General features: G+C 64.0%; 228 protein-coding genes, 2 tRNA genes and 2 pseudogenes (1 of these 232 running past the window's edge). 113 read left to right on the forward strand and 119 right to left on the reverse strand.

The annotated features are described in order from the left end of the window. The 10 genes from ASC68_RS22445 to murA form a co-directional block, all read right to left on the reverse strand. Positions 1–941 (reverse strand): DDE-type integrase/transposase/recombinase (locus tag ASC68_RS22445; RefSeq protein ID WP_055884456.1); only part of this gene is annotated, 941 nt, incomplete at its 3' end. Positions 942–1164: 223 nt separating this feature from the next. Further along, a complete protein-coding gene (gene yacG, locus ASC68_RS22450) occupies positions 1165–1380 on the reverse strand; it encodes a DNA gyrase inhibitor YacG (protein WP_055884457.1) in 216 nt (71 codons plus the stop codon). 1 nt (position 1381) lies between these two features. Then, positions 1382–2020 carry a Maf-like protein gene (locus tag ASC68_RS22455; RefSeq protein WP_055884460.1) on the reverse strand — a complete coding sequence of 213 codons (639 nt, stop codon included), beginning with the start codon at positions 2018–2020 and terminating at the stop codon, positions 1382–1384. 8 nt (positions 2021–2028) lie between these two features. After that, the gene (gene infA / locus ASC68_RS22460) at positions 2029–2247 is read right to left on the reverse strand and encodes a translation initiation factor IF-1 (RefSeq protein WP_035082742.1); all 219 of its coding nucleotides are present in this window, start codon (positions 2245–2247) and stop codon (positions 2029–2031) included. Between the two features lie 49 nt (positions 2248–2296). Then, positions 2297–2515: a translation initiation factor IF-1 gene (gene infA / locus ASC68_RS22465; RefSeq protein WP_055048078.1), complete on the reverse strand. Its 219-nt coding sequence runs from the start codon at positions 2513–2515 to the stop codon at positions 2297–2299. A 312-nt stretch (positions 2516–2827) separates the two neighbouring features. Further along, positions 2828–3793, reverse strand: a complete 966-nt coding sequence (locus ASC68_RS29445; protein ID WP_082528395.1) for a UPF0262 family protein — start codon at positions 3791–3793, stop codon at positions 2828–2830. Continuing rightward, positions 3794–5086, reverse strand: a complete 1293-nt coding sequence (gene hisD / locus ASC68_RS22475) for a histidinol dehydrogenase (RefSeq protein WP_055884462.1) — start codon at positions 5084–5086, stop codon at positions 3794–3796. It lies immediately after the preceding gene. Further along, positions 5086–5514 carry a DUF2948 family protein gene (locus tag ASC68_RS22480; protein ID WP_055884465.1) on the reverse strand — a complete coding sequence of 143 codons (429 nt, stop codon included), beginning with the start codon at positions 5512–5514 and terminating at the stop codon, positions 5086–5088. The genes hisD and ASC68_RS22480 overlap by 1 nt, the downstream gene beginning before the upstream one ends. Positions 5515–6001: 487 nt before the next feature. Then, on the reverse strand, positions 6002–6316 hold the full coding sequence (locus tag ASC68_RS22485; RefSeq protein ID WP_055884467.1) for a hypothetical protein: 315 nt from the start codon (positions 6314–6316) through the stop codon (positions 6002–6004). A gap of 10 nt (positions 6317–6326) precedes the next feature. Continuing rightward, positions 6327–7613 carry a UDP-N-acetylglucosamine 1-carboxyvinyltransferase gene (murA, locus tag ASC68_RS22490; RefSeq protein ID WP_055884470.1) on the reverse strand — a complete coding sequence of 429 codons (1287 nt, stop codon included), beginning with the start codon at positions 7611–7613 and terminating at the stop codon, positions 6327–6329. Between the two features lie 384 nt (positions 7614–7997). On the opposite strand from murA, the gene ASC68_RS22500 reads away from it, so the two are divergent. The 4 genes from ASC68_RS22500 to ASC68_RS22515 all read left to right on the forward strand — a co-directional run bounded on the left by ASC68_RS22500 (position 7998) and on the right by ASC68_RS22515 (position 14423). Then, a tRNA-Thr gene (locus tag ASC68_RS22500) sits at positions 7998–8072 on the forward strand. 199 nt (positions 8073–8271) lie between these two features. Further along, entirely contained in the window at positions 8272–9513 is a 1242-nt protein-coding gene (locus ASC68_RS22505; RefSeq protein WP_156387419.1) for a site-specific integrase, read from the forward strand. A gap of 183 nt (positions 9514–9696) precedes the next feature. Next, positions 9697–10398 carry a hypothetical protein gene (locus tag ASC68_RS22510; RefSeq protein WP_055884479.1) on the forward strand — a complete coding sequence of 234 codons (702 nt, stop codon included), beginning with the start codon at positions 9697–9699 and terminating at the stop codon, positions 10396–10398. 347 nt (positions 10399–10745) lie between these two features. Continuing rightward, on the forward strand, positions 10746–14423 hold the full coding sequence (locus ASC68_RS22515; RefSeq protein ID WP_156387420.1) for a hypothetical protein: 3678 nt from the start codon (positions 10746–10748) through the stop codon (positions 14421–14423). Here ASC68_RS22515 and ASC68_RS22520 read toward each other — a convergent pair. Further along, entirely contained in the window at positions 14420–14989 is a 570-nt protein-coding gene (locus tag ASC68_RS22520; protein ID WP_055886105.1) for a site-specific integrase, read from the reverse strand. The two genes, ASC68_RS22515 and ASC68_RS22520, sit on opposite strands and share 4 nt — an antisense overlap. A 165-nt stretch (positions 14990–15154) precedes the next feature. Between ASC68_RS22520 and ASC68_RS22525 the strand changes: the two genes are divergently transcribed. Next, a complete protein-coding gene (locus tag ASC68_RS22525) occupies positions 15155–16558 on the forward strand; it encodes a DUF2235 domain-containing protein (RefSeq protein WP_055884485.1) in 1404 nt (467 codons plus the stop codon). Positions 16559–16612: 54 nt separating this feature from the next. Beyond that, positions 16613–17467: a DUF4238 domain-containing protein gene (locus ASC68_RS22530; protein ID WP_282569969.1), complete on the forward strand. Its 855-nt coding sequence runs from the start codon at positions 16613–16615 to the stop codon at positions 17465–17467. Between the two features lie 377 nt (positions 17468–17844). On the opposite strand, the gene ASC68_RS22535 is transcribed toward ASC68_RS22530, so the two are convergent. The 7 genes from ASC68_RS22535 to ASC68_RS22565 all read right to left on the reverse strand — a co-directional run bounded on the left by ASC68_RS22535 (position 17845) and on the right by ASC68_RS22565 (position 27786). Then, positions 17845–19053: a hypothetical protein gene (locus tag ASC68_RS22535; protein WP_156387421.1), complete on the reverse strand. Its 1209-nt coding sequence runs from the start codon at positions 19051–19053 to the stop codon at positions 17845–17847. A 95-nt stretch (positions 19054–19148) separates the two neighbouring features. Next, positions 19149–22286, reverse strand: a complete 3138-nt coding sequence (locus ASC68_RS22540; protein WP_055884493.1) for an AAA family ATPase — start codon at positions 22284–22286, stop codon at positions 19149–19151. Next, positions 22283–22930, reverse strand: coding sequence for an ABC-three component system middle component 1 (locus ASC68_RS22545; protein ID WP_055884496.1), 648 nt, complete (start codon positions 22928–22930; stop codon positions 22283–22285). The genes ASC68_RS22540 and ASC68_RS22545 overlap by 4 nt, the downstream gene beginning before the upstream one ends. Beyond that, the gene (locus ASC68_RS22550; RefSeq protein WP_156387422.1) at positions 22927–25302 is read right to left on the reverse strand and encodes an ABC-three component system protein; all 2376 of its coding nucleotides are present in this window, start codon (positions 25300–25302) and stop codon (positions 22927–22929) included. The genes ASC68_RS22545 and ASC68_RS22550 overlap by 4 nt, the downstream gene beginning before the upstream one ends. A 561-nt stretch (positions 25303–25863) precedes the next feature. Further along, entirely contained in the window at positions 25864–26268 is a 405-nt protein-coding gene (locus ASC68_RS22555; RefSeq protein ID WP_210170544.1) for a hypothetical protein, read from the reverse strand. Between the two features lie 145 nt (positions 26269–26413). After that, positions 26414–27049, reverse strand: coding sequence for an AAA family ATPase (locus ASC68_RS22560; RefSeq protein WP_055884505.1), 636 nt, complete (start codon positions 27047–27049; stop codon positions 26414–26416). Then, positions 27046–27786, reverse strand: coding sequence for a hypothetical protein (locus tag ASC68_RS22565; protein ID WP_055884507.1), 741 nt, complete (start codon positions 27784–27786; stop codon positions 27046–27048). Before ASC68_RS22565 ends, ASC68_RS22560 begins: the two co-directional genes overlap by 4 nt. A 136-nt stretch (positions 27787–27922) precedes the next feature. Here ASC68_RS22565 and ASC68_RS22570 point away from each other — a divergent pair, with 136 nt between their 5' ends. Further along, a complete protein-coding gene (locus tag ASC68_RS22570) occupies positions 27923–28900 on the forward strand; it encodes a hypothetical protein (RefSeq protein ID WP_055884510.1) in 978 nt (325 codons plus the stop codon). On the opposite strand, the gene ASC68_RS22575 is transcribed toward ASC68_RS22570, so the two are convergent. The 9 genes from ASC68_RS22575 to ASC68_RS22610 form a co-directional block, all read right to left on the reverse strand. Next, the gene (locus ASC68_RS22575) at positions 28874–29281 is read right to left on the reverse strand and encodes a hypothetical protein (protein WP_055884512.1); all 408 of its coding nucleotides are present in this window, start codon (positions 29279–29281) and stop codon (positions 28874–28876) included. The genes ASC68_RS22570 and ASC68_RS22575 overlap by 27 nt on opposite strands. 347 nt (positions 29282–29628) lie before the next feature. Continuing rightward, the gene (locus ASC68_RS22580; protein WP_055884515.1) at positions 29629–30090 is read right to left on the reverse strand and encodes a hypothetical protein; all 462 of its coding nucleotides are present in this window, start codon (positions 30088–30090) and stop codon (positions 29629–29631) included. 91 nt (positions 30091–30181) lie between these two features. Further along, entirely contained in the window at positions 30182–30628 is a 447-nt protein-coding gene (locus ASC68_RS28460) for a MucR family transcriptional regulator (RefSeq protein ID WP_082528397.1), read from the reverse strand. A 251-nt stretch (positions 30629–30879) separates the two neighbouring features. Next, positions 30880–31812, reverse strand: coding sequence for an alpha/beta hydrolase (locus tag ASC68_RS22585; protein ID WP_082528398.1), 933 nt, complete (start codon positions 31810–31812; stop codon positions 30880–30882). Beyond that, positions 31802–32062 (reverse strand): helix-turn-helix transcriptional regulator, encoded by a 261-nt coding sequence (locus tag ASC68_RS22590; RefSeq protein WP_055884520.1) that lies wholly within the window; start codon positions 32060–32062, stop codon positions 31802–31804. The genes ASC68_RS22585 and ASC68_RS22590 overlap by 11 nt, the downstream gene beginning before the upstream one ends. A gap of 8 nt (positions 32063–32070) precedes the next feature. Further along, positions 32071–32508: a CBS domain-containing protein gene (locus ASC68_RS22595; protein ID WP_055884523.1), complete on the reverse strand. Its 438-nt coding sequence runs from the start codon at positions 32506–32508 to the stop codon at positions 32071–32073. 9 nt (positions 32509–32517) lie between these two features. After that, positions 32518–33276 (reverse strand): SDR family oxidoreductase, encoded by a 759-nt coding sequence (locus ASC68_RS22600; protein ID WP_055884524.1) that lies wholly within the window; start codon positions 33274–33276, stop codon positions 32518–32520. A 127-nt stretch (positions 33277–33403) separates the two neighbouring features. After that, a complete protein-coding gene (locus ASC68_RS22605) occupies positions 33404–34072 on the reverse strand; it encodes a sensor histidine kinase (protein ID WP_055884527.1) in 669 nt (222 codons plus the stop codon). A 51-nt stretch (positions 34073–34123) separates the two neighbouring features. Further along, positions 34124–35089: an alpha/beta hydrolase gene (locus tag ASC68_RS22610; RefSeq protein ID WP_055884530.1), complete on the reverse strand. Its 966-nt coding sequence runs from the start codon at positions 35087–35089 to the stop codon at positions 34124–34126. A gap of 274 nt (positions 35090–35363) precedes the next feature. Here ASC68_RS22610 and ASC68_RS22615 point away from each other — a divergent pair, with 274 nt between their 5' ends. Beyond that, positions 35364–36146: an alpha/beta hydrolase gene (locus ASC68_RS22615; protein ID WP_055884532.1), complete on the forward strand. Its 783-nt coding sequence runs from the start codon at positions 35364–35366 to the stop codon at positions 36144–36146. A gap of 40 nt (positions 36147–36186) precedes the next feature. Here ASC68_RS22615 and ASC68_RS22620 read toward each other — a convergent pair whose 3' ends face one another. After that, on the reverse strand, positions 36187–36771 hold the full coding sequence (locus ASC68_RS22620; protein WP_055884534.1) for a glutathione binding-like protein: 585 nt from the start codon (positions 36769–36771) through the stop codon (positions 36187–36189). A gap of 440 nt (positions 36772–37211) precedes the next feature. On the opposite strand from ASC68_RS22620, the gene ASC68_RS22625 reads away from it, so the two are divergent. The 5 genes from ASC68_RS22625 (at position 37212) to ASC68_RS22645 (ending at position 42462) form a co-directional block, all read left to right on the forward strand. Beyond that, positions 37212–39683, forward strand: a complete 2472-nt coding sequence (locus tag ASC68_RS22625) for a PAS domain-containing protein (RefSeq protein ID WP_055884537.1) — start codon at positions 37212–37214, stop codon at positions 39681–39683. A gap of 1 nt (position 39684) precedes the next feature. Then, a complete protein-coding gene (locus ASC68_RS22630; RefSeq protein WP_248310590.1) occupies positions 39685–40077 on the forward strand; it encodes a response regulator in 393 nt (130 codons plus the stop codon). Further along, positions 40064–40723 carry a response regulator transcription factor gene (locus ASC68_RS22635; protein WP_082528400.1) on the forward strand — a complete coding sequence of 220 codons (660 nt, stop codon included), beginning with the start codon at positions 40064–40066 and terminating at the stop codon, positions 40721–40723. The genes ASC68_RS22630 and ASC68_RS22635 overlap by 14 nt, the downstream gene beginning before the upstream one ends. A gap of 588 nt (positions 40724–41311) precedes the next feature. Continuing rightward, complete coding sequence (gene folE, locus ASC68_RS22640; RefSeq protein WP_055884539.1) at positions 41312–42025, forward strand: GTP cyclohydrolase I; 714 nt, start codon at positions 41312–41314, stop codon at positions 42023–42025. A 5-nt stretch (positions 42026–42030) separates the two neighbouring features. Further along, positions 42031–42462: a BLUF domain-containing protein gene (locus ASC68_RS22645; protein ID WP_055884541.1), complete on the forward strand. Its 432-nt coding sequence runs from the start codon at positions 42031–42033 to the stop codon at positions 42460–42462. 132 nt (positions 42463–42594) lie between these two features. Here the strand turns inward: ASC68_RS22645 and ASC68_RS29450 are convergent, their stop codons facing one another. Together ASC68_RS29450 and ASC68_RS22650 are read right to left on the reverse strand one after the other, a co-directional pair. Further along, on the reverse strand, positions 42595–42768 hold the full coding sequence (locus ASC68_RS29450; RefSeq protein ID WP_349236247.1) for an EAL domain-containing protein: 174 nt from the start codon (positions 42766–42768) through the stop codon (positions 42595–42597). Positions 42769–42773: 5 nt separating this feature from the next. Then, positions 42774–43355 (reverse strand): EAL domain-containing protein, encoded by a 582-nt coding sequence (locus ASC68_RS22650; protein WP_349236248.1) that lies wholly within the window; start codon positions 43353–43355, stop codon positions 42774–42776. 233 nt (positions 43356–43588) lie between these two features. Here ASC68_RS22650 and ASC68_RS28770 point away from each other — a divergent pair, with 233 nt between their 5' ends. Both ASC68_RS28770 and ASC68_RS28465 read left to right on the forward strand, forming a co-directional pair. Continuing rightward, on the forward strand, positions 43589–43747 hold the full coding sequence (locus ASC68_RS28770) for a hypothetical protein (protein ID WP_156387424.1): 159 nt from the start codon (positions 43589–43591) through the stop codon (positions 43745–43747). Positions 43748–44070: 323 nt separating this feature from the next. Further along, positions 44071–44436, forward strand: coding sequence for a response regulator (locus tag ASC68_RS28465; protein ID WP_197421374.1), 366 nt, complete (start codon positions 44071–44073; stop codon positions 44434–44436). A gap of 129 nt (positions 44437–44565) precedes the next feature. Here the strand turns inward: ASC68_RS28465 and ASC68_RS22660 are convergent, their stop codons facing one another. The 5 genes and pseudogenes from ASC68_RS22660 to ASC68_RS22680 form a co-directional block, all read right to left on the reverse strand. After that, positions 44566–45231, reverse strand: a complete 666-nt coding sequence (locus tag ASC68_RS22660; protein WP_055884546.1) for a PAS domain-containing protein — start codon at positions 45229–45231, stop codon at positions 44566–44568. Between the two features lie 32 nt (positions 45232–45263). Beyond that, positions 45264–46055 (reverse strand): Crp/Fnr family transcriptional regulator, encoded by a 792-nt coding sequence (locus ASC68_RS22665; protein ID WP_055884549.1) that lies wholly within the window; start codon positions 46053–46055, stop codon positions 45264–45266. Between the two features lie 238 nt (positions 46056–46293). After that, positions 46294–46889, reverse strand: a pseudogene (locus ASC68_RS28470) (tyrosine-type recombinase/integrase); the annotation flags it as partial. A gap of 243 nt (positions 46890–47132) precedes the next feature. Further along, positions 47133–48002 carry a DUF6671 family protein gene (locus tag ASC68_RS22675; protein ID WP_055884552.1) on the reverse strand — a complete coding sequence of 290 codons (870 nt, stop codon included), beginning with the start codon at positions 48000–48002 and terminating at the stop codon, positions 47133–47135. A 5-nt stretch (positions 48003–48007) separates the two neighbouring features. Beyond that, positions 48008–49516, reverse strand: a complete 1509-nt coding sequence (locus ASC68_RS22680; RefSeq protein ID WP_082528402.1) for an NADP-dependent isocitrate dehydrogenase — start codon at positions 49514–49516, stop codon at positions 48008–48010. A gap of 113 nt (positions 49517–49629) precedes the next feature. Between ASC68_RS22680 and ASC68_RS22685 the strand changes: the two genes are divergently transcribed. Beyond that, the gene (locus ASC68_RS22685) at positions 49630–50520 is read left to right on the forward strand and encodes a LysR family transcriptional regulator (RefSeq protein WP_055884555.1); all 891 of its coding nucleotides are present in this window, start codon (positions 49630–49632) and stop codon (positions 50518–50520) included. A 154-nt stretch (positions 50521–50674) separates the two neighbouring features. On the opposite strand, the gene ASC68_RS22690 is transcribed toward ASC68_RS22685, so the two are convergent. The 4 genes from ASC68_RS22690 to ASC68_RS22705 all read right to left on the reverse strand — a co-directional run bounded on the left by ASC68_RS22690 (position 50675) and on the right by ASC68_RS22705 (position 52575). After that, positions 50675–51247 carry a dihydrofolate reductase family protein gene (locus tag ASC68_RS22690; RefSeq protein ID WP_055884559.1) on the reverse strand — a complete coding sequence of 191 codons (573 nt, stop codon included), beginning with the start codon at positions 51245–51247 and terminating at the stop codon, positions 50675–50677. A gap of 8 nt (positions 51248–51255) precedes the next feature. Beyond that, the gene (locus ASC68_RS22695) at positions 51256–51765 is read right to left on the reverse strand and encodes an SRPBCC domain-containing protein (protein ID WP_055884562.1); all 510 of its coding nucleotides are present in this window, start codon (positions 51763–51765) and stop codon (positions 51256–51258) included. Next, on the reverse strand, positions 51762–52100 hold the full coding sequence (locus tag ASC68_RS22700; protein WP_156387425.1) for a metalloregulator ArsR/SmtB family transcription factor: 339 nt from the start codon (positions 52098–52100) through the stop codon (positions 51762–51764). Before ASC68_RS22700 ends, ASC68_RS22695 begins: the two co-directional genes overlap by 4 nt. An 82-nt stretch (positions 52101–52182) precedes the next feature. After that, a complete protein-coding gene (locus ASC68_RS22705; RefSeq protein ID WP_055884565.1) occupies positions 52183–52575 on the reverse strand; it encodes a nuclear transport factor 2 family protein in 393 nt (130 codons plus the stop codon). A gap of 64 nt (positions 52576–52639) precedes the next feature. Between ASC68_RS22705 and ASC68_RS22710 the strand changes: the two genes are divergently transcribed. Beyond that, positions 52640–53200, forward strand: coding sequence for a TetR/AcrR family transcriptional regulator (locus tag ASC68_RS22710; RefSeq protein WP_055884567.1), 561 nt, complete (start codon positions 52640–52642; stop codon positions 53198–53200). A 100-nt stretch (positions 53201–53300) separates the two neighbouring features. Beyond that, positions 53301–53774 carry a DUF6641 family protein gene (locus tag ASC68_RS29240; RefSeq protein WP_349236249.1) on the forward strand — a complete coding sequence of 158 codons (474 nt, stop codon included), beginning with the start codon at positions 53301–53303 and terminating at the stop codon, positions 53772–53774. 219 nt (positions 53775–53993) lie between these two features. Here ASC68_RS29240 and ASC68_RS22720 read toward each other — a convergent pair whose 3' ends face one another. Next, positions 53994–54224 carry a helix-turn-helix transcriptional regulator gene (locus ASC68_RS22720; protein WP_055884572.1) on the reverse strand — a complete coding sequence of 77 codons (231 nt, stop codon included), beginning with the start codon at positions 54222–54224 and terminating at the stop codon, positions 53994–53996. A 128-nt stretch (positions 54225–54352) separates the two neighbouring features. Here ASC68_RS22720 and ASC68_RS22725 point away from each other — a divergent pair, with 128 nt between their 5' ends. Then, positions 54353–54628 carry a hypothetical protein gene (locus ASC68_RS22725; protein ID WP_156387426.1) on the forward strand — a complete coding sequence of 92 codons (276 nt, stop codon included), beginning with the start codon at positions 54353–54355 and terminating at the stop codon, positions 54626–54628. A 151-nt stretch (positions 54629–54779) separates the two neighbouring features. Further along, positions 54780–54995 carry a hypothetical protein gene (locus tag ASC68_RS22730; protein ID WP_055884577.1) on the forward strand — a complete coding sequence of 72 codons (216 nt, stop codon included), beginning with the start codon at positions 54780–54782 and terminating at the stop codon, positions 54993–54995. 119 nt (positions 54996–55114) lie between these two features. On the opposite strand, the gene ASC68_RS22735 is transcribed toward ASC68_RS22730, so the two are convergent. Continuing rightward, complete coding sequence (locus tag ASC68_RS22735; protein WP_055884579.1) at positions 55115–56188, reverse strand: DUF4917 family protein; 1074 nt, start codon at positions 56186–56188, stop codon at positions 55115–55117. A gap of 1453 nt (positions 56189–57641) precedes the next feature. On the opposite strand from ASC68_RS22735, the gene ASC68_RS22750 reads away from it, so the two are divergent. The 4 genes from ASC68_RS22750 to ASC68_RS22765 all read left to right on the forward strand — a co-directional run bounded on the left by ASC68_RS22750 (position 57642) and on the right by ASC68_RS22765 (position 61226). Next, positions 57642–58601, forward strand: a complete 960-nt coding sequence (locus ASC68_RS22750; RefSeq protein WP_156387427.1) for an HNH endonuclease — start codon at positions 57642–57644, stop codon at positions 58599–58601. 23 nt (positions 58602–58624) lie between these two features. Then, entirely contained in the window at positions 58625–59356 is a 732-nt protein-coding gene (locus ASC68_RS28775; protein WP_156387428.1) for a hypothetical protein, read from the forward strand. A 7-nt stretch (positions 59357–59363) separates the two neighbouring features. After that, positions 59364–59978 carry a hypothetical protein gene (locus ASC68_RS22760; protein ID WP_055884594.1) on the forward strand — a complete coding sequence of 205 codons (615 nt, stop codon included), beginning with the start codon at positions 59364–59366 and terminating at the stop codon, positions 59976–59978. Positions 59979–60383: 405 nt separating this feature from the next. Continuing rightward, the gene (locus ASC68_RS22765) at positions 60384–61226 is read left to right on the forward strand and encodes a hypothetical protein (RefSeq protein ID WP_156387429.1); all 843 of its coding nucleotides are present in this window, start codon (positions 60384–60386) and stop codon (positions 61224–61226) included. A gap of 96 nt (positions 61227–61322) precedes the next feature. Here ASC68_RS22765 and ASC68_RS22770 read toward each other — a convergent pair whose 3' ends face one another. Next, entirely contained in the window at positions 61323–62021 is a 699-nt protein-coding gene (locus tag ASC68_RS22770) for a hypothetical protein (RefSeq protein ID WP_055884599.1), read from the reverse strand. 13 nt (positions 62022–62034) lie between these two features. Further along, entirely contained in the window at positions 62035–62607 is a 573-nt protein-coding gene (locus ASC68_RS22775; protein ID WP_156387430.1) for a hypothetical protein, read from the reverse strand. Between ASC68_RS22775 and ASC68_RS28480 the strand changes: the two genes are divergently transcribed. Beyond that, complete coding sequence (locus ASC68_RS28480) at positions 62606–62854, forward strand: hypothetical protein (protein ID WP_082528405.1); 249 nt, start codon at positions 62606–62608, stop codon at positions 62852–62854. The genes ASC68_RS22775 and ASC68_RS28480 overlap by 2 nt on opposite strands. A 155-nt stretch (positions 62855–63009) precedes the next feature. Here ASC68_RS28480 and ASC68_RS22780 read toward each other — a convergent pair whose 3' ends face one another. Beyond that, positions 63010–64167, reverse strand: coding sequence for a hypothetical protein (locus ASC68_RS22780; RefSeq protein WP_055884604.1), 1158 nt, complete (start codon positions 64165–64167; stop codon positions 63010–63012). A 494-nt stretch (positions 64168–64661) separates the two neighbouring features. Here ASC68_RS22780 and ASC68_RS22785 point away from each other — a divergent pair, with 494 nt between their 5' ends. Genes ASC68_RS22785 through ASC68_RS22795 form a run of 3 tightly spaced genes read left to right on the forward strand, consistent with a single transcriptional unit; the run spans position 64662 to position 67167 of the window. Further along, positions 64662–65459 carry a phytanoyl-CoA dioxygenase family protein gene (locus ASC68_RS22785; protein ID WP_055884607.1) on the forward strand — a complete coding sequence of 266 codons (798 nt, stop codon included), beginning with the start codon at positions 64662–64664 and terminating at the stop codon, positions 65457–65459. Between the two features lie 2 nt (positions 65460–65461). Then, positions 65462–66436: an aldo/keto reductase gene (locus ASC68_RS22790; RefSeq protein ID WP_055884608.1), complete on the forward strand. Its 975-nt coding sequence runs from the start codon at positions 65462–65464 to the stop codon at positions 66434–66436. Then, entirely contained in the window at positions 66433–67167 is a 735-nt protein-coding gene (locus ASC68_RS22795) for a creatininase family protein (RefSeq protein WP_197421377.1), read from the forward strand. Before ASC68_RS22790 ends, ASC68_RS22795 begins: the two co-directional genes overlap by 4 nt. Positions 67168–67440: 273 nt before the next feature. On the opposite strand, the gene ASC68_RS22800 is transcribed toward ASC68_RS22795, so the two are convergent. Beyond that, the gene (locus ASC68_RS22800; RefSeq protein WP_055884611.1) at positions 67441–68340 is read right to left on the reverse strand and encodes an AraC family transcriptional regulator; all 900 of its coding nucleotides are present in this window, start codon (positions 68338–68340) and stop codon (positions 67441–67443) included. 171 nt (positions 68341–68511) lie between these two features. Here ASC68_RS22800 and ASC68_RS22805 point away from each other — a divergent pair, with 171 nt between their 5' ends. Beyond that, entirely contained in the window at positions 68512–69801 is a 1290-nt protein-coding gene (locus ASC68_RS22805) for an extracellular solute-binding protein (RefSeq protein ID WP_248310591.1), read from the forward strand. An 89-nt stretch (positions 69802–69890) separates the two neighbouring features. On the opposite strand, the gene ASC68_RS22810 is transcribed toward ASC68_RS22805, so the two are convergent. The 10 genes from ASC68_RS22810 to ASC68_RS22855 all read right to left on the reverse strand — a co-directional run bounded on the left by ASC68_RS22810 (position 69891) and on the right by ASC68_RS22855 (position 80205). Further along, positions 69891–70895, reverse strand: a complete 1005-nt coding sequence (locus ASC68_RS22810; RefSeq protein ID WP_197421378.1) for an Ldh family oxidoreductase — start codon at positions 70893–70895, stop codon at positions 69891–69893. Continuing rightward, positions 70892–71926 carry a proline racemase family protein gene (locus ASC68_RS22815; RefSeq protein ID WP_055884616.1) on the reverse strand — a complete coding sequence of 345 codons (1035 nt, stop codon included), beginning with the start codon at positions 71924–71926 and terminating at the stop codon, positions 70892–70894. Before ASC68_RS22815 ends, ASC68_RS22810 begins: the two co-directional genes overlap by 4 nt. A gap of 169 nt (positions 71927–72095) precedes the next feature. Next, entirely contained in the window at positions 72096–73199 is a 1104-nt protein-coding gene (locus ASC68_RS22820; protein WP_055884618.1) for a cis-3-hydroxy-L-proline dehydratase, read from the reverse strand. Between the two features lie 149 nt (positions 73200–73348). Beyond that, on the reverse strand, positions 73349–74350 hold the full coding sequence (locus tag ASC68_RS22825) for a 4-hydroxyproline epimerase (protein WP_055884621.1): 1002 nt from the start codon (positions 74348–74350) through the stop codon (positions 73349–73351). Positions 74351–74363: 13 nt separating this feature from the next. Beyond that, complete coding sequence (locus ASC68_RS22830; RefSeq protein ID WP_055884624.1) at positions 74364–75614, reverse strand: FAD-dependent oxidoreductase; 1251 nt, start codon at positions 75612–75614, stop codon at positions 74364–74366. A 45-nt stretch (positions 75615–75659) separates the two neighbouring features. Then, complete coding sequence (locus ASC68_RS22835; protein ID WP_156387446.1) at positions 75660–76364, reverse strand: ABC transporter ATP-binding protein; 705 nt, start codon at positions 76362–76364, stop codon at positions 75660–75662. A 4-nt stretch (positions 76365–76368) separates the two neighbouring features. Continuing rightward, positions 76369–77148, reverse strand: a complete 780-nt coding sequence (locus ASC68_RS22840) for an ABC transporter ATP-binding protein (RefSeq protein ID WP_055884631.1) — start codon at positions 77146–77148, stop codon at positions 76369–76371. Next, on the reverse strand, positions 77145–78116 hold the full coding sequence (locus ASC68_RS22845) for a branched-chain amino acid ABC transporter permease (protein ID WP_055884634.1): 972 nt from the start codon (positions 78114–78116) through the stop codon (positions 77145–77147). Before ASC68_RS22845 ends, ASC68_RS22840 begins: the two co-directional genes overlap by 4 nt. Continuing rightward, positions 78116–79030, reverse strand: coding sequence for a branched-chain amino acid ABC transporter permease (locus ASC68_RS22850; RefSeq protein ID WP_055884637.1), 915 nt, complete (start codon positions 79028–79030; stop codon positions 78116–78118). Before ASC68_RS22850 ends, ASC68_RS22845 begins: the two co-directional genes overlap by 1 nt. 77 nt (positions 79031–79107) lie before the next feature. Further along, on the reverse strand, positions 79108–80205 hold the full coding sequence (locus ASC68_RS22855) for a branched-chain amino acid ABC transporter substrate-binding protein (RefSeq protein ID WP_197421379.1): 1098 nt from the start codon (positions 80203–80205) through the stop codon (positions 79108–79110). 117 nt (positions 80206–80322) lie between these two features. On the opposite strand from ASC68_RS22855, the gene ASC68_RS22860 reads away from it, so the two are divergent. Continuing rightward, a complete protein-coding gene (locus tag ASC68_RS22860; RefSeq protein WP_055886125.1) occupies positions 80323–81048 on the forward strand; it encodes a GntR family transcriptional regulator in 726 nt (241 codons plus the stop codon). A 179-nt stretch (positions 81049–81227) separates the two neighbouring features. After that, entirely contained in the window at positions 81228–82040 is an 813-nt protein-coding gene (locus ASC68_RS22865) for an alpha/beta hydrolase (protein ID WP_055886128.1), read from the forward strand. Positions 82041–82044: 4 nt separating this feature from the next. Here ASC68_RS22865 and ASC68_RS22870 read toward each other — a convergent pair whose 3' ends face one another. Genes ASC68_RS22870 through ASC68_RS22885 form a run of 4 tightly spaced genes read right to left on the reverse strand, consistent with a single transcriptional unit; the run spans position 82045 to position 85882 of the window. Next, the gene (locus ASC68_RS22870; RefSeq protein WP_055886132.1) at positions 82045–82842 is read right to left on the reverse strand and encodes a heme ABC transporter ATP-binding protein; all 798 of its coding nucleotides are present in this window, start codon (positions 82840–82842) and stop codon (positions 82045–82047) included. Between the two features lie 5 nt (positions 82843–82847). Further along, positions 82848–83918 carry an iron chelate uptake ABC transporter family permease subunit gene (locus ASC68_RS22875; RefSeq protein WP_055884643.1) on the reverse strand — a complete coding sequence of 357 codons (1071 nt, stop codon included), beginning with the start codon at positions 83916–83918 and terminating at the stop codon, positions 82848–82850. A gap of 11 nt (positions 83919–83929) precedes the next feature. Then, positions 83930–84811, reverse strand: coding sequence for an ABC transporter substrate-binding protein (locus ASC68_RS22880; RefSeq protein ID WP_055884644.1), 882 nt, complete (start codon positions 84809–84811; stop codon positions 83930–83932). 9 nt (positions 84812–84820) lie between these two features. Continuing rightward, positions 84821–85882, reverse strand: a complete 1062-nt coding sequence (locus ASC68_RS22885) for a hemin-degrading factor (protein WP_055884647.1) — start codon at positions 85880–85882, stop codon at positions 84821–84823. Positions 85883–86110: 228 nt separating this feature from the next. On the opposite strand from ASC68_RS22885, the gene ASC68_RS22890 reads away from it, so the two are divergent. Next, complete coding sequence (locus ASC68_RS22890) at positions 86111–88222, forward strand: TonB-dependent receptor (RefSeq protein WP_197421380.1); 2112 nt, start codon at positions 86111–86113, stop codon at positions 88220–88222. A gap of 177 nt (positions 88223–88399) precedes the next feature. On the opposite strand, the gene ASC68_RS22895 is transcribed toward ASC68_RS22890, so the two are convergent. After that, positions 88400–89152, reverse strand: coding sequence for a GntR family transcriptional regulator (locus ASC68_RS22895; protein ID WP_349236250.1), 753 nt, complete (start codon positions 89150–89152; stop codon positions 88400–88402). Positions 89153–89299: 147 nt separating this feature from the next. Between ASC68_RS22895 and ASC68_RS22900 the strand changes: the two genes are divergently transcribed. The 7 genes from ASC68_RS22900 (at position 89300) to ASC68_RS22930 (ending at position 96721) form a co-directional block, all read left to right on the forward strand. Next, a complete protein-coding gene (locus tag ASC68_RS22900) occupies positions 89300–90652 on the forward strand; it encodes a 6-phospho-beta-glucosidase (RefSeq protein WP_055884655.1) in 1353 nt (450 codons plus the stop codon). Continuing rightward, positions 90652–91584: a carbohydrate kinase family protein gene (locus tag ASC68_RS22905; RefSeq protein ID WP_055884657.1), complete on the forward strand. Its 933-nt coding sequence runs from the start codon at positions 90652–90654 to the stop codon at positions 91582–91584. Before ASC68_RS22900 ends, ASC68_RS22905 begins: the two co-directional genes overlap by 1 nt. 77 nt (positions 91585–91661) lie before the next feature. Beyond that, a complete protein-coding gene (locus tag ASC68_RS22910; RefSeq protein WP_082528407.1) occupies positions 91662–92894 on the forward strand; it encodes a sugar ABC transporter substrate-binding protein in 1233 nt (410 codons plus the stop codon). Positions 92895–92971: 77 nt separating this feature from the next. Next, positions 92972–93847 (forward strand): amidohydrolase family protein, encoded by an 876-nt coding sequence (locus ASC68_RS22915; RefSeq protein WP_055884661.1) that lies wholly within the window; start codon positions 92972–92974, stop codon positions 93845–93847. A gap of 44 nt (positions 93848–93891) precedes the next feature. Beyond that, positions 93892–94764 carry a sugar ABC transporter permease gene (locus ASC68_RS22920; RefSeq protein WP_197421381.1) on the forward strand — a complete coding sequence of 291 codons (873 nt, stop codon included), beginning with the start codon at positions 93892–93894 and terminating at the stop codon, positions 94762–94764. Next, positions 94757–95581, forward strand: coding sequence for a carbohydrate ABC transporter permease (locus tag ASC68_RS22925; RefSeq protein ID WP_055884664.1), 825 nt, complete (start codon positions 94757–94759; stop codon positions 95579–95581). The genes ASC68_RS22920 and ASC68_RS22925 overlap by 8 nt, the downstream gene beginning before the upstream one ends. Before the next feature lie 93 nt (positions 95582–95674). Beyond that, positions 95675–96721, forward strand: coding sequence for a hypothetical protein (locus ASC68_RS22930; protein ID WP_055884666.1), 1047 nt, complete (start codon positions 95675–95677; stop codon positions 96719–96721). Between the two features lie 208 nt (positions 96722–96929). Here ASC68_RS22930 and ASC68_RS22935 read toward each other — a convergent pair whose 3' ends face one another. The 9 genes from ASC68_RS22935 to ASC68_RS22975 all read right to left on the reverse strand — a co-directional run bounded on the left by ASC68_RS22935 (position 96930) and on the right by ASC68_RS22975 (position 105716). After that, complete coding sequence (locus tag ASC68_RS22935; RefSeq protein ID WP_055884669.1) at positions 96930–97649, reverse strand: ABC transporter ATP-binding protein; 720 nt, start codon at positions 97647–97649, stop codon at positions 96930–96932. Next, positions 97649–98494 carry an ABC transporter ATP-binding protein gene (locus ASC68_RS22940; RefSeq protein WP_055884672.1) on the reverse strand — a complete coding sequence of 282 codons (846 nt, stop codon included), beginning with the start codon at positions 98492–98494 and terminating at the stop codon, positions 97649–97651. Before ASC68_RS22940 ends, ASC68_RS22935 begins: the two co-directional genes overlap by 1 nt. Continuing rightward, positions 98491–99393 (reverse strand): ABC transporter permease, encoded by a 903-nt coding sequence (locus tag ASC68_RS22945; protein WP_055884674.1) that lies wholly within the window; start codon positions 99391–99393, stop codon positions 98491–98493. Before ASC68_RS22945 ends, ASC68_RS22940 begins: the two co-directional genes overlap by 4 nt. Continuing rightward, positions 99390–100424, reverse strand: coding sequence for an ABC transporter permease (locus ASC68_RS22950; RefSeq protein ID WP_055884677.1), 1035 nt, complete (start codon positions 100422–100424; stop codon positions 99390–99392). The genes ASC68_RS22945 and ASC68_RS22950 overlap by 4 nt, the downstream gene beginning before the upstream one ends. 272 nt (positions 100425–100696) lie before the next feature. Continuing rightward, positions 100697–102307, reverse strand: a complete 1611-nt coding sequence (locus ASC68_RS22955) for an ABC transporter substrate-binding protein (RefSeq protein ID WP_055884681.1) — start codon at positions 102305–102307, stop codon at positions 100697–100699. Positions 102308–102369: 62 nt separating this feature from the next. Then, positions 102370–102885 (reverse strand): hypothetical protein, encoded by a 516-nt coding sequence (locus ASC68_RS22960; RefSeq protein WP_156387433.1) that lies wholly within the window; start codon positions 102883–102885, stop codon positions 102370–102372. Continuing rightward, on the reverse strand, positions 102882–103490 hold the full coding sequence (locus ASC68_RS22965; RefSeq protein WP_082528408.1) for an XRE family transcriptional regulator: 609 nt from the start codon (positions 103488–103490) through the stop codon (positions 102882–102884). The genes ASC68_RS22960 and ASC68_RS22965 overlap by 4 nt, the downstream gene beginning before the upstream one ends. A gap of 93 nt (positions 103491–103583) precedes the next feature. Continuing rightward, entirely contained in the window at positions 103584–104552 is a 969-nt protein-coding gene (locus tag ASC68_RS22970; RefSeq protein WP_156387434.1) for an NAD-dependent epimerase/dehydratase family protein, read from the reverse strand. A gap of 141 nt (positions 104553–104693) precedes the next feature. Then, on the reverse strand, positions 104694–105716 hold the full coding sequence (locus tag ASC68_RS22975) for an ROK family protein (RefSeq protein WP_055884691.1): 1023 nt from the start codon (positions 105714–105716) through the stop codon (positions 104694–104696). Positions 105717–106059: 343 nt separating this feature from the next. On the opposite strand from ASC68_RS22975, the gene ASC68_RS22980 reads away from it, so the two are divergent. The 8 genes from ASC68_RS22980 (at position 106060) to ASC68_RS23015 (ending at position 114417) form a co-directional block, all read left to right on the forward strand. Continuing rightward, complete coding sequence (locus ASC68_RS22980; protein ID WP_055884694.1) at positions 106060–107334, forward strand: ABC transporter substrate-binding protein; 1275 nt, start codon at positions 106060–106062, stop codon at positions 107332–107334. 88 nt (positions 107335–107422) lie between these two features. Then, positions 107423–108343, forward strand: a complete 921-nt coding sequence (locus ASC68_RS22985; protein ID WP_055884696.1) for a sugar ABC transporter permease — start codon at positions 107423–107425, stop codon at positions 108341–108343. Next, positions 108336–109244 carry a carbohydrate ABC transporter permease gene (locus ASC68_RS22990; RefSeq protein WP_082528409.1) on the forward strand — a complete coding sequence of 303 codons (909 nt, stop codon included), beginning with the start codon at positions 108336–108338 and terminating at the stop codon, positions 109242–109244. The genes ASC68_RS22985 and ASC68_RS22990 overlap by 8 nt, the downstream gene beginning before the upstream one ends. Next, positions 109245–110351 (forward strand): sn-glycerol-3-phosphate ABC transporter ATP-binding protein UgpC, encoded by a 1107-nt coding sequence (ugpC, locus tag ASC68_RS22995; RefSeq protein WP_055884699.1) that lies wholly within the window; start codon positions 109245–109247, stop codon positions 110349–110351. Positions 110352–110405: 54 nt separating this feature from the next. Continuing rightward, entirely contained in the window at positions 110406–111116 is a 711-nt protein-coding gene (locus ASC68_RS23000; protein ID WP_244488423.1) for an SDR family oxidoreductase, read from the forward strand. Positions 111117–111229: 113 nt separating this feature from the next. After that, positions 111230–112213 (forward strand): sugar phosphate isomerase/epimerase family protein, encoded by a 984-nt coding sequence (locus ASC68_RS23005; RefSeq protein ID WP_055884706.1) that lies wholly within the window; start codon positions 111230–111232, stop codon positions 112211–112213. Positions 112214–112225: 12 nt separating this feature from the next. Beyond that, positions 112226–113035 (forward strand): SDR family oxidoreductase, encoded by an 810-nt coding sequence (locus tag ASC68_RS23010; protein WP_055884709.1) that lies wholly within the window; start codon positions 112226–112228, stop codon positions 113033–113035. 344 nt (positions 113036–113379) lie between these two features. Then, a complete protein-coding gene (locus ASC68_RS23015) occupies positions 113380–114417 on the forward strand; it encodes a hypothetical protein (RefSeq protein ID WP_055884710.1) in 1038 nt (345 codons plus the stop codon). Here ASC68_RS23015 and ASC68_RS28780 read toward each other — a convergent pair. After that, positions 114379–114537, reverse strand: a complete 159-nt coding sequence (locus ASC68_RS28780) for a hypothetical protein (RefSeq protein ID WP_156384551.1) — start codon at positions 114535–114537, stop codon at positions 114379–114381. The genes ASC68_RS23015 and ASC68_RS28780 overlap by 39 nt on opposite strands. A 203-nt stretch (positions 114538–114740) precedes the next feature. On the opposite strand from ASC68_RS28780, the gene ASC68_RS23020 reads away from it, so the two are divergent. Then, complete coding sequence (locus ASC68_RS23020) at positions 114741–115262, forward strand: CAP domain-containing protein (protein ID WP_055884713.1); 522 nt, start codon at positions 114741–114743, stop codon at positions 115260–115262. Between the two features lie 167 nt (positions 115263–115429). Here the strand turns inward: ASC68_RS23020 and glpK are convergent, their stop codons facing one another. The 3 genes from glpK to ASC68_RS23035 are packed head-to-tail and all read right to left on the reverse strand — an operon-like array spanning position 115430 to position 119216. After that, positions 115430–116920: a glycerol kinase GlpK gene (gene glpK / locus ASC68_RS23025; RefSeq protein ID WP_055884715.1), complete on the reverse strand. Its 1491-nt coding sequence runs from the start codon at positions 116918–116920 to the stop codon at positions 115430–115432. Continuing rightward, positions 116917–118437 (reverse strand): glycerol-3-phosphate dehydrogenase, encoded by a 1521-nt coding sequence (glpD, locus tag ASC68_RS23030; protein WP_055884718.1) that lies wholly within the window; start codon positions 118435–118437, stop codon positions 116917–116919. Before glpD ends, glpK begins: the two co-directional genes overlap by 4 nt. Then, positions 118434–119216 (reverse strand): DeoR/GlpR family DNA-binding transcription regulator, encoded by a 783-nt coding sequence (locus tag ASC68_RS23035; RefSeq protein WP_282569970.1) that lies wholly within the window; start codon positions 119214–119216, stop codon positions 118434–118436. Before ASC68_RS23035 ends, glpD begins: the two co-directional genes overlap by 4 nt. 508 nt (positions 119217–119724) lie before the next feature. Here ASC68_RS23035 and ASC68_RS23040 point away from each other — a divergent pair. Then, positions 119725–120660: an AEC family transporter gene (locus ASC68_RS23040; protein ID WP_055884721.1), complete on the forward strand. Its 936-nt coding sequence runs from the start codon at positions 119725–119727 to the stop codon at positions 120658–120660. Here ASC68_RS23040 and ASC68_RS23045 read toward each other — a convergent pair whose 3' ends face one another. Genes ASC68_RS23045 through ASC68_RS23060 form a run of 4 tightly spaced genes read right to left on the reverse strand, consistent with a single transcriptional unit; the run spans position 120661 to position 124206 of the window. Further along, entirely contained in the window at positions 120661–121023 is a 363-nt protein-coding gene (locus tag ASC68_RS23045) for a hypothetical protein (protein ID WP_055884724.1), read from the reverse strand. A 14-nt stretch (positions 121024–121037) separates the two neighbouring features. Then, positions 121038–121841 carry a transglutaminase family protein gene (locus ASC68_RS23050; protein WP_055884726.1) on the reverse strand — a complete coding sequence of 268 codons (804 nt, stop codon included), beginning with the start codon at positions 121839–121841 and terminating at the stop codon, positions 121038–121040. Then, positions 121841–122785, reverse strand: coding sequence for an alpha-E domain-containing protein (locus ASC68_RS23055; RefSeq protein WP_055884729.1), 945 nt, complete (start codon positions 122783–122785; stop codon positions 121841–121843). The genes ASC68_RS23050 and ASC68_RS23055 overlap by 1 nt, the downstream gene beginning before the upstream one ends. A gap of 2 nt (positions 122786–122787) precedes the next feature. Continuing rightward, a complete protein-coding gene (locus tag ASC68_RS23060; protein WP_055884732.1) occupies positions 122788–124206 on the reverse strand; it encodes a circularly permuted type 2 ATP-grasp protein in 1419 nt (472 codons plus the stop codon). Between the two features lie 180 nt (positions 124207–124386). Here ASC68_RS23060 and ASC68_RS23065 point away from each other — a divergent pair, with 180 nt between their 5' ends. The 3 genes from ASC68_RS23065 (at position 124387) to ASC68_RS23075 (ending at position 126775) form a co-directional block, all read left to right on the forward strand. Continuing rightward, complete coding sequence (locus tag ASC68_RS23065) at positions 124387–125316, forward strand: 2-hydroxyacid dehydrogenase (protein WP_055884735.1); 930 nt, start codon at positions 124387–124389, stop codon at positions 125314–125316. A gap of 2 nt (positions 125317–125318) precedes the next feature. Then, positions 125319–126101, forward strand: a complete 783-nt coding sequence (locus tag ASC68_RS23070; protein WP_055884738.1) for an SDR family NAD(P)-dependent oxidoreductase — start codon at positions 125319–125321, stop codon at positions 126099–126101. Positions 126102–126367: 266 nt separating this feature from the next. Continuing rightward, entirely contained in the window at positions 126368–126775 is a 408-nt protein-coding gene (locus ASC68_RS23075) for a cyclic nucleotide-binding domain-containing protein (protein ID WP_055884740.1), read from the forward strand. A 145-nt stretch (positions 126776–126920) separates the two neighbouring features. Here ASC68_RS23075 and ASC68_RS23080 read toward each other — a convergent pair whose 3' ends face one another. Continuing rightward, entirely contained in the window at positions 126921–127322 is a 402-nt protein-coding gene (locus ASC68_RS23080; protein WP_055884743.1) for a DUF1761 domain-containing protein, read from the reverse strand. 154 nt (positions 127323–127476) lie between these two features. On the opposite strand from ASC68_RS23080, the gene ASC68_RS23085 reads away from it, so the two are divergent. After that, entirely contained in the window at positions 127477–129123 is a 1647-nt protein-coding gene (locus tag ASC68_RS23085; protein WP_055884746.1) for an alpha-glucosidase family protein, read from the forward strand. Between the two features lie 241 nt (positions 129124–129364). On the opposite strand, the gene ASC68_RS23090 is transcribed toward ASC68_RS23085, so the two are convergent. The 3 genes from ASC68_RS23090 to ASC68_RS23100 all read right to left on the reverse strand — a co-directional run bounded on the left by ASC68_RS23090 (position 129365) and on the right by ASC68_RS23100 (position 132238). Further along, complete coding sequence (locus ASC68_RS23090; protein WP_055884749.1) at positions 129365–129685, reverse strand: hypothetical protein; 321 nt, start codon at positions 129683–129685, stop codon at positions 129365–129367. 76 nt (positions 129686–129761) lie between these two features. After that, positions 129762–130814 (reverse strand): AbrB family transcriptional regulator, encoded by a 1053-nt coding sequence (locus ASC68_RS23095; RefSeq protein WP_055884752.1) that lies wholly within the window; start codon positions 130812–130814, stop codon positions 129762–129764. 263 nt (positions 130815–131077) lie between these two features. After that, a complete protein-coding gene (locus ASC68_RS23100; protein ID WP_055884755.1) occupies positions 131078–132238 on the reverse strand; it encodes a M20 aminoacylase family protein in 1161 nt (386 codons plus the stop codon). 356 nt (positions 132239–132594) lie between these two features. On the opposite strand from ASC68_RS23100, the gene ASC68_RS23105 reads away from it, so the two are divergent. The 7 genes from ASC68_RS23105 to ASC68_RS23135 all read left to right on the forward strand — a co-directional run bounded on the left by ASC68_RS23105 (position 132595) and on the right by ASC68_RS23135 (position 139652). Continuing rightward, complete coding sequence (locus ASC68_RS23105) at positions 132595–133353, forward strand: electron transfer flavoprotein subunit beta/FixA family protein (protein ID WP_055884757.1); 759 nt, start codon at positions 132595–132597, stop codon at positions 133351–133353. Next, the gene (locus ASC68_RS23110) at positions 133353–134279 is read left to right on the forward strand and encodes an FAD-binding protein (protein WP_055884761.1); all 927 of its coding nucleotides are present in this window, start codon (positions 133353–133355) and stop codon (positions 134277–134279) included. The genes ASC68_RS23105 and ASC68_RS23110 overlap by 1 nt, the downstream gene beginning before the upstream one ends. A 187-nt stretch (positions 134280–134466) precedes the next feature. Continuing rightward, positions 134467–135651, forward strand: coding sequence for an amino acid aminotransferase (locus tag ASC68_RS23115; RefSeq protein WP_055884764.1), 1185 nt, complete (start codon positions 134467–134469; stop codon positions 135649–135651). Between the two features lie 112 nt (positions 135652–135763). Beyond that, a complete protein-coding gene (gene fsa / locus ASC68_RS23120; RefSeq protein ID WP_055884767.1) occupies positions 135764–136417 on the forward strand; it encodes a fructose-6-phosphate aldolase in 654 nt (217 codons plus the stop codon). A gap of 156 nt (positions 136418–136573) precedes the next feature. Beyond that, positions 136574–137653 (forward strand): Mrp/NBP35 family ATP-binding protein, encoded by a 1080-nt coding sequence (locus ASC68_RS23125; protein WP_055884770.1) that lies wholly within the window; start codon positions 136574–136576, stop codon positions 137651–137653. A gap of 3 nt (positions 137654–137656) precedes the next feature. Beyond that, complete coding sequence (locus ASC68_RS23130) at positions 137657–138097, forward strand: GNAT family N-acetyltransferase (RefSeq protein ID WP_055884773.1); 441 nt, start codon at positions 137657–137659, stop codon at positions 138095–138097. A gap of 250 nt (positions 138098–138347) precedes the next feature. Further along, positions 138348–139652: a GH1 family beta-glucosidase gene (locus tag ASC68_RS23135; protein WP_055884775.1), complete on the forward strand. Its 1305-nt coding sequence runs from the start codon at positions 138348–138350 to the stop codon at positions 139650–139652. Positions 139653–139764: 112 nt separating this feature from the next. On the opposite strand, the gene ASC68_RS29030 is transcribed toward ASC68_RS23135, so the two are convergent. Further along, on the reverse strand, positions 139765–140571 hold the full coding sequence (locus ASC68_RS29030) for a hypothetical protein (protein WP_197421382.1): 807 nt from the start codon (positions 140569–140571) through the stop codon (positions 139765–139767). Between the two features lie 174 nt (positions 140572–140745). Here ASC68_RS29030 and ASC68_RS23145 point away from each other — a divergent pair, with 174 nt between their 5' ends. Further along, a complete protein-coding gene (locus ASC68_RS23145; protein ID WP_055884778.1) occupies positions 140746–141522 on the forward strand; it encodes a glycosyltransferase family 25 protein in 777 nt (258 codons plus the stop codon). Positions 141523–141536: 14 nt separating this feature from the next. Here ASC68_RS23145 and ASC68_RS23150 read toward each other — a convergent pair whose 3' ends face one another. From ASC68_RS23150 to hisS, 4 genes are read right to left on the reverse strand one after another with little or no spacing between them, the layout of a single operon-like run. Further along, positions 141537–142289, reverse strand: a complete 753-nt coding sequence (locus tag ASC68_RS23150) for a TSUP family transporter (protein WP_055884782.1) — start codon at positions 142287–142289, stop codon at positions 141537–141539. Further along, complete coding sequence (gene hisG, locus ASC68_RS23155; protein ID WP_055884785.1) at positions 142286–143020, reverse strand: ATP phosphoribosyltransferase; 735 nt, start codon at positions 143018–143020, stop codon at positions 142286–142288. Before hisG ends, ASC68_RS23150 begins: the two co-directional genes overlap by 4 nt. Further along, positions 143017–144102: an ATP phosphoribosyltransferase regulatory subunit gene (locus ASC68_RS23160; protein WP_055884788.1), complete on the reverse strand. Its 1086-nt coding sequence runs from the start codon at positions 144100–144102 to the stop codon at positions 143017–143019. The genes hisG and ASC68_RS23160 overlap by 4 nt, the downstream gene beginning before the upstream one ends. Further along, positions 144099–145544, reverse strand: a complete 1446-nt coding sequence (gene hisS / locus ASC68_RS23165) for a histidine--tRNA ligase (protein WP_055884790.1) — start codon at positions 145542–145544, stop codon at positions 144099–144101. Before hisS ends, ASC68_RS23160 begins: the two co-directional genes overlap by 4 nt. A 422-nt stretch (positions 145545–145966) precedes the next feature. Here hisS and ASC68_RS28785 point away from each other — a divergent pair, with 422 nt between their 5' ends. The 5 genes from ASC68_RS28785 to ASC68_RS29405 all read left to right on the forward strand — a co-directional run bounded on the left by ASC68_RS28785 (position 145967) and on the right by ASC68_RS29405 (position 147188). Beyond that, a complete protein-coding gene (locus ASC68_RS28785; protein WP_069908658.1) occupies positions 145967–146209 on the forward strand; it encodes a hypothetical protein in 243 nt (80 codons plus the stop codon). Positions 146210–146300: 91 nt separating this feature from the next. Then, positions 146301–146525: a hypothetical protein gene (locus ASC68_RS23170; RefSeq protein ID WP_055884793.1), complete on the forward strand. Its 225-nt coding sequence runs from the start codon at positions 146301–146303 to the stop codon at positions 146523–146525. A gap of 137 nt (positions 146526–146662) precedes the next feature. Next, positions 146663–146809 (forward strand): hypothetical protein, encoded by a 147-nt coding sequence (locus ASC68_RS28790; RefSeq protein ID WP_156384552.1) that lies wholly within the window; start codon positions 146663–146665, stop codon positions 146807–146809. A gap of 48 nt (positions 146810–146857) precedes the next feature. Continuing rightward, positions 146858–147022, forward strand: a complete 165-nt coding sequence (locus ASC68_RS28795) for a hypothetical protein (protein WP_156387436.1) — start codon at positions 146858–146860, stop codon at positions 147020–147022. Between the two features lie 31 nt (positions 147023–147053). Further along, the gene (locus tag ASC68_RS29405) at positions 147054–147188 is read left to right on the forward strand and encodes a hypothetical protein (protein ID WP_282569971.1); all 135 of its coding nucleotides are present in this window, start codon (positions 147054–147056) and stop codon (positions 147186–147188) included. 156 nt (positions 147189–147344) lie between these two features. Here the strand turns inward: ASC68_RS29405 and ASC68_RS23175 are convergent, their stop codons facing one another. Next, positions 147345–147926 carry a DNA-3-methyladenine glycosylase I gene (locus ASC68_RS23175; protein ID WP_248310601.1) on the reverse strand — a complete coding sequence of 194 codons (582 nt, stop codon included), beginning with the start codon at positions 147924–147926 and terminating at the stop codon, positions 147345–147347. Positions 147927–148157: 231 nt separating this feature from the next. Between ASC68_RS23175 and ASC68_RS23180 the strand changes: the two genes are divergently transcribed. The 4 genes from ASC68_RS23180 to ASC68_RS23195 all read left to right on the forward strand — a co-directional run bounded on the left by ASC68_RS23180 (position 148158) and on the right by ASC68_RS23195 (position 151919). Next, on the forward strand, positions 148158–148592 hold the full coding sequence (locus tag ASC68_RS23180) for a response regulator (protein WP_055884799.1): 435 nt from the start codon (positions 148158–148160) through the stop codon (positions 148590–148592). Between the two features lie 134 nt (positions 148593–148726). Then, positions 148727–149206: an SRPBCC family protein gene (locus ASC68_RS23185; protein WP_055884802.1), complete on the forward strand. Its 480-nt coding sequence runs from the start codon at positions 148727–148729 to the stop codon at positions 149204–149206. Between the two features lie 181 nt (positions 149207–149387). Further along, positions 149388–150011, forward strand: a complete 624-nt coding sequence (locus ASC68_RS23190) for a L,D-transpeptidase (RefSeq protein ID WP_055884805.1) — start codon at positions 149388–149390, stop codon at positions 150009–150011. 51 nt (positions 150012–150062) lie between these two features. Further along, a complete protein-coding gene (locus ASC68_RS23195) occupies positions 150063–151919 on the forward strand; it encodes a TadE/TadG family type IV pilus assembly protein (protein ID WP_055884808.1) in 1857 nt (618 codons plus the stop codon). Position 151920: 1 nt separating this feature from the next. Here the strand turns inward: ASC68_RS23195 and ASC68_RS28800 are convergent, their stop codons facing one another. The 4 genes from ASC68_RS28800 to ASC68_RS23215 all read right to left on the reverse strand — a co-directional run bounded on the left by ASC68_RS28800 (position 151921) and on the right by ASC68_RS23215 (position 153438). Further along, positions 151921–152061: a hypothetical protein gene (locus ASC68_RS28800; protein WP_156387437.1), complete on the reverse strand. Its 141-nt coding sequence runs from the start codon at positions 152059–152061 to the stop codon at positions 151921–151923. Positions 152062–152227: 166 nt separating this feature from the next. Further along, entirely contained in the window at positions 152228–152617 is a 390-nt protein-coding gene (locus ASC68_RS23205) for a DUF2147 domain-containing protein (RefSeq protein ID WP_055884813.1), read from the reverse strand. Positions 152618–152701: 84 nt separating this feature from the next. Beyond that, complete coding sequence (locus tag ASC68_RS23210) at positions 152702–153265, reverse strand: AAA family ATPase (RefSeq protein ID WP_055884816.1); 564 nt, start codon at positions 153263–153265, stop codon at positions 152702–152704. 96 nt (positions 153266–153361) lie between these two features. Next, a tRNA-His gene (locus tag ASC68_RS23215) sits at positions 153362–153438 on the reverse strand. Positions 153439–153664: 226 nt separating this feature from the next. Here ASC68_RS23215 and ASC68_RS23220 point away from each other — a divergent pair. The 8 genes and pseudogenes from ASC68_RS23220 to ASC68_RS29245 all read left to right on the forward strand — a co-directional run. Then, a complete protein-coding gene (locus ASC68_RS23220) occupies positions 153665–156541 on the forward strand; it encodes a PAS domain-containing sensor histidine kinase (RefSeq protein ID WP_055884819.1) in 2877 nt (958 codons plus the stop codon). Beyond that, positions 156538–157230 (forward strand): substrate-binding domain-containing protein, encoded by a 693-nt coding sequence (locus tag ASC68_RS23225; RefSeq protein WP_055884821.1) that lies wholly within the window; start codon positions 156538–156540, stop codon positions 157228–157230. The genes ASC68_RS23220 and ASC68_RS23225 overlap by 4 nt, the downstream gene beginning before the upstream one ends. A gap of 90 nt (positions 157231–157320) precedes the next feature. After that, the gene (locus ASC68_RS23230; protein WP_156387438.1) at positions 157321–158352 is read left to right on the forward strand and encodes an extracellular solute-binding protein; all 1032 of its coding nucleotides are present in this window, start codon (positions 157321–157323) and stop codon (positions 158350–158352) included. A 210-nt stretch (positions 158353–158562) separates the two neighbouring features. Continuing rightward, positions 158563–159612 carry an extracellular solute-binding protein gene (locus ASC68_RS23235; RefSeq protein WP_055884825.1) on the forward strand — a complete coding sequence of 350 codons (1050 nt, stop codon included), beginning with the start codon at positions 158563–158565 and terminating at the stop codon, positions 159610–159612. A gap of 42 nt (positions 159613–159654) precedes the next feature. Then, positions 159655–161274: an iron ABC transporter permease gene (locus tag ASC68_RS23240; protein WP_082528414.1), complete on the forward strand. Its 1620-nt coding sequence runs from the start codon at positions 159655–159657 to the stop codon at positions 161272–161274. An 89-nt stretch (positions 161275–161363) separates the two neighbouring features. Then, on the forward strand, positions 161364–162209 hold the full coding sequence (locus ASC68_RS23245; protein ID WP_082528415.1) for an ABC transporter permease subunit: 846 nt from the start codon (positions 161364–161366) through the stop codon (positions 162207–162209). Continuing rightward, complete coding sequence (locus ASC68_RS23250) at positions 162206–163015, forward strand: ABC transporter permease subunit (protein ID WP_055884832.1); 810 nt, start codon at positions 162206–162208, stop codon at positions 163013–163015. Before ASC68_RS23245 ends, ASC68_RS23250 begins: the two co-directional genes overlap by 4 nt. A 526-nt stretch (positions 163016–163541) precedes the next feature. Further along, positions 163542–164090: pseudogene (locus ASC68_RS29245) on the forward strand (ATP-binding cassette domain-containing protein); the annotation flags it as partial. 333 nt (positions 164091–164423) lie between these two features. Here the strand turns inward: ASC68_RS29245 and ASC68_RS23255 are convergent. From ASC68_RS23255 to ASC68_RS23290, 8 genes are all read right to left on the reverse strand, one after another. Beyond that, positions 164424–166082 carry an alpha-glucosidase family protein gene (locus ASC68_RS23255; protein ID WP_156384590.1) on the reverse strand — a complete coding sequence of 553 codons (1659 nt, stop codon included), beginning with the start codon at positions 166080–166082 and terminating at the stop codon, positions 164424–164426. A gap of 163 nt (positions 166083–166245) precedes the next feature. Then, the gene (locus ASC68_RS23260; protein WP_055884835.1) at positions 166246–166638 is read right to left on the reverse strand and encodes a hypothetical protein; all 393 of its coding nucleotides are present in this window, start codon (positions 166636–166638) and stop codon (positions 166246–166248) included. 230 nt (positions 166639–166868) lie between these two features. Then, on the reverse strand, positions 166869–167099 hold the full coding sequence (locus ASC68_RS23265) for a helix-turn-helix transcriptional regulator (protein WP_055884837.1): 231 nt from the start codon (positions 167097–167099) through the stop codon (positions 166869–166871). 9 nt (positions 167100–167108) lie between these two features. Next, positions 167109–167636, reverse strand: coding sequence for a hypothetical protein (locus ASC68_RS23270; protein ID WP_156384555.1), 528 nt, complete (start codon positions 167634–167636; stop codon positions 167109–167111). A gap of 114 nt (positions 167637–167750) precedes the next feature. Further along, positions 167751–168152, reverse strand: a complete 402-nt coding sequence (locus tag ASC68_RS23275; RefSeq protein ID WP_055884844.1) for a type II toxin-antitoxin system HicB family antitoxin — start codon at positions 168150–168152, stop codon at positions 167751–167753. Between the two features lie 2 nt (positions 168153–168154). Continuing rightward, positions 168155–168358, reverse strand: coding sequence for a type II toxin-antitoxin system HicA family toxin (locus ASC68_RS23280; RefSeq protein ID WP_055884848.1), 204 nt, complete (start codon positions 168356–168358; stop codon positions 168155–168157). Positions 168359–168581: 223 nt separating this feature from the next. Then, a complete protein-coding gene (gene groL / locus ASC68_RS23285) occupies positions 168582–170222 on the reverse strand; it encodes a chaperonin GroEL (protein ID WP_055884851.1) in 1641 nt (546 codons plus the stop codon). A gap of 56 nt (positions 170223–170278) precedes the next feature. Then, entirely contained in the window at positions 170279–170566 is a 288-nt protein-coding gene (locus tag ASC68_RS23290) for a co-chaperone GroES (RefSeq protein ID WP_055884854.1), read from the reverse strand. Between the two features lie 277 nt (positions 170567–170843). Here ASC68_RS23290 and ASC68_RS23295 point away from each other — a divergent pair, with 277 nt between their 5' ends. Beyond that, a complete protein-coding gene (locus ASC68_RS23295; RefSeq protein ID WP_055884855.1) occupies positions 170844–171995 on the forward strand; it encodes a glycosyltransferase family 2 protein in 1152 nt (383 codons plus the stop codon). Beyond that, positions 171986–172168: a hypothetical protein gene (locus tag ASC68_RS23300; RefSeq protein ID WP_055884859.1), complete on the forward strand. Its 183-nt coding sequence runs from the start codon at positions 171986–171988 to the stop codon at positions 172166–172168. The genes ASC68_RS23295 and ASC68_RS23300 overlap by 10 nt, the downstream gene beginning before the upstream one ends. Positions 172169–172182: 14 nt before the next feature. Here ASC68_RS23300 and ASC68_RS23305 read toward each other — a convergent pair whose 3' ends face one another. From ASC68_RS23305 to ASC68_RS29035, 3 genes are read right to left on the reverse strand one after another with little or no spacing between them, the layout of a single operon-like run. Further along, positions 172183–172452: a type II toxin-antitoxin system mRNA interferase toxin, RelE/StbE family gene (locus ASC68_RS23305; protein WP_055884862.1), complete on the reverse strand. Its 270-nt coding sequence runs from the start codon at positions 172450–172452 to the stop codon at positions 172183–172185. Further along, a complete protein-coding gene (locus ASC68_RS23310; RefSeq protein ID WP_055884866.1) occupies positions 172449–172757 on the reverse strand; it encodes a type II toxin-antitoxin system RelB/DinJ family antitoxin in 309 nt (102 codons plus the stop codon). Before ASC68_RS23310 ends, ASC68_RS23305 begins: the two co-directional genes overlap by 4 nt. Positions 172758–172811: 54 nt before the next feature. Beyond that, positions 172812–173609, reverse strand: coding sequence for a helix-turn-helix domain-containing protein (locus ASC68_RS29035; RefSeq protein WP_055884869.1), 798 nt, complete (start codon positions 173607–173609; stop codon positions 172812–172814). 206 nt (positions 173610–173815) lie between these two features. Between ASC68_RS29035 and ASC68_RS23320 the strand changes: the two genes are divergently transcribed. The 10 genes from ASC68_RS23320 to ASC68_RS23365 all read left to right on the forward strand — a co-directional run bounded on the left by ASC68_RS23320 (position 173816) and on the right by ASC68_RS23365 (position 186292). After that, positions 173816–175048 (forward strand): EAL domain-containing protein, encoded by a 1233-nt coding sequence (locus ASC68_RS23320; RefSeq protein ID WP_055884872.1) that lies wholly within the window; start codon positions 173816–173818, stop codon positions 175046–175048. A gap of 11 nt (positions 175049–175059) precedes the next feature. Next, positions 175060–175914: a TIGR01459 family HAD-type hydrolase gene (locus tag ASC68_RS23325; RefSeq protein WP_055884875.1), complete on the forward strand. Its 855-nt coding sequence runs from the start codon at positions 175060–175062 to the stop codon at positions 175912–175914. Positions 175915–176041: 127 nt separating this feature from the next. Further along, positions 176042–177019: a bifunctional riboflavin kinase/FAD synthetase gene (locus ASC68_RS23330; protein ID WP_055884878.1), complete on the forward strand. Its 978-nt coding sequence runs from the start codon at positions 176042–176044 to the stop codon at positions 177017–177019. Positions 177020–177053: 34 nt separating this feature from the next. Continuing rightward, positions 177054–178529 (forward strand): glycosyltransferase family 39 protein, encoded by a 1476-nt coding sequence (locus tag ASC68_RS23335; protein ID WP_162247921.1) that lies wholly within the window; start codon positions 177054–177056, stop codon positions 178527–178529. Between the two features lie 81 nt (positions 178530–178610). After that, positions 178611–181562 carry an isoleucine--tRNA ligase gene (ileS, locus tag ASC68_RS23340; protein WP_055886149.1) on the forward strand — a complete coding sequence of 984 codons (2952 nt, stop codon included), beginning with the start codon at positions 178611–178613 and terminating at the stop codon, positions 181560–181562. 250 nt (positions 181563–181812) lie between these two features. Then, the gene (lspA, locus tag ASC68_RS23345; protein ID WP_055884883.1) at positions 181813–182358 is read left to right on the forward strand and encodes a signal peptidase II; all 546 of its coding nucleotides are present in this window, start codon (positions 181813–181815) and stop codon (positions 182356–182358) included. 144 nt (positions 182359–182502) lie between these two features. After that, entirely contained in the window at positions 182503–183132 is a 630-nt protein-coding gene (locus tag ASC68_RS23350; protein ID WP_055884887.1) for a hypothetical protein, read from the forward strand. Positions 183133–183302: 170 nt separating this feature from the next. Continuing rightward, on the forward strand, positions 183303–185288 hold the full coding sequence (locus ASC68_RS23355; RefSeq protein ID WP_082528418.1) for a pseudouridine synthase: 1986 nt from the start codon (positions 183303–183305) through the stop codon (positions 185286–185288). Between the two features lie 3 nt (positions 185289–185291). Then, complete coding sequence (gene rsmD, locus ASC68_RS23360) at positions 185292–185846, forward strand: 16S rRNA (guanine(966)-N(2))-methyltransferase RsmD (RefSeq protein ID WP_055884889.1); 555 nt, start codon at positions 185292–185294, stop codon at positions 185844–185846. An 8-nt stretch (positions 185847–185854) separates the two neighbouring features. Beyond that, positions 185855–186292: a YdeI/OmpD-associated family protein gene (locus tag ASC68_RS23365; protein ID WP_055884892.1), complete on the forward strand. Its 438-nt coding sequence runs from the start codon at positions 185855–185857 to the stop codon at positions 186290–186292. A gap of 3 nt (positions 186293–186295) precedes the next feature. On the opposite strand, the gene mutL is transcribed toward ASC68_RS23365, so the two are convergent. Further along, on the reverse strand, positions 186296–188104 hold the full coding sequence (gene mutL, locus ASC68_RS23370; RefSeq protein ID WP_055884894.1) for a DNA mismatch repair endonuclease MutL: 1809 nt from the start codon (positions 188102–188104) through the stop codon (positions 186296–186298). Positions 188105–188208: 104 nt separating this feature from the next. On the opposite strand from mutL, the gene ASC68_RS23375 reads away from it, so the two are divergent. After that, entirely contained in the window at positions 188209–188649 is a 441-nt protein-coding gene (locus tag ASC68_RS23375) for a nucleoside deaminase (RefSeq protein ID WP_055884897.1), read from the forward strand. A 31-nt stretch (positions 188650–188680) separates the two neighbouring features. On the opposite strand, the gene ASC68_RS23380 is transcribed toward ASC68_RS23375, so the two are convergent. Beyond that, complete coding sequence (locus ASC68_RS23380) at positions 188681–189652, reverse strand: patatin-like phospholipase family protein (RefSeq protein WP_055884900.1); 972 nt, start codon at positions 189650–189652, stop codon at positions 188681–188683. Positions 189653–189704: 52 nt separating this feature from the next. Beyond that, the gene (gene purD, locus ASC68_RS23385) at positions 189705–190985 is read right to left on the reverse strand and encodes a phosphoribosylamine--glycine ligase (protein WP_055884903.1); all 1281 of its coding nucleotides are present in this window, start codon (positions 190983–190985) and stop codon (positions 189705–189707) included. 179 nt (positions 190986–191164) lie between these two features. On the opposite strand from purD, the gene xseA reads away from it, so the two are divergent. After that, positions 191165–192712 carry an exodeoxyribonuclease VII large subunit gene (gene xseA, locus ASC68_RS23390; RefSeq protein ID WP_055884905.1) on the forward strand — a complete coding sequence of 516 codons (1548 nt, stop codon included), beginning with the start codon at positions 191165–191167 and terminating at the stop codon, positions 192710–192712. Positions 192713–192862: 150 nt separating this feature from the next. Beyond that, on the forward strand, positions 192863–193087 hold the full coding sequence (locus ASC68_RS23395) for a DUF2093 domain-containing protein (protein ID WP_055884909.1): 225 nt from the start codon (positions 192863–192865) through the stop codon (positions 193085–193087). Positions 193088–193132: 45 nt separating this feature from the next. Here the strand turns inward: ASC68_RS23395 and ASC68_RS23400 are convergent, their stop codons facing one another. Continuing rightward, positions 193133–194668: a glycosyltransferase family 39 protein gene (locus ASC68_RS23400; protein WP_055884912.1), complete on the reverse strand. Its 1536-nt coding sequence runs from the start codon at positions 194666–194668 to the stop codon at positions 193133–193135. Positions 194669–194978: 310 nt separating this feature from the next. Between ASC68_RS23400 and ASC68_RS23405 the strand changes: the two genes are divergently transcribed. Beyond that, a complete protein-coding gene (locus tag ASC68_RS23405) occupies positions 194979–196469 on the forward strand; it encodes a glycosyltransferase family 39 protein (RefSeq protein WP_197421383.1) in 1491 nt (496 codons plus the stop codon). Here ASC68_RS23405 and ASC68_RS23410 read toward each other — a convergent pair. From ASC68_RS23410 to ASC68_RS23430, 5 genes are read right to left on the reverse strand one after another with little or no spacing between them, the layout of a single operon-like run. After that, the gene (locus ASC68_RS23410) at positions 196415–197722 is read right to left on the reverse strand and encodes an O-antigen ligase family protein (RefSeq protein ID WP_055884916.1); all 1308 of its coding nucleotides are present in this window, start codon (positions 197720–197722) and stop codon (positions 196415–196417) included. The two genes, ASC68_RS23405 and ASC68_RS23410, sit on opposite strands and share 55 nt — an antisense overlap. Next, on the reverse strand, positions 197719–198567 hold the full coding sequence (kdsA, locus tag ASC68_RS23415) for a 3-deoxy-8-phosphooctulonate synthase (RefSeq protein ID WP_055884919.1): 849 nt from the start codon (positions 198565–198567) through the stop codon (positions 197719–197721). The genes ASC68_RS23410 and kdsA overlap by 4 nt, the downstream gene beginning before the upstream one ends. Continuing rightward, positions 198567–199202, reverse strand: coding sequence for a histidine phosphatase family protein (locus ASC68_RS23420; RefSeq protein ID WP_055884921.1), 636 nt, complete (start codon positions 199200–199202; stop codon positions 198567–198569). The genes kdsA and ASC68_RS23420 overlap by 1 nt, the downstream gene beginning before the upstream one ends. Further along, the gene (gene kdsB / locus ASC68_RS23425; RefSeq protein ID WP_197421384.1) at positions 199199–200017 is read right to left on the reverse strand and encodes a 3-deoxy-manno-octulosonate cytidylyltransferase; all 819 of its coding nucleotides are present in this window, start codon (positions 200015–200017) and stop codon (positions 199199–199201) included. Before kdsB ends, ASC68_RS23420 begins: the two co-directional genes overlap by 4 nt. Position 200018: 1 nt before the next feature. Continuing rightward, positions 200019–200981, reverse strand: coding sequence for a KpsF/GutQ family sugar-phosphate isomerase (locus tag ASC68_RS23430; RefSeq protein ID WP_055886152.1), 963 nt, complete (start codon positions 200979–200981; stop codon positions 200019–200021). Positions 200982–201138: 157 nt separating this feature from the next. Here ASC68_RS23430 and ASC68_RS23435 point away from each other — a divergent pair, with 157 nt between their 5' ends. Continuing rightward, positions 201139–202416 (forward strand): glycosyltransferase N-terminal domain-containing protein, encoded by a 1278-nt coding sequence (locus ASC68_RS23435; RefSeq protein WP_055884926.1) that lies wholly within the window; start codon positions 201139–201141, stop codon positions 202414–202416. Positions 202417–202520: 104 nt separating this feature from the next. Here the strand turns inward: ASC68_RS23435 and ASC68_RS23440 are convergent, their stop codons facing one another. Together ASC68_RS23440 and ASC68_RS23445 are read right to left on the reverse strand one after the other, a co-directional pair. Then, on the reverse strand, positions 202521–202769 hold the full coding sequence (locus ASC68_RS23440) for a DUF4170 domain-containing protein (RefSeq protein ID WP_055884928.1): 249 nt from the start codon (positions 202767–202769) through the stop codon (positions 202521–202523). Next, positions 202766–203611, reverse strand: coding sequence for a 3'(2'),5'-bisphosphate nucleotidase CysQ (locus ASC68_RS23445; protein WP_082528421.1), 846 nt, complete (start codon positions 203609–203611; stop codon positions 202766–202768). The genes ASC68_RS23440 and ASC68_RS23445 overlap by 4 nt, the downstream gene beginning before the upstream one ends. Before the next feature lie 325 nt (positions 203612–203936). On the opposite strand from ASC68_RS23445, the gene ASC68_RS23450 reads away from it, so the two are divergent. Further along, positions 203937–204464 carry a DUF6101 family protein gene (locus ASC68_RS23450; RefSeq protein ID WP_055884930.1) on the forward strand — a complete coding sequence of 176 codons (528 nt, stop codon included), beginning with the start codon at positions 203937–203939 and terminating at the stop codon, positions 204462–204464. A gap of 251 nt (positions 204465–204715) precedes the next feature. Here the strand turns inward: ASC68_RS23450 and ubiA are convergent, their stop codons facing one another. After that, complete coding sequence (ubiA, locus tag ASC68_RS23455; protein ID WP_055884934.1) at positions 204716–205651, reverse strand: 4-hydroxybenzoate octaprenyltransferase; 936 nt, start codon at positions 205649–205651, stop codon at positions 204716–204718. A gap of 57 nt (positions 205652–205708) precedes the next feature. Here ubiA and ASC68_RS23460 point away from each other — a divergent pair, with 57 nt between their 5' ends. From ASC68_RS23460 to ASC68_RS23475, 4 genes are all read left to right on the forward strand, one after another. Further along, complete coding sequence (locus tag ASC68_RS23460; RefSeq protein WP_055884937.1) at positions 205709–206458, forward strand: 16S rRNA (uracil(1498)-N(3))-methyltransferase; 750 nt, start codon at positions 205709–205711, stop codon at positions 206456–206458. Positions 206459–206541: 83 nt separating this feature from the next. Further along, positions 206542–207906, forward strand: coding sequence for a glutamate--cysteine ligase (locus tag ASC68_RS23465; protein ID WP_055884939.1), 1365 nt, complete (start codon positions 206542–206544; stop codon positions 207904–207906). 421 nt (positions 207907–208327) lie between these two features. Beyond that, positions 208328–208942, forward strand: coding sequence for a helix-turn-helix domain-containing protein (locus ASC68_RS23470; RefSeq protein ID WP_055884942.1), 615 nt, complete (start codon positions 208328–208330; stop codon positions 208940–208942). Beyond that, a complete protein-coding gene (locus ASC68_RS23475) occupies positions 208939–210162 on the forward strand; it encodes an MFS transporter (protein WP_055884944.1) in 1224 nt (407 codons plus the stop codon). The genes ASC68_RS23470 and ASC68_RS23475 overlap by 4 nt, the downstream gene beginning before the upstream one ends. Before the next feature lies 1 nt (position 210163). Here the strand turns inward: ASC68_RS23475 and ASC68_RS23480 are convergent, their stop codons facing one another. Both ASC68_RS23480 and ASC68_RS23485 read right to left on the reverse strand, forming a co-directional pair. Continuing rightward, on the reverse strand, positions 210164–210922 hold the full coding sequence (locus tag ASC68_RS23480) for an ABC transporter permease (RefSeq protein ID WP_055884947.1): 759 nt from the start codon (positions 210920–210922) through the stop codon (positions 210164–210166). 10 nt (positions 210923–210932) lie between these two features. After that, on the reverse strand, positions 210933–211988 hold the full coding sequence (locus ASC68_RS23485; protein WP_197421385.1) for an ATP-binding cassette domain-containing protein: 1056 nt from the start codon (positions 211986–211988) through the stop codon (positions 210933–210935). A 161-nt stretch (positions 211989–212149) separates the two neighbouring features. On the opposite strand from ASC68_RS23485, the gene ASC68_RS23490 reads away from it, so the two are divergent. Further along, positions 212150–212758 (forward strand): MarR family transcriptional regulator, encoded by a 609-nt coding sequence (locus ASC68_RS23490; protein WP_055884950.1) that lies wholly within the window; start codon positions 212150–212152, stop codon positions 212756–212758. 225 nt (positions 212759–212983) lie between these two features. Here ASC68_RS23490 and ASC68_RS23495 read toward each other — a convergent pair whose 3' ends face one another. After that, positions 212984–213871 (reverse strand): LysR family transcriptional regulator, encoded by an 888-nt coding sequence (locus ASC68_RS23495; protein WP_055884953.1) that lies wholly within the window; start codon positions 213869–213871, stop codon positions 212984–212986. 199 nt (positions 213872–214070) lie between these two features. Here ASC68_RS23495 and ASC68_RS23500 point away from each other — a divergent pair, with 199 nt between their 5' ends. Further along, entirely contained in the window at positions 214071–214343 is a 273-nt protein-coding gene (locus tag ASC68_RS23500; protein ID WP_055884955.1) for a hypothetical protein, read from the forward strand. 342 nt (positions 214344–214685) lie between these two features. On the opposite strand, the gene ASC68_RS23505 is transcribed toward ASC68_RS23500, so the two are convergent. Both ASC68_RS23505 and ASC68_RS23510 read right to left on the reverse strand, forming a co-directional pair. After that, positions 214686–215384, reverse strand: a complete 699-nt coding sequence (locus tag ASC68_RS23505) for a gamma-glutamylcyclotransferase (RefSeq protein WP_082528422.1) — start codon at positions 215382–215384, stop codon at positions 214686–214688. 12 nt (positions 215385–215396) lie between these two features. Then, positions 215397–215876, reverse strand: coding sequence for an invasion associated locus B family protein (locus ASC68_RS23510; RefSeq protein WP_055884960.1), 480 nt, complete (start codon positions 215874–215876; stop codon positions 215397–215399). Positions 215877–216331: 455 nt separating this feature from the next. Here ASC68_RS23510 and coxB point away from each other — a divergent pair, with 455 nt between their 5' ends. From coxB to ASC68_RS23560, 11 genes are all read left to right on the forward strand, one after another. Continuing rightward, positions 216332–217177, forward strand: coding sequence for a cytochrome c oxidase subunit II (gene coxB / locus ASC68_RS23515; RefSeq protein WP_082528423.1), 846 nt, complete (start codon positions 216332–216334; stop codon positions 217175–217177). 60 nt (positions 217178–217237) lie between these two features. Beyond that, positions 217238–218932 (forward strand): cytochrome c oxidase subunit I, encoded by a 1695-nt coding sequence (ctaD, locus tag ASC68_RS23520; protein WP_055884964.1) that lies wholly within the window; start codon positions 217238–217240, stop codon positions 218930–218932. 53 nt (positions 218933–218985) lie between these two features. Continuing rightward, a complete protein-coding gene (locus tag ASC68_RS23525; RefSeq protein WP_055884965.1) occupies positions 218986–219915 on the forward strand; it encodes a heme o synthase in 930 nt (309 codons plus the stop codon). Beyond that, positions 219915–220073, forward strand: coding sequence for a hypothetical protein (locus tag ASC68_RS29040; RefSeq protein WP_197421386.1), 159 nt, complete (start codon positions 219915–219917; stop codon positions 220071–220073). The genes ASC68_RS23525 and ASC68_RS29040 overlap by 1 nt, the downstream gene beginning before the upstream one ends. Further along, entirely contained in the window at positions 220073–220636 is a 564-nt protein-coding gene (locus ASC68_RS23530) for a cytochrome c oxidase assembly protein (RefSeq protein WP_055884967.1), read from the forward strand. Before ASC68_RS29040 ends, ASC68_RS23530 begins: the two co-directional genes overlap by 1 nt. 2 nt (positions 220637–220638) lie before the next feature. After that, entirely contained in the window at positions 220639–221478 is an 840-nt protein-coding gene (locus ASC68_RS23535) for a cytochrome c oxidase subunit 3 (protein WP_055884970.1), read from the forward strand. Positions 221479–221647: 169 nt separating this feature from the next. Beyond that, complete coding sequence (locus ASC68_RS23540; protein WP_055884973.1) at positions 221648–222265, forward strand: pyridoxamine 5'-phosphate oxidase family protein; 618 nt, start codon at positions 221648–221650, stop codon at positions 222263–222265. An 86-nt stretch (positions 222266–222351) separates the two neighbouring features. After that, a complete protein-coding gene (locus ASC68_RS23545; RefSeq protein WP_320410461.1) occupies positions 222352–222645 on the forward strand; it encodes a DUF983 domain-containing protein in 294 nt (97 codons plus the stop codon). Further along, positions 222638–223417, forward strand: coding sequence for an SURF1 family protein (locus tag ASC68_RS23550; protein ID WP_055884977.1), 780 nt, complete (start codon positions 222638–222640; stop codon positions 223415–223417). Before ASC68_RS23545 ends, ASC68_RS23550 begins: the two co-directional genes overlap by 8 nt. 98 nt (positions 223418–223515) lie before the next feature. After that, the gene (gene thrC, locus ASC68_RS23555) at positions 223516–224916 is read left to right on the forward strand and encodes a threonine synthase (RefSeq protein ID WP_055884981.1); all 1401 of its coding nucleotides are present in this window, start codon (positions 223516–223518) and stop codon (positions 224914–224916) included. Next, a protein-coding gene (locus tag ASC68_RS23560; RefSeq protein WP_156384556.1) for a pitrilysin family protein crosses the window boundary here: on the forward strand, positions 224917–225440 show its 5' end (the start). Its footprint extends 739 nt past the window's final position; 524 of the gene's 1263 nt are visible here — the first part of the coding sequence; the start codon lies at positions 224917–224919; its stop codon lies off the right edge, out of view.

A 225440-nucleotide genomic window follows, 5' to 3' on the forward strand; every position in this document is an offset into this window, starting at 1 on the left:
TTCGTGTTGTGTCCCGTGAGGTTGGCGAGGAGCTCTGCGGGTGCCTTGTAGTCGAGGCATTTGAGGCGGGTTTTGTTGTAGCTGTCGACGAAGGCGTAGAGGAAGGCGTCGCGCTGGACATGCGAGGCGAACCTGTTCTTGCCACCATTGCCGCTGGCGGGGTGGCTGCGCAGAGCGTCGGCGAGGCGGCGGTTGAAGCGCTCGGCCATGCCGTTGGTCTGCGGGTGGAATGGGCGGGTGAGCCGATGATCGATGCCGTACCAGCGGCAGACGAGGTCGAAGGCATGCTTGCCGGTGGGCTTGCTGGGGTTGCGCCAGCGGGCGGCGCCGAAGCGATCGGTGAACTCGGCACCGTTGTCGGTGAGGATGGTGTGTACCGGATAGGGGAAGGCGGTGAGCAAGCGCACCAGGCAGGCGGCGATGGTGCTGGCGTCGCGCCGTTCAATGATCTCGATGTGGACGAACCGGGTGGCCCGGTCGATGGCGACGAACACGTAGCTGGGATGGCCCTCGAGCCGGGTCAGGTGCTTGAGGTCGATGTGGATGAAGCCCACCGGAGCCGGCTCGAAGCGCCCCACCGCCGGCTTGGAGGGCAGCGGCCGGCGCGAGATGCCGTGCCGCAGCAGGCAGCGGTGGATGGCGCTGCGGCTGAGCGCGTCATTGCAGCAGCGGTGCATGACTTCGACGATATCGTCGAGCGACAGCTCCAGTTCCTGGCGCAACGCCACCACCAGTTGCTCCTCGGTCAGGCTCAGGCTGGTCTTAAGCTGGTGCGGGGTGTGCGAGCGATCGGCCACCGAGGTGCGCCCCTTCCAGCGCCGCACAGTGCTCTCGTTGACACCCAGCTCGATAGCCAGCTCCGCAACGCTCGCCGTGCTGGCCTGAATGTACGCCCGCGTCTTCGGCGTCGTCGTCGCATTGGCGTGCAACTTCAGATCCATCCCAAGCGCTCCCTGACAAAGGCAACGCCTCGTTCTACACCGAGTCCATCCCGCCAATCCGCCGGAACAACACACNTTGGCGTGCAACTTCAGATCCATCCCAAGCGCTCCCTGACAAAGGCAACGCCTCGTTCTACACCGAGTCCATCCCGCCAATCCGCCGGAACAACACACGTTCGCCGGGATGACGGCCGGTGAGGAGTTGCAGAGCAAACGATACGGACTACTCCTCGTCTTCCGCCTCATCGACCTTGGGAACCCCATCCTCCTCATCCACCTCCATCGGCTCGGCCGGGATCACATAGCTCCCGCTGAGCCAGCGATTGAGGTCGATGTCCTGGCAACGGCCCGAGCAGAACGGATGGTGTTGCTGGCTCGACGGCTTGCCGCAGATCGGGCAGGGCCGGGTTGGCTTCAGCTTGATGATTTCGGCGGTCATCTCAGACTGCCGTGAGGTTCGACTGGTTCAACCAGTTGAAGTGCACCGGATAGCCTTCACCGGCCAGGAGGCCCACCGTTTCGTTGAGCGGCAGCCCGACCACGGCCGAGTAGGAGCCCTGCAGCTTCAGGACGAACGCCCCGGCAATGCCCTGGATGGCGTAGCCGCCGGCCTTGTCGCGCCATTCGGCGCTGGCGAGGTAGCTTTCGATCTCTCGCGCCGAGAGCCGCTTGAAGCGGATGCGGGTTTCGACCAGGCGTTTGCGCATCTGGCCGGACGGGGTCAGCATGGTGACGGCGGTGAACACCCGATGTGAGCGGCCCGAGAGGACCCTGAGGCACTCCGAGGCTTCTTCCATCGTCTCGGCCTTGGGCAGGATGCGGCGGCCCACGGCCACCACGGTATCTGCCGCCAGCACCAGCGCGTTGCCCGCGATGCCGGTGGTCTTGGCCTTGTGCTGCGCGGTGATCGCCTTCTGGTCGGCGAGGCGCTGCGCGAGCTTGCGTGGCAGCTCGCCCTTTTCCGGCGTCTCGTCGATATGCGCCGGCACCAGATGTTCCGGCTCGATGCCGATCTGGTTGAGCAGCGCGAGGCGCCGCGGCGAGGCGGACGCGAGGATAAGCTCGGGACGGCTGGCCATTGGGTGCCCTATTTGAAGCGGTAGGTGATCCGGCCCTTGGTCAGATCGTAAGGTGTCATTTCGCACAACACCTTGTCACCGGCCAACACACGGATGCGATTCTTGCGCATGCGGCCGGCAGTATGGGCGATGATCTCGTGCTCGTTTTCCAGTTTCACCCGAAACGTCGCGTTGGGCAGCAGTTCGGTGACCACTCCCGGAAATTCGAGCACTTCTTCCTTAGCCATACTGTCTCCATCAGCAGCGCGGCAGTGTCACCCGCCGCACTTCCGGATCTTACCTGAAGCGGTAGTTGATCCGGCCCTTGGTCAGGTCGTAGGGGGTCATTTCGACCAGCACCTTGTCGCCCGCCAGCACACGGATGCGGTTCTTGCGCAGCCGGCCCGCCGTATGGGCGATGATCTCGTGCTCATTCTCCAGCTTCACGCGAAAAGTCGCATTCGGCAGCAGTTCCGTGATCACGCCCGGAAATTCGAGCACTTCTTCCTTAGCCATTCTCTCTCCTGAGACGGCCCCGCGAAACACGTTACTGGCAATGTCGGGGGCTTGAATTGGGCGCCACCTATACTGGATGTCGCCCGGTTTGTGAACCACCCGCGGGTGGGGATGCTCTGTTGATATGGGGAATGAGGTACGATTTGAGAAGTGGGTGACGTTTGCGCACTGACTGCAGGCAGACGGGCCGTCTCTCTCAACGAGCCACCGGGTCATTCCCGCGAAAGCGGGAACCTCTGTTTTCTTGGCCTTCTGCACCATCGCAAACAGAGGTCCCCGCTTTCGCGGGGACGACATCGAGCATGGGCCCGCTCACCCCACCTTCGCCGGCGCCGCCACCAGCCTGTCGAGCCGCTCGCGCACCCGCTGCTGCAGTGTATCGCGCAGGGTGCGATAGGCGCTGAGCACCGCTTCGCGGTTGCCCTCGGTCTCGGTGGGGTCGGGCATCGGCCAGTGCTCGATCGCCCCCATCTCGAGGCCGCGCCGTTCGACTGCCTCGGGCGCGTCGGTCGAGAGCGTGATGACCAGGTCGAAATGGTTGGCCACCAGCTCATCCATGGTGTGCGGGGTATGGACGCTCATATCGATGCCGATTTCTTCCATCACTTCGTGGACGAACCCATCGGCTTTGCCCGAGCGCACCCCGGCCGAGCGGACGATCAGCCGCCCGGGGAAGAACCGCCGGGCCAGCGCCGCGGCGATCGGCGAGCGCACCGAGTTCATCGAGCAGACGAACAGCACGGTCGGCAGGTTCGACTCGCGCTCGTCGATCCGGCTGGCGAAGGGCTGCACGGCGCAGATCAGCGTGAACAGCCGTCTTGCGGTGTTGAGGTCCATCTCCAGCTTGTTGTCGAGCCGGGTGCGCAGCAGCTCCGCCGCCTCGTTGTGGAGGCCGCGCCGCGCCATGTCGACGGTTTCGATCTGGTAGGTCGAGCCGGTCTTGATCGCATCGTAATAGCTTTCGCGGATGCGGAAATAATCGCGGATCAGCCGCCGGAACGGGGTGAGCGACAGATAGTGCGCGGCGATCGGCTCATAGGTGTCCGGGTTGCGCACATCGAGCACGATGTAGTTCGAAATGATCGAGACGTGCAGCGCATAGGGCCCGGTCGCCTTCACCCGCGCCGGAGCGAAGACGTTCTCTTCGACCAGGTCGTAAATCGCGATGCGCCACTCATGCACCTCGTCGGGGTCGACTGAGGTGATGGTGTTGGGGTCCAGCGTCACGGCGACGATGCGATCGCTATTCGGATCGAACTGTCGCGGCGTCAGCGCCATCTAGCGATTGAGCCGTATGGCGATCGAGCGCTCATGCGCCCCGAGCCCCTCGGTTGTCGCCAGCGTCCGGGCTGATGGAGCCAGCTCCGCCAGCGAGGCCGGGTCGCACCCGAGTACCGAGGTCCGTTTCATGAAATCGAGCACCCCCAGGCCGGACGCATAGCGCGCCGAGCGGGCGGTCGGCAGCACATGGTTCGAACCACCCACATAATCGCCGATCGCCTCGGGCGTGTGATGCCCGAGAAAGATGGCACCAGCATTGCGGATTTTGGGGAGCAGCGCCTGCGGATCCTCGATCGCCAGCTCCACATGTTCGGACGCGATGCGGTTGGCGAGCTCCACCGCTTCCGCCATCGAGGCGACGGTGATGATGGCGCCGAACTCTTCCCAGCCGGCGCGGGTGATCTCGGCCCGCGGCAACAGCTCGATCTGCCGCCACACTTCGTCCTCGACCAGGTCGGCGAGCCTCGCATCAGTGGTGATGAGGATCGATTGCGCCCCGCCGCCATGCTCGGCCTGCGCCAGCAGGTCCGCGGCCACCCAGGCCGGGTTGGCAGAGGAGTCGGCGATGACCAGCACTTCCGACGGCCCGGCGATCATGTCGATGCCGACCGTGCCGAACACCTGGCGCTTGGCCGCCGCCACATAGGCATTGCCCGGCCCGACGATCTTACTGACCGGCGCGATGGTTGCCGTGCCATAGGCCAAGGCGCCGATCGCCTGCGCCCCGCCGATCCGGTAAATCTCGGTCACTCCGGCGATCTTGGCCGCGGCCAGCACCGCGTCGTTGGCCTCGCCGCCTGGCATCGGCACCACCATGGCGATGCGGCTGGCGCCGGCGACCTTGGCCGGCACGGCGTTCATCAGCACCGACGAAGGGTAGGCGGCCGTTCCGCCCGGCACGTAGATGCCCACCGCTTCCACCGGCGTCCAGATCGTCCCCAGCGTCACCCCGAGGTGATCCTGGTAGACATGGTCGAGCGGCTTCTGCTTTTCGTGGTGCGCGCGGATACGCTCATGCGCCACGGTCAGCGCCGACAGCACCTCAGCCGAGGTCCGGGCGCTGGCTTCGGCGATTTCTTCGTCGGTCACCCGCAGCGCCCACGCGGCCTGCGCCGGCTTGTCGAATTTTTCGGTGTACTCGATCACCGCCGCGTCGCCGCGCGCCTTCACGTCCGCGAGGATCGTGGCCACCGCATTGCCCACTTCCTCCGAAGCTTCGCGCTTCGAGTTCAGCAGCGTCTCGAAAGCTTCGGCAAAGCCGGCATCCCGGCTGTCCAGAATAACTGGCATTACGACGCGTGCTCGGGCTTGACCTTCGCCGCCCAGGCGGCGCCCAGATCCTGCAGCCGGGCTTCCAGCACTTCGACTTCCAGCCGCACCGTGCCGCCGCCGGCAAACGCCAGGTCGACCCAGCCGCTCGGCGCCGCGTTCTCGGTGAAGCGGATGGTCAAGAGTTCCAGCGCCCCCTCGAGCGAATTGGTGTCGATCCCCGCAACCTTCACCCCGGTCACCCGGTCGAAGTGCAAAGCCGCGCGCTTCCGCACCCCGGCCTTGGCGTTGCTGCCATCCTCCCAGGCATAGCGGTTCATCAGCATGGCGAAGCGCTGGTCGGCCTTGGCGTAACCCATATCGCCGACGCGCACGATGGCGTCCTGCGTGGTCGCCGAAATCACGTCGAGGTCTTCGCTATCAAGCGCCAGAAGCTTGAGATCGGTCATGTGTTGGGGGTCCGGAAACGGTGGAATTGACCAGCAAGTGGGGGCCCGACAGACGATCTACAAGCTAAGCGCCGGGGGGGCAATCGCTATGAGTCACCGGCGGTGCGGTGATCCTCCCCCGCGTGGCGGGGGAGGGGGACCAGCGTAGCTGGTGGAGGGNAGGGATCTCTCAGTCGTGATCCCCCCCCGCGTGGCGGGGGAGGGGGACCAGCGAAGCTGGTGGAGGGGGCGGCCAGACTCTCAGTCGCTTCCTGCAGTGGCAGGGGCCTCGCACATAAAGGAGTGCGTGGTGCCTTCTCCCCTTAAGGTCGCGGGACGAGGGCGGAGCCCTCGCCCGGAGGTGCCCGAAGGGCGGAGAGGGGTATCGCATCGCAAAGCGACGCGCGCTCCGAGCGTAGCGGGGAGCGTAGCGGGGAGCGACCCAGTACGGGAGAGATACCCCTCTGACTCGAGCTATGGGGCAAGGCGGCAGCAGCGATCAGCGGCACTAAGAAAAGAACGTGCCATAGATCACATAGCCGATCACCATCCCCGCCAGGCAGACGAGAATGCGTACCCACCAGCGCTGGGACGGGAGAAAGGCAATCTGCCCGCCGCGTGCCAGCAGTGCGCCTCCGGCGACAAGGGCAGTAAGCCATGACAGTTGGTAGGCAAGGGAGCATTTATCCCCGTGGCCAAGCTCGCAACTTGGCCAGGTGAGCCAGACGTACAGCCCAAACGACGCAGTTATCGCGAGCCAGGTTCGGAGACCCGGTATCAACGCCGCAAGTAGCGGAAGCGCCATGGGCACGACGATGGTCACTCCCGACAGCTCACCCCGTAACCCGCTCAATCTCCGCGCCAACCGCGCTCAGCTTGTCCTCGAGCCGCTCGAAGCCGCGATCGAGGTGGTAGATCCGGTTGACCACCGTCTCGCCGCGCGCCGCGAGCCCGGCGATCACCAGCGACACCGAGGCGCGAAGGTCGGTCGCCATCACCTGCGCGCCTTTCAGCTGCGGCACGCCGGTCACGGTCGCCATCTGGCCATCGACCTTGATGTCGGCGCCGAAGCGGGCGAGCTCGGCCACATGCATGTAGCGGTTCTCAAAAATCGTCTCGCGGATCTGCGAGGTGCCGTTGGCCATGGTCATCAGCGCCATGAACTGCGCCTGCAGGTCCGTCGGGAACCCCGGGAACGGCTGCGTCTCGGCATGCACCGCCTGGATGCCGTTGCCGTTGCGTCGGACCCGAATGCCGTCCGCTTCCGAGCTGATCTCTACCCCTGCGAGCGCCAGCGTATCGAGCGCTGCCTGCAGGTGCTCGGCCCGCGCATGCTTCAGCAGCACGTCGCCCCCGGTCATCGCCGCCGCCATGGCATAAGTGCCGGTCTCGATCCGGTCCGCCACCACGGCATGGGTTGCCCCATGCAGCTCATCGACGCCCTCGATGGTGAGCGTGCGCGTGCCGATGCCGGTAATCTTCGCGCCCATTTTCACCAGGCACTCGGCGACATCGCTGATCTCGGGCTCCATCGCGGCGTTCTCGAGCACCGTTGTGCCCTTGGCCAACGTCGCCGCCATCAGCAGCACATGCGTTGCGCCCACTGTCACCTTGGGGAACACCACGCGCGCGCCGCGCAACCCGCCCTTGGGGGCGCGCGCCACCACATAGCCCTCGTCGATCTCGATCTCGGCGCCCAGTTCCTTCAGCCCCGCGAGGAACAGGTCCACTGGCCGCGTGCCGATGGCGCAGCCGCCCGGCAGCGACACCCGCGCCTCATGCGCCCGCGCCAGCAGCGGCCCGATCACCCAGAAGCTCGCCCGCATCGTCGAGACCAGCTCGTAGGGCGCTGTGGTATCGACGATCTCGGCGGCCTGCAGCGTCATCCGCTGGCCCTCGAGCGTCGGTGCCTTGCGGCCATGCACGGCGATATCGACGCCGTGATTCTCGAGGATTTTTTCGAGCTGGTTGACGTCCGCCAGCCGCGGCACGTTCTCCAGCACCAGCGGGTCTTTGGTCAGGAGCGAGGCGATCATCAGCGGCAGCGCCGCGTTCTTGGCGCCCGAGATGGGGATCTCGCCCCTGAGCTCATTGCCACCCACCAGACGAATGCGATCCATGTTGTCTTCCCGACTGCGGAGCGTTCTGCTCTCGCCCCTAGCTATCCGAGTCACCAAGCGGCTTCAACGCGGCCCCATCGGCCGTGCTGTCTGCTTCCGTCTCGGGTAGAGATTTGCCGGTGCCCGCCGCCCGGGTCCGCGCCTGTTCCTTCCGCCGCTTCAGGTTCTCCCGAAGCTTTGCGGCCAATCTTTGCTCGCGCTTCGCCGCGTCGTCAGCCACGTCCAGCCTTGCCTTCACGTCACTCGATTTCACGCGCCACCCTAGCAGCAAAGCCACGTTCGCTGCTGTAGCCCGTTTGCAAGCTTTTTGCGCTTGCACCAGCCAAAGCCCTGTGGCAGTAACCGCCCCACGCCGCCGGGGGCCTCGCCCCACGCCATGCGTTCGCTGCAGTAGCTCAGTGGTAGAGCACTCCCTTGGTAAGGGAGAGGTCGAGAGTTCAATCCTCTCTTGCAGCACCATTTTTCCAAATTTACATCAGCAAAATCAACGACTTGCGGTTTCGGTTTGTCCGTAGACTGTCCTGCGCTAAGCTAGCGCAGCGCTAGCGCAGCACGATCCGGCTCAGCAAATTCAATGGGTTAGCCCGAGCGTTTTGGACCGTGCTAGCACAGAGCTAGCGCATTGGGGCACCAAAGTAATTCTTGGGTGGTGACGGTTTTGAGCAGCGACAAGCCCTACTCGGTGTACCAGCGGGCCGGCAGTGCTAACTGGTGGCTAAGGTTCTCGCTACCCAAACAGGGCCAAATCCGCATCGGTTTGAAGACGCCGGACTACGACGAGGCGCTTAAGAATGCTGCGACCGAATACCAGCGTGCCGTGTTCCGAGCCGAGCACAACATCCTGCCAGGCAAGATGTCATTCCATCGGCTGGCCGAGCAGTTTCTCGCATCGATCAAGGCGGACGAAACCGACGCGAAGAAGCACGCCACGTACGTCGCGCATCGAGGGGTCATTCAGAGGTATCTGCTCGAGTTCTTCGGCAAGACGCCGATCACCGCGATACATGAGCCCAAGTTGTACGAGTACGTGGAGTGGCGGACCACCTATTGGACCACCGGACCGGGCAAGAACCTCAACCACATCGAGTACCTTCGGAAAGGTCGGAAGGTTCTGCGTCCGGTCAAGCATGAGGAACCAGAGTTGGCCACGCTTCGGAAGGAAGCTGTCACGCTGCGTGCCGTGTTCGACTATGCCGCACGCAGCGGGTTCATCAACCGCGCAGCCATTCCAAAGCTTGAGCTAGGAAAAGAGCGCTCCAACAAGCGCCCTTCGTTCACCAACGAGGAGGTTTCGACGCTGCTGTCGCTGGCTGAGCAGCGCATCGCCGAAATGGCCAAGCACGAGAAGCTCCAGTACGAACGCTTGGTACTCTTCTGCTTCATCTCGATCGCCGTCGACACGGGTATGCGCCCGACCGAGCTGTACAACTTGAATTGGGCTCACATCGTCGGGTTTGAGCAGGAGCGGAACAAGCCGATTGCTGAGCGTCGCATACGAATTGACGCTTACGGCAAGGGAAAGCAACCGCAGCGGCTGGTACCAAACGTCGGTGTCTTCGGCGCGTTCGACAACCTATGGGACGCCTACACCAAGTTGCACGGACGGGAGCCCCAGCCGGATGATCCCGTGTTTGCCAACGTCGATGGCAATCGCATCGGCTCCATCAAGAACAGCCTGAACCAGCTGCTGATTGCGGCCAAGCTGAAGGCTGATGCATTCGGACGCGAGCGAACCGCCTACAGCTTCCGCCACACCTACGCGTCGAACCAAATCCGGAAGGGCACGGACGTCTACAAGCTCGCCATCAACATGCGCACGTCCGTTCGGATGATCGAGATGTACTACTCGGATGTCGTGCCGGACGATGTGGCCGAGCAGTTGGAAGGCAGCTTCAACTGACAATTGACGACGGGTCGATATCTGGTAGCTTCGCCGTTGAGCCTTAAGCACAGGCTTGTGTGCCCACCAGCTGCGAAGCGATGTCAGTGCTTTTCTAGATCGTACCAACTTGACCGTTCCCGATTGGGCGGATCGATTGGCAGTGGGCACCTGGTCAGATCCGTACACCACAGGAACTGTCCAATGAATAGCGATCATGAAGACCTCGTTGCCCTGAAAATCGCGGCCAAGACGTTCGCGAAGGGCATGGTTGTGCCACACCACAACGCCCTCGATACCATCGCGCAAATCTGCGACTTCCCGCGTTGGACTGCACTCACCAAAGCCTACGATAAAGGCTGGCGACCTACATGGCTGCAGGTCGAGCGCGCTGAAAACCTCTTCTACGACATAAGGCATCCAGCGCCACCGCGTGACACATCGAACGACACGTTGGTGGAACTAAAGGGGCACAAATGCACGTTGACCGAAGACTTCATGGATGTGCTCATCTGGGGCGAACGCTGGTGCATTCATCTCGGACACGCACCTTCGGAGCCTGCTGAGGTCGAGACCTACGGCGCCTGCGCAATCGACGATCCTGAAGTGTTGGCCGAAGCCATGAAGCTGCTGAACGAGGCCGCAGTCAGGCTTCGGGCCCGCATTGCCGACGATTGGCCACTCGATTCTATGAAGCCGGACGCACAGGGGCGGGTGATTCACCCGCTAATGCAGGGCGAACCTTCGCCAGACTGGTACTGTCTACACTGCGACGGAAAGTTCTCGGGCGTGCAGATGGGGTCGAACATGTGGCATTGTCCAAAATGCAGCGCGACGCCTATCGACATTTTCCCGACGCCGTTCTGGAGGGAAACCAAGGATGTCGCTCAGGGCAGCGCTCTCTAGACTTGGCAAGGCTTAGGGGGCGGAGACGACCCTCGTCGCGGTCGTCTCCGCTGTTCAAACGCTAGGTGAACGCGGCATCGCTCACTGCGTCTTGTCTCAAGCATTCTCGTGTCCTCAGCCGCACCGGCCGCCGAATATCGGCTTGCACAAGGTCGCAAGCAACGCACTCGGATGATTCAGAAATTCGACGCTCGGCGCGGGCTTCTTCCTCGAAGAATTGCGGGATAGTTAGTGCCCGGTTCCCAACCGGACTGAGGCAGGTCGGTCAGAACGTTGTTGGCGCAGGGCTGCCCCGTTAGACTCGTGCCATGCACCCGCTTCCCGACAACGTATTTGCGGCTCAGCAAATGCTGACCGAACTGGTCCGATCGCAGGCAGCACGTCTTGGGACGATTTTTCGTCCTTACGATGTGAAGACCAGCGTGGCTGCCGCAGGTGGACTGCTGACGGCTCCGAAGCTTCAGGCGAATACCGTCCGGCTTGAGGCCATTTGCCACCTCATCGTTGCCAGCGCAGCCGGCAAGAAGAAGCCGAACAACCAGGATGCAGCCCGGTGGTTCAAACAGGTGGGGCAGGTCTTCGCGCATATGGAAGATGCCGCCGAAGACGTGTTTGTCGCTCGTGTACATATGGACGGGCGAAACTACCGGGTGCTTGAAGGGCTGGCTGAGGCAAACGGCCATCATCTGCAGCACATGCTGACTGCCGTGGAGAATATGCCCGACCACAGCGTCTACGGCGCCCTCAAGCAATCCTGCCGTGCTATGCTAGCGCTTTCCGACCTTGTCTGTGTTCGCGCGGGACTGGATGCCTTTTGTCTCGGCGGCGAATACGGTTCTGATGCGCTCCCGGTGGATGACCTACCCACACTCAAAACGCTAGCAGCGCGCGTGACCTTCTCGGATAGTGACCTCGCAGTCGCGGGTATCAGCCGACGGGCGCTGGGTGGGTTCTGTCTACCTCCCACGAAGCGTGATGTCGGCTTCGGTGGGTATGGTGACAGTGCGCTGGAGCGGCAGCCGCTCATCGACTTTGGCGATGAGATCGTCGTGGCGCTGCCGTCCGCTATGGCAACGGCCATACGACGCGCGGTGATTGAAACCTGTCAGAACACGGGAGCCGAGTTCGCGCTGCGAACCGGCCTTCTCATCGCCCAGACAGACGAACTCTCTTTGAACCCGGCAATCTCGCGCATCGATATTACTCCTACGGAAATGAAGCCGGATTCCGCCGTGGTTCCATCCGAACCCGTCGAATTTCAGCCCGGCTTATGGTTTCAGCTCATCCTACTCACCGACGATTTCAGTGGCTTTCGGCAAACCGGCTTCGGTCAGCCCGGTCCATCCGACGAGACAAATGCAGAACTTCAGCAGGCGATTGACGCTGCCGCCAGCGAGATCAAAACCCGTCCCGGGTTCAAACTCGGTTTTTCGCTGATTGTCCTCTGCGGCTTCGGCCGAGGGCAGCTGGTTGAATTTACCCGGCCCGGCCACTGGTTGGCCGAAGGCATCAGCAGCTATGACCTCGACGTTTTGGGGTGGCGACACGACTTCACCATTGCCGAACTGCTCAAGTTCCTGATTGCCGAAGGTACCGCTGCCCACATGGGCTTTCCATTGATGGCAATTAACGGGCTTCTGGCCCGCATTGCCTTTGCGTACGACAATAATGGTCACGTCGTACCGCACGAAGCCATGCCGGATGGCACCGACGGCGCCACGCTCGTGGTGCCGACAAATGCGCATCTGCGGCTTAGGGCAGAGCATCATGCCCGCTTCGATAAGCATGCGGTCTCTGACCCGGCAGGCGATGTACTCGTTATTCGCCGCAAGGATGGCGGGAAGCGCTCGCCGGAAAACACGCAGCGAGTCTATGTTTCACATCTCGACGCCCGAGCACTCCGGTATCGCGGCGCATGGAGATCGGGAAACCGGACATGGTGGATTGAGACCATACCGTCGGGGGCACGCTCGTACCTCTACCCGGTGTTTGAAATGCAGATGGTATGGATGGAGCGCCTTGCCCCGATACTGGCGCGGCACATACCGGGGCTGCCAAATGTTCTGACATGGAAGCTCGTCACGCCTGCGTGGCCCAATATCAGGTCGGAAGAGATCGACCCACGGCCTAGGGAAGAGCTAAAGGCAGCCATCCGAGCATCCTGTGATCACGACGGAAGTGTTGTCACCACTGAAATCGGACTACCGTTCTTTCACGGCCTTTCGCACCCGAGCAACGTGTCGGAGGTGACTCTCATCGAGGCGTTCCTCGCACAGGTTGTCACTCTGGCGGATGGTGCCGAGGTCGATCTTGACGAGCTTGTGCGTGAGATCGTCCCTTCGCCAGAGGCGCGGCAACTTCATGCCTTCGCTCCCCAGGATTTCCGCGATCATGTTCGTGAATCGGTCTCCCGTAACATCGTAGAGATCAGTCGGTTTGATGATGCATCTCAGCGGTTGGGTTTGGGTTGGCATGGTCTTCCTCGTCCAGGAGGGGCGGTTCACGGGCGTGACGAATGCACGAAGGTCCTCAACGCGATCACCACCGCGGCGGAGGAGATGTTTTGCGGACATCTCAGGCAATTCGAGAGGCGCGCCCTCATTCGCCGCGTCGTGGAGAATCACGAGGCATCCATTGTCGACAAGTCTCGATGGGAGAGGACTTCGGGCGCCGTCCTCGACCTTTCGGCAAACCCTCAGGAAACCCGCGAAGAGGTCTATGAGAGCATTCTTAAAGCTAACGCCACCGGTCAAGCGAGCCGCGTCATTTTGGAAGCGGCGCTCTGCGAGTGTCCGGTGGGCGTTGGCTTCGAGGTTGCAGATTTCGACCTTTCCAACCTTATGGCTCTTGCGATGATGATCCATCACCTCGGAGGCTACTCCGATGCCATTCGTTATGAAGGCATGCGCCCCGAGATACGCATCTCTCCAGCGGGCGAGGTGCAGATCGACGTGTCGTTCTTCGACGCAATCGTGACCCCGGTAGGTGAGTCATTTGTTAGCGGGCAGATCGACCGGAGCCGCCGCGACTACTCAGAGCTCCTGCACGATCCGGCTCCATTCACCGAAGAACAGGCGACCGACCGGACAGACGCGCGCTTTGCCGCTGCGTGGGAAGCGGAAATGGGTGTGTCTTTGGCGAGCTTCCGCACCGCACTTGAGGCGTTGGAGGATCGATTGGTCGAGACCGGGAAGGCATGGGAGGTATTACCCAGGCCGGCACTGCTCGAATACCTCGCCGAGCATGTCGATTGCGCAGAGCAGTTCGTTGCGTCCCTCGAACTACTCCCGCGCAGCGGCTGGAAGACTATCCCACAGCCCTTTACCGATCAGGATCGGCAGCCATGGCGGTTCCGGCGGCGACTGTCCGCTGCGCGGCGTCCAATTCTTCGGCTGGAACCGCCCCCTGAATCGGACGTCGTGATCGTGCCCGGCATGATCCGCGACGCTTTCGCTGTCCTGATCCACAATTTCTACTACGGCCAGTATGACCTCAGTTCGATTGCTACGAGAGAGATGCGAAGTTGGAGAGAACACATCGTTGCGAAGGAAGCAGAGGAGTTTGAAGAACGAGTCGTCACTCGTTTGCAGAGCTTTGGATGGCAAGCCAAACGACGGGTGACGTTCCGCCAAGTGCTCGGCCGCAAGCTATCCGAGGACCCGGGTGATATTGACGTATTGGCCTGGCATCCCGACGGGCGTGTCATGCTGCTCGAATGCAAGGATCTCCAGTTCGCCAAGACTTCCAGCGAAATTGCTAAGCAGCTCTACAAATTCCGTGGCCAGACCGATGAGAAGGGACGACCGGACCTTCTAGGTAAGCATCTCAAGCGGATGGAGCTTGCACGGGAGAACGCCGCAGCGTTTCAGTCCTACCTTAAGCTCACTAGAGTGCACATTGACGGTGCCTTGGTTTTTGCACACACCGTTCCCATGAGCTTTGCTGCCGAGCGGATTGGCCACGCCGTAACACTGCTGACCTATGACCAGTTGGAGGGCACCATGGCGACAGCGAGCGCGGACTAGAGCACTTCTACGGCACGCGCTAGCATCGCGTCGTTCACGTCAATGTAGCGCTGCGTTGTGGCGAGGCTTCGGTGTCCGGCAAGGGTCATGATGACCTTGGGCGAGACACCGGAATGCGCTAACTGCGTTATGAACCAGCGTCTACCGCTGTGCGAGGTTGCCCCTGAAACGCCAGCGCTCGCGTAGATGCGCCCCATCAGTTGGCAGAGGCTATTCGCAGAGAACGCACCTCCCTTCTGCGAAGCGATCAGCGGAGCCGACCGCTTCGGTTCTTGCTTAAGGCGACTTCTATGCCCTGCCAGCTCGCGTGAGAGCTTCAAACCGATATGCACGGACCGCGCTTCGTTGGTCTTGGTGTGTGCGGCCTTCAGCAAAAACTGCCGCGCGATGTCACCACCGGGCTCCAGCAGGTCACCCCACGTCAACGCGGCAATCTCTCCGACTCGCATCCCGGCATAGTGGCTCAGCAGGACCAGCGCCCGGTTCCTCGCCGCATGCCGACTCTGCGCGATTACTGCGAGGACACGCTTCAGCTCCGCGTCCGTGAGCACCTTAGCTTGCTTCAACACATAACCCTTTCTGCGTGGTTTCACGCGAATTGTTATGTTGTCGTTTGACGCGAAGGACGACCACGAAATGATCGTTGCCAGAACTATTTGGTTCCCGGGACGATGGAGCCGAAATCTGATAGTATCGATCACAACGCGTCGATTCCAAATCTGAGGGGCAGAATGAACGATACGGGAAAGAAGCGACTGGTTTTCTGCTTTGACGGCACTTGGAATCGCATCGATGCGCCGTTTCCAACTAACGTCGTTCTCACGGCCGAGAGTGTACTTCCCCAAACACGCGATGGTGACGTTCAAGTCGTGTACTATGATGAAGGAGTGGGGACCGGACAGTGGGAAAAGTGGACAGGGGGCGTCTTCGGCGCTGGCTTGCTTAAGAACCTCGGAGACGCCTATCGCGCGCTCCTTTTCAATCATACCCCGGGCGATGAGATCTACATCTTTGGATTTTCACGCGGAGCCTTCACTGCCCGTTCCTTTGCTGGCTTAGTTGCGACGGTTGGCATCCTCAGTCGAAAGGACGCGGCCAAGGCCAACGAGGCCGTCGCGCTGTACAAGCGCAGAACTGACAGTCCAGGCTATCGCGAAGAGGTGGCGCGCTTCAGAGCTACCTACTCGGAAGAGACAACTGTATCTGAAGCCGATGAGGCCTGGCGCGTCGCCAACATGGCGGACTACACGGCCAGTTCGAGTCCCCGCCTTCGCGTTCGCTATCTAGGTGTGTGGGACACTGTAGGGGCTCTTGGAATTCCCCAAAGCGTCGCTCGATTTGGGCTGACCAGCGGCAAGTACCGTTTTCACGACCTGAACCTGTCGCCTTTCGTAGAGGAGGCTAGACACGCAGTCGCACTAGATGAGCGGCGGGTCGATTTCGGGCCCACTCTTTGGGAGAACATCGACGAACTCAACAAGGTCCGGGGCGTTGCAGGAGACGCTGACGACGCGCCCTATCAGCAGCGTTGGTTCCCAGGTACGCATGGCGGCGTCGGCGGCGGCGGCGACAGGCGCGGTCTGTCTGACGCTGCTCTGGAATGGATTTGGGATGGCGCACGACACGCAGGGCTTGAGCTCGACCTTAGAAGGGGCTCGCGTGTGTTTGAGCTACGCCCGGATCACACAGAGTACGTCGACAACGTCACGCCGTCCGGTCGATTTAGTCTGGGAGGGTTTCTTATGAACCTGAATCAGGCCGACAGGGCCGGTCCAAATACGCTCTCAAACGTTGCACAAAGTGCAAGGCGGCGGTGGAAGGACGATGCAGCCAACTTAAAAGATAGGAGTGCCTACCGACCGGGATCACTTCGCTCCGCCGCGCCCGGCCTCGATGCGCTTAAGTCAGAGGAATTGGGTCTCGGCGCGGATGCCAACAGCGCTCCTTTCAACCTCCACGTAGTGGTGGCGGGGGATACGCTGTCGAAGCTCGCCCTTCGCTTCTACGGCAACGCAGAACTCTGGCCGGAGATCTACTCGGCCAACAAGTACAAAGTCTCGGATCCCAATCGCATCTACGTTGGGCAGGTATTGAGGGTTCCGACGCTGAAAAGCGCTGTTCAGGTCAGCGATTGAAATCATCCGAGCGCGCGCTCCCACATAACCCTTACGCCCGATGCCTGGAGGTTTGTGATAGCATCAACTCCGCGTAAACACCACTACGTTCCAGAGATGCTGGTACGCAACTTCGCAACGGCGTCGGGGCGCGTCTACTACCTCGACAAGAACAAGCCTGACGCACGTATCGAAGAGCGCAATCCGAGCAGCATTCTCGCGAAGCCGCACCTTTACTCGACGATCGACAAAGCAGGGCGAAAGGACGCGTCCCAGGAGCTAGCCTACTCACGTCTGGAAAGTGACGCGGCCCCTATCCTCCAGAAAGTGATCATCGCCGCGCGGACCAGAGAGTTACCCTCCCTGACTAAGTCGGAGAAGGAATGCGTGGATGCTTTCCTTTTCGAGCAGTGGCGACGTGTGCCGGAACTGCGAGAGAGCTTAATGACCGCCAAGGACCTGGACGGGATGCTCGATGGGGCCGTCGATGCCTTGAGAGAGCGGCTTGGCAGAGAACCATCCTATGAAGTCGCGGCGTCCTTGTCTGACCCCAGTTTCCGCGAGCGGGTACTGCGCAATGCAAAGGTGGGTGCGTTGAATGCCAGAAATCCCAGCGCAATGGCGGTCCTGGATGGTCGGGGCTTGGCAGTCGCACTCGCACCAAGCGGAAAGTCTTTCGTGCTCGGAAGTCGGCCCGTTGTAAAGTTGTGCCCACCCGATACTAACGATCTACGAGATCACCGAGTCGAGCTTTGGCTTCCTATTTCGCACGACGTCGCAATCACCCCTGGCGGCGCCAGAGGCACCGAGCACACTTCAGAGCTCTCCGGGGAGAGTATTCGAAGGCTGAATCGGGTAGTGTGGCGGTCGAGCACGAAACTGGTCTCGAGCTCGCTGGCCCTCCTCACTTCCCTCGCAAATCAACGATAGACAGCCTGAGGTTGGTGAGGGCGCCGCGACCGCAGTCAAGAAGGGCGCGCCGAGGTCGGCCTCGGCTTCGTGCTGAAGCGATTGTGGGAGCTGCTGGCGCGGCCCTCAGCAGCCTTTAGACGTCGGCCGTTAGGCTCAGCACTCTGTGCGAACGCCCAGTGTGGGGCGCCGAAAATAACGTCTCACTACGCATTCTAGCTGAACGTTATGTTCTCCCAGGTCGCGGCGAGCCAGCGCGAAATTATCGTCTGCGTGGTCAACGGCTTAGCTGGGAATGTAAGAAACTGTGGGGAACCTTACGTCTCTCGTGGATGCAGCTCAGCCAGCATCTCGCATCTACGTCCAAAGCGACGTAAATGGGCCGAGCATGGCTTTGGTCATACTGCCGCTAACGGTCTCGGTCTACTGCGTTTCCGGACCGGTTTTCGCAACCGCAAAGCTTCAATCCCGCTAAGATGGTCGAGCACTTCTTCGGTCAATCCGTGATCAAAGCAGAAACGCTCTTTGGGGACGTCGCCAAAGAACCTGTCGTACCGCCTGATGGTGTCGCTCGCAGCCTTCGCATCGCCCCCGGTGATGACGGTAATAGTCGGAGCGATCCTCTCGGTGAGCTGAACGCGCTTTAACAAGTGCTTGAACTCAAAATCAGCAGCAGGCATCGAATACCCAAAGAACACCCAGTGCGCAGCCGTCTTGAGGTACGACTCCGCGGTTCTCCAGGTGGCAGCATGCATCGGAAAGTCGAGCGCCTTTCGGTAACTGAAAGTCGCAATTCGGGTACCAAGCGACTGCGACCTACAGTGCGGACAATGGGGACTAAGGGACCTCGGAAATTTGCCGCCGAGTGCGGGATCCAAGATAGCTCGCCAATCCCTTTCTTGGAACAGGGTCTGAGCGACGTGCTCGGTATCGGCCGACCGCACCCAAAAGAGCTCACGGCATGCATCGCAATAGAGCCAATTGATGGAGCCATGTGGCTTGAGTAGATGCAGAACCTCCTCGTCGTCAGTAGCACGCGCCTGACGCTTTACCTCGCCATCTCCAAACCTTGCGGCTGTCGCGTTGCACCCGTAGTCGACCTGTTCCACCTGTTGCCGCAGCGCTATCCCGCGCTCGAAGACCATGTCCCAATTCAAGCTCAGCACGGCAGTGTTATCGAGACGGAAATTATCAAAGAGCGCCGTAAGTAACCTGGCGTTCGCATCCCTTTTTCGTAGGTGACTCCCATGTGCCCGCTGAAGCATACGAACGATCCTTACAATCATCGCACGCCGGACAACTCGCAACTTGGCTGCGGAATATTCCTTGCCAAGATGATGGCCCGTGTTTGCCGAAAGATCGATGAGAGTAAAGATATCTTCCAGTTCTGGCCAGTTTTGCTCTGGAGTCTCCCGTCCCCCGTTAAAGGTGTCGTTGACGAAACGCTTCAAGAAATCGGCCTGAACAGCGCTGGGTCCTTCGTCACTCAATCCGTCGACATCGAGTAGTTTAGAAGTAAACTGGCTCGCCAAGGGCAAGCCAGCATTAGCCGAAAACCCCGCGCCAACGATCAACACTACACCAGGGTCGAAGTCCATATCGAACACGCCGCTCCCATTTCAACAGTGCAGCTATCCTCGCGGCTGCTCAATTCAGTTCGCTCGACTGCGATGGCACTCAGCATTTTCGGGAAGCCACCGATTCAAGCGCTGGCGGCCGGAGGCCGGGCAGCAGCGGTAACTTCATGGCTTAGCCGCGAATTCTTGTACACCCATTCGACACCTTCCTTGCCCCGTCCCAGCAAGCTCAAGGTGGCACACGGGATACGGCGCGCGTCGAACTTGCGCTGCAGGAATTCCGCCTGGCCCAAGTCGTGAGTGGAAAGTAGGACCTGGTAGTCCTTTTGCTGCACCATGTTGCCAACGAAGTCGGCGAAAGCAGCCGCGTGGATTGCGTCATTGTGCTGGAGCGGATCGTCGAGGACCAATGCGCGCCATCGCGCCCAGGGATAGGTGAGATTTGCCGCGCACAGCATGCTGACCGCTAGGGCCGCCATCTGGCCTTCGCTGTGTACAAGCAGCGGGTCGATCTGGCCAATGGCCGTTGGTAGTTCCCCGTTACTCGATGCGCTCTGCTCAATCTTCTTACGCTTGACATGCAGGTCGATGCCAACCCGGGGATCGCAGAGGATCGCTCGGTTGATCTGCTTCATCAGCGCGTCGAGGGGCAGGATATACTCGGCGTTGAAGTCTTCAACGTCCTTGGCAATATCAGCGCTTGCAAGGCCCGCAATGTCCTTGGCTTGCTTCGTCGCATCGAGCAGCCGTTGTTTGTCGAGTAGGTTCTTCTGCGCTACCGCGCGGATCTGATCACGCTGGCTGTTGGGCGCCAGGTCCGCTACCAGTCGCAATCGTTCGAAGGCCCCGCGATGGGATTGCTGCCGCGCCCACGCCTCGCGGCCCTCACGAAGTCGACGGAGGAGCGTAGTCGCTTCCTCGATCGCGCTTTCGGAAGCCGCCAGTCGCTGATCTGCGCTTTCCAAATCCAACGGCGTTGGACCCTCTTCCGACCATCCGAGCTGCCGCCACTGCGCTCGAGTGCGCTGTGAATCTGAAACAACCTGCGCGAGTTGGTCGGCCAGCTCCTTCCTCTTGGCTGTTGCGCTGGCGCCGGCCTGCTGCAACGCCGCCGCGCGTGCGTCCAACTCAGCGGCGACGTTGCTCGCTGCGTCGGACGCTTCCTGAGCACGTCGCAGGGCCTCGGCGGCAGCGTCGATTGCGGATGCAAGCCGATCGGCACCAAGCGGGGTTGGCTCCGCGGGAAGAAGCGACGTCGCCCGAGTGGCAGCCTCAGTCGCGGAACTTTGCTCGGCAGCTGTGAGATCCGTCAGGCTGCGCGCCAGCGTTTCCCGCCGGCGCAGAGCATCGTCGCGCCTTCTGGTGGCATCATCCGCCACGGTGCCAACGTCGTCTGGCGCGAGACGGGCGATCCAACGCGCACGACGTTCGCGTCTCGCCTGAAGGGTCTCAAGTCTCGACACCAGCCCGAGTCGATAAGCGTTGAGACCAACAAAGTCTGCAGGACCTGGCCAGGCGATCCGCGCGAGCAGCTGGTCGTTCTGGGTTTGCTCTGCGAGGGTTTGTTCACGCGCCCCCCGAATCTGAGTTTGGACACTTTGCGCCGCTTTCAGCTGCTCGGCGGCTGCGTTGAGCGCGTTCTGCGCGGCCCGCGACGCCTCCTCTTGGCTGACGAGCAGAGGTGCGAGACGCTGGGCCGCGAGGGAGGCCCGGCCGTGCAAAATTTCGGCGCTCTCAAAGGGAGTTGCGCATACCGGGCAGTCGCATGCATCAGCGGGCAGATTAGCAGCGATTGTGGAAACGGCTGCGGTCAGCGCGCCCACGGACGTCTTCATTTCGGCAAGCAGCGACCCCTGCACATCTGCCACCCGCCTTGCTTCGCTCAGCATGACCTCGGCAGCGGCGACCACCTGATCGATGGACGAATTCTCGCGCTCCATTGAGGCGAGCGTTTCCCGCAGCACGTCCAGCCCACCCGATCGTGTGAGCCACTGGACAGTCCGGTCGAACTCCTCTCGCGCTGAAAGGACTTGGCCGTCGATCGTTATGGTCTCGCCTTCGAGTCGAGCGAGGACTTGGCGCCGCCGCTCCACCCGTTCGACTTCGCTTTCGGCGCCTCTGAGTGACTGCTCTGCCTCGGACAGCGAAGTCGCCGCTTGCTGGCGGTCTTGTTGCAGCTGGGCGAGGCGGGCCATTACCTCACGCAAACCGGCCAGTTGTACGTGCCCGTTTCGCGCTGCGGTAAGTGCTTCTAGTGTCGCTGCCGCTTCGCTGCGTTTTGCGGCGGCATCTGCCGTGACTTGCGTTGCCAACGTGGCTGCGGTCGTAAGTTCGCGCTCCGCCTCGGCTACTGCCGCTCTTTTCTGCGCTACGTCGAGGGCATTCCGACCCTGCTCGTCAAGGACAAGCCGCGACTGCGTGATCGCGAGACGACGGTTCCTGGCGGCGGCGGCCGCAGCATCAATCGACGTCTGTAGCGCGTCATCGTCGAGCGTGTCGATGCCGTCGGATGCAGGCACGTTCCTTCCGTCGACCACCTCTCCGCGGCCTAAGGCGCTCGCGATTTGCTGAACCAACGCCCGAGCGGCTTCATCATCGATCGCACCGGAAGCTTGCGCGCCTTGCCAGAGCTCGCCCTCCTGGTCGAGCAAGCTGCGGTGGTCGTTGACGTCGCGCTCGAGTTCGTTGATGCGTTTGGTGAAAGCGCGTGCGGCGGCATTGCTGCCCTTTCCATGCATCGCAATACCGATCGCTTCGAGTTCGGCGCTCTGCGCGGCCTCCTTGAGGATCTCGAACCGCTCGTCGGCGGATCGATGCGTGAGCCGCGAAAGCGTCGATTGTCCCAGGAAGTGGGTCAGCAGTAGATAGCGGTTGAGAGCACCGATCGACGGCTTCCAGTCATCGGCCCGAAGATATTTTGCGACGTCCTCGATGCCGGCCAGGGTCGAGGTGACAGCCTGCGGCGAGGCAAGCCGACGTTCGATAATCGTGCCATCCGAAAAGCTCATTGCAGCTGTTGTGGGGCCGGGCTCGTCGCGCCAACGACAGAGGTACTTGCCTACTTTGTCGTACCCATTCGCCGGACGGAAGTGATCGATGTTGTCGGTGAGCGTCCACTCCAGCGCGTCGAAGAGAGACGATTTGCCGAGTCCATTGCTGCCGTGGACGATTAGGACGCTCGGTTGTGCTGCCAGTTCCACCTTAAGCTTTGAGAAGCTGCGGAACTGCACGAGTTCGATGCCGGTGAGATAGATCTGGTTCATTGGGCTGCCCCTCGGGCGGAGACCAACTCGACGACCAGAGCGTCCGGATCGTCGCTCATTCGCCGAACAGCATTGACCCACTGGTCGGCAACTTCGCGGGAGAGGCCGCGGTTAACCAGGATCCGCTGTGCCAACCCTTGGTTGTTGTCGAGCGGGGCATTGAACTGTTCGTCTGCCTCACGCCACGGCGCTGCCAGAAACGTGCGGGTTAGAAACTCCTTGTACGAGGCGTCGAGCGCCGCCTTGTCAGGTATCCAGATGATCTTGCGGCAAACCGTCTCGTCCCGTTCGGCTAGATCGACAACATTGCGCCAGTCCGCGTCAGGTGAGGGATCGGCAGCGCAGAGGATCAGGTGGGCGTTGATGACTTCCTCGGCACGCATATAAGAGCGCGCGATCACCATCTGGCTGTGCAGCCTGCGCAGTGAGGTCTGCATTTCTTCCACGCTGCCAAGCACGACGGGCGCGACGATTGTAGGATAGTTGCCGAGGCGCAGACCATAGGCCCCGATGGGAAGCGCAACGCTGCTTTCATCCGACCGGCCACGGAATTGAGGGCGCGTGAATTCCGGCACGAGTGCCGTCGTCCAGCCTAGGGTCATGGCCGAAGCAATCAGTCGGTCCCTGAGTTGTTCCGCCGTCATTTTGCCACTCCGTTTAGCTGGTCGTCCTGACGCTCCCGCAAGGCGGCGAACTCCTCGGCCACAGCCTCTTTCCACTTGTCGAGATCACCGGCCCAGCGCTCTCGCCAGAATGGATTGTTTTGAATGATGGCCGGGCTGACGCGTCGGGCGGCTCTTACGGTGTTACCGATCGTGCCGCCGTCGAGAACCCGGCCCGCAGGGTTGCGGACATTAACCTCGCCGCTGGCCGAAAGGATAAGGGCATCGACACCCCAGTCATCCGGTTCCCTCCGGACGGAGATGGGATCGGCACCGATCACTTCGCAGCCCGTGCCCAGAGCAACCGCGTCAGCCGCGAACCCGAGATTGCCGCGCTCAATTGATTTTGGTGCAAGGGGTTGCTGGCAATTCGCCGCCATAATCATAATGAGCGCGTTAGCCATCCGCTGGACGCTGCCGTGATCGCCGTCCCATGGGCTTACTTCCTGTTGGTCGACTTGCGCGAGCCAGCGAAGAAAATCGAAGCGTACCGAGGGGTTCGCATCGAGATCTGGCTGCCACGCCTTCCAGGTTTTGCCGATTTCTGCAAGAAGTGGGGTCGACAGCTTGCTCAGTGGGGGGGTTTGCCCAAGAGCGATGGCGGATTGAACGCGGCTGTCCAGTGCGCGCATCAGGCAAGCATCAACGCCAGCCATAATCTGAGCCCCGTCATAATCCCGCGCCGCGCGAACCGAGGTAGGATCAGGAGCGGCTGAGATGCCAGGCAACAGCTCAGTCCACTCATTCAGTACGGTTGGATGTGCCCGCAGATCGATCTTGCCGGCGCTGCCTTTGGCTAGTCGGACGAGATCTCTCGCCTCCGAAAACTTACTTGGCAGTACATGGACATCGACCGTAACGCGCTTGGGGAGTCGCTCGCAGGCGACGGCCACGTCGGTCAACCCGTGGCTGCCGCGCTCGATAAGAACATGCGCAGCCGGGTCCACGAGGATCTCCACAATCCGCTTTGCCTCATCGGCCTGGAGGAGCTGCTGAGGCCTCGATGCATGATCCGCAATCTTTCGGATGCGGAGCTGCTCGAACAGTTCAAAGGTTGACTCGTCTAAGACCGGCGGCGCCGCAAGAGCGGGGCCGGCTTCGAGCAGGGGAGCCAGGTGCGCCTCGTAGTCGACGATCAGCGTGGCCGCGGGCACGTACCGCTTCTTGATGTCGGGGCCATGACGCAGAACGACATGTTTGAATGACCCTGTATAGGGCGTACTGCCGACGCTGATGCCCTCCAGAGCGGTGCCATCAGTTGTCTTCGACGTTCCAGCAACGAACCCTCTGGTGCGTTGGACCGTGATCCCTTCCGTGCCGGCTGCCTCGAGCAGCGCCAAGACCATGCATTGGTTTAGCTGTGATGCTCGGCCGGCCGCAAAAAGCGGACCACTCGAATTGATTGTGACGATCCGATCCTTGCGAAGCATGGTGCGCAATCGGTCCAGTACGCCGTGCATCTCCAGGATTGGGAGAAGGTTGCTGCGGAGGCTCGCCCCGATGTCTTGTTCAAATGCTGCCCCAGTGAAAGTCGCGCCGGCCGCGATACGAAGCTCGTCCCCTGGGAAGAACCCGAGGAAGTTCCTCGTAAAACTAACATGTTCGAAGCCATCGATGAGCAGTCCCAGCGTCTCCGTCAACGCCCCGTCGCCATTGCCGCTTACGACATACGTGGCGCCCGAGACGGGTTCGGTTGCCGACGTGCCGACCGCGCCCGGCCGCCAATAGTCTTCGGGTACGACATCGCCAGCCGGCCGTTCGTCGCCGAATCCCATGGCCAGAACGACGTGCTGAAAGATACGAGTCTGAGGACCGTCCGAAGTTTCGAAAGTGAGCTGCCACGCTGGGCCTGAGGGGACGATGCCGACGAGCTTGTGACCTGCGCGGAACATCAGGTTGGACAGCGGCGCACTGATCTTGGAGAACTCGCCACGCAGTGCGTTACACACCACCCCGCCCGTTCCCGCGGACCAATCCATCACGGGCAGGCCGGCCCGATCATCAAGCGACCCCCGTGCAGGCCATTCATAGATGTGCGGGTGAAGCAAGCGCGATGACGCACTCTGGAGCTGCAGGATCTGCGCTGCGGGATCGTATAGAGTTACCTGCTTGTCGAGCAACGCAAGGGCAGCGGCAACTGTCGAACCGGCAGCGCCGGCGCCCACGATCGCGACCTGCTGCCCAGTCTTGATCAGATCCAGCTCGTGCATTGCATGGGCGAGGCGCAGGGCGCGAACTTGCTGCGAATAGAAAGTGATGCGCGAGGTGAACGGGCCGACAAAATAGACTGCCTTTGCAGACGGGGCCTGGGAGGCGTTGATCAAGTCGGTGTGATCCATCGTCATTTTTGCCATTGATGTGGAAATCCGTAGGCCGCACAGAGCGCGGTAAACAATAGTGACCGGGAGGCGGGGTGTTGTTGATAGGCTTTTCCAACCGCACGACCGTCGTCGAAGCAGGTGGTACGACCACAATCTAGTTGATGCGCCCTCCTTCCTTACTTATCCGGCATTGCACAGGCGCGCCAAGGACGTTTTCCGTCCGCAACGGCTGCATTTCACAGCCCAAGGTTGCTTTGCATCCTTGCGCTGACAGCGGGCATTGAGTTTGAGCGCCGTGGCAAGGCGGCGCTACAATGGAAGCTGAGCGCTGCCAAGCGACAGCTCCGGGCTGGGACGCTGTGATCGAGGAGACCAATGTCCCCTTTGGGCCAGAAGAGCTCGCGGCGGGCCACCAAACGTAACTCTTTCGCGCAGTTTCGCGGGCAACCTTATGTTTGTGCTCGGGCGTGAGTGCGGCCGCGAATTAATTGTCAACAAGATCAGCTACTTAGATAGTAATGTAAGGAACTGCGTGGTAGCTTACATTTTGGTCCGGTTACTCCTGAAGCTCGTCACCCCTATCTTCGGCTCACGTCATGGAATGAGGCTCGCCAGGGCATCAAAGAGTGACCGCTGAAGTTCATCGTCGTGATATGCAAAGACTACTTCTAGACGGGGGGCGCCAACGTCGGGATGGGTGATCTGAACCCGCACTCGGAATTCCGACGTTGCCGAAATCATCGATTCACTCACTCCGGGCTCGCAAAGCAACAGAACCATCGTCGTGGCGTTTTCCAGCTTGTTCCGTTGGATGCGCCACTCATTCCACTCGGCTTTCGGCAATTTGTTGAGTACATCTGCAGGGACGGAATGTAGTCTCGACGTTATGGAGTTTATAAAATTCGTCGCGTCGGCAGTAATCTGACTTTGTAGCACCACAAGTTGGGTGTCATAGTCGAATTCAAGTCTATTCATTTGGTTAATCATGTTATTTGCCATTTCTGTTGTGCTACATTACTTATGTAACGGGTATTTTGCTTCCCAGCGTTAATTAGGCGTAACTAGCATCGCCGATGCGCAATTGCTTTGCGCCAGTCCGAGGTCGCGTTGGCGACCCCGGAGTGTTTGCCCGCCAAGGTGACAGCTAGACCGACCTAGACCTGCTTTTGGCGATGAGCTTGTCCATCGCTTTGCCGATTTCTCGGATGCTGACGTGCCCAGCTTGAGCAAGCCGCAGGGCCTGACTTGGCGATACATCCAGGCCCTCGGCAGCGAGCACAGCAATCACTCTGTTTACCCAAGCGTTTGGTGGTGGCATCGGCACCTCAACGACATCGAGACGGCTTTGAAACCCCGGATCGATCTCGTGCAGGTAGTTGGTGGTGACGATGAAGCCAAACCCGTGCTTGGCGTGTTTGTCGTACAACGCCCGAACGTCCAACTGCTTCTGCTTCAACTGGTCGAACTCGTTGATGACGACCCGAGGGTAATCCAACCGAATCTTTTCGCCATTCCACTGGTTGATAATCGCTTCGGTTGAGCTGGACGACCAATCCGCAGGCTCAATCACGTAGGGAGCATTGGGGCTCCCTGCGGCGATCAATAGTTCTCGCTGAATGACCTCAGCAATCGTACTCTTGCCGGTGCCGTAGGGGCCGTAGAGGAGGAGCGAATCGCTCCTCCTCCCTTCTGCATAGTCTTGAAGGTCGCTCTGCAACTGTGGTGTTGCAAAGACCAGGTCAGCGAAGGCAAGCGGCCGATGCTTGTCAAACACGGTCATGCCGCAAGCTCCGCGCTGATTGCGTCGACCACATCAGCAACGGTCGCGGCCTGCGAAACGGCTGCGTTGGTTGCGTTGTGCGCCTTGCTCTGCTGCTCAACAGCCTTGCCAGCGAGTAGCAACATGGAGTCGACAAGCGCAGCGTTGTTGTCGCCGTAGACGACCTCGTAGGCACCAGCTTCGGATCGACGCACCAGCGCGATCGCGAACTTGCTGAAGGTGTCAGACGTGGGCTGAAGCGACGCTAGGTCCGAAGGCAGGGTAGCCAGCGCTGGAGCCGCATCTAGGTGACTTCGACCCAGCTGGATTTGGTCCTGTCGCCGCTGCTTTTTATCGGAACCGCTCCCGTCCTGCGAGGCGACCTGGGTAAGGCCACCGTTGCGGAGTAGCCATTCCGTCATGGATTGGCCTTCGGGCATCTTCCCTGCAGCAAGCCGGATAACCTTGGCGTAGACGAACTCCTGCGGTTCGTCGGCACCAAAGACCCAGCGCACGACGCGAGTGGCGAGATTGGCGTTGCGGTTGGACTTGATGCCACGAAGGTCGAGAGCTTCGGTGAGCTTGGTCTTAAGTGCGAGGCTGGGAGAGAGCTCCCGATAGAGGAGGACACAGCGGCTGAGCAACGTATGCAGCTCGTCGTTGCTGGCCTTGAGCGTGCCCTGCTGCCACTTGACTCGGGCAGTGGCAAGCTCATCGAGCTTTGCGATCATCTGATCGATAGTGATTTGATTAGACATATGATTTGCTTTCACAATTTGGCGCCGTAGCGCAGGCCGGCGGAAATGCCGTTCGCCATGTCGTGAGGTATGCCAGACTTGACACGAAAATTCTGTCGCACGAACGATTGTGGCGATTCTTGTCAATGGAGCGCTAATGAAGCCGACGTCCAAAAGGCCGAGTATCTATGAGGTCAGCCGAACCAAGCACTCGGTGCGAGTGACATCAGATTGGCGCTACTATGCGTTTTTCCGGCTGCTGCAGATCAGTCCGAGCTATTGGCAGGCGCATCAGCTTGAGACGGGGAAACCTGCGCCGGATGTGCTGCCGTCGGATATCCAAGCTGTTCGCCGCACCTACAGGCAGTTTGGAGAGGTTTGGTCGCGACCCTATTGGGACTGGTGGTTTGACGTTGGCCAATACGAGTTCGGAACAGACGCGCCGCCTACGGTCGTTCAACTGGTAAGGACGTCCGCCCGAAGTACGCCGTCACCATCGGACCTGGAGCGGCTGAGCGAACAGATCAAGCAACACTACATGGGCGACCTTCGCCGAGTGGGATGGCCAGCCACGATACTACTGTCGGTGCCCCTCAACGGGGGCAAGAAGGACGTCCTCCGCCAGATTGATGAGCTGTTTGATGAAGCCGCCCAAGCGGTTAGCGCACCACGCACTGCCGCTCGTTTTCAAATGATCCGCAACAAGGTCCGTGATGTTACGGTCGACCAGGCGATCAGAGCGGTGCAAGCGAGAGCGGAGTATCTGAAGGAATCCCTATTCGCTGTGGGAGTCAGAGCGAAATTCTCGCGCAGCTATGCGGAGGCGGGGAATAGAACCGGGTTAGCGCAGTTGGTCAGCCGTCACCTGCTGCACGCGCACCGGCTGGCCGAAAATGCCGCCCGTGGCTTGTTTCCTTCACTTGTGGCTCTTCCAGATACTCAACCTGCCTTCGACCTCGCGTTAATTCGACGGCAGCAACAAGAGCACGCGGAGCTCTCTTGGGATGCGTTGCAGAAGATACCCACCGACCTGCGCACGAACGAACACAGGTTTGCGGGCTCAAACCGGACAATCGCCTACGACGATGGCCCGATGAAGGAGTATCAGCTAAAGCTGCCTCCCAGCCGCCGTTAGCACCTGCTGGTAGATCGCCTCCTCGGCCTCAGCGGATATCTCCTCGCTGCGAAAGCCAAAGCTTGAGGCGATTATGCTGGTGTCGAGCAGCTGCTCGCGAATCGAATAGAGCGTAATGAATGGCTCGGGCGGCACGAGCAAGTCTTGCGGATCAACCCGCCGAAAGAACCCAACTTCGTATTGGTGGACTTCCACCTGGCCCTCCAACTGGACCTCATGCAGGCCGACATAGGTGTGATCGGGCATGAAATGGGAGTGACTGCCTGACGCGGAAGTGGCTAGTTGCCCAATCCAGTTGGCGATCATCACGTCGATGCGCCCGTTCCTCGGCCTCGATATCAGGCAGCTCGATCTCGAGTTGATCGGCATGTTCGAGGTCATCGAAGTTCTCGATCAGGTGATCCGGAAATCGCTCAAGGGAACAATCTGCGAGTGCCATTGCTGCTCCAGAGCGTCAGCTAGCGATGCGAGCTGAGCAAAGCGTCTGTTCGTCCTGCGCAACACGCGGTGTTGCTGGGCACTCGCAGAGCTTTGAGTTTCCATTGGAATTAGCAGAGGACGGGTCATTCGTCTTCCAGTGATTGGCGCTTCGATGGATCATCGGTTCCTCGGATCCTGAATTTTTGATCTGAGATGCGAAGCCATTGCTGCGGTCCATGACCGCCCGCCTGGTTCTCAACGATGTCACATCTTCTCCTACCTGAACGGCGTGGCCTGAGCCGGTAGGGTCAAATGGTTTGGTGAGCTCTCTCGCTCATGAGTTCGCGGAGCAGGAAGAACTGCTCGTCGGAGTAACCCGGCAACAGTAGCTCCTTCATGCAATATGTGACGCCACGCGGGAGGTCGTAGATCGACTGGAAGTCGATCGTGCCGCTTGGACAGATCTTGTTCCAGATCAGCGCTGAGGTCATCCGAAGGCCCTCTTCCGCGCCTGAGGGAAACCGCAATAGCCCGTGCAGGTGGATGTTGCTGGCAACGTGCTCGATGAAGAACACACCGTCGGTGCGCTCTTCTGCCGATTTTTTGCTCCAGCTAGGACCTAGCAGTTTGCGATCCATCCGGGCACAGAAGTCTCGTGCGCGCTTGCGGATGCTCGCGATCGTGCCATCCTGGTTTGAAGCCAGGGTCACGAAGTACTGGACGTCCATGCCAGTGCACAGTTTGACGTAGGCTGCTCTCAGTTCGTTCAATTCGTCTCCTTGGCCAAGATAGCTTCCTGGCCAAGGTATTTATGTCAGTCGAACTGCTGTGGATGACGAATTAGAACGTTGGGAAGTCCCCTTACTTAGGTCGCTTCCGGGAAGGCGTCGTTGGATGAGGTGGTGTAGCAGGTCTGCGACCCAGCCCGATCTGCTTGGCCAGCTTGGAGCGGGCCTCCGCATAGTTCGGCGCAACCATCGGATAGTCCGCAGGTAAGCCCCATTTGGCCCGGTACTCTCCGGGCGTCAGTCCGCGAACCGCGAGGTGCCGCTTCAAGCTCTTATAGGGCTTGCCGTCCTCCAGACTGATCAGGTGATCCGGCGTGATAGTCTTCTTGACCGGCACAGGCGGTTTTGGCGCCTCTAGTTTCAGCGGCGCCGGTACGGAACCGCCGAGCTGCCGAAGTGCGGCGTAAACCGAAGTCAACAGTTCGGGAATGCCGGTCGGCGATAGCGGATTGTTGCTGACATAGGCGGACACGATATCCGCACTTAGCTCTACTAGGTCAGTGCTTTGTTCTTCCGTCACGTGGTGCTCCTGCGATCCGCCGAAGCTACGAGGGCCACCCTTCGGGGTCAACGCATTGGACGTCGACACCCAGAATATCAGGAACTGTGCAGTTCCTTACATTTCCACCTAAGCCGCTGGTTTTGCTGGCGATCGTTTCGTCAGCTTGATGCGCTTTAACCGCAAACATAACGATGTCCGTGCGACCCATCGATATCCTTCGGTTAGCGCTCCGCAAATGTCTGCTTTTGGCCCGAACCGGACTTTCACATTCATAGTTTAACACCGCGGGCAGGTCGGCGCTTTTGAAGGACAAGCGCGTCGTCGACCGCCGCGACGAATGCCCGTGGACTCTCCTGAGGCAGGTTGTGCCCGATCCCGCCGCTGATCGTGCGGTGTGCATGGCCGCCGATGAACTTGTGGGCGTACGTCGAGGGATCAGGGTGCGGCGCGCCGTTGGCGTCGCCCTCGAGGCTGATCGTCGGGACGGTGATAGGGGGCAGTTGCGCGAGCTTCGCCTCCAGATCGTCGAGTCCAGGATCGCTCGCGGCGAGGTCGAGCCGCCATCGATAGTTGTGGATCACGATCTCGACATGGTCCGGATTGTCGAAGGCCGTTGCCGTTCGCGCAAACGTCGCTTCGTCGAATGCCCAGCGTGGTGACGCCGTTTGCCAGATGTGCCGGGCAAAGTCGTTCCGATAGCGTGCGTAGCCGAGACGACCGCGCTCGGTGGCAAAGTAGTATTGATACCACCAGGCGTGTTCCGCGGTCGGCGACAGCGGCGCCGCGCCGGTGGCCTGGCTCGAGATGAGATAGCCGCTGACGGCCACGAGGGCGGTGCACCGCGCCGGCCACAGCGCAGCGACGCAGCAGGCTGCGCGTGCGCCCCAATCGGCTCCGGCGAGCGTCGCTACCTCGATGTCGAGCGCATCCATCAGCGCGACGACGTCGAGCGCCAGCGCGGCCGGCTGCGCGTTGCGCGGTGCCGCGTCGTCCCGAAATCGCGTCGTGCCGAAACCGCGCTGATACGGCACGATGACACGAAACCCTCGGTCGGCCAGTAGAGGAGCTGCGTCGGCATAGGTGTGAATGTCGTAAGGCCAGCCGTGGAGGAGGAGCACCGCTGGCCCTTCTCTCGGGCCCAGTTCGGCATAGCCGATGCTCAGGGTGGGAGTTTCGGCCTGTCGTAGAAGTTCAGTCAGCATGATTGACCGGGACCGGCCCGTTGTCGACGCGCGGTGTTCGGGTCGCCTGAAGAGTCTCTAGGGCCGCACCGACGCGTCGTGCGATCGCGATGCTGAATTGGCGGTCAGGCTGGGTGTGCTCGTAGTCGTGCAACTGTTCGACGGTGATGCCGGCGGTATTTGCCATCTCTTCGCGCGTGACGCCGAGCGAAATGCGCCGGTTCTTGTCGCCGCGGGGAAGCCGTTCATGAGGGTCGGAGGGGAACGTCATGTTGTACCTCAGCGGTAGCCGTTGCCGGCGATGTAGTTGATGAGCTCACTTTCCTGTCGTTCCTCGTTGCTGAGGATGGCTTCGAGCGCATCGCGAATATCGAGCGTGCCGATGGGACGCCCGCTTGCACCGAGAAGGGGCAAGTTCTGGAGTCGGCGCTGCACCATGAGCTGCCAGGTCTGGCGCAAGTCCGAGGCGGCCGACGCGAAGACCACCGCACGCGACATCACCTCGGCGAGCGGGGCTTCCGTACTGCCCGACCTCGCCAGGTGGCGAACGAGGTCGGATTTGCTGACCACGCCGCTCGCCTCGCCGGTGTCGGTGCAGACGATGAGCAGGCCGAGCTGTGCGTCTGCGAACGCACCCGCTGCATCGCGAACCGAACGCCGTTCGTCGAGGGTTCGGAAGCGTGCGCGCGTTTCTTGGGTAAGGTCGGAGACGAACATGGCTCGACCTCAGGCCGCTTGCCGGCCGCGCGACAGCCATTCGTCGAGACCGATCGACCCGATGAAGGGGTGGTCGGCCGCCGGCACCAGCGCGGTCTCGCCGATGTGGACACCGAAATAGGTCGCCGCTGGGTCGCAGATGACGAGACGCTCGTCATGATTGACCGCCAGAACGCGCCCCACCAGGTCAGTGAGCCGGTAGGCCTGCGGACCGGCGAGTTCCAATCGGCCGTTGGCAGCCGGGCGCAGCGCCAGCTGCGCGAGCGTTTCGGCAACGTCGTCGGCTGCAACAGGCTGCGTGAGCGCGGGTGGCAAACGAACGATCTGGTCCTGCGTGCTCGAGGAGGCGATCCCGTTGACGAACTCAAAAAACTGCGTTGATCGGAGGATCGTGTAGGGAACGCCGGATTCTTCGATCAACTGCTCCTGCAGCCGCTTGGCCCGGAAGTAACCGCTGTCTTGGAGCTGGTCGGTCCCGACCACCGACAGCGCCACATGGTGTCTGACGCCTGCCGCGTTCTCGGCCGCGAACAGATTGTTGCCCGAGGCGAAGAAGAAGTCCCACGCAACAGCGCTGTCAAACGAAGGTGAGTTGGCGACATCGATCACCACCTCGGCGTCCTCCATTGCTTCGGGCAGACCGTCGCCCGTCACCGAGTTGATGCCGGTCGCAGGCGAGGCGGCAATCACGAGATGTCCGCCCTGTCGCAACCTGCCGACGAGCCTCGAGCCGATGAGGCCGCTGCCGCCTATCACTACAATCTTCATGATGTTCACCTGTGTTGGAGCCAAAGTTACCTGGGCAGCTTTGCCGATGCTCCCGGCACCCACCATTGCGCGGAGGACGTGGGGAGCTATGCCTGTTGTCGAGGGCTCTACACCGCGGGGATAGGTCTTAGACGATGGTGGGGAGGCGCAGCGTCACGGCGGTTCCACGACCGAGCGTGCTGCTGATCGTGATGCGGCCGCCCGCCTCCTCGATGAACTGCCTGGCCCCGGCAAGCCCCATACCGCTCCCGGTCGGCTTGGTGCTGAACCGAGGCTCGAGCGCTCGGGCGAGGACGTCTTTCTCCATCCCGGTGCCTGTATCGGTGACGGTGACTTCTACTTCCGGTGCCTCTGGCCCGTCGGCGAACAAGGCTGAGATGGAGAGCACGCCACCGTCGGGCATTGCATCGCGAGCATTGATGGCGAGGTTCACCAGAACATTCTGTAGACCCAAGCGGTTGACTCGTACCTTTGGGACGATCCCGACGTGCAATCGGACCCGAACGTTGGGCCCTGTGACATATCGAAGTAGGGTTCCCATCTCGGCAAGGCATTCGTCGAGACGAACGTCTTCACCGCTGGTGAGGCCGGTTCTCGATAGGCGGATGAGGGCGCCTGCCCGATCCAGCGAATCCTCTGCCTGGGCGACCATTGCCCAGAGGGTGTGGGAACTGGCCACTCCGTTGTGGCGAGACATCAGCCGCATCGCGGACATGGCGATCTGGATGTAGTTGCCAACATCATGGATGAGCACGGCCGTGGCGTCATGGGCCAACGGCGGAAGGATCTCTGTCATCGGTGACTCCTGTGCAATGGGTTGCGGCGGGCTCGGCCCGCCGCAGAAGTCTCACGACTGCGAGAAGACAAAGCGCAGATAGCCGGTAGCCTGGCCAATGGCACCACGCACGGCGGCGGAGGCCGCGAGGGCGTTCAGCATCATGAAGTCGTGGATGGTGCCGTTGTACCGCACGGACGTCACCCGGACACCAGCCTCGGCGAGCTTGCGGCCGTAGGCCTCGCCCTCGTCGCGGAGAACGTCATTCTCATCGGTGATGATGAGCGCCTGGGGAAGCCCTGCGAGCTCATCCATTGTCGCGTTGAGCGGCGAAGCATGGCTTTGTGCCCGCTGATTGGCATCAGGCAGGTACTGGTCCCAGTACCAGGCCATGGCCGCCGCAGTAAGCCAGGGGCCCGTCGCGAACTGCTCATATGAGCGCGTCGACATCGAGCCATCGGTGACGGGATAGAACAAGAGCTGCGCCTTGAAGCTCGGTCCTTTGCGCTCCTTGGCCAACAGCGCGATCACTGCCGCCATATTGCCCCCAACGCTGTCGCCAGCGATAACCACGCGGCTGCCGTCGATCATCAGCTTGTCGGCATTGTCGGCGACGTGCTTGGCCACCGCGTAGCCCTGCTCTATTGCGACCGGAAAGCGGGCCTCCGGCGAGCGCTCATAGTCGACGAAGACGAGCGCGGCATTGGCACAGATCGCCAGCTCCCGGACCAACCGGTCGTGAGTGTCGCGATCCCCGAGAACCCACCCGCCACCGTGCATGTAGATGATGGCAGGCAGAGCGCCGGTCGCGCCGGAGGGCCGCACAACGCGGATGTTGGTGCCGCCGGTCGGGCCCAGGGGGAGCGTCACGTCCTTGATCTGGACGTCGGCAAGCGTGACGCTGGCGGCCTTCTGCACACCTGATAGCACGTCCCGCGCGTCGGGGACGCTGAGGGTCTGGATCGGCTTGCCGCCGGTAAGACCGTCGAGGAAGGTCTTGACGACCGGCTCCAGTACCGGGGTGGGGATGATCTGCATGTTCACTTCGGGTTCCTTTCGATGATGGGAGAGCGATCGTCGCTCCGCCTCATCTCCGTTCGATCAGACCGATCCGGCCATCCTGCCACGAGGTCAGGTCTACCTCTCCAAGAGACGTAGACACTCCCGGCTCAGGGCGAGGCTCATGTGGACCGATACTGAGGCGGCGCTGTTCGTCTGCAGGGCCGGACCTGGTCTCGGGCGTGAATGTCCGGTGTTCGAATGCACGTCATGTTCATCCACAGCCAATCATGGCTGAATGGAGAATCTCAAAATGCAGAAGACCCTTGGAGTAATCGCCCTTGCCGCCGCGGCAGCGCTTGGTGGAGGTAGCGGCGTCGTGGCGCAAGACGTGGCCAAGCCGACTATTGTTCTGGTGCACGGCGCCTTCGCCGATGCCTCGGGCTGGAACGGTGTTATCTCCCAGCTCAACAAGGATGGCTACCAGACCATCGCGACCGCGAACCCGCTGCGCAGTCTTTCTGGCGACGCTGCCTCGCTGTCCGCGGTGGTCAAGTCGATCCCCGGGGACGTGGTCCTGGTCGGCCACTCCTATGGTGGCCTCGTCATCACCGAAGCCGCAAACGGCAACGCCAACGTCAGGGCTCTGGTCTACGTCGCAGGCTTCATCCCCGAGGTCGGCGAGTCCGCCTTCATCCTGTCCGGCAAATTCCCTGGCTCGACGCTGGGTGACGCGCTGCAGCCCGTGCCGCTGCCGGATGGCAATGTCGATCTCTACATCCAGTCGGCCAAGTTCCACGATCAGTTCGCGGCGGACGTGCCGGCCGAGGTCACGGCTCTGATGGCTGCCACGCAGCGTCCGGTGACGCAGGCGGCTCTCGAGGAACTGACCACCGTTGCGAGCTGGAAGACGGTGCCTGCCTTCACGATCTACGGCTCCGCCGACTACAACATTCCTGCTGCCGTGCAGGAGTTCATGGCCGAGCGCGCCAAGGTCGGCAAAGCCATCGCCATCGAAGGCGGCTCGCACGCGCTGATGATCTCGCACCCTGATGAAGTGACGGGTCTCATCGAACAGGCCGCAAGCGGCAAGTAGTCAGGAAGGGGCCGGCTGCGAGGCCGGCCCTTATCCGTGGCTAGGCGATGCCTTCGTACTGCATCGCCGCCCGAGCCGCGGGGCGCGCGGCGACGCGGTCGCAGAAGCTGGCCAGGACCGGAGGGGTCTCCACCTCGAAGCGTCGTGACCAGAGCAGCATAACGAACAGATAGAAGTCGGCGACGGTTGGCGTCTCGCCGAACAAATAGTCCGATCGCAGGCGGGCTGCGACAAACCGCAAATGCCCCATCACCACTTGCGCGGCACGCGCTTTGTCGACCTCGCTCCCTGCGTGCCAGAACGGCTTGAAGGCGCGATGCAACTCGGTGCTGATGAAAGTCAGCGCCTCGAGCTGGCGGGTACGGCCAAGCGGCCCCTGCACGCCGAGGCAGGGGTACGTGGCAGCGATCCAATCGAGCACGGCGATGTTCTCGGTGAGCACCTCGCCGTCATCGAGCACCAGCGCGGGAACGTATGACTTGCCGGAGATGTCTGTGAGCGCCCGACCTGACTCGGTGAACTTGGTCTTGAGATCGACGCGTTCACGTTCGAACGTCGCACCTGCTTCGAGCAGTGCGATGTGGTCGGCAAGGCTGCAGGCGAGTGGAGCGTAGTAAAGTTTCATGGCTTGATCCTCAGTGAGACGATCAAGTCTGGGTCGTTTGCGCAGGTAGGTGCACTGGTTGCCAGGCAGGCCGGCCTACATCTCAAAGGCGGTGCCGCTACACCGCGGGGACAGGCACCGCTCGACTGTGGAATGAGCCGCCGCGACTTCCGTAAGATTGAGCCACGGCGGCATCATCGCGCATTGTTCGCTCCGAGCCGTGTCAATCGGACACGACGGCGATGGCGAATACGGGGGTTTTTCCGATTTCTCCCCGTAGCCAACGAAATGGCAGGCGAGCGCTTCACCCGTCCGGCTCCTCACCTAGACCCCACAGCGAGTGCACCTACAATGACGAAGGTCAGCCGCTCGTCAGCCCAACCTATACCGCGAGAGAGGTATTGGCGGGTCTCGAGTTCAGGTAGCGTCTGTTCGAGGCAGGCACCCGGAGGGCGGCAGAAATGCAGGCATCCATACACTTCTCACTGCATAAGCAATGGCTTGGGACGCTCTTGCAGCGACGACGAACACTTGCCACAGCAGCGTCACTCACTGGCCTTTTGATCTTCTGGGTGGGGGCAACTCCCCTCGCCCTTCTTGCCCCAGTCGCCGCGCTGTTTCTCTGCTTCAGCGATAGAGCGGCCCAACTGGCTTTAGTGGTACTCGCGGCGGGCTTGGTCGCCTCTGCGGCAATCGCGCTGCTGAATGCGCAGGACGTACGCTCCATCGCGGCGTCATTCGCAGCGTTTTTCGTTCTCGCTTTCTGTGTCGGTGCGATTGTTACGGCTTCCAGGTCAGGATCGGTGAAAGTCCGCGGCACCAGGCTGGGTCCGCTACCAGATAACAGCCCAATCCATCCCGATGACCGGCCAGCCGCTGCGCATGCTGTTTCGCGCGCGTTCTGGACCAACGTTCCCCAAGTCCTGAAATTCCGGCTGCGCCAGCCGGACGGGAGCTTTCTGTGGACCAACACCCGCACGGACCCTGAACATGGTGCCCATGTGGAGATCAAGGATCTTGTCGCTGGTGGTGTCGGACCGACGACATCGATGGTGGACACTGCCCCAGGTGCCGAGCCAGCACCGGTTCACGCAGCCAAGATCGTCGAGAACCTGTACGGCAACGGCTGGGCATTCGATGCACAAGGGGCATGGATCTACCTGCCACTTTTTGCCCAGTCGACCCTTGGCAAGACTATGGACGACCTTAATGCGTCGCTCAACGAAGGCGAAATAAGCTTTAAATTGCTATTGCATCCGGATGATTATGAAGAGGTCGCGGCCAAGTGGCGACACTCTCTGGCCACCGGGGAAGCCTACAACGCTGAATATCGCATCAAGCGGAAGACCGGCTATGCTTGGGCCCGCACCGCAGCACGCGCGGTTCGCGACGCAAACGGGCAAATACTAGGCTGGTACGGCAACTCAATCGATATCGATGTATACAAAAAGACCCTGGATGCCTTGCGTGACCGAGAGTGGGAACTCTCGAAGATTGTCGACATGACGCCGAGTCACGTCTGGCGTCTCACTCCGCAGGGCCAATTGACCTTCATCAACAAGCGCCTAAGCGACTTCCTCGGATTACAAACTCCCCCACGCGATGTCTTCGCCTACGCACACCCAGACGACGTGCGGCGCACGGAGCAAGCTATCGCCCACTCGCTCGCCACCGGCGAACCCTTCGCGATGCGCTGGCGGATACGCCGTGCCGACGGGGTCTACCGCTGGGTTGACACGAGAGCAGAGTCGCTGCGCGACGACGCGGGCGGCATCGTTGACTGGTATGGGGTGAACGTCGACATCGACAACCAGGTCCGAGCGGAGGAGGTACTTCGCGAGAGCGAGCGCTCTCTGCGTCAGCTCGTGGAAACCCTTCCGGCGATGATCGACTGTGCGTCCCCGGACGGAGAGCCGATTTATCGCAGCCAACAATTGCGACAGTTCTTGGGCTATGACCTTGCGGACCTGGACGGTGACGGAAGTTCGCGCTTGTCAGGCACGCTTGACGCTGGTGTTCATCCCGATGACTTAGCGGGCGTAAGAGACCGGTACGCTATCTCACTGGCAAGTGGACAACCGTACGCTCGTCGGCACAGGCTAAGGCGCTTCGACGGCGAGTATCGCTGGGTGGAAACTAGAGCGGCGCCGATGCGTAGCGTCGATGGACAAATCGTCCAGTGGAACGTCATCTGTCTCGACATTGACGCTGAGGTTCGAGCGCAACAGGAATTAACTCTGGCGCAAGCGCGGATGGCACGTGCAAGCCAGGCCGCCAGTCTCGCCGAGCTCTCGGCGTCCATCGCTCACGAGGTGAATCAACCGCTCGCGGCGATAGTGGCAAATTCGCATGCGCTGCAGCGCTGGCTAGCGACCGACCCACCGAACCTAGAGCGGGCTATAGCGACAGGTGGCCGTATCGTGCGCGATGCTAACACGGCTGCGGAGGTCGTCAGTCGCGTCCGGGCGCTTTTCAACCAATCAAACGATCACCGAACGGCGACAAGTATTGCGGATCTCGCGGCTGAGGCGCGGGACCTGCTCGCTGAAGAGGCGCTTCGACGGGGAGCCACGATGCGGCTCGATGTAGAAGCCGGCCTACCGCCAATTGAACTCGATCGGGTCCAGGTCCAGCAGGTGCTGGTAAACCTGATGCGGAACGCTTTGGAGGCAGGCTCGACAGCCCCATTGGTCCAGGTCAGAGCGTTCGCCACTGACGGCATTATCCAGGTCGACGTTGCTGACAACGGCACGGGAATAGCTTTCCCCGACAAGGTGTTCGACCCATTTTTCACCACCAAGCTTAACGGGATGGGCATGGGCCTCGCCATCTGCCGCAGCATCGTCGAGGCGCATGGCGGAAGGCTATGGGCCGAAAACAACCAAGAAGGCGGCGCGCGATTCAGTTTCACGCTGCCCAAAAGTGAGATGTGAAGTGACCCTAGCCAAAGCCACGATCGCCGTGGTGGACGACGATGTCGGCATGCTGGAATCGCTGGAGGACCTTTTGGAGTCGAGCGGCTACAAGACGATCAAGTTCACGTCTGCAGAGGCATTGCTCGAGGCGGGCCTGCGCCGGTTCGACCTGGTGATCGCCGATATCGGCATGCCAGCGATGGACGGATTCGAACTGCGCGACATCGCCCGGCAACAACGCCCGGACCTACGTGTGTTCCTGATGACCGGGCGCCACGAACTCAGTGAGCGCGGTCGTTCCAAAGGTATCGTGCCGCTTTTCCGCAAGCCGTTCGATGCGCCCGCGCTTATCGAGGCGATCGGCGTTGCGCTTGCCACGAACGTAGCGGAGGACGATCATGATGACGCATAAGACCACGCCTCGCCCCACGGACGCGCATCCAGACGACCGGCCCACGGTCATGGTTGTGGACGATGACATTGCAATTCGCGAGGCGCTGAGCGACCTGGTCGAGTCGGCGGGATACGCCGTGGTCGCTTTCAGCTCCACACAGGATGTGCTGAGCTCCGAAACACTGGACATGCCTGGATGCCTGGTTCTGGATGTCCGGATGCCCGGCGCGAGCGGGCTCGAGCTGCATCGGCAGCTGCAGCGCAGCGGCAACACAAAGCCGGTAATCTTCCTCACGGGCTTTGGCGATATTCCGATGTCCGTCGATGCCATGAGGGGCGGGGCGATCGATTTCCTAACCAAGCCCGTGCGCGATCAGACGCTTCTCGATGCGATCGCCGTCGCGCTGGCCAAGGACGCTAAACAACGCGCTGCGGCCGCGAAACGCAAGGTGACGCTTGACCTGCTCGACACCCTCACGCCTCGCGAGCTCGAAGTCCTCAAGCAGGTCGCCAAAGGGAGATTGAACAAACAGATTGCCTTCGAACTCACCATCAGCGAAGTCACCGTCAAGCTTCACCGCAGCAATGCCATGCGTAAGATGGGCCTGCGCTCGGTGAGCGATCTGATCCACGCTTGGCAGTCTCTCCCAGAGAATTTTCACTAACCCCGTGACACGCATCGCGCCTTTCGATGCAGCTCTGCCCTATGGCCGCTTCTGGCGCTTAGCAGACGCACACGGGCGGCCGCTTTTGGCCCAACGCGGACACTGGCTGAGTGCCATTTTCGGAAAACGCGAACTCCGTTGCGACATGAATGAAGGCGGTGAAAGGCAGGAACAAGCTTCGGCCGGGACATGAAAGAGCTAGGATCCCGGCGCTGGCGAAGTAGGGCTACTCACTCGGCCCACTCAGAATCTGCCGTACCGATGCGTCGGCGTAGCGTACTGAATGTGTATGCCAATGGCTTGGCGCTGCTGATGAAGGTGGCGCCGACCACGGCAAGGACCAGACGATCGTGCTTTGCCTCTCGGGCCGCGGCGACAAGGATGTGGAATCGGTTGGCCGCTATCTGGGGATGAATGAATAACGACCCTGCCCGGAGCCGCGTTGGCGACGGCGCCAGCGGGCTGCTACTGATTATGCCGGGCACGGGCACTGTCTGCCCTCCCTTTCAGAAGTCCTCCAGAGACCGCCGTCAGGTCCGCTGACCGAAACATGACTGATTGCCACCCTTCAAGAGCAGCCACCAAGCGATGACCGAGTCTCCTAGCGAAACGACCGATCCGAGCCTTCCAGTGTCGGTATCCAAAAAGATACGAGACCGCATTCAGTCGGCATCTCGACGGTTCAACGCGAACGACAACATTTCGGAGTTCATTCGGCCCGGCGAGGTGGACGAGCTGTTGGAGGAGGTTGCGGGCAAACTTGAGAGCGTTCTCGAGAGCCTAGTTATAGATACCGCCACAGACCACAATACACGCCAGACCGCTCGGCGAGTGGCCAAGATGTACCTGACAGAAGTGTTTAAAGGACGTTACGAGCCCGCTCCGCCCATCACCGAATTCCCAAATGCCGAGAGCCTGAATGAGCTGATGATCGTGGGCCCCATCACTGTTCGCAGTGCTTGCAGTCACCACCTTTGTCCAATTATGGGCCGTGTGTGGATTGGAGTCCTACCCAATGAACATTCGAACTTAATCGGATTGTCGAAATACGCCAGACTGGCCGAGTGGATTATGGGTCGCCCACAAATTCAAGAGGAAGCGATCAGTCAACTTGCCGACGTGCTTATGCAGAAGGTTACTCCAGACGGTCTGGCCGTTGTTATGGAAGCTGATCATTTCTGTATGCATTGGCGCGGTGTGAAAGATACCTCCGCCAAGATGACAAACAGTGTGATGCGCGGAGCGTTCCTGAAAGACGCGACTCTGCGCCGCGAATTCCTGTCCCTGATCAATAAGGAGTAACTGCCATGCTGGTCAGGTGTGCGTACGCCAGCCGCTCGGTCGAAACGGTCACCAAGCAGTTGCTCGGATCGATCCTCGAGGTTTCCCGAAAGCGCAACCATGAGAAAGGAGTCACGGGCTTTCTCTGCATAAGTGGCGATGTCTTTATTCAGGTACTCGAAGGAGGCCGGGATGCAATCTCGGAACTATTCATCAAAATCGCGAACGATCCCAGGCACACAAACGTTCGACTACTGACCTATGAAGAAATCCAGCAGAGAAAATTTGGGAACTGGAGCATGGGTCAGGTTGACCTGATGAAGGTGAATGCCGCCATGCTCCTCAAATACCACGAGACCGCTGAGCTAAACCCGTTTACGTGCTCCGGTAGCGCCACCATGTCGTTATTGGATGACCTCGCCTCGACCGCGGCGATTTTGGGCAAACAATCTAGTTAAAATACCGCGCGGGCAAAACCCCGCCTGGTCATCGGCCAAGAAAGGTGAGGCTAAACTTCGAGCCATCATTGCTGGTAAACGTCCACTGACCGCCTACCTGCTTAGCGAAGCCGGCTATTAGTACCCGCTGTTTTATATGCCCCTTTGGGAAGCTGCTGGCAACCAATAGTCTGGCAATCCCTCAAACTTCGGCTTGGCGAACAGGTAGCCCTGAAAAAGGGTGACGCCAGCATCTCTAAGAGCGTCCAACTCTCCAACCGTTTCGACGCCCTCGCAAACGACCGCAACGCCGAGCTTAGATAGCATTCTCACTATTGCTTCGACGATAATCCGTTTCGGTTTGTCGGAATCAACGCGCGGACGAGATCCATATCAAGCTTGACGATGTCAGGCTGAAACTTGGCGAGCAGATTTAGGCCGGCATGACCTGCGCCAAAATCGTCGATCGCCGTCTGAAACCCCATGTCGCGATAGCTTTTGAGAATCCCTAGAAGATGGTCAGGATCCACCCGCTCGGACTCCGTGAATTCGAAGATGATCCGATCGGTCGGAAAACCAACTGAAGCCGCGGTGGCCAGTGTGAGGCGAATGCAGGCTCTGGGTTCGTAGACAGCATTCGGCATGAAGTTGATGGACAGCCGACTGCCACTAGCGGCGAGCTGTAGCGTGTTAGCGAGAGTTATCGCCTTTACGCGGCACTGCTGATCGAAGGCATAGCGATTTGATGCATCAACCCCGGAGAGCACCGAAAAAGCACTTTCCTGGTTTGGACCGCGAACCAAGGCTTCATACGCGAACGCCTTACCGCTACCTATGTCGACGATAGGCTGAAACGCCATTGAAAATGGCGTGTCGAATGCGGTGCCGTCTCGGCATCCATCGCACTTGCTCATTGTGTTGATCCCTAATACCCAAAAACTCTACCGCAAGGAGTTTAACCACCCCTTAGGCGAACGGTCCGCCCACCGCTCGCAAGCGCTGCAGCCGCTGGCATTTCAATAAAATCCAGCTGCAACGTTCTCTTTGCGCGCATCGTTTTTTGAACACCGCCAATGCGCTTAGGGCTCCCTGTGTGAAAAGAAGACTTGTGACAATCCAGCTTCAATGTTGTCGAGAATGGACAGCCGTGCTGATCGATGAAGGTACGAGATCTTCGTTTCCTACTAAGGTCACCGCGACCTTGGAAGAAGGTCATGAAGCGGCTGTTCAAAAGGCTATGCAGCTTGCAGCGATCTACCTGACCGGCGAGGTCCCGCAGTTTGAAATCGCGGTGGCTAAAGGCTAAGCACCCGATGTGGGCAGTTGCAAAGGAGAGCTGCGCCTGCCCGATCCCGTGGTGCACCTTCCGCTGACAATTCGTCCGAACGGACGATAGGCGGACATCCCTGTTTTTCGCCGCTAGGATTTTCGCCGGTAATTGCTCCGGCTTATGCAAAAGTTAAAGGCAGGTCCTGCTGCTACGTGCTAGCCCTTTACCTAGACTGAAGGGGCCCCCGGCTTGCATCCGGGAATGCCGTTCGCCCTTCAGGCGTTATCCGTGCGCAATGCTATCGGGCTATGTCTGCGGACGTCTTGTGCGCAGATCCTCAAGCTCAGGAGGGCCGCGAAGTGGCTGCTCCCAATAAACGCATTCTCGTCGTCGAAGACGAATTTATGATCGCTATGCACATCGAAGACACCCTTGGCCAACTGGGACATCAAGTATGCTTGGCGGCCGACGTCGGCGAAGCGCGGACATACCTCGACGCCGGCGGTATTGATCTCGCGATAGTCGACTATCATCTGCAGGGCAGCACCACCTGTGGCCTGGTTCAAAGGCTTAATGATCTCAAAGTGCCTTTTATCGTCTGCTCTGGCACCGCCGGCCTAGAGGAACTGGGCGAGGCTTTTCAGAATTCACGGTTTCTCGCTAAACCTTTCACCACCGATGGCCTGCTTGCGGCGGTTGAGAATGCGGCCGCAAACTCGCACTAGCGGATGTAGAGGAGCCTGCTCACGGCACGGAACAAAAGTGCGCCCGGTAACTTTCCCCGCCGCTGCTAGCAATCCCATCATAGCAGCGTTTTGTTGACCTCAACTGGGCCCGACCCCGTCGGGCCCTCTTTATTTGATCGATACGGGTGTATGGGTGGTCGGTGGCATTTCTCCCAGATCGAGCGCCCACTGCTCGAGGGTCTTTTGCAACTCAAGCATTCGGGTGATGTCAGATTGAATGCCAATGACGTGAGTGAGTTCGCCCTTGGCGCTGTGCACCGGTTTGAGCGAAACCCGGTTCCAAAACTCCGAGCCATCCTTGCGGTAGTTGAGCACGTCGATCAGCAGAGGCTTTCCCTGCATTGTGGCGTCGCGCATCTGCGCTACCGCGGCCGGATTGGTCGCGGCCCCCTGCAAGAACCGGCAATTGAGACCGATGCACTCTTCGCGTGTGTAGCCCGTTAGAAACTCGAAGCCGCGGTTGACGTAAATCAGCGGGCAGTCCGATCGCCGGGCGTCGGCTAGGCTCACGGAATGGGAAGATGGGTCAATACGCCGATCCGACGGTCGCATGAGCCCCGACCGTGCCGACGACGTCACCAGCCCGGGTTGTGGCTGACCTAGGGCGAGCGAGCCCACCAGCGTTCGCCGTCCGGTATCGTCTTCTATCTCAACGGTGACGGGGCCAGCGCCGGCGCTTTTGAGCGCCGTCATCGTTTCCTCGGCCTCTTCCATGCTATGCGCGAAGCGCACAGCCGTGCCCGTGAGCATGCTGTAGCTGATGATATATCGCACTGAGTCCCTCGCTTGCCCGTCAGCCCAAAATGTCAGTTGGGCGCACCTTCCGATGCTCCGCGCTCATCTCGCAGGCGTCCCGCGCGCTCGCCAAATTCCATGACGATGCTGACGAAATCTGGGCTGACTTGAGCCAGTCTTGCAAGCTCCGCCGGGTCCGGCAGCCGCACTTGATGACCGCTCCACTCCACCAGCCCTCTAGCGCGCAGGCTTTGTAGGGTGCGATTCACGTGGACCGGGCTCATACCGACAAGATCGGCCACCTCCCCCTGTGACAACGGCATATCGTAGCTCTGGTGCTGCACCATGCCCATGGCGTGAAGCCTCGCATAGGTTTCGTACAGGAGGAAGGCCAGCCGCTCATCGGCGTACATCCGGCCGAGCACCGCATTGCGCTCCTCGAGCATTGCGCGTTGGATAAGCTCCTCAACGAAAAAGCCCCGCATGATCGTGGGGTTGGTTTCCGTGAGGTGCATGAGTTTGGTCCGGTCAAACTCCTGGGCAATAGCGAAGTCTGTGGCGACGACGATCGAGTGGCCAAAGCTGACCGGCAGCACCGGCCCCTTCTCGGTCAGCTCACCCGGCAGCATAATCGAGGTGATCTGCCTGCGACCATCCCTCAAGATTTTCTGTCGAAGTGCCCAACCTTCCGACAGCAACCAGATGCCTCCCCGACGGCCCTGCTCGGCGAGAGTTTCGCCCCGACGAAACGTATGAATACGGTCGGCAGCCTGTGCCAAGGCGTCGATATCTCCTCGACTGAGGTCGACACCGACGGAGAGGCGGTGGGCCAACAGACGTGAGGGAGTGAGCAACTCTGCCATGAGCACCTCCTTCTTCTTATCGAATGTTAGAGCCCTCGCGTAGTTCCCGTAGACGGATCGAAACTGAACTAGCTGGAGCGTGCTACGTTGGCTCGCCGGGAGGCATGAGAATGGCCGAGCTGGATGCTGCCACTGGCGAAGCCAAAAAGGCCGCCGCTGAAATGGTCGGCGAGGCAATTCGTAGGGATATCTTGGGACCCATAGAGATTCGAATTCGCACTGAGGGAGCCGCGGAGGCCGTTAGGCGAAGCGCATCGTCTACTTCTACGCCGAGATAGCGAACAGTGGTCTCGATCTTTGCGTGCCCGAGCAGCAGCTGTACCGCCCTTAGGTTACCGGTCTTCCGATAGAGCTGGGCGACTTTGGTTCTACGCAACGAGTGAGTGCCAAACCCCCGGTCGTCGAGCCCAATGTTGCCGATCCACCTGTGGACGATGCGAGCGTATTGCCGGGCGGAGAGGTGTGCGCGCCCGTGAGTACGGCTCCGGAATAGGTAGCCATTTGCTGATGGTTGGCTGGCCAACAAGCGCTCAACCGATTGCCGGGTCACCTCCGTGATCTCGAATTGGACGGGGCGACAGTCTTCTTCTGAATGACGACTCCGCGGTCGCGCACGAGCCTGCCAGAGCAGATGTCCTCAACCTTGAGCCGGACCAGGTCTGACGCTCGTAGCTTGCTGTCGATCGCAAGGTTGAACAGAGCGAGGTCCCGGGCGGAAGCCGACATCTCCAGCCGAACGCGGATTGACCAAACCTGTCTTGGAAGTAGCGGGCGCTTCTGTCCAACAATGAGCCCCTTGTTCCAGGGGCGGCGAACCTGAACGGCGGTGTCCATGGCAACGTCCTCGCCATCCCGCCCACCGCTTCGCTCCCGCGAGCCGCCCATGGTAGCTCAAAAGACCAGTTTCTGGCCCAAAGAGGCCACTGGTTGGGACGCTGACGATGGCAGTTTCGCGCCCCGAACCGGACTTTCGACAAGGGGAGATGGAAAGTGCGACATCAGGCCAAGCGGAGGCGATGTCGTGACTGGTGCGAAAGTCCCAAAGAGCGGTCGTTTTATGAGGTATCTCAGGCAAGCTCACGGATTACAGCCGGGACACCATCTCGGGTCGGCGAACGCAGGTGCCGTCAGGTCCGGACGTTCTTCAACGTAGCTGCATCTGGCGCACCCATGCACCTCGGCTAACGGAAGAGTTGTCGCCTCGCCGCAATCGCGGCACGGCAGGCCCCGGCGCCGATCGACGAAGCCGAAGCCCGGCGAGTTGCAGGCCGGACACGCTACCGACATACGGGACGACAGCCGGGCGGCCAGCTGCTGCAATACCCGCATCCGGGTTGGGTTCAGGTGGGCACGCATATCGGTCTCAAGCTGCGCCTTGCCATCGAGGGATGCTGCTTTGCAGACTTCCAACGCCCGCAAAACTTCGGCTACGTCCCGGATGCCCTTGAACAAGCTGTCTGCGCGGTCCCGTGGCTGGGATGCGCGGACGATGACCGCATGATCGGGAAAGCCAGATAGACCGAGAAAGTCCAGGGCGCTCTCGGCGCGATCTGCCAGGGCATGGGAAAAGTTGGTTTCAAGGCTCACGAGCGTCTCAGCCACGACCAGGTCCAGCTCGTCATCGACAAAGACGAGCAATTCGATTGCAGCAGGGACAACGATCAGCGACGGGTGTGGCCCGAAGCTGCCCTCGCTCGCTAGCCCAAGGGGCAGGCCAGTGGCCGCCATTGCGGCGCGTGCCTTGCGGATCGCCGTATCTCGCATTGTCCCGATCCGCGGGGTCTCGCCGGTGAATGTGCCGAAACGATCGGTATCGAGCGCGGGCACCACCAGGCCCAGCCCGAGTTGCTGGCGCAGAGGGGGCGCAAGCGCCGCCTCCTTGCCGTGCATCGTACCCAAGGCCGCAAGGCGGCCGGCATAGCGCGCCGGTCCGCTGGCGCTCGTCATCGGCACTACTGACCCTGGCCGAGAGAAAAACCCGCCTCGCCATCGAACAGGTACAGATGCTCGGTCTTGATGAAGTCGACGCCGATTGCCGCCAGCCGCCGCAGCAGATCGATGACCATGGTGCGGTTGAACTGCTTTCCCGGCGAAGCGATGTAGCGGCACCGCCAGTGATCGGTGCAGGAGGTCTCCGGTATGCCATTCGGCCAGACCTTCACGCCGCGGTTGGTGATCATCTGCAGGCCGTACGACCCCATCACGACCGCCTGCATAGCCTCCGCGAGATCGGCGACCGGGCCATTGTAGTCGACGAACACGTCGACGCCGACCAGCACCTTTTCGGGGGGGCGATTGACCACAGGCTTCGCCGTCGCGATCCGTACCGGAGCGACCGGTGCCGGATCGATCACCGGCAGATGCGCGGGCTCCAGACCCAGACGTGCTATCACCGCATCGGCGAAGGCCTGAGTGCCGACGAGCTCGGCCGACTTGCCTTCGACATAGATGTCGGGGGTGTGTACGCCGTCCTCGATGGTCTTGCGCCAGGCGTTCTGCACCCTGGCGGCGACTTCGGGTTGGCCGACATGGACCAGCATCATCGCGCCGGCCAGCAGCAGGCCAGACGCGTTGGCGACGTCCTGCCCCGCAATGTCGGGGGCGCTGCCGTGCACGGCTTCGAACATGGCGCAGTCAATGCCGATATTGGCGGAGGGCGCTAGACCCACCGAGCCGGCGACCTGGGCGGCGATGTCGCTCAGGATGTCGCCATAGAGGTTGGGGGCGACGATCATGTCGAACCGTTCGGGCGTGTCGGCAAGCCGCGCGGCGCCGATGTCGACGATCATGTGTTCGTTCGCGATCTCCGGGTATTCCGGCGCGATCTCGTCGAACACCTTGTGGAACAGCCCGTCGGTCAACTTCATGATGTTGTCCTTGGTGACGCAGGTCACCTTCTTCCGCCCGTTCTGCCGGGCATAGTCGAAGGCGTAGCGCACGATCCGCTCGCAGCCTGGCCGGGTGATCAGCTTGAGGCACTGGTAGACCTCCGCCGTCTGCCGGTGCTCAATGCCGGCATAGAGGTCCTCCTCGTTCTCGCGGATGATCACCACGTCCATGCCCGGATGCCGGGTGGCGACGAAGGGCGCGTAGGCAACGGTTGGCCGCACATTGGCATAAAGGCCCAGCGACTTCCGGATGGTGACGTTCAGGCTCTTGTAGCCGCTGCCCTGGGGCGTGGTGATCGGCGCCTTGTAGAACACCCGGGTGCGCCGCAGGCTATCCCAGCTCGCCTGGGCGATGCCCGAACTGTGCCCGGCGCGATAGACCGCGTCGCCGATCTCGATGGGCTCGATCTCGAGCGCCGCGCCGGCGGCTGCGAGGACACGCAGCGAGGCGTTCATGATCTCGGGTCCGATGCCGTCCCCGTGGGCGACGGTGACCGGGACGCTGACCGCTGGGACAGGGGCCGGTTCGGCGGTAACGAAGTGCTGGAGGCCGGTCTTTTCTGGGAGGTACATGGCAGGTCCTTTCGTTTCGACGGGAACTTGCCGATGGACCGGTCATTAGTAAAATATATTGTTTGCGAGTTTTCGTTCGAATAAACTGATTTTAATGCGACGCGAGGGGACCGATGCCACAACTGAACTACAAGCACCTGCGCTACTTCTGGGCGGTGGCGCACGAGGGCAACCTCACCCGCGCCGCCGAGCAGATGAACGTCTCGCAATCGGCGCTCTCGATGCAGATCGCCAAGCTCGAGGACGAACTGGGGCATAGCCTCTTCGAGCGCCGGGGGCGACAGTTGTTGCTGACCGAGGCAGGGCGCATCGCCCTCGATCACGCCGATACGATCTTTGCCGCCGGCGCCGAACTGCTCGGCACCCTCGGCGAGCAGCGCAGTGAGATGCGGCAGGTGCTGCGGGTTGGGGCGATCGCCACGCTATCGCGCAACTTCCAAATCGGTTTCCTCAGGCCGCTGCTGGAGTGCAATGACGTAGAACTCGTGTTGCGCTCTGGGAATTATGCTGAATTGCTGACGGCATTGGAGGCCCATCGACTCGATGTCGTGTTGACCAATGCTGCGCTGACGCGGGACGCAGCGACCCCTTGGGTGGCGCATCGCATCGCTGAACAGCCGGTGAGCGTTATCGGCTCAAGGGGGTTCGACGCTGCCGGACGGGGACTGCCAGAACTGCTCGCCAGCGAACCACTGATCGTGCCTACGCCCGAGAGCAGCATTCGCGCCGGATTCGATGCGCTGGTCGAGCGCCTCGGCATCAGGCCGACCTTCGTGGTCGAGGCCGACGACATGGCGATGTTGCGCCTGATTGCCCGCGAGAGAACGGGTCTCGCCATCCTGCCGCCGATCGTGGTGCGCGACGAACTGGCAAGCGGCGTTCTGAGCGAGATCACCCGCCTGCCTGACCTGGTCGAGACCTTTCACGCGATAACGCTCAGGCGGCGCTTCCCCAATCCCCTCCTCCGAGAACTTCTGGGAGGCTCCGAAGCCGCGACCGTTTAAGCATTAATGCCGACAAAGCAGATGAGGCGTTGTCATGACCACCGAAACGGTTCTGGTCGCAGCAGCGGCAATGCCTGCTTCCGGCGTGATGCTGACCTCAAGGTGGTGGCTCGTGGCGCCAAGACTACACCCGGCCTAACCGGGCCTTCTAAGACTATCGTCTCGGCTCGTACCTCAGCACGACAGCGCCTGACTCTAGCTTCTTACTGTCGATGAGCTTCAGGGCGGCATAGTTGGAAAGTCCGGCGAACAAGCTCGGCCCATGGCCCGCGATCAACGGCTGGACCATGAACTCATACTCGTCGATGAGACCCAACTCGGCCAGTGCCAGCGGCAGCTGCACTCCACCCGTAAGGATCGGCCCACCCGGCTGCTGCTTGAGGCTTCGCACCGCATCGCCCAGGTCGCCTCTGACGATTTCCGAGTTCCAATCGACCCGGTCCAGCGTGTCTGAAACGACGTACTTCTTCATCGCATCGATGGTTCGCGCGAATGGCAACTGCCAGTCGTCCGGCGGCGACGTGCGCGTGTCGAGCCGCCATGCGCCTTCCATCATTCCATAGGTGATGCGCCCGAAGAGCAGGGCATCACACCTCGCGAGAGTCGCCGTCGCATTGCGATGCGTTGCGCGGAGCTGCTTGTCCATCAGCACTGGATCCGTCGGGACGGCATTGTGGTGGACGCAGCCGTCGAGCGTCACGTTGATGGAATAGATGAGGGGTCGCATCCGGACTGTCACTCCTTTGGGGATCGGGTCGTCAATGCCAGCTCGAACTGTTGCAACTGGCTGGTGAAGCCGATGACGGCGCCACGGTTCATTTCGGGGTCAGGATGGCGATCAGCCGTTAGCACCATGCGGACGCGTCCCGCCTCCACGTGCAGCTCGACGAGCATGTCGTAGGGGTATGAGTCGACGCCGGGTACGAAATCGATGTCGAAGCGGATGTGCAATCGGCGGTGGCGCACCACCTCCAGAAACCGCCCGCTCACCCAGGCCGATGCTGGCCTGCTCAGGTTTGCGAGATAGGCAACCTGCTCTGCACCCTCGGCGGTCAGGACGTGATCGAAAGCCCCGCCGCTCCACGGCTCCAGAACCAACACTTCAAGGCGCATGCCTTCCGGGGCGTACCACTCCTGAAGCCCCTCCCTGGTGGTCCAAAGCGCCCACACATCTTCGATCGACGCTGCGTAAGTCCTTTCGAACCTGATCGTATCGGAGCCAATCACGCTTGCTCCGACCGTCACTTCCGCTCCCCCGTGTCAGGAGCGGTGCGCCGCGCCACGGCGGCGTCGAAGCGATCCATCCGGTCTTCCCACAGCTTGCGATAGGCGCTGACCCAGGCATCGATCTGCTGGAATGGCTCTGGCCGGAGCGAATAAAGCCGTCTCGCGCCGTCTGGCCGCATTCTGACGAAGCCGGCCTCGCCGAGGATACGGAGGTGCCGCGAGACGCCGGACTGATCGATGTCCACGGCGCGGACCAACTCACCCACCGATTGCTCGCCGGCCGCCAGCACCTCCACAATGCGGAAACGGGTTGGGTCGGCCAAGGTTTGAAATACGATATCTTGCATGGTCATACATATGTACAGACATGCATATGATCGGTCAAGCGAGTTTCATCCGGCTGCGCGGGCTTAGCATCCGTTCTGGGCGCCCAGCTCAGAACTCTTCGAAGCAATCATAATTCCGCTGCGAGGTGATCCGGCCGTCTCTAAAGTCGAAAGCGATGCTACTGTGGGCGACCATTTCGTTTCCGGCAGCGAGCTTCCCGACGGGCATGGCAAGACTACCCCTCCAAAGTACCTCGACCACGACGTAGTTCGCGGTCTCGGCGAAACGCTCCACTTCATAGCTCTGCCGCGACAGCAGGGCCCTGCCTTTGCCAAAGTCGGCCGCCAGTTGGGCGATGCCCCTGCGGTCGCCCTTAGCCTTGAGTCTGTTGGGCCATTCGATCTGAACCGCGTCGTCCCAGTAACAGTCCAGGACTGCGTTCAGGTCGCCCTGCTCGATTCCACGAAAGTAGGCACGTACGACATCGATAAGCTGTGTCATCTCAAAATCACCTGGATTAGAACGATGTTCTAGTTCAGATAGAACGTCGTTCTAGGAGATGTCAATGGAAAATCGGCGGCAGGAGATTCTGGATGCGGCGCTCGAGGTGTTTCTGGAGCGGGGGTTTGATAGCGCGACAATGGCTGCGATCCGCGAACGCAGCGGCGCATCTACCGGCAGCATCTACCACTTCTTCAACGGAAAGGCCGAAATGGCAGCGGCGCTCCTAAAGATCGCGACGTCCCAATGGTCGCTGCAATCCCAGGCGGCCGGCTTGGCGGACGATCCGGAGCAGGCGGTCAAAGCCTCGGTGGCGGGCTTTCTTAGCTGGGGACTGGCCAATCCGCGGCTATTCGCGTTTATGGACGACCTACTCGCACGGTCACGCTTCTCTCAGGACTTCACCCCGGTTGGCGACCTGATTGATGCTGGTCGCAAGGCGGCCTCTGATGCATACGCGGCGTGGGCGCAGGCAAAGGTCGTACGCGACCTGCCCTGGAATGTTTCCTACGCCCTCATTATGGGCCCCGCATATGCGATCCTTCGGAACAGTGCCGGGGGCGCAATCGACCAGAGCGATGTTGCGGAGATCGTGCAGTCGGCTTGGCTGAGTGTGCGTTCATAACGGTGCAAAGCCTGGACTAGGCTTCAAGCAAATGACCGCATATGGCGCCAAGCGGACCTCCAAAGAACGGTCGTAATGTTCGCCAGACGGATTTAATTGGATGGCCTCACAGTGGAGGTCTCCCATGTCGGTTCTTTCCAATCTCAAACTTTCTGACACCTCGCCCCGTGCGAAGCTCTCGCCGGTTTCCCGCAAGCGGCAGAAGCTGCTGGAGCAGATCGATCTCCAGTTGAAGGCCGCGACCGCGTTTCTCGCGGGCGAAACCTTCCAGCAGGAAGTTCAGCGGTGGACCCGCGTCGAAGGTCACGCAGATAAGCAGCTGGTCACCAGGAGTAGGCCGGTTCGCGCGTGGTGGTGGCGCAACGACGTGGGGCGGCTGATGCTGTCGGTGCGGGCTGGCAACCGTCTCCTGGAACTCGCAGAGGGCAAGGTGTCGATCGAGGTCGGTGCTCCCGAAGACCTGCAAAAGACCATCGAAACGCTGCGCGAGGCAGTCGCCGCCGGCGAACTCGACGAGCAGCTTTCGAAGTCATTCGGCCGGCCCGTTCCGCCGAAGAAGGCCGCCAAGTCCTGAGCTTACCGCTAACGGTTCGCTTCGGCCTCAACGTCCGCGCTGCCCGTTCGCAGCGCGGGCTTACTGAGGCACAACTAGCGAAACGCGCCGGCATATCTCTGCGCTATCTGCGCGAGATCGAGCATGGTCGAGCCAATGTGCGACTGCCGGTAGTCGAACGCGTTGCCGCTGCGCTGTGGCGAACACCCGGCGAACTGATGGCACCGCGTTGAAGTTGCTTCACGCAACTTTTCCTGGGTTCACCCAGCCTTTCATCAGGTCGGCTGGCTCGCACTGCAAGGCGATTGCCAACTTCTCCGCAAAGCTGAGGGTGGCACTACGTTTGCCGCTCTCTACCTCGCTCAAATACGCGCGCTTGACCCCTGCCTCCAAGGCCAGCTTTTCCTGCGACCAGCCCTTCTCTTGGCGTGCCTCTCGAACGTTTCTGCCAAAGGTTTCCACGAGCGTCATGCCCGCAAACTCGGCTGCAGGCTGATCCTACTCTATCCCCTATAGGGGACAAACAACTTTACCCAACGGCGAGATGAACGTATTGTCCCCTAAAGAGGACGACGTGGGATCGTCCGTTGGAGAACGCAATGAAATTACTGAGGCTTTTGGCCATCGCTGGAATGATGGGCGTCGCAGGCGTGGCGCTGGCAGCTGATCTGGGCGCAAGCGCTGCCAATCAGGATGGCGCGCTGGGTTACTCGCTGGCGGAACTGAGGGCGGCACTGCCGAACATTCCAGAGGATCAGCTGCCTTCGATCGTGTTCCGCATCCCGACAATCCACTCGATCATGGCGGCTTATCGCAAGGCGCACCCGGTCGACACCGACCAATCTGAAGATTCCGACGCCAACAGCGTCAACTGAGCTTCCACCCAAAGGGAAGCCATCGTGGGCTTGCTCTCGATGGAAAGCACTTGCCCCGCAGCTTCGGCTAGCGGGGTCTTTTTTAGCGGCAGCCGTGCTGGTGCGCGAGGCTCAGGCTTCAACGAAACGGAGGCGCCGTAGGGCATTCTAGATGGCAGGCATCGTCATCGGCATCGTCGTGTTTCTGCTGCTGCTCTTTGCGCGACAACTAATCCACTTAGCTCTGCTACTGGGGGTTCTGCTCGTGCAGATATTCCTGCTGCTGGTGGTCGACGGCTCGTATGCGCGAACCCGGTACTCCCTGCTGTTCGGATTGGCGCTCGTCGGCAGCGTACTATGGCACCTCTACGCACCCCGTCCTGTATAGCTAGGGCAGCGCCGATGCTGCCATGTACTGTTACGGACGGTTTGCTGGAACGGAGGCGTCTGTGTGCATCTGAGACGGCATATTGAGAGCGACCACGGTCAGCGGCGAAATCTCACAGCTCAACCCCATATCTTTGCGGATGCAGCGTCGTAGAACGCCAGCGCCAGGGGATTGGACGGCTTGCGACCTCTGGCCAGCGCTTGGGCTCGACCAATGATGATCCTATTCCCGGCGTCGTCGGGGTCCCCGAACAGGCTGACATATAGCTTCGGAAATCTCCCGGCCCCCAACCGGCGAAGTATGTGCTCGTCGTTTTCGGCTAGCGAATGACCATGAATGAAGAAGCACACCTTCGTCTGCAATGCGTTGGCGGTGAACTGCTTGAAGCCTTGGTAGAGATACGCGTTGTGGCGGATCTTGGCTTTCTTCTGGGTGCTCGTCCCTTCAGAGACAAACAGCGGGAATTTGTTGGCGCCTATGGCGCTACGGGCCTGATCGACTAACCGCGCGTTGGTCCTGACCCATGTGTACTTTTGCAGCTCGTTTCCCGCGTCGAAAAGATGCAGTGCGCCGTGTAGGAAGTGAACCTTTGCGCTGTGGGCTGCGGTTTCTCCCTGCCAGACTACATAGTCAGCGTCAGGCTCGTCCTCGTCATTGCCAAAACCATCGTTCGTTGCGATCGGTGACGGGGCGATGGTGAACGGACTGTCGTCATGCATCAGAGCCCAGTACAGAAGGAGGTCATAGTTGAGGGTAAAAACCTGCCCATCGTTCCCATCCCCTAGGAAATAGCGAAGGAAAGTTCTGCAGGCCCAGAATTTCGGGTCCGGAACGGAACCAGGGAAATCTGGATGATTGCCAGCGATCGTTTCGACCAGAATATTCTTCAGTGCCTCTGCGTCGTCGAGCATCGCCTTTACCGCGCCGGGCAGCGCTCCCGCATAGATGGGCGCTAGCGTGGCTCCCGCCTCAAGATTTCGGATCGCCATCTCAAAATCCTGCGTGCCGAGAGCAGCGAAGACCTTGGGCAAGTTAGGATGACCAGAGAAGTCCGCTCGGCTGAACAGGGAGCCGTAGTGGAAAATGTCTGGCCGCAGCGCGATGCTGAACCCGTTCCCAATCAGCAGATGACGTTTGGAGAACTGGGTCGAGTCCTTAATTGCTTGGGCGAAACTCAACAGTGAAACGGCCATGCAGGGCAGCTCTCATGCTGTTGCGGTACACCGTCGTGTTGCACGATAGCGGTGATTCGCAGAAGCTTGAGGTCATCTCCGATGCCGGCAACAATTACCAACTACGCGCTACCCACCGTTCTGTACCGGTTCCGGTCAGTTGGTGATGTGCCTGACATGCGTAACAAAAAGCTTAGGCAAGAATTGAGCGCGATTACCACCGGCTATGTCTGGTGCGGCGAGTATCACCAGCTCAACGACGCGATGGAGGGGCTATACACCGCAGGGGATGGGGCGCGTAACCAACCGGGCTGGAACGCTGCACGCGCCCTAATTCGAGATCGAAAAGCGTCACTAGGGCTGGCTTGCTTCAGCGAGGTTCCCGAAAGCCCATTGATGTGGGCTCACTATGCTGACGCTTTTCGAGGCATTTGCATCGAGTACGACTTCGAAGTCCTCCGATCTGGCCTGCCTGACGCGACATCATTCTGTCGGATCAGCTACGCGGATCGAATGCTAGACGTGGGGACCAACCTTCGAGACACAGACACACTTGCTCGGTGGATAATGGCTACTAAGAGTCAGGGCTGGGCATATGAAAGAGAGTGGCGGCTGTTTGCCCCTACTCAGGGTGCTGCCCAATATGTATCTGCGCCCATTCGAAGGGTCCTTGCTGGACCGAGGATGCCGGAGGCGATGTTCGATTACCTGCAGGGTCAGATGCCGGCCGTTCCGATAGTCAAAGCGCAAATCGACGGATATCGCGTGCACCTAGACTAGAGCCGACGCCATGCGCTCTATGTTTCAAGATCGATGGTCAGATCCAATCCCCCTGAAACTTTGGCGGGAAGCTCCGCGCCGACCGGGCCTATACGTCATCGGGCGCCGAAAGGACGCCCTTCGTCCTATAGGGCGTTCAACCGACAACGCAGGAAACCTGGGTGGCTTTCCTGCCAACTTTGCATCCTTGTATGTGGGCAGCTCATTCTCAACGGATCGCGGAATACGCGCCCGCTTGGCAAGCCATCGCAGGGGAACCGGAAATCGACAGGTGTCCCATGCGCTGATGGCTGGTGAGCAGCTTTGGTTTGTCTACGTCGAAGGCATGCATTCAGCGGGCTATGAGGCCTTGTACCTGCACATCCAAACGGGCTTTCAGTTCCCGTTCAACGTCAGGTCGGAACTCACTCGATATCTTATACGGGTTGGCTGCGAACTCGAGCACTTGGTGATGCCAACCGACCCGTTCGGGCAGTGGCGACACACTGTCGAGAATCTGCCGCATCGAAACCCAATCCGGTTCTAGTCTGTGCCGGTAGAGCCCTCCCCCTTCGATACCGCGGGCTCAGTAGGTGGCCCACTTGCCCTGACGAACGCCTCTGCGTAGGGCTGTGACATATCGCGGAGCCGCAACCTTTTTGGTGAGCTGTCGGCTCCATGCTGCGACGCAAATGTCGGAGGGGAGAAGGGTGCGTTGTCGATCTGGTGGGTAAATCTTGGGCAGGACTATTCCGGACAGCTGGCCGCGGGAAGTCTGTGGTGTCCCAACCGAACAAAATTGCAGGCTGGCGGTCTGGGGCCGCCTCAGTGGCACTGGAGCAACATCGAAGGAGTGAGGGCCGGCGAGCTCATCGTGTGTTGCAAAAGGGAAGTCATAATGGGGCTGTGCGTGGCACTCGAACCAGCCCACGCCAATGTGCCGAAGCTGGTAGGGATTGATCGAAAAAACCGATGGCACGATCTCGGCTGGAGGCTGCCGGTAAAGTTTGTTAGCGCCAACCAACCTTTGCCTCGCGCTGCGGTACTTTCGGGCATCGACCTTCCTATGGGACTAAAGGGCCCATTTGCAGCGAACGGGTTGACGCAGACTTACCTCACGAAAATCTCGCACTCGGTGGCAACCGAGATCATGGACCGCCTGGTTCAGGCGCTTGGGCCTGCGTTTGATGCAGAGACGGAAAGCGCCGTAGCAAATAGCGTACCGGACGAGACCACCAAAAGACGGCTGGTAGACGCGCGAATAGGTCAGGGGAAGTTTCGTGCTGATCTGATGAGCTACTGGGGTGGTCGGTGCTGTGCGACGGGAGTTAGTCTCCCCCAGCTGTTGCGAGCATCGCATATTGTTCCCTGGAAAGACTCCGACAACTCTGATCGGCTCGACCCTGCCAATGGATTGCTCCTGACAGCCAGCTATGACGCGGCGTTCGACAACTTTCTGATTGCGGTGGCGGACGATGGCACTTGGATACATGCCCCGTTCTTCACCGTTGACGAACAGGAAAGGGCGGGCCTTGGAGTTGTCAGCGGTCGGGCGGTCAAAGGCCTAAGCCCCAAGCATCTTCCCTTCCTCAAGAAGCATCGTGAGATCGCGCAGCACAGATGGGATGAGGCCGCGAAGGGAAAGCCGCTGTCTGAAGGTCCCGCTAGTATCTGATATTAACCTGGGTAAGCAATTGAATGTTTAAGGCAATTATTTCTGGGAAGGCCGGCACCAGCGCTGGCGCCATAGCAGCTGGTACTTCGTGGTCGAAAGCGTTTCAGGCCAGCGAAGACCTGTTAACAGCAACTGTCTTTGAGCGGCTCAACTATCTCGACGGATCAACGCTGTGGCAAATTCTCAGAGCCACATTTCCCATTTTGCCTGCTTATAGGGTCGCTGATTTACTGGAAGCGGACTTCTGGCCCCGATGGTCTGCCGGAGAAGGTGGCGGACAGGTGGAGCCGGACGTCGTCCTGCGCTTTGAAGTGGGCGACCCAAGTCGCCGGATCGACCTGATTGTTGAGGCCAAACTCGGGGGCGTGCAGAACGCCGAGCAGTGGCTCAGGGAGTGGCGAGCCTATACCGCCAGCATGTCCAACACCGATGAACAGGTGGATAGCTACCTTTTGGCGATTGGAGGGACTGGAGCTTCGGCGACAAAAACCGTCCTCGCGCTAAAAGCTGATGTCGAGCGGTTGACGGCCGGAACCTTGACAATCCCAGCTGACGCCGCTGGTTGGCAAAGACTCGCCGATGTGATCGGTGACGTCGAGCCTGCACATTCCCACCAGGCCCGGGTTATCGAGGATATTGTCGAAGCTCTGGCGCACTTTGGGTTCCGGCACCTAAGTGGGTTGAACTCGCTCCTCACCGCGCCGAATTTTCCTAAATTTGATCGTTCGCTGGCCCAACTTGGACGCCTGCGCTAGGAGGCATATGTCAGATCTTGGCTCCACACTTGTAGACGTGCGTCGGGCGTATAGGCTCGTTTGGGCCTACCAACGCCGGGTGATGGACGTAGTCCAATTCATCTCTAGTAATTTCCAGAACCACGAATTCTATGCGTGGACACCGCTAAAGTTCAACGGAAGTCCTCAACTCACGACTAACATTCTCCGCAGATGGGCGTGGGATGGCCTTTCACTTTACAAGGCCAGCATCTTTTTTCGGCCTGTTGGTGCAGATCCAGACAAGCTGGTGAAGGACCAGTGGTATTTGGAGGTTCATATCGATTCCGACACGGTGGAGTTCCCTGAAGGGAAGGCCGAGCCAGATGCGTCGAAATTCCCGGACGTTACGACAACTCGATCGAAAATCGTTCTTATCGCATGGCTAAACACAGGTGCGGCACGAGCAAATTGGTATCACCAGATGTGGAATACGTCAGAGTGGCCGGAGGGCGACCGCGAAATAGTGGAGCAATCGCACATGCCGGTTAGCTGTATCCAATTGACGTACGACCTTGCGGATTTTTCAGGAAAGCCGCCCATCGAACTCGCGGTTGCGGAGTTCAAGGGGATGATCAGAGCCGAGTTAGGTATCGAGGGTTAGCGCAGACCTAGCACAGCAGCACTTAACTCGTTGATTAGCTTAAAGTAAATGTAACTCGTCCATAATTGGTAAGGGAGAGGTCGAGAGTTCAATCCTCTCTTGCAGCACCATTTTCCTCAATGGTTGATGACTAATTCCTTGGCGGCGCCGATAGATGACGCTCCATGGCCGGACCAGTGCGGCCGTCATGTCCGCTTAGCGCCAAATGCGGACGTTCAGGCAGCCGGTTCTGGGGTAGTCGTGCAAGGGGCCAACAGCCACAAGTCAGTTGGGTATAGTTCTATCCCGATCGGCAGCTAATCGGGCCCAGTCCTTCATCTGATGTCGAACGCCGGGATGCACCTTTGCAACGCCGGAATGGTCCTTAGCCCTCGCCAAAAGTGGGAGCTTCTCCTAAGTAACTGCATGGAAGACGATGCCGTTGAAATCACCATGAAGTATTTCGGCCAGCGACTGGTCGGAATTGCTCCCGTTTACCGCCTCAAGGGGGAAGGGAAGGATGTCGCGCCGATCGTGAAGCCGTTTTCAGGCACGCTTATGCTGTTCGAGAACGCGGTATCGCTGCTCACCGCAGGCCACGTGATCTCTGAAATCAACGCGATCTACGACAACCCCGACCTTGAGGTTGAGACCTGCCTGCTCATCGACAACCTGGGGATAGAGGCCAAGCACGATCATCCGATCCCGTTTGATTGGAAGTCGGCCGCAAAGGCGTTCATCGACGAAGACGGTCTCGACTTTGGCGTCGTCAGCGTCCGCTGGTGGTACGTGAACCAGTTGCTCGCCAACGGCGTGAAGGTAGTTGAGGAAGAGAACTGGGCGAAGCAGCACACGCTGCCCAAGCTCGACGCCTATTTCATGCTGGGCTTCCCGGAAGAGCTCAATCTCCCGCAGCGCTACGATCCCTATGCCGGTGTGATGCTAACACCCGTAATGGCCCGTTTAGACCCTATAGACGCGATACCCGAAGGGTCCGAGATGAAGGTGCCACAGCATCCGCTGTTCGTCGCCAACCTGCGCCAGAACCTTCCGATCGAAAGCGTGAAGGGCATGAGCGGGGGTCCGATCATCGGCATGCGCCAGGACGAGAAGGGAAACCTCGTCTACTGGATCGTCGCTCTGGTCCGCTCGTGCGTGATGTCGGAGCGTTTGGTCTCGGGTTGCCCGCTCCCGGTGCTCGGGAAGTTTCTCAGAGACGAGGTCGACAAAATCCGCGCGGAAGATGCCGCAGCGACCGGTCAGGTATAATGAGGAGCGGGTCTGTTCCGCGTCCCCACTAGCTCATCAAACCCCCACCACTGCATAGCGGTGCGTACCCGTCCCCGACACACCGTCGGGGGCATTCTACGCCTTCGGGGTAGGACGCTTCCGCCTGCGCACCTTCAGCTTAGGTCTAGGCGGGAAGTAGACCTGCACGTTGCCGCTGCCCAGCACTGCATCCTGGTCGGCGATGATCTCTGCCAATGCTCGCATAACCTGCTCATCGTCGTGACGCCCGTCGTGCTGCTTGGCCCTGTCCAGCAGCGACATGACTTTGCCGGCATTCTCGATCTTCTTTTCGATCGCTTCCTGCTTTTTGAGCTCGGCTTCTTGCTTCTTGAGCGCCACCTCCTGCCGGCGCAGCGCAACGTCCTGCTTCCGGAGCTTCACCTCCTGGTCGCCAAGCTCAAAGCCTCGTGCTGTCTGCGCGTTCTCTAACTCGCGGCGCTGCACTTCCTGCTTGTAATAGAGGGTGCGATCTAGGACGGCGTCGATCATTGGCTTCGTGATGCCCTTAACGAAGCCGACCACGTCAAACGGGTTGCTGAAGCGAACGACCTTGATGGTCAGCGGTGACGGCCCTTTAGGCGCGGCAGGGAGGGCGTTGTCCCCGTCATAGGGTACGCCGACCATCCCCTGGTACTCGGACTCCCACCGACGCTGCTCATTGAGCGCCAGGGCGTAAATGACGTCGAGAATTTGAGCGCTCAGAGCCAGATCGGTCGGCAGTAGCGCCTTGCTGGCTGATTTCTTAGTGTCGATGCGTATTCCAAATACGGGCAAAAGCGCCCCCCAATTATTCGGTGGTTTCGGCTCTAGGTGTGGGTATCAGCGACCTCGCGCCGAACGCGGCGGACGCAGGGATCAGCCAGAAAACCAGCGCGCTGAAGAAATAGACCGGTGGGATGAAAATCGAGGTCCACCGGTTGTTGTCGGAGCTGCAGTCAAAGTGGTCACTGGCCCACCAGCAGCCCTTGATCGTGGTCATCAGGAGCTCGGCCAACGTGAAAGCGACCGTGAGTGCCGGCAGGAAGAAAAATGGGATGATCAGCAGCGCTCCGGGAGCCCTAAAGAGGAAGAACCGGGACCTCCCGAACGCCGTGTAGAACAGCAGGGAGGCGCAGATCACGTACGCGATGAGGTTTCCCCACATCCAGGAGTCGAGGTGTACAAAGAAGTCGGTCAACCGCACTGGGAGGATCGCACGCAGGAAGTCAGCGATGACGAAGATGTTCAGGTTGAAGCCGAGGAACCCCGCGACGCTTAAGAGCATCAGCGGAACGTTCAGGATCGCGGCAATCGCCGTAAGTAGTGCCCAACTCCGCCTAAGCAACGCATCCCCCCTCATAGCGTGATACAATTCACGCATGTACGAACCAGTCAATGACCGGCTGATTGTGAGGATGCCAGGTGAGGAGAAGACCGAAAGCGGCATCATCATCGACAACAGCCAGGCGGAAGGAGCCGTCCTCAGGCTCGAAGTAGTGGCGGCGGGCGAGAACAACTCCACCTTTGAAGGGAAGATGGTGCTGGTCGAGCGCCGACTTTGCCGTGCTTCCTCGACAGGGCTACGTCCCAGCAGGCTTCCAGCCCTACGGAAAGTGATCGGCCGTTGACGACGACGGTAGCTGCGTAGACCGGCATAGCCAGTGCGATTGCCCAAAAAGCGCGTGCTGGTTAGCAACCTGCGCCCGTGATCCAAAGGGGGTGAGCGCCGGGGCGGACACTGATCCGGCCCCCGGCAGCAAGAAGCAGTTGTCGACAGGTTCGACTAGGAGGTCCTCGCCTTTCTCTTCGTAACGCCGTGCTGCTCATGAGCATCCAGCAACATCGTCGTGTACTCGGCCGTGTTCGAAGCGATCTTGCCCAGACCCGGCCAAGCAAAAGGCGCGCAGAACAATGCGCATTCGAGTTCGACCTCTAGCCCCAATAGTTCCGCGACTGCGAGCGCTTCCACCGGCTCTTTGTCTTCCGGCCACAGATCGACCTCTAGTGTGATCCACAGACCGTTCTCGTCATCCACGTTGATCTCGGCATGCAATGCACCAAGCCGCTCGCTGACGGTGGTTGCGTCGTCAAGCAGGGCGCTGCGAATGAGAAGATCGATATGCTCCGCGCTCAGTTCGAGCTTGGGGCGGCCATCGATGATCTCAACGTCAGTTGCGTCGTGACCCGCGGTGCCGCTTGATGTCACCGGCCGAAACGACTTGCCCTGGTCGTCGGCCCAGCTGGCAGTCGCGAAAATGTCGAGAGGCGATGCACCGCATCCTGGACAATGCCAGAGGTTCCGCGCGATCTGCGCGCCGGTGATCTTGCCATCGCAATGGTAGCAGAACCACGCGTTGGACTCGCTCTTGCTCAGAGGATGTCGCACCACGCCGTCGAGGTCGGGTTTGGTCGATCGCCGCGGCCAGTCGGTCGAAAGCCCTGCGCGAACCTGCTTTGCTCGATCTCTGGCGAGCTTGAGTGCTTGCGTGAGGAAGTCAGGATCACGGACGGGGCAAGCCCCCCCGGGCTTGGCATAGGTCTCGACGACCGGGACGGCGCTGGGGTTCTCCTGCACCCTGATGCTCCATCCCTCGCCGGCCACGATGACGTCCCCTAAAACCTCCTGCAGGCGGTATGGGTGCCCGTTAATCTCGCCGTCTTCAGCCGCCTGCAGATACTCGAGGCGCCGACGCATGACCTCGGCATCGCCTTCGAGGATCGCTGCAACCGGCAGGGGCGCCATGGCAAAAGCTTCAACGGCGGCCATTTGCTCGCCGTCAGGCTGCCAGCCATTCTTGCTGGCAGACACGAGTCTAACCCAACTCGGGAACCTCATTTTTCCAGCCATCAGGTCAAGCGCCTGATGTTGTGCTATGCGGTTGGCGCGCGCGTAGCGCTTGGCAAGGGTCTTGAGTTTACGAATGTCGTTCGTTTCGGTCATTTCCTGTACCTTGGAATGATCCGACCATGTGCCCGCTAATGGTCAGGCCATGCCTCTCAAGGCAATGGAGTGACACTTTCAAATTAGACGCTGACTTATCTTTGCGTGGCGGGCACACCGGCCTGCGTGTAGGGCCGTGTCTTGTATGCCAAGCGTGATGCTGGCGGTCAAGGCGTCTCAGTTGAACATCAGCATCAGGCCACTAGCGGTCCACCAAACCTAGGGAGTTCGCGCTGCTGCCGGCGTTTCCTTAGGTTCTTGAGGACTGCGATGGATGCCTTCGGGGAGACACCCAACAGGATCATTGGGCTAACGGCGAATGTAAGGAACTGCGTGGAACGTTCATTTTCCGACAGCCTCATGCAGTCCGCCGCCCATCCCCCCATCCCGGCTTCATTCAACTCCCGCCTCCGATCGATCCAAGACAGCCCCTGGCACCGGTGCGACTATCCCCTCAGACAACACGGCACAGAGCCGGACCCGAGGAGACAAAGGTGCACGATACGCTCAGCGTTCCCGATTACCCGCTCACCCAGGAGCAGATCGACCAGTATCGCCGGGACGGGTTCATTCAACTGGATGACGTGATCACCGGCCCGGTGCTCGAGGCGATGCGGGGGGCCGTGGTGAATGCGGTGGCGGTGGAGACCAACGAGGCGCCCGATCGGCCGCGGAGCGGGGCGCAGGCGACCTATGAGAAGATCTTCAATCAAAAGGTGAATCTTTGGCAACGCCACCCCGATGTTGCCCGGTTCACGCTGTCCGCCGCGCTCGGTCGTATCGCGATGCGCCTTGAGGGACGCCCTATGCGGCTCTGGCACGACCAGGCCCTGTTCAAGGAACCGATGAAGGGCAACAACCGCACGCCCTGGCATCAGGATGCGGTGTACTGGCCGCATGTCGACCGCTGGCACCAGACGACGATCTGGATCGCGCTCAAGGATGCGACGACGCACAATGGCTGCATGGCTTTCGTCGAGGGCACCCATTCGCTCGGGCCCCAGCCGGCCGTCGATCTGAGCGATCCGCAGGATCTGTTCGACTACGCCCCGCACCTGAGGCCAGTGAAGCCGGTGCCGCGGCCGCTGAAGGCGGGGAGCGCCACCTTCCACAACGGGCTGACCTTCCACTATGCCGGCCCCAACAAATCCGACGGCACGCGCGAGGCCTTCGCCATCATCTATATGCCCGATGGCACGCGCTATGATGGCAAGCCGCATATCGTCACCGACGAGCAGGGGCTTGCGGCCGACGATCTGCTCGATAGCGAACTGTTCCCGCGGGTCGGCTAGCGATGCGCTACCGGGCGTTCGGCGGCACCGGCTGGCAGGTCAGCGAGATCGGCTTCGGCGCCTGGCAGATCGGCGGCGACTGGGGCGGGGCGAGTGACGCGGAGTCGATCCGTACGCTGCACCACGCGTTCGAACGCGGCATCAACTTCGTCGATACCGCCGAGATGTACGGCAAGGGCCGCTCCGAAACGGTGGTGGGGGAGGCGGTCCGGCAATGGCGGCAGGGCCGGATCTATGTGGCGACCAAGGTGCAGCCGACCGTCTGGCCGAGCCCAGATGAGGAGCGCCCGCCGATGCGCGGCCGCTACCCGGCCTGGCATCTGCGGGCGGCCGTCGAAGCCTCACTCAAACGTCTGCAGGTCGAGCGCATCGACCTGCTGCAGCTCCATTGCTGGGTGGCGGATGGCGTCACCGAGCTCGATTGGCTGGAGACGCTCAATGCCCTCAGGCTCGAGGGCAAGCTCGACCAGATCGGCGTGTCGCTGCGCGACTACCGGCCCGATGATGGCGTCGCGCTGGCGCGCCTCGGCCTCGTCAGTTCGCAGCAGGTGATCTTCAACCTGTTCGAGCAGCGGCCGCGGGAGCGGTTGTTTGCCGCCGCGCCGGATCATCCGCCGGCCTTCATCGCCCGGGTGCCGCTCGATTCCGGCTCGCTGACCGGCAGCTGGACCGCCGCAACCTATGGTGGCTGGCGTGCGGGGTCTGTGCCGCACCAGCTGTTCCGTGGCGACCGCTTTGCCGAAACGCTGGCGCGGGTCGAACGGCTGAAGCAGCTTTGCGCGCCCTATTGTGCGACCCTGGCCGAGGCCGCCATGCGCTTCAGCCTCAGCGCCCCGGAGGTCTCGACCGTCATCCCCGGGATGCACTGCCCGGCCGAGGTGGACACCAACATCGCCTATGCCGATGGCGCGCCGTTTCCCGAGGAGTTGCTGGCGCAACTGGCCGCCCACAGCTGGCCGCGGAACTACTACCAATGAGCGCCGATCCGGCTGCCGTGCAGTTCGAGCTGCTGCTGCCGAGCGAAATCCGCGCGGCGCTGGCGCAGCGGTCGCTGGTCTATCTGCCGCTCGGGACCTACGAGTGGCATGGCGAGCATCTGCCGGTCGGGCTTGACGGGCTCACCGCGCACGGTCTGTGCCTGTTGGCGGCGCAACGCGGCGGCGGGCTGGTGCTGCCGCCGCTCTACTATGGCACCGGTGGCGGGCATGCCGAGTATCCCTGGACGATCATGGCCGGCACCGACGAGATCCGGCCACTGCTGCGGCAGACGCTCAGGCGTCTCGCGGCATTCGAGGCCGGCGCCGTCGTGATCCTCAGCGGCCATTTTGCAGGCGAGCAGATCGAGCTGATCCGCGGGCTGGAGGCCGAATGGGCGGGATCGGGCGACCGCATGCGGGTTCGGGCGCTGGCGGTCAGCATGGCCACCGGCCTGGGCTTCGCACCCGACCATGCCGCCCGCTTCGAGACCACGCTGCTCAGTGCGCTGTGGCCCGATCGCGCACGGATCGACCTGCTGCCGGCACTGGCCGAAGCGCCCAGCATCGACCCCGGTGGCAACGAGATGGGGGCGCAGCGGCACGACCCCGCGCACCCGCTGTTCGGGATCTTCGGTCCCGATCCGCGGCGGTTTGATCCTGCTGAGGCGCTGCCGTTGCGGGAGGCCATGGTTGATTGGCTGCTGGGGGAAGCCGGTGCGCTGCAGGGATAAGCTTCGGTGGCCCTGATGCGCGCCACCAAACTCGGTGTCATCCCCGCGAAAGCGGGGACCTCCGTTTGCGATCGTGCAAAGGCCAAGAAAACAGAGGTTCCCGCTTTCGCGGGAATGACCCGGTGGGTGGGGTGGGGCCCATCCTGAGATGGTGGGATATTTGCGCTAGAGCCGCCGCATCTCAGGATGGGTCCCGGCCTTCGCCGGGATGACATCGCGTTTGGGGCGCTGTGATGACTAGTTCACCCATGACGCCACGCTCCTCGAGGCCACTCACACATTGTAAATCGTCCGATACGCCGAGGGCGTCATGCCCTGGTAGCGCTTGAACAGCCGGCAGAAATGCGGGGCGTCCGAATAGCCGAGCTCGGCGGCGATCTCGGTGATGCTGGGGCGCGGGTTGAGCAGCAGCGTGCACGAGCGGTGGATGCGCCGCCGCTGGAAGAAATCCGTCGGGCCATAGCCGGTCGAGGCGCGGAACAGCGCCGAGAAGTGGTCAACCGAGAGTCCCGCCGCCCTGGCACTGCGGGCGACGGAGTAGGGGGTGCCGGCGCCGGCAGCCCGATCGATAGCCTCCATCGCCGTCCACACCTCGGGTCGGAAGGTGAGGGTGGCCGAGGTCGGGTCGTGCCGCATCCAGGCTCTCGCCATCGTCGCCACCGCCTTCTGCAGCGCACAGCGCAGGAACAGCGGCGATGGCGCAGCACGGTTCCCCTCGGCCTCGATCTGCGAGAGTTCCGCAGCAATGAGCTCGAAATCGGCGGCATCGAGCCGCATCTGCACGGTGTCGACGATCTGCGCTCGCATCAGCGTGGTCGAGAGGAACAGCGGCACCGCTCCCGGCTCGGTCCATAGGAGGCCAAGATCGCCCATCAGCCATTCGCTGAGATAATAGGCGTTGATCACCTCGATCCGCTCGACCCGCTCGAAGGCGTGCACTTCGCCCGGCGGCACGACGACGACATCGCCCCGCGCCAACGGGGCGCGGCCGTTTTTGGTCCGGTGCGTGGCGCTGCCCGAGGTGACGATGCAGATCTCGTGGTAGGCGTGGTCGTGCGGCGGCACGTCCTCGATCACCTCCAGCCGCTGCGCCCGCACGGGGCGGCCGGCCGAAAGCTGTACGGTCGATTGCTCGATAGTGTAGTGCGCCGCGAACGGCGATCCGGGATTCATTCAACGAGCCTAGCCGCACCCGGCGCAGCGCAACAAGCCCCTGCGTTGGGCGCAAATCGCGGGTTCGTTCAAGCTTTGCGGCTGAATGCTGCAAGACGCGTGGCGAGGCGCCGTGGTCCTTTAGCCGACTGCCCAGCGGGAGACGGGTGGAAAACTGAGGGAGGAATGGAAGTGAACAAACGCACGGCAATTCATCTGCGCGCCACTGTCCTGGCGACGGCGCTGACTGGGCTGGTAACCGGGTGGGCCTCTGCCCAGACGGTGAACCTGACCTTGAGCCATTTCAACAACCCGAACGAGGTGGCGACAGCCAACAAGCTCATCGAGGTGTTCGAGGCGGCCAACCCTGACATCAATATCGACGTGGAACTGATCCCCACCGGCGGCGATGGCGACAACCTGGTCAAGACCCGCCTGTCGACCGGCGATATGACGGATCTCCTCTGGTACAATGCCGGCTCGCTGTTTCATGCGCTCAACCCAAAAGAGCGTTTTGTCGACCTGACCGACGAGCCGTACCAGGCCTCGATCCTCGATTCGTTCAAATCGGTGGTCACTGAGGACGGCCGCGTCTACGGCGTGCCGATCGGCACCGCCTTCGGCGGCGGCGTGCTCTACAACCGCAAGGTGTTCGAGAAGCTGGGGCTCACCGTGCCCAAGACCTGGGCCGAGTTCATGGCCAATAACGAGAAGCTCAAGGCAGCCGGCATCCCCGCGGTGATCCAGACCTTCGGCACGCCGTGGACGGCGCAGCTTTTCATGCTCGGCGATTACTACAACCTGCAGGCTGCCGAGCCGGATTTTGCCGAGCGCTACACCGCCAATCAGGCGAAGTACGCCACCGCTCCCGCCCTGAAAGGCTTTGAGCGGCAGGAGGAGGTGTTCAAAGCCGGCTATCTCAACGAGGATTTTGCTTCGGCGATCTTCGAGGATGGGCTGCGCATGGTGGCCGAGGGCGAAGGCGCGCAATATCCGATGCTCTCGATCACCGTCGGCACCATCGCCACGACTTATCCGGACCTCGTCAACGATGTCGGCTTCTTCGCGCTGCCGGGCGATGACGCGACGAAGAACGGGCTCACCACCTGGATGCCCAACGGGCTCTACATCACCTCGACCACCCCCCATCTGGCCGAGGCCAAGCGCTTCGTCGAATTCGTCGCCAGCACTGCCGGCTGCGATGCGCAGACCGCGGCGATCGGCGCGACCGGCCCGTACCTCGTCAAGGGCTGCACCATCCCGGCCGACGTGCCGCCGGTGGTCAGTGACCTCTTGCCCTATTTCGAGACCGACGGAGCAACGGCGCCGGCGCTGGAGTTCCTCTCGCCGGTCAAGGGCCCGAACCTGCCGCAGATCACCGTGGAAGTCGGCTCCGGCATCCGCTCGGCCGCTGACGGCGCCGCGCTCTACGATGAGGATGTGAAGAAACAGGCGCAGCAACTGGCCCTGCCGGGCTGGTAAGCGCCGCTTGGGCGACCCGCGTCGGGTCCTCGACGCGGGTCGCCGTTCCCTGTCGAGCTGCCGCTTTACCAGCGGCGGCTCGACATCCCTCACCCCGCCAGCGCCCGGATTTCCGCCAGGGCTGCTTCGTCCACCGCGATGCCCTTTGCAAGGCTTTCCCGGCGGGTGGCGTAGCGGCGGTCGCCGGGCAGGCGGGATTGGCCGGCGTCGTGGATTTCGGCGATCAGCACTTCCAGCCGGTCGGCAAAGCAGTTCACCGCGCCGCGCTGGGGGTCGATCAGGATGTAGGTCTGGCCGCCATGCGGCGTCGCGGCGCCCGGGTAGGCGCTCCAGTCGATTTCGAACGAATAGTCGCCGCCGGCCAGCGCCGCGCCCATGATTTCCATCATCATGGCGATCGACGAGCCCTTGTGTCCGCCGAACGGCAGCAGCGCCCCGCCATCGAGGATGGCGGCGGGGTCGATGGTGGGGTTGCCGTGGCGGTCGACGCCGGTGCCGGGCGGCAGTTGCCGGCCCTCGCGCCGGGCGATCTGCACGTCGCCATTGGCCATGGCGCTCGAGGCCTGGTCGAACACCAGCGGATCGGTGCCGTCACGCGGTGCGGCAAAGCCGAACGGGTTGGTGCCGTAGACTTTGCGGTGGCCGCCATGCGGCACCACTGATGCCATCGAGTTGATCATGGCGAGGGCGACAAACCCCTGACGCGCAAACGGCTCGATATCCGGCCACACGGCGCTGAAGTGGTGCGCCTTGCGCACGCTGAGCACGGCGATGCCGTTGGCCCGCGCCTTCTTGATCAGCGCTTCGCGCGCCAGCTCCAACACCGGCAGCGAGAAGCCGTTGCGGCCGTCGGCGCGCAACATGCCGGGCGCCACGTCCTCGAGCACCGGCACAGCCTTGCCATCCACCCAGCCGGTATTGAGCGAAGCGAGATTACCCTTGATGCGGAAGATGCCGTGGCTATGCGCGCCGTCGCGCTCGGCACCGGCCATGTTCTCGGCGAGGATGCTCGCCACCGACTCGGAGCAGGCGTGCCTGAGGAACACCTGACGCAGCAGGGCGATGAGCTCGTCATATGCGATCGTAGTGGTCACTTGCCGATCCGCGGCCAGGTGTCGGAGAGCCGGTAGCCGCCCTGCCAGGGGTCGGATGGGTCGAGCATCTCGGTGCGGGTGCCGGTGATCCAGGCGCGGCCGGAGATCGAAGGGATGATCGCCGGGCGGCCGCCGAGCGTGGTGTCCCGCTCGATCCGACCGAGAAACTCCGAGCCGATGATCGAGCGCGCCAGGTAACGGTCGCCGACCTGCATCTCGCCCTTGGCGCGCAGCACCGCCATGCGGGCCGAGGCGCCGGTGCCGGTAGGCGAACGGTCGATCTTGCCCGGCTGGATGGCGACGGCATTGGCAGCGGTCAGCATCCCGTCCCGCCGCTCGATCGGCGCGGCGATCTGGCAGAACGAGAAATGCGTCCAGTCCGGGTTGGTCGGATGGGTGAAGCCGAGCTGCTCGTTGGCAGCGCGGGTGATGCGGATGCCGGTTTCGGCAAGCTCGCGCGCCTCATCCGGGGCGATGCGGAAGCCCAGCGCCTCGGCATCGACGATAACGAAGCTGTCGCCGCCATAGGCGGTGTCGACGGTGAGCGTGCCGACGCCCTCGACCTCGAGTGTTGCGCCGAGCTTATCAGCAAAGCTCGGCACGTTCGTCACGGTGATCCGCTCGGCCTTGCCGTTCCGGCACTCGGCAACCACCTCGACGATACCGCCCGGCGCTTCCAGCACCAGCCGGGTTTCCGGCTCGGTCATCGGGATGATGCCGGTATCGAGCAGCACGGTCGAAACGCAGATCGAGTTCGAACCCGACATCGGCGGCGTGTCCTCGGGCTCCATGATGATGAAGCCCATCTGCGCCCGCGGATCCTTAGGTGGCACTAGCAGGTTGACGTGCCGGAACACACCGCCGCGTGGCTCGTTCAGCACCAAGTTGCGCAGCGTCTGGTCACGCGCGATGAAGCGCGACTGCTCCCACAGCGTCTCGCCCGGCGGCGGCGCGACGCCGCCGACGATGACATCGCCGACCTCGCCTTCGGCATGGCAGCCGACGATCTGAATTGCGCGGGTAGTTCTCATTTGGTCATCCAGAGTGGGTGTCGTCTCCCTCCCCCTTGCGGGGAGGGATCAAGGGTGGGGGGTGAGGCGTGCAGGGAGTGTGCTGCTCCCCTCACCCTAGCTTCGCCAGGTCGCGCTGCTCCCGGCTGCGCTACCCTCCCCGCGAGGGGGAGGGAGTCCCGACTGAGGGTCACGCAATCACCTGCACAGCTTGCCCGAGCACGTCCCACTTAGGCTCGATTCCCAGCCCAGGCGCATCGCTCGCCGTCATAAACCCGTTCACCCGCTTCGGCGCGCCGTCGGCGATCGACACGGTCACGTAGGAGTTGAAATCGGTCGCCGTGAAGCAGAATTTCTGCGGCGTCGAGCGAGCGAGGTGCGCGATCGTCGCGGTGACGATGTCGCCGCCCCAGGTGTCCTCGATGGTCATCGGGATGCCTGAGGCGACGCAGAGGTCACGCATCTGTCGCGCCTTGGTGAGGCCGCCGACCTTGCTGATCTTCAAATTGATGACGTCGAACGCGTCTTCGGAAATCCCCTTCACCAGGTCGCCGACCGTGCCGATATTCTCGTCGAGGACGAACGGCAGGCTGGTGCGGCGGCGGATCGAGACGCTCTCCTCGTAGCTCATGCAGGGCTGCTCGATATAGACATCGAGATCACGGACGGCGTTCACCACCCGCGCCGCGTCGGCCATGGTCCAGCCGGTATTGGCGTCGGCGACGAGGATATCGGTCTCGGCGAGGATTTCGCGACAGGCGCGGATGCGCCGGATGTCGTCATTGGCATCGCCCCCAACCTTGAGCTGGAACTTGGTGTAGCCCTCGGCGCGATAGCCGGCGATCTTCTCGGCCATCACAGCCGAGTCCTCCTGGCTGATCGCCCGGTAGAGCGCGATTCTTTCCTGCTCGGCCCCGCCCAGGAGCTTATAGACCGGTAGCCCGGCGACCTTCCCCAGAATGTCCCAGCAGGCGATGTCGATCGGCGCCTTCACATAGGGGTGGCCGCGCAGCACCGCATCCATGTGATGGTTGAGCGGCCACAGGTCGGTCGGGTCATGCCCGATCAGCTTGGGCCCGATCTCGGCGATGCCGGCCCGCACCCCCTTGGCGTAGGAGGGGAGGTACGCCGAGCCGAGTGGGCAGCACTCGGCATAGCCGGTAATCCCGGCATCGGTCTCGACCGCCACGACGGTCGAATCGAACACCTCCATGAAGTTGCCGCCGCTCCAGTTGTAGCGGCCTTCGCGCAGCGGCAGATCGACCTGGTAGACTTTGATGGCGGTGATTTTCATGTGTGGAGTTCCTGACGAGAGGCTGCTCGGTTCACCGGGTCATTCCCGCGAAAGCGGGAATCTCCGTTTGCGTGTCACGATCCTGAACAGAGGTTCCCGCTTTCGCGGGAATGACTCCGTGGCTGGGGCGAGCAAGGAGCGGCACCATCTCACACCAGCGAGAAGCCGTGGGCGAAGGGGTCGCGGTCGTCGATATAGATAGTGTTGAGGCCGGTCTGGCGGGCCCAGCCGGCGATCGAGGGGACGATCCCGTCATAGTTGCCCACCTTCACCGCGCGCTCGACCCGGCCGTTGAACACTGAGCCGATGATCGACTCGTGGTTGAAGGCGTCGCCGACCTTGAGCTTGCCCCGGCCATACCACTGCGCCATGCGTGCCGAGGTGCCGGTGCCGCAGGGCGATCGGTCGATCGCCTTGTCGCCGTAGAACACGGCGTTGCGGGCGGTGTTGGCGGCATTGGTCGGCTTGCCGGTCCACAGGATGTGGGTGCAGCCGCGAATATTCTCGTTCTCGGGATGCACGAACTCGTAGCGCTCGTTCATCGCCGTGCGCAGCGCCGGGCTCCAGCGGAGGAGGTCGCCGACCGAGACGTCGGCGATGTCGGAGAAATTCTCCTGGGCGTCGACGATGCAATAGAAATTGCCGCCATAGGCCACATCGACCTTGAGCTTGCCCAGCCCCGGCGCCTCGATCTCGAGGTCGGTTGAGTGGAGAAAGCTCGGCACGTTGGTGATGCGGACCTTGTCCACATACTCGCCGTCCATGGTGTACTCGGCCACCACCTTGCCGGCCGGAACGTCGAGGTTCACCACGCCTGGCGTCTTCGGTGTCATCAGCCCGTTCTCGATCGCCATCGTCACCGTACCGATGGTGCCGTGGCCGCACATGTAGAGGCAGCCCGAGGTCTCGATGAACAGGATCGCGATGTCGCAATCCTCGCGCGTCGGCGGGTAGAGGATCGAGCCCGACATCACGTCGTGGCCGCGCGGCTCGAACATCAGCCCTTTGCGGATCCAGTCGTGGTTGGCGAGGAAATCGGCGCGCCGCTCCATCATGGTGTTGCCCTTGAGCAGCGGGCCGCCGCCGGCGACGAGGCGGACCGGGTTGCCGCAGGTGTGACCATCGATGCAGGTGAAGATATGCCGGGACATGGAAAGGCTCGTTCTAGAAGCGTTGCGGAGAGAAGGGCGTGAGGTCGAGAGACGGCGCGGCGCCGGTGAGCAGTTCCGCCACCAGCTTGCCGGTGCCGGCCGATTGGGTGAGGCCGAGATGGCCGTGCCCGAAGGCATAGACGATGTTGCGCGATTGGCGCGAGAAGCCAATCGCCGGCAGGCTGTCGGGCAGCGACGGGCGAAACCCCATCCACTGCTTGCCGCCGGTGGTCACAAGACCGGGCATGAAGGTTGCCGCCTTCGTCAGCATGGCGTCGGCACGCTTGAAATTGGGCGCGAGCTTCAGGCCGCCCAGTTCCACCGCGCCGCCGACGCGGATGCCACTGGCGAGCGGCGTCACAACGAAGCCGTGGCCGCCGAACACCAGCTGGCGTTTGAGGTCAAAACTATATCCGGGGAGCGTCGTGTTGTAGCCGCGCTCGGTTTCGAGCGGGATGTCGTCGCCGAGAGGCGCCGTCAGCCGCTTCGACCACGCGCCGCCCGCCACCACCACCTGCCGGGCGCGTAGTGTGCTGCCGTCACTGAGCTGGATGACGATGCCATCGCCCTCGGGCCGCACCTGCACCACCTCGGCCTGGCGGAAACTGGCGCCGCGCGCCATGGCCGCCTGGCCCACCGCCACCGCGTAGTCATAGGGGTCGCTGACCGTCTGCCACTTCGGAATGAAGGTGGCGCAGGTGATGCGCGGCGACAGCCCCGGCTGCAGTTCGCCGAGCTCGGCCCCCCGCACATGCCGGAACTCGATGCCTTCGGCGGATTTGGCCGCGTCGTCCCGCGCTGTCTTTTTGAGTTCGTCCTCGCTCTCGTAGAGCTCGAGCACCCCGTCGCGACGGATCATACCGTCGAGGCCGGCGCCGGCGACGAGCGCCTCCAGTTCGGATCGGGCAACCCGCATCATGGCGCTCTGCGCCTTGAGGCTTGCCGCCACCTTGTCGGGCCAGCCGGCGCGCCAGAAGCGCAGCAGCCAGGGGGTGATCTGCGGCAGATACTCCGGCCGGATGGTCAACGGGCCCAGCGGATCGCTCAGCCAGCGCGGCAGCTTGCCGAGGACGCCCGAGGTCGCCATCGGGATCACATCCGAAAAAGCGAACGCCCCGGCATTGCCGCGGCTGGTCTCCTCGGCAATGCCCTTGCGGTCGATCAGCACGGCTGTTCGCCCCGCTTCCTGCAGCTTGAAGGCGGTGGAAACGCCGATAATGCCGGCGCCGATAATGGCGACGTCGATGCTGGTCGTCGTGGTCAAGTCAGGTGGCCTTTGGGCTTACTGTGGAGGTTTCGGGGGGTGCATTCAGCTGCCGAGATAGGCCTGGACGATCGAGGGATCGGCACTGAGTTGCCTGGCTTCGCCCTCGAGGCGGATGACGCCGCTCTCCAGCACATAGCCGTAATGGGCGAGCCGCAGCGCCAGCCGGGCATTCTGTTCGACGAGGAGGATCGTGGTGCCCGCTTCATTGAGCCGCTTCACGATCTTCATCGTCTCGAGCACCAGCTTGGGCGCGAGGCCCATCGAGGGCTCGTCGAGCAGCAGGATCTTGGGGCCATGCATCAGCGCCCGGCCGATGGCCAGCATCTGCTGTTCGCCGCCCGACAACAGCGAACCATCCGAGTTGGCCCGTGTCCTGAGGATCGGGAACTGCGCGAATACCTGTTCGAGCCGGTCTTTCCTGAGCGTCGCGTCCTTGACCGTGAAGGCGCCGAGCTCGAGGTTCTCGCGTACGCTGAGGCCGCGCAGCACGTGCCGGCCCTCGGGCACATGCACCACGCCGGCCCGCGCGATCTGATGCGCTGGCATGCCGGTAATGTCGTTGCCCTCGAACAGCACCCGGCCGGCCTTGGCGCGGACGAGGCCGGAGATGGTCTTGAGCGTCGTGGTCTTGCCGGCGCCGTTGGCGCCGAGCAGCGTCACGATCTGCCCGCGCTTCACCTCGAGGTCGATGCCTTTGACCGCATCGATCTTGCCATAGGCGCTGGCAATGCCTTCGAGCTTGAGCATCACATCAGAGGTCAAGTGCGTCCTCCTCGACACCGAGATAGGCCTCGATCACCCGCTGGTTGGATTGGATCTCCTTGGGCGTGCCCTCGGCGATCATCACGCCGTGGTCGAGCACGCTGACCCGCTCGGAGAGGCGCATCACCAGCCCGGTATCATGTTCGATCAGGAGGATGCAGATATCCCGCTCGTTGCGGATGCGGCGAATGAGCTCGATCAGCTCTTCCTTCTCGCCCGAGGTCAGCCCGGCGGCCGGCTCGTCGAGCAGCAACAGCCGCGGTGTCGTCGCCAGGGCTCGCGCGATCTCGACGCGGCGCTGCCAGCCATAGGGCAGGGTGGTCGCCTCGCGCTCCCAGCCTTCGGTGATGCCGACAAAGCTCAGGCACTCCTCGGCGATCCGCCGGATCTCGGCTTCCTCGCGGCGCTGCGAGGGCAGCCGCAGGATCGCATCGATCACCCCGGCACGGGTCCGGCTGTGCTGGCCCGACATGACGTTTTCCAGCACCGTCATCTCACGGAACAGCCGCACGTTCTGGAAGGTGCGGGCGATGCCGAGCTGCGTCACCTGATGCGGCTTCATCCGCAGCGTCTCGGTGCCGTCGAGCCGGATCGAGCCCTGCTGCGGCTTGTAAAAGCCGGTGATGCAGTTGAACAGCGAGGTCTTGCCCGCCCCGTTCGGCCCGATCAGGCTGACGATCCGGCCGGCGGGGACGCTGAAGTCCACCGCGTCGAGCACCTTCGATCCGGCAAAGCTGAGGCTGACGCCCTTGAGATCGAGGAGGCTCATCGTTTGCTCCTCGCCGGCCAGATGCCGCTCGGCCGGAACAGCATGATGAGCAGGAGGCCCACCGCGAAGATCAGCAGCCGCAGGTCACCGAAGTCGCGCAGCAGTTCGGGTGCGAGGATGACGATGAAGGCGCCGAGGATGACGCCCGGGATCTTGCCCATGCCGCCCAGGATCACCGCCATCAGGATCAACACCGATTGCCGGAACGAGAAGCTTTCGGGCGAGATCGCCCCGAGATTGGCGGCAAAGAACGCTCCGCCGATCGAGCCGTAGATGGCGCCGACCACATAGGCGGCGAGCTTCACCTTCACCCGGTTGATGCCCATCGCCTCGGCTGCGTCTTCGTCGTGCCGGACATAGAGCCAGGCGCGCCCGAGCCGCGAGTTGGCGAGCCGCACCGAGGCGATGACGCCGAGGATCGCGAGTGCGCAGAACACATAGTAGAAATCGAGCGGCGTGCGGATGTGCCAGCCGAACAGCCACGGCGAGTCGATGCCGATCAGCCCGCTGGCGCCGCCGGTTTCACGCAGGTTCCGCGCCGTGATCCGCACGATCTCGCCGAAGCCCAGCGTGACGATGGCGAGATAATCGGAGCGGAGCCTGAGGGTCGGGGCCCCGATCACGATGCCGGCGACGATGGCGAGGAGGACGGCCAGCGGCAGCGCCAGCCAGAAGTTGAGCCCGAAATGCAGCGTGGTGATGCCCACCGTATAGGCGCCGACGGCGAAGAACGCCGCAAAGCCGAGGTCGAGCAGGCCAGCATAGCCGACGACGATGTTGAGCCCCAGCGCCAACAGCACATAAAGCAGCGCGTTGGTGAGGATCACCGTGCCATAGGAGCCGAAGATGTAGGGCGCCACGGCCATGGCGACGAGGATGACGGCGATCGCCGCATAGCGCTTCTGTGGCGTATCGAGCAGCGTTGCCAACCCGCCCCAGGCACTTGGTCGTTCCGGGAATTGCGCCATCACATGCGCTCCTGCTCGGGCTTGCCCAACAGCCCGGTCGGTTTGAACACCAAAACGAGGATGAGGACGGAGAACGAGAACACGTCCTTCCACTCGCTCCCCACCCCCGGCAGCTGTGTGCCGAAACTCTCGAGCAAGCCGAGGATCAGCCCGCCCAGCATGGCGCCGGGGATCGAGCCGATGCCGCCGATCACCGCGGCGGTGAACGCCTTGAGCCCGATCAGAAAGCCCATGAAGTACCACAGCGACCCGTAATAGGCGCCGGCCATCGAGCCGGCCGCTGCCGCGAGCGCCGAGCCGAGGAAGAAGGTGATGGCGATCACCGCATTGACGTTGATGCCCATCAGCCGGGCCATGTCCTTGTCGACCGATACGGCGCGCATGGCGCGGCCATACTGGGTGCGCGACACGAACAGCTCGAGCGCCAGCATCAGCGCGGCGGCGACGCCGACAAGGATCATCTGGTTGTAGCTGATGAAGAGGTTGCCGAGCTTCACCCCGCCGAAGCCGAGCGCCGCGCCGAAGGGCACGTACTGCCCCTTGGTCAGCGTCAGCATGCCGTTCTGCAGCACCAGCGACACCGCGAGCGCCGTGATCAGGATGGAGAGGCGCGGCGCCGACAGCATCGGCGCGTAGGCGACGCGCTCGATGACCACGCCGAGAAAACCGACGGCGATCATCGCCAGCACCAGCGACACCGCGACGCCCAGCCAGCCGGGCCCGAGATAGGGCGCGAGGAACGACAGCACCAGGAAGCCGGCAAAGCCGCCCACCATGTAGAGCTCGCCATGGGCGAAGTTTAAGAGCTTCACCACGCCGAACACCATGGTGTAGCCGAGCGCCACCAGCGCATAAAACGAACCGAGCACGATGCCGTTCAGCAACTGGTTCGTGAAGATGTCGAAGATGCTCACCCGCCACCTCGCCCTTGGGTCAGTCTCGCCCTGAGCGGACCGGCACCGGAGCGCCGATCCGCGATTGGGTCAGGTGGCTACTGCGCCAGTGTCCAGGCGCCGCCCTTGCCTTCGAGCACCACGAAGTTGGAGCGCGCGAGGGTCTTTTCGGGCGTGAACGAGATCGGGCCCGAGATGGTCTCGGTGAAGTTGGCGCCCTGCAGCGTCTCGATCACCTTGGCCGAGTCGGTGGTGCCGGCGGTGGTGAGGGCCCAGGCGAGCAGCTTCATCGCGTCGTAGCTGAGCGTCGAGTAGGGGCCCGGCGCGGCGCCGAACTGCTTCTGGTAGGCGTCGGCGAACGCCTTGGCTTCCGGCAGGAACTCGGCCGTCGGGTTGGAGAAGGCGATGACGCCTTCGGCCGCCGGGCCGGCGATCTTGAACAGTTCCGGCGAGTTGGAGCCATCGCCCACCGCGATCAGCCCCTGGTAGCCACGCTCGCGCAGCTGGCGGATCAACAGGCCACCATCGGCATAATAGGCGGTCCAGAACACCGCGTCGGGGCTGGCCGCCGTGATGGCGGTGACCACCGCCGAATAGTCCTGCTCGCCCTTGTTGGTGACTTCGAAGTTGGTGACCGTGTTGCCGGCCGCTTCCCAGTTCTTCTTGGTCAGGTCAGCCAGGTCCTGCGAATAGGCATCGCCCTGGTTGATGATGGCAATCTTCTTGATGCCCTTGGCGTTGAAGTACTCGATCGCCTTGGCCACCTGGTCATTGCCGGTCGAGTTGATCATGAAGGCGTTGCCCGGGTTCTCCGGGATCAGCTTGGTCGAGTTGGCCGCTGGTATGATCAGCGGAATCTTGGCGTCGCCGTAGATCTTGAGCGTCGGCACCGTGGCGCCCGAGCAGTAGCCGCCCACGACGCCGACCACGCCGGAGGCCGCCAGCTTGCTCGCGGCATTGACTGCCAGCTGCGCGTCGCAGCCGTCGTCGCCGATGGTCGAGGTCAGCTGCTTGCCCAATACGCCGCCCGCCGCGTTGATCTCGCCGATCGCGAGGTTCACGGCATTGGCCATGTCCTGCCCGTAGGTGGCTTCCGATCCCGTGGTGGGGACCATGATGCCGATGGTCAGCGTATCCTGCGCGATCGCTGGTACGCCGAGCACGATGGCGAGTGCGAGGCCTGCTGCGGTTTTCATGACATTACGCATGTCGTTCCGTCTCCCTTGTCCTCAGATGCATCCTTGCATGCACCTTGTCGGCACAATGCAGCCGCGTTAACATTTCGTCAATTGGGAGCGAACAGGAGCCGGATGATGAGTGGATCCGCACGCGAGACGGCCGGGTTTGCGCCGCGCGTCAAAGGCTCGGGCGTCCAGAAGGTCTATGAGCAGCTGAAGGCCTCGATCCTCGATCTGTCGCTGGAACCGGGCGCGCCGCTCGACGAGGTCTCGCTCGCCGAAACCTTCGGCATGTCCCGCACCCCGGTCCGCGAGGCGCTGGTGCGGTTGGCTGCCGAAGGGCTGGTGAGCCAGCTGCCCAACCGCAACACCATCGTCGCGCCGATCGATTTCGGCGCGCTGCCGGTCTATTTCGAGGCGCTGACGCTGATGTATCGGGTGACCACCAGGCTTGCCGCCAGCGCCCGGACCCGCGCCCATCTCGAGGTCATGCGCGTCCACCAGGCAGCCTATGCCAGGGCGGTGCGCGAAGGCGACGTGCTCGGCATGATCGGCCACAACCGCAACTTCCACGCCACCATCGCCGAAGCCGGCGGCAACCCCTACTTCACCGGGCTGTTCACCCGCCTGCTCGACGAGGGACGCCGCATCCTCAGGCTCTACTACTACAAGAGCTTCAACGACCACCTGCCACGCAAATATGTCGATGAGCACGACGCCCTCGTCGCCGCCATCGAGGCCGAAGATGCCGAGCTCTGCGACCGCCTGGCGGCCGAACATGCCAGCCAGATCGTCGCGCAGATCCAGCGCTACATCGCCGTCGACCGCACCCGCGAACTGTCGCTCGCCAGCGGCGCCTAGCCCAGACCCGCCACCTCCAAGGTGGAACCGTCTCCGGTTCGACCCGTTACCGGGGGGTACCAAGGCGGAGTGGTCGCATGACTGGATATTCGCTGAATAGACGCATGTTCGTCACGACGGGGCTTGCGGGCGTCATGGCCTCAACCCTCTCTATCGGGTCGTCGGCAGAGGAGGCGAAGTTGGCAGCGAACGAGGCAACATCAGAGGTCACCTCGAAAGACGGGACCCCGATCGCCATCAGCCGCTCCGGCGAAGGACCGGCGCTCATCCTGGTCGGCGGCGCGCTGAGCGACGGCTCCGGCGCGGCCCCGCTGGCGAAGCTCCTCGCCCCGCGCTTCACCATAGTCACCTTCGACAGGCGGGGCAGGGGCAAGAGCGGCGACACGCCGCCCTACGCGGTCGAGCGCGAGATCGAGGATGTCGACGCCATCATCGACGCACTGGGTGGCACGGCATTCATTCACGGCCACTCGTCGGGCGCCGTGTTGTCGCTCGAAGCCACGGCAAAGCTCACGGGCAAGGTGACAAAACTCTCGCTCTACGAGCCGCCCTTCATCACCGACGGCACTCGTCCGCCACCGCCGGCCGACTTTGCGAGCCATATCGACGGGCTGATCGCCGCCGATCGCCGTGGCGATGCGGTGGAGTATTTCCTCGTCGACGTGGTTGGTACGCCCGCCGAGGCCATCGCCCAGATGCGATCGGCGCCCGCCTGGCCGGGGCTCGAAGCCCTGGCGCACACCCTCGCCTATGACGTTGCGGTCCTGGGCGACAGGATGTCGGGCAAGCCGCTCGCATCAGGAGCATGGGATGGCGTCAGCATCCCGGTGCTGGTGATGGATGGTGGCGCCAGCCCCGAATGGATCCGCAACTCGGCTCGTTCGGTTGCCGGCCTGCTGCCCAGTGCCGAGCACCGCAGCCTCGAGGGCCAAACCCACAATGCCGCCCCCGAAGTCGTCGCGCCCGAGCTCGAGCGCTTCTTCCTCGGCTGAGCGGCTACTCCGCGGCGAGCCGCATCGCCACCTGAGGGGCGAAGAGCGGCGTGCCGTTGGAGAGCTGCAGCGTCGTGAGTTCGCAGCCAAACACCTCGCGCACCAGTGCGATATCCAGCACCTCGGCCGGTGCGCCACAGGCGGCGCGCCGGCCTTCGGACATCACCAGCACCTGGTCGGCATAGAGCGCCGCGAGGTTGAGGTCATGCAGGATGGCCACCACCGCGCCGCCGGCTGCCGCAAAGCCCCGCGCGATCTCCATCACCAGCAGCTGGTGCTTGATGTCGAGGCTCGAGACCGGTTCATCCAGCAGCAACAGGCGCGGCAACCCCTCGAGTACCGGCTGCCACACCTGGCACAGCACCCGCGCCAGTTGCACCCGCTGCTGCTCGCCGCCGGAGAGGCTCTGGTACATCCGGCCGCCGAACCCCGCGAGGTCGACTCTCCGCAGCGCCGCTTCGACCACCGCCTCGCGTTGCGCCGGCAGCACGCCGAGCCCCGCCGACAGCCCCAGCCGCACCACTTCACGCACCGTGAACGGGAAGCTCAGCACCGAGGCTTGCGGCATCACCGCCCGCATCGTCGCCGCCGCCCGTGGCGGCAGTGTACGCAGGGGCTGCCCGTTCAGTGCGATATCGCCCTGGTGTTCGAGCTCGCCGCTCAGCGCCTTCATCAGCGTGGTCTTGCCCGAGCCGTTCGGTCCGATGATTGCCAGCACTTCGCCGGCGCGCGCCGTGACGCTGACGCCTTCGACGATCCGTTTGCGTTCGATGGCGACCGAAACGCCGCGAACTTCCAGCACCGGGCTCACCATGCCAGCTCCCGCCGCCGCAGCAGGATCCACAGGAAGAACGGCCCGCCCACCGCCGCGGTGACGATGCCGATCGGCAGCTCCGCCGGCGCGACGATGGTACGCGCCACCGCGTCGGCGACGAGAAGGAACGCGGCGCCGAGCAGTGCCGAGGCCGGCAGCAGGTACTTGTGGTCCGGCCCGATCACCAGCCGCAGCAAATGCGGCACGATGATGCCGATAAAGCCGATGCCGCCGCTGACCGCCACGGCCGCCCCGGTGGCTGCCGCCACCGCGACGATGGCGATGCGTTTGAGCCGCTGCACCGGGATGCCCAGGTGCATCGCCGTCGCTTCGCCCAGTGTCAGGGCGTTGAGCCCGCGCGTCAGCAGCATGCAGCAGAGCACCGCGATGAGGATGATCGGCCCCGATGCCTGGACCTTCTGCCAGTTCGAACCGGCGAGCGAGCCCATGCTCCAGAAGGTGAAGTCGCGCAGCTGCGAGTCGCTGGCAAGGAACACCATCACCCCCATCACCGCATTGGCCAGCGCCGCGATGGCGATGCCGGCGAGCAGCATGGTGGCGATCTGCGTCTGCGTGCCGCGCGTTGCCACCTGGTAGAGGATCAGGGTGGTGACGAGGCCCGTAACGAAGGCCGAGATCTGCAGGTTGTAGATGCCGAGGATTGCCGTCAGCGGCGCCAGTGCGGTACCGCCGAGGACGATCATCACCACCGCGCCGAGGCTGGCGCCGGACGACACGCCCACCAGCCCCGGGTCGGCCAGCGGGTTGCGGAACAACCCCTGCATCACCACGCCGGAGACGGCGAGGCCGGCGCCGATCAGGATGCCCAGCAGCAGCCTGGGCAGCCGGATATCTAGAAACACCAGTTGGTCGCGCAGCACCAGCGGGTCGTCGGTAGGTCCCGCCATCCAGGCCGAAAGCAGTCGCGGCAGCGAGGCGTCCGAGGCACCGGTGAGCAGCGCCAGTGCTGCCGCCGCAACCAGCAGCAGCACCAGCCCGACCAGCGTCAGCTGCGCCAACCGCGTCCGGTCTCCCGCGACCGGACCGGCGAGTTCGGCCGTCATTGCGGTGGTGGTCAAGGCTGTGGCACCCGGTCGCCGTAAAGCTCGTGCGCCAGCGTCAGGATCGCCTTGGGCGTACGTGGCCCGAAGCCGAGCATGAATGCCCCGTCCACCTTCAACAGGCGTCCCTGCTGCAGTGCCGGCGACGCCGCGAGGGCCGGATTGGCCGCGAGGTCGGCGGAAAAGTCTCCGGCGCCGGAATTCTGCATCATCACCACATAGTCGGGGTTGGCGGTGATCAGCGCCTCATCGCTCAGCGTCTGGTAGCCGTGCATTTCGGCCAGCGGATTGATGCCACCGGCCAGCGTGATGATGCCGTTGGCCGCCGTGCCCGAGCCGGCAGCGCGGATCTTGCCCTCCTGCACCGAGATGACGAACAGCACGCGCTTGCGTTCGGCATCGGGGATCGCGCTCGTCGCGGCTTCCGCTGCTTTCAGCTCGGTATCAAGCGTCGTCGCCAGCGCCTCGGCCTTGTCGGTGACGCCGAGCGCCTCGCCGACGGCGCGCACCTTGGTGAGGATGCCCTGGTGGCTGAAGTCCTCCGGCACCGTCACATAGGGGATCGAGCCCTTGGAGAGCACGTCCAGCGCCTCCGGCGGCCCGCTGCCATCCACCACCAGCAGCGCCGACGGGTTCACCGACAGTACGCCTTCCGGCGACAGGGCCCGCATATAGCCGACATCCGGCAGCGCCATCGCCTCGGGCGGGAAGATACCCGTCGTATCGCGGGCCACCACTTTGCCTTCCTCGCCCAGCGCGTAGACGATTTCGAGCAGCGAGCCGCCGATCACCGCCACGCGCGACGGGTCGGCGAACGGCGTGATCTGGGCGGCAAGGGCAGGGCCGGCAAGCCCGCCGAGCGCGGCGAGGGTGAGAAACAAGCGAGGGAGACGCATGGTGAACCCTTAGGCAGCGGTGGATTGGTCGAGTTGGGGCAGGCCTTCGATCAGCGTGCGCCAGGCGGCGCGTTCATCCACCCCTTCCTGGCGCTGGCCGAAGAACTGGATGATGAGCTTGTTGTCGGCGCCGAACGCCTCGATCGAGGTGACGTGCCCATCGGCGGTGGGTTTGCGCACCGCCCACACCTCCTGGATCTGGTCGGCCCTGAGATGGAGGTGGAAGGTCTCGTCCATGACATTGATCCACGGACCCATCGCCTGCACCCGCTCGATCGGGCCCGAGTGGATCTGGATGCAGCCGCGACTGCCGACGAACGCCATGATCGGCAGCCCGCTACCCGCGGCGCGCTCCAGCATGGTGCTGGCGGCGTTCGCGGCCAGCGGCCAGGCGTAGTCGCGGTCGATGGTCTTCAGCGCCTGGTGCCGCGACAGGTTGAGCCGCTTCAGCATCGGGAAGAACTGGTGCGTGTCGGTCAGCCCCTGCCACGCCTCGCGCAGTTGCGCGGCGCTGGCCTGGGCCGCGGCGGTGTCTACCTCGCTGTCATTCAGTTCCCGGATCTCGACCGTCTGCAGCTGTTCGTCGGCCCTGAGGGTCTCGACCAGCGCCTGATAGGCATCGAGGTTCGTCGCCGGCCGGCAATGCAGCTTGTGCACCGCGGTACCGGCCGCGTCGAAGAACTGCAGCGAGCGCCGTACCGCGCCGTCCTTGTCCGGCTTTTCGACCGCATAGGCCGAGGCCCAGTGCGTCGGGAAGATGCGGAGGTCGATCTCTTCGCCGAGGACGATCGAGGCGTGCTGGCCGAAGCGGGTCTTCTCGAACACCCCGATCTTTTCGTGCACCGCGTGCTCGTTGCGGGTCAGGCACATCACCTCGCCCAGCGCTGGCGCGCCGGCGAGCAGGGCCTCGACATCGGGGCGCAGTCGCACGCTGCCGGCGCCGACGAAGGCCGCCACCAGCTCCGCCTCGGAGATCTTCTGGATCCGAGCGAAATCGCGCTCGCGCATTTCGGGGTGCAGCGCACGCAGGCGGCGGATTTCCTCAGGCGATATCTGGCGGGCTTCGGGCAAGATGCGGCGTCCTCTTTCACTGCTCTGTGGCGCCGGCTCCGTTTCGCCGCGCCTGTCACTTAAATCTTGACAGTCAATATCAGGATTTATAAGCCATGCAATAGTGGAGTGATGGAGTCATATTTTTGCCCGCTCTGCCGTGCCAGCCAGCATCTGCCAGCCAGTGCATGTTCCCGACGCCGGCAGCAGCCAGGCGTCCGTCATTGAATGGAGAAGGAAATGGGGCTGGTGGCACGTAACGCCGCGATCTTGCTTGGCGGCGTCGCGCTGGGGGCGAGTTTTGGGGCAGGGGCTGCGATGGCGCAGTCGAGCGCGAACAACTCGCAGTTTGTCACGCTGCTCGAACGCATCGTCGTCGGCGCCGGCAAGGCCAAGGTGGCGATCGATACACCGCAGGCGGTGACCGTGGTGGACCAGGCCGATATCGACCAGAAGCAGGCCGGCACCATCGGCGAGATTCTCGACGACGTGCCGGGCGTCACCATGATCGGTTCCGAGCGCGTGCTGGGCGAAAGCTTCAACATCCGCGGCATCGGCGCCGCCGAGACCTCCGGCGACGAGGCGCGCATCATCCTCACCGTCGACGGGGCGCGGAAATTCTACGAACAGTACCGCATGGGCTCGTTCTTCTCCGATCCCGAGCTCTACAAGGCAGCCGAAGTGCTGCGCGGCCCAGCGTCCTCGACGCTCTATGGCTCAGGAGCCTTCGGCGGCGTCATCAACTTCACCACCAAGGACGCCTCCGATTTCATCAAGGACGGCAAGACCGGCGCCGTGCGCCTCAAGGGTTCCTACACCTCAAACGGCAACGGGACGCTTGTCTCTGGCATCCTGGCCCACCGTATCAACGAGACCTTCGAGGTGCTGGCCGCCGGCAACTTCCGGCGCTCGGACATCGTGGACCTCGCCAATGGCAGCGAATTGCCAGGTTCGGAATTTGCCGCCTGGTCGGGCCTGGTGAAGGGCACCATCCATCTCGATGCCGATCAGGTGGTCCGCTTGTCCTACCAGCGCTGGAACAGCGACGCCGATAAGCAGGACTATGCCCAGACCGGCACCGTCCCGATCGACAATCCGCAGAATTTCGGCCTGATCGATCGTACCGTCGACGACCAGACGGCGATCATCAGCTACGAGAACGAAGCCTCCGGCAACGACATGCTCGACCTCAAGGTCCAGCTGTCCTACTCCAACACCGCGGTGAGCCAGGAGAACCCGACCTCGCCGGTGCCGAGCAACATCTTCGTTGCCGATTACGGCTACCAGACCACTCAGCTCAACGTCGAGAACACCTCGAGCTTCGCTGGCGAGCGTTGGGAGAACTTCCTCACTTACGGCATCCAGGCGAGCCACCAGAACCGTGTTGCCGACCCGCTGACCGGCACGCTGATCACCACCCATCCCGAGGGGACGTCGTCGAGTGTCGGCGTATTCGCGCAGAGCGAGCACACCATCAACGACGTGCTGACCGTGATTGCCGGCGCCCGCGCCGATTTCTCGACCCTCACTCCGAGCGAGACCGTCGTCGGCGCCAGCCCCAGCGAGGATGTCGCCATCTCGCCCAAGCTCGCCGCCCTCTACAAGATCAACGAGAACTTCAGTGTGTTCGGTTCCGCCGCGCACACCGAACGCATGCCGACGCTGGACGAAATGTTCCAGTACCAGGGCACGCGTACGATGAACCCGAACCTGACCAAGGAATACTCGGACAACTTCGAACTCGGCCTCGCCACCCAGGCGGACGACATCTTCACCGGTGGCGACAGCGTCGCCTTCAAAGCCACGGCGTTCCACAACGATATCACCGACGGTATTGCCGCCAACCCGATCACCGCCAACGCGCCCTACTTCATCAACATCGCCGGCATGCGCATCTGGGGGCTCGAACTTGAGGGCTCCTACGACAGCGATGTGATGTTCGCCCGCCTCGCCTACACCTTCACCCGAGGCGTCTATACCGAGGACATGATCTCTTCCAATCCAGCCCGCGTGCCGCACATCTATGCCGGCGACGATGTGCAATCGATCCCGCAGGACAAGCTGGTGCTGACCGTCGGCGGCCGAGCCCAGGATCTCGACCTCGAGTACGGCACGCGCCTGACGCTGGCCGCCAACCCGCTCACCGCGGTCACCACCGTTCCGCCGACGTCGCTGCCGGACGGCTGGGCCACGGTGGACGTGTTCGCCACCTGGAAGCCGCAGAGTGGCCAGTTCGAGGGCCTGGAAGCGACCTTGGGCATCGACAACCTGTTCGACGCCGACTACCGCGAGAACCTGTCGATGGATCGCTCGAAGGGCCGCACCTTCAAGCTCACGCTGGCCAAGCAGTTCGACTACTGACGAAAATGGGGTTCCGCCAGGGTTGGCAGTCGGCGCACCTCTCCCTTTGGGGGAGAGGTCGACGCGAAGCGTCGGGTGAGGGGGCCTTGCCGCAGAATCTGAGCTTGCGGCAAGCCCCCTCACCCTGACCCTTCCCCCAAAGCGCGAGGGGACGAGACGGCACTGTCCGTGCGTAGTCTACCGCCCGCTCCGACTGGTGCGAGCGTCCTGATCGAGCCGCAGCGGATACCGCGTCGGGTGATGCGTGGAGAGTGTCAGGTTAAGCGGCCGCTCGTTGGCATCGAACGCCATCTGCTCGACCCCCAGGACGGCCGCCGGCGGTGGCAGCTCCAGCAATTGGCTCTCCTCGGCGTCGGCCAGTCGGGCCGAGAGAATGGTGTGGCCGCGTTGCGGTAGGAGCCCATAGCGTCCTGCAAGTTCGGCATAGAGCGAACTGTTCGGCACAGTCCAATCGAGTTCGAGAATGTCCGGCACGATCGCGGCCGGCATCCAGTCATGCGCGATGGCCACCGGCTGGTCGTCGATCAGGCGCAGGCGGCGCAGCGAGATCACCTGCTCACCTGCGCTGAGTTGCAGGGCCCGTGCCACCTCCTCTGGGGCGCCGACTTGCGCCGCGGTCAGCAGTCGGCTGCCCGGCCGTCGGCCATGCGCCACGGCCGTGGCGGTGAAGCTGCGCAGCAGTTCGAGCTCATACACCCCCTTGGGGCGGCCGGTTGGGTAGAACCCCTTGCCCGGATGGCTGCGCAGGTGCCCCTCGAGCACCAACTCGGTCATCGCCTGCCGGATGGTAATGCGGCTGACGCCGTAGAGCTCCACCAGCTCGCGTTCCGAGGCGAGCTTGGCGCGGGGCGGAATGGTGCCGTCATCGAGCGCCCGCAGCAGGCGTTCCTTCACCTGCTTGTAGAGCGGTAGGGGATCGTCGCGCGTCACGCCGTTGGCCATGGCTTTGGGGTAACCGAACTGATTGCGCTTTGGAAGCGGGCGCCGCGCCCGCCGACGAAACTTAGCCGTACGATTCCATCTTGCCTACCTATTATGACTGGATATGATCAGTTGCACTGAACGGGGGACGTCAGGGTGAAACTGGTCGTTGTCGGAGGGGGAGGGCTACGTGCCCCACTGTTCGTCGACTCGGCATTGCGCCGCGCCGCACGGACCGGCCTCACCGAAATCTGCCTGATGGATGTCGACGCGGCGCAGCTCGAGCTGATCGGCGCTCTCGCCACTGAGCTGGCGCGGCGCGCCGGCGGGGCTGTGACCATTTCCACCACCACCGATGCCGAAACTGCCTTTTCTGGCGCCAGTTATGTGGTGACCACGGTGCGCCCCGGCGGCATCGATGGCCGCATTGCCGACGAGCGCATCGCGCTGTCGCATGGCGTGCTCGGGCAGGAGACCACCGGGGCCGCCGGCTTCGCCATGGCGCTGCGCAGCATCCCCACAATCCTGAGCTATGCCGAGACGCTGGCCCGGGTCAGTCCTGAGGCCTGGCTGTTCAATTTCACCAATCCGGCCGGGCTCGTCACCCAGGCGCTGCGCGACTCGGGCTACAGCCGCAGCGTCGGCATCTGCGACAGCGCCAATGGCGCGCAGACCGCCGTCGCCAGATGGTTGCGGCTGCCCGAGCGCTCGGTGCGGGCCGAGGTGTTCGGCCTCAACCACCTGTCCTTCACCCGCCGCGCCGAAGTGGCCGGGCGCGACGTGTTGCCGGACGCGCTGGCTGATGACCGTTTCCTCGCCGGCACGGTGCAGCGGGTGTTCGCGCCCCATGTGGTGCGCCGCCACGGTGTGTGGCTCAACGAATACCTCTATTACTATTACTACGCCGACGAGGCGGTGGCGGCCGGCGCCGCCGGCCCGACCCGTGGTGAAGAGATCCGCGCCCTCAACCAGCGGCTGTTGCCACGCTTGCGCCAAGCCGAGCTGCTAGCCGACCCGGGGCAGGCGCTCGATGTCTATTTCGCCTACGAGCGCGAGCGCAGTGCAACCTACATGCAGCATACCCATGACGACGCCGAGCCGGTCGCTGCGGTGGCGCAAAGCCATGATGGTGAAGGCTATGCCGGAGTGGCGCTCGACCTGATCGAAGCGCTGCAGGGCGGCACGCCGATCCGCACCGGGCTCAACGTCCCCAATGAGGGCGCCATCGCGGGCTTGCGCGACAGCGACGTGGTCGAGGTCAGTTGCGTGGTCGATCACCACGGCATCCGGCCGCAGCCGATCGGCGCCATGCCCGATGCGCAGGGCTACCTGGTGAACTCGGTGAAGCACTATGAGCGGCTCACTGTGCAAGCCGTGGCTGAACGGAGCCGCGCCCTCGCCGTGGAAGCGCTGGTGGCGCACCCGCTGGTGCTGTCCTACTCGCGGGCCGAGCCGCTGGTTGAGAAATTCCTCGCCGCGCACGCGGCCCATGTCGGGGAGTGGTTGTGATGCGCTCCGCCGATGTGCTGCTGACCGGCGAATACTATTGCGACCTGATCTTCGCCGGCCTGCCCGGCGTGCCGAGGCTCGGCGCGGAGCTGGTGGCGAGTGACCTCGCCGTATTGCCCGGCGGCACCTACAACATCGCCCTGGCGCTGACCCGGCTCGGGCTCGATACCCACTGGGCCGTGGACTTCGGCTCCGACCTGTTCAGCGGCCTAGTGCTGGAGCAGGCGGCGCGCGACGGGCTGAGCCCGTCGCTGTTCAACCGCCTCGACCAGCCGCTGCGCCGCGTCACCTCGGTGTTCTCGTCCGGCGGCGATCGCGGCTTCCTCACCTATGGCGATGGCGCCATCGTACCGCCGCCTGCCGGTACGCTCGATAAGGTCCGCCCCACCTGGCTGCTGCAGACCTTCCGCTTCGAGCCGGAATGGCTGGCTTTTATGCGCGCTGCCAAGGAGCGCGGAGCAAAGCTCTTCGCTGATTGCCGCGGCGGCGATTTCACCCTCGAAACCCCCGGAGTGCGCGAGTTCCTGAGCCTGCTCGATGTGTTCTCGCCCAATGAGGACGAAGCCATGGCGCTGACCGGCATGCACCATCCGGCGAAAGCCGCGGCGCAGCTTGCCGAACTGGTGCCGATCGTCGCCATCAAGCGTGGCGCCGCCGGCGCGCTGGTCAGCGACCGCGGCCGCTGGATCAAGGTCGCGGCCCCCGAAGTGGTGGTGAAGGACACCACCGGGGCCGGCGACACTTTCAATGGCGGGTTCCTCCTCGGGCTGTGCTCGGGGCGCTGCACCGAGGAGGCGGCCGAGCTCGCCGTGCTCGCCGGCTCGCTGTCGGTCACCGATTACGGCGCCTTGGCGGCCCCCACGCTGAACGCGCTCAAAAAATTCGCCGCTGAGCACGGCAGGGGAAAGATGTTTCTCGAAACAGCCTCGTAAGCTCGGCGCTATCTTAGTAGTGATTGTCTATAGGATTTGTAGAGAATAAACACAGACCACAGACAAGGGAGTCCGAGATGACTAAGAAGTGGCTTGCCTACGCCGTCGCTGCTTTGGGATTAGTGTCTCCTGCGCTTGCGCAGTCGACGATTAGTTTTGGATATTGGGGCGACCCGCCGGAGCTGCCGCCATTCGAGGAGATCGTCTCGAAATACCAGGCGGCCCATCCGGATGTGAAGATCGAGATCCAGCACGCGCCATGGTCGGGATACTTCACCCGGCTCGATGCACAGCTCGCCGCCGGGGCCGGCCCCGACGTGTTCTTCATCACCAATGTGCCGAGCTACGCCTCGCGCGGCGCACTGGCTCCGCTGGACGACCTGATCAAGGCCAGCAACTTCCCGATCGACCAGTATGTACCGAGCTCGCTCCTCACCCACAGTTTTGAGGGCAAGCTCTATTCCATCCCGCGCGACAGCGCCCCGAGCGCCCTCTACTACAATTCCGATGCGTTCGATGCGGCCGGCGTCGCCTATCCGAACGCCGACTGGAAGTGGGCGGATCTGCGCGATGCGGCGATCAAGCTGACCACCACCGAGGGCGGCCGCATCACCCGCTATGGCCTGGCGCTCGAATCCAATGACTGGGCCACCTGGGTGCAGCAGAACGGCGGCAAGGTGTTCGACGATCCGCTGAAGCCGACCACCTTCCTGTTGGCCGAGCCGGCAGCGGTCGAGGCGATCCAGTATATCGGCGACCTGATCAACAAGGATAAGGTCACCCCGAACTTCCTCGAGGCCGAGCAGGCCGGCGGCACCGCCCAGCTGTTTTCCAGTGGCCAGGCGGCCATGGTGATCACCAACCCGTCGCGCCTCGGCACCTTCGCTGACGTGCCGTTCAAGTGGGCCGTCGCCAACCTGCCTGGCGGGCCGACCGGCATCCATTCCAACCGCACCGGCGGCGCCGGCTTTGCCATCAACGCCAACAGCAAGAACCCGGAAGCGGCCTGGGCCTTCCTGCAATATCTCGCCGGACCCGAGGGCCAGTCGATCTTTGCCGGCGCCAAGGCGGCGGCGGTGCCGGCGATGACCGGCAACGAGACGGTACGGGCCGCCTTCAAGGCGCCGTTCGGCGACGTCTTCCTCAAGGAGGCCGATGTCGGCGAGCAGTTCCCGCAGTTCCCGCGCTTCGTCGATCTCTCCAACCTCTACATCCAGCCGGCGCTGGATCTGGTGTGGAACGGCGAGAGCACTGCAGCCGACGCGATCGGCGGCATCAAGGACAAGGTCAACGCCGAACTGGCCAAGTAGTCGAAACAGCAGGCCACTCTGCTGGCCGGGACGCGATTGGGCGCCCCGGCCGTTCTCTAGCAAAATGGATCTGACCTATGCGCGTCTTCGATGCACACGTTCACTACGGCTTCTGGGACAAGCTGTTCTCGCGCGGCGCCGAGATCGGCTTTCTCGAGGCGCTGTCCGATACCTGCGAGGCGTCGGGGATCGAGAAAGTCGCGCTCCTCGCCAACCCTGGCCGCGGCAATGACGCGCTGGCCGGCGCGCTGGAGCGGCGGCCCGACCTGATCGTCGCCCTCGGTCGGCTCGAGCTCGACAAGGACCCGGTGACGCTGGTCGAGGATTTCTACCAGCGCGGCTTTCACGGCATCAAGGTGACCGGCGTCTCGCGCAACTACGACGATCCGGCCTATTACCCGTTCTACGAGGCGGCCCAGGCGCGTGGCCTCCGCATCCTGTTCCACACCGGCATCCTCGGGGGACCGGTCGATTACCTCGAAGGCGGCAAGGAGGATGCCTGGAAAGCCATCCCCGAGGGCGCCGACGAGGAGGCGCTGGTCACCCGACTGTCGCGCGGCATCAAGCGCGAGCGCTATGGCTTCTCCAGCGCCCGTATGCAGCCGATCTATCTCGATACCATCGCCTTCTATTTCCCCGAGCTGTTCATCATCGGCGCGCATCTGGGCTGGCCCGATTACCGCACCGCCTGCGCCATCGCGCGCTGGCGGCCGCGGCTCTATTTCGACATCAGCGGCGGTGACGTGGTGCACAACCACATCGTCGAGGGCGGCTATATCGGCAAGGAAATCTCGCCGCGCAAACTCGTCTACGGCTCGGATTCGGACCTCCGCCGGGTGAAGGGCGATATCGAGCGCTGGAAGGCCGCCTTCGACACCATGGGCCTCAGTGCCGACGACCAGGATCGGATCTTCTACCGCAACGCCGCCTATATCTACGGGATCGACAAATAGTGGCCCCAAGTCTAGCGGCCCCAACTCGGGTCAAGCTGACGAAGGTGGCGCGCGCCGAGGAACGCGCCGCCTGGCTGTTCCTGGCGCCGAGCCTGGTGCTGTTCGCCATCTTCACCGCCATTCCGGTGATCTCGGCGTTCTTCATCTCCTTCACCCAGTGGAACCTCTTCAACGAGGTGACCTGGGTGGGCCTCGGCAATTACCTGGCCCTCGCCGGCGACGAGATCTTCGCCAAGGTGCTCGGCAACACTGCCTATTTCGTGCTGGCCTCGGTGCCGGTGCAGATCGTCCTGGCGCTGCTCTGCGCCCTGGTGCTCAACCGCGGCATTAAGGGTCAGACTTTCTTTCGCGTCGTCTATTTCCTGCCGGTGGTCACCAGCACGATCGCCGCGGCGCTCGTCTGGGCCTGGCTGTTCAACTCCAATTTCGGCCTGATCAACGCCGCCCTCAGCCTTGTCGGCGTGACGGACTTGCCCAAGTGGATGGGTTCCACCCGCTGGGCCATGCCGGCCATCATCATCGTCTCGATCTGGCAGAACCTCGGCTATGCCATGGTGCTGTTCCTGGCCGGGCTGCAGAACATCGGCAAGGACGTGCACGATGCGGCGGCGCTCGATGGCGCCACCGGCTGGGACCGCTTCTGGCACATCACCCTGCCGCTGCTCTCGCCCACCACCTTCTTTGTGCTGGTGATCTCGATCATCGGCAGCTTCCAGGTGTTCGAACTGGTGCTGGTGATGACCAAGGCCGGCCCGGCCAATGCCACCAATACGCTGGTCTACTACATCTACCAGAACGGCTTTCAGTTCTATCAGATGGGCTATGCCAGCGCCGCGGCGATGGTGCTGTTTCTGATCGTCCTCGCCTTCACCTTGGTGCAGTACAAGCTGCAGCGCCGCTGGGTGCACTATGGGTAAGACCGCCACCGACTGGGTGCTGTTCGTGGTCCTGCTGATCGGCGCGCTGCTGATGAGCGGCCCGTTCGTCTGGATGATCGCCACCTCGTTCAAGCCGGCGGCAGACGTGTTCCAGTTCCCGCCGACATTGTTCACCGCCGACCCGCAAATCGAGAACTATGTCCGCATCTTCTCGACCATCCCGTTCGGCCGGGCCATGGCCAACAGCCTCGTGGTCTCGGTGCTGGTAACGCTCTTGCAGCTCATCACCTGCTCGATGGCCGCCTATGCTTTCGCCTGCCTGCGGTTCCGCGGCCGCGAAGTGCTGTTCCTCATCTACCTTGCGGCGCTGATGGTGCCCTCCCAGGTGACGCTGATCCCCAATTTCATCCTGATCAAGTCGCTCGGCTGGATCGATACCTACCAGGGCCTGATCCTGCCCTATGCCTTCTCGAGCTTCGGCACCTTCCTGCTCCGGCAGTACCTCAAGTCTATCCCGGCCGAGCTGCTCGAAGCCGCCCGCATCGATGGCGCCTCGCACGCCCAGATCTACCTGACCATCGTCCTGCCGCTGGCCAAGCCCGCGCTCGGGGCGCTCGCCATCTTCACCTTCGTCGCGCAGTGGAACAACTTCCTCTGGCCGCTGATCACCACCACCAAGCCCGACATGCAGGTGGCAATCGTGGCGCTGGCGACGCTGCAGGGGCAGTACAATACCGACTGGCCGCTGCTGATGACCGGCAGCGTCATCGCCATCATCCCGGTGCTGCTGGTGTTCGTGTTCGGCAACCGCGCCTTCATCGCCGGCCTCACCACTGGAGCCTTTGGCGGGCGCTGATGCGGGTGGTTGAAAAGCCGCAATCGTGCTTCGATTTCGGCACGCGCTTCGGCTACGGCTTCAGCATTGCCGCGCTGGGACCCCTCCCCAATCATGCTGACCTATTTTGCTGATCTGTTGTCCCCGATCTGGGGGCCCGCCCGCCTGCTGTCGTCCTTCGTGATCCTCGCCACCGTCGGCTCGCTCGTTTCGGCGCTGGCGACGCTGTTCTTGTTGCCCAGACTCTGGGATCAGTTGCCGCGCGACCGGGGCAGGGCCCATGCGGTGGGCGCCGCCGACAGCGTCGGCAAGCCCGTCGGCGTCGGGCTCATCATGATCCTGATCCTCCTCGCCGTCGTCGCACTGTTCTCGCCGATCGATCCGCACATCTATTTCGCCATGGGCGCGGTGCTGCTCGCTTCCGGCGTCGGGTTCATCGACGATCGCACCGGGGGCTTAAGCGAGTTGACGCTGGGCCTCACCGACCTGCTCGTAGCGCTGTTCGTCTGCGTCGTGCTGCTCTGGGGGCAGGACACCAAGCTGTGGCTGCCGTTCACCCCGATGGTGTTCGACATCCCGTTCTGGCTTGGGCTCCTGATCTACACGCCGGTGGTCTGGCTCTGCATCAACGCGGTCAACTGCAACGATGGCGTCGACGGCGTCTCGGGCTCGCTCTCGGCAGTGACCATCGCCGCGCTTGGTTTCATCCTCTACATGGTGGTCGGCGACGCCGGCAACGCCAAGTACCTGCTGATCCCGTTCCGCGAGGATGCCGCCAACTGGGCCATCGTCGCCGCCATCTTCTGTGGCGTCATCGTCGGCTACCTCTGGCACAACGCGCCACCCAGCGCGGCCCTGATGGGCGATGCCGGCTCACGCCCTATCGGGCTGTTCGTCGGCATCTGCATCGTCGTCTCGGGCAACCCGGCGATGATCTTCTTCGTCGCCCCACTCATGCTGTTCAACGGCGCCACCGGCCTTGCCAAGGTGGCGCTGATCCGGGTGTTCGGCTTGCGGATCCTATCGTCGATCCGCTTCCCGTTCCACGATCACGCCCGCAAGAACCTCAACTGGTCGAACTCCCAGGTGCTGCTGCGCTTCCTGCTCATCCACCTGGCGAGCTTGTGGTTCCTGGTCATTATTCTGCTGAAGGTGCGGTGAACTGGGGTAGCGCACGGACCTCGCGGTAATCCTCCCCCGCGTGGCGGGGGAGGGGGACCAGCGAAGCTGGTGGAGNGTTGGAGATCTTTGCCGACGACTGGGTGATCCGCTCCATCGCCGCGTTGGCGTCGCCCATCACCTGCCCACCTTCTTCGGCGGTCCCCCTCCCCGCCACGCGGGGGAGGATTAGGAGAGTCCCGTGCGCGGCTCAAGCCGCCGCGATCAGCGCCTTGGTGTAATCCTCGGCAATGGCGCCTGAGCGCAGCTGCTCCCGGGTCAGGGTTTCGACCGGTTGGGCGTTGCGCATCACCATCAGCCGCTCGCACATATAGCTGATCACTGCCAGGTCGTGGCTGACGATGACGAAGGTGAGGCCGAGCTCTTTGCGGAGCCGGTTGAGCAGGTTGAGGATTTCCGCCTGGATCGAGACATCGAGCGCCGAGGTGGGCTCGTCGAGCAGCAGGAGCTTCGGGCTGAGCGCCAGGGCGCGGGCGATAGCGACGCGCTGGCGCTGGCCGCCACTGAGCTCATGCGGGAAGCGGAACTGGAATTTTGCGCCGAGCCCGATCAGCTCCAGCAGCTCCGCCGTGCGGCGCTCCGGGTTGGCGATGCCGTTGATCTTCATCGGTTCGGCGATCTGCTGGCCGATGACATAGCGCGGATGGAGCGATGAGTAGGGGTCCTGGAACACCATCTGGACCACCTTGGCCAGTTGTTTCCGCGGCGTCTTCCGGACATCGGTGCCGTCGACGGTGATGCTGCCGTTCCAGGTGGCGTTGAGCCCCATGACGGTCCGAAGAATGGTGGATTTGCCCGAGCCGGATTCGCCGACGAGCCCAAAACTCTCGCCCGGCTGCACCGCAAAGCTGGTGTCGCGCACCGCCAGCTTGCCGGAGAATTCTACGTTGAGGTTGCCGATTGCCAGCATCAGGCGGCTCCCGCCCAGCTGGCTTCGCGGTTGAGCACCGGCAGCGGCTCCAGCGAGCCATCGATCTGCGGCAGGCACGACAGCAGCCCCCGCGTGTAGGGATGCGTCGCCTCGTGCAATCGGCTTGCTTCGATGCTTTCGACGATCCGGCCGGCATACATGACGATCACCCGATCACAGAACTTCGACACCAGGTTGAGGTCGTGGCTGATGAAGATCAGCCCCATGCCGCGACGCGTCACCAGCTCGTCGAGGATCGACAGCACCTGGGTGCGCACCGTCACGTCGAGCGCCGAGGTGGGCTCGTCGGCGATCAAGAGGTCCGGTTCGCGCACCACCATCATGCCGATCATCACGCGCTGCCCCATGCCGCCCGAAAGCTCATGCGGGTAGAGCGAAAACACCCGCTCCGGCTCGCGGATATGCACGGCTTCGAGGATGCCCAGCGCCTTCTTCTTCGCGTCGCTACCGGAGATGCGGCGGTCGCCGATACGGATCGCTTCGACGATCTGCTTGCCGACGGTCATCACCGGGTTCAGCGAGAATTTTGGATCCTGCAGGATCATCCCCATGCGGCCGCCGCGCAGCGAGCGGCGGAGCTTGGGCGAGGCCGACTTGAGGTCGATGCCGTCGAAGGCCATTGTGTCGACGCTGATCCGCGCATAGGGCGGCAGCACGCCGAGCAGGGCGCGGCCGGTGAGGCTCTTGCCCGAGCCGCTTTCGCCGACAATGCCGAGCTTTTCGCGTCCCAGTGTCAGCGACACGCCGCGCACCGCGTCATTGTAGCCGCCATCATCGTTGCGGAAGGCGACATGCAGGTTTTCGATCTGAACAAGGTCGCTCATTTGCGCTGCCTCAGGTGCGGATCGAGCAGGTCGCGCAAGGCGTCACCTAACAAGTTAAAGCCGAGCGACACGGTGAAGATCGCGATGCCAGGCACCGTTGCCACCCACCACTGGTCGAAGATGAACTTGCGGCCGGTGGAGATCATGGCGCCCCACTCGGGCAGTGGCGGCTGCGCCCCGAGCCCGATAAAGCCGAGGCCGGCGGCGGTGAGGATGATGCCCGCCATGTCGAAGGTCATACGCACGATCACCGAACTCAGGCACATCGGGATGACGTGGAACACAATGATGCGGAACTCGCTGGCCCCGGCCAGCCGCACTGCGTTGACATAGTCCGAGTTGCGCACGATCAGCGCCTCGGCCCGCGCGAGGCGCGCATAGGGCGGCCAGGCGGTGAGCGTGATGGCGAGCGCTGCGTTGGTGATGCCGGGCCCGAGTGCCGCAACGAAGGCCAGCGCCAGCAGCAGCTTGGGGATGGCGAGGAACACGTCGGTGATGCGCATGAAGATCACGTCGACCCAGCCGCCCACCGTGCCGGAGACCGCGCCGATGATCAGCCCGATCGGCGCCGAGGTGACGATCACCAGCCCGACGATCAGCAGTGTCAGTTGCGAGCCGTAGAGAATGCGTGAGTAGATGTCGCGGCCGAGCTCATCGGCGCCCAGCCAATAGGTCGCACTCGGCGCGGCAAGGCGGTCGGTCAGGCTCGGCAAGTACGGGTCATGCGTCGCGAGGAGCGGCGCGAAAGCAGCGCAGAACAGCAGCACCACGACGATGACCAGCCCGACCACGCCGAGCGGGTTGCGCATGAAGCGGCGGGTGAAGACCTTGAACTCGGCCCAGCGGGCGGCGCGCACCGCGCGCTTCGGATCGGCGACGAGATCGGGGGTGACGCTCATTTGGCGAACTCCCGTGAGCGCGGATCGAGTGCGCGGTACAGCACGTCGCTCAGCATGTTGAGAAGGATGAACACCACCCCGACCAGCAGCGTGCCACCCAGCACGGCGTTCATGTCGGCGGCGAACAGCGAAGAGTAGATGTAGTTGCCGATACCCGGCCACGAGAAGATCGTCTCGATCAGCACCGAGCCCTCGAGCAGCCCGCCATAGCTCAGCGCGATGACGGTGACGAGCGGGATCGCCGCGTTGCGCAGCGCATGTCCGGCCACGGCGCGAAACTCGCTGGCGCCCTTCAGCCGGGCAGTCAGCACATACTCGCGGCTCAACTGGTCGAGCATCACCGAGCGCGTCATGCGCGAGATATAGGCGAGGCTGTAATAGCCGAGCAGCAGTGCCGGAAGGATCATGTGGCTGATGGCGTTGAAGAAGATCTCCCACTCACCGGCGATGGCGCTGTCGATCAGGATCGAGCCGGTGATGCGGTCGACCACGCCGACAAAGAACACATCGAGCTGCCCTGGGCCCGAGACCCAGCCGAGCAGGTAGTAAAAGACGAAGAGGCCGACGAGGCCGAGCCAGAACACCGGCACCGAATAGCCGACGAGGCCGACGACGCGCAGCACATGGTCCGGCCACTTCTCATGCCAGTAGGCCGAGGCGACACCCATCGGGACGCCCAGCACGACGCCGATGATCAACCCGATAGTGGAGAGCTCGAGCGTCGCGGGGAAGAAATTCAAGAGGTCGGTCAGAACCGGCCGGGAGGTCGAGAACGAGGTGCCGAAGTCGCCGCGCAGCAGCTTGCCGAGATATTCGATGAACTGTTGCCAGATCGGTTTGTCGAGCCCGAGCTCGAGATAGACCTTCTGGTACACCTCCGGCGTCGCCTTCTCGCCCACGATCGAAAGCACCGGATCGATCGGCAGCACACGGCCGATGAAGAAGGTGAGGGCAGCGAGGCCAATAAGCGTGATCGCCACCGTGATCAGCCATGAGCCGATATCGATGAACAGGCGGAGGGGGCGGTTCATTGGGTTGCCCCGGTGACGCTGGCTGGGACGCCAGCAAGGGCTGACCCCCACCCCTGTCCCCTCCCCGCAAGGGGGAGGGAGACCCTCTCGAACAGCCTTCGTTTCTCCGACGACCGAGTCAGCGGCTCCTTCGTCTCCCTCCCCCTTGCGGGGAGGGGACAGGGGTGGGGGTCAGCCCTCGCCGGGATTTCAGTCTGCGTCAAATGAGGCTCGTTCGTTCTGATGGTCAGTAGGTAGATAGAAGGCCGGAGGCGGACCTCCGGCCTGGTAGTTTATTCCTTCGTCACCGCGCCATAGCGGTCGTCGGAGAAGGTGATGCCGAGCACCACGCCCTTGACGTTCTTGCGCATGGCAACCTTGCGGCTGTCCTGGAACATGAACACGAACGGCGAGGTGTCGGTGTGCAGCCGCTGGGCCTCGTCGTAGAGCGCCTTGCGCTTTTCGACATCCTGCTCCTGCACGGCCTGGTTCACCAGCTCGGAGACCTTGCCCGAATCCCAGCCGAAGCGGTCGGCGAGGTTGCCCTTGGTGCCATCCGGATCCGACGCATCGTGGTTACCGAACGCCTTGGCGTTGGAGTGCGGATCGGGATAGTCCGGGCCCCACAGGCCGAACCAGATGTCGAGATCGTGCGAGCGATAGCGATCGAGCCAGGGGCCGCCGTCCACCACCTGCAGGTCGAGATCGACGCCGATCTGGCTGAGCGTGGCCTGCACGGCCTGCGCGTAGTCAGGGTAGGGCGGCACGTTCCAGACGACGGTCGCGAGCTTGATCGGCGTTGCGACACCGGACTCGGCGATCAGCGCCTTGGCCTTCTCGATATTGAGCGAGTAGGGGTTGTAGTTGATGCCGCCGCCCAGGAACCCGTCCGGGATCATGGTCTGGTGCACCTTGATGGTGCCCTTGCCGATGGTGTCGGCGATGCCCTGGTAATCGACGCCATACTTGATGGCTTCGACGACCTTCGGGTTGCTCAGCGCCGCATTACGCGTGTTGAGGCCGAAATAGTACATCGTCGAGGACACGCCCTCGAGGATCTGCACATCGGGGTTGGCGGAGACCGCGCCGATATCGTCGGGGCCGAGCTTGTTGGCGATATCGATGTCGCCCTTTTCGAGCGCCAGGCGCTGCGTCGCCGATTCCGGCATGTGCTGCAGGAAGACGCGATCGACGCCCGGGGCGGTGCCCCAGTAGTTCTCGTTGCGGCTGAGCAGGATCGAGACCTTGGGGTCCCACTTAGTCAGCACATACGGGCCCGAGCCGGCCGAATTCTCGGATTTCAGCCAGGCATTGCCGTAGTCGTTGCCGCCATCGGCGAGCTTGCCCTCATGCTGCTTGACGATAGCAGAGTCGACGATGCCGCCGGTGAACGACGACAGCACGTAGAGCACGAAGCTCGGCGCATATTTCTGGTCGACTTCGAACTGCAACGTGGACGCGTCGAGCGCCTTCACCTTGGCTTCGACGTTCTCCTTGGTCAGGCCGAACTGCGCGAAGATGAAGCTGATGCGGCTGTCGATCAGGATGACGCGGCGGATCGAATATTCGGCGTCGGCAGCCGTCACCGGATTGCCCGAGGCGAACTTGGCGTTCGGGTTCATCTTGAAGGTGAAGGTCTTGCCGTCTTCCGACACCGTCCAGCTCTCGGCGAGCACGCCCGTGATCTTGGTCGGGTCGGCCGGGTCGAAGCTGACCAGCGGCTGGTAGATCTGCTGGCTGGCGAGCACGCCGCCGACTTCCGACACTTCCGCCGGATCGAGCGTGATGATGTCGTCGATCGCATCGGCGATGACGAGGGTATTCTTGGGCGTTTCGGCGATCGCTCCGGACGCGGTCATCACCGCGCCGACGGCAACCGCCATAAGCGTCTTGAACAAACGCATGACAGTCTCCCTGGTTGAAGGCGTTAGTCTCCGGCTGATGAGGCCGTTTATCGTCGTAGGCGTCATCTCCTGCTGATCCCCAGGGGCGGGTTACCGATCCCCTCGAAAGTGAAGGTCAGCGCAGCGATGGGTAGAAGGGTATCGATCTGGGCCAGCACAGCCCGGGTGAAGATGCCGGCATCGCCGAGCAGCGCCACCACGCCGCGGGTCTCGCCCGCAATCACGATCGGAAAGCACGAGCAGGCGCCATAGCCCATGGCGACCAGCCCGTCGGTCTCGGGCAGGAAGGCGGCCATGCCGGCGACGCTGTCGCCGATCACCGGCTTCATCTCGCCGAGGATGGTGTTGTTCCAGACGTCATCGCCCACCGGATCGACATTGCCGACCGGGAAATCGACCGGGTTGGACGTGCCGATGCGATGGGTCACCGATCTGTCCGGCGCCGTCGCAATGAAGGTCGCCGTGCGCACCCCCGGAATGCCGGTGAAGAGCTCCGCCAGCACGGCGAAGAGCTGCGTCGGACCAGCCGCCAAAGCGGTGCCGAGCTTCCACGCGATGGCAGGGTCAATCACTGTCATTCCGGGAACAGCTGCATGGTCCCGACCCACAGTTCGAGCGCCGTGCCGGGGCCGATATTGGTGCCGCGATGCGGCCGGCGGCTGTCGAAATGCAGCGTGTCGCCGGGGCCGAGCCGATACTCGACGCCATCGACCTCGTAGAGCATCTCGCCCGACACCAGGTAGACGAAGTCCTCGCCCTCGTGGCTCATCATCTCGGAGGCATGACCGGGCGGCACGTGCGACAGGCAGGCATTGAGCTTGGCGTCGGGGAAGCCGCGCTCGAGGAATTCGTAAAAGCGCGAGGTGCCGCCGACCTTGTAGGTCTGGCGCTGGCCCGAATGGCTGACCACGCTGTGCTGGCGCGCCGGGGCGGCTGACACGAACTGGTCCACCGTGCTCTCGAGCGCCTTGGCGACGTTATACAGCGAGGCCAGCGACGGCGTGGAGATGCCGCGCTCGATCTGCGAGATGAAGCCGACGGTCAGCGATGCCTCTTCGGCCACCTGCTGCTGCGTCTTGCCCAGTTCTTTGCGGCGGTCGCGCAGACGCTGCCCAAGGCTGGGGTCGATCGGAGTCGATTGCTCGACCGGATCGGAACGCTTTTCAAACTTCAAGACTGGCACGGGCGCCCTCGCGATTTTAGTGACACTAAAGTAGCGCGCGCCCGAGTCAATCCCACCCCAGATTATGCCCGGCTGATCCTCGTGTTGTGGAAGCTAGCCCTGGCTCAGCTCCCACTCGATGGTGCGGCGCAGCGCCTGCTCTTCGGGAACGATCTCAGTGTAGCCGAGTTCGGCCCGAATACGAGCGGAATCGAGCGTCAGTGGATAGCTGAGGTCGCTGCTGTCGGCGCGATCGGCAAGCACGCCGCCGGCATCGGCGTCGACCAGCACGATCTCGCTGTCGACACCCATCAGCGTCAGCACGGTGCGGGCCCAGTCGGCCTGGGTACGGACGAAGGGCTGCGCCACGTTGTACACCCGACCCTCGGCCTCGGGCAGGGTGGCCGCCAGCGCCAGCGCCTCGGCCACATCGTCGATATAGGCGTAGGAATTAAGCCAGCCCGCGCCGCGCCGATCGAGCCGGAACGGTTCACCCGCCTTGGCGCCCTTGACCGCCCAGGCGAAGCGATGCTGCTTGTCGTCGGGCCCGAAGATCATCGGCAGCCGCAGCACCGTTGCCTGCGGCGCGCCGGCCGCCATGGCGAACTCCTCGATCGGGATCTTGTCGTATTCCTCGAACAGGTCGTCCTCGATCCCCTTGGGCCGGCGCTCGTTCTGCCGATAGGGATAGCGCAAAGTCCTCAGCGGCGAATCCTCGGTGGCCGGCTCCGGCCGGATCGCCGGGCTTTCCTTCTTCAACAGTCCCCCATAGTTCGAGTAGACGTCGGTGGAACTCACCAGCACATAGCGCGCTCCAGCCTTGCCCGCCGCCTCGATCACCGGCTGCGTGTTGCGCAGGCTGATCGTGAAAATATCGATGACGGCGGTGACGCCGCTATCCTTCAACAGCTTCGTCAGCGTCTCGCCGTCCATGCGGTCGGCCTGCTCGAACCGCACGCCGTCAGGCAGCTTCACCTCGTGCTGGCCGCGCGCCACCACCAGCACGTCATGGCCACGTTCTTTGAGCCGTTTCGCCGTGGCGGTGCCGAGAAAGCCCGTCCCCCCGATGATTGCGATGGTCATGCCGCGCGACTCCTTTTGCGAGAGAGGCGGGAGGGTGTTCGAGACCGCGGCGAGGAGCAAGGCGTAAGATTGCCGCTCTGGTTCACTAGTCCTCCCTTCCCCCGCGTCCGCTGGGGGAGGGGGCGAAAAGCCACAACAGCGTTAGTTCACCAACCGCCCATGGTGACGCAGCACCAGGCCGACAGCGCCCATGCAGGCGCCGTTGTCGGAGAATTGGCTGGGCCTGAGGATGGTGCGGGCCACGTCGGGAACGTCCCCATGCTTGACCAGGGTGAAGCGCTCGAAGCTCTCGGCCAGGGGCTTCATCAGGATGTCGCCGGCCATCGCCAGGCGCCCGCTCACCACCACCAGCGTCGGGTTGAATACCGAGCCGATCAGCCCCAGGCCGTGCCCGCCCGCCTCGCCGGTCCGGGCAATGAGGGCACGGCAGAGGGCATCCCCGCCCAGCGCCATTTCGACCACGTCGGTCAGCCGCAGCGCGCGGCCGAAATGTCGCTCCGCCTCGGCCATTGGCGCGCGGAAACTGGCATAGACCTCGATGCAGCCGCGATTGCCGCAGCGGCAGAGCGGTCCCTGCGGATCGATCACCACATGACCGAACTCGCCTGCGCCGCCGGCAATGCCGCGCAGCACCCGGCCACCAGCGACGATGGCGCCGCCGATGCCGAGATCGAGCGTATAGACCACGAAATCATCGTGCCCCTGCGCCGCGCCCCAGGTCATCTCGGCAATGGCCGAGCAGTTGGATTCGTTGTCGCAGAAGATCGGCACGTCGGGGAAAATCGGCCCTAACAGCTCGCGCATGTCGACGCCGGCCCAGGTCGGCATGCCACCGGCCCTCAGTACCGTGCCGGTCACCGGATTGACCGGGCCGCCCACCGCGATGCCGACGCCCAACAGGCCGTCCTGTCGTTGCCACTTCCCCTCATAGGCCTCGGTGATCAGCCGCCGCACATGCTGGATCGCCGTTTGCGGCGAATAGTCGATCTCAAGATTGATCGTCTTGTCCGACAATACGGTGTGCGCCACATCGGCGAGGATCACCTGGATCTCGGTCGAGCCGATCAGGATGCCGATGCAGGTGCCGGCCCGCGGGTTGAGGGTCAGCGCGGTCGCCGGCCGACCGACGCCGCCGGCCGACTCGCTGCCGATTTCCACAACCATCTGCGAGCGCCGGAGCTCGGTGAGGGCCGTTGAGATGGTGGACTTGGCCAGCCCGGTGAGCCGTGAAAGTTGTGTTGCACTCAGTGCACCACGCTCGCTCAGGGCGCGCACAATCCGCCCCGCCGGTGTGGCTAAAGCACTGTCAGCAAGTAGAGATTTGAGCTCGATCCGGTTCACGCTCCTCCCTCCCCAAGCGCGTTGACAAGCCGAATAAGTTCACCATAGAACTAATACGACGGTGCGCAGGAGGATGTGCACCGCCGGGAGAAAAGCGCAAGTAGCCACAGGAGCCGGCCGGGTGAGCCGGGGTGGGGACGGGCGCTTTCAAGGGAGAGAGACAATTATGACCTTCACGACCAAGGTCGCGGCCGCCGCGACCACGATGCTTGCTGCCGCGCTGCTTTCGGGCACCGCGATGGCCGCACCCAAAGTGCTGATGCTGCACCAGTGGGCATCCGGCAACGACGCTGCCTCCATTGCCAAGCTCGGTGAGATGTTCACCGCTGCCGGCGGCACCTGGGAGCAGACCGCCATTGCCGGTCATACCGCCAATACCCTGGCCAAGCTCCGCGCCGATGTCGTCGCCGGCAACGCCCCCGCTGCGGTGCAGCTGAAGGGCCCGGAAATCGCCGAGTGGAACGCCACTGGCGGCACCGCCGACATGGACGAACTGGCCACCGCCGAGGGCTGGGACAAGGTCGTCGCCCCCGAACTGCTGCCGGTGATGAAGCCGGAAGGCAAGTGGGTCGCCGCCCCGATGAACATCCACCGGATCAACTGGATCTGGGGCAACAAGGCCGCCATGGAGGGCGTCGGTGTCACCGAGCTTCCCAAGACCTGGGCCGATTTCAACGCTGCCTGCGACAAGGCCATCGCTGGTGGCAAGATCTGTCTCGCGCACCTCTCGGCCGACTGGACCGACGCGACCACGTTCGAGACCATCGTCTACGGCATGGACAAAGACCTCTACACCAAGGCCTTCGTCGAAGCCGACGTCGAGTCGCTGCGCTCGGAAGGTATGATCAAGGCCTTCGATCAGATGCGCCTGATGGTTACCAAGTACATGGACCCGGCCATCGCCGGCCGTGACTACGACACCGCCTCCAACATGATGGTCAACGGCGACGCGCTGTTCTTCATCATGGGCGACTGGGAACTGGGAACCATCAAGTCGGTGGGCAAGGAACCGGGTGTCGACATCCTGTGCGGCCAGTCCCCGACCGATTGGGGCAAGCCGGGCTTTATCCTGAACTCCGACTCGGTCGTGTTCTTCAACCAGAAGGACCCGGATTTCCAGGAGGGCCAGAAGCTCCTCGCTTCGACCATCCTGAGCCCGGAATTCCAGACCATCTTCAACATCTCGAAGGGCTCGATTCCGGCTCGCCTGGACGTCGACCTGTCGCAGGGTTTTAACGTCTGCCAGCAGGACAGCCAGGCTGCGCTGAAGGCTTCGATTACCGAAGGCACCCTGGTTCGGTCGATGGCTCACAACATGACCGTGCTGCAGAAGTACCGCGGCGCCATGATGGACACCATCACCGAGTTCGTGAACACGCCTGAGATGACCTCGGAAGAAGCGGCCAACATCATGGCCGACGCCGTCGAAGCTCAAATGTAACTTCTGACCAGAATTGTCGGCCGCGGTGCTCCCCGAGCGTCGCGGCTGGCTCCTTTGGCCGCCGGTTTTGGAGGATAGTCCGTTGGCAATGACAGGTCAGTCCGTCTCGACTGGCACGAGTACGTGGGACCGCATCAAGAAGTGGACGCCCATATTCATAATCGCGCCTTCAATCGTTGCGTCGTTTGTCTACGTCTTCGTCTTTGCCGGCTGGACGTTCTACATCTCGCTCAGTGACTCGACGCTGCTGCCGAGTTACGGCTTCAAGGGGCTTGAGAACTACATCTCGCTCTGGACCAACCGCCGCTGGAGCGTCGCCTACACCAACCTGCTGTACTTCTCGCTCTTCTATGTGACGATCTCGATGGCGTTCGGCTTGCTGCTGGCCATCCTCATCGACCAGAGGATACGCGCCGAGTCGTTCTGGCGGACGATCTTCCTCTACCCGCTGGCGGTAAGCTTCATCGCTACGGGTACGGTCTGGCAGTGGCTCTACAATCCCTCGAGCGGTATCCAGTTCCTGGTCAACGCGATGGGCTGGACCGACTTTCAGTTTGCTCTCACGTCGGATCGCAAGAACGCCATCTGGGCGATCATCATCACAGGCATCTGGGGCTCCGCCGGCTTCTCGATGGCGCTGTTCCTCGCCGGCCTCCGGTCGGTCGATCCAGACATCATCAAGGCCGCCCAGATCGACGGCGCCGGCTGGTTCCGCACCTATCGTAAGGTGGTCCTGCCAACCATCGGGCCGATCTTCATCGCTGTCGCGGTAGTGCTGCTGCAGTTCGCCATCAAGACGTTCGACCTTGCCGTCGCGCTGACCAATTCCGGTCCTGGCATCTCGACCACTTTCCCCGCCACCTACGTCTACGACTTCATGTTCCAGCGCGGCGAGATCGGCGAGGGCGCCGCGGCCGCGATGATGGTGCTGGCGGCGCTTGCAATCGTCCTGGTGCCCTACTCACTCTATCTGGTCTGGCGCAAGCGCAGGGAGGCGAACAATGGCTGATGCAGTCCTTACCGCTGCCGGCGTCGAAGACAGGGAAGCGGCAATCGCGAGCCGCCGGCGGCTGATTTCGCGGATCGTGATCTATGGCCTGCTCGGCCTGATCTCGATCATCTACATCGTGCCGTTCCTTGTGGTGTTCCTCAACTCGTTCCGCACCAATGAGGAGATCGGCCAGCTCGGCCTGATTTCGCTGCCGCGCAGCTTCCGGCTCGATGCCTGGCCGACGGCCTGGAGCGACTTTTGTATCGGTGGCCAATGCGATGGCGTTGCCAGGTACTTCTGGAACTCCGTCGCCATGGTCATCCCGGCGACGTTCATCTCGACTGCACTCGGTGCCATCAACGGCTACATCCTGTCGAAGTGGAAATTCCCCGGTTCGGAGATCGTCTTCGGCTTCATGCTGCTCGGCGTGTTCATGCCGGGGCAGATCGCGCTGCTGCCCTGGGCCTTCACGCTCGGCCAGCTCGGCCTCGCCAACTCGGTCTACGGCCTGATCCTGGTGCACTGCATCCAGGGCCTCAGCTTCACCACTCTGTTCTTCCGCAACTATTATGTGAGCGTGCCGGACGACCTGCTGAAGGCCGCCCGCATCGACGGTGCCGGCTTCTGGCGGATCTTCTGGAAGATCATGATCCCGCTGTCCCCGCCGATCATCATCGTCACCGTGATCTGGCAGTTCACCGGTATCTGGAACGAGTACCTGTTCGGCGTGGTGCTGAACTCGGGCTCCAACCAGCCCATCACCGCGGCCCTGGTCGCACTTTCGATGAGCGGAACGTCCGTTCGAACCTATGACGTGATGAGTGCAGCCGTGCTGATCGGCGCCCTGCCTCCCCTCCTCGTCTATTTCTTCGGCGGCAAGTATTTCGTCCGCGGCCTTACCCAGGGAGCAATCAAGTAAATGGCGTCCTTGACCATCAGGAACCTGCGTAAGAGCTTCGGCATGGTCGAAGTGCTGAAGGGTGTCGACCTCGAAGCCAATACCGGCGAATTCATCGCGCTGGTCGGCCCGTCGGGCTGCGGCAAATCCACTCTGCTCGCCATGATCGCCGGCCTCGAGACCGTGACCTCGGGCGAGATCTATATCGGCGATCGGCTGGTGAACTCGGTCCAGCCCAAGGACCGCGACATCGCCATGGTGTTCCAGTCCTACGCGCTCTACCCGACGATGACCGTCAGGGAAAACATGGCCTTCGGCATGGAAAGCCGAGGTGTGCCCAAAGCCGAGCAGGAAAAGACCATCGCTCGCGTCGCCGCGCTGCTGCAGATCGAGCCGTTCCTGAAGCGCAAGCCCGGCCAGCTCTCGGGCGGCCAGCGCCAGCGCGTCGCCATGGGCCGCGCCCTGGTGCGCGATCCGGCGCTGTTCCTGTTCGACGAGCCGCTGTCGAACCTCGACGCCAAGCTCCGTGTCGATATGCGCACCGAGATCAAGAAGCTGCACCAGCGCATCGGCAAAACCACGATCTACGTCACCCACGACCAGGTCGAGGCCATGACGCTCGCCTCGCGCATCGCCGTGATGCACCAGGGTGAAGTGCAGCAGTTCGCCGATCCCGATACCGTCTACAACCGCCCGGCCAACACCTTCGTAGCCGGCTTCATGGGTTCGCCCTCGATGAACTTCATCGATGCCGAGATCACCTCAACCGGTGGTGGGCCGGCGGTCAACTTCCCGCTCTCGGGCGGCAACGTCGCGAGCCTGCCGCTCCATAACGGGGTGGCCGACCGGGCGCAGAGCAAGAAGGTGATCCTCGGTATCCGTCCCGAGCATCTGAGCCGCCAGTCCGCCAGCACGAGCGGCAAGCAGGGTTTTGCCACCATGTCGGCGCTTGTCGAAGTGGTGGAGCCGACTGGCGCCGAGACCATGGCGGTGCTGAAGTTCGGCGATCGCGAGGTGGTCGGCCGGTTCTCCCCGGACGAGGCGCCCAGGACCGGCGAGAACATGCCGCTTGCCGTCGACATGACCCGCGCCTGCCTGTTCGATCCGGCGACGACACGACTGATTTAGGGGTCTGAGGAAATTACCGAGTTCGCCAACTATCCCAGCCTCGCCGGCCGGGTCGTGTTCGTCACCGGCGGCGCCAGCGGCATCGGCGCCGATGTCGTCCGGGCCTTCGCGCGCTGTGGCGCCAAGGTCGCCTTCGTCGATATCCTCGAGGCCGAGGGCCGGGAGCTGGTCACCGAGACCGGCGCCACCTTCCTCGTCTGCGACATCACCGACATCACGGGCCTGCGTGCCGCGATCGATGTGGTCAAGAACCGCCTCGGTCCCATCGGGGTCCTCGTCAACAACGCGGCCAACGACGATCGCCACGCCATTGACGACGTCACCGAGGAATACTGGGACCGTTCGACCGATATCAACCTGAAGCCGCAATTCTTCGCGGCGCAGGCGGTGCGCTCGCACATGCAGGAACTGGGTGGCGGTTCGATCATCAACTTCTCGTCGATCGCCTGGCGCGGCGGCGCCGACAATATGCCGGTCTACGCCACCGCCAAGGCCGCCGTGCTCGGCCTGACCCGTGCGCTCGGCCGCGGCTTCGGCAAGGACAATATCCGGGTAAACGCCATCGAGCCTGGCGCCGTAATCACCGAGCGGCAGAAGCGGCTGTGGTTCCCAACCCAGGAATCGATCGATGCAGTGGTGTCGCGCCAGGCGCTGAAGCACGTTCTGCTCGGCGAGGAGATCGCCCGCATGGTGCTGTTCCTCGCCTCCGATGACAGCCGCATGATCACCAAGCAATCCATCACCGTGGACGGGGGATTGCGGTAATACGAATTGATAGGGACGACCCCCTCCCATCCTCCCCATAATGGGGAGACGCCGTGTCCACTTCCTGGAGTCGGCGGCCCATTCAGCCAGGCTTTCGCACCAACGGTACTCCGATGAAACTTACGACCGGCCTCAACCCCTATGGCCTCACCTATTATCTCGGCCTGCAGGGCTCCGGCACGCCGCGCCACAACCCTGATGGCGTCGGCCTCGAGGGCTTCATCAAGCTGACCGAGGAATTGGGCGGTAAGGCCATCGAGCTGTGGGACGGCTGGCTGAAGGACAAGTCCGATGGCGAGCTCGCCGCGCTGAAGCAGCGCCTCGACACCCTGGGCTGGAAGCGCGTCGTGAGTTCCGGCCTGCAGCACGGCGACATGGACCAGCTGATCCGCTGCGCCAAGGCGCTCGATGCCCAATATATCCGCGTCGCCATGACCCCGATCCTCTGCGGTGACCGCGCCGCCGCTGGCCAGAAATGGCACGATCTCGTCGCTTCGGTGCACGAGAAACTCCAGGCCGCGGTGCCCAAGCTGACCGCCGCCGGCGTAGTGCTGCTGATCGAGAACCACCAGGATTTCACCTCGCGCGAGCTGGTCAATTTCTGCGACGAGTACGGCCCCAGCGTCCGTATCGTCTTCGATATGGCCAACACCTTCCCGGTGGCCGAGTCGCCGCTCGATTTCACCCGGGTGATCGCCCCTTACGTGCGCCACTGCCACGTCAAGGACTATCGCGCCGTGATCGAGCCCGATGGCTTCCGCCTGGTGCGCTGCCCCTCGGGTGACGGCTGCGTGCCGCACAAGCAGATGTTCGACATCCTCGCCGAGCACAATGACGAGATGGTCGCCTGCATCGAGATCGGTGCGCTCGATGACCGGCACGTCAAGCTGTTTACCCCCGAGTGGTGGCACGGCTATGCGCCCAAGCAGGCCGAAGATCTCGCCGCGTGCCTCTTCGCCGTACAGAAGAACCGCTTCGAAGTGGGCGAAGAGTGGCGCACCCCGTGGCAGCGCAACGCCGACCACGAACTGATCGATTACGAGCTGTCGCAGTACCGCAAGAGTGCTGCGAACCTGAAGGCTCAAGGACTAATGTGATTGGAGGCCGTTATGGCAAAGGATCTTTCAGGCAAAATCGCTTTCGTGACCGGCTCGGGCCGCGGCCTCGGCAGCGTCATGGCGAAGAAGCTGGCGGCGCGCGGCGCCGATGTGGTGGTGCATGACCTGACCTGGGACGCTGCCGCCAAATACGGCGAGGCGGATAACCTTGGCGCGATGATCAAGACCATCGAGGGGCTCGGTGTCCGCTCGATGGGCGTCACCGGCAATATCGGCGACCGCGACGCGGTCAACAATATGAAAAAAGAGATCGAGGAGAAGTTCGGCCCCGTCGAAATCCTCGTCAACTGCGCCGGCGGCGATATCGGTGCGGCGGGCGGCAAGCCGGTGCCCAACAACATCCTCGGCATCACCTATGACGACCTGATCACGCTGACCAACAACAACCTGATCGGCACCATGCTGGTGACCCAGGCCTTCGTGCCGCAGATGGTCGAACGCCAGCACGGCATTGTCGTCAACATCGCCTCGGTCGCCGCCCATATCGGGGTGAGCGGCGGCGGCATCTACGCCACGTTGAAGGCCGCGGTGACCCACTATACCCGCTGCCTCGCCGACGAGGTCCGCGAGCACGGCGTGCGCGTCAACGTGGTGAGCCCGGGACCGTCGAAGACCGCGCGCTTCCAGGCGACCCGCACGGTCGATCCGGACAAGATGAACTCCAACAAGGTCTCGATGGACCGCTACGCCGAACCCGAGGAAATCGCCGACGCGGTGGTGTTCCTCTGCTCGCCGGAAGCCAAGTTCATCCACGGCCAGCTGCTGCGCGTCGACGGCGGCCTGCAGCTTTACGCGGGCTGATTTCTGGCTTGGGGCGGGGGCGAAGCAGGTAGCTTCCTCCACCCACCGGCTGTCATCCCAGCGAAAGCTGGGACCCATCCCGCTGTCTGCGCCAGTGGATAGTTGGGTCCCAGCTTTCGCTGGGATGACACCGAGTACATGGCGCGATCGCGGCTGGCCCAAGGCCGCCCCGCCCACCGACGTCGTCCCCGCGAAGGCGGGGATCCAGTGGGATGCTTCAACCTCCACCAGACCAGCGGCATCCCAGTAGGTTCCCGCCTTCGCGGGAATGACGTCTGGGATGTGGAAGGGCTTGAGCGGACCGCCGCGTCCGGCTAACGCTCGTCGCTCAACCCGGAGCGCCCATGCCTACTCTCGGCCTTGCCATTGCTGCCACCGCGGCGCTCGTCTCATTTCTCACCGCGTGGTTCATCATGCGCCGGGGCGCCAAGCTCGGGCTGATGCAGCAGCCCAATGGCCGCTCTTCGCACGTCGTGCCCACCCCGGGCGGCGGCGGTGTCGGTATCGTCGCCGGCGGCTCGATTGCCGGGCTGCTGATGGCGCTGCTGCTGCCCTGGCTGGGCGTGCCGGTGATCATGGCCGGCATCCTCCTCGCTTTCATCGGCTATGCCGACGACAAGCGCCCGATCGCGGCGCGCTGGCGGCTCGGCGCGCAGGTGCTGCTGATGGGCGCCATCGTCGCGGTGCTGCCGATCGACCAGCTCGGCCTGCCGGTGCCGGAATCCGTGCTGCTGGTGATCCTCACGCTGGGCGGTGCGCTATGGATCAACCTGTTCAACTTTATGGACGGCATCGATGGCCTTGCGGCATCGGAGGCGATTTTCCTCCTCGTCGGCGCGGCGCTGCTCGCCTACCTGTTCGAGCCCGGCATCATCGATGATCCCAGGCTCTGGTGGATGCTCGGCCTTGCCGCCGCGTGCCTCGGCTTCCTGTTGCTCAACTGGCCGCCGGCAAAGATCTTCATGGGCGATGCCGGCAGCACCTATCTCGGGCTGATGCTGGCCTTCTTCGCCTTCACCACCATGCTCAGCTTCTGGCTCAGCCTGTGGCAGTGGCTGATCCTGGGCGGCCTGTTCCTCGCCGACAGCCTCACCACGCTTTCCCGTCGCATGCTGCGCCGCGAGCGTTTCTGGGAAGGCCACAAGCGTCACGGCTACCAGGCGCTGCAACGCCGCTTCGGCTCGCACCTCAAGGCGACACTGCTCTATATCGGCATCAATGTGATTGTGCTGCTGCCGCTCGCCTATGTGGCTGGCGTCTACCGCGACTGGGGTTTTGCGATTGCCGCGCTGACCTATGTCGCGTTGGTGGCCGCAGCTATCTGGGCCGGGGCAGGGGCAGAACTACAGCAAGAGGCTGAGGAAGAAGGCGCCGGCGCCTAGGATCGTCAGCGATGCGGCGCTCGCCGCAAACAGCATGTTGCGGGCGAAATCGGTGTGTCGCGCCAGCTCGTGCCGGGTCATGGCGCGGACGTCGAAATGTTCGAATTCCTGGTCGAGCATGATGCGAGCCCCCTGAGCTGCAGGCAAAGGGTGCGCGCATGTCTTCGGGTCAGCCAGCGCTTTGCAAAATCATGCTTAATTAGAGTCAAATGCCTTGTAGTTCGCTCCGGCTCGCGCAACCGTGTGATCGAGGGCAGTCAAACGCCATTTCAACGCCACGATTGGCGCGCTTCTGCCGCCGCCTCGCACTGGAACACTCGCCTATGACGCTTCTGCGCAGCGGTCTTCTTCTTCTCGCCACCCTTTCATTGCTCGCCGCCTGCACTTCGGTGGTCCCGCCGGCCAAGCCGCCGGGCAGCACCAGCAGCATCGCGCCGATCCAGCTGACTCAGGGCGGCATCATGGCGGCGATCAACGGCACCCGCGCCGCCGCCGGCAAGCCGCCGCTGCGCTACAACATCCAGCTCGAGAACGCCGCCCGCTCGCAGGCCAACCTGATGGCCGCCAAGGATACGCTGTCGCACGATCTCGGCGTCACCCTCCGCCAGCGCGTCACCACTGCCGGCTATGACGGCGCCGTCGGCGAGAACGTCGCCGGCGGCCAGTCGACCCTCGACCAGGCAATCAATGGCTGGCTGGCTAGCCCAGCGCATCGCGACACGCTGCTCTCCACCAAGTTCCAGGAATTCGGGCTGGCGGTGGCGACGGTGCCGGCGAACCGGACGAGCAAGTACCGGACGTATTGGGCGTTCATCGCGGGTGGGCCGTTCGAGGCCTGGCACTGAGGCGATATGCAGCCGCCGGTGGCTGTGGACCCCCACCCCTGTCCCCTCCCCGCAAGGGGGAGGGAGACCCAAACACTGGCATCGAGTTGATCGTCTCCCTCCCCCTTGCGGGGAGGGATTAAGGGTGGGGGGCAGCCCGCACCGGCCTGTCGGGCACCGCCGGCGCGCTACGAACTACTCAGCGTCCGCCGCACCGCATCGCGCCAGCCCTTCAGTTTCCGTGTCCGCTCGTCCTCGTCCATCCGCGGCGTGAATTGCCGGTCGAGGGCCCAGCGTTCGGCAAAACCTTGCTGGTCCGGCCACACCCCTGCCTTCCAGCCGGCGAGCCACGCGGCGCCGAGCGCCGTGGTCTCGAGGATGGTCGGCCGGTCGACGGGTGTGTTCAGCATGTCGGCGAGGAACTGCATGGTGAAATCCGAGGCGACCATGCCGCCATCCACCCGGAGCACCGTGTCGTGTGCACCCTTCCAGTCCTTGCGCATGGCGTCGATCAGGTCGCGCGTCTGATAGCTGACCGACTCGAGCGCCGCCCGCGCCAGCTCCGCCGGCCCGGTATTGCGGGTCAGCCCGGTGAGTGAACCGCGCGCCGCCGAATCCCACCACGGTGCGCCCAGCCCGACGAAGGCCGGCACCAGGTAGACGTTCTGTGTCGGGTCGGCCTTGGCCGCCAGCACCCCGGCATCGCCGCTCTTTTCGATGATTTTCAGCATGTCGCGCATCCACTGCACCGAGGCGCCGGCGATGAAGATGGCGCCTTCGAGCGCATAGGTGGTCTCGCCGTTGAGCCGGTAGGCGACGGTGGTCAAGAGCCGATTCTTCGAGCGCACCATGTCGGTGCCGGTGTTGAGCAGCGCAAAGCAGCCCGTACCGTAGGTGGATTTCAGCATGCCCGGGCTGAAGCAGGCCTGCCCGATGGTCGCCGCCTGCTGGTCGCCGGCCGCGCCGTAGATCGGCAGCGCCACGCCGAATATCTCGGGGTCGGTCATGCCGAAATCATCGGCATTGTCCTTCACCTCGGGCAGGATGGCGCGCGGGATACGGAACAGTTTCAGCAGCTCGTCATCCCACTCGCCGGTCTTGATGTTGAGCAGCAGGGTGCGGCAGGCATTGGTGATGTCGGTGGCGTGGCTCTTGCCGCCGGTCAGCCGCCAGATCAGGTAGCTGTCGACGGTGCCGAAGGCGAGTTCGCCCTTCTCGGCGCGCTTGCGCGCACCCGGCACGTTGTCGAGAATCCAGGCGAGCTTGGTGGCGGTGAAATAGGGGTCGAGCAGCAGCCCGGTCTTCTTGCTCACCAGCTTCTCGTGCCCGGCCTTTTTCAGCTTTTCGCACAGCTTGGTGGTGCGCCGGTCCTGCCAGACGATGGCGTTGTAGATCGCCTTGCCGGTCTGCCGATCCCAGACGATCGTCGTCTCGCGCTGGTTGGTAATGCCGATCGCCGCGATCTCGCTGGCCTTGATCCCGGCCTTCTTGATCGCCGTCTTGGCGCTCCACAGCGCCGTCGCCCAGATCTCCTCGGGCACGTGCTCGACCCAGCCATCCCTTGGGAAATGCTGGGTGAACTCCATCTTGCCTAGACCGGCGATTTTCTGGTGTTCGTCGAACACGATCGCCCGGCTGGACGTGGTGCCCTGGTCGATCGCGAGAATGTTGCCGCTCATTGTCTCTTCCCCATCTCGGCGAGGCGTTCGGCCATGTACCTGGCCAGTTCCGCCTTCTCGTTTGCTTTGAACTTCAGGCCCTGCTTCGAGCGACGCCATAACACGTCGTCGGCAGTCCGCGCCCATTCCCGATCCATCAGGTAATCGACCTCGCGCGCATAAAGCGTTGTGCCGAAATGCTGCCCCAGCTCGGCCGGGCTCTGTGCCTCGCCCAGCACATCGGCAGCCAGCGTGCCATAGGCCCGCACCAGCCGGCGGACGAAGGCCGGATCGAGGTTCGCCTTTTTCGCCGCGAGCTTCCGCACCTCGGCCTCGAAGGCGGTGGGCGGAAAGTTGCCGCCCGGCAGGTGTGCGCCCTTGGTCCAGCGTTGCCCCTTCTTGCCGAGCAACCCGTCGATCTTGTCGACCACCTGCTCGCTGAGCCGCCGATGCGTGGTCAGCTTTCCGCCGAAGACGTTGATCAGCGGCCCGTTGCCGGCCTCGCCTTCGGTCTTCAGCACATAATCGCGCGTCGCTTCCTGCGCGGCGCTGGCGCCATCGTCGAACAGCGGCCGCACGCCCGCATAAGTCCAGACGATTTCGTCGCGCGTCACCGGCTTGACAAAATACTCGCTCGCCGCGGCGCAGAGATAGTCGGTCTCCGCATCGCTGATCTTGACCCCGGTGGGGTCGCCCTCGAAATCCTGGTCGGTGGTGCCGATCAGCGTGTAATCGCCCTCGTAGGGGATGGCAAAGAAGATGCGGCCGTCGGCGTTCTGGAAGAAATAGCAGCGGTCGTGGTCGAAGAGTTTTCGGACCACGATGTGGCTGCCTTTGACCAGTCGCACATGGTGCGCCTCGTTGCGACCGACCGTCTCGCGGATCACCTGGTCGACCCACGGCCCGCCGGCATTCACCAGCAGCCGCGCCGAAACCGTCTCGTTACCTGCCGGGCCGACCAGCTCGATCCGCCACAGGTTGTTCTCGCGGCGTGCCGAGACGACCTTGGTCTGCGTGACCACCCGGGCGCCCTTGTCGGCGGCGTCACGGGCGTTAAGCGCCACCAGGCGCGCATCGTCGACCCAGCCGTCCGAATACTCGAATGCCACCTTGTGCCCCGGCTTCAGCGGTCGCCCGGCCGGGTCCTTGCTGAGGTCGAGCGTCTTGGTCCCCGGCAAGAGCTTCCGCCCGCCGAGGTGATCGTAGACGAACAGCCCGAGCCGCAGCAGCCAGGCCGGCCTGAGGTTCTTCTCGTAGGGCAGGACGAACCGCAGCGGCCAGATGATGTGCGGCGCCGAGGCCCACAGCACTTCACGCTCCGCCAGCGACTCGTGGACCAGCCGGAACTCGTAGTGCTCGAGATAGCGCAGGCCCCCATGCACCAGCTTGGTCGCCGCCGACGAAGTGCCGGAGGCGAGGTCATGCATCTCGGCCAGCATGACCGAATAGCCGCGCCCCACTGCATCGCGGGCGATGCCGGTGCCGTTCACCCCGCCGCCGATGACGAACACATCGAACGCGTCTGCTGCGTCACTCATCTGGGGGGTAGTCCTTCGCTGGCAATATGGAGCTCGACGCCTGATGCCGCGCAGATCGCGGCGATGGCGGGGGAGGGGGCGACATCGGTGACGAAGACGTCGATCTGCTCGAGGTGGCCGATGCGCACCGGCGCGGTGCGTTCGAACTTCATCGCGTCGGCGACGAGGATAGTCTTGCGCGCCGTCTCGATGATCGCCTGCGCCACCTTCACTTCGCGAAAATCGAAATCCAGCAGCGTGCCGTCGGCATCGATCGCCGAGGCGCCGATCACTGCGTAATCGACCCGGAACTGCCGGATGAAATCCACTGCCGCCTCGCCCACTACGCCGCCATCGGCATGCCGCACGACGCCGCCGGCAATCACCACTTCGGCGCTCGGCACCTCGCGCAGGATGTTGGCGGCGTTGATGTTATTGGTCACCACCATCAAGCCCGTGTGACGGCGCAGTGCCATCGCCACCTGCTCGGTGGTGGTGCCGATATTGAGGATCAGCGAGGAGTCGTCAGGGATCATCGCCGCGGCGGCAAGCCCGATCCGGCGCTTGCTCTCCGCCGCCAGCATCCGCCGCGCCTCATAAGCATAGTTCGAAACCCCCGACGGGTAAGCGGCGCCGCCATGCAGGCGGTTGAGGAGCTTGCGGTCACAGAGTTCGTTCAGGTCCTTGCGGATGGTCTGCGGCGTCACTGCGAATTGCAGCGCCAGGGCGTCGACATCCACCCGCCCGTGCTGCCGGGCCAGCGCCATGATGTCATCCTGCCGCTGCGTCAGCGCGTCCAATCCATCCTCCGGGAGGTTGGTTCACCTATACGCGGATAAGGTTCGTTTCGATAGCGAAATGTTCGGATGAGTTTCGTTATTGAGCCGAAGCAGACGGCCCCCTCCCATCCTCCCCCATGATGGGGGAGGTGCCGCGCTGGTGCGTTTGGCACAATCGAAGACCGAGCCTCGACTCTTCACCTCCCCCTTGTGGGGCAGGGCTATCGCATATGGCGGCGATGGGCACCTCTAGCCTTCTCCCCTTGTGGGAGAAGGTGCCCGAAGGGCGGATGAGGGGTCCGCGCAACGAGCGAAGCGACGGACGATGAGTACGCGGAGAGAACCCTCATCCGGCCTTCGGCCACCTTCTCCCACAAGGGGAGAAGGCCATCCAACTACTGTCAGTGCTCCATATGCGATAGCCCTGCCCGCAAGGGAGAGGCCGGGAGGGGGCCGTCTCTATCAGTCAGGTCATTGACCCCCGCGCCCATCCCGTGCATCAGGAAACACCTCTCCCGACCGGCCGACCATGCTCGCCATTCTCAACGTCATCCTGCCGGTTTTCGCCATGCTCGCGCTGGGCTATGGCGCGGTGCGGCTCAGGCTGTTTCCGTCCGAGGGGGTGCGTGGGCTGGTGGTGTTCGTGAACAACTTCGCGACGCCGTGCCTGCTGTTCAACGCCATGCTCAACACCGACTTCGCGACGACGTTCAACTGGGGCGTCATCGTGCCGTTCTATGTCGGGGCGATCGTGGTGTTCATCGTTGGCATCGTCATCTCGGCCAAGCTGTTCCGCAACAAGCCGGGCGAAGCCGTCGCCTCGGGCTTTTCGGCCACCTTCACCAACACCGTGCTGGTCGGCATTCCCGTGGTGCAGCGCGCCTATGGCGATCAAGCGCTGGCCACCGCCTTCTCGATCATCGCCTTCCATGCCCCGGTGCTGATCACCGCCGGCATGATCACCATGGAGCTGCTGCGCCGCGATGGCGCCCCGCTCCACAAGACCCTCGGTGTGGCGCTGATGCGGGTCGTCGCCAACCCGCTGCTCTGGGGCATCGCGCTCGGCGCTGCCGCCAACCTGATGAACGTGACGCTGGTCGAGCCGGCCGAGGCCTTCATCACCATGATGGCCGCCGCCGTCACGCCTGCTGCATTGTTCGGTCTTGGCGGGGCGCTGAACGACTATAAGCTCAGCGACAGCTGGGGGCAGTCGCTCACCATGTCGCTGCTGAAGCTTTTGCTGCAGCCGGCCATCGCCTGGGTGATCATGGTGCCGATCCTGCACATCGACCACGATCTCGCCCGCTACGGCGTGCTGCTCGCCGCCATGCCGGCCGGCATCAACGTCTATGTCTTCGCCACCTACTACAACCGCTCCGTCCACATCGCCGCCAACACCATCCTGATCTCGACGGTGCTGAGCATCCTGACGGTGAGCGGCTGGCTGTATGTGCTGGGGTTGTAGTCAGCGGAGTTCTTCGGCGGCAGCAAGTAGACGCTGCACCAAACCTCGCAGCCACCGTCCGACCCGGAACATGAGGACGACGACCAGTATCATGGCGCCTGCATTCATCCAGGGCTGAATGCCAATCAAAGTCTCTACCGTGGCGTGGTTAGATTGTTGTGATCGGCTCAACGCCTCCAGATCTTCCGGGGCAGGCGAATAGAGGAGCAGTCGCGTTGTTGCTGTGATCACTGCGAGACCGGCAACTGCAAGCACCGGTGCTCTGAACCAACCCGCAGCAAGGGCGAAGCCGATAGCAACCCAACCGAGGGGTTCGGCGAAGATCGTGATCAGAGACGTTGCAGCCGCAATGACCAGGATCATGCCGTGGCCGGCCTCTACTTCGCCGCCTCGACGCTCATCGCCAGCACCTGCGGCTCGCCGGAGACCGGGATCGCGCGGACCGGCATGGTCGAGGTGGCGTCGAGCCCGACTGCGACTCGGACATGCTTGTCGGTCGGGCAGAGCAGCAGCATCGCGTCGAACCCGATCCAGCCCAGCCCATCATCCCAGGCCTCGGCCCAGGCGTGCAGTGCCGGCTGATCACTGTCGGAGCCGTGGAGATAGCCGGTGACATAGCGCGCCGGGATTTCCAGTGCTCGCGCCGCGCCGATAAAGGCATGCGCGTAGTCGCTGGCCGGCGGATGGACGGCAGCTGCCAGCGATTGGCTCTGGCTCTGCCCGTCCTGCATCTGCGTCTGCTCACTCCCGCCCACCACTTCGGCGACCCGTGCCATCAGCGCGTGCAGCAAGGCGATGCGGTCTTGCCCGGTCTTCGGCGCTGCGCGGAATTTTGAGGTAATCGCCCCCGCCGCCTTGGTGGCCGGGGTCGGGCGGCGATAGAGCGCCGGCGGAATGTCGCCCTGTACCCGGCCGATCACCCCATTGCGGTCGATGGTCTCGACGATCCCGGCGACGGTGATCACCAGTTCCGGGTCGGGCTTGATCTGGCTGACCAGCTGCGCCCGGTTGCCGAAGGCATCGACAAAGCTCGCCGCCCTCTCGAAGCCGGGCATGTCGATCGTCCACTCGCGCACTGTCTGTGTCGGCCCGCTCACCGGCGTCAGCAGCACGTGCTGCACCCCGCGGGCCACGCCGGCGCCAAGTCCAAGGCTCATCGAATGTCGGATAGCGATCTTCATCAGTAGAAATTGTAGCTTTCGGCGAGGGCGTCCGTCATGCGGTTGTTGCGGTCGATGAACTCGGTCAGGAACTCGTGCAGGCCATGCTCGAAGATCTTGTCGACACTGGCGTCCATCACCAGCGCCGTCACCGCATCGGCGGCATCATGCCCGGCCGTGCGTTCGCCATAGATTTCCTCGAGCATATCGATGGTGCGGTTGATCCACTGCACGCAGAAGATCAGCGAACGCGGCATTTCCGGTCTGAGGATCAGGTAATCGGCGATGTTCCAGGCTTTGTAGCGGTCGTGGTAGACGTGCCGATAGCTGCGATGCGCCGAGGCAGCCCTGAGGATCATCGTCCATTGCTGGATATCGACATCGCCGCCCACCATGGTGGCGCGTGGCAGCAGCACATAATACTTCATGTCGAGAATGCGCGCCGTGTTGTCGGCCCGCTCGACGAAATTGCCGATCTGGCTGAAGGCATAGCCGGCATCGCGGAGGAAGGTCGAGAGCAGGGCGCCGCGATAGCGATGGCTCACCTGCTTGACCCAGAACAGCAGCTCCTGGAGCTTGGCCCCCGAGATGTCGCGCGGCCGGATGGCGGAGAACTCGAGCCACGCCGCGTTGATCGATTCCCACATCTCGGTGGTCAGCGCCGTGCGCACCGACCGCGCATTGGTCCGCGCCGCGAGCAGGCACGATTTCACCGAGGAATAGTTCTCCTCGTCGAACAGCATGTAGTGCGCGACGCTCGCGACGTCCGCCTGCTTGTGCTTGAGGTTGAAGCCCTCGTCGGCCTCGGCGGCCTGCAGCATCGACACCAGGTGCTCCGAAGCGCCCCCCTCGCGCCGCGAGGTGAGGCTCATGCGGTAGCCCACCTCGAACATCCGGGCCATGTTTTCGGCCCGCTCGATATAGCGGCTGAGCCAGAAGAGATTCTGTGCGGTGCGTCCGAGCATGGTCAGTCCTCCAGCACCCAGGTGTCCTTGGTCCCGCCGCCCTGCGACGAGTTCACCACCAGCGAGCCCTTCTTCAGCGCCACGCGCGTCAGTCCACCGGGGGTGATCCGGATATCGTCGCCGCACAGCACATAGGGCCGCAAATCCACATGCCGTGGCGCGATCCCCTTGTCGACGAAGGTCGGGCAGGTCGAGAGCGCCAGCGTCGGCTGCACGATGTAATTGTCGGGCCGGGCGAGGATCTTCTTCCTGAATTCCTCGCGCATCGCTTTGGTCGAGGCCGGCCCGACCAGCATGCCGTAGCCGCCCGAGCCGTGCACTTCCTTCACCACCAGTTCCTCGAGATGCTCGAGCACATAAGCCCGCTCATCGTCATTGGTGCAGTTATAGGTGGGGACGTTTTTGAGCAGTGCCTTCTCACCGAGATAGAACTCGATGATCTCCGGCACGTAGACATAGACCGCCTTGTCGTCGGCAATGCCGGTGCCCGGCGCGTTTACCAGCGTCACGTTGCCCGCCCGATAGGCATCGAACAGCCCCGGCACGCCCAGCATCGAGTCCGGCCGGAAGGTCAGCGGGTCGAGGAAATCGTCGTCGATGCGGCGGTAGATCACGTCGACCCGCTCGGGGCCCTTGGTGGTCCGCATGTAGACCTTGCCGCCATCGACGAACAGGTCCTGGCCCTCGCAGAGCTCGGCGCCCATCTGGTCGGCGAGGAACGAGTGCTCGAAATAGGCCGAGTTATGGATGCCCGGCGTCAGCACCACGAGGTTGGGCGAGCCATGCACGCCCCCCGGCGCCACGCTCTCCATCGTCCGGCGCAGCGTTTCGGGGTAGGTCTCGACCGGCGCCACCTTGTAGCGCTGGAACAGTTCCGGGGCGAGCTGCAGCATCGCCTCACGGTTCTCCAGCATGTAGCTGACGCCCGAGGGGGTGCGGAGATTGTCCTCCAGCACGTAGAAATCGTCCGGGCCGGTCCTGACGATGTCGACGCCGATAATGTGTGAATAGACTCCGCGCGCCGGATCTAGCCCCATCATTTCCGGGCAGAACGCCGAGTTGTTGAGGATCAGCTTTTCCGGCACCCGCCCGGCCTTCAGGATCTCCTGGCGGTGGTAGATGTCGTAGAGGAAGGCGTTGAGCGCCCGCACCCGCTGCTCGATGCCCTTCGACAGTCGCCGCCATTCCATCGCCGAGATGATGCGCGGGATGATGTCGAACGGGATGAGCTTTTCGGTGCCTTCGTTGCTGCCGTAGACGGCGAAGGTAATGCCGAGGCGTCGGAACAGGGCTTCGGCGTCAGCCGACATCAGACCCAGGGCTTGCGGAGGCTGCTCTTTCAGCCACTCTTCCAGGATGTGGTAGGGCGCGCGGACAGAGGCATCCGCATTGGTCATTTCGTCAAACGGCGTTGCGGACATCAACTCCCAAGGGCTTGCGGCCTATCCCACTCGGGACTCATTGGTACACTTTTGCTGAAAGGCCACAAGCCGGGTTCGGCGTGAATGTCTCGCACCCGGTGCGAGCTGACCCCCACCAACGTCGCCTTCACCCTCGCGCAAAACTGCCATACAACCTTGCGCCGATAAGGGATGGGACCAATGCCGGAAGAGATTCTCCAGACTCACAAGCTGCTCGATCGCTGCGAGAAGGCGCTCGCCGAACGCTACACCGTGCACAAACTGCACGAGGCGGCAGATAAGGAGGCGCTGATCAAGTCGGTGGCCGGCAAGATCCGGGCTATCGCCGGCGGCAATGTCGATGGCGCGCTGATGGACAAGCTCCCCAAGCTCGAGATCATCGCCAATTTCGGCGTCGGCTACGACTCGATCGACACCAAGGCAGCCAAACAGCGGAACATCCGCGTCACCAATACCCCGAACGTGCTCAACGATGCGGTCGCGGAGCTCACCCTTGGCCTGATGATCGGGCTCGCCCGCCGTATCCCGCAGGGCGACCAGTTTGTCCGCCAGGGCAAGTGGCCGAACTCGGGCTTCCCGCTGCTCACCGAGCTCAACGGCAAGACCGTCGGCATCCTCGGGCTCGGCCGCATCGGCAAGGAGATCGCCACCCGCTGCCAGGCCATGAAGATGCGCGTCGTCTATCACGGCCGCAGCCGCCAGCACGACGAACCCTACATCTTCTACGACAAGCTCATCGACATGGCCCGTGACAGCGATTGGCTGGTGATCATCGCCCCGGGCGGCAAGGGCACCGAGAAGATCGTCTCGCGCCAAGTGCTCGAGGCGCTCGGCCCCGAGGGCTTCATCGTCAACGTCGCCCGCGGCACGCTGATCGACGAAGCGGCGATGCTGGAACTGCTGCAATCGAAAAAGCTCGGCGGCGCGGCGCTCGACGTGTTCGAGAAGGAGCCGCAGGTGCCCGAGGGCTTTTTCGCCCTCGACAATGTCGTGCTGTCGCCGCACCAGGGCAGCGCTACGCACCAGACACGCAACAAAATGGGCGATCTCGTCGTTGCCAATATCGTCGCGCACTTCGCCGGCGAACCCCTGCTCAGCGCGGTGGTCTGATCATGCTGATTGATCTCAAGGGCAAAGTTGCCATCGTCACCGGCGCCGGCCGAGGCATCGGCCGCGTCATCGCACGGACCCTCGCCACCGAAGGCGTCACCGTCGCGATCATCGACTTCCGCCAGGATCTGCTCGACGATGCCGCGATGGAGTGGACCGAGGCCGGTTGGCCCGGCCTCCGTATCCTCTGCGACGTGCGCGAGGCGGTCCAGGTCAACGCCGCGGTGAGCGCCGTGGACGAGGCGTTCGGCCGGGTCGATATCCTCGTCAACAATGCCGGCGTCGCCAGCGGGGCGCGCGTCGACAAGCTGGCCGAGGCGGTATGGGACGCCAATTTCGATACCAACACCAAGGGCACGTTCCTGGTGTGCCAGGCGGTGGCGCCGATCATGCAGCGCCAGGCCTCCGGGCGTATCCTCAATGCGGCGTCATTCGCCGCCATCATCCCCTCGATCGGCAGCGCCGCCTATGCGGCGAGCAAGTCGGCGGTGGTGCAGTTCACCCGAGTACTGGCGGGCGAGCTCGGCCCGTTCAATGTCACGGTGAATTCCTACTCGCCGGGGATGATCCCGACCGAGATGAACAGCTTCGCCAAGCTGCCCGACGCCCGCCAGCAGCGGCTGCTCGACACCCTGACGCTGCGCCAGTGGGGTAACCCCGAGGACGTCGCCAACCTCATCTGCTTCCTTGCATCCGACCAGGCCCACTACATCACCGGCGCTTCGATCGACTGCTCGGGCGGCAAGTACGCCACGCAGTTCCCAGCGGCGGCTTACGAGAGCTGAGACACGGGTGGCGGGGCCGGCCCGGCCCCGCACTCACCCAACACTGGATGTCATCCCTGCGAAAGCAGGGACCCAACTCGCCACCTGAGCCAGCCGATGCCGGACGAGGGCGGAGCCCTCGCCGAGGGGGCCCAGCTTTCGCTGGCATGACATCGCGTTTGTGGCAGATGCAACGACCGGCCGAAGTGCCCGACCTACCAACCACGTTGACCCCGCGCACAGACGGGTATTTGCTTGTCGCGAGATTTCCGTCGGAGTTGGCGCCAATGGAAATAGTCGAGCTGCTGCAGCAGACACCGCTGTTTCACGAGCTGAACGCAGCGGACCTCGAGGAGCTGATCCCGTCGACGCGCCTCGAAACCTACGAGCCGGGGCGGGTCATTCTCCGGGAGGGACGCGTCGGCGCCGCATTCTTCCTTATTGTTTCTGGCAGCGTCGAAGTCATCAAGGCGCTCGGCAAACCGGAGGAAAAGCGCGTCAACGAGCTGGGAGTCGGCGACTTTTTCGGTGAGATCGCCAACATGAAGCACACGACGCGGATCGCCAGCGTCAGGGCGCTCAGCGAGACCAAGTGCCTGATGATCCAGCGGCTGCATCTCGATTCCTACATCGAGCGGTTTCCTGCCGTCCTCGCCAAGGTGGAGCAGGCGGTTGCCGTCCGCGGCGACGAGTGACGGTCAGCCCCGTACCGCCCGTGCATAGTCCGACGGCGCCCGCCCGACGATGCGGCGGAAATCATTGCTGAAATGCGCCTGGTCCGAGTAGCCCGTCGCTACCCGCCAGCCGCTTCCAACTCTCACAGGAAGCGCCAGGCCGCCACTACCGCCAAACCGCCAGCAGCGCCCCCATCAGCACCAGCGCAATCAGGTTGTTGCCGAGGTTGATGGCGATCAGCTTCAGCGAGCGGTTCTCGTAACCCCAGAGCGACACCAGCAGCGTCGCCATGAAGCCGAGCCAGACCCAGAAGCCGGCCAGCGCGCCATTGAGCCAGTCGGCGATGTTGGCGCCGACGATGATGTTGGCGAGCGCGAACGACATGATCAGCGAGGCGATGACATCGACCACCATCGCCTTGCCGAGCCCCGCCTTCATCGTCTCCGGCGTCACCCCGGTGAGCGCCTGCCACGGCTTCAGCAGCAGCGGCGGCGAATACCAGGCAAAGCCCACGGCCATGCGGATGATCGCGGCGACAAGCACGGCCAACCAGTTGATCGGCAGCATTGTTTGAACTCCCCAGGGCGCCCCTCGCGCCCGGATAAATTCTACCGCCGAAGCAAACTGCGCCGCAATCGACGCGGAACCCCCATGCCGTCAAAGCGATTGCCTTTCCGGTGGCCCCTCGCGACACTGCAAATACGAAACGGCGGAGACTTCGATGACGGATTGGTGGCGCGGCGCGGTGATCTATCAGGTCTACCCACGCTCGTTTCAGGACAGCAACGGCGACGGCATCGGTGACCTGCCCGGCATCATGCGCCGGCTCGATCACATCGCCAGCCTCGGCGTCGATTGCATCTGGCTCTCGCCGATCAACCAGTCACCGCAGCGCGACATGGGCTACGACGTTTCCGACTACAAGGAAGTCGACCGCCTGTTCGGCAGCCTCGAAGACTTCGACGACCTGATCAAACGCGCCCACGCGCTGGGTCTCAAGGTGATCATCGACCAGGTGCTGAGCCATTCCTCGGACATGCATCCGTGGTTTCGCGAGAGCCGGCTCAACCGCACCAATGCCAAGGCCGATTGGTATGTCTGGGCCGACCCCAAGCGCGACGGCTCGCCGCCCAATAACTGGCCATCGGTGTTCGGCGGCCGCGCCTGGGAGTGGAATCCCAGCCGCGGGCAGTACTACTTCCACAATTTCCTGATCGAGCAGCCCGACCTCAACTTCCATAACCCCGACGTGCAGGATGCAGTGCTCGACGTCATGCGCTTCTGGCTCGAGCGCGGCGTCGACGGTTTCAGGCTCGACACGGTGAACTACTATTTTCAGGACAAGCAGCTCAGGAACAACCCGCCGGCGCGGCGGCCCAAGCACCTGCCTTATGCCGTCAACCCATACGACATGCAGGACCACAAGTTCGGCAAGAGCCAGCCCGAAAACGTCGGCTTCCTGAAGCGGGTGCGCAAACTCCTCGACCAGTATCCGGGCACCACCACGGTCGGCGAAGTCGGCGACAGCCATCGCGGCCTGCAACTGATGGAGGAATATACCTCCGGCGGCGACAAGCTGCACATGGCCTATACCTTCGACATGCTCGGCCCCGAGTTCACCGCCGAACACTTCCGCACCAAGATGGCGAAGTTCTTCGCCGGCGCGCCGAATGGCTGGCCGTGCTGGAGCTTTTCCAACCACGACGTTAACCGCCACATGACCCGCTGGGCGCCGTATTCACGGAACCCGGCCGATCTCGCCCGCCAGGCGGCGGCGATGCTGCTGAGCTTCAAGGGTTCGGTCTGTCTCTATCAGGGCGAAGAGCTCGGTCTACCCGAAGCCGATATCCTGTTCGAGGAATTGACCGACCCGCCGGGCATCCGCTTCTGGCCCGAATACAAGGGCCGCGACGGCGCCCGTACCCCGATGCCGTGGGAAGAGGGCGACGCCCCCAACGGCTTCTCCAGTGTGAAGCCGTGGTTGCCGGTGAAGCCGAACCACTCGGCTCTGAATGTCGCCGTCCAGAACGCCGACCCGGACTCGACTCTCAGCTTCTACCGCAAGGCGCTGGCTTTCCGCCGCGCCCACCCGGTCTTTGCGTCAGGCGATATCGAATTCCTGAAAGTCGCCGAGCCGTTGCTCGCCTTCCGCCGCACCGGCAAGGACGGCGCCATCACGTGCCTCTTCAACCTCTCCGCCGACCCGCTCACCGTGACGCTCGACGGGGGCGAAGGGCTAGAGCCGCTGGAGCTCTCGCACGGCGCCGAGCGCCGCAAGAGCAAGCTGAAGCTCGAAGCCAACGGCTTCGCCTTCTTTGCGACCGGGGAAATGAAGGTGGCGTTCGGCGGCAGAAGGAGGTCGAAGTAAGCAGCCTGCGGTGCGGGCTGACCCACTGCGACCACCCCAACTACGGTGTCATCCCAGCGAAAGCTGGGACCCCACGGCGAGGGCGCAGCCCTCGTCCGGTTATCCACCTGCTCGGGCTGTGAGTTGGGTCCCTGCTTTCGCAGGGATGACAGCCGGTGGGTGGAGCGAGGCCAAGCCAAGCCAAGCTCAGCTATTGGGCCGGCACGGCCCGGCGATGAAATGCGCTGGCGCGATCTAACCCTCAGTCCACCTGTTCCCAGGTATCGGGGTCATAATAGTCGCTGTGCCAGGTACCATCGGGGTACTGCACGAAGGCCTCGACGCAGCCGTCCGACGCCAAGCTCACCGAGCGGGCGTCGACGCCGCGCCGGCGCAGTTCCATCTTCACGACCTCCTGGTCGAAGCTGTCGCCGTCGCCGCCCGACTTGCCACCCGCCGAGAAGCCGAACTCGATTTTCAGCCCCGGCAGGTTGTCGTTGAGGTTGCAGTTTTCGCGCGCCATCGCCGGGCCGGCTGCGAACAGGGTGGCGGCAACGATGGTGAGGACAAGCGGACGCAGCATCTGAGTCTCCAATGGACCGGGAGGCATGTGCCGGAGGATTTGGGCAGGCTTGCGGCCTACGGCAAGTCCTTGTCGCCTAGGGCAACTCTTTGTCCCGAATAAGCATTGCAACCACCGGGATGGCGAAGGTGAGCATCAGCAGCCGGCTCACATGGTGCGCCGCGATGAACGCCGTATCGAACCCCAGCGCGATGCCGAGTGCGCCCATCCCCTCGAGCGCTCCCGGCGACAGCCCGAGCCAGATCTGCCCGAACGGCATGTCGACGAACGGCGCCACCGCCAGCGTCACCCCCGTGGCGATGGCGACGGTCAGCGCTGTGCCGGCCAGCCCGCCGATCGCTGCCTGCTTGAACTCGGCGCGGGTGATGCCGTTGAAGCGCGAACCGATCAGTCCGCCGATCAGGATGAAGGTCGCGATCAGCAATGGCTGCGGCATTGACCCCTCGAACAGCCCGGCGAACTTGGCGCAGATCGCCACCGCCATGGCGCCGAGCACATAGCCGGCCGGAGCGCGGAGCTTGGTCAGGATGAACCCCGCGATAGCGCAGGCGATGGCCACCGGCAGCAGCGTCTCGAACCCCATCGGATCCTGCACCGGCGCGCCTTCGTAGTGCCCGATCGGCAGGAACAGCGCTCCGATCGGCACGCAGATGGTGAGGATCAGGATGCGGATCACCTGGATGATGATGATCTGCCGGGTATCGCCGACGCCCGCTGCCGCAATCGACATCACGAAGCTCAGATGCCCGGGGAACGAGCTGAGATAGGCGGTGCCGCGGTCGAGCCCGAACAGTTTGCGCAACAGGAACCCGGTGAGCGTGATGATCAGGATCAGCTCCACCGCCAGCGCCGCCAGCGTCACCGGCCATTGCACGATCAGCGTCAGCGAATCGCGCGCCACTGCCGCGCCCATCGACAATCCGGTCAGCACGAAGGTCGCGTCGCGCAGCCAGGTCGGCAGCATCACCTTGACGCCCAGCAGCGCCGCGATCGCCACCGCGAGCGCCCCACCCATCAGCCACGCGGCGGGCAGATTGACCAGCGCCGCCAATCCGCCACCGGCCGCCGAGATCAGCAATGTGACGAGTGTCCGGCGGACAATGGTGCCGGCGGGCAGGGGGGAGGTCATTTGGCGGAACGAGTCGAGATGGCTAGGACGCTAACTATCGACGAGTTTGCGCTGCGGGGGAAGCGGGCCGTTGGGCGAATATCGAGTGCTTGGCGCCCCTCACCCCGCGGTGAGGCCCTTGGCCTCATCCGCCTCCCTCTCCCCAGAGGGGCGAGGGGACGCGTGTGGCACCGCCGGTGAGCCCATCGCCCCCTCGCCCCTCCAAGGGGCGCAATAAGCGCTCCCGGGGAGAGGGCCGGGGTGAGGGGTAGCCCCACGCACTGCTATCTCTGCGAAGCACCCTCGACCAGCTTCACGAAAAAACTCACCCCAACCGGGATGATCTCGTCGTTGAAGTTGTAGGTGTCCGAGTGCAGTTCGGAGCTCGGCCCGTTGCCGAGGAATACGTAAGCGCCCGGCCGCGCCTGCAGCATGTAGGAAAAATCCTCGCCGCCCATCTTGGGGTCGACATTGGCGTCCACCCGGTCCTCGCCCACCACAGTCGCGGCGATGGCCGCGGCATAGGCCGTTTCGTCCGGCGTGTTTTCCACCACCGGATAGCCGCGGCGATAGTTCACCTCGGCCTTGCCGCCGAAGGTTTCGACGATGCCCTTGGTCACCGCCTTGAGCCGCTCTTCCATCAGGTCGCGCACTTCGTCGTTCAGCGAGCGCACCGTGCCGGTGAGCTTCACCTTCTGCGGGATGATGTTGAACGCCTCGCCGCCCTGCATCATCGTCACCGACAATACTGCCGAGCGGATCGGATCGATATCGCGCGAGACGATGGTGTGCAGCGCCGTGATCAGCTGCGCCGCGATCATCACCGGGTCCACCGTGTTCTGCGGCCAGGCGGCGTGTCCGCCCTGGCCTTCGATCACGATGTTGAACTCATCGCTCGCCGCCATCAGGCCGCCGACCCGCATGGCGATGCTGCCGGCTTCCTGGCCGGGCATGTTGTGCAGCCCATAGACCTCATCGACGCCGAAGCGATCCATGATGCCGGCTTCCACCATGGCGCGCCCGCCGGCGCCGCCTTCTTCGGCCGGTTGAAAGATCAGCACGGCGTTGCCGTCAAAATTGCGCGTCTCGGCCAGGTACTTTGCCGTGCCGAGCAGGATCGAGGTATGCCCGTCATGCCCGCAGGCATGCATCCGGCCGGGCGTCTGGCTGGCATAGTCGAGGCCGGTCCGTTCGAGGATCGGCAACGCATCCATGTCGGCGCGGATGCCGATATTCTTGCCCGGTCCACGCCCCTTGATCACCGCCACCACGCCGCTCTGGGCAATGCCGGTGACCACTTCGTCGACGCCGAACGAGCGCAGCAGCTCGGCCACTTTCCCCGATGTACGGGGCAGTTCGTACTGAAGTTCGGGGTGCACATGGAAGTCGCGGCGCCATTCGGCGACCTCGTCGGCGAATTCCGCGATACGATTGATAACGGGCATGAAAGACCTGAACGCTAGTAAGCGCGCACTGTGCGGGGGAGCAGGGTAGGGCGTCAACCCGCCGAAGGTACGATCTTGCGGATGGGGTGCGCGGACGCCTGGGCCGGTGGCTGCGGACCCCCGCCCCTGTCCCCTCCCCGCAAGGGGGAGGGAGACGCATACACTGATGTCAGCATTTTGGTCGCCCTCCCCCTTGCGGGGAGGGGACAGGGGTGGGGGGTCACCACGCGCCGGCCTCTCCTGGAGCGAGAGGCACGCCATTCTCCCAACCCACTCTCCAGTAGTCAGAAATTCCCCGTCCGAACTTGCCCCTCTCCGTCATATTTGCCAAACACCCGGCAACACTGGAGGAACCGATGAAAATCCTCGTTGCCGTCAAGCGCGTCGTCGATCACGCGGTGCGCGTCCGTGTCCGTTCCGATGGCTCGGGCGTCGAGACCGAGAACGTGCGCATGTCGATGAACCCCTTCGACAAGCACGCCGTCGAGGCCGCGGTGCAGCTCAGTGAAGCCGGCCACGCCACCGAGATTGTCGTCGTCTCTATCGGGCCCAAGCAGAGCAACGACGTCATCCTTACCGCCCTTGCCATGGGCGCCCATCGCGGCATTCTGATCGAGGCCGATGGCCGCGTCGAAACCCTGGCGGTGGCGATGCTGTTGCAGGCTGTCGTTGCCGAGGAACAGCCCGATCTGGTGCTGCTCGGCAAGCAAGCCGTCGATGACGACTCCAACCAGGTCGGCCAGATGCTGGCCGGCCTGCTCGACTGGCCGCAGGCGACCTTCGCTTCGGAGATCAAGGTCACGGGCGACGGACTCGAAGTTACCCGCGAGGTCGACTACGGCCGCGCCACCGTCGGCGTCTCGCTGCCCGCCATCGTCACGGCCGACCTCCGCCTCAACACCCCGCGCAACGCCGCGCTGCCCATGGTGATGAAGGCGCGCTCGAAGCCACTTGCCGTGCGCCCTGCCGCCGAGTTCGGCGTCGATCTCACGCCGCGGCTCAAGCTCGAAAAGGTGAGCCCGCCGGCCGAACGCGTGGCCGGCCGCCGGGTTGCCGATGCTGCCGAACTGACCGCGGCAATTCAGTCTGAACTTTCCGAGCTGGAGGCGCTGTGATGGCCGTCCTCGTTCTCGCCGAACACGATCTCGGCGTGCTCTCCGCCGCCACGGCCCGCATCGTCGCTGCCGCCGAAAAGCTCGGCCCGGTCGATCTATTGGTCGCGGGCCAGGGCGTCTCGGCCGTTGCCGCCGAAGCCGCAAAGCTTGCCGGCGTCGAGAAGGTGCTCGTTGCCGACAGCGCCGCGCTTGCCAACCAATCGGCAGAGGCTGTCGCCGCGCTGCTCGCCCGCCTCGCCGAGCCCTTTACCCATATCGTTGCCGCCGCCGCCGCCACCGGCCGCGATGCCATCCCGCGCCTCGCCGCCAGGCTCGACCTGATGCCGGTGACCGACGTCGTCGCCATCCACGGCCCGACCCGCTTCGATCGGCCGATCTACGCCGGCAACGCCATCGAGACGGTATCGTCTGGGCAGAGCAAACAGCTCCTCACCATCCGTGCCTCGGCCTTCCGCCCGACGGCGACAGGCAACGATGCCCCTGTCCATTCCGTCGATGCCGACGTCATCGCGGTCGCTCGCTTCCTTGCCGCGCACCGCACCGAGAGCGATTTGCCGGAGCTCTCGACCGCCCAGGTCGTCGTCGCCGGCGGTGTTTCCTTCGGCTCGGCCGAAAAGTTCGCGCTGGTCTCCGACCTTGCCAAAGTCCTCGGCGCTGCTGTCGGCGCCACCCGCGCGGCGGTCGATGCCGGCTACGCCCCCAATGACTGGCAGGTCGGCCAGACCGGCAAGATCATCGCGCCCGACCTCTACATCGCCATCGGCATTTCCGGCGCGCTGCAGCACCTCGCCGGCATCCAGGGCGCCAAGAAGATCATCGCCATCAACAAGGACCCCGAGGCGCCGCTGATGAAGATCGCCGATATCGCGCTGGTCGGGGACCTGTTCGAAGTGGTGCCGCAGCTGATTGCGGGGTTGAAACGGTAGGGCTGGTGTCTGTGGCCCACCCCCACCCTTGATCCCTCCCCACAAGGGGGAGCGAGACGGTCACTGCAGCGTGGCTCTCGCCTCTCTGGGGTGGGGCCACATGCACCAACCCAGACTATCCGCCCCGTTGCAATTCCCCCACCACCGCCTATAAACACCCCGCTCTCGTTTTCCCCGGACAGACCTGATGTTTGAGACCCTGAAGAAGGCCACGCTCGACAAGATTTTCGTGCTGATGGCCGAGTATGCCGCCGATCCCCGCGACGGAAAGATCGACCTCGGCGTCGGCGTCTACAAAGATCCCAAGGGCGTTACGCCCGTCATGAGTTCGGTGAAAAAGGCCGAGCAGCGCATCCTCGATAGCGCCAAGACCAAGACCTACAAGGGTGTGGTCGGCAACAAGGAATTCTCCGCCGCCATCGTCGATCTGGCGCTGGGCGGTGTGGTCGACAATAAGCGCATCCGCTGCGTCAACGGCGCTGGCGGTACCGGTGCGCTGTCGATCCTGATGAACGTGCTCGGCCGCGCTCGCCCCAAGGGCCGCATCTTCATTTCTGATCCGAGCTGGCCGAACCACTGGCCGATGGCCGAACTGGCCGGCCTGACCCCGGTTTACTACCCGTATTTCGACCACAAGACCCGCATTGTCGATTTCCCGGCCATGCTGGCGGCGCTCGACACCCTCACTTCCGACGATATCGTGCTGCTGCACGGCTGCTGCCACAACCCGACCGGCGCCAGCCTCACCAATGCGCAGTGGGACGAGGTGGTCGAGAGCCTGAAGCGCACCGGCGCCTTCCCGCTGGTCGATCTCGCCTATCTCGGCTTCGGCGATGGGCTCGAAGCAGATGCCTATGGCGTGCGCAAGGTCGTTTCCTCGGTGCCCGAGTCGATGGTCGCCTTCTCGGCCTCGAAGAATTTCGGCCTCTACCGCGAGCGCGCCGGCGTCGCCATCGCCATTGCCAAGGATAGCGACAGCGCCGACGTCGTCTCATCGCAGATGCAGAACGTCATCCGCGCCACCATTTCGCAGACCCCCGACCATGGCGCGGAAATCGTCCGCGTCATTCTCGAGGACAAGGAACTGCGCGCCGAGTGGGAAGCCGAACTCACCGAGATGCGGGAACGGATGAAGCGCCTCCGCGTCAAACTTGCCGACGCCATCCGGCAGCGCTCGAACTCGAAGGATTTCGATTTCATCGCCGAGCATACCGGCATGTTCTCGCTGCTCGGCCTGCCTGAGGATGTCGTCACCAAACTCAAGCTCGACGACGGCGTCTACATGATCAACGACAGTCGCATCAACGTCGCGGGAATCCCCGAGGATCGGATCGGCGAACTCGCCGACAAGATGCTCGCCGCCATCCGCTGAACTCCGTCTCGGCTTTCGCTGAGACCGGTCCCTGCTTTGCTGAGACGTTGTCTCGACTGCCGTTTGTGACTACCTAAAGAGCAGCTAACCATCTCCCTTGGAGGGGAACGAAATGAAGTTCTTCGTCGATACCGCCGAGATCAAGGACATCCGCGATCTCTATGAAACCGGCCTGCTGGACGGGGTGACGACGAATCCCTCGCTGATCGCCAAGTCCGGCCGCCAGTTCAAGGACGTGATCAAGGAGATCTGCTCGATCGTTCCTGGTCCCGTGTCGGCTGAAGTCGCCGCCACCGACTATGACGGCATGATCGCCGAGGGCCATGTGCTGGCCAAGCTCGCCGAGAACGTCGTGGTGAAGGTGCCGCTGACCATCGATGGGCTGAAGGCCACCAAGACCTTCTCTAAGGAAGGCATCAAGACCAACGTCACGCTCTGCTTCTCGCCCAACCAGGCGCTGCTCGCGGCCAAGGTCGGCGCCACCTACATCTCGCCGTTCATCGGCCGCCTCGATGACATCAACGCCGACGGCGTCGAGCTGATCGAGAACATCCGCACCATCTACGACAACTATTCGTTCGCCACCGAGATCCTCGCGGCCTCGATCCGCACCCCGAACCACATCACCGAGGTGGCTCTGGCCGGCGCCGACGTCGCCACCATCCCGCCGGCGGTGATCTACAAGCTGGCCGACCACCCGCTGACCAAGTCGGGCCTCGAGCAGTTCGTCAAAGACTGGAAGTCGACGGGCCAGTCGATCCTTTGATCGGCTGAAGGCAGGGCGCGCGCCACACACTCGGAGTCATTCCCGCGAAAGCGGGAATCTCCGTTTCGGAGCGCGCCGCATCCACTGCAAACAGAGGTTCCCGCTTGCGCGGGAATGACCCGGTGACAGCGGGGAAATTCAGGCAAGGCTTCCCCCATGGCCAATGAACTCATCGCCACCGCCGTCCGCAACGCGCTCGCTTCCGTCGAAATCCCCGGCGGCGGCGAACTGGCGGGCTATGGGGGCTTGAGCGAGATCATCGTCACCACCGGCGCCGTGGCCTTTGCCATCTCGGTTGCGCCGGGCATGGAAGCCGCCTTCGGTCCGGCCCGCGTCGCTGCCCAGGCTGCGGCCGAAAAGGTTGCTGAGGGCCGCAAGGTCATGGTGTCGCTCACCTCTGACCGCGCCCAGGCCGCGACCGGCCAGGCCAAGGCGCAGGGCCGTCCCGGCCCACCGCCACGCGAGGCTGTGCCCGGCGTCCGCCATATCATCGCCGTCGGCTCCGGCAAGGGCGGCGTCGGCAAATCCACCGTCGCGGTCAACCTGGCGCTTGGCTTTGCCGCCGAGGGCCTCCGCACCGGTATCCTCGATGCCGATCTTTACGGGCCCTCGATCCCCAAGCTGCTCGGGCTTGAGGGTAAGCCTGCGGTTCGTGACGACGGCATTTTTGCCCCGCATGAGGCCTATGGCCTCAAGGCGATGTCGATCGGCTCGATGCTCACCGCCAACCAGGCGGTGGTGTGGCGCGGCCCGATGGCCACTTCGGCGCTGCGGCAGCTGCTGCGCGAGAGTGATTGGGGCGGCCTCGACGTGCTGGTCGTCGACCTGCCGCCCGGCACCGGCGATATCCAGATTTCGCTGGTCCAGCAGGTGCCGCTGCTCGGCGCTGTCATCGTTTCCACCCCGCAGGATCTGGCGTTGATCGACGCCAAGAAGGCGATGGACATGCTGCTCCGCACCGACGTGCCGATCCTCGGCCTCATCGAGAACATGAGCTACTTCGTCGCTCCGGACACCGGGAAGCGCTACGACATCTTCGGCCATGGCGGCGCCAAAGTCGCCGCCGACACCTTCGATATCCCGTTCCTCGGCGAAATCCCGCTGGTGATGTCGATCCGCGAAAGCTCCGATGCCGGCCGTCCGGTGGTCGCTACCGATCCCGATGGCGCCGAGGCGCAGGCCTTCCGCGCCATCGTCCGCGCTATTCTCGCCGCCAGCCCGCAGCTGAAACCCTGAGCCATGCTGTCGCTTCGGCTCGCCACCGCAGCTGACATCGACGCGCTCATTGCCATCGATCACGTCGCTGCCCACAGCGCCGACCGCCGCGAAGCCATTGCCGAATGGGTCGCACTGGGCCAGTGCCACCTCGCCGAGCGCGACGGCGCCGTCGCTGGCTATGTCGCATTGACGCGCAGCTTCTTCCGCTCGCCCTTCATCGAAATGCTGATGGTCGGCGCCGCCTTCCGCCGCGCCGGCATCGGCCGTACCCTGATCGAACACTGCATCAGCCTCACGCCGCCCGACCAGAAACTCTGGACCTCGACCAACGAGTCCAATACGCCAATGCGCGGCCTGCTGCCGCAACTCGGCTTCGAGCAGACCGGCCTGTTCGAGCAGCTCGACGAGGGCGATCCGGAGCTGATCTTCCTGAGGTGGCCCTCTAACGCCGGCGCGGGCTGACCCCCACCCTTGATCCCTCCCCGCAAGGGGGAGGGAGACGATCGCCTCGATAGCAGTGTGAGGGTCTCCCTCCCCCTTGCGGGGAGGGGACAGGGGTGGGGGCCACAGCCACCAGCTTCTCGGTAACACCGGTGACATCCCTTCTTCGCACTGTTATGCAATCGATTACATTGATCCGCGGGCGTCGAGAATCGCCGTCCCTGAACGACCACAACGAGCGCATAAGCGCCGCCCTGTTGAGGAGTGAGAAGTGTTTTCGATTTCGCGTGACGAGCTTGGCCCGAATTTCACTTTCGGCGCCGCCACTGCCGCCTATCAGATCGAGGGCGGCCAGACCGATGGCCGCGGCACCTCGATCTGGGACACGTTTTCATCCACGCCCGGCAACGTGAAGAACCTCGATACCGGCGCCATCGCCTGCGACCACTATAACCGCTGGCCTGGCGACCTCGACCTGATCCGCGATGGCGGCTTCGACGCCTATCGCTTCTCCTTCGCCTGGCCGCGCCTCATCCCCGAAGGGACCGGAGCGGTGAACCCCAAAGGGCTCGAGTTCTATGACCGCCTGATCGACGGCATGCTCGAGCGCGGCATCAAGCCCTACGCCACGCTCTATCACTGGGATCTGCCGAGCCCGCTGCAGGACAAGGGCGGCTGGATGAACCGCGATATTGCCAGCTGGTTCGCCGAATATGCTGCCGTGGTGGGGCATCACTTCGGCGATCGCCTCCACGCCACCGCCACCATCAATGAGCCATGGTGCGTCGCCTTCCTCAGCCACTTCCTCGGCATTCATGCTCCGGGCTATCGCGATCTTCGCGCCGCGTCCCGTGCCATGCACCACGTGCTGTTCGCCCATGGCACCGCCATCGACGCGCTGCGCGCCGAGAGCGTCAAGAATCTCGGCATCGTGCTGAACCTCGAAAAGACCGAAGCCGCCTCCGACAAGCCGGAGGACATCGAAGCGCAGAACCTCGGCGATGCGCTGTTCAACCGCTGGTATCTCGATGGCGTGTTCAAGGGCCGTTACCCCGAGGCGCTCACCAGCCGGCTGGCCGAGTACCTGCCCGAGGGCTTCGAGAAGGACATGGAAGTCGTCTCCCGTCCGCTCGATTGGCTCGGCATCAACTACTATACCCGCGGCCTCTACGCTGCCGGCCCCAATGGGCTGTTTGGCGCCGAGCGCCGCTCCGGCGACCTCGAAACCAGCGATCTCGGCTGGGAAATCTACCCCAAGGGGCTCGAGGACCTGCTGGTCCGCGTCAACCGCGACTACACCAAGCTGCCGCTCTATGTCACCGAAACCGGTATGAGCGAGACCAATGACGAGCGCCGGGTGAAATACTACGACGACCATCTGCGGGCCGTCGCCAACGCGCAGGGGCAGGGCGCCGATGTCAGGGGCTTTTTTGCCTGGTCGCTGCTCGACAACTACGAATGGTCGCAAGGCTACACCTCGCGCTTTGGCATCGTGCATGTCGACTACGAGACGCAGGTGCGGACGCCCAAGGCCAGCTATCGCGCCTTCCAGGGCATGCTGCACAACACGCGGTGAGGGGCGGCTGCTGAGTCGCGGGTAGACGGATTGAGCCACAAGCTAGATGCGGCACCTCCCCCTTGACGGGGGAGGTTGGGAGGGGGTGTGCGGGAGGCGCGAGACCCGCAGGCTACATCGCCGGCGCCGGCTCTGCCGCATACGTCACCGTGTGCTTGCCGCCCACCCATGCGTAGGTTGCCCAGCAGGCGTCAGCCGCCGTCGCCTTCGGGCAATTGGTGCTGTCGACCCATAGCCGCGCCGTCGTCCCGGTTTCGGCCTGCACCAGCGTCGGCATGCCGCCCAGCGCTTCGATCGGGGCGGCGAACTTTTCCGACGACACCGCGATCTGCACGGCGCAGCCGCCATTGCCGCAGAACGCCGTCGCCGAATTGCTGCACTGCAGCGGCTGCGAGTTGATCACGTAGTCGGCAATCCCGTCGCCATCGAGATCGGCGCTCAGCAGCCCTGGCCGATCGCCGCCGGCGTTCAGCGTGCCACCCAGCTTGGTGCATTGTTCGGCAAAACCAGCGATCAGCGTCTCCACCCCTTCGGGGATCGGCGCCGTCACCGGCGGCACCTGGTTCTGCAGGTCCGAGAACTGCTGCATCGACGCGCCCAGTTCCGCCTTCAGCGCCGCGATCCGCTCGGCATACACCTTGCGCAGGCAGGTGATGTCGGCGCCGCATTTGCCGCGGTCGGCGAGGAACGCTTCGGCGTCGTCGTGCCGGGCGCCGTTGGCGCCCATGAACATCGGCACCTTGTCGTAGGCGTAGAACAGCCCGGCCATCTCGCTGTCGAGCGCCGAGGTCACGCCGTCGCGGCACACCGCCACTTCATCGGCGGCCGCCGCCTTGCTGCAATCAAAGCTCGCCGCCTGCAAGGGAGAGGCGACCAGCAGTAGAAACATCAGGCTCATGAGGCCCAGAAATGCGCGCATAATTTCACCTGCCGAATGTAAGTTGTTCGAGATACTAGCGTTTTTGACACCAACCGACGACGCAACTCTCCGTGCGTCCTCAACGAAGCCTGAACCGCCGCCTACGGCGCTTGCCATAGTCACCGGCATTGGCCAAGAAGCAGCACGGCAATCCTGACCACCCCGCGGTGTCGAATGCATGTCTACGTGATCAATCTGGCGCGCCGCCCCGACCGCCGGGCGTTTATGCAGCAGCAGGCCGAACGACTGGGTCTGAAGTTCGACTACATCGACGCCGTCGATGCCCAGACCGACGCCCCCGAGTTCGCCGAGATCGAGGTGCGGGCCGGCGTGCATGGCCGCATCTCCCGCGGCGACCTTGCCTGCACGCTGAGCCACAGGACGTTCTGGCGCCGGTTCCTCGCCTCGGGCGAGCCCTACGCCGTCGTGCTTGAGGACGACGCTATCCTTGCCGACGATTGTGCTCAATTCTTTGCCGACACCGGCTGGATCCCCCCGGGCGCCGATGTCGTCAAGCTCGAACGCTATGGCCGCCATCGCCCGATGTTCATGGATCGCGATACCCGTCAGGCTCACAGCCGCCGAGTCGGCCGCTTCTACGGCAAGTGCGCCGGCACGGCTGGCTACGTCGTCTCCGTCGCCGGTGCCCGCACGCTGCTCGATGCCACCACCTCGGTAGATGACCCGATCGACCAGATGATGTTCAACCCCGGCCGCTCGGCGCTGTTCGGCCGGCTCGCGCCCTTTGTGCTGGAGCCTGCCATCTGCGAGCAGGAACAGGTGGCGGTTCCTTCCGACATCCGCGGCAAGCGCCAGTCGAGCCGTGGCGGTTTGCAGGGTGTGCTGAACGAGCTTCGCGCCGTCCCACGGCAGCTCGCGCACGCCATGAGTCTCGCGCTGCCGCTGCTGCAGGGGCGGCTCGAACGCCGCATCCTGACTTTCCGCCGCTAACGGCTCAAGGCGCTCTACGGAAACACCAGCAGCTTCACCGCCAGCGCGATCGACACCACCACCACCAGCGGTCGGATCAGCCTCGCGCCGAATCGGATGCCGGTGAGTGCCCCGAGATAGCCGCCGATGATCTGCCCCACGATCATCACCCCCGCCACGAGCCACACGACGTTACCCGAGGGGATGAACAGTGCCAGCGCCCCGAGGTTCGAAGTGAGGTTCAGCACCTTGGTGTGCCCCGCCGCGCGCGTCACCCCGAAGCCGAACAGTGTCACGAAGCCGAGCGTCATGAACGACCCCGTCCCCGGCCCCAGGATGCCGTCGTAGAACCCGACGGCAAAGCCCATCAGCGGCAGGAAGATCGCGATGCCGAGCCGGGCGTGGCTGTCCTCGTCGGTGAGCCTGGGCGCAAACGCGAAGTAGAGCGCCACCGCGATCAGCGCCACCGGCACGGCATATTGCAGCACGGTCGTATCGATCGATTTGACCGCCAGCGCCCCGAGGAACGAGCCGCCAAAGGTCAGCGGGATCGCTATCGCCAGCAGCTTCAGCGACACGAACCCCTTGCGCCAGTAGGTGAAGGCGGCGATCACCGTGCCCACTACCGACTGCAGCTTGTTGGTCCCGAACGCGGTGACCGGCGGTATGCCGACCGCCAGCAGCGCCGGAATGGCGATCAGCCCGCCGCCGCCGGCAATGGCATCGACGAACCCCGCGAGCAGCCCCACGAAGCCCAAGGCGACGAGGATCGTCAGGTCGAAGCTCACAGCAGGGTGGAGATCCCCGGCGGCACCCCGCCCATGATCGACAGCAGCGCTTCGAGCTGCGCTTTCCTGAGCGGCGTCCAGTCGGCAGTACGCGACACGATCAGGTTCGCTTCCGACTTCATGATCAGCCCGTCCTCCAGCACGCGCAACTGGTTGGCGGCGAGGGTGGAGCCGGTCGAAGTAATGTCGACGATCAGGTCGGCCGAGCCGGCTGCCGGTGCCGATTCGGTCGCCCCGGCGCTCTCGACGATGCGGTACTCGGCGATGCCGTATTTGGCGAAGTGCCGCCGCGTCAGGTTCACATACTTGGTCGCGACGCGCAGCCAGCGGCCATGACGCGAGCGAAAATCCGACGCCACATCTGCGAGGTCGGTCATCTGCTGCACGTCGATCCAGCTGTCGGGAATGGCCACCACCACATTGGCTTCGCCGAAGCCGAGCCCGCGCACGAACAGGACGTTTTCTTCGCCGTTCTCGGAGGCCTCGTGGATCAGGTCAGAACCGGTGACGCCGATATCGACACCGCCGAGGATCAGCTCGCGCGCGATCTCGGCCGCCGGATAGAACCGCACCGTCACCTGCGGCTGGTTCTTGATCGAGCCGACATAGGAGCGCGCGCCACCCGGACGGGCGATGTTCATCCGCGCCGTCGAGAAGGCCTTGCGGGTCAGCTCCTCGAGCCGCCCCTTGCTGGGGATCGCGAGCGTCAGGCCGCCGGGCAAGGTGCTCATTGTTCGGCCTCCCTCTCGAGCCGGTCGACCCAGAGCGCACAGCCCGAGGCCTTTACCGGCTCGCCCGCGCCCAGCCGCTCCAGCATGCGGTCATACTCGCCGCCCGACGCCAGCACTTCGCCGTCCGAGCCGGTCATCTCGAACACGATGCCGGTATAGTAGTCGAGGCGCGGCGAGAAGCTCGCATCGAAGATCACGTCGGCATTGGGCGATAGCGCCGCCAGCGCCGCCGCGTGGTTGCGCACCTGGTACAGCGGCTCGTCGAAATCGAACCCGGCCTGCTTGCACATCTCGGAGATGCGCTCGAATGCCGTCTCGGTGCTCTCGGCAACCGACAGGTAGTTCTGCAGCAGCGCCACCGTCTCGGGCGGGATCGGCGCCGATTCCAGCGCCTGCTTTTCGAGGTAGCGGTCGGCGATCTCTTCGGGCGTGCGGCTGCCGATCAAGCTCAGCCCGCCCGACAGCATCGCATCGGTCACGATCTCGATCACCGTGTCACGGCTATCGGGGGCAGGGGCCTCCACCCGTTCTTCCGGGTTGCTGAGCCGTTCCATCAGGCGCTCCAGCGCCTCGGGGTGACCGAAACGGTGACGGATGCGGCTGCGCCACGCCACCGGGATCTCAGCCGCTTCGAGGAACGCCTCGAACAGCCCGACCCCGCCCAGCCGCACGTTCGGCGCGGTGATGTCGTAGATGGCCAGCGCCCAGCGCGCGAAGGTCAGCACCTGGTCGAGCGCGTTGTCGGCGTCGGCCTGGCCCAGGAGTTCGAGCCCGGCCTGCTCGAATTCGACCGGGGTGGACTGGTACTGGCGGAAGATCGGGCCGAGATACGTGTAGGCCGAGGGGGCGCCGGTCAGCCCCTCCTCGAGATATTGCTGCGCGATCGGCAGCGTGAAATCCGGCCTCAGGCAGTACTCGACGCCGTTATTGGTCGTGGTGAGCAGCAGGTTCCGCCCGAATTCCTCACCCGCGAGATCGAAATAGGGGCCGGCAGGCAGCAGCAGCGCCGGGGTGGCGCGCGTCACCGTGCGCGACTCGACCAGCCGCACCAGCGCCGCATATCGCTCAGAGGCTGTCTTCACTTGTTGGCTTCCAGGTAGGCGGCCACTGCCGGCAGTTCGGCGATGGCCGCAACGATGGCGTCGAGGTCGCCGTCGCATTCGAACTGGCCCGGCCGCGCTGCCTTGTATTCGGCGTTGTCGGCAATCGCCTTGGCCGCCTGTTTGCCAGCGATCAGGTCCTTGATCTGCACCTTGCCGAGCTCGCGTTCCTGCGTGCCTTCGATGATCACCGCCGGCGCGTTGCGCTTATCGGCATAAGCCACCTGCTTGCCGAAGTTCTTGGTATTGCCCATGAACATCTCGGCCCGGATCCCCGCCCGGCGCAGCCGCGAGGTGATCGCCTGGTAGCGCGCCGTCTGCTCCTTATCGAGCACCAGCACCACCACCGGCCCCAGCGGCTCCTCGGCCCCGAGATTGCCGGTCAGCCGCAGCGCATGGGCAAGCCGCGACACGCCGATCGAGAAGCCGGTCGCCGGCACCGGTTCCGAACGGAACCGGCTCACCAGCCCGTCATAGCGCCCGCCGCCGCCGACCGCGCCGAACACCACATCCTGGCCCTTCTCGTTCTGCACCTTGAAGGTCAGTTCGATCTCGAACACCGGGCCAGTGTAATACTCGAGCCCACGCACCACTGCCGGATCGATCTTGATCCTGTCCGCGCCATAGCCGGCCGCGTCGAACAGCGCCTGCATGGCGTTGAGCTCGGCAATCCCCTCATTGTGCTCCGGCTCTTCGCCACGCACATAGTTCAGCACCACGGCGCGCTGTCCGTCGCTGAGGCCCGCACCCTTGGTGAAGTCGCCGCTCTCGTCCTTGCGGCCTTCCCCAAGCAGCAGCGCCACCCCGTCGGTGCCGAACTTGTCGAGCTTGTCGATAGCGCGCAGCACCGAGAGTTTCTGCCCCTCGTCGACGACACCCGCTGACGCCAGCACTCCGTCCAGCACCTTGCGGTTGTTGACCTTCACCACGTATTTGCCGGCCAATCCCAGCGCGTCCATGGTGTCGGCCATCATCATGCACATCTCGGCATCGGCCTCGGGCCCCGCCGCGCCGACCGTGTCGGCGTCGAACTGCATGAACTGGCGGAACCGCCCCGGCCCCGGCTTCTCGTTGCGGAACACATAGCCGGCTCGATAGCTGCGATAGGGCTTGGCCAGCTTGTCGAAATTCTCGGCGAAATGCCGGGCCAGCGGCGCCGTCAGATCGTAGCGGAGACTCATCCACTGCTCGTCGTCGTCCTGCAGCGAGAACACCCCGGCGTTCGGCCGGTCGGTGTCGGGCAGGAACTTGCCGAGCGTCTCGGTATATTCGAGCAGCGGCGTTTCGACCGGATCGAAGCCATAGCGCTCGTAGACCGCGCGGATCTTCGCCGTCATTGCGTTCACCGCCGAAATATCGGCGGGCAAACGATCTTCGAAGCCGCGCGGCAACCGCGGCGCGATGAGCTTCTTCTTGTCGGTCATGGTGTCTGCTGGTCAGAGCCCGGAATCTGAGGCTGGTTCCTAACGGAAAGCCCCCGCTGACTCAAGGAAACCACCTGTGTCTTTGCGGCAACAGTATCATGCGTGGTGCGTCAGCCTGCCGCATCCGGGGTTGGCATTGCTTCCGAGTCGGCGTATCAGCCCCTTCGTTCAACGCCAACCAAAGAGGAGGCGACGCATGATTCATTCGATGTTCGTTTCCGGTCCTGGCGTTAACCCAGCTGGTCTCTCTCGCGCCTAACCGGCGCCGACCCCTCCCCGGGGTCCTCTGTTCCAGCCTTTTCTAGCCTCGACTGAACCCCAGCAACCGGCATCGCCATTCGGCGCCTTCGCGTCCGGATTCCGTCGCCACCACCATTGTCTCTCAACCAGAGGACCGGGCCGCATTGCGCCCGGATGAGATCATGACTCTTGAACTCCAGACCCGTGCCCCGGCACGCACCAATCGCGCTCAGGCGCACACCCATGTCGGCGTCGCCGGCGCGCTGGTATCAGCAGCCGTCACGATGCTTGCCAACGCCCAGCTGGCGCGCGCGGCGAGACGTTACAAGTCTCGCGGCTCGCCACCTGTGCCCAGTCATCTCCGTCGCGATCTCGGGCTGATGCCCGAGGTGATGGAGCCGAAAAGCCACTGGGACTATCGGTGACAGCGGCTGCGGTCTTCTCGTGAGGCCGCAGTCCGCCACCGCTGTCCCTCTGCTTGCATCAGAGGACCGGGCTTTGTCCCGGACAGATCAGATGGTTCTCATCGTACGGGACCGCGCCACGTCGCGCATCCTCAACACGCCCGAATTCGACATCGGGCAAATCGGCCTCATCGGGCGGATCCGCCTGTTCATCGCCCGGCGCCGTGCCGATGCGATGCTGCGCCGCGTCCTCCGGCCCTATCGCCGCGGCAGCGCCGCTCCGTTGTCGCCGCACCTGCTCAGGGACATCGGGCTGCCGCCCGATTTCCCCATGTAGAGCACTCCAGGGGCGCCGGCCTCCCGGCGAGGGCTTTGCCTCGTCCGGTCCCGGCGAGGGCTCGCTCTCGTCCGGCCGGCGCCCGTTACCAGTTCAATCATTCAAGGAGCCGGCGCGTGACGCGTCCGGACACGCACATGTTTTTGTTCAACCGCCCCGGCGACCGACGTCGGAAGCCAGATCTCGGCCAGCCCCTGCCGCCTCGCGAGAGGCAGAGGGACGGCCTGCCGCTGCTCGGCAACATCACCGGCCTCGAACTCATGGCCCTGTTCATGAGCCGTTGACGCAACCCATCCTGAGGGAGCCGGCGCGTGACGCGTCCGGATACGCAGATGTTCTTGTTCAAACGCTCCAGCGACCGTCGCCGGAACACCATTGTCGACGAACCGCTTCCGGCCCGGGAGCGGCGGAACGACGAGATGCCGCTACCCGGCAACGTCACCGGCCTCGAACTCATGGTGCTGTTCCTGAGCCGCCAACAGCAAACCCGATATTGAGGGAGCCGGCGTAACGCCGCCGGACGACACGATGTTCTTTCCACGCAAACTCGGCCTTCGCCGCAACGCGCAAAAGCCGAAACAGCAGCTCAACCCGAGCGATGAGCTGCGCCCGGAGCTCAAGTTGTCCAAGCTCGAGCTGATGGCGCTGCTGCTGATCAGGTAAGAGCGGGGCCGGGTGCCACGCGCACCGGCCCCATCTCCCCCCTTTGCGGGGATGAGGCCGGTCGAGTTGACGCGCTGCTTTTGCCCCCAACTCGATGCCAGCTGGTGGTGGAGGTTCGATAGTGCCCGAAGCACCGCCGGACAGAGAGAGGTGAGGCTATTTCGGTCGCTTCAGCGCATTCCGCTCAGCTGCCGCCTCGGCCCGGCAAAAGCACCCATCGACGTGGTCGTTCACCAGCCCCATCGCCTGCATGAACGCATAGCTCGTCGTCGGGCCAACGAACGAGAACCCACGCTTCCTCAGGTCCTTGCTCATCGCCTTGGACGCCTCGGTCTCTGCCGGGATACTCCCAGAGACGATCGGTCCTTTCACCGGCTCGGGCTCAAAACTCCAGAAATAGGCGGCCAGTGAGCCGAACTCCTGCTGCAGCTCCAGCGCCCGCTTGGCGTTGTTGATGGTCGAGGCGATCTTGCCGCGATGCCGGATAATGCCGGCATCCTTCAGCAACCGCTCGATATCGGCCTCGTCCATCGCTGCGACCTTCTTGAGGTCGAAGCCATGGAAGGCCGCGCGGAAATTCTCCCGCTTCCGCAGAATGGTGATCCACGCGAGGCCCGACTGGAACCCCTCGAGGCAGAGCTTCTCGAACAACCTCACGTCGTCCGTCACCGGCCGTCCCCACTCGCGGTCGTGATAGTGCTGATAGAGCTCGTCGCTCCCCGCCCAGCTGCAGCGCATCACCTCGGTCGGCGTTGACATGGTTAACTCCCGGTAAATAGATGAGCCCCATAAGCGAGATCAGGAAAAGTTGCAGACTTTTCCGGTTCGATCTCGCGTCAGGCAAGATAGCGCGATCAGGGAAGGTGCTTTCCGGTTCGATCTCGCGTCAAGCAATCGCGATCGGAAGTCCGCACGCTTTCGTTTCTCGCGACAACATAACTGGCGAATCGGCTGGGGGGCCAAACGCCAATGATCCTGCCACAGGACTTGAAGGCGCTCGTCGTCGACGACAATGCCTATGCGCGCGCCGCAGTGGCGGCAACCCTGCGCAAGCTCGGCCTGGTTTCGATCGATGAGCTCCCCGGCGCCGCGCCCGCCGTCGGCGCCATCCAGGCGACGCGCTACGATATCGTGTTCATGGATTGGTACATGCCGGAAATGAACGGCGCGGCGCTGCTCGAGGTGATCCGCGACCCGCGCTTTTCCGCCAATGGGCGGGTCCCGGTGGTGATGATCACTGCCTACCCCAACCGCGAAACCATCGCCCGCGCCAGGGAACTGGGGGCCAGCGAAGTGCTCACCAAGCCCTTCAGCCTCGCTCACGCCGCCGCCGCCCTCGGCCGCCTCCTGCCCGACGGCTGGCAGATCCCCGACGAACCGGAGGCCGGGCAGGTGCTGTTGTAGCGGGTGTGATCCTCCCCTGCGTGGCGGGGGAGGGGGACCATGCGAAGCATGGTGGAGGGGCGGCGAAATCATCAGTCTTGACCATCTATAACCAGAACGTTATAGAACATTCAGGTTATAGATGGAGACTCAGCATGCCCGCAGCCCTGACAATCACCCACTCCTCTGACAACGCCGTCACCGTGTCGCGCAGCTTCGACGCGCCTGCGGACCTGGTCTTTGCCTGCCATACCAAGCCGCAGCTTGTGCAGCGCTGGCAGCTCGGCCCGCCGGGCTGGAGCATGCCCATCTGCGAGATCGACCTGCGCGTTGGCGGCACCTACCGCTACATCTGGCGTAGCGACGCCGACGCCTCCGAGTTCGGCTTCACTGGTCGCTACCGCGAAATCGTCGTCCCGTCCCGTATCGTCCATACCGAGGGGATGATCGGCACACCCGGCGAGGCGGTGGTCACCACCACCTTCGAGGAACGCGGCGGCCGGACCACGCTTACCCTCACCATGAGCTTCGACAGCCAGGAGGTTCGCGACCAGGTGCTGCTGACCGGCATGACCGACGGCATGGCTCAGAGCTACGACCGGCTGGATGAGCTACTGGTCGAGCAGGTGGCGTAGGCTATTCGCGTCCGCGCCCCGGTGCAAAATGTTCGCCGGGGCGCTCGGACAACAACAAACCCAGCTCGCCGGCTCACCTTCACTTAACCAATTTCCTTCACGTCGCGTTCGATATTGTCATTAATACTGCGCGACGCCCGACCTCCCTCGGGCGTCCGCGTACCAATGATGAGTGTGTGCCATGCTGCGTTCGTCCCGGGCGGTGCTCGCCGCCGCTGCCTGCCTCGTGTCCTTGTCCGTCTTTGCCGATACGGCCAACGCCGCGCAGGGCCTGTTCATGTTTGATCTGCAGTCGCGCCCGTCGCTGCACGATTCCAAGCCCCGTCCGGGCTACAAGCTGAAGAGCAACAAGGTGCGCCTCGCGCCCGAGTTCCGCCGGCAGATCGTCGCCTACAAATCCAACCAGAAGGCCGGCACCATCATCGTCAACACCGGCGAGAAGCACCTCTACCTGGTGCTCGGCGACGGCAAGGCGCTGCGCTACGGCATTGGCACGGCGCGTGACGGCTTCGAGTGGAGCGGCACGCACAAAGTGTCCAACAAACGCGAGTGGCCGGGCTGGACCCCGCCCGCCGAGATGAAGGTCCGGCAGCCGAACCTGCCCGACTACATGCCCGGCGGCATCAACAACCCGCTCGGCGCCCGCGCCATCTATATCGGTTCGACCCTCTACCGTATCCACGGCACCAATGAGCCCTGGACTATCGGTCAGGATGTCTCGTCGGGCTGCATCCGCATGGTCAACGATGATGTCGAAGACCTGTACGAGCGCGTCAAAATTGGCGCCAAGGTGATTGTGCTTTAGTTAGGATTTTCAGCGACACTGGCGCCGGAATTCTGGGGGTCTTCCGGCGCTATGCGCGGCATTTTCGAGCTTTTCAAACGGTTCCGCGCCGATGAACGCGGCGTCTTCGCAGTCATCTTTGGCCTGCTGGCCATCGTCCTCGTCGCCATGGCCGGCGCTGCCGTGGACTACACGTCCATGGAAACCGCCCGCACCAAGATGCAGATCGCCCTTGATTCTGCAGCGCTCGGCCTGGCGCCCAAGATCTACAGCCAGACCGAAGAGCAACTCCGACTCTCTGCCGAAGAGCTCGTGCTCGAGCGGCTGAATGATGACAGCCTGACGGTCACCGTGGACTGGGCCGACGCCACTACGACCACCGGTACCCTCAAGCTGAAGGGAACGATCACCGTCCCGATGGCCTTCGTGCAACTGGTCGGCGTCACTGACATGACCACCAGCATCCTGTCCGAGGCGACGCGTGGCTCGGTCAACCTCGAGGTGGCGGTGGCGCTCGACACCACCGGCTCAATGGGTACCGACGGCATCGCGACCTTGCAGACGGCGCTCGCAACACTGATTCCGCTGGTCGTCAAGGACGAGCAGTCTCCAACCTATTCCAAAATGGCGCTGGTGCCGTACTCGACCGCCGTGAACGTTGGCGCCGCCTATGCGGTAGAAGCGCGTGGCGCGATCCAGGGGGCAAAGCCAGCGACGTCTGTCGCCTGGTGGAACCTCGAGAAGGATATCAGCGGGGCAAGTCAGACCCGGCCAGTGAAGATCACTCAGAATGCCCACGGCTTCAACAATGACGACGTAATTTACATCACCGGCGTCAAGGGCATGCTCGATCTGAACGACAAGATCTACGTCGTCAAGAACAAAACGGCAAACGACTTCGAACTATACACCACCGGCGGTTCGCGTGTTGATGGGCGAGGCTACGCCGCATATCAGACCGGCACGACCGACAAGATGAAGCGTTGCGTTATCGCCAGCTGCAATATTGTGTTTACCGTCGCAGCTCATGGATACGCGACCAACGATTACATCAGAATCACCGACGTTTCATCCGGAATGTCGTCGCTGAACAATAAGAACTACACGATCACCAAGGTAACGAACGACACCTTCTCGCTTCCGGTCTACGGCCCCGGCACGACCTACGTCCAGCCCGTGACGACGGGCAAGTCCTGGTGCACCAAGTATGGCTGCGAGTATTACCGGATCGGCACCGGCAGCACGCTCTATCGGCCCACTCCTTCGTGCGTCACCGAGCGCATGACCGACAGCTTTACAGATATCGCGCCCAGCACCACGCCGCTGTCGATCAACTACACCAGCAATGCGAGTTGCGCCGGCAATCCTGTCAAGATCCAGCCACTTACCGCCGATAAAGCCAAGCTCGAGGCCTATACCGTGCAGGGCGCGCTGCTACCCAGTGGAGGTACCGCCGGGCAGATTGGTACGGCGTGGGCCTGGTATCTGGTATCGCCGAATTTCGCCGAGCTGTTCGATGATCCTGCGGCGACGGTGGGTGGAGATTTCGAGTCGAAGCCCGCCTCATACACCGCGCCTAACACGCTGAAGATTGTCATCATCATGACCGATGGCGTGTACAACACCGAGTACTGCAAGGGCGTCGACGTCGATAACGTAAGTTGCAGCGCGCCGGATGGCACCTCGGGCAGTATGGCCGGCCCGCTCGGCCAGGCGGAAGACCTATGCGCCGAAATGCAGAAGCCCGCCACGGATGTCGTGGTCTACACCGTGGGCTTCAACCTGCCCGAGACCGGCACGGCCGTTGACCTGTTGAAGAAATGCGCATCCGAGCCGAAGAACTTCAAGCTGGCGAGCAACAACGCGGACCTCATCAAGGCCTTCCGCGAAATCGGTGAGAACATCTCAGACCTGCGGCTGTCGCAGTGACTCAGCCCTGCAGCATGAAGCGCTTGCCGCCCGGGAAGGCGGCGAGCGCCGCCTGCTGCTCCACCGCGGTCAGCCCCTCGAAGCTGACGACCATCGGCAGCTCCGGCGCGTCAATCGGCGCGATCGGGTTGGTCGGCCGCAACCGGGCGTCGTGCGCCGCAGCCAGCCATGACTTCGCCCTGCGGCTGGCAACTGGGGACGTCAGTCTGTAGGCGCGGCGATCCATTCTGAATACTCCGTGCACGCGTAACCGCTCAATAACGCGGGGATGGTAAGACTGGTTGCTGGGCATCCCCCGCATTTTTCAGTCAAATCCGCGTCAGCTCGAACTTCTGGCAGAGCGCGCCCTTGCAGCCGTTGATGGTCATGGTGTTGCCGTCGACCAATGTCAGCGTGCCCTTGACCACTTCGCCCATGTATTCGGCGCTGCCGCGCCACTTGTTCTCGAGCGCCCGCTTGGCGCCCTTCAGCACATACGAGTTGAGGTAGCTGAGGTTGTCGGCGGTGCGCGCATCATCGCGCAGCCACACCAGCCTGGCGCAGACCTCGGTACCGTCACCGCACAGCGTCACTTCGAACCGCGACTCGCCGCTGACCGTCTGCCAGGTCCCGGCCGGGGATTGCGCGGCAAAGGCCGGAGCGATAGCGAGGGCAGTGGCGACGATGGCGGTGGCAATGAGCTTGAACGACTTCGGCATGCGGGAGCCCCTCGGCAACATGGTGAATGCAATGTTGCCGTTCCCACTGCCATCAGATGCTTGAACCCGTCGCGAACGCTTCGTTCAGTCAGGGTTCATCGTCGCGGCGGCCGGGTGGCCGATCAGCGACCGCACCATGGCGACCCGCTGGTTGACTGGCAGGGCAGGGATCCGCACCAGCTCAAACCCGAACCGCTCATACGCCTCGACGTGAAACCGCTCGAACCGCATCGAATCCGCGAGGCTGATCCGCCGGGCCTCCGTATTGGTGATGAAGCCCAGCAGCTCGACGAACAGCACCTGCCGCTCGTACTGCCCCGACGCCAGCATCGAACGGATTGATTCGGCGAGCACTTCCGGTACTGGATGGCCCAGGTATTCCGCCAGCGCCAGCGTGCACATCAGCGACCGGTCCGCCACCCGCACCGCCCCCGACGCAGGCCGCGCCGCCCGCAGCAATTGCAGCCGGGCGATGTCGCTGATGAACTCTGGCCGTCGCCACGACTCCTCGATGCCGCGCCCCTGGTCGAGCGCGATCACATCGGTTGCCGCCTCCTCGACCACGTCTACGCCTTGGGCTTCAAGCGCCCTGAGGATAACGGTTTTGCCGGCGCCCGGGGCACCAGTCAGGATGAACTCGCGGGCCATCGCCTCGCTCCATGTGAGAGGGACGCCGGGCCCGGATGGGCCAGCGTTACTCAGTGTCTGCGGGGGGATTTGCTTGGTGCCGGGCCAGTGCGGGAGTGGTACCGCCTCCCCGGATCGAACGGGGGACCTCTAGATCCACAATCTAGCGCTCTAACCAACTGAGCTAAGGCGGCCCGGCAAGCGCGGCGGACCATAGTTTCACTTATCGCTGCTGGCAAGCGTCGATTTGAGCCTGTTTTTCATCCCCTGTTGACGGCCGCGGGCTTAACCATCGGCAGCGAATGCCGGCCGCTCACGTCCGCGCGATATGGACCGGGGAGGGGCCCCGGGATATTTAGAGAAGATTAAATTCCGAGTTCGCTTTGTGTCGAATTGGCACGAGGCAGGAAAAGAGTACGCGTGCGCGCTGAGTGGATCAAATCGCCGACGGCCCGGCTGGTGCTGGTGCACTGGGCCGACGCGCGCCCCGCCTGGCTATGGTCGCAGGATGGCGAAACCCTGCTCTGGCGCAACGACGCGGCGCGCTACTTCCATGGCAAGATCAAGAAGCATGGGCTGAGGCTGGCGCCCGAGGCGGTGCCGATCAAGGGCCAGATCGCCCGCTTGATCCGGCTCGGCTCGATGGGACGCTCGAGCCTCAGCCGCATCCAGTTCCTCGCCGGCGAGCGGCCGATCTCCACCACCTGCACCTGCACGCCGCTCGAACTCGAAAACGGCGATACGGGCCTGTTGATCGTTGGCGTCGACCCGATCGAACCCGAGTTGCTCGAGGCGCACGATCCGATGCAGGTCGATGCCCTGACCGCGAGGCTCCTGCCCGATGGCGCCGAGTTCCTGCTGGTCAGTGAAGATGGACAGATCGCCGGCGGCTCGCGCCATGCGCTTGAGCACTTTGCTCCGATCATCGAGAGTGAAGGCCTGCCGCACGACGCCGAAAGCGCCGAGATCACCCTGGCCGGCGACAAATTGCAGCTGACCCGCTTCAAGGCCAGCCCGCACGACGCCATGCTGCTGCTGTTCGAGCGCCTCGCCTCGCCGCCCGTGCCGGCGGCACAAATATCGGATGTGCGGGCGGAGGAGGGCGTCATCGCCCGCGAAGACGCCCCCGCGCCGCCGCGCTTCGTCCCCGAACCCGAACCGCTGCTGCCGATGGGCCTGCCGCCGCTCGAGCGTGCCGACGACGAGCCGGTGATTGCCGAAGAAGACAATTGGGTCGAGCCGATTCCCGCCGCCCCTGAGGTGCCGGGTACGCTCGCTTCGTTGTTCGACCGGCTCGCCGACGATGGCGGCCTCTACACCGCGCTCAGCCCCGGCGACGAACACTTCGCCGGTCCGCCGCCCGAGCAGGTGGATGAGCCGCTGGTGCCCGACCCGGTCGAGGCTGACGAGACCCTGCCATTGCCCGAACTGTCGCCCGAGACTGCGCCGTTCGCGATTCCGCTATCGCCCGAGCTCGACGTTATCGGCGCACTGATCGACTTCGCCGACGAAGAAGAGGCCGCAGAACAGCTCCCGGTCGCGGAACAGCACCCGGCCGCAGAGGCGATCGCGGACGCGGAGGCGATCGCGGCTGAGGACGTGTCCGGCGCCGAAATCGACACGGCTGCCGAGCCGCAGCCCGAGCCGCTCGCCGCCACGACCTGGCGCGTCATCGGCCGTGGCTTCGAGGCGCTCGCACCGGAACTGCCCGCCGACGACGAGCCGGCCGAGACCCTCTCCGCCATCCCCGACGCCGAAACCGTCGAGCGCGTTTCGCGCTACAATTTCGATGAGCTGAGCCGCATCCTCACCGATCGGGTCAGCGCCCATCCTTCGGCGCCGCCGGCCGAAACGGCCGCGCCGCCCACCACCGGCAACGAAGGCGCGCTGATCAACCTCAATGGCGAGACTTTCATCCTCAACCGGCTGCCGCTCGGCATCCTGGTGTTCCGCGATCAGCAGGTTCTGTTCGCCAACCGGGCGCTGACCGATCTCGCCGGCTACGAGTCGATCGAGAGCCTGCGTGCCGCCGGTCTCACTGCCATCTTCCCGTCCGAGGACAGCGCGGTCGCCGGGCCCGTGACCCAGCTGGTGCGCCGCGATGGCAGCCTCGCCTCGGTGAACGCCCGCCTGCAGTCGATCACCTGGCATGGCCGTCCGGCTCTGATGCTGTCGGCCGGTATCGCTGAGAACCGCATCGGTCATGAGGCTGCTGTCCGCAGCTTCGCCGAGCTCGCGGCCGAAACCAGCGACGACGGCTTCATCGCTGCCGACCGGTCCGCGACCATCACCACGGTGTCGCTGCACGGCCGCATCGTGCTCGGCCATGTCGAGGAAGATATCGTCGGCAAGCCCTTGGCGAGCTTCATCGAGCCTTCGCAACTGGGCGACCTCAAGCGCTTCCTCGAACGCCCGGCCCGCTTCGCCGAAACGGCGCGTCCGGCCATCACCTTCACCGGAGCGGTGCCCAACACCCGCATCACGCTGTTCGCCGAAGGGCAGGCTGGCATCATCGCGGGCTACTATGCCTTCGTCCGCAAGGCCATTCCGCCGATTCCGCCGGCTCCTGTGACCAAGCCTGCCGAAGACATCGAGCCCTCGATGCTGACCCGCATCAGCCGGGGCGTGCGCCGGCCGCTCAACACCGTCATCGGTTTCGCCGACCTGATCCGCTCGGCGTCGTTCGGCTCGATCGAGAACCAGCGCTACCTGGAATATGCGCAGGACATCAAGACCGCCGGACAGGAGATCGCTCACCTCGTCGACGAGCTCGACGACTATAGCCGCCTGCGCGAGGGCCGTTACCCGGCCGAGGCCAACGACATCGACCTCGTGGCGCTGCTCGAAAGCTGCCTCGCCCGCGTCCGCGGCCAGGCTGGCGAAGCCCGCGTGCTGGTGCGCAACGCCGTCTCCGAGCGGCTGCCACGCATCACCGCGGACACCGCCTCCCTGACCCAGGCGATCCTCAATCTGCTGGCCAGCGCCATCGATCAGACGCCGGTCGGCGGCTCGGTCATCCTCTCCGCTCAGCAGGAGGACGACGGCGCCGTGATCGTCAATGTCCGCGACGGCGGTGAGGCCCGCCGCGATCTCGGCGAGCGTTTCGTGGTGTTCCGCGATGGCGTGGGCAAGGACGGCGAAGCCCTGCAGCCGGTGCGCTCCAGCGTCGGTCTGGCGCTCACCCGCTCGCTGCTGGCGGTTAACGCCCTGTCGCTGTCGGTCGATCCGGCCGTTGGCGTCGGCACCATGTTCTCGCTGCTAATTCCCGCCGACCTGGTCCGCGAGACCGGCCAGTGAGCCAGGAGATCCGGCTTGTTGGCGCCATCGCGGTCCGTCCTGCAATCCTCGCGCTGATCCCGGAGTTCGAGGCTGCCACCGGCTATACCGTGGCGGCCCGCTGGGAGCTCAACCCGATCGTCAAGCAGCAGATCGAAGCCGGTGAACCCTTCGATCTCGTCATCATCAATCCCAATCTGGTCGAGGCTCTCGCCGTACTGGGAAAGCTCGATCCCGCAAGCCAGGTGCCGTTCGGGCGGATCGCCATGGGCGTCGCTGCCAAAGCGGGTCGCGCGCTGCCTGACCTCGGCACCGTAGCGGCATTCGAGCATGCGCTGAAGAGCGCGGCCTCGATCGCCTACGCCAATGAAGGCACCAGCGGCAGCTATTTCATCGGCCTGCTGGAGCGCCTCGGCATTGCCGGCGAGGTAAAGCCAAAGCTCGTGGCCACCTCCGGCGGGCAAACCGCGGCCGCCGTGGCCCATGGCGAGGCCGAGCTGGCTGTGATCCCCGTCAGTTCCATCCTCGCCGCTGCTCCCGATGTCGTGCTGGCCGGCCGCTTTCCGTCCGAGCTGCAAAGCTACATCGACTTCGCCATCGGCATCAGCGCCGCCGCCCGCGATGCGAAGGCGGCCAGGGTGCTGTCCGCCTTCCTCACCTCGGCCGCATCGGACGAGGTTCTCGCCGCCAGGGGCCTCGAACGCCACTGAGCCGCTTCACGATCCGGTTTGTTGACTTGGCGGCTCAGAAAAAGCAGAACCACGCCTGAGCGGGAGCTTCCCGCGACCTGGAATACGATCATGAGCTTGCTTTCGCGCTTCGGCACTGCCCTCCTTCTCACGCTGGCGGCCGGGCCCGCCCTGGCGCAGAGCGGCGAGGTCAATGTCTACTCCTACCGCGAGCCCGGTCTGATCCAGCCGCTGCTCGACAAGTTCACCGCCGAAACCGGCATCAAGACCAATGTGCTGTTCGCTGGCGATGGCCTGCTCGAGCGCGTTGCGGCCGAGGGCGAGCTGTCGCCCGCCGACGTGGTGCTCACCGTCGATATCGGCAACCTCGCCAACGCCAAGGATTTCGGTATCACCCAGACCATCCCGGCCGAGGCGCAGGCCCGCGTGCCGGCCGCCTACCAGGATCCGGATGGTCAGTGGATCGCCCTGTCGCTGCGCGCCCGCGTCTTTTACGCCAGCAAGGATCGTGTCCCCGAGACGGCGCTGACTTATGAGGATATCGCCAAGCCCGAGTGGAAGGGGCGTCTCTGCACCCGCTCCGGCCAGCACGTCTACAATATCGGCCTTATCGCCACCCGCATCGCCCACTGGGGCGTCGACAAGACGCGCGACTGGCTGACCAAGGTCCGCGACAACCTCAATGGCCCGATCTCCGGCGCCGACCGCGACCAGGTGAAGAAGATCCTCGACGGCAGCTGCGACCTTGCCATCGGCAACACCTATTACATGGGCCTGATGCTCAATAACGACGCCGAGCCCGAGCAGAAGACCTGGGCCGCCGCCGCCCGCATCATCTATCCCGATCCCGACGGCGACGGCACGCAGGTCAACGTCTCGGGCGCGGTGATCGCCAAATATGCACCCAACCAGGCCAACGCCCAGAAGTTGGTCGAATTCCTGCTCTCCGACGAGGCCCAGCACCTCTATGCCAGCGGCAACTACGAATTCCCGGTGGTCGCCGGCGTCGCCCCGTCGGAACTGGTCGCCAGCTGGGGCGAGCTCAAGGCCGACAAGACTCCGCTGACCGAGATTGCCGCGCACCGCAAGGAGGCCAGCGCACTGGTCGACGAGCTCCGCTTCGACGAAGGTCCGCAGAACTGATCGGACACGTTGCCGCAGCGCTCCGGCTCGCCGGCAGCGCCGAAACCTGCGGCTTGGCTGGCGACTTCACCGGCGTTCTGGAACGGTTCTAAAAGACAGTCGCAAACCGGCAACATTCCGCTGCCCCGCATTGTTGACTTTGTTGCTCAGAATTCGTGATTGCAGCCGGTCACCGGCGGCCTGAGGGGCCGCCGATAACGGGAGTTTGCCATGACCATGACGATGCGACTGTCCGCTGCGCTGCTTGGCGCCGCGATGATTGCCGGCACCGCCGGGCCGAGCTTTGCCCAGAGCGGCGAAGTCAATATCTACAGCTACCGCGAGCCCGGCCTGATCCAGCCGCTGCTCGACAAATTCTCCGCCGCCACCGGCGTCAAGGCCACCGTGCTCTACGCCGGCGATGGTCTGCTCGAGCGTGTCGCCGCCGAGGGTGAACTGTCGCCCGTCGATGTGGTGCTCACCGTCGATGTCGGCAACCTGGTCGGCGCCAAGACGCAAGGGCTGACCCAGCCGATCACCACTGCCGCGCTGACCGAGCGCCTGGCGCCGGAGTTCCGTGACGAAGAAGGTCATTGGGCGGCGCTGTCGCTGCGCGCTCGCGTCTTCTACGTCAGCAAGGACCGTGTCGACGCCACCGCGCTGACCTATGACGATATCGCCAAGCCCGAGTGGAAAGGGCGCCTCTGCACCCGCCCGGGTGATCACGCCTACAATATCGGCCTCGTCGCCAACCGCATTGCGGCCTGGGGTGAGGACAAGACCCGGACCTGGCTCACCGCCGTGCGCGACAACATGTCGGCCCCGCCGGCCGGCAATGATCGCGCGCAGGTCAAGGCCATCCTTGAGGGTTCGTGCGACCTCGCTATCGCCAACACCTACTATATGGGCCTGATGCTGACCAACGAGGCCGAGCCCGAGCAGAAGGACTGGGCGGCATCCGCCCGCATCGTCTATCCTGACGCTGAAGGCGAGGGCACCCAGGTAAATGCGGCCGGCGCCTTCATCGCCAAGTACGCCCCGAACCTGGAAAACGCCAACAAGCTGGTCGAATTCCTGCTCTCCGACGAGGCACAGCAGCTTTACGCCGATGCCAACTACGAGTATCCGGCGGTAACGAGTGTCAAGCCGGCCGAACTGACCCAGAGCTGGGGTATTCTCAACCCCTCGAAGGTCTCGCTTACCGCCACCGCCGAATTCCGCGACGAAGCGGCGGCGCTGATCGATGAGCTGAAGTTCAACGAAGGCGCACAGACGCAGTAACCAGCGCGGAGGCTGAGCATCAGCCGGACGACCGCAGCATCGATGAAATCCGAAACCGGCGGGAGGAAGCTCCCGCCGGTTTCGGCCATCCTGCTGCTCGCCCTGATGGGCCTGCCGATTCTCTGGCTCGCCCTGGCCGCGCTCGATACCACCGGCGCCGGCGGTCTCGCCGCCGCCATGCTGCCGACAGCCTTGCGCGAAACCGCGACGCTGATGGCCTGGGTTGGCTTGATCACCGGCGTACTCGGCCTCCTGTCGGCCTGGCTGGTGACGCATTTCGACTTTCCCGGCCGCCGTATCTTCGAGTGGGCGCTGGTGCTGCCGCTGGCCATTCCGACCTATCTCGCGGCCTACACCTACGTCGAGTTCCTCGATTTCACCGGTCCGATCCAGCAGGCGTTGCGCGCCGTCATCGGTGGCGAGACCATTAAGGACTACTGGTTCCCGCAGATCAAAAGCCCTTCCGGCGCCGCGTTCGTCCTCTCGATGGTGCTCTACCCCTATGTCTACGCCTCCTGCCGCGCCTTCTTCGTCATGCAGTCGGGTTCCATCTCGGCTGCGGCGCGCACCCTTGGGGCAGGGGGCTTCCGCGCCTTCTTCTCGGTCACCCTGCCGCTGAGCCGCCCGGCGCTTGTCGTCGGCATCACCCTCGCCATGATGGAGGTGGTGAACGATCTCGGCGCCGTGCAGTATTTTGGCGTCAACAGTCTCACCGCGGTGATCTATTCCACCTGGATCAACCGCTCGAACTTCGGCGGCGCCGCACAGCTGGCGGTGATGATCGTGCTCATCATCGGCCTGCTCATCCTGCTCGAGCAATGGGCGCGCCGCGACCGCGTCTACGCGCTGCATCGCGACAGCCGCGTCGCACCACCGCGTGAGCAATTGGTCGGCGCGGAGCGCGCCCTTGCCGTCGGCTTCTGCACCGTGCTGCTGCTGCTCGGCTTCGGCGTCCCGGTCGGCGAACTGCTGGTGCTCGCCATCCGCAATCTCGGCCCCGATGCCTTCGGCCTCACCGTCAACGCCGGGCTCACCACCGTGACCCTGGCGTCGCTCGGCGCCCTCATGACGGTGATCGTCGGGCTTGCCGCTGCCCGCATCGGCAAATCGCGCGCTGCGCACGGCCTGATCCGCATCGCCACCCTCGGCTACGCCATCCCCGGCACGGTGCTGGCGCTCGGCCTGCTGCAGCCGCTCGGGCAGGCCGACCTGTGGTTCAACCGGATGACCGTGGCGGTGGCCAATTGGCGCCCCGGCCTCATCCTTTCCGGCTCCATCGCCGCGCTGCTTTATGTCTATGCCATTCGCTTCCTCGCGGTGTCGCATTCGACCATCGATGCGGCGATGAAGAAGCGCGGCGATACCATGCTCGATGCCGGTCGCGTCCTCGGCGTCACCGGCTGGCGGCTGTTGTTTCGTGTCGATCTGCCCACGTTGTCGCCGGCCTTGCTGACCGCCGCGACGCTGGTCTTCGTCGAGATCGTCAAGGAACTGCCGGCAACGCTGTTGCTGCGGCCGCTCGGCGTCGAAACACTGGCCACCGTGGTCTATGCCCGCGCCAATGTCAGCCTGTTCACCGAATCGGCACTTCCGGCGCTGACCATCGTCTTGGTCGGTCTGGTCCCCGTCATCCTTTCGACCCGGTTCAGCGATCGCCGCTGAGGCGATACATTGGAAATTAACCGGTCATTGACTAAGCATTAGCCGGTTGGGTCTTTCCTTCATTTGATCGGTTGTTGGGGCGTCGGGGCATGAGAGACTACGTCCTCACGCGACTCGTGTTGGCAGTCGGAGCGGTCCTCGGCGCCGCCGTGCTGCTGTTCCTTTTCCTTGACGTCCTGCCCGGTGCCGGCGGCGCCGATCGCCCCGCCTGGGCTCGGTTCCTCGGCCTGTTCGTTGGCGACACCGGTGCGCCTAACACCTTCGGCGAGCGTCTCGCCGTCACCCTGCCACTGGCGCTGCTGGCGCTGCTTGTCGCTGGCGCAGTGGGGGCAGGCCTCGGCCTTGCCGCCGGCCGCTATCGCGGCTTGGTCGATCGGCTGGTGCGCGTCCTCTCAGGCGTGCTTGCGCTGTTGCCGCCGTTCTGGCTCGGCATGCTGCTGGCGCTGCTGTTCGCGGGTCTGCTGAAGCTGCTGCGTGCCAGCGGCTTCGTCCCCTGGAGCAACCCACTGGGCGCGCTCGCCTCGCTGCTGCTGCCGTCGCTTGCCCTCGGCCTTCCCTATGCCGGCCAGCTCGCCCTGCGCATTCGCCGCGATCTCGGCCGCGTGGCCGAGCGTGACGTGCAGCGCCTGCGCGCCGATGGCATCGCTGCCTTCGAGGCGAGCTGGCAGCTCGGCCTCGCCCGCGCGCTGGTCGAGTTGCCGCAGGCGATGGCGCGCACCTTCGGCGCCCTGTTGATCGGCGCGGCGCTGGTCGAGAGCGTCTTCTTCCTTCCCGGCCTGGGCCGCCAGATTCTCGGCGCCGCCGAGCAGCACGATCTGGCACTGCTGCGCGGCGGCTTGCTGCTGCTGATCATGGTCGCCGCCTTCGGTATGCTGCTCCTGGCGCTGCTGCGTGTGCTGGTCGATCCCGCCTTTCGCGCGGAGTTGCGGCCATGACCCTCGAAGCCGCCTCAGTCCGGCCCGGCATCGACCTGCGCGTCGTCCTCGGCGCCGCGCTTGCGCTGATCATCGCCATCCTCGCGCTGACCTCCCTCGCCTGGACCCCGCATGGCGCCGCCAGCCTGACCCCGCTCGCCGAGCCCGACGCCATCCACTGGATCGGCACCGACGCCACCGGCCGCGATGGCGCCTCGGTGCTTATGGCCGCAACACTCACGACGCTCCTGCTTGCCATCTTCGGCACGCTTGCCAGTCTGTTCGTCGGCATCCCAATGGGCGTTGCGCTCGCTCTGCGGCTGCCGCCCTCCAACCGCACGGCGCATGCCATCGGTATGCTGCCCCCTGCGCTGCTCATCGGTGTGCTGGTCAGTGGCCTCGCCGCGCCCGCCAACCTCACGCTGTTTCTCGCCATTGCGCTCCCCGGCGTGGTGGTCGCCGCCGTCATCACCCGCCGCATCCTCGCGCCGTTGTGGCACCGCGACTATGTCACCGCGGCGCGCCTCGCCGGCCTCCGCCCGCTCGCCGCCGCACAGCGCCATGTGCTGCCGCGGCTGCTGCCGCAACTCGTTGCGCTTGGCCTCGAGCTCCTGGCCGTCGCCATCCTCATCGAGGTCAGTCTTTCCTTTGCCGGCCTGGGTGTGCTGCCACCCGGCGCCAGCCTTGGCCTGATGCTGCGCGAGGCCCAGCAGTTCATGACCATCCGCCCGCTGCTGATCGTCGTTCCCGGCGCGGTCGCCGTGGTCACCGCGCTGGCCCTGATGCTCGCCGCCAGCGGCCTCAGAGGAACGCGTCATGGCGCTTGAGCTCGCCGGCCTCGACGTCGCCATCGCCGGTAGCCATCCCATCGCCAGCCTCGACCTTGTGTTTGCCGATGGCGCTGCCCTCGCCATCGTCGGTCGCGCCAACAGTGGCAAGACCCTACTGGCCCAGGTCATCGCCGGCCTGCTACCGGCCGGCGTCACCGTTCATGGCACCGGACTCCCCGGCAAACGCCCTGGCGTCATCGGCGCCGATGCCGATCCGATGGAGCTTGGACGCTGCCTCGATCGCGGCGTCGATCTCATCGTCTGCGACGAGCCGGGCAGGGCCCTCGACCCTGCCGCGCAACGCGAACTGCTGACCGCGCTGCTCACCGCCAACCGCGACCGCGGCGTGGCGTTGCTGATCCTCACCCGGGACTTCCGCCTGCCGCTCGCCATGGGACTCGAGACGGCTATCCTCTCGGGCGGTAAGCTGGTCGAGCGCGGCCCGGCCGCCGCGTTGCAGGAGCGCCCGCAGCACGCCGCGACGCGCGAATTGGTGAGCGCCGGCAGGCCCCGCACCCGCACCATGGCTCGCCCGCCCATCGGCGAGCCGCTGCTCGAGCTCCAGGGGCTCGGCAAGCGTTTCGCCGATCCCACCTCGCGGCTCTGGAAGCGCAAGCCGCCTATCGCGGTGCTTGAGAACATCACCCTGTCGGTGCGCCGCGGCGAGGCCGTCGGCCTGCTCGGCGCCGCCGGGGCCGGTAAGTCGGAGCTGCTCCGGCTGGTTGCCGGGCTCGGACGCGCCAGCGCCGGCCAGCTGGCGTTCGATCGCACGCCCTATCGCGGCGACGATCTTGCCCGCGAGGCGCGCGCCCGCATCAGCTTGCTGTTCCCTGATCCGCGCGCGGCCTTCAATCCGGATCTGGCGGTGGGACTATCGCTCACCGAGCCGCTGCGCGTCGAAGAGCAATTGCTGATCGACGAGCAGGCCGATCGCCTGGTCGAAGCTGTGCGCGTCGTCGGTCTCGCGCCTGATGTGCTCGATCATCTGCCCGGCCAGTTCACCACGGCAGAGTTGCAGCGCCTCGCTTTGGCGCGCGCGCTGGTCAGCCGCCCCAGCCTCATCGTCCTCGATGAGCCGACCGCCGCGCTCGATCCGGTCGAACAGGCCGAATTTCTCGTCTTATTCAACCGCGTCCGTTCGGACTATGGCCTCACCGTGCTCTGCGCCAGCCGCGAGTTCGACGTGCTGCGGCTCGTCGCCGACCGTATCCTCGTGCTCGACGCCGGTCACATCGTCGAAGGCGGCAAGCCGTCCGAGCTGGCCGAAACGGGGCAGCACCCGGCTACCCAGGCGCTGCTCGCCGCCCGCTATCCCGAGCCGCTGTCGCCGGCGCCCCCGGTGGTCGAGCCGCCGCCCGCGGCACCCGAGCCGCCAGCGCCTCCCGAAGCGCCACCAGCGCCTGTGCTAGAGCACAGCCCCGACGAACCCGCCGAAAGCCGGCAGGGCGAGGTCGCCGTCACCGACGGGGGCAGCGACCGAGCCGGGAGCGTCGATCCCCTTGACCCCGAGCCCGTCGGGCAGGCGGACGACGACCGGGCCGCCAGTCATGTTGAAGGCACAAAGTAGCGTCTCGCTGCCGTCCGTCCGGGTGAACATCAGTACCCCCTCCGGCGCGTCGAGCGTCCGGATCGTCCCTTTCACCAGCGCCTTGTGCTGGCGCCGGAACTTCAGCGTTGCCCGGTAGTGGTGCAGCAGCGAGTCATTCTGCTTTTCCTGCAGGTCCGGCGCTTTCAGGAGGTGATCGCCCGGCACCGGCAGCCAGGCCCGCGGTGCGGTCGAGAAGCCGCCCAGATGCGCCGAGGACTGCCAGACCATCGGCGTCCGGCATCCGTCGCGGCCTTTGAACTGTGGCCAGAACTCGATGCCGTAGGGGTCCACCAGGTCCTCGAATGCCAGCTCGGCCTCGGTAAGCCCCAGCTCTTCACCCTGGTAGAGGCACACCGAGCCGCGCATCGTCAGCAGCATCGTCGCCGTCAGCTTGCCGAACGCCTCGCGGTCGCCATGGCTCATCCAGCGGCTCACATGCCGCACCACGTCGTGGTTGGAGAAGGCAAGACAGATCCAGCCGTCGGGCGCGTCCTTTTCCGTCAGGTCGATCGACGTCTTGAAATGCCGGGCGTCGAATGCCCCACCGAGATAATCGAAGGTGTAGGCCATATGCAGCTTGTCGATGCCCGAGGTGTACTGCGCCATCACCTCGAGCTGATGCTGGCTGTCGCCGATCTCGCCCACGCTGGTCCGCCCCGGGTACTCATCGAGCAGGGCGCGGATGCGGGTCAGGAACTCGAGGTTCTCCGGCCGGCTCTTGTCGTAGAGGTGCTCCTGGAAATTATAGGGGTTCACCGCCGGCGCCGTTGAAGCATTGAAATCCTCCGGTTTCACCACCGGGTTGGATTCGAGCCCCAGCGAGGCGAAGTAGAAGTTCACCGTGTCGAGCCGGAACCCATCGACCCCGCGCTCCAGCCAGAACCGCATATCGCTGAGCACCGCGTCCTGCACATCCGGATTGTGGAAGTTGAGGTCGGGCTGCGAGGTGAGGAAATTGTGCATGTAATACTGCATGCGCCGGCTGTCCCACGCCCAGGCCGAGCCGCCGAAGATCGACAGCCAGTTGTTGGGCGGCGTCCCGTCGGGGTTGGGGTCGGCCCACACATACCAGTCGTGCCGCGGGTTGGTCCGGTTCTGCCGGCTCTCCGAGAACCACGGGTGCTTGTCTGAGGTGTGCGAGATCACCTGGTCGATGATCACTTTCAGCCCGCGCGAATGCGCCTTCTCGAGCAGCCGGTCGAAATCCCCGAGCGTGCCGAAGATCGGATCGACGTCGCGATAGTTGGAAACGTCGTAGCCGAAATCCTTCATCGGCGAGGTGAAGAACGGGCTGAGCCAGATCGCGTCGACGCCGAGGTCGGCGACGTAGTCGAGCCGCTCGGTGATCCCGACGAGGTCGCCGACGCCGTCGCCGTTATGGTCCTGAAACGAGCGCGGGTAGATCTGGTAGATCACCGCGCCACGCCACCAGTCCTTGTCGAGAGGCTGCTCGGGCGTCGACTTCTGCTCCGTCATCGGCGGAACGGCCATCATCGGCGGCACAACGCTCATGCTGAAACTCCCTGGGCTGGCTCTCGCGACGTTTGGCGCGAGGGCAGGGCCGGAGTCAATCGCCGGCCGATGCGGAGGAGCCTTGCGCGATACTGAAAGCTCGATGCTCAGTTCCCCCACCGAGCCCCTAGCCACCCACCCGGTAGTAAGAGATTTCGTCGCAGAACACCGCCATCATGCACACCTTGAGGTCGAGCTGCGTGATGTTGGGTAAAGTGATGGTCGCCGGCAGCGCGCTGCCGTCCCCGGTGAGGATTTGCCCTGCCCAGCCGCCTCTGATCGGCGCAAAGTTCACGCCCACCAGCTTGCCGGCGAGGCTGGGTTCGCCCGCCGCGGGCTTATCGGCAAGTACCGTGGCGCACAACGCCCCGGCCATGTCCGCACAACCGGCGATCTCGATCACGCTGCTGCGGTCGGCGGAAGTCCAACGGCCCGCCAGCGCTGGCTCCTCGGCTTTCGCCCACTCCGGCACCATAGACAGCAGCATGGTGACCAGGCCCCAGGCAATGGCTTTCAGCATGTGCCGCTCCTCGAGCCCGTAGCGGCTGCAGCCCCGCTGCCGGTGAAAACGAGCGCGAACGCCAGCGCGCCCGCGGCGGGTGCCGTGAGACGAGAGATCATTATCAGTACCTCGAAAGCTGCCCCCCGCACGCCAGCGGGGCAGGTGCGTATGAAGCGATCCTGCGTGCAGGCCTAGAGATGCCGCATCACGTATCGATAGTCAATAACAATATCACGATAATCGTGAAATCAATCGTCGTCAGACAGATCGTCCTCGGGCCGGCGCTCATAGGCCAGCAGGTCGCCTGGCTGGCACTGCAGCACGTCGCACAGCCGGTTCAGCGTCGAAAACCGCACCGCCTTGGCTTTGCCGGTCTTGAGCACACTGAGGTTCTGCATCGAGATGCCGACCGCGTCGGCAAGATCGCCCAGCCGCATCTTGCGGCGCGCCAGCATCACGTCGAGGTTCACGATGATCATCGCCAGCGCCTAGATCGTCAGCTTGGCGTCTTCGGCGACGCGCGCAGCTTCGTCGAGCACCAGGCCGACGACGTAGATCACCCCTGCCGGCAGCAGGTTGGCGAGGTCGATGCTGATCGAGAAACGGCCCAGCTCATTGGCCATCAGGTCAGTCAGCGGCCCGATCACGCTGGAGCCGGCCGTGGCGACCAGCAGCGCTATGCCGGCCCGCCGGATGGCGCTCGCTGCGCCGCGCGTCAGGATCTGGCCCGCCGCCCACAGGCCGAACAGCTGGCGCAGGAAGTAGAGCGGCACGAGATAGAGCCCGACGCTGAGCAGCGCGCCGGTGCCGATCAGCACGGCGCTGCCCAGCGATACCGTCGACAGGTCCACCGGGTCGGGCGGCCCGATATAGACGTCGCCGCCAAACAGCCGGCTCGCCAGTAGCGCCGCCAGCGTTCCCACCGGCAGGGCGATGATCACCAGCAGCAGCCCGACGCCGAACCGTCGGCTCCAGGTCCGGATCGCCCCGATTCGCTCAGTCGTCGATCGCGCCATCTGCTGCTCCATCGCAGTTTCCGGCGCATATTCCATGTGCCGCGCCATCGCGTAAAGCGATGAATCGTTCGCGACAAACGAGAAATAGGCGTGCGCTGTTGTCAGCCGGCCTTGCTACGCCGCGAGTTCCTTGCGAACTGCAGAGGCGATGAACGCGGACCGAGTCTGCTTGCGGTGCTTTGCTGCGGCGTCGATGGCCTCCAGCAATCCTAGGTCGAGCGAGACGTTGATACGCGTCGTGGAGCCGAGATCGCGGACCAGGGGGATCAGGACGAGCACCGCACCTCGGCGGTCTTCCACCAGCGCGGGGTCTGCCATGATCTGGTCGGGTGGACGGGGGGCAGGGACAATGTCGCCGTCTGCCTCCATCCAGCGCACGAAGGCACCGAGCCCTTCAGTGGCGTTGCGCGTCGCCTCTTCAACGGTGTCGCCCGCCGAGTAGCATCCCGGCAAATCGGGAAAGCTCACGCCGTAGGCCGAGTCAGGGTCCTTATGCATCAGGGCGACATAGTGCATCTTTAGTCTCTTTCTAGCAGACCCGCGTCCCGCATGATGCTGCGCGCTGTGCCAAATGGCAGGTCCTTGCGTGGGTGCGGTACCTGGATCTTTCCCGGCTTGGCTGGATGCTTGAAGTGATGGTGCGATCCCTCGACACCGACTTCGTACCAACCGTCGGCCTCCAGCAGCTTGATCAGCTTGCGGCTGTTGGTTTCGACGCGCATGCGCACTCTTTCCCTTGACGAGTACGAAGTACTTCATGCGCAACGCGTGTAACATAATACACACCGCATTGCGGTTCAATACAGGACCTGTATCGGCGCGCTTCAGGGGCAGCGATACCACCGGCGACTGCGCGTCATCCTAAAACGAAAGGGCGGCCCAGTGGACCGCCCTCCCGTTCGTGACCTTCGTGAGAAGATCGGATGTGTTGGCTGGAAGCCGGACTTAGAAGTCCATGCCGCCCATGCCGCCCATGCCGCCGCCGCCCGGCATTGCCGGCGGAGCGTCCTTCGGCACCTCGGCGATCATCGCCTCGGTGGTGATGAGGAGCGAGGCGACCGAGGCCGCATCCTGCAGCGCCGTGCGAACCACTTTGACGGGGTCGACGATGCCGAGCGCGATCATGTCGCCATACTCGCCAGTCTGGGCGTTGTAGCCGAAGTTCGGCGAGGCGTTCTCGAGGATCTTGCCGACCACAACCGAGCCTTCATCGCCGGCATTGTTGGCGATCTGACGGACCGGCTCCTGCAGAGCGCGACGGACGAGGGCGATACCGGCCTGCTGGTCGGGGTTCGCGCCCTTGACGGTGATGGCGTTCGAAGCGCGCAGCAGCGCGACGCCGCCGCCCGGCACGATGCCTTCTTCAACCGCAGCGCGGGTAGCGTTCAGCGCGTCGTCGACGCGATCCTTGCGCTCCTTCACTTCGATTTCGGTCGAGCCGCCGACCTTGATCACCGCAACACCGCCGGCGAGCTTGGCCAGGCGTTCCTGCAGCTTTTCCTTGTCGTAGTCCGAAGTGGTCTCTTCGATCTGCGCCTTGATCTGGGCCACGCGGCCTTCGATGTCGGACTTCTGGCCGGCGCCGTCGACGATCGTGGTGTTCTCCTTGGAGATTTCCACGCGCTTGGCAGTGCCCAGCATATCGAGGGTGACGTTCTCGAGCTTGATGCCGAGATCTTCCGAGATCACCTGGCCGCCGGTCAGGACGGCGATGTCCTCGAGCATGGCCTTGCGGCGATCACCGAAGCCCGGAGCCTTGACGGCAGCGACCTTGAGGCCACCACGCAGACGGTTCACCACGAGCGTCGCCAGAGCCTCGCCCTCGATGTCCTCGGCAACGATCAGCAGCGGACGCTGCGACTGCACCACGGCTTCGAGAATCGGCAGCATGGCCTGCAGGTTCGAGAGCTTCTTCTCGTGCAGCAGGATCACCGGATCCTCGAGCACCGCAACCATCTTCTCGGCGTTGGTGACGAAGTACGGCGAGAGGTACCCGCGGTCGAACTGCATGCCCTCGACGACGTCGAGTTCGGTCTCGGCGGTCTTGGCTTCCTCGACGGTGATCACACCCTCGTTACCGACCTTCTGCATCGCGTTGGCGATCATCTCGCCGATGGCGGACTCGCCATTGGCCGAAATGGTGCCGACCTGCGCGACTTCGGCGTTGGACGAGATGATCTTCTTGGCCGCGTTCAGGTTGGCGACGACTTCGGTCACGGCGAGGTCGATGCCGCGCTTCAGGTCCATCGGGTTCATGCCGGCGGCGACGAGCTTGACGCCCTCGTTGACGATGGCCTGGCCGAGCACGGTCGCGGTGGTGGTGCCGTCACCGGCGATGTCGTTGGTCTTGGAGGCCACGGCGCGCAGCATCTGGGCGCCCATGTTCTCGAACTTGTCCTCGAGCTCGATTTCCTTGGCGACGGTGACGCCGTCCTTGGTGATGCGCGGCGCGCCGAACGACTTGTCGATCACGACGTTGCGGCCCTTCGGACCCAGCGTGACCTTCACCGCGTTGGCGAGGATGTTGACGCCGCGGACCATCTTGTCGCGGGCATCGGTGGAGAACTTTACGTCTTTCGCAGCCATGAGAGGCGCTCCTTACGAGTTGAAAGGGGAGAGATCGGAACCGGCGGAACGCCTGGTTACGAGATCACGCCCATGATGTCGGATTCTTTCATGATCAGCAGATCCTTGCCGTCGAGCTTCACCTCGGTGCCGCTCCACTTGCCGAACAGGATCCGGTCTCCGGCCTTGACGTCCAGCGCCACGACCTTGCCGCTCTCGTCACGGGCGCCGGGGCCGACGGCCTCGACAATACCCTCAGAGGGCTTTTCCTTGGCGGTGTCGGGGATGATGATGCCGCCAGCCGATTTCTCTTCGCTGTCGACGCGCCGGACGACCACGCGGTCGTGCAGGGGACGGAAAGCCATTTTTGCTCCTATCAGCAATCAAGTGATTTCGCCTCTGTTAGCACTCGTGATCGAGGAGTGCTAACAGCTGGAAGGGGATATAGGAGGGCCCCCAAAGCGAGTCAAGGACGAGGCGAGCCATACGATGACGATGTGGCGGCTATGCGACGAACGCATGAAACGGGCCCGCTGTCGCCACGTTTGTGGTGCCGAGAGAACCGCAAGCCGCCTTGATGGTAAGTTGCAAAGCGCCCGGCTTGGCAGTACCTGAAGCGCCTCAGATACCTTCGGAGCAGACGTGACCGTCGTCCAGTTCGATAGCCACCCCCGTAAATCCCCCGAGGCCTGGGTCGCCCCGCAGCTCGCGGTGATCGTCCCCAGCTACAATGAGCGCGATAACGTCGCGCTGTTGTACGACAAGGTCACGGCCGCCCTCGGCGCCACGCCGTTCGAGTTCATTGTCGTCGACGACAATTCTCCCGACGGCACCTCCGAAGTGGTGCGCGATATGTCACGCCGCCACCAGAACGTGCGCGGCATCCACCGCCTCGGTCGCCGCGGCCTGAGCTCGGCGGTGGTCGAGGGCATCCTCGCCAGCGCCGCTCCCTACTTTGCCGTCATCGACGCCGACCTGCAGCACGACGAAACCATCCTGCCGCAGATGCTTGAGAAGGCCATCGCCGGCGATCACATCGTCGTCGGCACCCGCTATAGCGGCGAAGGCAGCGTCGGCGACGGTCTGTCCAGAACGCGCGAAGCCGGCAGCCGCTTTGCCACCAGGCTCTCGAGCCTCGTCACCGGTAAGTCGCTCAGCGACCCGATGAGCGGCTTCTTCCTGATGCGACGGAGCGTCTTCGACGAAATCGCTCCCTCGCTCAGCGATGACGGTTTCAAGATCCTGCTCGATATCATCGTCTCGGCCGGCCGCTCGCGCGCCCGCCAGGGCAAGGAGCTGCGCATCGGCGAGGTGCCCTACACGTTCCGCCCGCGCCACGCCGGCGAGAGCAAGATGAGCTCGATCGTGGTCGTGCAGTTCCTCGGCCTGATCGTCTCCAAGCTCTCCGGCGGTCTGCTGCCCACCACCTTCCTGCTGTTTGCCCTGGTCGGCGGCCTCGGCGTCGTGGTGCATATGGGGACGCTGTGGTTCACCCATGAGGTGCTGAGCTTCAACTTCGTCTGGTCGCAGGTCGCGGCAACGCTTCTCGCCATGACCTTCAATTTCATGCTCAACAACGAGCTGACCTACGCCAACAAGAAGCTGCGCGGCTGGCGCTATCTCACCGGCATGCTCACCTTCTATGCAGTCTGCTCCATCGGCGCCCTCGCCAACGTCTCGGTCGCCAGCTGGATCTATGCCTATGATGGCCAGTTCTATGTGGCCGGCCTGCTCGGCGTGCTGATGAGCGTCGTCTTCAACTACTCCGTTACAAAGGTGTTCACATGGCGGTAAGCGCAGAACTCGAAATCAAGCTCCGCCGCACCGGTGGCGTCGGCCCCAACACCAAGTGGGACTGGAGCCTTGTCGACGCCAGCGGCACCGTGGTGAAGAAGGGCTCCGCGCTGGGCGAAGAAGCCCGCGCCTTCGCCACGGCCAAGAAGGCCCGCGACAAGCTGAAGGGCTAGTTGAAGGTCTTTGGCTAGTGGCGCGCCATGTGTACGAGCCTGAGGATCAGGATTTCCTGACCTTCGACGCGATACACAGCGATGTAGGGCGTGTCGGGCACAATGAGTTCCCGCGTGCCTCTGGCTCGACCAATTCTGCCCGCATACGGGTGGTGGTGGAGGATCGGCAGGCTGTCGTCGATCCGCTGATCAACGAGTAGCGCCGCTTGAGGGCTCTCCTCCATCAGGTAGTCGATGGCATCATCACGGTCCCGCTGGGCTGTTTGAGTCCAGCGGATGATCATTTCTTCTGGCTATCAATCAGCCGTCGCAGCTCTTCCCGGCGACGCGCGAAGTGGGCGCGAACCTCCTCGTCGGGAATGGGTGGGCGCGGATCGTCCAAAGCTTCCTGAACCTGCGCACGAAACCAAGCGTCGTACTCGTCGTCGGGTGTCAGTAGACCGGCAGGGATGGCGCCCTCGTTGGCGATTCGGGTGAGCAGGATGCGCACGGCATCCGACACGGTCAGGCCCGACCTTTCGACTATTTCGGCGGCACGGTCTCGAATCTCGGGGTCGATGCGAGTTTGAACGAGGGCGTTGGCGGCCATTTCGGAACTCCTGTTTGAGTTCCAATGTAATGCACGTGCATTACGGCAGCAACCTTAAGCCGCACCCTTCTTGCCTTCGAGTTCCGCCCAAGCCTGCCGCTTGCGGTAGATCGTCGAGGGGCTGAGCTCCAGCGCTGCGGCGGCGAGCGCGATGTTGCCCGCAAAACTCTCGATCGCGTCCTCGATGATCCGCTGTTCCTGTTGCCACATCGGCAGCACGGCCGGGCGCATCGGCGATTCCGTCGAAGCGGCGCGTCGTTCCGTCTCGCCGCCATCGAACATCGCGACGATTCGGCGGGCCACGCCTTCGAGGTTTTCTGCGCTCCCCGGCAGGTCGCGAGCTACGAAGTCGAGCACCGTCTGCAGCTGGCTGGAGGCATCAATCAGGCCGGCCACACGCTCCCGCTCCGCCGGTCCGCGGAACGCTCCGGCGATGGCTCGGCCATGCCGATGTGCCAGCTCGCCGAGCCGCGCCGACAGCACCGCGCCATCGACCGGCCGGGTCACGTGCTCGTGCGCGCCTGCCTGCAATACCGCGAGCGTCGCTGATACCGAAGCCCCGTCGGAAAGCACCACCACCAGCGATCCCGACGCCAGCCGCGCCAGCCGCGCCACCGCGTCCTCGGGCTCCGCTGAGAGGTCGCAAAGGCTGTCGAGGTCCGCCAGCAGCAGGTCGTATGATGCGAGGCGCAGCCGGTCTGCCGCCTCGCGGCCGCCGCAAGCCAGCGCGATCTCGGGTGCGATGATGAATCCCCGATCGAGCATCTCGATCAGGCTCCGGGCGCCGGCCTCGTCGCGTTCGACGAGCAGGATACGGACGGCGTTATCCAGGCCGAAGCCGGGAGCGGGCATGGTGACAAGTCCTTGGGCACGTGGCTGTGCTGAATGGAGTGTTGACGAACTGGGTAAATAAAGCGTTCCAGCCGATCCGTGCGCAAACCCGCCGAGCCCGCGGTTTGCCACAGCTCCCGCATCCCCGCGCCTTTCGGCAGGGCCCGCCCGATGCTATGACGGGATGCGTTGAATCCCGTTGGCCACTGTGGGAGCCCGAGCGTTAAGTGCAAGGCCTCGTCTACATCTTCATTGCGCTGGCCACGCTTGGCGTTGCGGCGGCCGCCTATTTCGGGCTGACCTTTTCGCCGATCGAAGCTTTTGTTACCGCAATTGCCTTTGGTGCGCTCGCCGTCATGCTGATGGAGCGCCGCCTGCGCCAGCGCTCGGAAGCGCGGCTCGAGCGCGCCGTCGAGGATCTGGCGCGGCTGCTGTCGACCGATGCCAGGGCCGGGCAGGTACTGAGCCAGCGCGTCAACGCCATTGCCGATACCAATGTGGGTAGCCGGCTCGACGGCATCGAGGCCGATATCTCGGTGCTCGGCACCGTCACCCGGCAGCTCGCCGAAGCGCTGGCCGAATTCGAGGAGGCCCGGCGCGCCGATGGTGGTTCCCGTCTCGCCGAAGCGATGGCGGAACCGGCAGAGCCCGACGACGACATCTTCCTCGATCCGATGATTCCTGAGGCAGAGGTCCGCGCTGCGCTCGATTCCAACCGGCTGGTCTTCCACATCGAGCCGGTGGTCAGGCTACCGGCCAGGAAACCGCTCGGCTACGACCTCGTGCCGCGCTTGATGCAGGATGCGGGCGGGCTTGCCGATGCGCCCGATTTCATGCCGCGCCGCGGCGGCGAGGACCTGATCCGCCGTATCGAAGCGATGGCGCTCGAGGAAGCCGTCACCATCGCGCGGCGGGCCAAGACCTCCGGCCAGCCGATCACCCTGTTCCTGCCGTTGAGCCGCGCCACCATCCTCGACAAGAAGGGGCTGGAGCAGGTGACGGCGACGCTCGTCGCCAACCAGGCGATCACCGGCTCGCTGAACTTCGCCATCCGGCAGACCGAGTGGAAGCCGCTCGGCCCGACCGAGAAGCGCGCGCTCTACGAGTTCCGCAAGGCCGGCGCCGGGTTCGTCCTCACCGACGCCACCTCGCTGCGCTTCGACTTCGCCGAGCTCGAGGGCCTCGGCTTCAGCGACGTGCGGTTCGATGCGACCCGCTTCCTGTCGCAGCCGCAAAGCTTCACCGATTTCCACACCGCCGATATCGCCCCCTACGCCAAGCGCTTCGAGATCGAGCTCTGCGGCACCGGGGTGATCGATGAGCAGCAGTTGCTCAGCCTGTTCGAAGATGGCATCAGCCTCGTGCAGGGACCGCATATCGGCCGGCCCGGCCCGGTTCGCCCGGATCTCGTCGCCGAACGTCCGCGCGATGCCGAGCGCCGCATCGAGGCGCAAGCGTAATAGGATAGACTATGCAGGCACTTGCCGGACTGAGCGGGATCGCCCCCCGCTACGATGTGGTTTTGAGCGACATCTGGGGCGTCGTGCACAATGGCATCGCCGCCCACCCGACCGCCGTCGAGGCGCTGGTCAATTATCGCCGCAATGGCGGCCGTGTCGTCTTGATCAGCAACGCTCCGCGTCCGCACGGCCCGATCATCGAGATGATGGATCGGCTCGGCGTCTCGCGCGAAGCCTATGACGATGTGGTGACCTCGGGCGACGCCACCCGCGTCGTGCTCGAGCGCTATCGCGGCCAGACCGTCCACTATGTCGGCCCGCCGCACGATAATGATAGCCTGTTTGAGGGCCTCGACATCACCATCGGCCGCGCCGAGGACGCGAGGGCCATCGTCGTCACCGACCTCGATACCGACCACGACACGCCGGACATGTACAATGACCGGATCACCCTGTGGCTCAGCCGCAATCTGCCGCTGATCGCCGCCAATCCGGATCGGGTGGTCGAGCATGGCGACCAGATCCTCTATTGCGGCGGCGCTCTCGCCGACCTCTATGAGGCCCGCGGCGGCATGATCGTCATGGTCGGCAAGCCATATAAGCCGATCTATGCCGAGGCCCTGCGCCTCGCCGAAAAGGCTGCCGGCCGCCCGGTCGACCGCACGCGCATCCTCGCCATCGGCGACTCGGTGCGCACCGACGCCATCGGCGCCGCCGGCGCGGGGCTCGACCTGCTGTTCGTCACCGGTTCGATCCACGCCGCCGAACTCGATGCCTTCGGCAACCCGGACCCCGAAGCCATCCGTCGCCTGGTCGAACCGAGTGGCGCCAATGTCGCTGGATTCATGCCGCGGCTGAGCTGGTAGCCACCGGGCCCCTCGGTCATCTCTCCCGCCAGGGGGAGCGTTCCGCATAGCAGCCTCCAACCTTAGCTGCCTTGCAACCCATCCGGTTTCTTGCCATATCGCCATCACTCTCAAGGCGGGTACGAATTTGAGCGGCTTCATCAGGCTCGCTGGACTCGACCAGGTTCCGGCGTCGCTGCGCGGCGCCATGGTCGCGATCGGCAATTTCGACGGCTGCCACCGCGGTCATCAGCACGTGTTCCGGGCGCTGAAGGCCCGCGCTGCCGCGCTTGGCGTGCCGGCGCTGGTCCTCACCTTCGAGCCGCACCCGCGCGACGTGTTCGCGCCGGCGCCGTTCATGTTCCGTTTGACCTATGCTGACCAGAAGGCCGAGATCGCCGAAGCGCTCGGGCTCGATGGCATCGTGGTGATGCCGTTCTCGCTCGAATTCTCCCACATCGTCGCCGAGGACTTCGTCACCCGCTTCCTCGTCGGGGCGCTCGGCGTCACCGGCGTCTCGGTCGGCGCCGATTTCCATTTCGGCTACAAGCGCCAGGGCACTCCGGATTTTCTCAGGGATGCCGGCGTCCGCCACGGCTTCGAGGTCGAAATCCTCGATATGCTCGACGAGGGCGACGACCATATCTCGTCCTCCCGCATCCGCGCCCTGCTCGGCGAGGGCGACGTCGCCGGCGCGGCCCAGCTGCTCGGCTACCACTGGTTCCTCTCCGGCGTCGTGGTGAAGGGCGATCAGCGGGGCAGGGAGCTCGGCTTCCCCACCGCCAATACCGCGAGCCCCACCGGCTTTGGCCTCTTGCAGGGCGTGTACGCCGTGCGCGCCAAGCTCAATGGGCGCCTGCTCGATGGTGTCGCGAGCTACGGCAAGCCGATGTTCAACAACGAGCGCCCGCCCTTCGAAACCTGGATCTTCGATTTCGACGAGGACATTTACGGCGAGACGCTGGAAGTGGCGCTGCTCGGCACCGTGCGCGGCCAGGTGAAGTTCGCCGGCCTCGACGAGCTGATCGCTGCCGTCAACAATGACGCCGCCCAGGCCCGCCTGCTGCTGCAGGCCGCGCTACCGGTTTCCGAACTCGACGAGAAGCTGGGTTTTTTCCGCACCTGATGTAGAATCGTTGTGCCTTGGGGGAGGCGACACAATGGATGGCACCGCATCGCGGTCGACAAAGGTTCCGGCCGCGACCGGTGTAAGTGTCGTAGTAGTTATTGCACTAGGCCTGCGCGTGGCGTTCGACCTGTTCGTCGCGCCGATCGGCGACGAAGCCTATTACTGGCTTTGGGGCCAGCGGCCGGCCCTCTCCTATTTCGACCATCCACCGCTTCATTCGTGGTTGCTGGGCCTTGCTTCGCCACTAGGCTGGAACACGCTGGTGCTGCGGCTGACGGCCTGGTTGACGTTCGCCGGAACACTTGCACTCGCTGCCCGGTTGGCCTTGCGGATAAACCCGGAGCTTGGTTCGCGCGCTGGTTGGCTGGCGGTGGCGATCTGTATCACCTCGCCCGTCTGGTTCATCATGACGACGCTGGCGTTCCAGGATCACCTGATGATCCTGTTCTCGATGCTGGCGGGTTACGTGTTCGTCGACATCTTTGCCACCACACTCGCCGGCGACCGGCCGCGGGCCGCGCGCTACTACCTCGGCGGCGCGGCCATCGGACTGGCGGTTCTGAGCAAGGAGAATGGCGTCTTCATCGGCGTGGCGATCGCGGCAGCGATCCTGACCACCCGGGCGCTCTGGCCGCTGCTGCGGGTGCCGCACCTTTATCTTGCGGCGATCCTTGCGTTGCTTCTGCAGTTGCCGGTGCTGATGTGGAACATCAGCAACGACTTTGCCTCGTATCGCTTTAACCTGGTCGACAGGGTCGACTGGCTGGACAATGTCAATCTCATCCGGCCGGCAATTTTCATCGTCCTCGCCACTTTGACATTCTCACCCTTCGCACTGGCGGGAGTTGCGAGCCTGGTGCGTCGCAACCCCGGGTTGCCGCCGCTTGGCCAGGCGTTGCGGTTGCTCGCGCTGTGGCTGTTTGCGGCATCGAGCCTGGGCATGCTGGTCCTGTCGCTGTCGACCTTCGTCCTCTACTACTGGAACATCGCTGCCTACGTGCTCGTGCTGCCGGCAATCGCCGCGCTGCGACCAGGCTGGCGCTTGTTCTGGCCGCATGTCGCGTATGGTCTGCTGATCACTGCGCTGATTGTGGTGAATTATGCCGCTGTTCCACTCTCGGCGTTCGTCGGCAAGCCCGATTGGGAATCGAGCGTGGTCTATGGCTGGGATGATGTGGCTGACAGCGTCCGGGCGCTGCGCTCGGCCGACGCCCCGGATTTCCTCGCTGGCACCCGCTACACGCTCGCTTCGCAACTGGGCTTTGCGCTTCAGACGGCCGAGGTGACGGATCTGTCCGAACGGCACAGTCAGTTCTCGTTCTGGTTCGATCCGAAGGCGCATCTGGGGCAATCGGCGCTGGTCCTCAGCGATGAGGCGTTTCCTGTCGATGGCGTCGCGAAGCGGTTCACCGGTGGGTGCGTCGAGGCCGGCCGGGTCGACGTGGAGCGGTTCGGCATTCCGGTACATCGCTTCTTGATCTCTCGGTGCACCGGATTCGCGGGTTAGCACTCCGCGCACTTCGGCCTTTCACCTCGCGCCCTCGCTTGCTACAAGCCCGCAACTTCCCTTGAACATCGATCGATGACGATGAACGACACTGCTCAAAGCGGCGCGGAGACCGATTACAGCGCGACGCTGTTCCTCCCCGAGACCGAGTTTCCGATGCGCGCCGGGCTTCCCGCCCGCGAGCCTGACTGGCTGAAGCGTTGGGAAGAGATGGACATTTATGCCCGCCAGCGCGCCGCCGGTGAAGGCAAGCCGCTGTTCACGCTGCACGATGGCCCGCCCTATGCCAATGGCAACATCCATATCGGCCATGCGCTCAACAAGATCCTCAAGGACCTGGTGAGCCGATCCAAGACCATGCTCGGCTACAATTCGGCCTACGTGCCGGGCTGGGACTGCCATGGCCTGCCCATCGAGTGGAAGGTCGAAGAGCAGTATCGCGCCAAGGGCAAGAACAAGGACGACGTCGAGATCAACGAGTTCCGCAACGAGTGCCGGAGCTTCGCGCAATACTGGGTCGATACCCAGCGCGAGGAGTTCAAGCGGCTCGGTGTGGTCGGCGACTGGTCCAACCCGTATTTGACCATGAGCTTTGATGCCGAAGCGCAGATCGCGCGCGAGCTGATGAAGGTTGCGGCTTCCGGCCAGCTCTATCGCGGTTCCAAGCCCGTCATGTGGTCGGTGGTGGAGCGTACCGCGCTCGCCGAAGCCGAGATCGAGTACCAGGACTACGAGAGCGACGCGATCTGGGTGAAGTTCCCGATCCACTCGGCCAACGGCGCCTTCGGTACCGGTTCGTTCGAGGATTTCGGCTCGTCCTACGTGGTCATCTGGACCACCACGCCGTGGACCATCCCGGCCAACCGCGCCATCAGCTATTCGAGCAAGATCGGCTACGGCCTCTACGAGGTCACCGGTGCGCCCGAGGGCAACTGGGCCACCAAGGGCGAGAAATACGTCCTCGCCGACAAGCTGGCGGCCGACGTGTTCGCCAAGGCCAAGGTCGAAAGCTTCATCCGCCTGCACGATGTTGATTGTTCCAAGATCGTCTCGACCAACCACCCGCTGCGCGGGCTCGGCGGCGGCTATGAGTTCGAGGTGCCGCTGCTCGATGGCGAGCACGTCACCGACGATACCGGCACCGGGTTCGTCCACACCGCGCCCAGCCACGGCCTCGACGATTTCGGCATCTGGATGGAGTCTGGCCGCATGCTCACGGCGCGCGGTATCGACACTACCATCCCCTACGTTGTCGACGACGCCGGCTTTTACACCGCCGCTGCCCCAGGCCTCGAAGGTGCCCGCGTCATCGATGATGCCGGCAAGAAAGGCGATGCCAACAACCGCGTCATTGCCGCGCTCGCTGAGCGCAACGCCATGGTCGCCCGTGGCCGCATCAAGCACCAATACCCGCACTCCTGGCGTTCGAAGAAGCCGATTATCTTCCGCAACACGCCGCAGTGGTTCGTCTATATGGACCGCGACATCGAGGGGAAGAAAGGCGACACCCTGCGGGCCCGCTCGCTCGCTGCGATCGATGCGACCAAGTTCTACCCGCAAGCCGGGCAGAACCGGCTGCGCTCGATGATCGCCGACCGCCCCGACTGGGTGCTGAGCCGCCAGCGCGCCTGGGGCGTGCCGATCGCCGTGTTTTACAACGAGGCGACCGACACCATCCTCAACGACGCGATGGTCAATCACCGTATCGGCCAGGCCTTCGAAGAAGAGGGCGCCGACGCCTGGTTCAAGGCCGGCGCCAAGGAGCGCTTCCTCGGGCAGGCCGTCCCCGATCCCGAGAACTGGCAGAAGGTCGACGACGTCCTCGATGTCTGGTTCGAGAGCGGCACCACCCATTCCTGGGTGCTTAAGAACCCGCAGAAATGGCCGGACATGCAGTTCCCCGCCGGCATGTACCTCGAGGGTTCGGACCAGCACCGCGGCTGGTTCCACTCCTCGCTGCTCGAAAGCTGCGCCACCAACGGCTTCGCGCCTTATGCGAGTGTCTTGACGCACGGCTTCACCCTCGACGGCGAGGGCAAGAAGATGTCGAAGTCGCTGGGCAACACCACCGCTCCGCAGGACGTCATCAAGCAGTTCGGCGCCGACATTCTCCGCCTCTGGGTCGCCCAGTCCGACTATTCGGACGACCTCCGGATCGGCAAGGAGATCATCAACTCCACCGTCGACAACTATAGGAAGCTCCGCAACACCATTCGCTGGCTGATCGGCAACCTCGCCCATCGCAAGGCTGAGGAAACCGTCGACTACCGCGACATGCCCGAACTCGAGCAGTTGATCCTCAGTAAGCTCAAGGACCTCGACGGGCTCGTGCGCGACGCCTACGAGAGCTACGATTACAAGCGCATCGTCGCGGCGCTTTCGAACTTCATGAACATCGATCTCTCGGCGTTCTACTTCGATATCCGCAAGGACGCGCTCTATTGCGATCCGATCTCCTCGGTCCGCCGCCGCGCCAGCCTGACCGTGCTCGACCATGTGTTCGACGCGCTGACCGCCTGGCTCGCCCCGATCCTGGTGTTCACCATGGAAGAGGCGTGGCTCGAACGTCACCCCGGCGCCGATTCGTCGGTGCATCTACGTCAGTTCCCAAAACTCCCCGAAGAGTGGACGGACGCAAAACTCGACGAGAAGTGGGATGCTATCCGCGAGGTCCGCAAGGTCGTGACCGGGGCGCTGGAAATCGCCCGGCGCGACAAGGTGATCGGTGCCTCGCTCGAGGCCGCGCCGAAGGTCTACATCACTGACGACAAGCTCGCCGCAGCCGTCCGCGGCACCGACATGGCCGAGATCTCGATCACTTCCGACATCGAGATTGTCGAAGGTGAGGGGCCTGCCGACGCCTTCCGGCTCGACGAAGTGCGCGGCGTCGCTGTCGTCTTTGCCAAGGCCGAGGGCCAGCGCTGTGCCCGTTCCTGGCGGATCCTGCCTGAAGTCGGCACGGATGCCGAATATCCGGACCTATCGCTGCGCGATGCACAGGCGATGCGCGAGTTGAAGGCAGCGGGACGCTGAGCTTGAAAGCGAGCAGACGGCCCCCTCCCATCCTCCCCCTTCAAGGGGGAGGTGCCGCATCGAGCGTCGGGCACGATCGGACCACAAACTCGACTCTTCACCTCCCCCTTCATGGGGTACTTCGAGCCGTCCCACCGGGCAAATCGCTCCAGTGGAGCGATTTGAGGCGAGAAGGCCATGAGAGCTACGCTCGAATGGCGAGGGAGGGGGCCGTCTCTATCGGCGGAGCATACTCAGCCGGGCGCTCGCCATGCTAGCTCGCCCCCATCTCCTGCTCTCGCTGCTCGCCGGGCTCGCCGCGTTCGCCCTCGATCGCGGCCACAAGTTCCTGCAGGTCAGCTCCGACTGTGTCGGCGCGGCCTCGACGCTCTGCATCGAGCACCTGGGCTTCGTCACTCCGGCCACACCGTTCGGCTGGCAGGGTGGTGAGATCGTGCCGGTCACGCCGTTCTTCGACTATGTGCTGGTCTGGAACACCGGCGTTTCCTACGGCCTGCTCGGTGATCTGCCGGTCTGGGCGCTCGGCGCCATCGCCGTCGTCGCTATCCTGGCGCTCGGCGTCTGGTGGTCGCGCACCTCCGATGTGCTGGTACGCTATGGCCTGATGCTCGCAATCGGCGGCGCCCTCTCAAATGCGCTTGATCGTGTGCTTTATGGCGCCGTTGCGGATTTCTTTCACTTTCATTGGCAGGATTGGTCGTTCTACATCTTCAATATCGCCGACGTGGCGATCACTTTAGGGGTGTTGCTGCTACTCCTCGATTTCGTCGGGATCGGCCGCAGGAAGCCTGCCTGAACGCAAAGGCGCCTCAATCTGGCCTTAGGGCCCGGTTGGGTGGGCAACGAAAGCGATAACAATTCCGAGCGAATTGTTCGTGGGCCTATGATGGTCTATAAGGCCCGCGCGGGGCGCGCACGGGCCGGGGAAAAGGGAAGTTTCATGCTGAGTGATTTGACCGGGCGGCGGCCCAACTTCAAAGCCGTGACCCGGGGCGGATTGCTGACCGTTGGTATCGTGCTCGGCCTCGGCCTGAGCGCCTGCACCACGACAGAAGGCACCAATGCCCTGACCGATGTCAGCACCTTCGAGCGCGAAGTGGTGACCGAGACCATGAAGGGCATGGGCATGATGGAGCGCGAGGAGAAGGCGGAGAACGCCGAACGTCGCGGCCCGCTGGTGCTCCCCAAGTCCACCGCTCTGCCGGCTCCCTCCGATCCCAAGGCGGCCAAGACCGCGCTGATCCCAGAGGATTCGAGCCGCGTGCAGATCGATACGTCGAACATTTCGGAAGCCGACCTGAAGCGGCTGCGCAACGCCCGTGTGGTCGATCTGCGCACTCTGAGCGGCCGTCCGCTCACCGAGATCGAAACCAAGCAGCTCACCGCGCGCATGACTGCCGCCAAGCTGAAGGGTGGTCCCAAGCCGCTCTATCTGCCGCCCGATGAGTACTACACCACGGTCAAGGGCCAGGACATGGTTTGCCTGGCGGCCAATGGCGAGCTCGTACCGCTCACCGACAAGTCGTGCCCGCCCGACGTCCGCAAGGCCCTGGCCGCGCAGGCGAATTAGAGCGTTTCCAGGAAAAGTTGCAGACTTTTCCGGTTCGGAAGCGCGACCATTAACCCGGTAGGGCAAGACGATGTCTCGAAGAGACGGAGGCTGGGCCTACCCATCAACTCGAAAGATGCGCTGACCCCCCGGGCAATCCTGCCCGGCCCCGGTCCCGCAGGAGTTATCGCATGTCGAATGTCTCAGCCGTCCCGACGGACGGCGATCGCTTGGCCAAGGTCATCGCCCGTTCCGGTCTCTGTTCGCGTCGCGATGCCGAAGGCTGGATCAAGGATGGGCGCGTTACCGTCAACGGTAAGAAGGTCCTGACCCCGGCCTTCAACGTCTCCGAAAAAGACAAGATCAAGGTCGATGGCGAACCGCTTGCGGCGCGCCAGGGCACCCGCGTCTGGCTCTACCACAAGCCCGCCGGCCTCGTGGTCACCGAGAAAGACCCGGAAGGCCGCCCCACCGTGTTCGAGGCGCTCGAAGAAAAAGAGCTGCCGCGCGTCGTCTCGATCGGCCGGCTCGACATCAACACCGAAGGCCTGCTGCTGGTCACCAATGATGGTGGCCTGAAGCGCGTGCTCGAGCTGCCGGCCACCGGCTGGCTCCGCCGTTACCGCGTCCGCGCCTTTGGCTCGGTCACCCAGGCGCAGCTCGATACGCTGAAGGACGGCATCGAGATCGAGGGCATCCAGTACGGCCCGATCGAAGCCATTCTCGAACGCGCCCAGGGCTCCAACAGCTGGCTGGTGCTGAGCCTGCGCGAAGGCAAGAACCGCGAGGTCAAGAACGTCCTCGGCGCACTCGGACTGCAGGTCAACCGCCTGATCCGCGTCAGCTACGGCCCGTTCCAGCTCGGTGACCTGCCTGAGGGCGAGGTCGAAGTCGTCGCCGCCCGCGTGCTGCGCGAGCAGCTTGGCAAGCGCCTTGCCGCTGAGGCCAACACCGATTTCGACAGCGACATGCCTGAAGTCGCACCCAAGAAGAAGCCGGCGGTCAACCCCAAGCTGCGCGCTGCCGCGCCGGGCAAGGAGCTGAAGAAGGATTCGCCGCGCAAGTCGCGCGACAGCAAGTTCCGCTTCGAGGACGACGAGACTGAGGCCGCAGCTGCTGCCGCACTCGCCGAGCGCCCCCGCCAGGATCGTCCCGGCCGTTTCGACAAGAAGCCGGTCAAGGCGCCGAGTCGCCCGCGTCCGGTCGATCCGAGTGAGATTCGCACCATCCACTTTGAGGATGGCCGCGAGGCCGAGATCCGCGTCAAGCCGCCCCGCCGCGAGGGCGTGGAAGGCGAAGAGCGCAAGCGCTGGAACGACCCCGAGGACAGCTCGGCCAGGAATTTCGGCCGCCCCGCCCACCACGAGGATCGTCCGGCCCGCGCGCCGGGAGCCAAACGCCCGGGCGCCGATGCCGACCGTCCGAAACGCGCCTATGGCGACAAGCCCGCGGGCAAGCGCCCCTACGGTGACAAGCCCCGCGGCGATGTCGGCGATCGTCCGAAGCGTGCCTACGGCGATAAGCCTGCCTATGGCGAAAAGCGCGCCTATGGCGACAAGTCGCGCTCGGCCCGGCCGGCCGGCGACCGGCCTTACGGCGACAAGAAGCCCTACGCCCCGCGCGGCGATGGTCCCGCGCGCTCCTACGAGGGCAAGAAGCCGTACGCGCCCCGTACCGACGCCAGCGACCGCCCGAGCCGCTCGTTCGGCGACAAGAAGCCCTATGGCGCCCGCCCACCCCGCGAAGGCGCAGAGCGTGGTCCGCGCGACGGCGCCGAGCGCGGCCCGCGTGCCGAGGAAAAGCGCCCCTACGCCCCGCGCAACTCCAATACCGGCGACCGCGAGCGCAGCAATAGTCGTCCGCTTGGCGACAAGAAGCCCTATGGCACGCGCCCGCCCCGCGGCGATCGCCCTTCCAGCGATCGTCCGCCCGGCGGCGGTGACCGTCCGGCCCGTTCGTTCGGGGACAAACCGCGTAGCTTCGGTGACAAGAAGCCGTTCTCCGGCAAGCCCGGCGGCACTGGCGGCAAGCCCTACGGCAAACCGTCAGGTGGCGCCGGCCGGCCGTCCGGCGGTGGTCGTCCCGGCGGCGCCGGCCGTCCCCAGGGCGGCGCCGGCCGCCCCTCCGGCCGTCCTGCCGGTGATCGCCCCCGTGGACCCAAGAAGCCGCGCGAGTAACCGATGCGCATCGTCGCCGGCAAGTTTCGCGGCAAGGCGCTGCTGTCGCCTTCGGACGACAGCATCCGCCCGACCTCCGACCGGGCTCGCGAATCGGTGTTCAACATCCTCGCGAGCCGGATCGGCGTGCATCTCGACGGCCTGAAGGTGCTCGACCTGTTCGCCGGCACCGGCGCGCTGGGCCTTGAAGCCCTGTCGCGCGGCGCGTCGGGCGCGGTGTTCGTCGATAACGGCGCCGAATCCCGCGGCATCATCCGCGACCACATCGAAGCCTTCGGCATCGCCGGCATCGCCAAGCTGCTCCGCCGCGACGCCACGGCGCTCGGCCCCGCCGGCACCATGGGTCCCTTCGACCTGGTGTTCCTCGATCCGCCCTACGCCAAGGGGCTGGGGGAGCAGGCGCTGACCTCGCTTCGCGAGGGTAACTGGCTGGCCAAGGACGCCACGATCGTGCTTGAGGAAAGCGCCGACGTCGAACTGGCGCTGCCCGAAGGCTTCACCCTCGATGATCGCCGCGCCTATGGTGCGGCAGCGGTGCACTTCATCCGCACGCAGTGAGGCGAGCCATGCAGTTCCGCGCCGTCGTCATCCCCTCCGGCAATGCCACCGCCGTCGAAATCCCCGATGAGGTCATGCAATCGCTCGGTCCCGAGGCGCGGCCGCCGGTGGCGATCACCATCAACGGCTACAGCTGGCGCAGCCGTGTCGCCATCAAGAACGGCCAGCGCCTGGTCGGTATCAGCGCCGCCCAACGCACCGCGGCCGGCATTGAAGCAGGTCAGGCAATCGAGATCGACATCAGTCTCGACACCGCGCCGCGCGACGTCGACGAACCCGACGACCTCAAATCTGCCCTCGACGGCGATCCGGCCGCCCGTGCTGGCTTCGACAAGCTGCCGTTCGGCCTCAAGGCCAAGCATGTTCGCGACATCGAAGCGGCAAAGTCGCCCGAAGTCCGCGCCCGCCGGATCGGCAAGCTGGTCGAAACGCTCGGCCGGCCCTGAACGCTAGCGCGTCCGCCCGAACAACCGCTCGATATCCGCCTTCTTCAGCTCGACATAGGTCGGCCGACCGTGGATGCACTGGCCCGAATGCGGCGTGGTTTCCATCTCGCGCAGCAGCGCGTTCATTTCCTCGACTCTTAGCCGCCGCCCCGAGCGCACCGAGCCGTGGCAGGCCATGCGCCCGATGATCGCCTCCAGCCGGTCGGCCAATGCCGCTGAGCTGTCCCATTCCGCCAGCCCATCGGCGAGATCGCGTACCAGCCCATCGATATCCGCCTGCCCGAGCAGCGCCGGCGTTTCGCGCACCGCCACCGCGCGCGGTCCGAACCGTTCGAGATAGAGCCCCAGCCGCTCGAGCGTCGGCGCCGCGCCCTCGAGCCGCCCGCAATCGTCCTCGCTGAGCTCGATCACCACCGGGATCAGCTGCATCTGGCTCGCCACCGGCCCCGCCGCCATCTGCGCCTTGAACCGCTCGTAGACCAGCCGCTCGTGCGCTGCATGCTGGTCGACCAGCAACAGGCTGTCGCCATTCTGCGCCACGATGAAATTGTCAAACATCTGCGCCCGCGCCGTCCCGAGCGGATACTCCACCGGTTCGACGACTGGCGTCACCTCGTTCACTTCATATCGCGCACTAGGTTCCGCAAAGCCCGCGAACCGTGCAGTCGGCGATCCTCCCCCGCGGGACGGAGGAGGGGGCCCTGCGTAGCTGGAGGAAGGAGCGGTCCAACCCGCCGTCGTCCCGATTGGCGCCGCCTCATACTCCGGCACCCGGAACGCCTGCACCACGTCCTCGGCCACCGTGCTCGCCGCCCGGTGCCCCGCCGCATCCAGCGCCTCGGTGATTGCCCGGATCACCGCGCCGCGCACCGCGCCGGGGTCGCGGAACCTGAGCTCCGCCTTGGTCGGGTGGACGTTCACATCCACCTCCGCCGGATCGACCGCGAGGAAAATCGCCGCCACCGGGAAACGGTCGCGGAACACGAAATCCGCGTAGGCGGCGCGGATCGCCCCCACCAGCACCTTGTCGCGCACCGCCCGGCCGTTGACGAAGAAATACTGGCTCAGCGAGTTGGCCCGCGTATAGGTCGGCAGCCCAGCGAGCCCGGTCACCACCATGCCGTGCCGCATCGTCGCCAGCGGCACGGCGTTGTCGCCGAAATCTCCGCCCATCACGTCGCCGAGCCGCGCCCTCAGCGCCCCGTCGCCCTCACGCCCCGGCCAGTTCGAGGTGGTGCGGTCGGCTCCGTCGAGCACGAACTGCACGTGCGGGTTGGCCATCGCCAACCGCTTCACCATGTCGGTGATCGCTCCGGCCTCGGAGCGCTCGGTCTTCAGGAATTTCCGCCGCGCCGGCACATTGCCGAACAGCTCGCGCACCTCGACGATGGTGCCGCGGTTCATCGCCAGCGGCACCGGCCGCGACTTCACCCCGTGCCTGACCGCGATCCGCAGCCCGCTCGCGTCCTCGGCCCGCCGCGACGCGATGCCAAGTTCCGCCACAGCTCCGATCGAGGCCAGCGCCTCGCCGCGAAACCCCAGCGTCCGGATGTCCTCTAGCCCGTCATCGGCCAGTTTTGATGTGGCATGCCGCTCGACCGACAGCACCAGGTCGGCCTCATCCATGCCGACGCCGTCATCCTCGATCCGGATCAGGCTCTGTCCACCACCGGCGGTGGTAATGTGGACCCGGCTGGCGCCGGCATCGATGGCGTTCTCAACCAGCTCCTTCACCACGCTTGCCGGCCGCTCAACCACCTCGCCCGCGGCGATGCGATTGATCAGATCTTCGGGAAGCTGGCGGATGGGCAAGGCGATTCTCCTGACGGGAGAATGTAGCGATGCACCGCCGCCACTGCCACGTTCTTCGCCATCACACGGTGGTTGTTCGCAACGACGGATGCTAAACACCCGCCATGCCCACCCCTATGGATCAGGCCCTCGCCCTCGCCGAAGCCGCTGCCACCGCCGGCGAAGCGCCCGTCGGAGCCGTCATCGTTGAAGGTGATCGCGTGCTCGCCGCCGAGCGCAACCGCATGCGCGAGCTGAACGATCCCACCGCGCATGCCGAGTTCCTCGCCATCCGCACCGCGCTTGCGGCGCGTGGCACTGGCCGGCTCGATGGCTGCGATCTCTATGTAACGCTCGAGCCCTGTGCCATGTGCGCCGGCGCCATTGCTCATACCCGCCTCCGCCGCGTCTACTACGGCGCCGAAGACCTGAAAGCCGGCGCCGTCGACAACGGTGTCCGTCTGTTCGAAAGTCCCAACTGCCACCACCGCCCGGAAGTCATCGGCGGGGTAGGAGCCAAGCGGTCGGGGGAGTTGCTGAAGACGTTCTTCCAGGGCCTGCGGTAGGCACCGGCCGACCAACATCACACCCAAGACCCTACCGAGCCTCGGCGCGCATCGAGTCCTGCTGCTTGGTGAGGAACGACTCGATCCGCCCATCCAGCGCACGCTTGAAGTTGTCCTTGTCCTTCTCGACATGCGCCACCAGCTCGCGCACCCGCCAGAACTCCAGCGCGCCGAAGGCGCTGAGATGCGGCCGCACGTAAACGTCGGGCGGATAGGCCGCCATCATGTGCGCCGTCAGCGAGTGCATCATGATCTGCGCCGCGCCGAACCACACATCGAGCGCCTTGTGGTTGGTCTTGTTGAGTTGTTCGGACGGGTCGCCATTGACGTCGATGCCGACGAGGATGTCGGTGTCGGCCGCCGCCTGGTCGAGTGGCAACGGGTTCACCACGCCGCCATCGACCAGGAGGTGATTGGCGAACGACACTGGCTTGAACAGGCTCGGAATAGCGATCGAGCCGGCAATTGCCTCGCGCAGCGGCCCCTCCGAGAACACCGCCTGGTGCCAGGACTGAAAGTCGGTCGCCACCACGTAGAACTTGGTTTTGAGGTCCTTGAATTCGAGCGGGAACGGGTCGGGCAGGAACGCATCCACCACCTGGCAGGCGTCGAGCTGCACGTTGAAGCCGGATTGGAAGAAGTTGCCGAGGTTGCGCACCTGCGCCCCCCACAGCCGCCCGGCGATGATCCGCATGGTCCCCAGCACCGAGAACGAGTGCTCGCGCAGTTCCGCCCCGGTCATCCCGCTGGCCCAGCCCGAGCCGATCAGCGCCCCGATCGAGGTGCCCGAGATCACGTGCGGCCTGAGCCCCATCTCGTCCATCGCCTCGATATAGGGAATATGGGTCAGCCCACGGGCCGATCCGCCGCCAAGCGCTACGCCGATCCGCGGTTCCGGCGGCGGGGCCTGACCATGGGTGTGCTCACGAAACTCGCCACGCAGGCGATCGACAATCTGCTGCCCCCGCCGCTGCAGCGGCGTCGGCTCGATCGGCGTTGTCATCTCATGGGTCACGATAAGGAGGTAGGATACGCTCTTCTCGTTTATAAGATGTTCAGGCGGGTTTCAGTTCCCTCGCCACGGCGCGCCAGCCGATATCGCGCCGGCAGAAGCCTTCCGGCCAGTCGATCCGGTCCACTTCCGCATAGGCCCGGTCCCGCGCCTCGCCGACTGTGCGGCCGAGCGCCGTCACATTCAGCACCCGCCCGCCATTGGCGATCAGCTTGCCGTCACGGCGCAGCGTGCCGGCATGAAACACCATCAGCCTGTCGTCGTCCTGGCCGTCGATCCCGTGGATCTCGCTACCCTTTTCGGGATTGACCGGATAGCCCTTGGCGGCCAGCACTACGGTCAGCGCCACCTCGTCGCTGAACTCCGGTTTCGCGGTCTTCAGCGTGCCGCGCGCCGTCGCTTCCAACAGGTCCAGCGCATCGGATTTGAGCCGCAGCATCAGCACCTGGCACTCCGGGTCGCCGAACCGCACATTGTACTCGATCAGCTTGGGCCCCCTCGGCGTCACCATGATCCCGGCGAACAGCACCCCGGTGAACGGCGTACCGCGCTCCGCCATCCGGCGGATCGAGGGCAGGATGATTTCGTTCTCGACCTGCGCCGTCATCTCCGGCGTCATCACCGGGGCAGGGGAGTAGGCTCCCATGCCGCCGGTGTTGGGGCCGCGGTCGCCGTCCCATACCCGCTTGTGGTCCTGCGCGCTGGGCAGCATCACGACGCTCTCGCCGTCGCAGAGGGCAAAGATCGAGGCTTCCTCGCCTTCGAGAAATTCCTCGATCACCACCGTCGAGCCGGAGTCGCCGAAGGCGCCCGAGAAGCAGTCGCGCACCGCGTCCGCCGCCTCCTGGATGGTCATCGCCACCGTCACACCCTTGCCGGCTGCGAGGCCATCTGCCTTGATCACGATCGGCGCGCCCTGGTCGTGCACATAGGCGAGCGCATCGCTCTCATTGTCGAACCGGCCATAGGCGGCTGTCGGCACCTTGGCTTCGTCGCAGAGCAGCTTGGTGAAGGCCTTCGAACCCTCGAGCTGCGCCGCGGCCTTTGACGGTCCAAAACACAGCAGCCCGGCCGCCCGCACATCGTCGCCCAATCCCGCCACCGCCGGCGCATCGGGCCCGATCACCACGAAATCCACCTGGTTGCCGAGCGCGAAATCGATCACCGCCTGATGGTCGGTGATATCGATCGGCACATTTTCGGCGATCTCACCGGTCCCGCCGTTCCCCGGCATCACGAACAGCTTTTCGCAGCGCGGCGACCGGGCAATCGCCCATGCCAGCGCATGCTCTCGTCCGCCCGACCCGATCACCAGAATGCGCATCAGCCATCAGCTCCGATGTTGCCGTTGATCCTCCCCGCGTTGAGGGAGGGGATGAGGCTGGACGCCTCACCCGAGGGGTGGCCCAGCGTGTGGCGCATGGCCATTTGGCGCCCATCTAGCATCTGCTCGATTGTGCCGCCACCCTTGACGGACTCGTGGCTTTCCCGCACCTCTCACCCATGCCCACACCGCTGACCAACGCCGCCGAGTTCACCGTCTCCGAGATCGCCCAGGCGGTGAAGCGCACGGTCGAAGACGAGTTCGGCCATGTCCGGGTGCGCGGCGAGATTTCCGGCTTCCGCGGCGTCCATTCTTCCGGGCACGCTTACTTCACGCTGAAGGACGAGAACGCCTCGATCGATGCGGTGGTGTGGAAGAGCTCGTGGCCGCGCCTGACCTTCAAGCCCGAGGAAGGCATGGAGATCATCGCCACCGGGCGGCTCACCACCTTCCCGCGCTCGTCCAAGTATCAGATCGTCATCGAGCAGATCGAGCCGGCTGGCGCCGGCGCGCTGATGGCGCTGCTCGAGGATCGGCGCCGGAAGCTTGCCGCCGAGGGGCTATTCGCTTCCGAGCGTAAGCGCGAGTTGCCCTACCTGCCGCGCGTCATCGGCGTCATCACCTCGCCCACCGGTGCAGTGATCCGCGATATCCTGCACCGCATCTCCGACCGCTTCCCCAGCCACGTCGTGGTCTGGCCGGTCCGGGTGCAGGGCGAAACCGCCGCCGCCGAAGTTACCGCCGCCATCAATGGCTTCAACGCTTTCGCGCCCAACGGGGCAATTCCGCGCCCCGACGTGCTGATCGTCGCGCGTGGCGGCGGCTCCATCGAGGATCTCTGGGGCTTCAACGAAGAGATCGTCGTCCGCGCCGTGGCTGCTAGCCGCATTCCGATCATCACCGCGGTCGGCCACGAGACCGACACGACACTGGTCGACTACGCTTCCGATCATCGCGCCCCCACGCCCACCGCCGCCGCCGAGGCCGCCGTCCCGGTGCGGGCCGACCTTATCGGCTATGTCGACGAAATCGGCGGCCGTCAGCGCCACGCCATGCGGCGCACCGCCTCGAACTATCGCGACCGCCTGCGCGCCGCCTCCGCCGGGCTGCCGCGTCCCCTCGATCTCGTCGCCTCGGCCCGCCAGCGCCTCGATCATGCCGCCTCCAACCTTGCGGCTGCCCTGCGCCATGCCGAGCAGAAGAAGCGCATCGAGTTCGGCCGCTCGGCCAACAAGCTGACGCCGAACCTGCTCTCCCGCCGTACCACCGAACTCACGACCCGTCTCGACAATCTCCGCCGTCGCGCCGATACCGCCGCCTCGCGCACCACCGAGCGGAAACGCGGCCTGTTCGTCGCTGCGGCGGGCCGCCTCTCACCCAAAGCGCTCAACAATGAGATCCGGCATCTGCGCAGCCGCCTCGATCCGCTCGCCGCCGCCCTCCATCCGGCTGTTGCCCGTTTCGTCGATCAGCGCCGCCGCAACCTCGACCTCGCGGCCCGGTTGCTCGAGGCAGCGGACTACCGCTCGATCCTGCAACGTGGCTTCTCGGTGGTTACCGATGCCGAGGGGCACATCGTCAAGCACACCGCCGAGGTGAAGCCGGGCGATGCCGTGCACATCCAGGTGTCCGACGGCACCATCGGCGCCACCGTCGGCAGCGGCCTGGTCGCCCGCAAGAAGGTGCGTCCGCCGCGCGACGAAGAGGGTCAGGAAAGCCTGTTCTGAGAACCGGAGCCTGTCCTGCGGATCATGCCTGTTCGAGAACCCATGGTCTGTTCTGAAAATCGCCACGAAACCCGTTCAGCTCTTGCCATTGCGCGGTTCGGGATCAGCCGGTTTCCAAGTCAGCTGATCTGACCTATATCTGGTGGTGCCATGAACATTTTCGACAAGAGCTTCAGCCCCTCCGAGGCGCAGGTCCGTTACCTCGATGCCGACTATGTCGTGCTGCGGCCAGGCAGTTTTGTTCGCTGCGCCATCACCGGCGTGCCGATCGCGCTCGACGAGCTGACCTATTGGAACGTCGACCGGCAGGAGCCGTACGCTAACGCCGACGCCGCGCACGAAGCCTATAAGCGCTACGGCCTCGGCACCCGCTGAACGGCTTCAATAAGCTGCCGGTTCTCCGCTTCGAAAGCGCCGCACCTAGGGTCTGAAGCCGCTGGCGAGTCTCATCCGCAGCGGCACCGCCACGCGTCCCGCCTTGCTCAGGCTGATATCTTCCTGCGGCGCCAGCGCCGCGAATTTTTCGCGCAAAGCCGCATCGTCGTCGATGTGCCCCGGCATTCCGATCAGGATGGCATTCCACCCGGCATAGGCCTCGGGCGGGTTGAGATAGTCGAAATGTCGCGCGTCGCCGCACAGGCAGAGCACCGGAAGCTGCTTTCCGAACAGCGCGTTGAGCTCACCGGCCCGCACCCAGTTGAACGTCCCGATGAAGGTTCGGTCGTCCGCCGGCAACCCACGTTTCAGCAGTTCCGGACGCACCGCCTCCCAGGACAGCAGTGCGTCCGTCGGGTCGCTCCCGCCGAACAGTTGCAGCGTCTGCGCATCGAAACTGCCCCATCGCGCCTGCATCGTGACCACTGTCGCCAGCGCCGCGAGCCCGAGCGCTGTGATCACCGCGACCGCGACAGCGATCCGCCGCGTGATCCGGCCTGCATGGGCAAGCGCTTCACCCAGCAACGGGATCGCGAACAGCCAACCCGGCATCTGCCAGTGGGGCAGCCCGCGGCCGGTCAGCGTCAGCCCGGTGAAGATGAGGATCGGCAGCAGCGCCAGGCAGACCAGCAGCCAGCGCCGTGCGTTGTTGGGGCCGCTGACCAGGCCGCTCACCAGGAACCATCCCAGCGGCACGGCAATCCAAGGCAGCAGGTACACCGCCTGCGACAGCAGCGATTCGATGGGGCCGAACAGCCGCACGTCGCCTCCGCCGCCGACCCGGCCACGACCGGCCTGGAAGGCGAATGACGCCCAGTCGTGCTGGCCATTCCACACCAGCACCGGCACGAAGCAGGCGACGGCGATCCCCGCCGCCAGCCACGGACCCGGCGTCAGCAGCCAGCGCCGCCCCTCGCGCGTCGTAACGAGAAACAGCAGGATGCCCAGCACCAGCAGCACGCCGTGGTATTTCGACAGCAGCGCCAGGCCCGCCAGCAGCCCGGCCAGCGCCCACAGCCCCAGCCGCCGGCCTTCGCCGGGGGCGAGGACGATCTGCGCCACCACCAGTGCGGTTGCCAGCGCCGCAGCGATCAGCGGCCCGTCAGGGAAGATCAGCGCCCCATGCGCCAGCCCGAACACCGGCGCAAGGTTGAAGAGCAGCGTCGACCACAGCGCCGCAACCGGCCCGAACAGTCGGGCGCCCAGCGCGTAGATCAGCCACGATGACAGCGCCCCCAATGCGATGAACGGCAGGCGCAGCAGCAGCAGATCTTCACTGCCCCAGAGCTTCGCCCAGCCTCCGACCAACCACAGATGCAGTGGCGGATGGTCGAAATAGCTCAGCGAAAACTGCCGTGCGATGCCAATGCTATAGGCCTCGTCCACTCCTACCGGGAGCACGGCGGCGAGCCCGATCCGGGCGATCGTCGCCAGCGCGACGACGGCCAGCGCCCAATGCGCCGCGGACGGCGCTTTGATTTCGCCGGCGGACTCGCTGTGGGGAAAGGCAGGCGATTGCATGGACGGTTGGGTCCTCGACCTGCCGCTTACGTCTATCGCGGTGTGGCTAACGATTGTCTGCCCGCAAGTCAAATTACCGTGCGGTAAGGAAAGCTAACGCGCGTCAAAGCCCTGGGGAAATACTGTCTATCGCGTAGTTCTGCACAACCCGCCGCCGCTGCCACCTCTGGGTCACGCTGCCTCGCCCGCGCCGAAAACCATTCCGAAGCGGGCTGATCCGTGGTTAGGGTGCGCCGCTTCGCGTTACTCCCCGAGTCCCATGGCCGCCGAAACCAACATCCCATTCGAGACGCCCGTCCGGACGGGTTTGGTGGGCGCCGAGGTTTTCGCATTGGTGGTGGTGCTGGCGAGCTTTGTCGCCAAGGCCTACGTGGCGTTGAGCGTCGGTCTCGACGGCGACGAGGCGTACTACGCCCTGTGGTCGGCCTATCTGTCGCCGGGTTACCTCGATCATCCACCCGCCGTCGCGCTGATGACGGCGCTCGGCCGGCTCATTGGGGGCGATACGCTGCTTGGCGTGCGCCTGCTGCCATTGCTGGCCGGCATCGCGGTGCTGGCGGCGCTCTATCGCACCGGTCGACTGCTCGTTCCGGGTCGCAGCGCCGCCGCGCTGGCCGTGGCCTGGTATTGCCTCAGTCTGCAGGGCGCCGTGAACTTCGTCGCCACCCCGGATGCTCCATCGACGCTGTTCTGGACCTTGTCGCTATGGGCCGCGGCCGAAGCCGTGACGCGCTCCCGGCCGAACTGGTGGTTGGCCGTCGGCCTGCTTGCCGGGGCCGGCCTTGCCTCCAAATACACCAACGCCTGGTTCGGCATCGGGCTTGTGCTGTTCCTCATCGGCACGGCCGATGGCCGTCGCCAGTTCGGCCGCTGGCAGCTCTGGGCCGGCGGCCTGCTCGCGCTGCTCGTCTTTGCTCCGGTGCTGTGGTGGAACTACCAGCACGACTGGCAGTCCTTCCTGTTCCAGGGCGCGCGCGTCGTCTCGTTCGAGGAGGCATTCGGGCGGCTGGTGAGCGAGTTCGTCATCAGCCAGGCCGCGGCGATGGGACCGGTCCTGCTGCTTTGCGCTCTGCTTGCGATGGGTGGTTTCTTCCTCGGCTACGGCAGGCGCGCCGGCGCCAGGCTGGCGCTGCCGGTGCTGACGACGCTGCCGCTCCTCGCCTATTTCCTCGTTCACGCTTTGCACGCCCGCGTCGAGGTCAACTGGCTGCAGCCGGTCGCGCCAGTGCTGGCCCTGCTCGGCGCAGCCTTCGTCTGCCTGTTGCCGGCGCGTCCCTTCGGACGCTGGATCGTGGCGGTCGGCAGCGCGCTGCTGCTGGTTTTTGGTTTGGCGCTGATCGGCTTTGCTTACGTGCAGGCGGTCTACCATCCGCTGGATCTGGGCTATGCCGACCGCACCCGCATGCTGCGCGGCTGGGACAAGCTGGCCGCCGAGATACGCCAGCTGGCCGAGGAGACTGGGGCCCAGGTGATCTGGACCGAGGGCAATTACCGCCTCACCGGCGAATTGTTCTTTTATGGCCGCGCCGCAGGAGACAGTCGGCCGGTCCGCGACATCGCTCCTCACCCGCGTTACGACTTCCTGCCGCCCGAAGCCCGCTACCCCACATCGTCGCCCGCCTTGCTGGTGGAAAGCGTGAGGTCCCCGGCGGCGGCCGAAGCGCTGCCGCCGCGTGCGGAGTTCTCGAACACGCGCCTCGTCACCGTGCTGAAGCGCGATGAAGGGGCAGGGCGGGGCGAAGAGTATTACGCCGTGCTTGCCGTCTCCGGCGCCACCGGCGCGTTGCCCCGGGCCGACTGAGCCGGCTCCATCGCCGCCGCCGGGACCCGGACGAAGCCGAGGATCACCATCGTCATGAACGCATATTGCACGGTGTGGAACTCGAAGCCGATCATGATGATGGTCAGCTGGAACACCGCGTAACCGACGCAAAGCGTCACCGCCAGGTAGAGGCGCGGCACGAACAGCTCGTCACGGGGTGTCCGGAACACTGCGATCACCGGGGCCACCGACAGGATCAGGAAACTGATGATTCCGGGAATTCCGGCGCCGACGGCAAAGCTCAGCAGGCCGTTGTGCAACTGCCGGAAGGTCAGCATGCGCTCTACCTCGCCGCTCGGGACGTAGGGCAGGATCGCCGGCACCATGTCGATCCAGCCATAGCCGAACAAGGGCGCACGCAGGAACGCCTGGTAGCCGCCCCACAGCATGGTCAGCCGCTCCTGGGTCGATTGATCGACAGCACCGCCGGCAATCACGTCCTGCGTCACCGAGAAACCATCCAGCGCGCGGGTCAACCCGGCCTTTGCGGCGACAAACAGCAGGATGGCGGAGAGCACCACCACCGCCCCCGCCACCAGCAGCGTCACGCCGCGATGCCGTGCCGGAGCCTTGGCCAGGGCAAAGGCCAGCGCCACGAAACCCAGCACCGGCGCTGCAATCAGCGCGCCGCGTGTGCCGCTCAACAGAGCGACCAGGATGCCGAACACGGGCCCGAGCAGGTACAGCCAGCGTCCACGTTGCTTGCTGCGGGCGAACAGCCCCACCAACGCTGTGAAGCCCAGCAGCATCGCCGTGTCGGCAAAATGGAACGTGCTCATCAGCGGTTGCCCCGCACGGTCGTAACCGAGCAGCCCGACCTGCACCGCACCCACGATGACTGCGATACCGGCGCCAGCCAGTGACAACCGGCCGATCAGCAATGCGCTGTCGACCTGCGCGTATTTTTCAAGCTGCCAACGCAGCGGCACTGCCAGCAACAATGGAGCAAAGTTGAACGCGTACAGCAGGTCCCCCGCATCTTCCGACGTGAACAGGAACGCAACCGCCGGCAGTGCTGCCGCAGTGACGAACATCACGTCGATCGGGTTGCGGCTGCGCGACCGGAACGCCGCGATCACCGATGGCGAGATCAGTACGAAGATCGCCAACAGCAGCAGGAAATAGGTGGTGAGCCTCCCGACGATGCAGGGCAGGGCGAACAAAAACACGATCGTCGCCAGACAGGCCCAGCGGATGTAGCTTGGCGAGCCGCTCTTGACCGCCGCGATCATCGACCGGAGCCTCGGCCCTTGGCGATGGCGTCGAGCGCCACGAGGTCCGCCACCAGCCCGTCGATTTCACTCAACGGGATCATGTTGGCGCCGTCGGACGGCGCGTTGTCGGGGTCTTCGTGCGTCTCGATGAACACCCCGGCAACACCAACGGCTACGGCCGCCCGCGCCAATACCGGCGCGTATTGCCGTTCGCCGCCCGATGATTCGCCGCGCCCGCCCGGTTGCTGTACCGAGTGCGTGGCGTCGAAAATGACCGGCTTGCCGGTCGCGGCCATGATCGGCAGGCCGCGCATGTCGACCACCAGCGTATTGTAGCCGAAGCTCGTGCCGCGCTCGGTCAGCAGCACCCCGGAGGCGCCGGCGCTGTCGAGCTTCTGGGCCACGTTCTTCATGTCCCAGGGCGCGAGGAACTGCCCCTTCTTGACGTTGACCACGCGGCCGGTTTCGGCAGCCGCCACCAGCAGGTCTGTCTGCCGGCTGAGAAAGGCCGGGATCTGCAGGATGTCGACGACTTCCGCCACGGCAGCGCATTGCTCGCGCTCGTGCACGTCGGTGGTGACGGCCAGGCCGGTTTCAGCCTTGACCGCCTCGAAGATGCGCAATGCCTCGTCGATGCCGATCCCGCGGAAGCTCTTGGCGCTGGTGCGGTTGGCCTTGTCGAACGACGATTTGTAGATCAGCGGAATGCCGCGGCGCTCGCCCAGTTCGGCAAGAAAGCGCGCGGTCTTCAATGCGTGATCGCGGCTTTCGATCACGCACGGGCCGAGAATGAAGGCGAGCGGGAGATCAGTACCAAACCCGACGCGCCGCCCGTTCGGCGCATCGACAAAAACCTGCTGCATCAAAACAAACCTATATCGCCGGGCGTTTCGCCCGGTCGTATGTCCCACCCAACTAGTCGGAAATCGGCCCCGCTGCCGATCTCCAACACACCATAACTTCCTGTACGGAATTTGACGCCGGCACGGTTTTCCCCAGGCTTTAGGCCCATCGCCGCAAGGGCGAACCGCGCTGCTCCATTACTGGTCACCAGCAGGATCGTTCCGCCGGGCAACTCCTCCGCCGCCCGCTCCACGAACTCCCGCCATGCCGAAAGGCGCCATTGCGCCCCAACCTCCCAGCCTTCTGGCGCTACCCAGTGTGTCTCCCACAGCGTGATGGCGTCGTTACCGATCCGGTCGATAACGGCTGCTTCCGGTTGGCCTTCATCCGGCCCGTGGTCGATCTCGGTGAGGAATGCCGCAGTTTCGATCGGCTGCCCCGCTGCGATAGCTTCGGCCGTCGTCCGTGTTCGCTGCAGCGCGCCGCTCAGCACCCGATCAAACACGATACCGTTCGCCGCAAAATGGCGGGCCAGCGCCTCGGCCTGCGCCACCCCGGCCGCGGTCAGCGGCAGGTCGGTGCGGGCGCCGATTCGACGCGGCGGCTCACCGGCCTCGAAGGTGTTGCCATGCCGGACAATCACCAGCCGGGTCATGCGCGCCAGTCGACGAACGGATCGCCGAGCTCCCCGATCAGCCGCTCCGCCCGCTCCACGTCGGCTGGGCTGTCGACGCCGCTCATGGTGATCCGCCCCGACTTGACGATCACCGCGCGGATATCGAGCCCGAGCTCGATCAGCCGCAACTGCTCCAGCCCCTCGAGCTGCTCATACTCGGATTGCGGCGCCGCCTCGAAGGCCTCGAGCGCCGGCGTCCGGTAGCAATAGAGCCCGATATGCTGCAGCACCGGCGACAATGGTCCGGCGGCACGCAGCTCGGCTGATTTCCGCATGAACGGCAGCACCGTCTTCGAGAACCACACCGCCCGGCCGGCGCCATCGCGGATGCAGGTCGTGCCGCTCGCCGGTGTCGTCTGCTTATGTTCGATCAGCGCGTCGAGCCGCGCCCAATCCAGTTGCACCACCGGCGTCGTCACGTCGGCCGTGGAACCCCGCGCCGCCTCGACGATCTCGACGATGTGCTCGGGCGCGGTGAACGGCGCATCGCCCTGCAGGTTCACCACCAGCCCGGCCGAGCGCCCGGTCGCCTTGAGCGCCGCCAGCGCCCGTCCGGAGCCGGAGCTGATTGTGCTCGCCGTCATCACCGCCGCGAGCCCGAGGCCGTGCGCTGCGGCCAGGATGCGCTCGTCATCGGTCGCCACCAGCACTTCGGCGTCGCCGAGCTGCCGCGCCGCGGCGATCGCGATCGCCGCCACCCGCTCCAGCAGCATGCGTCCGGCAATGGGGTGCAGCGGCTTGCCGGGCAGCCGGGTCGAACCATAACGGGCCGGAATGACGATGAGGTCGCTCACCTCAGACGAGGCCGACGCGCAGGCAATCGTGCACATGCACGATGCCGACCGGCCGCTGGCCGTCCATGGCAAAGATCGCGGTGATCCGCGGCGTCAGGGTGGTCATCTGCCGCAGTGCTTCGCTGAGCAAGGCGTCGGCGCCGATGGTGCGCGGCCCGACTGTCATCACCGCTGCCGCCGTTTGCTGCAGCAGCCCATCGGCCATATGCCGGCGCAGGTCGCCATCGGTGATTATGCCGAGCAGGTCGCCCGCTTCGTCCACCACGCCGGTGCAGCCAAAGCCCTTCGACGTCATCTCGAGGATCGCCGCCGCGACGCTCGCTTCAGCGCCGACCAGCGGCAGCTTGTCATCCCGGTGCATCACCTCACCGACGGTCAGCAGCGCACTGCCGAGCGTGCCGCCGGGGTGGAAGACATGGAAATCGGCGGCCTGGAAGCCGCGCCGCCGGAGCAGCACCACGGCCAGCGCATCGCCCAGCGCCGCCATCATCGTCGTCGACGTGGTCGGCGCCGCGGTGATCTCGCACGCCTCGCGCGCATCGGGCAGCGTCACCACGATGTTGGCCGCCCGTCCCAGCCGCGAGTCCGGACGCGCCGTGAGCAGCGCCAGCGGAATATCGAAGCGCACGCAGTAGTTGGCGAGATCGGACAGCTCGGCCGTATCGCCGGATTTCGAGAACATCACCACCACATCGGCAGTGGTGATCATGCCGAGGTCGCCGTGGCTGGCGTCGCCGCCATGCACGAACTGCGCCGGCGTACCGGTCGAGGCCAGCGTCGCTGCAACCTTGCGCGCGATATGCGCGCTCTTGCCGACACCCGAAAGAATGACCCGCCCCGGCGCCCGCTGGATCAGCTCCACCAGCGCCACGAAGGCGCCGTCGAGCCCGGCGGCCAGCGCCTCGAGCCCTTCGGTTTCAAGCCGGATCGCGGCGCGCGCCTCATCGAGAGCGAGCTGCTGCAAACGCGCATCGTTGGCGATAGGATAGCGCACGTGAGGACCCGGCCCGCGCCTTGCTAAAGACATGCCGTGGCTTATCAGCAATCGCTTGGACGTCGCAAGGTTGTGCGCCGCAGGCGGAGCGGCTAGTCAGCAGGGCAGGGCAGTTGGAGTAACCCGCGTGACCGAAACCGTGCCGTTTCGCTGGAAAGCCTATGGCGGGCTCGTCACGGCGGCATCCTGGCTGCACTACGCCGTGCTGTCGCGCTTTTCCAACAGCGACGAGGGCGGCGCCGCCTGGTTCGCGAAACGGCTGAACCCCACGCTGCCGCAGCCGGCGGCCGGCAAGCGCATCTGGATTCACGCCGTCTCCGCCGGTGAAACCAAGGTCGCCGAGCTGCTCCGCCAGCGCCTGCTCGAGCAGGATCCCAAACTCTCGGTCGTTCTCTCGGCCACGACCTATTCAGGCTACGCCCGCGTCCGCGCCATCGCCGGCGAGGCCGCGAGCTTCATCATGCCGCTCGATACGCTTGAGGCGCAGCGCCGCATCGTCGAGACCATCCGGCCTGATCTGCTGGTGCTGGTCGAATCCGAGTTCTGGCCCGCCCAGTTTGCCGCCGCCGAGGCCGCCGGCGTCCCGGTGGCGGTGGTCAACGCCACCATGTCGCCCCGCAGCTTCGCCCGTCACCAGCGCAACCCTGCCGTTGCCAACCGCACCATCGCCAAAGCGCAGCACATCTATGCGCAGGACGAGGCTATCGCCGCCCGCTATGCCGAACTCGGCGTGCCACGTGATCGCATCGACGTGCTGGGCAACCTGAAGCTCGTGCCGCTCAACCGCGGCGGCGCGGCGAGCAAAGACGCACCGCCACTCATTGTCTTCGGCAACGTCCATCGCGACGAGGTTGGAGTGCTCGCCCCGGCGATCGCCGAACTGCGCATCAGACGTCCCGAGGCAAGGCTGGTGCTGGTGCCGCGCTATCCCGGCAAGATCCCCGGCGAAGTGCTGAGCACCAGCTTGGGCGCCGACCTCGCCATCGTTGATAATGCGGCCGCCATCACCGGTGCCGGCGGTCTCGTCTGGCTCGATGAGATGGGAACGCTCGGCAAAGTCTATGCCCGCGCCGGTATCGGTGTCGTCTGCGGCACTTTCGCGCCGATCGGCGGCCACGACCTCAGCGAACCCCTGCATCTGGGCGCCGCCAGCCTTTACGGCCCGCATATCGAGCGGCAGCAGCCGCTGCACGAAGCGCTGTCGGCGATCGGCTGTGCGGTACAGGTCAGTGCGGCGGAGCTCCCGCAGGCGGTGCTGGATCTGCTCGATGACGAGGCGCACCGCCGACGAATGATCGACGCCTTCCGCAGCGTAGCGGAGCAGGCAGCCGGGCGGCTCGACGCCCTGGCGGCGAGCCTCATTGCGCAGGTCGCGAAGCCGGCGAGGGTTGACCCCCACCCTTGATCCTCCCCCTAAGAGGGGCAGGAGACGATCGCCTAGATGTCAGTGTGAGGGTTCTCCCTCTCCCTTGCGGGGAGGGGACAGGGGTGGAGGCGGAGGCCTTACGCTTACTCGTCGTCTTCCGGGTTCAGCAGGCGGTGCAGGTGCACCACGAAATAGCGCATCTCGGCATTGTCCACCGTCAGCTGCGCCTTCTGCTTCCACACCGCGTGTGCCGCAGCATAGTTCGGATAGACCCCGACGAGGTCGACCGCATCCAGGTCCTTGAAGACGATGTCTTCGCCCTTTTCCACTTCGCCACCGATGACGAGGTGCAAGAGCTGCTGCTTGGGCTCGGGTTTCTTGGTCTTGCTCACGGCTTCAGATGCTCCAGATCGACTTCCTGTGGCTGCGGGCAGCCATAGACCTTGACCAGCGCCGCATGTAACGGCGCTTTTAGCGAAGGCTCTGCCAGCGCCGCAAGCGCCCCATGCCGGGTTTCCGGGCGATTGAAGCGCAAGGCACCTATGCAAACATCCTCGAAACCGACCCCGGCCTCGCTGAGAATGCACGCCGCGCCCGCCACGTCCCAGTCCTGCGCGCCGCGCCGCACCACCACGGCGTCGAGCTTGCCCGAAGCGACCAGCGCCAGCCGATAGGCCAGCGAGGGGTAAAACGGCCCGCGCGTATACTCGAGGCCCGCTGCCTGCAGCTCCTGGTGCACCGCGCCCGGCGCCGGGATCAGCGGCGCCGTCCGGCCGGGGTGGCGCTGCCGCACCAGCGGCTTGCCGTTGAGCCGGGCGCCATCGCCGACCGCCGCGTCATACATCTCGTCGCGCACCGGTGCGTAGACCACGCCGGCAATCGCCACGCCGTCCTCGACCACTGCCAGCGACACCGTCCAGCTGTCCTCGCCGCGGATGAAGCCGCGCGTGCCATCGATCGGGTCGACCACGAACACCCGGCGGTGGCTTAGCCGTTCGGGGTTGTCGACGCTCTCTTCGCTCAGCCAGCCATAATCGGGGCGGGCAGTGAGCAGCGCCGAGTTGAGGAACTTGTCGAGGACGATGTCCGCCTCGCTCACCGGCGAGGCGTTCTCCTTGGTCCAGGTTTTCAGGTCTTTGCGGAAATAGCCAGCCGCGATGATCCCCGCAGTGACGGCGGCCGAGCGCAGCAATTCGCGATCGTCGGCAGCAGTAGTCGGGGCGGCGTTGAGCATCAGGTTTCCGGGTTATTTGCTGGCGGTGCTTCTAGGCGCATCCCCCGGCCGGAACAAGACCGCAGATGCTGCGAACGCCCGGTTTGCGCCGGCCTGCGGCGGATACTGAGCCTCACAACGGGCTTGCCCGCAGCCAAGTGGTTAAAGCTAAGCAAGCACACGCACTTAAGACTGCGTTACACCCGGTGACGACCCGCTAACCCTTCGCAAAACAACCTAAACTTAACCCAGTTTCTTAAGCGGGGTGGCAAGGCGGGCGGGTAGATTGGGGGCATCAAAGAGGGCGGCAAAAACAAGCTCTCGAGAGTTGACAGGAAGGCTTATCATGCAGGGTCGTGTTGGGATCGACGGGTCGTCGGTTGTCATGTTGTTCGGTGAGGGCCGTGCCCCGCGGACACGTCCGCTGACTGCCAAATATTTCGGTCCGGCCAACGACAACGGCCCCAAGGATCCGGTGAAAACCGTGACGGTGCGCAAGACGCTCGAAAAGAGCGGCGTCGCCATCAAGATCAAGGTGCCGGTCGACGAGTTCATCGGCGTTGCCGTCTCGACCTCGATCACCGAAGAAGGCGTGCTGTCGAGCGCCATCGAGCTGGTGCACGGCGATCCGGACCTCAACTACCGGGTGTTCGAAGAGATCGGCAATTCCAGCGTTGTCGCCGAGTGGCAGAACTGGGGCAAGAAGCTCCGCCTGCCACTGTTCATCAAGGCCGGCGACGGCAACCTCCTCCCCTATTCGCAGCAGGTCGATGGTGTCGCCCTCGGGTTGAAGCATGACCGCCGCCGCCTCGCCGCCGACGCCGAGCGGCGTCCGCGCTTCCTCAACCGCCGCAAACCGGGCGAAGCCTCCTGATGCAACCTTTTGCGGCGATGAGCCGTTCTTAGGAAGACAAGCCGACAGCGATCCCATGCACGTTTGAACTGTCGGAAAGACTCGTAGCGACCTCCAAAACTTTAGCTCGAGCCGGGGTCGGTCCAGAAATGGATCGGCCCCGCTTCCTATCCTCCCCCGCGTGGCGCGGTCACGGATGAGCGCCATAGGCGCTCACCGTTGGGGGACCGGCGAAGCTGGTGGAGGGGGCGGCCCAGTACTCGGTTGCGCAGCTAAACCACCAGATCGAACAGCAGTGCCGCGGTGAACGCCAGCCCGACCCAGTGATTGGCCCGGAACCGCACCAGCGCATTGGCTGGGTTGTGCGGCTCGAGTGTACGGACCTGCCAGCCGAGGATGCCGATCACCGAGAGCATACCGACGAGGAACGGCCAGCCCGCTCCCACCAGCAGGCCCGCCGCCACCCACAGCACCACCGTCGCCGCATAGAACAGCGCCACCAGCAGGCGCGCCCGCCGTCCGAACAGCCGGGCGGTGGATTTCACCCCGACCAGCGCATCGTCCTCGATGTCCTGCAGCGCGTAGATGGTGTCATAGCCGATGGTCCACAGGATCCCGCCGACATAGAGCAGCAGCGGGGGCAGGGCGAGCGAGCCGGTCTGCGACGTCCAGCCGACCAGCGCTCCCCAGTTGAACGCCAGCCCGAGGAACAGTTGCGGCCACCAGGTGACCCGCTTCATGAACGGGTAGATCGCCACCAGCACCAGCGAGGCCACGCCCAGCATCACCGTGGTCGCATTGAATTGCAGCAGTACCACGAGGCCAACCAGCGCCTGCAGCACCAGGAACAGCGCTGCCTGGCGCTTGGTCACCTGGCCGGAGGGAATTGGCCGCGAACGGGTGCGGGCCACCTTCATGTCGATATCGGTGTCGACGATGTCGTTGAACGTACAGCCCGCCCCGCGCATCGCCACCGAGCCGATATAGAACAGGATGAGCGCCCACCAGTCGAAGCCGCGCTCCGGCTCGGCCAGCGCCGCCAGCGCCAGCGCGAAGCCGCACGGCCAGAACAGCAGCAGCAACGGCAGCGGCCGGTCCCAGCGCGCCAGCCGCCCATAGGGCTTCAGCCACTCCGGTGCGTAGCGGTCGAGCCAGTTGCCGCGGCTGGCGTCCGCTACCGTACCTGTTGCTTTTTCAGGGGTTTGCATCGTCGGTCTTGTATGCCTTGATGGCCGTCGGCCACTTCCTTTGTCACGCGTACCACGATGCCCAGATCGCACAAGACCCTCCCACGCCTCTATATCGAGGCGCCGCTCGCCGCTGGCGCGATGCTCGAGCTCGGCCGCGATCACACCAATTACCTGGTGAGCGTGCTGCGCATGAAAGCTGCCGATGCGCTGGTGGTGTTCAACGGCAAGGACGGCGCCTGGCTGGCGAAAATCGCCGACGATCATCGCAAGGGCGCCACCCTCGAGCTGGTGGTGCAGACCCAGCACCAGACCTCGAAATCCGACCTCTGGTTCGGCTTTGCGCCGCTGAAGACCGGCCGCCTCGACTACCTGGTGCAGAAGGCCACCGAGATGGGTGCCGGCGCCATCCAGCCGGTGATCACCCGCTACACCCAGGTGTCGCGCCTCAAGGCCGACAAGCTCCAGGCCAACATCATCGAGGCGGCCGAGCAGTGTGAAGTGCTCAGCGTGCCGACGCTTGCCGAGGAAATCGGGCTCGCCGATCTTATTGCCCACTGGCAGCGTGACCACGGTCTCCGCCGCCTGATCTTCGCCGATGAGAGCGCCCCGAGCCACGCCCCCAATACCCAGCTGCTGGACCTCGAGGGCCTGCCCGTCGGCATCCTGGTCGGACCAGAAGGCGGCTTCTCCGACGACGAGCGGATGCTGCTCCTCGCGCAATCCTTCGTCATTCCGATCAGCCTTGGCCCGCGCATTCTGCGCGCCGATACCGCAGCCGTGGCTGCCCTGGCGGTGGTTCAGTCAACCATCGGCGATTGGCGATAAAGCCCATTGCATTCGGAGCGCGGCTCAGTATTGTCCGCCGCGCCCGGCCAGGAGCCCGGTAGTTCTGCCTCACTGGAGTGCCTATGTCCGGCGAAGAAAACGCACCGCTGATTGAATCGCGGGCTGACCTGCTTGAGGTCATGGCCGTCGGCGGCAAGCCGAAATCCGAGTGGCGCGTCGGCACCGAGCACGAAAAGCACGTCTACCGCAAAGCTCCGCTCGCCCCGGTTCCCTATGCCGGCGATGATGGTGTGCACGCTCTGCTCCAGGGCATCGAGGCCCGCACCGGCTGGCATCCGTTCTTCGATCGCGGCAACCCGATCGGGCTGCGCAATCTCGGCGCTGTCGGCGGCATCTCGCTGGAGCCGGGCGGCCAGTTCGAACTGTCTGGCGCTCCGCACCTTACCATCCACGATGCCGCCGCCGAACTCGATGCGCATCTCGAGGATTGCCGTGTCATCGGCGGCCCGCTCAACATCCATTTCCTCGGCCTCGGCGTCACCCCGCTCTGGTCGGTCGCCGAAATCGCCGCCATGCCGAAGTCGCGTTACGGCATCATGACCAAATACATGCAGGAGGTCGGCAGCCTCGGCACCTCGATGATGTATCGCTCGGCCACCGTGCAGGCGAACCTCGATTTTTCCGACGAAGCCGACATGATCAAAAAGCTGCGCGTCTCGGTGGCGCTGCAGCCCATCGTCACGGCGCTGTTTGCCAACTCGCCCTTCGTCGATGGCAAGCCCTCGGGCTACCTGAGCTTCCGCTCGCACATCTGGCTCAACACCGATCGCGCCCGCACCGGCATGCTGCCCTTCGCCTTCGAGGATGGCTTCGGCTTCGACCGCTACGCCGAATACGCGCTCGACGTGCCGATGTATTTCGTCATCCGCAAGGGCGAGTACATCAATGTTGCCGGTGAAAGTTTCCGCGCCTTCATGCAGGGCAAGCTCCCGCAGCTGCCGGGCGTCCGGCCGACGGTGAAGGATTGGGAGAACCACCTCTCGACCCTGTTCCCCGAGGTCCGCCTCAAGCAGTTCCTCGAGCAGCGCGGCGCCGATATGGGCGATCGCGGCCACGTGCTGGCGCTCGCCGCCATCTGGACTGGCCTCCTCTACGACAGCGAGTCGCTTGATGCCGCCTGGGACCTGGTCAGCGATTGGACCGAAGCCGAGCGCCAGACGTTGCGCAACGAAGTGCCGCGCACCGCCATCCACACCCCGTTCCGCGGTGGCACTGTCGCCGATATCGCCCGCCTCGTCGTCGATCTTGCCGGCGACGGCCTGCGCCGCCGCAAGCACCTCGCCGCCGGCAAGGACGAGACCAGCTTCCTCGATCCGCTCCATGAGACCCTCGATCTCGGCAAGACCCAGGCCGAGCGCTGGCTCGACAAATACCATGGCGAGTGGGCCGGCGACCTGACGCGGATTTTCGACGAAGCCGAGATCTAGGCTTTCTTCATCCTCCCCGCGTGGCGGGGGAGGGGCGGCCGAGCCACTGTGGCTCCCCGCGCCCCCCTCTCTTGCAAAATCTGAGGCTTAGCCAAACGGCTAAACCTAAGATTTTGCTTTCTCCCCCGCCAAGGGGGAGATGATCGGTGGCCTCCATAAGCATCGAAGCATCAGTCGGGACTCTCCCCCTTGGCGGGGGAGAAAGCGAAAACTTGGGCTTAGCGCAGCTAAGTCCTTAGTTTTCGCCAGAGAGGGGGTCGCGCGGAGCCACCGGGTTTGCAGCATCCCTCATCCGGCGCTTCCTATATGCGATTGCCGTCCCCACGGGGACTAGGGGTGGGCGTGGCCACACGCTCGATCCCTCGTGACCGATCGCAAAGAATCATTTGCAAACATTCCTTTGCGATCATAACATTCGGGCATGAAAGCCCCGACCCGCGAGATCACCCGCATCGTCCCCGATGCGACTGCCCTCAAGGCCCTGACGCACCCGGTCCGATTGCGCATGCTCGGCATGCTGCGGATCGACGGCCCGGCGACAGCCACCGGGCTGGCCGAGCGCCTCGGTCTCAACTCCGGCGCCACCAGCTATCACCTGCGCCAGCTGGCCCAGCACGGCTTTATCGAGGAAGCCGCCGAACAACCCTCGCGCCGCGATCGCTGGTGGCAGGCCCGCCATGAGTCGACCTCGTTCTTCGAGCCGGGCGGGACCCAGGAGCAGTTCGATACCAGCGTTGCCTTCGCGCAGGCCGCGCTCTCGGAGCAGGTGAACCTGATGCAGCGGGCCCAGGACGAGTTCGTCCAGCTGCCGCCCGACTGGCAGGCCACCACCCAGATCAGCGACTTCACCATCGCCATGACCACCGAGCAGGCCAACGTGCTGAAGGGCAAGTTGCTGGAACTGCTGTGGCAGGCGATGCGCGAGGCCCCGGGTCTCGGGAGCAAGCCGCCGCCGGGTATGGAGCTCTACACCGTGATGCTGCACGCCTTCCCGTATCCCGGGCGGCTCACCGGCGGGCAGGGGGCAAATAAATGAACCGTCGCCCCTTCCTCGCCTTTGCCCTCGCCGAGACCCTGTCGATCTCGGGGACGCGGCTTTCCACCATCGCCATCCCCTGGCTGGTGCTGACCACCACCGGCAGCCCGGTGCTGACCGGTTTCGTCGCCATGGCCGAGATGCTGCCTTATGTCGTCGCCAAGGCGCTGTCCGGTCCGCTGATCGATCGGGCCGGCCCCAAACGCCTCGCCATCTGGTGCGACCTCGCCTCGGTACTCGTCGTTGGTCTCGTCCCGCTACTGGCCCTCGCCGGTATGTTGAGGTTCGAGCTTCTGCTCCCAATCGTTATCGCCATGGGCATCCTTCGCGGCCCGTCCGACGCCGCGAAAATCTCGATGGTCCCGGATATTGCAAGGCTCGCTGCCGTGCCGCTCGAGCGCGTCACCGGCGTCGCTGGCATCATCGAGCGGCTTGCCTCGACCGTCGGTGCCGCTGTGGCCGGCGGGCTGATCGCCCTGATCGGCCCCGGCATGGCCCTGGCACTGAACGCCGCCACCTTCGCGCTCGCCGCAATAGTGGTCGCCGGCGGCATCCCGGCTATCCGTGCCGAACAGCCCGAAACCCGCGCTCCCTACTTCACCGAACTGCGCGAAGGTTTCGATTTCATCCGCCGCGACGCACTGCTGGTCGGCATCGTGATCATGATCACCGCCACCAACCTGCTCGACGCCGCCTATTCCGCCGTGCTGCTGCCGGTATGGACGCAAAACTCCGGCCACGACGCCGCGCTGCTCGGCCTGCTCTTCGCCGTGATGTCGGCTGCCTCGATTGCCGGTGCCGCCATCGCCACCGCCGCCGGTGAGCGCCTGCCGCGGCTTACTATCTACATCTTGGCTTTCCTCCTGGCCGGTCTGCCGCGCTTCGCCGTGTTCGCCATCGATGCGCCGCTCATTGCCGGTTTCGTTACGCTGGGCGTTGCCGGTTTTGCCTCGGGCTTCATCAACCCGATCCTCAACGCCGTGATCTTCGAGCGCATTCCACCGCCGATGATCGGCCGCGCCAGCGCTCTCGTCGGCGCACTGGCCTGGGCGCTGATCCCCTTCGGTGGTCTGCTGGGCGGTGCTTTGATCGCGCTGATCGGGCTTGGGCCGGCACTGTGGCTCACCGGCTTCGCCTACTTTGCCGCAACGCTGTTGCCGCTCGCCCGGCGCAGCTTCCGCAGTTTCGGAAGCCGGCCGGGCGCGGCACAGTCGGCCTAGTTTATTTGGTCTGCGCCGCCAGCACCCGGCTGCCGACCCAGGCGCCGATCACCACCAGTACCACCGCCAGCAGCAGCCCGATCCACACGATCGGCTCGCCGAACTGCCCCAGGAACACCGCCCGCAGCGCCTCGACGATGTGTTTGAACGGGTTGAAGTTGGCCACCATCTGCAGCCAGGCGGGCGCCAGCGTCATCGGCAGCAGGATGCCCGAGAGCAACAGGATCGGCAGTGCCAGGGTGTTGACCATCGGCGCCAAAGCGTCCTCGCTCTTGGTGGCGATGCCGATGGCGTTCGAAATGAACGAGAAGGCCGCGCCAAGCAGCGCCACCAGCACCAGCCCGATCACCAGCGCCCCGACCGGCACGCGCAGCCCCATGAAGAATGCAGCACCGACCAGCACGATCGCCTGCACCGTGATCACCACCACGTCGCGCAGTGTCCGCCCGGCAATGATCGCCGTCCGTGCCGCCGGCGATACCAGCTGCCGGTCGATCACGCCGGACCGCCACTCGGCGATGATGCCGAAACCGACGAACAGCCCGCCGAAAATCCCAAGCTGCACCAGGAGCCCCGGCACGAACACCTGCCAGGCGTCACCCTCAAAGCCGGAAGTCGCCGCAATCGTCTGCAGCAGCGGCCCGAACAGCGTCAGGTAGAGGATCGGCTGCAACAGCCCGATCACCACCCAGAGTGGCTGCCGAAGCGACAGCACCATCGAGCGGCGGAAGATGATCCACGTATCGCGAATGAAGGACATGCTCTTCTCCTCAATCCCTGAGCGACCGGCCGGTCAGCGTCAGGAACACGTCGTCAAGGGTGGGGCGGTTCACATCGACGCCGATCGCGTCGATCCCCGCCTTGGTGAGGTCGCCGAGCAGCACCGGCAGCGCTGTCGCGCCATCGGGGACGTGGAAGCGCACCACGTTCGCCTCGGTCACCGGCGCATCCGCCCCGTTGAGCCGCGCTGCGATCCCCGCCGCGTTCGCAGCATCGGTTTCGGTCCTCAGCGTCAGCGTGATCGTGTCGCCCGACACCCGCTTCTTCAGCTCAGCCGGCGTACCCTCGGCGACGATGGTGCCGTGGTCGATGATCAGGATGCGGTCCGAAAGCGAGTCGGCCTCATCCATGTAATGGGTGGTGAGGAACACCGTGGTCCCCAGCTCGTCGCGGAGCTTGCGGATGTGGTTCCACAGGTTCGCCCGGCTCTGCGGGTCGAGCCCGGTCGAGGGCTCATCGAGGAATACCAGCCGTGGCTGGTGGATCAGCCCCATCACGATATCAAGCCGTCGCCGCTGCCCGCCCGACAGCGAGCCGCAGGTGCGGTCCCAGATCTCGGCGAGATCGAGCGCCGCGAGCAGCTCCTTGCCGCGCTGGATCGCCACCTGCTTATCGATGCCATAGAGCCGCGCGTGGCTGACGATCTCCTCGCCGACCTTGGCCTCGGGCGAGGTGGAGCCCGCCTGGCTGACATAACCGATGCGCCGTCGCACCTCGACCGGGTCGCGGCGAAGGTCGGCGCCCACCACAATCGCCGAGCCATCGGTTGGCGCGAGCAGGGTACAGAGCATCTTCAGCGTCGTGGTCTTGCCGGCGCCGTTGGGGCCGAGGAAGCCGACGATCTCGCCCTCGCGCACGCTCAGGTCGATGCCGCGCACCGCGTCGATCGTCTTGCCCTTGGCGCCGCGCGCCTTGAAACTTCGTTTGAGGCCCTTGGCCTCGATGATGGTGTTGGTCACTTGCGCCTCGTTGTCGTTGTTCGGCACGGCGATCAGCTCGGCCGGCACGCGCCGGATCGGCTGGAATGGATGCGATTGCGGTTTCATATGCCGGCCCTCCGGCCGTCATTGTTGCGTAGTCTTGGGTTGCGTGGCCTTCATGCTGGTTTGGCGGTCGGCCAGCTTGATTTCGGTTGCTCGGTGCCGGACGACCGCATGCGACATCCGGGAATCTTGCTTTCCCCGATATCTCATCGTATAATTATCTTATGGATCAAGATATCAACGAGTCAAGAGAAACTGCAGCTGAAGGCTTTGGCCTGCACTTCAAGGAGGCCACCCGTGCCAATCAGGCCGCGACCGACCTGTTCGACGAGACGCTGACGCAGTTCCTCGGCATCAATCGCACCGATGGCCGCTGTCTCGATCTGATCGATCGGCGGGGCAGGGTGAGCGCCGGCCAACTGGCCAATGACAGCGGCCTGACCACCGGCGCGGTGACCGCGGTGATCGATCGGCTGGAGGCCGCCGGCTATGTGCTGCGCACCCGCGATACGCTCGACCGGCGCAAGATCTGGATCGAGCTGACCGAGGACATGAAGGCCATCACCCACCGCATCTTCGGCCACTACGAAAAGACCGGGCCGATGATGCTGGCCCGTTTCTCGCCCGATCAGCTGGCCGCCATCATGCAGTTTCTGGAGATCGGCACATTCCTGCAAACCGAGCTGGCGGCAGCGCTGCGCGAGCATCTCGACCCGCGCGCCACCACTCCCGCCGCCCGCCTGATCCAGGCGCGGGCGTTCGAGCGGGCGGTGGAGGCTAACCGGGGCAGGTTGCAGGCGGAATTGAGTGGGCTGCTCGACAAGGAGAAGTAGCGGAGGCGCCAAGCGAGGGGTGCTGGAGGGCACGAACCTTCCTCCAACACCAGCTGTCATCCCAGCGAAAGCTGGGACCCATCTATCGGCTGGCGCTGGCGGTGAGTTGGGTCCCAGCTTTCGCTGGGATGACATCCGAGGTGGGGCGCGTACGGTGCCTCCCATCACCCCGCTTTTCTCCCCCGCCTAGGGGGGACTGGAGGGTACCGAGTTCTTCTGCGGTCGCTACTCCGCCGCCATCGGCAGGCTGTCCTTGCCGTCGAGGTTGCCCATGCTGGCGACGATGTGGCTGGCCAGGGCATCATAAATGCCGCCATAGGCGTGGCTGGCACGCATGATGGCGATCTCGGCATCGCGCAGCCGTGGCAGGTCCTTGTCCTCGGCGATCACTCGCATCCCTGGCTGCAAGGCGCTCTCGGGCAGGAAGCCGACCGCGAGATCGGTCAGCACCGCGCTGGCGATCGCCATGGCGTTCGACGAGGTATAGGCGATGCGATAGTCGCGGCCGATGCGGTTCAGCACCTCGACCGCGTTCTCCTTCCAGCAGCAATGCAGGCCGCCCGCGATCGGCAGCGGCTCGGTGGCAAGCGCCTGCCCACCATGCGAGGCCACCCAGAACATCCGCTCGGTGCGGAACATCTCGCCATATTCGTGGTTGGTGCCCTGGGTGAAGACGATCAGGTCGTAGCGCCCCTTCTTCATCCCGTCGAGCAGCTCTTCCGACGGCTGGCAGCGCACATCGACCACGATCTTGGGGTGGGTGCGCTGGAAGCTGGAGAGGATCACCGGCAGCAGGCGCACTGCATAGTCGTCGGGCACGCCGAAGCGGATCGAGCCCTTGAGGTCGCCATCGGAGAACACGTCCATGATCTCGGCATTGATCCTGAGCATGCGCCGCGCCCGCGCATAGAGCGCATCGCCATACTCGGTCAGCGCCACCGTGCGGCCGTCGCGGCTGAGCAGCGCCTGGCCGAGCCGCTCCTCCAGCCGCTTGATCTGCATCGACACCGCCGACTGGGTCTTATTCACCCGGCGCGCCGCCTCGGTGAAACTGCCGCAATCGGCGATGGCGCAGAAGCTCTGCAGCTGGTCGAGATCGAGGGGAGTGCTCATCCCGCTTCTCCATCACGAAATTTGATGATCGGGATGAAATCTATTTGTTGGACGAATACATGGCAAGCGCTCATATCAGGCGTCATCGGTGATCTCGCGATCGCCAGTGGTGATCCCGAGGTCGCCACCTGGCGCTCCACGATCGCTTGTCCCGCCCCGGCACTCCCTGCCCAGGCAAAGATGAAATTGGAGAAGGACCATGGTCCACTTGCTTTCGAGCGAGCGGCCGTCGATGGCTGCCGCGTCGTCCAACCCGTTGCGCGCTCTGGTGAACTGGTTCGCCAAAGTCCGGGCTGCACGAGCTCGCCGCGTCGCCTTCGAGTCGCTTCTCGACTATGACACTGCCCGCCTCGAGGATCTCGGCATCAATCGCCAGGATCTGTTCGAAGCACTCGACAGCCCCAGCCAGCGCCCTGGCTACAAGCTGCAGCAGAAGCGCGCCGAAAGCTCCCGCCATTGGCTTAACCCCTGAGGCTTCCTCCCCGGAAGACCATTTGAGTGCGTCCGGGAAGGGTTGCAGCCCTTCCTGGTTCCGCAGCGCGCTCCTCAGGCCTAGCCTCACCCATGGCTCAACCCCAGTTGTGCCATCTTCGGGCCGGCTCACCCGCCGGCTCTGTTTCCTGATGAACTGCCGGGCCCAAGTTCTTCTCACGAAGAGCCGGTCCGGCTTTTTTGTTGGTGGTGCACCAGCAATTCCACATCCGCGATGTCATCCCAGCGAAAGCTGGGAACCAACTCACCGCTGGCTCGGGCTGCGACATGGGTCCCAGCTTTCGCTGGGATGACACCCAGTATGAGGTGCTATCGCGCTTTTCTAACGCGAAGCGTCCAGCCGCTCCGCCACCAGCTCCTGCAGCCGCCACAAATGCGGGTCGTGGATGCCGAGCTGTTCGAGATGGCTCACCGTGTTGAACAAATACTCGACCATCGAACCGCGTGAGCCGACAGCCTTGGCCAGCACATCGGCGATCTGCGCCTCGCTCAGCCCCGAGACGTAGCGCCCACTGTTGCGATCGATGCAGAAGGTGAAGGCTCGCACCGGACCCTGCTCGGTCATCACCGTCACCCAGCGTGGCGGGAATGGCGAGGGTTTGCGGCCCATTTCGCGTCGGCAGAGCTTTTCGATGTTCTCTTCGACGGCGCCCGGCGGCAAGCGGTACAGCGCCCCCTTGCACGAGCCGCCCCGGTCGAGCGCCAGCATCAGCCCGGGATTGGCCTCCGAGCCACGGAACCAGGTGTTCCAGCCCAGGCAGAAGGCGCGATGCCAGCCGCGCAGCAGGCCGGTGCGGATCTCGACGAAGTCGCAGGCCGGCTTCCAGATCAAGGAGCCATAGGCGAAAACCCAGATCTGGTCCGAACCGTCGCTGCCGGCGAGGATATCCTGGGTGAACTGGCGGAAGTCTTCGTCGGTCGCGGTTTCGGCCGGCGGCAACGGCCCATCCGGCGTCATCAGCAGCGCCATCCGGGCCACGTGAGCCTCAGTCAGGCGCATCTGCCGAGCGGGCCGGGGCATCGGGCGCTGTCCTTACGGGAGCTGTGCGAACCCGTCGCCGAAGCCGTTGAGCGATACCGGGATGCCGATGCCTTCTTCGGGCGTCTTGAACACGAAGAAGATGGCGCTCTTGCCGGTGGTCAGCTTGGTGATCAGCTCGTCGTCGAGCACCACCTCGGCGACGCACCCGTTGGGCAGGCAGCGCACGAACGCCACGCGGCCGATATTGGCGCCATCGATATTGAGCCCCAGCCCGTTGGGCAGCAGCACGCCGAGCGGCGCCAGCACGCGCAGCAGCCGCGCCTGCTTGTCGGCTGTCTTCAACACGATCACCGAGAGCCCGACATTGGGCTGGTCCTCGGCCGAGACATTCTGGATCAGCGCGCACTGCTCGAAGCTGGCGCCCGGCGGCGTATCGCAGCTCATCTGCCAGTCGCCGTACTGCGCCTTGACCACGCCCTGCGCCAGGGCAGGGGACATCAGCCCCGCGGCAATCGCCAGCGCCGCGAACATCCGAACAACAAGCCCGAGGATTGGCTGCACCGATCCACTCTCTCTATATGTGACATAACGAATCCCACGTTCCCGCGGGCTTTGTAACTTAGTCGTTTAGCCCCGCACGGCTGTCAACAAGCCGGCCAGCGGGAGGCGGCGGATAAACGCCTGCCAATCAAGGCAAGCGTGAGGCGTGCGCGGTTGAGCGCGCCGATTTGCTCGGCGGTGCGTTTTGACGCACGGTGCGACGAGAGGCATGAATTGCCTTGGGTCTGCCGATGTGGTTTAGACACGTTCCAAGTTTCAAGCGCTCCGAGGTTGAGTCGGGGCGGCGTTTCGCTATGCCGCATTTGCCCACCTCAACCCGCGCTAGAATACCGGACCAGACGGGATCTCAAGGGGGTTTTTAGGTGACCGGCAAACTACTGAGTTCGATTGGCTCGCTGGGAGCCGTAGCCCTCGCATCGCTGCCCATGGTGGCGACTGCGCAGGAGCAAGGCCATCCGGTGCCGGGTCAGATCGGGCTGCAGCCCTCCGTGACCCCGATCATGGATTCCATCCACGCCTTCCATGATGGCCCGCTGCTGTGGACCGCCGTGCTTATCGCCCTGCTGGTGCTGGTGCTGCTGATCGTGGTGATCGTGCGCTTCAACGCCAAGGCGAACCCCAAGCCGTCGACGACGACCCACAATACGCTGGTCGAGATCGTCTGGACGGTCGTCCCGATCCTGATCCTCGTGATCATCGCGATCCCGTCCTTCGCGGTGCTGACCGATCAGCTCACCGTCCCCGACGGGCAGCGCAAGTATCTGGGCTCCAACATCTTCTCGTTCGGCGATGTCGAGGTTCCTGCAGCCGAGCTGACGGTCAAGGCGACCGGCCAGCAGTGGTATTGGGACTATGAGTATGTCGATCAGGGCAAGTCGATGTCCTCCTCGATCCTCTCTGAAGAAGCGCGTCTCGCCCAGGTTCCGGTGCAGCCCCGCCTGCTGGCTGTCGACTACCAGCTGGTCGTTCCGGTCGACACCACCGTGCGTATGCAGATTACTGCCGATCCGTCGGGCGTGATCCATGCCTTTGCGGTGCCCTCGTTCGGCATCAAGATCGACGCGGTCCCCGGCAAGCTCAACGAGACCTGGTTCAACGCCCGCAAGACCGGCATCTACTACGGTCAGTGCTCCGAGCTCTGCGGCAAGGACCATGCCTTCATGCCGATCGCCGTGCGCGTCGTGACGAAGGAAGAATTCGCAGCCTGGATGGCGGCGTTCGAGGCGGGTACCGTCGACGACGCCAACGCCACCCTGCCTGCACTCAGCTAAGGACCCGTGCGCGGGTCCTCGACCCGGCGCAGCGAGAATTCGATAAAGGGATCGCTCACTATGGCCGATACTCACGCTTTGGAAGCCCATGACGGCCACGGCCACGCCGCGGCGCATGATCATGGTCATCCGACCGGCTGGCGACGCTACGTCTACTCCACCAATCACAAGGACATCGGCACGATGTACCTGATCTTCGCGATCTGCGCGGGGGTGATCGGTGGCCTTCTGTCCGGTGCCATGCGCCTTGAGCTGCAGGAGCCGGGCATCCAGATCTTCCACGGCCTCGCGGCCATGGTCTATGGCGCCGAGGGCGATGCCGCGCTCGATGCCGGCAAGCACATGTTCAACGTGTTCACCACCGCGCACGCGCTCATCATGATCTTCTTCATGGTGATGCCGGCGATGATCGGCGGGTTCGGCAACTGGTTCGTGCCGCTGATGATCGGCGCGCCGGACATGGCCTTCCCGCGCATGAACAACATCTCGTTCTGGCTGCTCCCGCCGGCCTTCCTGCTGCTCATCCTGTCGCTGTTCTTCGAAGGACCGGCAGGCGCGCATGGCGTCGGCGGCGGCTGGACCATCTACCCGCCATTATCGACATCCGGACAACCGGGGCCAGCGATGGACTTTGCCATCCTGTCGCTCCACATCGCCGGTGCGTCATCCATCCTTGGCGCCGTGAACTTCATCACCACGATCTTCAACATGCGCGCGCCGGGCATGACCCTGCACCGCATGCCGCTGTTCCCGTGGTCGGTGCTGGTCACCGCGTTCCTGCTGCTGCTGTCGCTCCCGGTGCTCGCCGGCGCGATCACCATGCTGCTGACCGACCGCAACTTCGGCACCACCTTCTTTGCGCCTGAAGGCGGCGGCGACCCGATCCTGTTCCAGCACCTGTTCTGGTTCTTCGGGCACCCCGAAGTGTACATCCTGATCCTGCCGGGCTTCGGCATCGTCAGCCACATCGTCTCGACCTTCTCGCGCAAGCCGGTCTTCGGCTACCTCGCGATGGTCTACGCCATGATCGCCATCGGCGGCGTCGGCTTCATCGTGTGGGCGCACCACATGTATACCGTCGGCATGTCGCTCGACGTGCAGCGCTACTTCGTCGCTGCCACCATGGTCATCGCGGTGCCTACCGGGGTGAAGATCTTCAGTTGGATCGCCACCATGTGGGGCGGTTCGATCACCTTCCGCACGCCCATGCTGTGGGCCATCGGCTTCATCTTCCTGTTCACCGTCGGCGGTGTGACGGGCGTGATCCTCGCCAACGCGGGCGCCGACCGTGCGCTGCACGACACCTATTATGTGGTGGCGCACTTCCACTACGTGCTGTCGCTGGGTGCGGTGTTCGCCATCTTCGCCGCCTGGTACTACTGGTACCCGAAGATGTTCGGCATCATGTACAACGAGACGCTGGCCAACATCCATTTCTGGATCACCTTCGTCGGCGTGAACGTGATCTTCTTCCCGCAGCATTTCCTCGGTCTCGCCGGCATGCCGCGTCGTTACATCGACTATCCGGATGCCTTCGCGCTGTGGAACCGCGTTTCCTCGATCGGCTATTACATCACCTTCGCCGGTCTGGTGCTGTTCCTCTACATCCTGTTCGAGGCTGCCCGTAAGAAGCGTCCGGCCCCGGCCAATCCGTGGGGAGATGGTGCGACCACGCTCGAGTGGACGCTGCCCAGCCCGCCGCCGTTCCACCAGTTCGAGACGCTGCCGCGTATCGGCGCCGACACGAAGCACTGACTAGAGACTGTGCGCGGGGCCTTCGGGTCCCGCGGCAACCAAGGCGAGAGACATTGGCCTACGTGCACCACAGCAATGAGATATCGGCCCGCACCCATGAGGCGCGGGTCGAAGACTATCTCGCGCTGCTGAAGCCGCGGGTCATGTCGCTTGTGGTGTTCACGGCTCTCGTGGGCCTGCTGCTCGCACCGGGCGGCATCAATCCCTTTATCGGCGCCGTCGCCATCCTCTGCATCGCCATCGGGGCAGGGGGCTCGGGCGCCCTGAACATGTGGTACGACGCCGATATCGACGCGGTGATGAGCCGCACCGCCAACCGGCCGATCCCGGCCGGCCGCATGGAGCGCGATCACGCGCTGGCCTTTGGCCTGGTGCTCTCGGTGTTTTCGGTGGCGCTGCTCGGCCTCGCCACCAACTGGCTGGCTGCAGGCCTCCTCGCCTTCACCATCTTCTTTTACGCCGTGATCTACACGATGTGGCTGAAGCGCTCGACGCCGCAGAACATCGTCATCGGCGGCGCTGCCGGCGCCTTTCCGCCAATGGTCGGCTGGGCCGCCGTCACCGGCACGATCAGCATCGAATCCGTGGTGCTGTTCCTCATTATCTTCCTCTGGACCCCGCCGCATTTCTGGGCGCTGGCGCTCTACAAGCAGTCCGACTATGGCGCTGCCGGTATTCCCATGCTTCCCAACGTTGCCGGCGAGAAGGCCACCAAGGTCCAGATCCTCGTCTATTCGGTGCTGCTCGTCGCCTCGACGCTGGTCCCGAGCTGGATCGGCTTTATGGGCCCGATCTATACCGTCGCCGCGGTCGCCACCGGCGCCGGCTTCCTGTGGTTCGCCTGGGCGCTCTTCCGCACCACCGAAACGGTGGCGATGAAGAAGGCCGGCCGGACGCTGTTCACCTATTCACTGAGCTATCTAGCCGTGATCTTCCTGGCGCTGATCACCGACCACGTAGCCAACATGCTGGGATGGCTCTGATGGTCGAACCCGTAAAGCGCGACGAAGAGGCCGAGGCCGCCGCCCGTCGCCGCCGTCGCTCCGTGGCCCTGGGCCTGGCGCTCGCTGCCTTTGTCATCATTGTCTACGTCCTGACCATCGTGAAGATGGGGCCAGCCGTGCTCGATCGGCCGCTCTGATGACCGACGCGTCCCTGCCGCAATCGCCGCCCAATTCGCCTCGCAACCGTCGCGTCGCGATCACGCTGCTGGTGCTGGTCGCTGCCATGGTCGGCGCTGCTTACGCGGCCGTCCCGCTTTACGCCCTGTTCTGCCAGGTCACCGGCTTCGGCGGCACCACACAGGTCTCTGCCGGCAACCTCAAGGGCGCCATCGCCCGCGAGATGACCGTGCGCTTTGATTCCAACGTCGAGGGCGCGCTGCCCTGGACCGTGACTGCGGCCAAGCCGGTTACCGACAAGATCGGCAACGTCGAGACGGTGGTTTTCACCGCTCACAATCTCTCCGACAAGCCCGTCACCGGCCAGGCGATCTTCAACGTCACGCCCGAGCAGACCGGCATGTACTTCAACAAGATCGAGTGCTTCTGCTTCACCGAGCAGACGCTGCAGCCCGGCGAGACCGTCGAGATGCCGATCGTCTTCTTCGTTGACCCCGATATCGCCGAGAACCGCGATCTCGACACCATCCGGGACATCACCCTGTCCTATACATTCTACGCCGTTAAGAGCGAGGGAACCTGACCATGGCTGCGCACGCCAAGCCCAACCACGACTATCACCTGGTAAACCCCAGCCCCTGGCCCTTCGTCGGCTCGGTCTCGGCCTTTGTCATGGCCGTCGGCGCCGTGCTGTGGTTCCACGAAATCACCTCGTTCTGGATCCTGATCGCAGGCTTCGTCGGCGTGCTCTACACCATGTATTCGTGGTGGAGCGACGTCATCAAGGAAGGCAAGGCCGGTGACCATACCCCGGTGGTGATGATGCATCACCGCTATGGCATGATCCTGTTCATCGCTTCCGAAGTGATGTTCTTCGTCGCCTGGTTCTGGGCCTATTTCGACGGCTTCTTCAACCAGGAAGCGCATGAGCAGTATGCCCGCATCGCCGCCATGGGCCCGACCTGGCCGCCCACCGGCGTCGAGCTGTTCAGCCCCTGGCACCTGCCGCTGTTCAACACGCTGATCCTGTTGACCTCGGGCACCGCCGTCACCTGGGCGCACCATGCGCTGCTGCACCGCGACAAGCGCGGCCTCGTCTGGGGCCTCGCCATCACCATTGCGCTCGGCGTGCTGTTCACCTGCGTGCAGGCGCTCGAGTATTCCGAGGCCGGCTTCCAGTTCAGCGGCAACCTGTATGGCGCCACCTTCTTCATGGCGACCGGTTTCCACGGCTTCCACGTGCTGATCGGTACGATCTTCCTGATCGTCTGCCTGATCCGCGCCATGCGCGACTCGTTCACGCCCGAGCATCACCTCGGCTTCGAGTTCGCCGCCTGGTACTGGCACTTCGTTGACGTGGTCTGGCTGTTCCTCTTTGCCTCGATCTACGTCTGGGGCAGCTGGGGCGTCACCCTGAGCCATTAGCGAGATCAGGAAAAGTTGCAGACTTTTCCGGTTCGATCTCGCGCCAGGCAAAGAGTTGGAGCTGGAGTGCGGTTCAACGAAACGCAATTCGGCTCCAAGGGCGAGGGCGACCAACAAACTTCCCGAGGGGCGCGGCATAGCTGCGCCCTTTGTTGTTCCGGGGATAGAGATGACTGATCACATCATCCGCGATGTCGCGAGCCTCGAGGCGCTCTATGGCGAAGTCAGCCTCGGCGCCTCACTCAAGGAGATGCCGTATCTCCACCCGCATTATGCCGCGCTGATCAAGGCGTCGCCCTTTGCCATCCTCGCGACCTCAGGCCCAGGCGGCCTCGACGCCTCGCCGCGCGGCGACCCGCCCGGCTTCGTCGAGATTCTCGATGACAAGACGCTGCTGCTCGCCGACCGGCGCGGCAATAACCGCGTCGATAGCCTCCGCAACGTGATCGCCGATCCGCGTGTCGCGCTGCTGTTCCTCGTCCCCGGCGTCGGCGAGACGCTGCGCGTCAATGGCACCGCCGAGATCTCCGTCGCCCCCGAACTGATGCAGCGCCTGGCCATCGCCGGCAAGGAGCCGCGCACCGTCCTCGTCATCCACATCGACACGGTGTTCTTCCAGTGCTCGCGCGCCCTGGTGCGCTCCGAGCTGTGGAATCCCGCGCGCCAGATCGAACGATCCGCCCTGCCGAGCCCCGGCCAGATGCTTGCCGCGACCAGCGAGGCTCGCATCGACGGCGAGGCCTATGATCGCGCGCTGCCCGAGCGCCTCAAGGTTACGCTGTACTGATCATGACCGAGCCGACCCCCGAACGTCTGCCGTCTCCCTTCGCCACCGGCCTCGCCTGCCGTTGCCCGCGCTGTGGGGAAGGGCCCTTGTTCTCCGGCTTCCTGAAGCCGGTGTCGCGCTGCGAAAGCTGCGGCGAGGACCTGAGCTTTGCCGCCGCCACCGAAGGGCCGGCGGTGTTCATCATCCTGATCGTCGGCTTCGTCATCGTTGGCGCCGCTGCGACGGTCGAGGGGCTGTTCCATCCGCCGCCGTTCGTCCACCTGCTGCTCTGGCTGCCCAGCACCGTCATCCTGTCGCTGCTGCTACTCCGGCCGCTGAAAGCCACCATGGTGGCGCTGCAGTACCACAATCGCGCCGGGGAAGGCCGCCTCGATGGCTGACGATATCCGCCCCGTCAGGCGCTGGTCGTTCTGGGCCTTTATCGGCTTCATGCTGGTGCTGATGGGGCTCTTCGTGACGCTCGGTATCTGGCAGGTCGAGCGGCTCGGCGAGAAGGAGCGCCTGATCGCCAATGTCGCCTCGCGCATGACCCTTGCGCCTGAACCGTTGCCGCCGGTCGGCGAATGGGGCGCCTTCGATGCTGACGCCTGGAACTACCGCCCTGTTACCGCCGCCGGCACCTTCCGGCCCGAGCAGACAGTGCTGGTCTTCACCAGCCTCGCCGACCAGCGCGGCAAATACTCCGGTCCCGGCTACTGGGTGATGACCCCGCTCGAACTCGCAGCCGGCGGCACTGTCTTCGTCAACCGTGGCTTCGTCCCTGAGGAGTCCGCCGAGGCCTTCGCCACCGGGGGGACCGTCGCGCCGGGTCTGGTCAGCCTCGAGGGTGTTGCCCGCGCCAGCGAAGAGATCAACAGCTTCACCCCGGCGCCCGATACCGCCAAGCGCATCGAATGGGTCCGCAACACCGAGCGCCTGGCGTCGCTTGCCGGCCCGGTTTCGCAGCCGGTTGCGCCGATCTACATTGATCTGCCGGCGCTGGGCGATGGCACCCTGCCGCAGGGCGGCGAGACCGTCGTCAGCTTCCCCAACAACCACCTCGGCTACGCCATCACCTGGTTCGGTTTTGCGACGCTGGTGCCGTTCCTGCTGTTCTTCTGGGCCCGGCGCCAGCGGGCGCCCAGGCCAGCCAAGCTGCCACCCAAGCCATGAAACTTGCGGCGCAGCCGCAGTTTCACTAGGGTGCCCCGCAATCCCAAACCGCGTGCGCAGCAGGCACGTGTGAGAACAAGGCGGGGCGCTTTCCCTACATGCAGTTCGTTTCTACGCGCGGCGGGGCGGTCGTGCCCGGCTTCTCCGATGCAGTCCTCGCGGGTCTCGCAAGTGACGGCGGCCTTTATGTCCCAGAGCACTGGCCGCAGATCACCCCCAGCGAGATCGCGGCCTACGCCAATCGGCCCTATGCCGAGGTCGCCTTCGACATCATCCGCCGCTTCGTCGATGGCGAAATCCCTGATGCCGAGCTGAAGCAGATCATCGACGGGGCCTACGCCACCTTCCGGCACCCCTCGGTCGCCCCATTGGTTGAGCTCGAGCCCGGCCACTTCGTGCTCGAGCTGTTCCACGGCCCGACGCTGGCGTTCAAGGATGTCGCCATGCAGTTCCTGGGGCGGGTGATGGATCACATCCTCGCCCGTCGCGGCAGTCGCGCCACCATTGTCGGCGCGACCTCGGGCGATACCGGTTCGGCCGCCATCGAAGCCTTCCGTGGCCGCGAGGCCACCGACATCTTCATCCTCCATCCGGAGGGGCGCACGTCCGAGGTACAGCGCCGGCAGATGACCACGGTGCTCGACGCCAACGTCTACAACATCGCACTGCGCGGCACGTTCGATGACTGCCAGGACATCGTGAAGGGTCTGTTCAACAATCGCAGCTTCCGCGAGACGACGCACCTGAGCGGCGTCAACTCGATCAACTGGGGCCGCATCGTCGCGCAGATCGTCTACTACTTCACCGCCGCCGCCTCGCTCGGCGCACCTGAGCGGGAAGTGATCTTCACCGTCCCCACCGGCAATTTCGGCGACATCTTCGCCGGCTACTGCGCGGCGCGCATGGGGCTGCCGATCAGGACGCTGGCCATCGCGACCAACTCCAACGACATTCTCGCCCGCGCCATCGAGACCGGGCGCTACGAGGTCACCGGCGTCACCCCTACCATCAGCCCGTCGATGGACATCCAGGTCAGCTCGAACTTCGAGCGGCTGCTGTTCGAGGCCGTCGATCGCGACGCTGATGCGGTCAAGTCGATGATGAGCGGCCTGAAGCAATCTGGCGGCTTCTCCATTCCCGACACGGGCATGGCGGCCATCCGCCGGCAGTTCGTCGCCGGGCGCACCGATGAGGCCGCCACAGCGGCCACCATCAAGGCGGTTGAGACCGGCTCGGGCTACCTGCTCGACCCCCACACCGCTGTCGGCGTCGCCGTTGCCCGCACCCTCGTGGGCGGCACCGCCCCGGTGGTCACCCTTGCCACCGCGCACCCGGCGAAGTTCCCGGCCGCGGTCAAGGCTGCGGCGGGCATTGAACCCGCTTTGCCGGCGTGGTTGTCTGATCTTTATGAACGAGAAGAACGCTACACGGTACTGAACAACGATCAGTCCGAGGTTGAGCAGTTCATTGCGGCACGCACCCGTGCCGGAGGAGCATAAGTGACGGTTCGGAGTACGACGCTTCACAACGGCATGACCGTTCTCACCGACGACATGCCGCACCTCGAAAGCGCGTCCCTTGGCATCTGGGTCAAGGCCGGGTCACGCAGCGAAACCGAAGCCGAGCATGGCATCTCGCACATGCTCGAGCACATGGCGTTCAAGGGCACCAAGACCCGCGATGCGCTGGAGATCGCCTCCACCATCGAGAATGTCGGCGGCGATCTCAATGCCGCGACCTCGGTGGAGCACACCGGCTACTTTGCCCGCGTGCTGAAGGAAGATGTCGCGCTCTCCGCCGACATTCTCTCCGACATCCTGCAGAACTCGCAGTTCGAGCAGCATGAACTCGATCGTGAGCAGCAGGTGATCGTCCAGGAGATCGGCGCGGCGCGCGACAATCCCGACGATCATGTGTTCGACCTGTTCCAGCAGGCCGCCTTTCCCGATCAGGCGATCGGCCGCACCATCCTCGGTACCGTCGAGTCGGTGAACAGCTTCGGTCCCGATTCCATCCGCGCCTA

This window comes from Devosia sp. Root105 (assembly GCF_001424865.1).
Classification (GTDB): domain Bacteria; phylum Pseudomonadota; class Alphaproteobacteria; order Rhizobiales; family Devosiaceae; genus Devosia_A.

Excerpts from the sequence above, each read along its gene's own strand:
- yacG (WP_055884457.1), bottom strand. The coding sequence starts at position 1,380 with ATGACCGCCGAAATCATCAAGCTGAAGCCAACCCGGCCCTGCCCGATC.
- ASC68_RS22455 (WP_055884460.1), bottom strand. The coding sequence starts at position 2,020 with ATGGCCAGCCGTCCCGAGCTTATCCTCGCGTCCGCCTCGCCGCGGCGC.
- infA (WP_035082742.1), bottom strand. The coding sequence starts at position 2,247 with ATGGCTAAGGAAGAAGTGCTCGAATTTCCGGGAGTGGTCACCGAACTG.
- infA (WP_055048078.1), bottom strand. The coding sequence starts at position 2,515 with ATGGCTAAGGAAGAAGTGCTCGAATTTCCGGGCGTGATCACGGAACTG.
- ASC68_RS29445 (WP_082528395.1), bottom strand. The coding sequence starts at position 3,793 with ATGGCGCTGACGCCGCGACAGTTCGATCCGAATAGCGATCGCATCGTC.
- hisD (WP_055884462.1), bottom strand. The coding sequence starts at position 5,086 with ATGCCAGTTATTCTGGACAGCCGGGATGCCGGCTTTGCCGAAGCTTTC.
- ASC68_RS22480 (WP_055884465.1), bottom strand. The coding sequence starts at position 5,514 with ATGACCGATCTCAAGCTTCTGGCGCTTGATAGCGAAGACCTCGACGTG.
- murA (WP_055884470.1), bottom strand. The coding sequence starts at position 7,613 with ATGGATCGCATTCGTCTGGTGGGTGGCAATGAGCTCAGGGGCGAGATC.
- ASC68_RS22510 (WP_055884479.1), top strand. The coding sequence starts at position 9,697 with ATGAATAGCGATCATGAAGACCTCGTTGCCCTGAAAATCGCGGCCAAG.
- ASC68_RS22515 (WP_156387420.1), top strand. The coding sequence starts at position 10,746 with ATGCTGACCGAACTGGTCCGATCGCAGGCAGCACGTCTTGGGACGATT.
- ASC68_RS22525 (WP_055884485.1), top strand. The coding sequence starts at position 15,155 with ATGAACGATACGGGAAAGAAGCGACTGGTTTTCTGCTTTGACGGCACT.
- ASC68_RS22540 (WP_055884493.1), bottom strand. The coding sequence starts at position 22,286 with ATGAACCAGATCTATCTCACCGGCATCGAACTCGTGCAGTTCCGCAGC.
- ASC68_RS22545 (WP_055884496.1), bottom strand. The coding sequence starts at position 22,930 with ATGACGGCGGAACAACTCAGGGACCGACTGATTGCTTCGGCCATGACC.
- ASC68_RS22550 (WP_156387422.1), bottom strand. The coding sequence starts at position 25,302 with ATGGCAAAAATGACGATGGATCACACCGACTTGATCAACGCCTCCCAG.
- ASC68_RS22555 (WP_210170544.1), bottom strand. The coding sequence starts at position 26,268 with ATGGCAAATAACATGATTAACCAAATGAATAGACTTGAATTCGACTAT.
- ASC68_RS22560 (WP_055884505.1), bottom strand. The coding sequence starts at position 27,049 with ATGACCGTGTTTGACAAGCATCGGCCGCTTGCCTTCGCTGACCTGGTC.
- ASC68_RS22565 (WP_055884507.1), bottom strand. The coding sequence starts at position 27,786 with ATGTCTAATCAAATCACTATCGATCAGATGATCGCAAAGCTCGATGAG.
- ASC68_RS22570 (WP_055884510.1), top strand. The coding sequence starts at position 27,923 with ATGAAGCCGACGTCCAAAAGGCCGAGTATCTATGAGGTCAGCCGAACC.
- ASC68_RS22575 (WP_055884512.1), bottom strand. The coding sequence starts at position 29,281 with ATGACCTCGAACATGCCGATCAACTCGAGATCGAGCTGCCTGATATCG.
- ASC68_RS22585 (WP_082528398.1), bottom strand. The coding sequence starts at position 31,812 with ATGCTGACTGAACTTCTACGACAGGCCGAAACTCCCACCCTGAGCATC.
- ASC68_RS22590 (WP_055884520.1), bottom strand. The coding sequence starts at position 32,062 with ATGACGTTCCCCTCCGACCCTCATGAACGGCTTCCCCGCGGCGACAAG.
- ASC68_RS22595 (WP_055884523.1), bottom strand. The coding sequence starts at position 32,508 with ATGTTCGTCTCCGACCTTACCCAAGAAACGCGCGCACGCTTCCGAACC.
- ASC68_RS22600 (WP_055884524.1), bottom strand. The coding sequence starts at position 33,276 with ATGAAGATTGTAGTGATAGGCGGCAGCGGCCTCATCGGCTCGAGGCTC.
- ASC68_RS22605 (WP_055884527.1), bottom strand. The coding sequence starts at position 34,072 with ATGACAGAGATCCTTCCGCCGTTGGCCCATGACGCCACGGCCGTGCTC.
- ASC68_RS22610 (WP_055884530.1), bottom strand. The coding sequence starts at position 35,089 with ATGCAGATCATCCCCACCCCGGTACTGGAGCCGGTCGTCAAGACCTTC.
- ASC68_RS22615 (WP_055884532.1), top strand. The coding sequence starts at position 35,364 with ATGCAGAAGACCCTTGGAGTAATCGCCCTTGCCGCCGCGGCAGCGCTT.
- ASC68_RS22620 (WP_055884534.1), bottom strand. The coding sequence starts at position 36,771 with ATGAAACTTTACTACGCTCCACTCGCCTGCAGCCTTGCCGACCACATC.
- ASC68_RS22625 (WP_055884537.1), top strand. The coding sequence starts at position 37,212 with ATGCAGGCATCCATACACTTCTCACTGCATAAGCAATGGCTTGGGACG.
- ASC68_RS22635 (WP_082528400.1), top strand. The coding sequence starts at position 40,064 with ATGATGACGCATAAGACCACGCCTCGCCCCACGGACGCGCATCCAGAC.
- folE (WP_055884539.1), top strand. The coding sequence starts at position 41,312 with ATGACCGAGTCTCCTAGCGAAACGACCGATCCGAGCCTTCCAGTGTCG.
- ASC68_RS22645 (WP_055884541.1), top strand. The coding sequence starts at position 42,031 with ATGCTGGTCAGGTGTGCGTACGCCAGCCGCTCGGTCGAAACGGTCACC.
- ASC68_RS29450 (WP_349236247.1), bottom strand. The coding sequence starts at position 42,768 with ATGCTATCTAAGCTCGGCGTTGCGGTCGTTTGCGAGGGCGTCGAAACG.
- ASC68_RS22650 (WP_349236248.1), bottom strand. The coding sequence starts at position 43,355 with ATGAGCAAGTGCGATGGATGCCGAGACGGCACCGCATTCGACACGCCA.
- ASC68_RS22665 (WP_055884549.1), bottom strand. The coding sequence starts at position 46,055 with ATGGCAGAGTTGCTCACTCCCTCACGTCTGTTGGCCCACCGCCTCTCC.
- ASC68_RS22675 (WP_055884552.1), bottom strand. The coding sequence starts at position 48,002 with ATGACGAGCGCCAGCGGACCGGCGCGCTATGCCGGCCGCCTTGCGGCC.
- ASC68_RS22680 (WP_082528402.1), bottom strand. The coding sequence starts at position 49,516 with ATGTACCTCCCAGAAAAGACCGGCCTCCAGCACTTCGTTACCGCCGAA.
- ASC68_RS22685 (WP_055884555.1), top strand. The coding sequence starts at position 49,630 with ATGCCACAACTGAACTACAAGCACCTGCGCTACTTCTGGGCGGTGGCG.
- ASC68_RS22690 (WP_055884559.1), bottom strand. The coding sequence starts at position 51,247 with ATGCGACCCCTCATCTATTCCATCAACGTGACGCTCGACGGCTGCGTC.
- ASC68_RS22700 (WP_156387425.1), bottom strand. The coding sequence starts at position 52,100 with ATGACCATGCAAGATATCGTATTTCAAACCTTGGCCGACCCAACCCGT.
- ASC68_RS22705 (WP_055884565.1), bottom strand. The coding sequence starts at position 52,575 with ATGACACAGCTTATCGATGTCGTACGTGCCTACTTTCGTGGAATCGAG.
- ASC68_RS22710 (WP_055884567.1), top strand. The coding sequence starts at position 52,640 with ATGGAAAATCGGCGGCAGGAGATTCTGGATGCGGCGCTCGAGGTGTTT.
- ASC68_RS29240 (WP_349236249.1), top strand. The coding sequence starts at position 53,301 with ATGGCCTCACAGTGGAGGTCTCCCATGTCGGTTCTTTCCAATCTCAAA.
- ASC68_RS22720 (WP_055884572.1), bottom strand. The coding sequence starts at position 54,224 with ATGACGCTCGTGGAAACCTTTGGCAGAAACGTTCGAGAGGCACGCCAA.
- ASC68_RS22725 (WP_156387426.1), top strand. The coding sequence starts at position 54,353 with ATGAAATTACTGAGGCTTTTGGCCATCGCTGGAATGATGGGCGTCGCA.
- ASC68_RS22730 (WP_055884577.1), top strand. The coding sequence starts at position 54,780 with ATGGCAGGCATCGTCATCGGCATCGTCGTGTTTCTGCTGCTGCTCTTT.
- ASC68_RS22735 (WP_055884579.1), bottom strand. The coding sequence starts at position 56,188 with ATGGCCGTTTCACTGTTGAGTTTCGCCCAAGCAATTAAGGACTCGACC.
- ASC68_RS28775 (WP_156387428.1), top strand. The coding sequence starts at position 58,625 with ATGTTTAAGGCAATTATTTCTGGGAAGGCCGGCACCAGCGCTGGCGCC.
- ASC68_RS22760 (WP_055884594.1), top strand. The coding sequence starts at position 59,364 with ATGTCAGATCTTGGCTCCACACTTGTAGACGTGCGTCGGGCGTATAGG.
- ASC68_RS22765 (WP_156387429.1), top strand. The coding sequence starts at position 60,384 with ATGGAAGACGATGCCGTTGAAATCACCATGAAGTATTTCGGCCAGCGA.
- ASC68_RS28480 (WP_082528405.1), top strand. The coding sequence starts at position 62,606 with ATGTACGAACCAGTCAATGACCGGCTGATTGTGAGGATGCCAGGTGAG.
- ASC68_RS22775 (WP_156387430.1), bottom strand. The coding sequence starts at position 62,607 with ATGCGTGAATTGTATCACGCTATGAGGGGGGATGCGTTGCTTAGGCGG.
- ASC68_RS22780 (WP_055884604.1), bottom strand. The coding sequence starts at position 64,167 with ATGACCGAAACGAACGACATTCGTAAACTCAAGACCCTTGCCAAGCGC.
- ASC68_RS22790 (WP_055884608.1), top strand. The coding sequence starts at position 65,462 with ATGCGCTACCGGGCGTTCGGCGGCACCGGCTGGCAGGTCAGCGAGATC.
- ASC68_RS22795 (WP_197421377.1), top strand. The coding sequence starts at position 66,433 with ATGAGCGCCGATCCGGCTGCCGTGCAGTTCGAGCTGCTGCTGCCGAGC.
- ASC68_RS22800 (WP_055884611.1), bottom strand. The coding sequence starts at position 68,340 with ATGAATCCCGGATCGCCGTTCGCGGCGCACTACACTATCGAGCAATCG.
- ASC68_RS22815 (WP_055884616.1), bottom strand. The coding sequence starts at position 71,926 with ATGAGAACTACCCGCGCAATTCAGATCGTCGGCTGCCATGCCGAAGGC.
- ASC68_RS22820 (WP_055884618.1), bottom strand. The coding sequence starts at position 73,199 with ATGAAAATCACCGCCATCAAAGTCTACCAGGTCGATCTGCCGCTGCGC.
- ASC68_RS22825 (WP_055884621.1), bottom strand. The coding sequence starts at position 74,350 with ATGTCCCGGCATATCTTCACCTGCATCGATGGTCACACCTGCGGCAAC.
- ASC68_RS22835 (WP_156387446.1), bottom strand. The coding sequence starts at position 76,364 with ATGCTCAAGCTCGAAGGCATTGCCAGCGCCTATGGCAAGATCGATGCG.
- ASC68_RS22840 (WP_055884631.1), bottom strand. The coding sequence starts at position 77,148 with ATGAGCCTCCTCGATCTCAAGGGCGTCAGCCTCAGCTTTGCCGGATCG.
- ASC68_RS22845 (WP_055884634.1), bottom strand. The coding sequence starts at position 78,116 with ATGGCGCAATTCCCGGAACGACCAAGTGCCTGGGGCGGGTTGGCAACG.
- ASC68_RS22855 (WP_197421379.1), bottom strand. The coding sequence starts at position 80,205 with ATGAAAACCGCAGCAGGCCTCGCACTCGCCATCGTGCTCGGCGTACCA.
- ASC68_RS22860 (WP_055886125.1), top strand. The coding sequence starts at position 80,323 with ATGAGTGGATCCGCACGCGAGACGGCCGGGTTTGCGCCGCGCGTCAAA.
- ASC68_RS22875 (WP_055884643.1), bottom strand. The coding sequence starts at position 83,918 with ATGACGGCCGAACTCGCCGGTCCGGTCGCGGGAGACCGGACGCGGTTG.
- ASC68_RS22880 (WP_055884644.1), bottom strand. The coding sequence starts at position 84,811 with ATGCGTCTCCCTCGCTTGTTTCTCACCCTCGCCGCGCTCGGCGGGCTT.
- ASC68_RS22905 (WP_055884657.1), top strand. The coding sequence starts at position 90,652 with ATGCGCTCCGCCGATGTGCTGCTGACCGGCGAATACTATTGCGACCTG.
- ASC68_RS22910 (WP_082528407.1), top strand. The coding sequence starts at position 91,662 with ATGACTAAGAAGTGGCTTGCCTACGCCGTCGCTGCTTTGGGATTAGTG.
- ASC68_RS22915 (WP_055884661.1), top strand. The coding sequence starts at position 92,972 with ATGCGCGTCTTCGATGCACACGTTCACTACGGCTTCTGGGACAAGCTG.
- ASC68_RS22925 (WP_055884664.1), top strand. The coding sequence starts at position 94,757 with ATGGGTAAGACCGCCACCGACTGGGTGCTGTTCGTGGTCCTGCTGATC.
- ASC68_RS22930 (WP_055884666.1), top strand. The coding sequence starts at position 95,675 with ATGCTGACCTATTTTGCTGATCTGTTGTCCCCGATCTGGGGGCCCGCC.
- ASC68_RS22935 (WP_055884669.1), bottom strand. The coding sequence starts at position 97,649 with ATGCTGGCAATCGGCAACCTCAACGTAGAATTCTCCGGCAAGCTGGCG.
- ASC68_RS22940 (WP_055884672.1), bottom strand. The coding sequence starts at position 98,494 with ATGAGCGACCTTGTTCAGATCGAAAACCTGCATGTCGCCTTCCGCAAC.
- ASC68_RS22945 (WP_055884674.1), bottom strand. The coding sequence starts at position 99,393 with ATGAGCGTCACCCCCGATCTCGTCGCCGATCCGAAGCGCGCGGTGCGC.
- ASC68_RS22950 (WP_055884677.1), bottom strand. The coding sequence starts at position 100,424 with ATGAACCGCCCCCTCCGCCTGTTCATCGATATCGGCTCATGGCTGATC.
- ASC68_RS22955 (WP_055884681.1), bottom strand. The coding sequence starts at position 102,307 with ATGCGTTTGTTCAAGACGCTTATGGCGGTTGCCGTCGGCGCGGTGATG.
- ASC68_RS22960 (WP_156387433.1), bottom strand. The coding sequence starts at position 102,885 with ATGACAGTGATTGACCCTGCCATCGCGTGGAAGCTCGGCACCGCTTTG.
- ASC68_RS22970 (WP_156387434.1), bottom strand. The coding sequence starts at position 104,552 with ATGACCATCGCAATCATCGGGGGGACGGGCTTTCTCGGCACCGCCACG.
- ASC68_RS22975 (WP_055884691.1), bottom strand. The coding sequence starts at position 105,716 with ATGGTTGTGGAAATCGGCAGCGAGTCGGCCGGCGGCGTCGGTCGGCCG.
- ASC68_RS22980 (WP_055884694.1), top strand. The coding sequence starts at position 106,060 with ATGACCTTCACGACCAAGGTCGCGGCCGCCGCGACCACGATGCTTGCT.
- ASC68_RS22985 (WP_055884696.1), top strand. The coding sequence starts at position 107,423 with ATGACAGGTCAGTCCGTCTCGACTGGCACGAGTACGTGGGACCGCATC.
- ASC68_RS22990 (WP_082528409.1), top strand. The coding sequence starts at position 108,336 with ATGGCTGATGCAGTCCTTACCGCTGCCGGCGTCGAAGACAGGGAAGCG.
- ugpC (WP_055884699.1), top strand. The coding sequence starts at position 109,245 with ATGGCGTCCTTGACCATCAGGAACCTGCGTAAGAGCTTCGGCATGGTC.
- ASC68_RS23005 (WP_055884706.1), top strand. The coding sequence starts at position 111,230 with ATGAAACTTACGACCGGCCTCAACCCCTATGGCCTCACCTATTATCTC.
- ASC68_RS23010 (WP_055884709.1), top strand. The coding sequence starts at position 112,226 with ATGGCAAAGGATCTTTCAGGCAAAATCGCTTTCGTGACCGGCTCGGGC.
- ASC68_RS23015 (WP_055884710.1), top strand. The coding sequence starts at position 113,380 with ATGCCTACTCTCGGCCTTGCCATTGCTGCCACCGCGGCGCTCGTCTCA.
- ASC68_RS28780 (WP_156384551.1), bottom strand. The coding sequence starts at position 114,537 with ATGCTCGACCAGGAATTCGAACATTTCGACGTCCGCGCCATGACCCGG.
- ASC68_RS23020 (WP_055884713.1), top strand. The coding sequence starts at position 114,741 with ATGACGCTTCTGCGCAGCGGTCTTCTTCTTCTCGCCACCCTTTCATTG.
- glpK (WP_055884715.1), bottom strand. The coding sequence starts at position 116,920 with ATGAGCGGCAACATTCTCGCGATCGACCAGGGCACCACGTCCAGCCGG.
- glpD (WP_055884718.1), bottom strand. The coding sequence starts at position 118,437 with ATGAGTGACGCAGCAGACGCGTTCGATGTGTTCGTCATCGGCGGCGGG.
- ASC68_RS23040 (WP_055884721.1), top strand. The coding sequence starts at position 119,725 with ATGCTCGCCATTCTCAACGTCATCCTGCCGGTTTTCGCCATGCTCGCG.
- ASC68_RS23045 (WP_055884724.1), bottom strand. The coding sequence starts at position 121,023 with ATGATCCTGGTCATTGCGGCTGCAACGTCTCTGATCACGATCTTCGCC.
- ASC68_RS23050 (WP_055884726.1), bottom strand. The coding sequence starts at position 121,841 with ATGAAGATCGCTATCCGACATTCGATGAGCCTTGGACTTGGCGCCGGC.
- ASC68_RS23055 (WP_055884729.1), bottom strand. The coding sequence starts at position 122,785 with ATGCTCGGACGCACCGCACAGAATCTCTTCTGGCTCAGCCGCTATATC.
- ASC68_RS23060 (WP_055884732.1), bottom strand. The coding sequence starts at position 124,206 with ATGTCCGCAACGCCGTTTGACGAAATGACCAATGCGGATGCCTCTGTC.
- ASC68_RS23065 (WP_055884735.1), top strand. The coding sequence starts at position 124,387 with ATGCCGGAAGAGATTCTCCAGACTCACAAGCTGCTCGATCGCTGCGAG.
- ASC68_RS23070 (WP_055884738.1), top strand. The coding sequence starts at position 125,319 with ATGCTGATTGATCTCAAGGGCAAAGTTGCCATCGTCACCGGCGCCGGC.
- ASC68_RS23075 (WP_055884740.1), top strand. The coding sequence starts at position 126,368 with ATGGAAATAGTCGAGCTGCTGCAGCAGACACCGCTGTTTCACGAGCTG.
- ASC68_RS23080 (WP_055884743.1), bottom strand. The coding sequence starts at position 127,322 with ATGCTGCCGATCAACTGGTTGGCCGTGCTTGTCGCCGCGATCATCCGC.
- ASC68_RS23085 (WP_055884746.1), top strand. The coding sequence starts at position 127,477 with ATGACGGATTGGTGGCGCGGCGCGGTGATCTATCAGGTCTACCCACGC.
- ASC68_RS23090 (WP_055884749.1), bottom strand. The coding sequence starts at position 129,685 with ATGCTGCGTCCGCTTGTCCTCACCATCGTTGCCGCCACCCTGTTCGCA.
- ASC68_RS23095 (WP_055884752.1), bottom strand. The coding sequence starts at position 130,814 with ATGACCTCCCCCCTGCCCGCCGGCACCATTGTCCGCCGGACACTCGTC.
- ASC68_RS23100 (WP_055884755.1), bottom strand. The coding sequence starts at position 132,238 with ATGCCCGTTATCAATCGTATCGCGGAATTCGCCGACGAGGTCGCCGAA.
- ASC68_RS23105 (WP_055884757.1), top strand. The coding sequence starts at position 132,595 with ATGAAAATCCTCGTTGCCGTCAAGCGCGTCGTCGATCACGCGGTGCGC.
- ASC68_RS23110 (WP_055884761.1), top strand. The coding sequence starts at position 133,353 with ATGGCCGTCCTCGTTCTCGCCGAACACGATCTCGGCGTGCTCTCCGCC.
- ASC68_RS23115 (WP_055884764.1), top strand. The coding sequence starts at position 134,467 with ATGTTTGAGACCCTGAAGAAGGCCACGCTCGACAAGATTTTCGTGCTG.
- fsa (WP_055884767.1), top strand. The coding sequence starts at position 135,764 with ATGAAGTTCTTCGTCGATACCGCCGAGATCAAGGACATCCGCGATCTC.
- ASC68_RS23125 (WP_055884770.1), top strand. The coding sequence starts at position 136,574 with ATGGCCAATGAACTCATCGCCACCGCCGTCCGCAACGCGCTCGCTTCC.
- ASC68_RS23130 (WP_055884773.1), top strand. The coding sequence starts at position 137,657 with ATGCTGTCGCTTCGGCTCGCCACCGCAGCTGACATCGACGCGCTCATT.
- ASC68_RS29030 (WP_197421382.1), bottom strand. The coding sequence starts at position 140,571 with ATGCGCGCATTTCTGGGCCTCATGAGCCTGATGTTTCTACTGCTGGTC.
- ASC68_RS23145 (WP_055884778.1), top strand. The coding sequence starts at position 140,746 with ATGCATGTCTACGTGATCAATCTGGCGCGCCGCCCCGACCGCCGGGCG.
- hisG (WP_055884785.1), bottom strand. The coding sequence starts at position 143,020 with ATGAGCACCTTGCCCGGCGGCCTGACGCTCGCGATCCCCAGCAAGGGG.
- hisS (WP_055884790.1), bottom strand. The coding sequence starts at position 145,544 with ATGACCGACAAGAAGAAGCTCATCGCGCCGCGGTTGCCGCGCGGCTTC.
- ASC68_RS28785 (WP_069908658.1), top strand. The coding sequence starts at position 145,967 with ATGACTCTTGAACTCCAGACCCGTGCCCCGGCACGCACCAATCGCGCT.
- ASC68_RS23170 (WP_055884793.1), top strand. The coding sequence starts at position 146,301 with ATGGTTCTCATCGTACGGGACCGCGCCACGTCGCGCATCCTCAACACG.
- ASC68_RS28790 (WP_156384552.1), top strand. The coding sequence starts at position 146,663 with ATGTTTTTGTTCAACCGCCCCGGCGACCGACGTCGGAAGCCAGATCTC.
- ASC68_RS28795 (WP_156387436.1), top strand. The coding sequence starts at position 146,858 with ATGTTCTTGTTCAAACGCTCCAGCGACCGTCGCCGGAACACCATTGTC.
- ASC68_RS29405 (WP_282569971.1), top strand. The coding sequence starts at position 147,054 with ATGTTCTTTCCACGCAAACTCGGCCTTCGCCGCAACGCGCAAAAGCCG.
- ASC68_RS23175 (WP_248310601.1), bottom strand. The coding sequence starts at position 147,926 with ATGCGCTGCAGCTGGGCGGGGAGCGACGAGCTCTATCAGCACTATCAC.
- ASC68_RS23180 (WP_055884799.1), top strand. The coding sequence starts at position 148,158 with ATGATCCTGCCACAGGACTTGAAGGCGCTCGTCGTCGACGACAATGCC.
- ASC68_RS23185 (WP_055884802.1), top strand. The coding sequence starts at position 148,727 with ATGCCCGCAGCCCTGACAATCACCCACTCCTCTGACAACGCCGTCACC.
- ASC68_RS23190 (WP_055884805.1), top strand. The coding sequence starts at position 149,388 with ATGCTGCGTTCGTCCCGGGCGGTGCTCGCCGCCGCTGCCTGCCTCGTG.
- ASC68_RS23195 (WP_055884808.1), top strand. The coding sequence starts at position 150,063 with ATGCGCGGCATTTTCGAGCTTTTCAAACGGTTCCGCGCCGATGAACGC.
- ASC68_RS23205 (WP_055884813.1), bottom strand. The coding sequence starts at position 152,617 with ATGCCGAAGTCGTTCAAGCTCATTGCCACCGCCATCGTCGCCACTGCC.
- ASC68_RS23210 (WP_055884816.1), bottom strand. The coding sequence starts at position 153,265 with ATGGCCCGCGAGTTCATCCTGACTGGTGCCCCGGGCGCCGGCAAAACC.
- ASC68_RS23230 (WP_156387438.1), top strand. The coding sequence starts at position 157,321 with ATGAGCTTGCTTTCGCGCTTCGGCACTGCCCTCCTTCTCACGCTGGCG.
- ASC68_RS23235 (WP_055884825.1), top strand. The coding sequence starts at position 158,563 with ATGACCATGACGATGCGACTGTCCGCTGCGCTGCTTGGCGCCGCGATG.
- ASC68_RS23240 (WP_082528414.1), top strand. The coding sequence starts at position 159,655 with ATGAAATCCGAAACCGGCGGGAGGAAGCTCCCGCCGGTTTCGGCCATC.
- ASC68_RS23245 (WP_082528415.1), top strand. The coding sequence starts at position 161,364 with ATGAGAGACTACGTCCTCACGCGACTCGTGTTGGCAGTCGGAGCGGTC.
- ASC68_RS23250 (WP_055884832.1), top strand. The coding sequence starts at position 162,206 with ATGACCCTCGAAGCCGCCTCAGTCCGGCCCGGCATCGACCTGCGCGTC.
- ASC68_RS23255 (WP_156384590.1), bottom strand. The coding sequence starts at position 166,082 with ATGACGGAGCAGAAGTCGACGCCCGAGCAGCCTCTCGACAAGGACTGG.
- ASC68_RS23260 (WP_055884835.1), bottom strand. The coding sequence starts at position 166,638 with ATGCTGAAAGCCATTGCCTGGGGCCTGGTCACCATGCTGCTGTCTATG.
- ASC68_RS23265 (WP_055884837.1), bottom strand. The coding sequence starts at position 167,099 with ATGATCATCGTGAACCTCGACGTGATGCTGGCGCGCCGCAAGATGCGG.
- ASC68_RS23270 (WP_156384555.1), bottom strand. The coding sequence starts at position 167,636 with ATGGCGCGATCGACGACTGAGCGAATCGGGGCGATCCGGACCTGGAGC.
- ASC68_RS23275 (WP_055884844.1), bottom strand. The coding sequence starts at position 168,152 with ATGCACTATGTCGCCCTGATGCATAAGGACCCTGACTCGGCCTACGGC.
- ASC68_RS23280 (WP_055884848.1), bottom strand. The coding sequence starts at position 168,358 with ATGCGCGTCGAAACCAACAGCCGCAAGCTGATCAAGCTGCTGGAGGCC.
- groL (WP_055884851.1), bottom strand. The coding sequence starts at position 170,222 with ATGGCTGCGAAAGACGTAAAGTTCTCCACCGATGCCCGCGACAAGATG.
- ASC68_RS23290 (WP_055884854.1), bottom strand. The coding sequence starts at position 170,566 with ATGGCTTTCCGTCCCCTGCACGACCGCGTGGTCGTCCGGCGCGTCGAC.
- ASC68_RS23300 (WP_055884859.1), top strand. The coding sequence starts at position 171,986 with ATGGCGGTAAGCGCAGAACTCGAAATCAAGCTCCGCCGCACCGGTGGC.
- ASC68_RS23305 (WP_055884862.1), bottom strand. The coding sequence starts at position 172,452 with ATGATCATCCGCTGGACTCAAACAGCCCAGCGGGACCGTGATGATGCC.
- ASC68_RS23310 (WP_055884866.1), bottom strand. The coding sequence starts at position 172,757 with ATGGCCGCCAACGCCCTCGTTCAAACTCGCATCGACCCCGAGATTCGA.
- ASC68_RS29035 (WP_055884869.1), bottom strand. The coding sequence starts at position 173,609 with ATGCCCGCTCCCGGCTTCGGCCTGGATAACGCCGTCCGTATCCTGCTC.
- ASC68_RS23325 (WP_055884875.1), top strand. The coding sequence starts at position 175,060 with ATGCAGGCACTTGCCGGACTGAGCGGGATCGCCCCCCGCTACGATGTG.
- ASC68_RS23335 (WP_162247921.1), top strand. The coding sequence starts at position 177,054 with ATGGATGGCACCGCATCGCGGTCGACAAAGGTTCCGGCCGCGACCGGT.
- ileS (WP_055886149.1), top strand. The coding sequence starts at position 178,611 with ATGAACGACACTGCTCAAAGCGGCGCGGAGACCGATTACAGCGCGACG.
- lspA (WP_055884883.1), top strand. The coding sequence starts at position 181,813 with ATGCTAGCTCGCCCCCATCTCCTGCTCTCGCTGCTCGCCGGGCTCGCC.
- ASC68_RS23350 (WP_055884887.1), top strand. The coding sequence starts at position 182,503 with ATGCTGAGTGATTTGACCGGGCGGCGGCCCAACTTCAAAGCCGTGACC.
- ASC68_RS23355 (WP_082528418.1), top strand. The coding sequence starts at position 183,303 with ATGTCGAATGTCTCAGCCGTCCCGACGGACGGCGATCGCTTGGCCAAG.
- rsmD (WP_055884889.1), top strand. The coding sequence starts at position 185,292 with ATGCGCATCGTCGCCGGCAAGTTTCGCGGCAAGGCGCTGCTGTCGCCT.
- ASC68_RS23365 (WP_055884892.1), top strand. The coding sequence starts at position 185,855 with ATGCAGTTCCGCGCCGTCGTCATCCCCTCCGGCAATGCCACCGCCGTC.
- ASC68_RS23375 (WP_055884897.1), top strand. The coding sequence starts at position 188,209 with ATGCCCACCCCTATGGATCAGGCCCTCGCCCTCGCCGAAGCCGCTGCC.
- ASC68_RS23380 (WP_055884900.1), bottom strand. The coding sequence starts at position 189,652 with ATGACAACGCCGATCGAGCCGACGCCGCTGCAGCGGCGGGGGCAGCAG.
- purD (WP_055884903.1), bottom strand. The coding sequence starts at position 190,985 with ATGCGCATTCTGGTGATCGGGTCGGGCGGACGAGAGCATGCGCTGGCA.
- xseA (WP_055884905.1), top strand. The coding sequence starts at position 191,165 with ATGCCCACACCGCTGACCAACGCCGCCGAGTTCACCGTCTCCGAGATC.
- ASC68_RS23395 (WP_055884909.1), top strand. The coding sequence starts at position 192,863 with ATGAACATTTTCGACAAGAGCTTCAGCCCCTCCGAGGCGCAGGTCCGT.
- ASC68_RS23400 (WP_055884912.1), bottom strand. The coding sequence starts at position 194,668 with ATGCAATCGCCTGCCTTTCCCCACAGCGAGTCCGCCGGCGAAATCAAA.
- ASC68_RS23410 (WP_055884916.1), bottom strand. The coding sequence starts at position 197,722 with ATGATCGCGGCGGTCAAGAGCGGCTCGCCAAGCTACATCCGCTGGGCC.
- kdsA (WP_055884919.1), bottom strand. The coding sequence starts at position 198,567 with ATGCAGCAGGTTTTTGTCGATGCGCCGAACGGGCGGCGCGTCGGGTTT.
- ASC68_RS23420 (WP_055884921.1), bottom strand. The coding sequence starts at position 199,202 with ATGACCCGGCTGGTGATTGTCCGGCATGGCAACACCTTCGAGGCCGGT.
- ASC68_RS23445 (WP_082528421.1), bottom strand. The coding sequence starts at position 203,611 with ATGCTCAACGCCGCCCCGACTACTGCTGCCGACGATCGCGAATTGCTG.
- ASC68_RS23450 (WP_055884930.1), top strand. The coding sequence starts at position 203,937 with ATGCAGGGTCGTGTTGGGATCGACGGGTCGTCGGTTGTCATGTTGTTC.
- ubiA (WP_055884934.1), bottom strand. The coding sequence starts at position 205,651 with ATGCAAACCCCTGAAAAAGCAACAGGTACGGTAGCGGACGCCAGCCGC.
- ASC68_RS23460 (WP_055884937.1), top strand. The coding sequence starts at position 205,709 with ATGCCCAGATCGCACAAGACCCTCCCACGCCTCTATATCGAGGCGCCG.
- ASC68_RS23465 (WP_055884939.1), top strand. The coding sequence starts at position 206,542 with ATGTCCGGCGAAGAAAACGCACCGCTGATTGAATCGCGGGCTGACCTG.
- ASC68_RS23470 (WP_055884942.1), top strand. The coding sequence starts at position 208,328 with ATGAAAGCCCCGACCCGCGAGATCACCCGCATCGTCCCCGATGCGACT.
- ASC68_RS23475 (WP_055884944.1), top strand. The coding sequence starts at position 208,939 with ATGAACCGTCGCCCCTTCCTCGCCTTTGCCCTCGCCGAGACCCTGTCG.
- ASC68_RS23480 (WP_055884947.1), bottom strand. The coding sequence starts at position 210,922 with ATGTCCTTCATTCGCGATACGTGGATCATCTTCCGCCGCTCGATGGTG.
- ASC68_RS23485 (WP_197421385.1), bottom strand. The coding sequence starts at position 211,988 with ATGAAACCGCAATCGCATCCATTCCAGCCGATCCGGCGCGTGCCGGCC.
- ASC68_RS23490 (WP_055884950.1), top strand. The coding sequence starts at position 212,150 with ATGGATCAAGATATCAACGAGTCAAGAGAAACTGCAGCTGAAGGCTTT.
- ASC68_RS23495 (WP_055884953.1), bottom strand. The coding sequence starts at position 213,871 with ATGAGCACTCCCCTCGATCTCGACCAGCTGCAGAGCTTCTGCGCCATC.
- ASC68_RS23500 (WP_055884955.1), top strand. The coding sequence starts at position 214,071 with ATGGTCCACTTGCTTTCGAGCGAGCGGCCGTCGATGGCTGCCGCGTCG.
- ASC68_RS23505 (WP_082528422.1), bottom strand. The coding sequence starts at position 215,384 with ATGCCCCGGCCCGCTCGGCAGATGCGCCTGACTGAGGCTCACGTGGCC.
- ASC68_RS23510 (WP_055884960.1), bottom strand. The coding sequence starts at position 215,876 with ATGTTCGCGGCGCTGGCGATTGCCGCGGGGCTGATGTCCCCTGCCCTG.
- coxB (WP_082528423.1), top strand. The coding sequence starts at position 216,332 with ATGGTGGCGACTGCGCAGGAGCAAGGCCATCCGGTGCCGGGTCAGATC.
- ctaD (WP_055884964.1), top strand. The coding sequence starts at position 217,238 with ATGGCCGATACTCACGCTTTGGAAGCCCATGACGGCCACGGCCACGCC.
- ASC68_RS29040 (WP_197421386.1), top strand. The coding sequence starts at position 219,915 with ATGGTCGAACCCGTAAAGCGCGACGAAGAGGCCGAGGCCGCCGCCCGT.
- ASC68_RS23530 (WP_055884967.1), top strand. The coding sequence starts at position 220,073 with ATGACCGACGCGTCCCTGCCGCAATCGCCGCCCAATTCGCCTCGCAAC.
- ASC68_RS23535 (WP_055884970.1), top strand. The coding sequence starts at position 220,639 with ATGGCTGCGCACGCCAAGCCCAACCACGACTATCACCTGGTAAACCCC.
- ASC68_RS23540 (WP_055884973.1), top strand. The coding sequence starts at position 221,648 with ATGACTGATCACATCATCCGCGATGTCGCGAGCCTCGAGGCGCTCTAT.
- ASC68_RS23550 (WP_055884977.1), top strand. The coding sequence starts at position 222,638 with ATGGCTGACGATATCCGCCCCGTCAGGCGCTGGTCGTTCTGGGCCTTT.
- thrC (WP_055884981.1), top strand. The coding sequence starts at position 223,516 with ATGCAGTTCGTTTCTACGCGCGGCGGGGCGGTCGTGCCCGGCTTCTCC.